The organism is Pseudomonas sp. C8002, assembly GCF_013385765.1.
Lineage (GTDB): Bacteria > Pseudomonadota > Gammaproteobacteria > Pseudomonadales > Pseudomonadaceae > Aquipseudomonas.
The window spans coordinates 1-205,729 of the sequence record NZ_JACAPJ010000010.1 but is presented as its reverse complement, the minus strand read 5'-3'; the positions used below and the strand labels follow the sequence as shown (position 1 = coordinate 205,729).

General features: G+C 60.9%; 208 protein-coding genes, 2 tRNA genes, 2 pseudogenes and 2 riboswitches. Of the genes and pseudogenes, 120 read left to right on the top strand and 92 right to left on the bottom strand.

Annotation, left to right across the window (positions count from 1 at the left end; all coding sequences use genetic code 11):
- Positions 1–80: 80 nt before the first annotated feature.
- The gene (locus HX814_RS17015) at positions 81–1,097 is read right to left on the bottom strand and encodes a DUF4917 family protein (protein ID WP_003212103.1); all 1,017 of its coding nucleotides are present in this window, start codon (positions 1,095–1,097) and stop codon (positions 81–83) included.
- Positions 1,098–1,224: 127 nt separating this feature from the next.
- On the opposite strand from HX814_RS17015, the gene yiaY reads away from it, so the two are divergent.
- Positions 1,225–2,373: an L-threonine dehydrogenase gene (gene yiaY, locus HX814_RS17010; RefSeq protein WP_008437790.1), complete on the top strand. Its 1,149-nt coding sequence runs from the start codon at positions 1,225–1,227 to the stop codon at positions 2,371–2,373.
- Here yiaY and HX814_RS17005 read toward each other — a convergent pair.
- Complete coding sequence (locus tag HX814_RS17005; protein ID WP_177008901.1) at positions 2,340–3,527, bottom strand: MFS transporter; 1,188 nt, start codon at positions 3,525–3,527, stop codon at positions 2,340–2,342. The genes yiaY and HX814_RS17005 overlap by 34 nt on opposite strands.
- A gap of 115 nt (positions 3,528–3,642) precedes the next feature.
- Here HX814_RS17005 and HX814_RS17000 point away from each other — a divergent pair, with 115 nt between their 5' ends.
- The 5 genes from HX814_RS17000 to HX814_RS16980 all read left to right on the top strand — a co-directional run bounded on the left by HX814_RS17000 (position 3,643) and on the right by HX814_RS16980 (position 9,025).
- Positions 3,643–4,317, top strand: coding sequence for an NAD(P)H-binding protein (locus tag HX814_RS17000; RefSeq protein ID WP_102604145.1), 675 nt, complete (start codon positions 3,643–3,645; stop codon positions 4,315–4,317).
- Entirely contained in the window at positions 4,318–5,229 is a 912-nt protein-coding gene (locus tag HX814_RS16995) for a LysR family transcriptional regulator (RefSeq protein ID WP_003212094.1), read from the top strand.
- 276 nt (positions 5,230–5,505) lie between these two features.
- Entirely contained in the window at positions 5,506–6,699 is a 1,194-nt protein-coding gene (locus tag HX814_RS16990; RefSeq protein ID WP_087692626.1) for a CaiB/BaiF CoA-transferase family protein, read from the top strand.
- The gene (locus HX814_RS16985; RefSeq protein ID WP_177008902.1) at positions 6,696–7,634 is read left to right on the top strand and encodes a hydroxymethylglutaryl-CoA lyase; all 939 of its coding nucleotides are present in this window, start codon (positions 6,696–6,698) and stop codon (positions 7,632–7,634) included. Before HX814_RS16990 ends, HX814_RS16985 begins: the two co-directional genes overlap by 4 nt.
- Before the next feature lie 59 nt (positions 7,635–7,693).
- The gene (locus tag HX814_RS16980) at positions 7,694–9,025 is read left to right on the top strand and encodes an MFS transporter (protein WP_177008903.1); all 1,332 of its coding nucleotides are present in this window, start codon (positions 7,694–7,696) and stop codon (positions 9,023–9,025) included.
- Here the strand turns inward: HX814_RS16980 and HX814_RS16975 are convergent, their stop codons facing one another.
- Positions 9,026–9,514, bottom strand: coding sequence for a DMT family transporter (locus HX814_RS16975; protein WP_177008904.1), 489 nt, complete (start codon positions 9,512–9,514; stop codon positions 9,026–9,028).
- 68 nt (positions 9,515–9,582) lie between these two features.
- On the opposite strand from HX814_RS16975, the gene HX814_RS16970 reads away from it, so the two are divergent.
- A complete protein-coding gene (locus HX814_RS16970) occupies positions 9,583–10,500 on the top strand; it encodes a LysR family transcriptional regulator (RefSeq protein WP_008437802.1) in 918 nt (305 codons plus the stop codon).
- A gap of 6 nt (positions 10,501–10,506) precedes the next feature.
- Here the strand turns inward: HX814_RS16970 and HX814_RS16965 are convergent, their stop codons facing one another.
- Together HX814_RS16965 and HX814_RS16960 are read right to left on the bottom strand one after the other, a co-directional pair.
- Entirely contained in the window at positions 10,507–10,791 is a 285-nt protein-coding gene (locus HX814_RS16965) for a type II toxin-antitoxin system RelE/ParE family toxin (RefSeq protein ID WP_008437803.1), read from the bottom strand.
- Complete coding sequence (locus HX814_RS16960; protein WP_008437804.1) at positions 10,781–11,020, bottom strand: CopG family ribbon-helix-helix protein; 240 nt, start codon at positions 11,018–11,020, stop codon at positions 10,781–10,783. The genes HX814_RS16965 and HX814_RS16960 overlap by 11 nt, the downstream gene beginning before the upstream one ends.
- 209 nt (positions 11,021–11,229) lie before the next feature.
- Between HX814_RS16960 and HX814_RS16955 the strand changes: the two genes are divergently transcribed.
- On the top strand, positions 11,230–11,757 hold the full coding sequence (locus tag HX814_RS16955) for a DUF4142 domain-containing protein (protein ID WP_003212082.1): 528 nt from the start codon (positions 11,230–11,232) through the stop codon (positions 11,755–11,757).
- 55 nt (positions 11,758–11,812) lie between these two features.
- Here the strand turns inward: HX814_RS16955 and HX814_RS16950 are convergent, their stop codons facing one another.
- The 6 genes from HX814_RS16950 to HX814_RS16925 form a co-directional block, all read right to left on the bottom strand.
- Positions 11,813–12,238: a low affinity iron permease family protein gene (locus HX814_RS16950; RefSeq protein WP_003212079.1), complete on the bottom strand. Its 426-nt coding sequence runs from the start codon at positions 12,236–12,238 to the stop codon at positions 11,813–11,815.
- A gap of 110 nt (positions 12,239–12,348) precedes the next feature.
- Positions 12,349–12,831 (bottom strand): methylated-DNA--[protein]-cysteine S-methyltransferase, encoded by a 483-nt coding sequence (locus HX814_RS16945; protein ID WP_003212078.1) that lies wholly within the window; start codon positions 12,829–12,831, stop codon positions 12,349–12,351.
- Positions 12,832–12,920: 89 nt separating this feature from the next.
- A complete protein-coding gene (locus HX814_RS16940) occupies positions 12,921–13,253 on the bottom strand; it encodes a hypothetical protein (protein WP_087692623.1) in 333 nt (110 codons plus the stop codon).
- Positions 13,254–13,275: 22 nt separating this feature from the next.
- Positions 13,276–13,686, bottom strand: coding sequence for a type II toxin-antitoxin system HicB family antitoxin (locus HX814_RS16935; RefSeq protein WP_003212074.1), 411 nt, complete (start codon positions 13,684–13,686; stop codon positions 13,276–13,278).
- Between the two features lie 23 nt (positions 13,687–13,709).
- Entirely contained in the window at positions 13,710–13,892 is a 183-nt protein-coding gene (locus HX814_RS16930; protein ID WP_003189411.1) for a type II toxin-antitoxin system HicA family toxin, read from the bottom strand.
- A 171-nt stretch (positions 13,893–14,063) separates the two neighbouring features.
- On the bottom strand, positions 14,064–14,972 hold the full coding sequence (locus HX814_RS16925; RefSeq protein ID WP_087692622.1) for a LysR family transcriptional regulator: 909 nt from the start codon (positions 14,970–14,972) through the stop codon (positions 14,064–14,066).
- 95 nt (positions 14,973–15,067) lie between these two features.
- Between HX814_RS16925 and HX814_RS16920 the strand changes: the two genes are divergently transcribed.
- Positions 15,068–16,231, top strand: coding sequence for an MFS transporter (locus tag HX814_RS16920; RefSeq protein ID WP_177008905.1), 1,164 nt, complete (start codon positions 15,068–15,070; stop codon positions 16,229–16,231).
- Complete coding sequence (locus HX814_RS16915) at positions 16,228–17,418, top strand: MFS transporter (protein WP_177008906.1); 1,191 nt, start codon at positions 16,228–16,230, stop codon at positions 17,416–17,418. The genes HX814_RS16920 and HX814_RS16915 overlap by 4 nt, the downstream gene beginning before the upstream one ends.
- On the opposite strand, the gene HX814_RS16910 is transcribed toward HX814_RS16915, so the two are convergent.
- From HX814_RS16910 to HX814_RS16900, 3 genes are all read right to left on the bottom strand, one after another.
- Complete coding sequence (locus tag HX814_RS16910; RefSeq protein WP_003212064.1) at positions 17,411–17,719, bottom strand: addiction module antidote protein; 309 nt, start codon at positions 17,717–17,719, stop codon at positions 17,411–17,413. The two genes, HX814_RS16915 and HX814_RS16910, sit on opposite strands and share 8 nt — an antisense overlap.
- A gap of 2 nt (positions 17,720–17,721) precedes the next feature.
- Positions 17,722–18,015 carry a type II toxin-antitoxin system RelE/ParE family toxin gene (locus tag HX814_RS16905; protein ID WP_177008907.1) on the bottom strand — a complete coding sequence of 98 codons (294 nt, stop codon included), beginning with the start codon at positions 18,013–18,015 and terminating at the stop codon, positions 17,722–17,724.
- A 161-nt stretch (positions 18,016–18,176) separates the two neighbouring features.
- On the bottom strand, positions 18,177–18,989 hold the full coding sequence (locus tag HX814_RS16900) for a helix-turn-helix transcriptional regulator (protein ID WP_008437810.1): 813 nt from the start codon (positions 18,987–18,989) through the stop codon (positions 18,177–18,179).
- Between the two features lie 95 nt (positions 18,990–19,084).
- Here HX814_RS16900 and HX814_RS16895 point away from each other — a divergent pair, with 95 nt between their 5' ends.
- Complete coding sequence (locus tag HX814_RS16895) at positions 19,085–19,975, top strand: SDR family oxidoreductase (protein WP_177008908.1); 891 nt, start codon at positions 19,085–19,087, stop codon at positions 19,973–19,975.
- Between the two features lie 33 nt (positions 19,976–20,008).
- Positions 20,009–20,250, top strand: a pseudogene (locus tag HX814_RS16890) (GNAT family N-acetyltransferase); the annotation flags it as partial.
- Positions 20,251–20,299: 49 nt separating this feature from the next.
- Here HX814_RS16890 and HX814_RS16885 read toward each other — a convergent pair.
- Positions 20,300–20,650 carry a BrnA antitoxin family protein gene (locus HX814_RS16885; protein WP_134325880.1) on the bottom strand — a complete coding sequence of 117 codons (351 nt, stop codon included), beginning with the start codon at positions 20,648–20,650 and terminating at the stop codon, positions 20,300–20,302.
- A gap of 3 nt (positions 20,651–20,653) precedes the next feature.
- Positions 20,654–20,935, bottom strand: coding sequence for a BrnT family toxin (locus HX814_RS16880; RefSeq protein WP_008437813.1), 282 nt, complete (start codon positions 20,933–20,935; stop codon positions 20,654–20,656).
- Positions 20,936–21,510: 575 nt separating this feature from the next.
- Here HX814_RS16880 and HX814_RS16870 point away from each other — a divergent pair.
- The 4 genes from HX814_RS16870 (at position 21,511) to HX814_RS16855 (ending at position 26,032) form a co-directional block, all read left to right on the top strand.
- Positions 21,511–22,317, top strand: coding sequence for a polysaccharide lyase family 7 protein (locus HX814_RS16870; protein ID WP_177008972.1), 807 nt, complete (start codon positions 21,511–21,513; stop codon positions 22,315–22,317).
- Between the two features lie 221 nt (positions 22,318–22,538).
- Positions 22,539–23,312 (top strand): 2OG-Fe dioxygenase family protein, encoded by a 774-nt coding sequence (locus HX814_RS16865; protein ID WP_177008909.1) that lies wholly within the window; start codon positions 22,539–22,541, stop codon positions 23,310–23,312.
- The gene (locus HX814_RS16860) at positions 23,309–24,232 is read left to right on the top strand and encodes a lysine exporter LysO family protein (protein ID WP_043225584.1); all 924 of its coding nucleotides are present in this window, start codon (positions 23,309–23,311) and stop codon (positions 24,230–24,232) included. The genes HX814_RS16865 and HX814_RS16860 overlap by 4 nt, the downstream gene beginning before the upstream one ends.
- A 24-nt stretch (positions 24,233–24,256) precedes the next feature.
- Positions 24,257–26,032 (top strand): amidohydrolase, encoded by a 1,776-nt coding sequence (locus tag HX814_RS16855; protein WP_256343972.1) that lies wholly within the window; start codon positions 24,257–24,259, stop codon positions 26,030–26,032.
- A gap of 115 nt (positions 26,033–26,147) precedes the next feature.
- On the opposite strand, the gene HX814_RS16850 is transcribed toward HX814_RS16855, so the two are convergent.
- From HX814_RS16850 to HX814_RS16805, 10 genes are all read right to left on the bottom strand, one after another.
- Positions 26,148–26,221: transfer RNA gene (locus HX814_RS16850), tRNA-Gly, on the bottom strand.
- A gap of 137 nt (positions 26,222–26,358) precedes the next feature.
- Positions 26,359–27,243, bottom strand: a complete 885-nt coding sequence (locus tag HX814_RS16845; RefSeq protein ID WP_003212046.1) for an alpha/beta fold hydrolase — start codon at positions 27,241–27,243, stop codon at positions 26,359–26,361.
- Between the two features lie 305 nt (positions 27,244–27,548).
- On the bottom strand, positions 27,549–28,241 hold the full coding sequence (locus tag HX814_RS16840; protein WP_177008910.1) for a pseudouridine synthase: 693 nt from the start codon (positions 28,239–28,241) through the stop codon (positions 27,549–27,551).
- Positions 28,241–28,453 carry a cysteine-rich CWC family protein gene (locus HX814_RS16835; protein WP_003212042.1) on the bottom strand — a complete coding sequence of 71 codons (213 nt, stop codon included), beginning with the start codon at positions 28,451–28,453 and terminating at the stop codon, positions 28,241–28,243. The genes HX814_RS16840 and HX814_RS16835 overlap by 1 nt, the downstream gene beginning before the upstream one ends.
- Before the next feature lie 73 nt (positions 28,454–28,526).
- The gene (uca, locus tag HX814_RS16830; protein ID WP_177008911.1) at positions 28,527–32,168 is read right to left on the bottom strand and encodes an urea carboxylase; all 3,642 of its coding nucleotides are present in this window, start codon (positions 32,166–32,168) and stop codon (positions 28,527–28,529) included.
- Between the two features lie 304 nt (positions 32,169–32,472).
- Complete coding sequence (locus HX814_RS16825) at positions 32,473–33,105, bottom strand: urea amidolyase associated protein UAAP2 (protein WP_003212037.1); 633 nt, start codon at positions 33,103–33,105, stop codon at positions 32,473–32,475.
- A gap of 9 nt (positions 33,106–33,114) precedes the next feature.
- Positions 33,115–33,840 (bottom strand): urea amidolyase associated protein UAAP1, encoded by a 726-nt coding sequence (locus HX814_RS16820; RefSeq protein ID WP_003212035.1) that lies wholly within the window; start codon positions 33,838–33,840, stop codon positions 33,115–33,117.
- A complete protein-coding gene (locus HX814_RS16815; RefSeq protein ID WP_003212032.1) occupies positions 33,837–34,601 on the bottom strand; it encodes an ABC transporter ATP-binding protein in 765 nt (254 codons plus the stop codon). Before HX814_RS16815 ends, HX814_RS16820 begins: the two co-directional genes overlap by 4 nt.
- Complete coding sequence (locus HX814_RS16810; RefSeq protein ID WP_003212030.1) at positions 34,598–35,413, bottom strand: ABC transporter permease; 816 nt, start codon at positions 35,411–35,413, stop codon at positions 34,598–34,600. Before HX814_RS16810 ends, HX814_RS16815 begins: the two co-directional genes overlap by 4 nt.
- A 12-nt stretch (positions 35,414–35,425) precedes the next feature.
- Positions 35,426–36,493, bottom strand: a complete 1,068-nt coding sequence (locus HX814_RS16805) for a putative urea ABC transporter substrate-binding protein (RefSeq protein ID WP_008437831.1) — start codon at positions 36,491–36,493, stop codon at positions 35,426–35,428.
- A 61-nt stretch (positions 36,494–36,554) separates the two neighbouring features.
- Positions 36,555–36,655: riboswitch (guanidine-I (ykkC/yxkD leader) on the bottom strand.
- Between the two features lie 302 nt (positions 36,656–36,957).
- Here HX814_RS16805 and HX814_RS16800 point away from each other — a divergent pair.
- Together HX814_RS16800 and HX814_RS16795 are read left to right on the top strand one after the other, a co-directional pair.
- Complete coding sequence (locus HX814_RS16800) at positions 36,958–37,314, top strand: hypothetical protein (RefSeq protein WP_003212026.1); 357 nt, start codon at positions 36,958–36,960, stop codon at positions 37,312–37,314.
- 160 nt (positions 37,315–37,474) lie between these two features.
- Complete coding sequence (locus HX814_RS16795; RefSeq protein ID WP_177008912.1) at positions 37,475–37,924, top strand: DUF3757 domain-containing protein; 450 nt, start codon at positions 37,475–37,477, stop codon at positions 37,922–37,924.
- On the opposite strand, the gene HX814_RS16790 is transcribed toward HX814_RS16795, so the two are convergent.
- Positions 37,918–39,030 (bottom strand): enoyl-CoA hydratase/isomerase family protein, encoded by a 1,113-nt coding sequence (locus HX814_RS16790; protein WP_177008974.1) that lies wholly within the window; start codon positions 39,028–39,030, stop codon positions 37,918–37,920. The genes HX814_RS16795 and HX814_RS16790 overlap by 7 nt on opposite strands.
- A gap of 135 nt (positions 39,031–39,165) precedes the next feature.
- Between HX814_RS16790 and ung the strand changes: the two genes are divergently transcribed.
- On the top strand, positions 39,166–39,858 hold the full coding sequence (gene ung, locus HX814_RS16785; RefSeq protein ID WP_003212020.1) for a uracil-DNA glycosylase: 693 nt from the start codon (positions 39,166–39,168) through the stop codon (positions 39,856–39,858).
- Between the two features lie 68 nt (positions 39,859–39,926).
- On the opposite strand, the gene HX814_RS16780 is transcribed toward ung, so the two are convergent.
- From HX814_RS16780 to HX814_RS16760, 5 genes are all read right to left on the bottom strand, one after another.
- Positions 39,927–40,964 carry an AbrB family transcriptional regulator gene (locus HX814_RS16780; RefSeq protein WP_003212018.1) on the bottom strand — a complete coding sequence of 346 codons (1,038 nt, stop codon included), beginning with the start codon at positions 40,962–40,964 and terminating at the stop codon, positions 39,927–39,929.
- The gene (locus HX814_RS16775; protein WP_087692609.1) at positions 40,957–42,471 is read right to left on the bottom strand and encodes a tripartite tricarboxylate transporter permease; all 1,515 of its coding nucleotides are present in this window, start codon (positions 42,469–42,471) and stop codon (positions 40,957–40,959) included. Before HX814_RS16775 ends, HX814_RS16780 begins: the two co-directional genes overlap by 8 nt.
- A gap of 1 nt (position 42,472) precedes the next feature.
- Entirely contained in the window at positions 42,473–42,931 is a 459-nt protein-coding gene (locus HX814_RS16770) for a tripartite tricarboxylate transporter TctB family protein (protein WP_008437838.1), read from the bottom strand.
- Positions 42,932–43,061: 130 nt separating this feature from the next.
- On the bottom strand, positions 43,062–44,048 hold the full coding sequence (locus tag HX814_RS16765) for a tripartite tricarboxylate transporter substrate binding protein (RefSeq protein WP_166742143.1): 987 nt from the start codon (positions 44,046–44,048) through the stop codon (positions 43,062–43,064).
- A gap of 28 nt (positions 44,049–44,076) precedes the next feature.
- Positions 44,077–45,357 carry an OprD family porin gene (locus HX814_RS16760; RefSeq protein ID WP_008437839.1) on the bottom strand — a complete coding sequence of 427 codons (1,281 nt, stop codon included), beginning with the start codon at positions 45,355–45,357 and terminating at the stop codon, positions 44,077–44,079.
- Between the two features lie 236 nt (positions 45,358–45,593).
- On the opposite strand from HX814_RS16760, the gene HX814_RS16755 reads away from it, so the two are divergent.
- Both HX814_RS16755 and HX814_RS16750 read left to right on the top strand, forming a co-directional pair.
- Complete coding sequence (locus HX814_RS16755; RefSeq protein WP_003212008.1) at positions 45,594–46,265, top strand: response regulator; 672 nt, start codon at positions 45,594–45,596, stop codon at positions 46,263–46,265.
- The gene (locus HX814_RS16750) at positions 46,258–47,643 is read left to right on the top strand and encodes a sensor histidine kinase (protein ID WP_003212006.1); all 1,386 of its coding nucleotides are present in this window, start codon (positions 46,258–46,260) and stop codon (positions 47,641–47,643) included. The genes HX814_RS16755 and HX814_RS16750 overlap by 8 nt, the downstream gene beginning before the upstream one ends.
- Here HX814_RS16750 and HX814_RS16745 read toward each other — a convergent pair whose 3' ends face one another.
- Together HX814_RS16745 and HX814_RS16740 are read right to left on the bottom strand one after the other, a co-directional pair.
- The gene (locus HX814_RS16745; RefSeq protein ID WP_003212004.1) at positions 47,644–48,465 is read right to left on the bottom strand and encodes an HDOD domain-containing protein; all 822 of its coding nucleotides are present in this window, start codon (positions 48,463–48,465) and stop codon (positions 47,644–47,646) included.
- A 36-nt stretch (positions 48,466–48,501) separates the two neighbouring features.
- Positions 48,502–49,443, bottom strand: a complete 942-nt coding sequence (locus HX814_RS16740) for a folate-binding protein YgfZ (protein WP_087692607.1) — start codon at positions 49,441–49,443, stop codon at positions 48,502–48,504.
- Between the two features lie 139 nt (positions 49,444–49,582).
- Between HX814_RS16740 and HX814_RS16735 the strand changes: the two genes are divergently transcribed.
- Positions 49,583–49,837 (top strand): succinate dehydrogenase assembly factor 2, encoded by a 255-nt coding sequence (locus HX814_RS16735; protein WP_003212000.1) that lies wholly within the window; start codon positions 49,583–49,585, stop codon positions 49,835–49,837.
- On the top strand, positions 49,821–50,273 hold the full coding sequence (locus HX814_RS16730) for a protein YgfX (RefSeq protein ID WP_177008913.1): 453 nt from the start codon (positions 49,821–49,823) through the stop codon (positions 50,271–50,273). Before HX814_RS16735 ends, HX814_RS16730 begins: the two co-directional genes overlap by 17 nt.
- On the opposite strand, the gene nadB is transcribed toward HX814_RS16730, so the two are convergent.
- On the bottom strand, positions 50,242–51,858 hold the full coding sequence (nadB, locus tag HX814_RS16725; protein WP_003211997.1) for an L-aspartate oxidase: 1,617 nt from the start codon (positions 51,856–51,858) through the stop codon (positions 50,242–50,244). The genes HX814_RS16730 and nadB overlap by 32 nt on opposite strands.
- Before the next feature lie 467 nt (positions 51,859–52,325).
- Here nadB and rpoE point away from each other — a divergent pair, with 467 nt between their 5' ends.
- The 4 genes from rpoE (at position 52,326) to HX814_RS16705 (ending at position 56,182) form a co-directional block, all read left to right on the top strand.
- Positions 52,326–52,907 (top strand): RNA polymerase sigma factor RpoE, encoded by a 582-nt coding sequence (gene rpoE / locus HX814_RS16720; protein ID WP_003172477.1) that lies wholly within the window; start codon positions 52,326–52,328, stop codon positions 52,905–52,907.
- Between the two features lie 31 nt (positions 52,908–52,938).
- Positions 52,939–53,526 (top strand): sigma-E factor negative regulatory protein, encoded by a 588-nt coding sequence (locus HX814_RS16715; RefSeq protein WP_003172479.1) that lies wholly within the window; start codon positions 52,939–52,941, stop codon positions 53,524–53,526.
- Positions 53,527–53,542: 16 nt separating this feature from the next.
- Positions 53,543–54,499, top strand: a complete 957-nt coding sequence (locus tag HX814_RS16710) for a MucB/RseB C-terminal domain-containing protein (RefSeq protein ID WP_003211995.1) — start codon at positions 53,543–53,545, stop codon at positions 54,497–54,499.
- Between the two features lie 243 nt (positions 54,500–54,742).
- On the top strand, positions 54,743–56,182 hold the full coding sequence (locus tag HX814_RS16705; protein WP_003211993.1) for a DegQ family serine endoprotease: 1,440 nt from the start codon (positions 54,743–54,745) through the stop codon (positions 56,180–56,182).
- A 67-nt stretch (positions 56,183–56,249) separates the two neighbouring features.
- Here HX814_RS16705 and HX814_RS16700 read toward each other — a convergent pair whose 3' ends face one another.
- Positions 56,250–57,683 carry a M48 family metalloprotease gene (locus HX814_RS16700; RefSeq protein WP_087692605.1) on the bottom strand — a complete coding sequence of 478 codons (1,434 nt, stop codon included), beginning with the start codon at positions 57,681–57,683 and terminating at the stop codon, positions 56,250–56,252.
- Positions 57,684–57,778: 95 nt separating this feature from the next.
- Between HX814_RS16700 and HX814_RS16695 the strand changes: the two genes are divergently transcribed.
- Together HX814_RS16695 and HX814_RS16690 are read left to right on the top strand one after the other, a co-directional pair.
- A complete protein-coding gene (locus tag HX814_RS16695) occupies positions 57,779–58,018 on the top strand; it encodes a sulfurtransferase TusA family protein (protein WP_003211989.1) in 240 nt (79 codons plus the stop codon).
- 40 nt (positions 58,019–58,058) lie between these two features.
- Positions 58,059–59,129, top strand: coding sequence for an AI-2E family transporter (locus HX814_RS16690; RefSeq protein ID WP_003211986.1), 1,071 nt, complete (start codon positions 58,059–58,061; stop codon positions 59,127–59,129).
- 133 nt (positions 59,130–59,262) lie between these two features.
- Here the strand turns inward: HX814_RS16690 and HX814_RS16685 are convergent, their stop codons facing one another.
- Together HX814_RS16685 and HX814_RS16680 are read right to left on the bottom strand one after the other, a co-directional pair.
- Positions 59,263–59,736, bottom strand: a complete 474-nt coding sequence (locus HX814_RS16685; RefSeq protein ID WP_003211984.1) for a peroxiredoxin — start codon at positions 59,734–59,736, stop codon at positions 59,263–59,265.
- A 10-nt stretch (positions 59,737–59,746) separates the two neighbouring features.
- Entirely contained in the window at positions 59,747–60,307 is a 561-nt protein-coding gene (locus HX814_RS16680; protein WP_003172487.1) for a glycine cleavage system protein R, read from the bottom strand.
- A 261-nt stretch (positions 60,308–60,568) separates the two neighbouring features.
- On the opposite strand from HX814_RS16680, the gene dapA reads away from it, so the two are divergent.
- The 11 genes from dapA to HX814_RS16625 all read left to right on the top strand — a co-directional run bounded on the left by dapA (position 60,569) and on the right by HX814_RS16625 (position 67,748).
- The gene (gene dapA, locus HX814_RS16675; protein WP_003211981.1) at positions 60,569–61,447 is read left to right on the top strand and encodes a 4-hydroxy-tetrahydrodipicolinate synthase; all 879 of its coding nucleotides are present in this window, start codon (positions 60,569–60,571) and stop codon (positions 61,445–61,447) included.
- 17 nt (positions 61,448–61,464) lie between these two features.
- Entirely contained in the window at positions 61,465–62,580 is a 1,116-nt protein-coding gene (gene bamC / locus HX814_RS16670) for an outer membrane protein assembly factor BamC (protein ID WP_177008914.1), read from the top strand.
- A 4-nt stretch (positions 62,581–62,584) separates the two neighbouring features.
- Entirely contained in the window at positions 62,585–63,343 is a 759-nt protein-coding gene (locus tag HX814_RS16665) for an MBL fold metallo-hydrolase (RefSeq protein WP_003211977.1), read from the top strand.
- 28 nt (positions 63,344–63,371) lie between these two features.
- Positions 63,372–64,085, top strand: a complete 714-nt coding sequence (purC, locus tag HX814_RS16660) for a phosphoribosylaminoimidazolesuccinocarboxamide synthase (RefSeq protein ID WP_003211975.1) — start codon at positions 63,372–63,374, stop codon at positions 64,083–64,085.
- Positions 64,086–64,168: 83 nt separating this feature from the next.
- A tRNA-Ser gene (locus HX814_RS16655) sits at positions 64,169–64,258 on the top strand.
- 121 nt (positions 64,259–64,379) lie between these two features.
- On the top strand, positions 64,380–64,775 hold the full coding sequence (locus HX814_RS16650; protein WP_087692601.1) for a nucleotidyltransferase domain-containing protein: 396 nt from the start codon (positions 64,380–64,382) through the stop codon (positions 64,773–64,775).
- Entirely contained in the window at positions 64,765–65,199 is a 435-nt protein-coding gene (locus HX814_RS16645; protein WP_008437859.1) for a DUF86 domain-containing protein, read from the top strand. Before HX814_RS16650 ends, HX814_RS16645 begins: the two co-directional genes overlap by 11 nt.
- A 75-nt stretch (positions 65,200–65,274) precedes the next feature.
- On the top strand, positions 65,275–65,832 hold the full coding sequence (locus tag HX814_RS16640) for a cytochrome b (protein ID WP_087692600.1): 558 nt from the start codon (positions 65,275–65,277) through the stop codon (positions 65,830–65,832).
- Positions 65,833–65,875: 43 nt separating this feature from the next.
- Complete coding sequence (locus HX814_RS16635; protein ID WP_256343973.1) at positions 65,876–66,427, top strand: tetratricopeptide repeat protein; 552 nt, start codon at positions 65,876–65,878, stop codon at positions 66,425–66,427.
- Positions 66,428–66,486: 59 nt separating this feature from the next.
- A complete protein-coding gene (locus HX814_RS16630) occupies positions 66,487–66,984 on the top strand; it encodes an RNA polymerase sigma factor (protein WP_003211943.1) in 498 nt (165 codons plus the stop codon).
- Positions 66,981–67,748: an anti-sigma factor gene (locus tag HX814_RS16625; protein WP_177008915.1), complete on the top strand. Its 768-nt coding sequence runs from the start codon at positions 66,981–66,983 to the stop codon at positions 67,746–67,748. The genes HX814_RS16630 and HX814_RS16625 overlap by 4 nt, the downstream gene beginning before the upstream one ends.
- 2 nt (positions 67,749–67,750) lie before the next feature.
- On the opposite strand, the gene HX814_RS16620 is transcribed toward HX814_RS16625, so the two are convergent.
- The 3 genes from HX814_RS16620 to HX814_RS16610 form a co-directional block, all read right to left on the bottom strand.
- Complete coding sequence (locus HX814_RS16620; protein ID WP_177008916.1) at positions 67,751–68,779, bottom strand: AraC family transcriptional regulator; 1,029 nt, start codon at positions 68,777–68,779, stop codon at positions 67,751–67,753.
- A 26-nt stretch (positions 68,780–68,805) separates the two neighbouring features.
- Entirely contained in the window at positions 68,806–69,627 is an 822-nt protein-coding gene (locus HX814_RS16615; protein ID WP_102368300.1) for an SDR family NAD(P)-dependent oxidoreductase, read from the bottom strand.
- A gap of 112 nt (positions 69,628–69,739) precedes the next feature.
- On the bottom strand, positions 69,740–70,681 hold the full coding sequence (locus tag HX814_RS16610; protein WP_003211934.1) for a LysR family transcriptional regulator: 942 nt from the start codon (positions 70,679–70,681) through the stop codon (positions 69,740–69,742).
- A gap of 159 nt (positions 70,682–70,840) precedes the next feature.
- Between HX814_RS16610 and HX814_RS16605 the strand changes: the two genes are divergently transcribed.
- The 5 genes and pseudogenes from HX814_RS16605 to HX814_RS31710 all read left to right on the top strand — a co-directional run bounded on the left by HX814_RS16605 (position 70,841) and on the right by HX814_RS31710 (position 76,402).
- Positions 70,841–72,151 (top strand): MFS transporter, encoded by a 1,311-nt coding sequence (locus tag HX814_RS16605; RefSeq protein WP_177008917.1) that lies wholly within the window; start codon positions 70,841–70,843, stop codon positions 72,149–72,151.
- Between the two features lie 22 nt (positions 72,152–72,173).
- On the top strand, positions 72,174–73,403 hold the full coding sequence (locus HX814_RS16600; protein WP_177008918.1) for a Zn-dependent hydrolase: 1,230 nt from the start codon (positions 72,174–72,176) through the stop codon (positions 73,401–73,403).
- Positions 73,404–73,571: 168 nt separating this feature from the next.
- Positions 73,572–74,597, top strand: a complete 1,026-nt coding sequence (locus HX814_RS16595) for a histone deacetylase family protein (protein ID WP_177008919.1) — start codon at positions 73,572–73,574, stop codon at positions 74,595–74,597.
- 155 nt (positions 74,598–74,752) lie between these two features.
- Positions 74,753–75,544 (top strand): annotated as a pseudogene (locus HX814_RS31715) (MCP four helix bundle domain-containing protein); the annotation flags it as partial.
- The gene (locus tag HX814_RS31710; RefSeq protein ID WP_371316151.1) at positions 75,539–76,402 is read left to right on the top strand and encodes a methyl-accepting chemotaxis protein; all 864 of its coding nucleotides are present in this window, start codon (positions 75,539–75,541) and stop codon (positions 76,400–76,402) included. The pseudogene HX814_RS31715 and the gene HX814_RS31710, both read left to right, overlap by 6 nt.
- On the opposite strand, the gene HX814_RS16585 is transcribed toward HX814_RS31710, so the two are convergent.
- Together HX814_RS16585 and HX814_RS16580 are read right to left on the bottom strand one after the other, a co-directional pair.
- Positions 76,371–77,222: a hypothetical protein gene (locus HX814_RS16585; RefSeq protein ID WP_177008921.1), complete on the bottom strand. Its 852-nt coding sequence runs from the start codon at positions 77,220–77,222 to the stop codon at positions 76,371–76,373. The genes HX814_RS31710 and HX814_RS16585 overlap by 32 nt on opposite strands.
- Before the next feature lie 192 nt (positions 77,223–77,414).
- Positions 77,415–78,260 carry a DUF6216 family protein gene (locus HX814_RS16580; protein WP_003211924.1) on the bottom strand — a complete coding sequence of 282 codons (846 nt, stop codon included), beginning with the start codon at positions 78,258–78,260 and terminating at the stop codon, positions 77,415–77,417.
- Between the two features lie 151 nt (positions 78,261–78,411).
- On the opposite strand from HX814_RS16580, the gene HX814_RS31530 reads away from it, so the two are divergent.
- Both HX814_RS31530 and HX814_RS16570 read left to right on the top strand, forming a co-directional pair.
- Positions 78,412–78,657, top strand: a complete 246-nt coding sequence (locus HX814_RS31530) for a hypothetical protein (protein WP_008437880.1) — start codon at positions 78,412–78,414, stop codon at positions 78,655–78,657.
- Positions 78,654–79,556: a LysR family transcriptional regulator gene (locus HX814_RS16570; RefSeq protein WP_008437881.1), complete on the top strand. Its 903-nt coding sequence runs from the start codon at positions 78,654–78,656 to the stop codon at positions 79,554–79,556. The genes HX814_RS31530 and HX814_RS16570 overlap by 4 nt, the downstream gene beginning before the upstream one ends.
- Here the strand turns inward: HX814_RS16570 and HX814_RS16565 are convergent.
- Together HX814_RS16565 and HX814_RS16560 are read right to left on the bottom strand one after the other, a co-directional pair.
- A complete protein-coding gene (locus HX814_RS16565) occupies positions 79,548–80,306 on the bottom strand; it encodes a substrate-binding domain-containing protein (RefSeq protein ID WP_177008922.1) in 759 nt (252 codons plus the stop codon). The two genes, HX814_RS16570 and HX814_RS16565, sit on opposite strands and share 9 nt — an antisense overlap.
- Positions 80,307–80,318: 12 nt before the next feature.
- Positions 80,319–81,611, bottom strand: a complete 1,293-nt coding sequence (locus HX814_RS16560) for an MFS transporter (RefSeq protein ID WP_177008923.1) — start codon at positions 81,609–81,611, stop codon at positions 80,319–80,321.
- Positions 81,612–81,809: 198 nt separating this feature from the next.
- On the opposite strand from HX814_RS16560, the gene HX814_RS16555 reads away from it, so the two are divergent.
- The 7 genes from HX814_RS16555 to HX814_RS16525 all read left to right on the top strand — a co-directional run bounded on the left by HX814_RS16555 (position 81,810) and on the right by HX814_RS16525 (position 88,632).
- Entirely contained in the window at positions 81,810–81,956 is a 147-nt protein-coding gene (locus HX814_RS16555; RefSeq protein ID WP_003211914.1) for a hypothetical protein, read from the top strand.
- Positions 81,957–82,372: 416 nt separating this feature from the next.
- A complete protein-coding gene (locus HX814_RS16550; RefSeq protein WP_003211913.1) occupies positions 82,373–83,095 on the top strand; it encodes a GntR family transcriptional regulator in 723 nt (240 codons plus the stop codon).
- The gene (locus HX814_RS16545) at positions 83,092–83,880 is read left to right on the top strand and encodes an SDR family oxidoreductase (RefSeq protein ID WP_008437903.1); all 789 of its coding nucleotides are present in this window, start codon (positions 83,092–83,094) and stop codon (positions 83,878–83,880) included. Before HX814_RS16550 ends, HX814_RS16545 begins: the two co-directional genes overlap by 4 nt.
- Positions 83,881–83,962: 82 nt before the next feature.
- Positions 83,963–84,895 carry a 3-keto-5-aminohexanoate cleavage protein gene (locus tag HX814_RS16540; protein ID WP_010176558.1) on the top strand — a complete coding sequence of 311 codons (933 nt, stop codon included), beginning with the start codon at positions 83,963–83,965 and terminating at the stop codon, positions 84,893–84,895.
- Positions 84,896–84,964: 69 nt separating this feature from the next.
- Positions 84,965–85,843 (top strand): SMP-30/gluconolactonase/LRE family protein, encoded by an 879-nt coding sequence (locus HX814_RS16535; protein ID WP_134325896.1) that lies wholly within the window; start codon positions 84,965–84,967, stop codon positions 85,841–85,843.
- Between the two features lie 75 nt (positions 85,844–85,918).
- The gene (locus HX814_RS16530) at positions 85,919–87,241 is read left to right on the top strand and encodes an MFS transporter (protein ID WP_177008924.1); all 1,323 of its coding nucleotides are present in this window, start codon (positions 85,919–85,921) and stop codon (positions 87,239–87,241) included.
- Positions 87,242–87,300: 59 nt separating this feature from the next.
- Positions 87,301–88,632, top strand: coding sequence for an MFS transporter (locus HX814_RS16525; RefSeq protein WP_087692587.1), 1,332 nt, complete (start codon positions 87,301–87,303; stop codon positions 88,630–88,632).
- On the opposite strand, the gene HX814_RS16520 is transcribed toward HX814_RS16525, so the two are convergent.
- Positions 88,587–88,763 (bottom strand): hypothetical protein, encoded by a 177-nt coding sequence (locus HX814_RS16520; protein WP_177015423.1) that lies wholly within the window; start codon positions 88,761–88,763, stop codon positions 88,587–88,589. The genes HX814_RS16525 and HX814_RS16520 overlap by 46 nt on opposite strands.
- 130 nt (positions 88,764–88,893) lie before the next feature.
- On the opposite strand from HX814_RS16520, the gene HX814_RS16515 reads away from it, so the two are divergent.
- The 3 genes from HX814_RS16515 to HX814_RS16505 all read left to right on the top strand — a co-directional run bounded on the left by HX814_RS16515 (position 88,894) and on the right by HX814_RS16505 (position 91,476).
- A complete protein-coding gene (locus HX814_RS16515; protein ID WP_003211897.1) occupies positions 88,894–89,829 on the top strand; it encodes a LysR substrate-binding domain-containing protein in 936 nt (311 codons plus the stop codon).
- 26 nt (positions 89,830–89,855) lie between these two features.
- Entirely contained in the window at positions 89,856–91,043 is a 1,188-nt protein-coding gene (locus HX814_RS16510; RefSeq protein WP_177008926.1) for a low temperature requirement protein A, read from the top strand.
- A gap of 70 nt (positions 91,044–91,113) precedes the next feature.
- Positions 91,114–91,476, top strand: a complete 363-nt coding sequence (locus HX814_RS16505; protein ID WP_177008927.1) for a 5-carboxymethyl-2-hydroxymuconate Delta-isomerase — start codon at positions 91,114–91,116, stop codon at positions 91,474–91,476.
- Positions 91,477–91,604: 128 nt separating this feature from the next.
- Here the strand turns inward: HX814_RS16505 and HX814_RS16500 are convergent, their stop codons facing one another.
- The 4 genes from HX814_RS16500 to HX814_RS16485 all read right to left on the bottom strand — a co-directional run bounded on the left by HX814_RS16500 (position 91,605) and on the right by HX814_RS16485 (position 97,196).
- Positions 91,605–92,540: a LysR family transcriptional regulator gene (locus HX814_RS16500; RefSeq protein WP_023659100.1), complete on the bottom strand. Its 936-nt coding sequence runs from the start codon at positions 92,538–92,540 to the stop codon at positions 91,605–91,607.
- A gap of 137 nt (positions 92,541–92,677) precedes the next feature.
- Positions 92,678–93,865 carry a cyanate transporter gene (locus HX814_RS16495; RefSeq protein WP_177008928.1) on the bottom strand — a complete coding sequence of 396 codons (1,188 nt, stop codon included), beginning with the start codon at positions 93,863–93,865 and terminating at the stop codon, positions 92,678–92,680.
- Between the two features lie 266 nt (positions 93,866–94,131).
- Positions 94,132–95,574, bottom strand: coding sequence for an aldehyde dehydrogenase family protein (locus tag HX814_RS16490; RefSeq protein ID WP_177008929.1), 1,443 nt, complete (start codon positions 95,572–95,574; stop codon positions 94,132–94,134).
- Positions 95,571–97,196 carry a 5-guanidino-2-oxopentanoate decarboxylase gene (locus tag HX814_RS16485; protein WP_177008930.1) on the bottom strand — a complete coding sequence of 542 codons (1,626 nt, stop codon included), beginning with the start codon at positions 97,194–97,196 and terminating at the stop codon, positions 95,571–95,573. Before HX814_RS16485 ends, HX814_RS16490 begins: the two co-directional genes overlap by 4 nt.
- Positions 97,197–97,307: 111 nt before the next feature.
- Between HX814_RS16485 and HX814_RS16480 the strand changes: the two genes are divergently transcribed.
- Entirely contained in the window at positions 97,308–98,186 is an 879-nt protein-coding gene (locus HX814_RS16480; RefSeq protein ID WP_008437911.1) for a LysR substrate-binding domain-containing protein, read from the top strand.
- A gap of 118 nt (positions 98,187–98,304) precedes the next feature.
- Here HX814_RS16480 and HX814_RS16475 read toward each other — a convergent pair whose 3' ends face one another.
- Positions 98,305–98,919: an NAD(P)-dependent oxidoreductase gene (locus HX814_RS16475; RefSeq protein WP_102368311.1), complete on the bottom strand. Its 615-nt coding sequence runs from the start codon at positions 98,917–98,919 to the stop codon at positions 98,305–98,307.
- A 34-nt stretch (positions 98,920–98,953) separates the two neighbouring features.
- Positions 98,954–99,826, bottom strand: coding sequence for an MBL fold metallo-hydrolase (locus HX814_RS16470; RefSeq protein WP_102368312.1), 873 nt, complete (start codon positions 99,824–99,826; stop codon positions 98,954–98,956).
- A 104-nt stretch (positions 99,827–99,930) separates the two neighbouring features.
- Here HX814_RS16470 and HX814_RS16465 point away from each other — a divergent pair, with 104 nt between their 5' ends.
- Both HX814_RS16465 and HX814_RS16460 read left to right on the top strand, forming a co-directional pair.
- Positions 99,931–100,836, top strand: coding sequence for a LysR family transcriptional regulator (locus HX814_RS16465; RefSeq protein ID WP_003210653.1), 906 nt, complete (start codon positions 99,931–99,933; stop codon positions 100,834–100,836).
- A gap of 100 nt (positions 100,837–100,936) precedes the next feature.
- A complete protein-coding gene (locus HX814_RS16460; protein WP_162835184.1) occupies positions 100,937–101,113 on the top strand; it encodes a hypothetical protein in 177 nt (58 codons plus the stop codon).
- Here HX814_RS16460 and HX814_RS16455 read toward each other — a convergent pair.
- A complete protein-coding gene (locus HX814_RS16455; RefSeq protein WP_177008931.1) occupies positions 101,097–101,993 on the bottom strand; it encodes a helix-turn-helix domain-containing protein in 897 nt (298 codons plus the stop codon). The genes HX814_RS16460 and HX814_RS16455 overlap by 17 nt on opposite strands.
- Positions 101,994–102,182: 189 nt before the next feature.
- Between HX814_RS16455 and pobA the strand changes: the two genes are divergently transcribed.
- Both pobA and HX814_RS16445 read left to right on the top strand, forming a co-directional pair.
- The gene (gene pobA / locus HX814_RS16450; protein ID WP_177008976.1) at positions 102,183–103,367 is read left to right on the top strand and encodes a 4-hydroxybenzoate 3-monooxygenase; all 1,185 of its coding nucleotides are present in this window, start codon (positions 102,183–102,185) and stop codon (positions 103,365–103,367) included.
- Between the two features lie 74 nt (positions 103,368–103,441).
- Positions 103,442–104,953: an MDR family MFS transporter gene (locus tag HX814_RS16445; protein ID WP_008437917.1), complete on the top strand. Its 1,512-nt coding sequence runs from the start codon at positions 103,442–103,444 to the stop codon at positions 104,951–104,953.
- 144 nt (positions 104,954–105,097) lie between these two features.
- Here the strand turns inward: HX814_RS16445 and HX814_RS16440 are convergent, their stop codons facing one another.
- Genes HX814_RS16440 through HX814_RS16430 form a run of 3 tightly spaced genes read right to left on the bottom strand, consistent with a single transcriptional unit; the run spans position 105,098 to position 107,134 of the window.
- On the bottom strand, positions 105,098–105,937 hold the full coding sequence (locus tag HX814_RS16440) for a cache domain-containing protein (protein WP_177008932.1): 840 nt from the start codon (positions 105,935–105,937) through the stop codon (positions 105,098–105,100).
- 55 nt (positions 105,938–105,992) lie between these two features.
- Positions 105,993–106,463 carry a cyanase gene (gene cynS / locus HX814_RS16435; protein WP_003210659.1) on the bottom strand — a complete coding sequence of 157 codons (471 nt, stop codon included), beginning with the start codon at positions 106,461–106,463 and terminating at the stop codon, positions 105,993–105,995.
- A gap of 29 nt (positions 106,464–106,492) precedes the next feature.
- Positions 106,493–107,134 carry a carbonic anhydrase gene (locus HX814_RS16430; protein ID WP_177008933.1) on the bottom strand — a complete coding sequence of 214 codons (642 nt, stop codon included), beginning with the start codon at positions 107,132–107,134 and terminating at the stop codon, positions 106,493–106,495.
- 112 nt (positions 107,135–107,246) lie between these two features.
- Here HX814_RS16430 and cynR point away from each other — a divergent pair, with 112 nt between their 5' ends.
- On the top strand, positions 107,247–108,113 hold the full coding sequence (gene cynR / locus HX814_RS16425) for a transcriptional regulator CynR (RefSeq protein ID WP_177008934.1): 867 nt from the start codon (positions 107,247–107,249) through the stop codon (positions 108,111–108,113).
- Here cynR and HX814_RS16420 read toward each other — a convergent pair.
- Entirely contained in the window at positions 108,088–108,864 is a 777-nt protein-coding gene (locus HX814_RS16420; RefSeq protein ID WP_177008935.1) for a transporter substrate-binding domain-containing protein, read from the bottom strand. The genes cynR and HX814_RS16420 overlap by 26 nt on opposite strands.
- Before the next feature lie 387 nt (positions 108,865–109,251).
- Between HX814_RS16420 and HX814_RS16415 the strand changes: the two genes are divergently transcribed.
- From HX814_RS16415 to HX814_RS16390, 6 genes are all read left to right on the top strand, one after another.
- Complete coding sequence (locus HX814_RS16415) at positions 109,252–110,625, top strand: glutamine synthetase family protein (protein WP_177008936.1); 1,374 nt, start codon at positions 109,252–109,254, stop codon at positions 110,623–110,625.
- A gap of 145 nt (positions 110,626–110,770) precedes the next feature.
- Complete coding sequence (locus HX814_RS16410) at positions 110,771–111,421, top strand: class I SAM-dependent methyltransferase (RefSeq protein WP_003210665.1); 651 nt, start codon at positions 110,771–110,773, stop codon at positions 111,419–111,421.
- A 122-nt stretch (positions 111,422–111,543) separates the two neighbouring features.
- Positions 111,544–112,677: a ribonuclease D gene (rnd, locus tag HX814_RS16405; RefSeq protein WP_003210666.1), complete on the top strand. Its 1,134-nt coding sequence runs from the start codon at positions 111,544–111,546 to the stop codon at positions 112,675–112,677.
- Positions 112,674–112,967, top strand: a complete 294-nt coding sequence (locus HX814_RS16400) for a YcgL domain-containing protein (protein WP_003210667.1) — start codon at positions 112,674–112,676, stop codon at positions 112,965–112,967. Before rnd ends, HX814_RS16400 begins: the two co-directional genes overlap by 4 nt.
- A gap of 116 nt (positions 112,968–113,083) precedes the next feature.
- Positions 113,084–114,016 (top strand): D-2-hydroxyacid dehydrogenase, encoded by a 933-nt coding sequence (locus HX814_RS16395; protein WP_003210668.1) that lies wholly within the window; start codon positions 113,084–113,086, stop codon positions 114,014–114,016.
- A gap of 122 nt (positions 114,017–114,138) precedes the next feature.
- Positions 114,139–117,612, top strand: a complete 3,474-nt coding sequence (locus HX814_RS16390; protein ID WP_177008937.1) for a hypothetical protein — start codon at positions 114,139–114,141, stop codon at positions 117,610–117,612.
- 80 nt (positions 117,613–117,692) lie between these two features.
- Here HX814_RS16390 and HX814_RS16385 read toward each other — a convergent pair whose 3' ends face one another.
- The gene (locus HX814_RS16385) at positions 117,693–118,292 is read right to left on the bottom strand and encodes a nitroreductase family protein (RefSeq protein ID WP_003210670.1); all 600 of its coding nucleotides are present in this window, start codon (positions 118,290–118,292) and stop codon (positions 117,693–117,695) included.
- 153 nt (positions 118,293–118,445) lie between these two features.
- Between HX814_RS16385 and HX814_RS16380 the strand changes: the two genes are divergently transcribed.
- Both HX814_RS16380 and HX814_RS16375 read left to right on the top strand, forming a co-directional pair.
- Entirely contained in the window at positions 118,446–118,895 is a 450-nt protein-coding gene (locus HX814_RS16380; RefSeq protein ID WP_003210671.1) for a YcgN family cysteine cluster protein, read from the top strand.
- Between the two features lie 12 nt (positions 118,896–118,907).
- Positions 118,908–120,146, top strand: coding sequence for a hypothetical protein (locus HX814_RS16375; RefSeq protein ID WP_087692570.1), 1,239 nt, complete (start codon positions 118,908–118,910; stop codon positions 120,144–120,146).
- A gap of 106 nt (positions 120,147–120,252) precedes the next feature.
- On the opposite strand, the gene HX814_RS16370 is transcribed toward HX814_RS16375, so the two are convergent.
- The 3 genes from HX814_RS16370 to HX814_RS16360 form a co-directional block, all read right to left on the bottom strand.
- The gene (locus HX814_RS16370; RefSeq protein ID WP_003210673.1) at positions 120,253–120,603 is read right to left on the bottom strand and encodes a DUF2892 domain-containing protein; all 351 of its coding nucleotides are present in this window, start codon (positions 120,601–120,603) and stop codon (positions 120,253–120,255) included.
- A gap of 69 nt (positions 120,604–120,672) precedes the next feature.
- Positions 120,673–121,140: an RNA methyltransferase gene (locus HX814_RS16365; RefSeq protein WP_003210674.1), complete on the bottom strand. Its 468-nt coding sequence runs from the start codon at positions 121,138–121,140 to the stop codon at positions 120,673–120,675.
- A 163-nt stretch (positions 121,141–121,303) separates the two neighbouring features.
- On the bottom strand, positions 121,304–121,678 hold the full coding sequence (locus HX814_RS16360) for a YajD family HNH nuclease (protein ID WP_003210675.1): 375 nt from the start codon (positions 121,676–121,678) through the stop codon (positions 121,304–121,306).
- Between the two features lie 147 nt (positions 121,679–121,825).
- Between HX814_RS16360 and HX814_RS16355 the strand changes: the two genes are divergently transcribed.
- Together HX814_RS16355 and rarD are read left to right on the top strand one after the other, a co-directional pair.
- Positions 121,826–122,740: a ParB/Srx family N-terminal domain-containing protein gene (locus tag HX814_RS16355; RefSeq protein ID WP_003210676.1), complete on the top strand. Its 915-nt coding sequence runs from the start codon at positions 121,826–121,828 to the stop codon at positions 122,738–122,740.
- 573 nt (positions 122,741–123,313) lie between these two features.
- Entirely contained in the window at positions 123,314–124,198 is an 885-nt protein-coding gene (gene rarD, locus HX814_RS16350; RefSeq protein ID WP_023659097.1) for an EamA family transporter RarD, read from the top strand.
- 34 nt (positions 124,199–124,232) lie between these two features.
- Here the strand turns inward: rarD and HX814_RS16345 are convergent, their stop codons facing one another.
- A complete protein-coding gene (locus tag HX814_RS16345) occupies positions 124,233–124,919 on the bottom strand; it encodes a spermidine synthase (RefSeq protein ID WP_063032534.1) in 687 nt (228 codons plus the stop codon).
- A 78-nt stretch (positions 124,920–124,997) separates the two neighbouring features.
- Between HX814_RS16345 and HX814_RS16340 the strand changes: the two genes are divergently transcribed.
- Complete coding sequence (locus HX814_RS16340; RefSeq protein ID WP_003210679.1) at positions 124,998–125,285, top strand: hypothetical protein; 288 nt, start codon at positions 124,998–125,000, stop codon at positions 125,283–125,285.
- Here the strand turns inward: HX814_RS16340 and HX814_RS16335 are convergent.
- The gene (locus HX814_RS16335) at positions 125,282–125,755 is read right to left on the bottom strand and encodes a cyclic nucleotide-binding domain-containing protein (protein ID WP_177008938.1); all 474 of its coding nucleotides are present in this window, start codon (positions 125,753–125,755) and stop codon (positions 125,282–125,284) included. The genes HX814_RS16340 and HX814_RS16335 overlap by 4 nt on opposite strands.
- An 82-nt stretch (positions 125,756–125,837) precedes the next feature.
- Complete coding sequence (locus tag HX814_RS16330; RefSeq protein ID WP_177008939.1) at positions 125,838–127,892, bottom strand: S9 family peptidase; 2,055 nt, start codon at positions 127,890–127,892, stop codon at positions 125,838–125,840.
- Positions 127,893–127,913: 21 nt separating this feature from the next.
- On the opposite strand from HX814_RS16330, the gene HX814_RS16325 reads away from it, so the two are divergent.
- From HX814_RS16325 to HX814_RS16315, 3 genes are read left to right on the top strand one after another with little or no spacing between them, the layout of a single operon-like run.
- Entirely contained in the window at positions 127,914–128,462 is a 549-nt protein-coding gene (locus tag HX814_RS16325) for a hypothetical protein (protein WP_003210682.1), read from the top strand.
- Positions 128,463–128,492: 30 nt separating this feature from the next.
- Positions 128,493–129,269 carry a class II glutamine amidotransferase gene (locus HX814_RS16320; protein ID WP_003210683.1) on the top strand — a complete coding sequence of 259 codons (777 nt, stop codon included), beginning with the start codon at positions 128,493–128,495 and terminating at the stop codon, positions 129,267–129,269.
- Between the two features lie 11 nt (positions 129,270–129,280).
- A complete protein-coding gene (locus tag HX814_RS16315) occupies positions 129,281–129,823 on the top strand; it encodes a DUF2937 family protein (RefSeq protein ID WP_003210684.1) in 543 nt (180 codons plus the stop codon).
- A gap of 49 nt (positions 129,824–129,872) precedes the next feature.
- Here HX814_RS16315 and HX814_RS16310 read toward each other — a convergent pair whose 3' ends face one another.
- Complete coding sequence (locus HX814_RS16310; RefSeq protein WP_008437943.1) at positions 129,873–130,811, bottom strand: LysR family transcriptional regulator; 939 nt, start codon at positions 130,809–130,811, stop codon at positions 129,873–129,875.
- A gap of 176 nt (positions 130,812–130,987) precedes the next feature.
- On the opposite strand from HX814_RS16310, the gene HX814_RS16305 reads away from it, so the two are divergent.
- Genes HX814_RS16305 through HX814_RS16295 form a run of 3 tightly spaced genes read left to right on the top strand, consistent with a single transcriptional unit; the run spans position 130,988 to position 133,352 of the window.
- Positions 130,988–131,731, top strand: coding sequence for a 5-oxoprolinase subunit PxpA (locus tag HX814_RS16305; RefSeq protein WP_102368327.1), 744 nt, complete (start codon positions 130,988–130,990; stop codon positions 131,729–131,731).
- Positions 131,728–132,432, top strand: coding sequence for a 5-oxoprolinase subunit PxpB (gene pxpB / locus HX814_RS16300; protein ID WP_003210687.1), 705 nt, complete (start codon positions 131,728–131,730; stop codon positions 132,430–132,432). The genes HX814_RS16305 and pxpB overlap by 4 nt, the downstream gene beginning before the upstream one ends.
- Positions 132,429–133,352 (top strand): biotin-dependent carboxyltransferase family protein, encoded by a 924-nt coding sequence (locus HX814_RS16295; RefSeq protein WP_177008940.1) that lies wholly within the window; start codon positions 132,429–132,431, stop codon positions 133,350–133,352. Before pxpB ends, HX814_RS16295 begins: the two co-directional genes overlap by 4 nt.
- Before the next feature lie 136 nt (positions 133,353–133,488).
- On the opposite strand, the gene HX814_RS16290 is transcribed toward HX814_RS16295, so the two are convergent.
- From HX814_RS16290 to HX814_RS16280, 3 genes are all read right to left on the bottom strand, one after another.
- The gene (locus HX814_RS16290) at positions 133,489–134,667 is read right to left on the bottom strand and encodes a VWA domain-containing protein (protein WP_003210689.1); all 1,179 of its coding nucleotides are present in this window, start codon (positions 134,665–134,667) and stop codon (positions 133,489–133,491) included.
- 11 nt (positions 134,668–134,678) lie between these two features.
- Positions 134,679–135,524 carry a MoxR family ATPase gene (locus HX814_RS16285; protein ID WP_003210690.1) on the bottom strand — a complete coding sequence of 282 codons (846 nt, stop codon included), beginning with the start codon at positions 135,522–135,524 and terminating at the stop codon, positions 134,679–134,681.
- Positions 135,525–135,666: 142 nt separating this feature from the next.
- Positions 135,667–136,743 carry a DUF748 domain-containing protein gene (locus HX814_RS16280; RefSeq protein ID WP_134325912.1) on the bottom strand — a complete coding sequence of 359 codons (1,077 nt, stop codon included), beginning with the start codon at positions 136,741–136,743 and terminating at the stop codon, positions 135,667–135,669.
- Between the two features lie 123 nt (positions 136,744–136,866).
- On the opposite strand from HX814_RS16280, the gene cysK reads away from it, so the two are divergent.
- The 3 genes from cysK to HX814_RS16265 all read left to right on the top strand — a co-directional run bounded on the left by cysK (position 136,867) and on the right by HX814_RS16265 (position 140,242).
- Complete coding sequence (gene cysK, locus HX814_RS16275) at positions 136,867–137,841, top strand: cysteine synthase A (RefSeq protein ID WP_010176514.1); 975 nt, start codon at positions 136,867–136,869, stop codon at positions 137,839–137,841.
- 186 nt (positions 137,842–138,027) lie between these two features.
- A complete protein-coding gene (locus HX814_RS16270) occupies positions 138,028–138,966 on the top strand; it encodes an aspartyl/asparaginyl beta-hydroxylase domain-containing protein (protein WP_017479171.1) in 939 nt (312 codons plus the stop codon).
- Between the two features lie 415 nt (positions 138,967–139,381).
- Positions 139,382–140,242, top strand: coding sequence for a DMT family transporter (locus HX814_RS16265; protein WP_177008941.1), 861 nt, complete (start codon positions 139,382–139,384; stop codon positions 140,240–140,242).
- A gap of 31 nt (positions 140,243–140,273) precedes the next feature.
- Here HX814_RS16265 and HX814_RS16260 read toward each other — a convergent pair whose 3' ends face one another.
- Entirely contained in the window at positions 140,274–141,170 is an 897-nt protein-coding gene (locus HX814_RS16260) for a DMT family transporter (RefSeq protein WP_003210695.1), read from the bottom strand.
- 72 nt (positions 141,171–141,242) lie between these two features.
- The gene (locus HX814_RS16255) at positions 141,243–142,853 is read right to left on the bottom strand and encodes a methyl-accepting chemotaxis protein (RefSeq protein WP_003210696.1); all 1,611 of its coding nucleotides are present in this window, start codon (positions 142,851–142,853) and stop codon (positions 141,243–141,245) included.
- Positions 142,854–143,279: 426 nt separating this feature from the next.
- On the opposite strand from HX814_RS16255, the gene aceK reads away from it, so the two are divergent.
- From aceK to HX814_RS16225, 6 genes are all read left to right on the top strand, one after another.
- Entirely contained in the window at positions 143,280–145,001 is a 1,722-nt protein-coding gene (gene aceK / locus HX814_RS16250; protein ID WP_102368332.1) for a bifunctional isocitrate dehydrogenase kinase/phosphatase, read from the top strand.
- A gap of 70 nt (positions 145,002–145,071) precedes the next feature.
- Positions 145,072–148,983, top strand: a complete 3,912-nt coding sequence (gene hrpA / locus HX814_RS16245) for an ATP-dependent RNA helicase HrpA (protein ID WP_177008942.1) — start codon at positions 145,072–145,074, stop codon at positions 148,981–148,983.
- Positions 148,984–149,338: 355 nt separating this feature from the next.
- Positions 149,339–150,460, top strand: coding sequence for a beta-ketoacyl-ACP synthase III (locus tag HX814_RS16240; RefSeq protein WP_177008943.1), 1,122 nt, complete (start codon positions 149,339–149,341; stop codon positions 150,458–150,460).
- 25 nt (positions 150,461–150,485) lie between these two features.
- Positions 150,486–151,100, top strand: coding sequence for an RNA polymerase sigma factor (locus HX814_RS16235; RefSeq protein ID WP_008437987.1), 615 nt, complete (start codon positions 150,486–150,488; stop codon positions 151,098–151,100).
- Positions 151,094–151,327: an anti-sigma factor gene (locus HX814_RS16230; protein WP_003210701.1), complete on the top strand. Its 234-nt coding sequence runs from the start codon at positions 151,094–151,096 to the stop codon at positions 151,325–151,327. Before HX814_RS16235 ends, HX814_RS16230 begins: the two co-directional genes overlap by 7 nt.
- A gap of 339 nt (positions 151,328–151,666) precedes the next feature.
- Positions 151,667–153,001, top strand: a complete 1,335-nt coding sequence (locus HX814_RS16225) for an OprO/OprP family phosphate-selective porin (RefSeq protein WP_003210703.1) — start codon at positions 151,667–151,669, stop codon at positions 152,999–153,001.
- Between the two features lie 34 nt (positions 153,002–153,035).
- Here the strand turns inward: HX814_RS16225 and HX814_RS31525 are convergent, their stop codons facing one another.
- On the bottom strand, positions 153,036–153,191 hold the full coding sequence (locus tag HX814_RS31525) for a hypothetical protein (RefSeq protein WP_157222855.1): 156 nt from the start codon (positions 153,189–153,191) through the stop codon (positions 153,036–153,038).
- A gap of 39 nt (positions 153,192–153,230) precedes the next feature.
- Between HX814_RS31525 and HX814_RS16215 the strand changes: the two genes are divergently transcribed.
- A complete protein-coding gene (locus HX814_RS16215) occupies positions 153,231–154,355 on the top strand; it encodes a GNAT family N-acetyltransferase (protein ID WP_177008944.1) in 1,125 nt (374 codons plus the stop codon).
- An 11-nt stretch (positions 154,356–154,366) separates the two neighbouring features.
- On the opposite strand, the gene aqpZ is transcribed toward HX814_RS16215, so the two are convergent.
- The 5 genes from aqpZ to HX814_RS16190 form a co-directional block, all read right to left on the bottom strand.
- Entirely contained in the window at positions 154,367–155,065 is a 699-nt protein-coding gene (gene aqpZ / locus HX814_RS16210) for an aquaporin Z (protein WP_008437990.1), read from the bottom strand.
- 179 nt (positions 155,066–155,244) lie between these two features.
- The gene (locus tag HX814_RS16205) at positions 155,245–157,077 is read right to left on the bottom strand and encodes an ABC transporter ATP-binding protein (protein ID WP_003210707.1); all 1,833 of its coding nucleotides are present in this window, start codon (positions 157,075–157,077) and stop codon (positions 155,245–155,247) included.
- Between the two features lie 83 nt (positions 157,078–157,160).
- Positions 157,161–157,724 (bottom strand): peptidylprolyl isomerase A, encoded by a 564-nt coding sequence (locus HX814_RS16200; RefSeq protein WP_003210708.1) that lies wholly within the window; start codon positions 157,722–157,724, stop codon positions 157,161–157,163.
- Between the two features lie 3 nt (positions 157,725–157,727).
- Complete coding sequence (locus HX814_RS16195; RefSeq protein ID WP_087692557.1) at positions 157,728–158,531, bottom strand: alpha/beta fold hydrolase; 804 nt, start codon at positions 158,529–158,531, stop codon at positions 157,728–157,730.
- Positions 158,532–158,544: 13 nt separating this feature from the next.
- Positions 158,545–159,468, bottom strand: a complete 924-nt coding sequence (locus HX814_RS16190; RefSeq protein ID WP_003210710.1) for a LysR family transcriptional regulator — start codon at positions 159,466–159,468, stop codon at positions 158,545–158,547.
- 49 nt (positions 159,469–159,517) lie between these two features.
- Here HX814_RS16190 and HX814_RS16185 point away from each other — a divergent pair, with 49 nt between their 5' ends.
- From HX814_RS16185 to HX814_RS16175, 3 genes are all read left to right on the top strand, one after another.
- Positions 159,518–159,832, top strand: a complete 315-nt coding sequence (locus HX814_RS16185; RefSeq protein ID WP_003210711.1) for a hypothetical protein — start codon at positions 159,518–159,520, stop codon at positions 159,830–159,832.
- Between the two features lie 151 nt (positions 159,833–159,983).
- The gene (locus HX814_RS16180; RefSeq protein ID WP_177008945.1) at positions 159,984–160,583 is read left to right on the top strand and encodes an FMN-dependent NADH-azoreductase; all 600 of its coding nucleotides are present in this window, start codon (positions 159,984–159,986) and stop codon (positions 160,581–160,583) included.
- Between the two features lie 203 nt (positions 160,584–160,786).
- On the top strand, positions 160,787–161,668 hold the full coding sequence (locus HX814_RS16175) for a carboxylate/amino acid/amine transporter (RefSeq protein ID WP_177008946.1): 882 nt from the start codon (positions 160,787–160,789) through the stop codon (positions 161,666–161,668).
- On the opposite strand, the gene HX814_RS16170 is transcribed toward HX814_RS16175, so the two are convergent.
- Positions 161,613–162,518, bottom strand: coding sequence for a LysR family transcriptional regulator (locus HX814_RS16170; protein WP_032899700.1), 906 nt, complete (start codon positions 162,516–162,518; stop codon positions 161,613–161,615). The two genes, HX814_RS16175 and HX814_RS16170, sit on opposite strands and share 56 nt — an antisense overlap.
- A gap of 153 nt (positions 162,519–162,671) precedes the next feature.
- Here HX814_RS16170 and HX814_RS16165 point away from each other — a divergent pair, with 153 nt between their 5' ends.
- On the top strand, positions 162,672–163,316 hold the full coding sequence (locus HX814_RS16165) for a hydrolase (RefSeq protein ID WP_177008947.1): 645 nt from the start codon (positions 162,672–162,674) through the stop codon (positions 163,314–163,316).
- Between the two features lie 50 nt (positions 163,317–163,366).
- On the opposite strand, the gene HX814_RS16160 is transcribed toward HX814_RS16165, so the two are convergent.
- Positions 163,367–164,665 carry a mechanosensitive ion channel family protein gene (locus HX814_RS16160; protein ID WP_087694815.1) on the bottom strand — a complete coding sequence of 433 codons (1,299 nt, stop codon included), beginning with the start codon at positions 164,663–164,665 and terminating at the stop codon, positions 163,367–163,369.
- A gap of 193 nt (positions 164,666–164,858) precedes the next feature.
- Between HX814_RS16160 and HX814_RS16155 the strand changes: the two genes are divergently transcribed.
- The gene (locus HX814_RS16155) at positions 164,859–166,205 is read left to right on the top strand and encodes a DEAD/DEAH box helicase (RefSeq protein ID WP_063034035.1); all 1,347 of its coding nucleotides are present in this window, start codon (positions 164,859–164,861) and stop codon (positions 166,203–166,205) included.
- Positions 166,206–166,251: 46 nt separating this feature from the next.
- On the opposite strand, the gene HX814_RS16150 is transcribed toward HX814_RS16155, so the two are convergent.
- Positions 166,252–166,527, bottom strand: a complete 276-nt coding sequence (locus HX814_RS16150; RefSeq protein WP_102605391.1) for a hypothetical protein — start codon at positions 166,525–166,527, stop codon at positions 166,252–166,254.
- A gap of 153 nt (positions 166,528–166,680) precedes the next feature.
- Between HX814_RS16150 and HX814_RS16145 the strand changes: the two genes are divergently transcribed.
- Complete coding sequence (locus HX814_RS16145) at positions 166,681–167,070, top strand: hypothetical protein (RefSeq protein ID WP_008438132.1); 390 nt, start codon at positions 166,681–166,683, stop codon at positions 167,068–167,070.
- 3 nt (positions 167,071–167,073) lie between these two features.
- On the opposite strand, the gene HX814_RS16140 is transcribed toward HX814_RS16145, so the two are convergent.
- The 3 genes from HX814_RS16140 to HX814_RS16130 all read right to left on the bottom strand — a co-directional run bounded on the left by HX814_RS16140 (position 167,074) and on the right by HX814_RS16130 (position 169,120).
- Positions 167,074–167,940, bottom strand: coding sequence for a DUF6279 family lipoprotein (locus HX814_RS16140; RefSeq protein ID WP_177008948.1), 867 nt, complete (start codon positions 167,938–167,940; stop codon positions 167,074–167,076).
- A 66-nt stretch (positions 167,941–168,006) separates the two neighbouring features.
- Positions 168,007–168,732, bottom strand: a complete 726-nt coding sequence (locus HX814_RS16135) for a TorF family putative porin (RefSeq protein WP_003210721.1) — start codon at positions 168,730–168,732, stop codon at positions 168,007–168,009.
- A 208-nt stretch (positions 168,733–168,940) separates the two neighbouring features.
- Complete coding sequence (locus tag HX814_RS16130; RefSeq protein WP_003210722.1) at positions 168,941–169,120, bottom strand: hypothetical protein; 180 nt, start codon at positions 169,118–169,120, stop codon at positions 168,941–168,943.
- Between the two features lie 323 nt (positions 169,121–169,443).
- On the opposite strand from HX814_RS16130, the gene HX814_RS16125 reads away from it, so the two are divergent.
- The 3 genes from HX814_RS16125 to HX814_RS16115 all read left to right on the top strand — a co-directional run bounded on the left by HX814_RS16125 (position 169,444) and on the right by HX814_RS16115 (position 172,395).
- A complete protein-coding gene (locus HX814_RS16125; RefSeq protein WP_177008949.1) occupies positions 169,444–170,280 on the top strand; it encodes a S1 RNA-binding domain-containing protein in 837 nt (278 codons plus the stop codon).
- A gap of 53 nt (positions 170,281–170,333) precedes the next feature.
- Entirely contained in the window at positions 170,334–170,741 is a 408-nt protein-coding gene (locus HX814_RS16120) for a DUF2177 family protein (RefSeq protein ID WP_177008977.1), read from the top strand.
- Between the two features lie 211 nt (positions 170,742–170,952).
- A complete protein-coding gene (locus HX814_RS16115) occupies positions 170,953–172,395 on the top strand; it encodes an NCS1 family nucleobase:cation symporter-1 (RefSeq protein WP_008438164.1) in 1,443 nt (480 codons plus the stop codon).
- Here HX814_RS16115 and HX814_RS16110 read toward each other — a convergent pair.
- Positions 172,307–173,515 (bottom strand): MFS transporter, encoded by a 1,209-nt coding sequence (locus HX814_RS16110; RefSeq protein ID WP_102605394.1) that lies wholly within the window; start codon positions 173,513–173,515, stop codon positions 172,307–172,309. The two genes, HX814_RS16115 and HX814_RS16110, sit on opposite strands and share 89 nt — an antisense overlap.
- 104 nt (positions 173,516–173,619) lie before the next feature.
- Between HX814_RS16110 and HX814_RS16105 the strand changes: the two genes are divergently transcribed.
- The 3 genes from HX814_RS16105 (at position 173,620) to HX814_RS16100 (ending at position 177,314) form a co-directional block, all read left to right on the top strand.
- On the top strand, positions 173,620–174,513 hold the full coding sequence (locus HX814_RS16105; RefSeq protein WP_177008950.1) for a LysR family transcriptional regulator: 894 nt from the start codon (positions 173,620–173,622) through the stop codon (positions 174,511–174,513).
- Positions 174,514–174,650: 137 nt separating this feature from the next.
- Positions 174,651–174,773 carry a PA1414 family protein gene (locus HX814_RS31520; protein WP_003210728.1) on the top strand — a complete coding sequence of 41 codons (123 nt, stop codon included), beginning with the start codon at positions 174,651–174,653 and terminating at the stop codon, positions 174,771–174,773.
- A gap of 441 nt (positions 174,774–175,214) precedes the next feature.
- Positions 175,215–177,314, top strand: coding sequence for an FAD-dependent oxidoreductase (locus HX814_RS16100; protein WP_177008951.1), 2,100 nt, complete (start codon positions 175,215–175,217; stop codon positions 177,312–177,314).
- Between the two features lie 60 nt (positions 177,315–177,374).
- On the opposite strand, the gene HX814_RS16095 is transcribed toward HX814_RS16100, so the two are convergent.
- The 4 genes from HX814_RS16095 to speB all read right to left on the bottom strand — a co-directional run bounded on the left by HX814_RS16095 (position 177,375) and on the right by speB (position 181,771).
- Complete coding sequence (locus HX814_RS16095; protein WP_003210730.1) at positions 177,375–178,757, bottom strand: sodium:solute symporter; 1,383 nt, start codon at positions 178,755–178,757, stop codon at positions 177,375–177,377.
- Positions 178,758–178,868: 111 nt separating this feature from the next.
- Positions 178,869–180,374: a cytosine permease gene (locus HX814_RS16090; protein WP_003210731.1), complete on the bottom strand. Its 1,506-nt coding sequence runs from the start codon at positions 180,372–180,374 to the stop codon at positions 178,869–178,871.
- 21 nt (positions 180,375–180,395) lie between these two features.
- Entirely contained in the window at positions 180,396–180,821 is a 426-nt protein-coding gene (locus HX814_RS16085; protein ID WP_008438173.1) for a nuclear transport factor 2 family protein, read from the bottom strand.
- Positions 180,821–181,771 (bottom strand): agmatinase, encoded by a 951-nt coding sequence (speB, locus tag HX814_RS16080; protein WP_003210733.1) that lies wholly within the window; start codon positions 181,769–181,771, stop codon positions 180,821–180,823. Before speB ends, HX814_RS16085 begins: the two co-directional genes overlap by 1 nt.
- A gap of 244 nt (positions 181,772–182,015) precedes the next feature.
- Between speB and HX814_RS16075 the strand changes: the two genes are divergently transcribed.
- From HX814_RS16075 to HX814_RS16045, 7 genes are all read left to right on the top strand, one after another.
- Entirely contained in the window at positions 182,016–182,909 is an 894-nt protein-coding gene (locus HX814_RS16075; RefSeq protein ID WP_003210734.1) for a LysR family transcriptional regulator, read from the top strand.
- A 6-nt stretch (positions 182,910–182,915) separates the two neighbouring features.
- Entirely contained in the window at positions 182,916–183,512 is a 597-nt protein-coding gene (locus tag HX814_RS16070) for a tRNA-uridine aminocarboxypropyltransferase (RefSeq protein WP_003210735.1), read from the top strand.
- A 100-nt stretch (positions 183,513–183,612) separates the two neighbouring features.
- Positions 183,613–184,515, top strand: coding sequence for a cysteine synthase CysM (cysM, locus tag HX814_RS16065; RefSeq protein ID WP_003210736.1), 903 nt, complete (start codon positions 183,613–183,615; stop codon positions 184,513–184,515).
- Positions 184,515–185,867 carry a 23S rRNA (uracil(1939)-C(5))-methyltransferase RlmD gene (gene rlmD / locus HX814_RS16060; protein ID WP_177008952.1) on the top strand — a complete coding sequence of 451 codons (1,353 nt, stop codon included), beginning with the start codon at positions 184,515–184,517 and terminating at the stop codon, positions 185,865–185,867. The genes cysM and rlmD overlap by 1 nt, the downstream gene beginning before the upstream one ends.
- 136 nt (positions 185,868–186,003) lie before the next feature.
- On the top strand, positions 186,004–188,247 hold the full coding sequence (gene relA / locus HX814_RS16055) for a GTP diphosphokinase (RefSeq protein ID WP_008438176.1): 2,244 nt from the start codon (positions 186,004–186,006) through the stop codon (positions 188,245–188,247).
- Positions 188,248–188,400: 153 nt separating this feature from the next.
- Positions 188,401–189,234: a nucleoside triphosphate pyrophosphohydrolase gene (mazG, locus tag HX814_RS16050; protein WP_177008953.1), complete on the top strand. Its 834-nt coding sequence runs from the start codon at positions 188,401–188,403 to the stop codon at positions 189,232–189,234.
- Positions 189,235–189,259: 25 nt separating this feature from the next.
- Positions 189,260–189,805, top strand: coding sequence for a DUF2058 domain-containing protein (locus tag HX814_RS16045; protein WP_003210740.1), 546 nt, complete (start codon positions 189,260–189,262; stop codon positions 189,803–189,805).
- Positions 189,806–189,993: 188 nt separating this feature from the next.
- On the opposite strand, the gene HX814_RS16040 is transcribed toward HX814_RS16045, so the two are convergent.
- The 4 genes from HX814_RS16040 to purM form a co-directional block, all read right to left on the bottom strand.
- Positions 189,994–190,182, bottom strand: coding sequence for a hypothetical protein (locus tag HX814_RS16040; protein WP_008438187.1), 189 nt, complete (start codon positions 190,180–190,182; stop codon positions 189,994–189,996).
- A 253-nt stretch (positions 190,183–190,435) separates the two neighbouring features.
- A complete protein-coding gene (locus HX814_RS16035; RefSeq protein ID WP_177008954.1) occupies positions 190,436–191,149 on the bottom strand; it encodes a DUF3108 domain-containing protein in 714 nt (237 codons plus the stop codon).
- A gap of 8 nt (positions 191,150–191,157) precedes the next feature.
- Positions 191,158–191,808 (bottom strand): phosphoribosylglycinamide formyltransferase, encoded by a 651-nt coding sequence (purN, locus tag HX814_RS16030; protein WP_008438189.1) that lies wholly within the window; start codon positions 191,806–191,808, stop codon positions 191,158–191,160.
- Positions 191,808–192,866, bottom strand: a complete 1,059-nt coding sequence (gene purM / locus HX814_RS16025; protein WP_003210744.1) for a phosphoribosylformylglycinamidine cyclo-ligase — start codon at positions 192,864–192,866, stop codon at positions 191,808–191,810. Before purM ends, purN begins: the two co-directional genes overlap by 1 nt.
- 359 nt (positions 192,867–193,225) lie before the next feature.
- Here purM and HX814_RS16020 point away from each other — a divergent pair, with 359 nt between their 5' ends.
- The 5 genes from HX814_RS16020 (at position 193,226) to HX814_RS16000 (ending at position 197,845) form a co-directional block, all read left to right on the top strand.
- Positions 193,226–194,266: a DUF2066 domain-containing protein gene (locus tag HX814_RS16020; RefSeq protein WP_003210745.1), complete on the top strand. Its 1,041-nt coding sequence runs from the start codon at positions 193,226–193,228 to the stop codon at positions 194,264–194,266.
- Positions 194,267–194,319: 53 nt separating this feature from the next.
- Entirely contained in the window at positions 194,320–195,393 is a 1,074-nt protein-coding gene (locus tag HX814_RS16015; RefSeq protein ID WP_003210746.1) for an AI-2E family transporter, read from the top strand.
- A 217-nt stretch (positions 195,394–195,610) separates the two neighbouring features.
- Positions 195,611–196,315, top strand: a complete 705-nt coding sequence (gene hda, locus HX814_RS16010; protein WP_003210747.1) for a DnaA regulatory inactivator Hda — start codon at positions 195,611–195,613, stop codon at positions 196,313–196,315.
- A 213-nt stretch (positions 196,316–196,528) separates the two neighbouring features.
- Positions 196,529–197,158 carry a C40 family peptidase gene (locus HX814_RS16005; protein ID WP_003210748.1) on the top strand — a complete coding sequence of 210 codons (630 nt, stop codon included), beginning with the start codon at positions 196,529–196,531 and terminating at the stop codon, positions 197,156–197,158.
- A 144-nt stretch (positions 197,159–197,302) separates the two neighbouring features.
- Complete coding sequence (locus HX814_RS16000) at positions 197,303–197,845, top strand: C40 family peptidase (protein WP_003210749.1); 543 nt, start codon at positions 197,303–197,305, stop codon at positions 197,843–197,845.
- 133 nt (positions 197,846–197,978) lie between these two features.
- On the opposite strand, the gene HX814_RS15995 is transcribed toward HX814_RS16000, so the two are convergent.
- Entirely contained in the window at positions 197,979–199,292 is a 1,314-nt protein-coding gene (locus tag HX814_RS15995; protein ID WP_177008955.1) for a sorbosone dehydrogenase family protein, read from the bottom strand.
- 99 nt (positions 199,293–199,391) lie between these two features.
- Positions 199,392–199,629, top strand: a riboswitch (cobalamin riboswitch).
- Between the two features lie 79 nt (positions 199,630–199,708).
- Here HX814_RS15995 and cobO point away from each other — a divergent pair.
- Genes cobO through HX814_RS15965 form a run of 6 tightly spaced genes read left to right on the top strand, consistent with a single transcriptional unit; the run spans position 199,709 to position 205,690 of the window.
- On the top strand, positions 199,709–200,320 hold the full coding sequence (cobO, locus tag HX814_RS15990; RefSeq protein ID WP_003210751.1) for a cob(I)yrinic acid a,c-diamide adenosyltransferase: 612 nt from the start codon (positions 199,709–199,711) through the stop codon (positions 200,318–200,320).
- A complete protein-coding gene (locus HX814_RS15985) occupies positions 200,317–201,708 on the top strand; it encodes a cobyrinate a,c-diamide synthase (protein ID WP_087694821.1) in 1,392 nt (463 codons plus the stop codon). Before cobO ends, HX814_RS15985 begins: the two co-directional genes overlap by 4 nt.
- The gene (gene bluB, locus HX814_RS15980; protein WP_003210753.1) at positions 201,705–202,355 is read left to right on the top strand and encodes a 5,6-dimethylbenzimidazole synthase; all 651 of its coding nucleotides are present in this window, start codon (positions 201,705–201,707) and stop codon (positions 202,353–202,355) included. The genes HX814_RS15985 and bluB overlap by 4 nt, the downstream gene beginning before the upstream one ends.
- Positions 202,352–203,260, top strand: coding sequence for an adenosylcobinamide-phosphate synthase CbiB (cbiB, locus tag HX814_RS15975; protein ID WP_087694822.1), 909 nt, complete (start codon positions 202,352–202,354; stop codon positions 203,258–203,260). The genes bluB and cbiB overlap by 4 nt, the downstream gene beginning before the upstream one ends.
- The gene (gene cobD / locus HX814_RS15970) at positions 203,253–204,242 is read left to right on the top strand and encodes a threonine-phosphate decarboxylase CobD (RefSeq protein ID WP_003210755.1); all 990 of its coding nucleotides are present in this window, start codon (positions 203,253–203,255) and stop codon (positions 204,240–204,242) included. Before cbiB ends, cobD begins: the two co-directional genes overlap by 8 nt.
- Positions 204,239–205,690 (top strand): cobyric acid synthase, encoded by a 1,452-nt coding sequence (locus HX814_RS15965; RefSeq protein ID WP_177008956.1) that lies wholly within the window; start codon positions 204,239–204,241, stop codon positions 205,688–205,690. The genes cobD and HX814_RS15965 overlap by 4 nt, the downstream gene beginning before the upstream one ends.
- Positions 205,691–205,729 lie beyond the last annotated feature (39 nt).

The following is a 205,729-nucleotide window of genomic DNA, read 5'->3' as shown; positions in this document are numbered from 1 at the left end:
TAAGAGCGGAACCATAAGTGGCCGTTACCGCAGCAACGGATATGTACACCCCACCCCACCTCACCTCACCCCAACTACCATCACCGCTCCACGGGCACCGAAAGCCCCGAATTCCCAAGCGCATGACTACGCGCATCAAAAAACCGCAACTCCACCTCCATCCCCTCAAACAACTCCGCAAAACGCCGCTTCTGCTGCTGGATAAACCCTGCACTGCGGCCAAACACCGAAATCGCCAACGTGCTGATCTTCGCCTGTCGAATCGCCTGCACCAGATGCACATCCTGCGCGCCGAGGTGATGCCCAAAGATGCATAGCCCACCTTCATGGCCCAACAACTGCTCATAACAGAACGACAAATAGTCAGAACTGCGAATGGTCTTCAGCTTCTCCTCAACCTTGCCCTCGCTGACAAACAACGGCACATCATCCAGCGTCTTGATCGTGTTGTTGATCGCAAAACTGCTGAGCAACGTGCTGTCAGTGGTCGGCAATTTACGCGCCGTACCATCAAGGTTACGCACCAGGTGCAGGCCACCATGCAGATACAAAATGCGCGTGGTGTCGCAGGCAGTATTGCGCAGGTCAAAGCTCGCATCGGCACTGCGAAACAGATCATCGATGCCCGGCGCATGCAGGATCGCCCAGTAGTTGAGCAGGTCGTAATTGCTGGTGAACACCGTCGGGTAACTCGCCAGCTCCTGATGGAGGGTCGCCAGTGTCGACGGCTTCACCAGGCGCCACGGAATATGCACGCTGTGGATCGTATTGATCAGCGCTTCCTTGATCGCGTAATAGCGATTACGCGGCGCAGCCGAGCTGACCGCCAGGGCCTTGTTGACCCGGCTGGTGGTTTTCAGTGCACCCAGCACCTGCTCGAAGCTGCGGGTCTGCATCGCGTCAAATACGCTGAGTTCGGACTGGCTCAGGGGTTTTTCTTCCACGGTGCGGGCGTTTTCGAACAGCGAGTCGTAGGCAAAGTCTTCCCACACTGCGCGGCTGGCGCCGTTGCCGATCAGGATCCCGCTGATGGCGGTACTGCTGCGCAAGGCGTTCCAGTCTTCTAGGTGGGCATCAAAATCCTGGGAATCCTTCATTGCGGCGGGTCTACTCGAAATCGGCTGGGCGGTGACTTTATCACGAGCGGGCGTTGATCCTGGTCAAGATGCCGCAGGCAATCGAGGTCGATGCTGTAGGCATAACGACTTTAAAGGATTAGCCACCATGAGCAGCACCTTCTTCATTCCCGCCGTCAACATCATGGGCCTCGACTGCCTCGACGAAGCCATGACCGCGATTCGCAACTATGGTTTTCGCAAGGCGCTGATCGTCACTGACGCCGGGATGGCCAAGGCAGGTGTGGCCAGCATGATCGCCGAGAAGCTTGCGATGCAAGACATCGACTCGGTGATCTATGACGGCGCCAAGCCCAACCCGAACGTCGAGAACGTCGAAAAAGGCCTGGCGCTGCTGCAACAGAGTGCCTGTGATTTCGTGGTGTCACTGGGCGGTGGCTCACCCCATGACTGTGCCAAGGGCATTGCCCTGTGTGCGACCAACGGCGGGCACATCGGCGACTACGAAGGCGTCGATCAGTCGGCCAAGCCGCAACTGCCGCTGGTAGCCATCAACACCACCGCCGGCACGGCCAGCGAAATGACCCGCTTCTGCATCATCACCGACGAAACCCGCCACGTGAAAATGGCCATCGTCGACCGCAACGTCACGCCGCTGCTGTCGGTCAACGACCCGGCGCTGATGGTCGGCATGCCCAAGGGCCTGACTGCCGCCACCGGCATGGACGCGCTCACCCACGCAATCGAAGCCTACGTGTCCACGGCTGCCAACCCGATCACCGACGCCTGTGCGATCAAGGCCATCGAACTGATCAGCGCCAACCTGCGGATTGCGGTGCGCGACGGTAAAGACCTGGCCGCCCGGGAGAACATGGCCTACGCGCAGTTCCTTGCCGGCATGGCCTTCAACAACGCGTCCCTGGGGTTCGTGCACGCCATGGCGCACCAGTTGGGCGGGCTGTATGACTTGCCCCACGGCGTGTGCAATGCGGTGCTGTTGCCCCATGTGCAAAGCTTCAACGCCAGCGTCAGCGCCGAGCGCCTGAGCCATGTGGCACGGGCCCTTGGCGCAGATATCAAGGGTACGTCGGTGGAAGAGGGCGCCCAGGCGGCCATCGCGGCGATTCGCAGCCTGTCCCAGGATGTGGAAATTCCTGCCGGGTTGCGGGAGCTGGGCGCCAAGTTGCAGGACATCCCGCTGCTGGCGTCCAACGCCCTGAAGGACGCCTGCGGCCTGACCAATCCGCGGCGGGCGGATCAGCGTCAGATTGAAGAGATCTTCCGCAGCGCGTTCTGATCAGTCCTGGCCATGGCGACGCACAGCAGTGCGCCGCCCGCCAGCGTCACGCATAACACCGCCAACGGCCAGGCCTGCTGACTCGCCAGCAGGCTGGCCACGCCACCGATCGCCGCAGCCATCAACTGATGCATAAAGCCGCTCAAGGCCATGGCGTAGGAGCCGCTCACCGGTGATTCATCATTGGCCAGCGACAGGCTGATGGGATAACTCATCGATTGGCCGAACACCGCCAGGCAATACGGCAGCCACAGCAGGATCGCCAGCCCATTGGCAAACAGGCTGCCCAGCAACATCGTCGCGCTGCCGCACATCACCAACGCCACGCCCCAACTCATCATCGACAGGCGCCCGGTGCGGGCGACGAGGCGATTGACCATCAACGCCCCCGCCAGATACGCCCCGCTGATCGGCCAGCCGAGCCAGCCATATTGCGCCGCGCTCCACTCGAAATGGCCCTGCAAAATCAACGGTGCGCAGGTGTTGAACGCGATGATCACCCCGTAACCCAAACCGCCCGCCAACGCAGGCCGCAGGAACGCCGGATGACGCAGGATCGTGCCGTAGATGCGCCAGGCCGAGACGTGCCCGGCGGCTTTTTCCAGTGTTGCAAACACCACCCGTTGCAGCGCAATCATCAGGCCGACAGCCGCTATCGCCAGCCCATAAAAGATCGCCTCCCAACCAAACGCCACTTGCAACAGCGAGCCCACAAACTGCCCGATGCCCAGGGCGATCACGAACGTCATGCCCAGCCACGACAAACCTTTGGCCAACAGGGCACCGCTGAAGCTGTCACGAACCAGCACCCGCGCCATCACCGACACACCGCCCGCACCGAGGCCTTGAACCAGGCGCAGGCCGAGGAACGATTCGAGGCTGTAAGCGGACGGAATCGCCGCACTGGCCAGCGCATACAACGCCAACGCTGCCAGCAACACCGGCTTTCTACCCAGGCGCTCACCGAGGCTGCCCCAGAGCAGCATCGGCAACGCCATGCCGATCAAGTACACCGCCAGGGCCAGTGCCACCTGGTCCTCTGCAGCGGTCAATGACAAGGCAATCGCCGGCACGGCGGGCAGATAACTGCTGATGCCAACCTGGGACAAAAAGGCCGCGCTGCAGGCAATGGTGAGGGTCGTGGTGCTTTTCAAGGGGCAAAAGATCCTGTTGAGCAGTAAGCTGCAAGCCGCAAGCTACAAGTTGCCAGTGGGTTTGTCTCTACCTTGCAGCATGAAGCTAACCGCTTGTCGCTTAGGAACCAACCTTATGAGAGTTCTATTATTCGGCGCCACCGGCATGGTCGGCCAAGGCGTGTTGCGCGAGTGCCTGCTGGCCAGTGACGTGCAGGAAGTTGTCGCCGTCGGCCGTACCGCGCTGACCCAGGAACACGGCAAGCTGCACCAGGTGCTGCATGCCGACATGTTCGATTTCCAGCCCCTGGAGCATCTGCTGCAAGGTTTCGATGCCTGCTTCTTTTGCCTGGGCGTTTCTTCGGTGGGCATGGATGAAGCCAAGTACACCCATTTGAGCTACGACTTGACGCTGGTGGCCGCCAGCACCCTGGCGCGGCTCAACCCGCAGATGACCTTTATCTACGTGTCCGGCGCCGGTACCGACAGCAGCGAAACCGGCAAAACCATGTGGGCACGGATCAAGGGCAAGACCGAGAATGCGTTGCTGCGCCTGCCGTTCAAGGCGGTGTACCTGTTCCGTCCCGGGGTGATCCAGCCGTTGCACGGCGTGCGCTCGAAAACCCCGCTCTACCAGTCCATCTACACCGTGGTCGGCCCGTTGTTGTCGCTGCTGCGCCATGTGCGACCGGCCTGGGTGGTGAGCACGGAAACCGTTGGCCGCGCAATGCTCTCGGCCGTCCGGCACGGTGCACCTCTGCCGGTGGTGGAGCAGGCCGATATCAATCGCCTGGCCACCGAGCGCGCCTAGATGCTGCACAAAAGCCTGGTTCGCCGCCTTGACCTGATCACCCTGCAATTGTTTGTGGCAGTGCATGAGGAAGGCACGCTGACCCGCGCCGCCGCCCGTGAAGCTATCGCGGTCTCGGCGGCCAGCAAGCGCTTGATGGAGCTGGAACAGGTGCTGGGCGTCAGCCTGTTTGTGCGCCAGGCCAAGGGCATGCAGCTCACGGCTGCCGGCGAGACCTTGCTGCACCATGCACGGCAGATGCTGTTCAATGTCGAGAAGATGGGCCTGGAGCTGGGCGAACACAGTCACGGCGTGCGCGGTTATGTGCGGATGCTGGCGAACCTCTCGGCAATCATTCAGTTCCTGCCCGAAGACTTGCGCGACTTTTCCGCGCTGCATCCACAGGTGAAGGCTGACCTGGAAGAGCGGCCCAGCAATGGCGTGGTCCAGGGTGTGATTGACGGCGTTGCGGACCTGGGCATCTGTTCCAGCGACACCGATACCAAAGGCCTGCCCGGCGTGACCTATCGCCGGGACAAGCTGGTGGTGCTGATGCCGGCGGATTACCCGTTGGCGTCGCGCAAGACCCTGACGTTCGCCGAGACGCTGGACAGCGACTACGTGGGGCTGCATTCCGCCAGTTCAATCAACATGCGCACCCATGCGGCGGCGCGGGAGGCGGGCAAGGTGCTGCGCTTGCGGATCCATGTGCCGGGCTTCGATGCCATGTGCCGGATGGTCCAGGCCAACATGGGCATCGGCATCCTGCCGCAAAAGGCCTATGAATTGTTTGGCCGGGCATTGGGCTTGCACGCGGTGCCGCTGACGGATGCCTGGTCGGACCGCAGCCTGATCCTGGTGGTGCGTGACGAGGCGCAGCTGTCGCCGGTGAGCCGGTTGTTGTTCGATTACCTGCGGCGGGAGCAGGCGTAAGCAAACGCTGTGGCGAGGGCGCTTGCTTTGGTGAGGGAGCTTGCTGTGGCGAGGGAGCTTGCTGTGGCGAGGGAGCTTGCTCCCGCTGGGCTGCGTAGCAGCCCCAAAAAAGCCGGGAGCGCTACGCACTCCAGCGGGAGCAAGCTCCCTCGCCACAACCAGTCCTTACTCAAGCGTTCGCATTTGGCGAACGCTCGTTGCCAACTGACGGTTGGATTTCTACTGCCTGCGTCCTCTAGCCTTGGCCCCACATTCCAAGAACAAGAGGTACACCCCATGACGGCTCCCCTGAGCGGTATCAAGGTGATCGAGATCGGCACCCTGATTGCCGCGCCCTTCGCCGCCCGGCTGATGGCCGAGTTTGGCGCCGAGGTGATCAAGATCGAAGCCATGGGGCAGGGCGATCCGCTTCGCAAATGGCGAAAGCTGCACGAAGGCACGTCGCTGTGGTGGTACCTGCAATCGCGCAACAAGAAGTCCCTGGCCCTGGACCTCAAGTCGGCAGAAGGCCTGGACCTGGTCAAGCAACTGCTGGGCGACGCCGACGTGCTGATCGAAAACCTGCGCCCCGGCGGCCTGGAAAAACTCGGCCTGGGCTGGGACGTGCTGCACGCCCTCAACCCCAAGCTGACCCTGGTGCGCATCTCCGGCTACGGCCAGACCGGCCCTTACCGCGACCGCCCGGGCTTCGGTGCCATCGGCGAGGCCATGGGCGGGATTCGCTACACCACTGGCAACCCGGATTCACCACCGGCGCGGGTCGGTGTGAGCCTCGGTGATTCCCTGGCGTCACTGCACGGCGTGATCGGCGCGCTGATGTCGCTGCTGCGGGTCAAGACCGGCCAGGGCGACGGCCAGATTGTCGACGTGTCCCTGGCCGAAAGCGTGTTCAACCTGATGGAAAGCCTCGTGCCGGAATACGACATGCTTGGCCATGTGCGTGAACGCAGTGGCGGCGCCTTGCCCGGCATTGCACCGTCCAACACCTACCTGACCGCCGACGGCGCCTATGTGGTGATCGCCGGCAACAGCGACCCGATCTACAAGCGCCTGATGCTCGCCATCGGCCGCGCCGACCTGGCCGAAGCGCCGGAGTTTGCCCACAACGATGGCCGCGCTGCCAAGAGCGGCCTACTGGACGCCGCCATCACCCACTGGACCAGCAGCCTGCCCATCGACCAGGTGCTCAGTGCCCTGGAAGCCGCCGAAGTACCGGCGGGGCGCATCTATTCAGTGGCCGATATCGTCGCCGATCCGCACTACCAGGCCCGCGACATGCTGCTCAGCGCCGACCTGCCCGGCGGCCTCACGGTGAAGATGCCCGGTATCGTGCCCAAACTGTCGGAAACCCCCGGCGCGGTGAATTGGCAGGGCCCGAGCCTGGGGCAGCACACTGATTCAATCCTCGGCGACCTGGGCCTGAGCGGCGCCGATATTCAACGCCTGAAATCCTCGGGAGTGGTGCAATGAAAAACTATTCCGATGCGCTGATCGTGCAGGAAGTCTCGCCCCGTGACGGCCTGCAAATCGAGCCGACCTGGGTCGAGACTGTCGACAAGATCGCGTTGATAGACCAACTGTCCATGGCCGGGTTTTCCCGGATCGAAGCCGGCTCGTTCGTGTCGCCCAAGGCCATTCCCGCCTTGCGCGATGGTGAGCAGGTGTTCCAGGGCATCACCCGTCATCCCGGGGTTATCTACGTGGCGTTGATCCCCAACCTCAAGGGCGCCCAGCGTGCTATCGAGTCCCGGGCCGATGAGTTGAACCTGGTGATGTCCGCCAGCCAGACCCACAACCTGGCGAATATGCGCATGCGTTGCGAGGCTTCGTTGGCCGCATTCGGCGATATCGTGAGCTTTGCTGCCGAGCACCCGGTGCGCCTCAACGGCAGCATCGCTACCACTTTTGGTTGCCCGTTCGAGGGCAAGATCGATGAGGACCGCGTGCTGCAATTGGTCGACGCCTACCGCGAGCTGGGCATCCAGGGCATCAGCCTGGCCGACACCACCGGCATGGCCAATCCGCGTCAGGTCGAGCGCCTGGTCAAGCGCGTGCTCGAACGTGTTCCGGCGAGCGACCTGACCCTGCATTTCCACAACACTCGCGGCCTGGGTTTGTGCAATGTGCTGGCCGCCTACGAGGCCGGTGCGCGACGGTTTGATGCGGCATTGGGCGGCCTCGGCGGTTGCCCGTTTGCGCCCGGCGCGTCGGGCAATATCTGCACTGAAGACCTGGTCAACCTGTGTGATGAAGTCGGGATCCACACCGGCATCGACCTGCCGCACCTGCTGAAAATGTCGCGGCAATTGCCAGCCTTGCTGGGCCACGAATTGCCGGGCCAGGTGGCCAAGGCCGGGCGCAATTGCGACCTGCATCCGCCACCGGCCTACATCGCCACCTTGTAAGCCGTAACCAGACAACAAAAACAATCGGACGCCTGCGAGCAGTCCGCTGGAGAGAATCGATGAGCCTTAATACGTTGGAGGCCGGCGTGCGCCCGGCCGCTGAACACGATGCCGAAAAAGCCCTGGTCAGCAAGGTCGCCTGGCGCCTGATGCCGCTGATCATGGTCTGCTACCTGTTCGCGTTTTTTGACCGTATCAACATCAGCTTCGCCAAGTTCCAACTGCAGACTGACCTGAGTTTGAGCGACACCGCCTACGGCCTCGGCGCCGGGCTGTTTGTGGTCGGCTATGTGATCTTCGAAGTGCCGAGCAACATGATGCTGTACAAGGTCGGCGCCCGCCGCTGGATCGCACGCATCATGATGTCATGGGGACTGGCGACGGCCGCCATGGTGTTCGTCACGGCCGAATGGCAGTTCTACGTGCTGCGTTTCATCATCGGTGCGATGGAGGCGGGGTTTGCTCCGGGGGTGCTGTATTACCTGACGTTGTGGTTCCCGCAGCACTACCGTGGGCGCATCACGTCGATGCTGTTCCTGGCGTCGGCGTTTGCCGGGCTGGTGGGCGCGCCGTTCTCCGGGCTGGTGCTGGAACACCTCGATGGCGTGCTGCAAATGCGCGGCTGGCATTGGTTGTTCTTGCTCGGTGGTTTGCCTTGCGTTGGCCTGGGTTTCCTGGTGCTCAAGTTGCTCAAGGACCGCATCGAGGATGCCCACTGGCTGACCTCGGCGGAGAAGACGTTGCTGGCCAGTCGCATTGCCGTGCATGAACCCCACAAGAGCGGTGGCTCGTTGCTGGCTGCATTGCGTATCCCAGGCTTCCTGATGCTGGGTTTTATCTACTTCCTGATCCAGGTGGCGTCCTACGGGCTGAACTTCTGGGCGCCGCAACTGATCCGCAGCGCCGGCACCCAGAGCCCGGTGATGATCGGCTTGCTGACGGCGATTCCCTACGTCTGCGGCGCCATCAGCATGGTGGTGATCGGACGCTTGTCCGACGCCACCGGCGAACGTCGCAAGTTCGTCAGCGGCCTGGTGGCGCTGGGGGCGGTGGGGTTCTTCTGTGCCGGGATCTTTGCCGATCACACCACGTTCCTGATCGTCGCCCTGAGCTTGCTGGGCGCGGGGATCATCGCTTCGATCCCGACGTTCTGGACGCTGCCGCCGAAGTTGTTGGCCGGTGCCGGCGCGGGCGCTGCTGGCGGGATCGCGGTGATCAACACGTTGGGCCAGTTCGGCGGCATCGTCAGCCCGGTGATGGTCGGCCGGATCAAGGACCTCACTGGCAGCACCACGCCGGCGCTGTATGTCATCGGCGTGTGTGCGTTGCTGGCGGCGGCGCTGTTGCTGTGGGGCTTGCCTCAGAAGCTGCGCACCCTCGACAAGCGCTGATCAGCCGGCGGTCACCAGCGAGCGGGTGGGTGCGGCACTGAATTGAATCAGGGCCACACCGCCAATCAACATCAGCGCCCCGATCAACCGGGGCGCGGTCAATTGGCGCTCCACCAGCCCGAACAAGCCAAAGTGGTCCAGCATCAACGAGGCGACGATTTGCCCGGCCATCGCCAGGGCGATAAACCCCGAGGCGCCGAGCTTGGGCATCAGGATCAACGCCAGCGAAATGAAGCACACGCCGAACGCGCCGCCGCTCCACATCCACAGCGGCGCCTTGGTGATAAAACCCAGGTTGGGCAGCGGCAGGCGCAGGGCCAGGATCACCGGCAGCAGCACGACGATGCTCACCAGCAGCGAGGCGAGGGTGGCCCACAGCGGATGCCCCAGGCCGCGTCCCAGGTTGGCGTTGATCGCGCTTTGAAACGGCACCACTGCCCCGGCAAACGCGGCCAACAGCAACAAACCTACCCAATGCAACGTCGTCATGATCAATCTCCCAGAGGTTTTGCTGGACTCTAGGCTATTCGTCGCGCAAATTTAAATTCCAAGTTCTTATGCAGAACATGCAGCTGATGAATGATCTACGACGCATCGACCTTAACCTGCTGGTGATCCTTGACGCCTTGCTCAGCGAGCAACACGTGACCCGTGCCGCCGAGCGCCTGCACCTGAGCCAGCCGGCGGTGAGCCACGCGCTGGCGCGGTTGCGGGACTTGCTTGGAGACGCGTTGCTGGTGCGCCAGGGCAGTTCGCTGGTGCCCACTGCTCGTGCTCTGGAACTGGCCATGCCGCTGGCGGAAGCGCTGGCCCAGGTACAGGCGCTGCTGGAGCCCAATCGTTTTGATCCGGCGTCGGCCAAGCGCACCTTCCGGGTCGCCATGTCGGACTACAGTGCGGCGATTTTCTTGCCGGGGCTGGTGCGCACCTTGCGCCGGGAAGCGCCGGGGATTGATTTGCAGATTATCCAGGCCAGTCGCGAAGGCATGCTTGACGGTGTGCTCAATGGCGATATCGACCTGGCGGCCGGGGTGTTTCCCGACATGCCTGCCGAGCTGCGCAGCACGCCGCTGTTTGAAGAGCATTACGTGTGCCTGGTGGACCGCGACAGCCTGCCGGCAAGCGGTGTACTCGACCTGCCCACCTATCTGGCGCGGCCCCACGTATTGCTGGAAATGCGTGGCAGCGGCACCCCGGAAATCGAAAGGGCGCTGACGGCGATTCGTGAGCGCCGGCACGTGTCTATCAGCTTGCCTCATTGGGGTGTTGCGCCGCAGTTGATCCAGGGCACGGACCTGATTCTTACCGTGTCGTCTCGCGGGCTGCTGAACATTGATCACGAACAGTTGTTGGCGGTGCCGCCGCCGTTTCACATTCCGTCGTTTGCGTTTGTGCTGGCGTGGCATTCGCGGCGGGGTGGGGACGCGGCGTTGCAGTGGTTGAATGGGCAGGTGCAGGTTGTGATACAGGGTTGATCGGCGTTACCAACTGTTCGGTGGTTGGCGCCGTGTGTGAAATATTCGAAGAACCTGTAACCGTCCCTCGCGAATACGATATGGCACGAGATAGGGCCAGCGTGGCATCACCCACTCACGTGTACCAGGAACGCGTCCTTCTCGACCCATCGCCGGAAACTCAGCAACATGCTCAAGCCCCGTCCGGATGGCCTGAACAAACTCATAAGCCGCTTTGGGGTTTTCCTGGGCGATGAAAGCTGCTTCATCATCAAGATTTTTGAGTGCTGCCTTCAGCCACTCAACGCGCATTGGCACGCCATTTGTTTGCCACTGCGTCTACTTCGGCGGCAGTTGCAAAGTCACCCGCATCGGCTTCTTTCAACGCCTTTTGAATTTCCTCGATTTGCCATGCTTCACGCGTCAGGTATTCGCGTAACGCATCGACGGCGAGGAACGATTTGCTGCGCCCGGTGGCCTTGGCAAGGCTGGCGAGTGTTTCGGAGATGTCTTCAGGTAGACGTAATGACATGACCGACATAAGTGCCTCGATGTAGTGATGTGTAATACAACATACTACATTGTCACCGTTGCATCGTTGTGTCCCGTTCGTCAGGACTGCTCCTCAGTAAGACCTGACGACCGTTCGTCGCACTAACAAGTTTTTTCTAAACCTTTACCGCCCTGAAAATTCAGATTCAGAGCGGGGCTCGTTTCCCTGCACCTGTTTATTACCTGGAGGAACCCATCATGAGCCGCATGGCTATCCGGTTACGCACCGCCAGTTTCGCGATGCTGCTGGGCCTCGGCGCCAGCAATGCTTTCGCCCAGTCGCCTGCCGATTTCATCGAGCAGGCTTCGGCCAAGGGCATGGCCGATATCGAGACCAGCCGCATGGCACACGCCAAGACTTCGTCCCAGGAGATCAAGGACTACACCATCGAAGTCATCAATGAACGCACCCTGGCCAATCAGCACCTGGCGGCCATCGCCAAGAAGCTCGATTTGCCAGTGGCCCCACGGGACAAGATTGTCGACAAGGCCGAATCGCTGATGCCCGAGCTCAAGGACGGCGACTCCTTTGACGCCGCCTACACCGCCCAGCAGATCAAGGCCAACGAAGACGCGATCGCCTTGTTCAAGCAGGAGGGCGCCGAGTCGGATATCCCGGAAATAAAGGCTTTGGTGGATGAGACCTTGCCCAAGTTGGAAGAGCGCCTGGAGAAAGCCCGGGCGCTGGCGTCGACGTACGGTAAGGGGCACCAGGGCGACGGTTGATTGCCTTGAGTACCCCATGAAAAACGGTGGCTGGAGTGATCCAGCCGCCGTTTTTTTATGCCTGGTTCAGGTCCGTCTTGGACCGGCCATTGTCATCCGTTGTTTCGGTAACCAGCGTCGTCACAGTGATGGTTTCACTGTCGCCGATGGTCTTGTATTCCTTGCGCAGTTTCTCCAGTTCCTTGCGGTCCAGGCCGTCCAGGCTCAATACGGCGTTTTGTGCATCCTTGGTGGCGCGCAGCAACTCGTCAATCTTGATATGCAAAATGTCGTTGTCGCGGTTTTGCGTGTTCTGGATCAGGAACACCATCAGGAAGGTGATGATGGTGGTGGAGGTGTTGATGATCAGCTGCCACGTGTCGTTGTAGTGGAAATAAGGCCCGCTCAGACTCCACAGGAGGATCAATCCCACCGCCGCGTAGAACGTGCGGGCGCTGCCTGCCCAGCGGGACAGGGATTGTGAGATGGCGGAGAATTTCATGACCGTTTTCCTATAAGGGTGGGTGATGAAAATACTGACCGCAGGCGCGCTCTGAAATTTCTTTTTACAATTGAGGAGCTGAACAAAGTTGTACGTTTTCCTGCTGGGGGTCAGCCGTGATCCTCCAGCGCCAGCAGATACTGCTTGGCCTCAAGCCCGCCGGCGAACCCGGTCAAGCCACCCGACGCACCAATCACCCGATGGCACGGCGCAACAATCGAAATCGGATTGCGCCCGTTGGCGGCGCCGACGGCACGCACGGCCTTGGGGTTGCCTATCTGCGCAGCGATCTGGCTGTAGCTGCGGGTCTCTCCGAACGGGATGGTCAACAGCGCCTGCCAGACTTTCTTCTGGAAGTCGGTGCCGGCGAAGTCCAGTTCCAGCTCGAAACGATTGCGGGCACCGGCGAAGTACTCCTTCAACTGTCGCTCGGTCTCCAGCAGTACCGGGCTGTTGCTGGCTTCTTGCAGGGCACCCAGGCGAACGCGATTGGGCCGCTCTTTTTCCCAGAGGATGGCGGTGAGTTTTCCGTCACGGGCCACGAGGGTCAGTTGGCCGACGGGGGAGGGCATGTATTTGTATTCGTAGGACATGGTCGGGCTCCTTGAGTGGGTATGGCTCTACTGTAGATGGGCCGGCCCAGGGTGGAACTACGTTTCTTGCGGTCGAATTCGCGAACGACTTAGAAGTTCCAGTAAACCCAATCGGCGTAATACGGATACCAATAAAACCACGAGAACCAGTACAACGCCTTGAGTACCGATGCCGTGCCAATGACAAAAAATGAAGCGATGTTGAGCAGCGTGATGATCACGGCAAATAGGGTTACACGCCGACTGGCGTGCAGTTGGGCAAACCGGGCGCCATAAACGGAGGCCGTGATGGACGCCAGCACCAACACGAGTCCCAGCGCAAAGGGCAGCCTGAGGAACGAGAGCAGCAGAGGAGCGATCAGCACCCAGCCCAGTACCTTGCGCAGTACGGGGCTGGGCGTGCGGTGTGAGGGAGGGAGCATTGCGCGGTTCCTTGAAGTGCTGTTACCGGTCCTGTTGCAATACCTTGAGGGCAGCAGACGCAAGAAAGCCCGAACGGCTTTTTTCTTCCGGATGATGCAGGACGTATTCGTCAATGCGGTTCAGCAGGTAGCCGGGCAACGTGATATTGAGTTTCTGTGCCTTGCCCAGGTACTTGGTCACATCAATATCCACCACCGCCCACGTGCAGCCGGCATATTGCGGGTTGGCGGCATGGAGGGTGACTTTCTGTGCTGTAGGAATGGGCGCACCGTCTTCTGCGAGGATCTCGAAGTGGCCTTCGATCGCTTCGCGGGCCATGGCCATGGCGTCGTCCAGATCATCTCCAGCTGAGAAGCAACCGGGAATGTCCGGGACTTCCACACCCCAGGCATGGTCCTCGTCACCGGTTGAAATTGCGATTGGGTACAGCATGTTTGTTGTCCTCAACGAACGTGTTAGCTGAGCAGAGCTTGTTTCAAAATGCTCTTTGCGGTCTTGTCCAGCAGGTCCTTTTTAGGATGGGGAATCGTCACGAGCCCCGGCTTTGTCGGGTGCTTGAAATGATGATGGCTGCCTCTGATTCGCACCAGATACCAGCCATCCGCAACGATGTGACCTATCAAATATCGGCTGTCCACAGCACCTCCTTGTGGTGTGTGTTGGTGGAGACTATAACTACTGAAAATAAATTATCAACACTCTACCTACCAGCGGTCGATGACCGGTGTTTCTGTAGGGGCTGTATGCAGTGTATGAGCGCATGGGGACGGTGCCCGACGGAGGTATTGCGAGGTTTTTCGAGAGAACAATCAGGCTTTCTGACGAGCCTGCAGCAACTCATCAATTACCGTGAGAAATGCCGTGACCATCAAGCTGCTTGCGCCGCTACGCGTAAGAACGAGCAGCCGTGCATACGCTTCCGCGTCCACCAACGGCCGATACGTCACGCCCTTGTTCATCAAACTCTGCGTACATTCCGGCACCAGCGCCACACCTTGTCCCGCCGCCACCAGTGCAATGATCGAGGTAATTTGCCGTCCCGACGGCCCGGCCCTCAGTGGCAAACCTTTGTGCCGATAAAGCTGCTCAATGGACTGGTTAAGCCCCGAGCCATAATCGGCTGGGAACAGAATCAACGGGTACCCACTCAACTGCGCCAGGCTGACCTCGGCCTGGTTGGCCAACGGGCTGTCGCTGGACACCGCCGCCACCAGCCGCTCCTCACCCAACGACAACGCTTGCACCTCAGTCTGACCGTCCTGGGGCAGTAACCGGCTCAGGCCGATATCCAGGCGGCCATCAGCCACCTGTGCGCCCAGGCTGCCGGAGGCGCATTCCACCAGCGTCAGTTGCACATCGGGAAAGCGTTGGGCGAAGGCTTGAATCGCTTGGCTGAACAAGTCCGACAGGGCTATCGAGCTGACGTAACCCAGCGCCAGTTGCCCGGCGGCACCCGCCGCCAGTTTGCCCGCGATGACTTCAGCGAGGTCGACCTGCTCCAGCACCGCCCGTGCGTAGGGCAGGAACGCGCGCCCCTGGGGAGTGAGCGAAACCGTGCGACTGGTGCGGTCGAACAGGCGAAATCCCAGCTCAGTCTCCAGCGCGGAAATCTGCCGGGTCAACGGCGGCTGGGCCAGGTGCAGGCGAATGGCCGCTCGGCCGAAGTGCAATTCTTCGGCGACGGTCAGAAAGTAACGCAGCTTGCGTAGGTCGAGCATCCTGGCCCCAGGGTATTGATCGGTTCGAAATCGGTATTGGTCTCGGGTGTGCGGGTCATTCTATAAAGGCCTCAGATAATAAAACGAGAGGTTTCATGAAACCGCGCCTGCATTGTGCCCGTCTTGCCCTGTTCCTGTGTGGCTGCGCGGCGTTTCTCAACCTCTACGCCACCCAGAGCATTTTGCAGGCCCTTGCCGCCAACTTTGAAGTGAGCGCCAGGGCGGCCGGTTGGAGCATTACCGTCACCACCTTGGCAGTAGCGCTGACCGCGCCCTTTGTCAGCCGCCTGACCGGGCGTTTTGAGCAACGCACGGTGATCTCGGCGGCCTCGCTGTTGCTGGCGTTGCCGGCTTTGATGACTGCCTATGCCAGCAGCTTCGCCGAACTGCTGGTGTGGCGCTTTATCGAAGGCATGCTGATCCCCGTGGTGTTTGCCACCAGCGTGGCTTATATCGGTGATCGCTGGCGCGGCGGCACCGTCACCGAAGTCACCAGCCTCTACGTGGCCGGCACCGTGCTCGGCGGGTTTGCCGGGCGCTTCGTCACCGGTGTGATGACCGAGTACGTCGGCTGGCGTGAAGCCTTCGAGCTGTTGGCAGTGTTGAGCCTGATGGTGGGCGGGTTTATCCAGTTCCTGCTGCCGGGCAATCCACCCCGAATTGCGCGACCTTCAACCACCTGGGCCGACGTGCTCGGCACGCCGCTGCTGGCAGCCTACGCCGTAGGATTTTGCGTGCTGTTCTCCCAAGTGGCGACGTTTACCTACGCTGGCCTTTACCTCAGCCAGGCCCCGTTCGACCTTGGCCCGGCGGCGCTGGGCACGATCTACATGGTGTTCCTGCTGGCCCTGGTAGTCATTCCCGTTGCCGGGCGCCTGAGCAAATCCCGCCCGCAATCCGAACTGCTGACGGCGGCTGCGGTGCTTGGCGTTTGTGGCTCGGGCCTGACCTTGCTGCCATCCCTGTGGTGCATCGTATTGGGCCTGGCCCTCAGCTCCACGGGCGTGTTCCTCGCCCAGGCCGCGGCCAGCGCCTTTACCACTGCCACCGCCCGCCACAACAAGGCCGGTGCCGTGGGCCTGTACCTCACCTGCTATTACCTGGGCGGCAGCTTCGGCGCCATCGTCCCGGCGCTGATCTGGGGGCGTTGGGGTTGGGTGGGGTGTGTGGCGCTGATCATCGGTTTCCAGCTACTGTCGTTGCTGATCGCCCTGGCGGGCTGGAAGCCCCTCCAACCTGAACTGAGCAAGACCTCATGAACGATGCCGTTGCCCTGCCGGTACCCGAGACTTCCGCCCGTCGCCGCTCGTTGATCGCCGGCTGCAGCGCCCACGCGATTCACGATGGCCTGACCGATGTGATCTACGTGCTGCTGCCGATCTGGCAAGCGCAGTTCGGCATGACCTACGCCCAGGTCGGCCTGCTGCGCGGTGCCTATTCCGGGATGATGGCGGTGTTTCAGCTGATGGCCAGTCGCGCCGCCAAACGCTGGGGACGCACGCCGATGCTGGTGGGCGGCACGGCGCTTGCCGGTGTTGCCTATCTGTTGGTGGGGCAGGCGACCGGGTTGGGCATGTTGTTGCTGGCGCTGCTGTTGGGCGGGCTGGGGGCGAGTACCCAGCATCCGCTGGCTTCTTCGATGATCACCGACACCTACGAGAACGGTGGTGGGGTCAAGGAAGCGCTGTCTCAATACAACTTCTCCGGAGACATTGGCAAAACCCTGGTTCCCGGGCTGGTCGGTCTGTTGCTAACCGTCATCAGCTGGCGCGCGAGCGTCACGCTTCTTGGAGTGCTGGGATTGGCTGCGGCGGGGTTGCTGTGGTGGCTGATCCCAACGCAGGCAGCGGCGTCCACCTCCGGGAAAACCGCCAGGACACTGGTAGGAAGCGGCTCCGTCAGCGGCCTGCGTGCGCTGATCGTCACGGGCACACTCGACAGTGCCGTGCGCATGGGCTTTCTCACGTTTTTGCCCTTTCTTCTGCAAGCTAAAGGCGCCGGCACTGCGGGCATCGGTCTCGCGCTGACCATGCTGTTTATCGGCGGCGCCTTCGGCAAATTGCTCTGCGGCTACCTCGGCGCACGCATCGGCATGATGAAAACCGTATGGCTGACGGAGAGCAGCACGGCGGTGTTGATCGTTGCGGCGGTGTACCTGCCGTTGAGCGGGTTGATGGTGATGTTGCCGGTGTTGGGGCTGGCATTGAATGGCACGTCGTCGGTGCTTTACGGCGCGGTCCCGGACCTGGCCGGCGCGGGTAAACGCGAGCAGGCGTTTGCCGTGTTCTACACCGGCACCATCGGCGGTGGCGCGTTGGCGCCGGTTCTTTTTGGCGGGCTGGGGGACTCGATGGGCGTGCCGGTGGCGGTGATGGTGCTGGCGGGGATGTTGTTGCTGACGTTGCCGTTGGCGTGGGTGGTGCAGCAGGGCTGCTCACTCAAATAATCGAATGATTGGCGACATGCCCCGGCTGTGCTTGCAGATCGATACCCAGTGCGTGAAGCACCTTGAGTACCGTTTCGAAGCGGGGCTTTGCTCCAGGGGCAAATGCCTTGTACAGACTCTCACGGCCCATGCCGGTATCGGTCGCGACCCGCGCCATCCCGCGAGCTTTGGCCACGTACCCGACGGCCCTGAGGAACTCCTCGTTATCGCCGTCGGCCAGAACTTGAGAAAGGTATTCGCTGATGGCTTCATCACTGTCGAGCAGTGCCGCCATATCAAATGTCGTCAGTGTTTGGCTCATGATCAAACTTCCTTTGCCAGTTTTTTTGCTCGCCGGATGTCGGCGTCTTGTGAGGATTTGTCGCCACCGGCCAGCAAGACGATGACGGTTCTTCCTCGCTGCGTGAAAGACACTCGATAACCCAGACCGATATCTACGCGCATTTCCGAGACACCATTGCCTACCGTCTTTATATCGCCCAGATTGCCAGCAGATGCGCGATCGATGCGCCGGGCGATGGCGATTTTTGCGCGTAAATCACGTATTGCTGAATGCCAGGTAATGAAGGTCTGCGTTTGCTGGACATGATAGTTCACGGGTTCTCACTGTATCCATATGGATACTGGCTGGCAATAGGCATGAGCACGTGCGCGCGGCGCGGTTAGGCGCAGGAGAATGATGTGAGTAAGGCTAAGGATTCAAATGGTCTCTTGTTGCGAGCGATTGCAGTGTCGAAGTCTCTTGCAGTTGCTGGCGCCTAATCCATCAAGGATGCGATCCGCTGCGCATCCTCCGGCGTCGCCGGGTTGTACACCACCATATTCAGATCCTTGCGCCCATCGACCGCAAACACTGAATACTCAAATTCGATCGGCCCCAACACCGAATGGCGTATCCGCTTGATGCGATCACCATGGGCGCCCTGAACATCGTTTTCGCTCCACATCGCCTTAAATTCAGGGCTGCGTCGACACAGTTCATCCACCAGCGGCTGCACCTGCTCCGCCGCGCCTGAGCGCGCCGTATCAATCCTGAAAGCCCCCAGCACAAACCGCGCCACGCTTTCCCAGTCGTATTGGGCCGCGCGGGAGTTGGGATCAAGGAACATGAACCGCAGGATATTTCGCTGCTCCGGCGCCTGGGATCCGTAGTCCATCAACATCACCGTCGCCGCCTGGTTCCAGGCCACCACGTCCCAGGTCGCCGTACGCAGGATCGCGGCGCTGGGGTTCAAGGCATCCAGTACCCGTTGCAGGCGTGGCGTCACCGTTTCGTTTTGCTGGTAGCGCACTTCGGGTGGGCGTCCGAAGGCCAGCAGGAACAGATGCTCGCGTTCGATATCGGTCAACATCAGCGCATGGGCAATCCGCTCCAGCACTTCCACCGACGGCGCGCCGCCACGGCCCTGTTCGAGCCAGGTGTACCAGGTGGGGCTGATGTTCGCGCGTTGGGCCACCTCTTCGCGGCGCAAACCTGGCGTACGCCGTCGTGCCGATGAGAAGCCGAATGCCGCCGGATCAAGCCGGGTACGTCGGTCTTTCAGATAGCTGCCCAACTGGTTTGCGCTCATAGCCTGTTAGCCTCTATACCCTGATAACTTCACTACTTTACCCGTATAGGGCAAGCGCACAGATTAGTCTCTGAATACACACGGAGATACGGTTCATGCGCATATTTATAACGGGTGCCAGCGGATTTATCGGGTCGGCTGTCGTCAAGGAACTGATCGCGGCGGGCCATCAGGTGCTGGGGTTGTGCCGCTCGGATGACAAGGTGGCAGCGCTGGAGGCCGCCGGGGCTCAGGTACATCGTGGGTCGCTTGAGGACCTGGGAAGCCTCAAGTCTGGTGTTACCCAGGCGGATGGCGTGATTCACCTGGCGTTCAATCACGACTTCTCGAAATTCGTCGCGAACTGCGAGGACGACCGCCGGGTTATCCAGGCGCTGGGAGAGGCACTGGCCGGGTCGGATCGACCGCTGATCATTACCTCCGGTGTCGGAATTGCGAGCACCGTGCCGGGGCAGTTGGCGACGGAGGATGGTGCGGTGGTTACCTCAGCGCAAATTCCTCGTGCAGCGTCGGAAGAAGCGGCTAACGCTGTAGCCGCGACGGGGGTGAATGTGTCGGTGATGCGTTTGCCTCAAGTACACGACACCGTCAGGCAGGGGCTGGTTAGCCCGGTGATCGAGTTGTATCGCGAGAAGGGCGTTTGCGCTTACATCGCCGACGGGAAAAACCGTTGGCCGGCGGCACATATTCTGGATGTGGCTCGGCTCTACAGGCTGGCGATTGAAAAGGCCGAGCCGGGCACGAGGTATCACGCGGTGGCGGAGGAGGGTGTGTCGCAAAGGGAGATTGCCGAGGTGTTGGGGACGCGGCTAGGGTTGCCGGTTAAATCCATTTCGGCGCAAGAGGCTCAGGGGTTTTTTGGTTGGTTGGCAAGGTTTACCGCTCACGATATGCCTGCATCCAGTGCGATCACGCGCAAGACGTTGGGATGGGAGCCGGTGGGACCGGGGTTGCTTGCGGATCTTGCGCAGTTGGAGGGCTTTTAAGGTCGAATTGCTGGAGGGCAGATTACTAATGTTTTCGAGAACGGGTTTGTTTCATTAGTCGTTGTTTCTCCAGCATTCCAACGTCAAGGAATAGCGCTTCGGCTGCTTGCTGCGTCTGAGACCGCCTGCAAGACGATGAAGCTTTTTACCTCGGCAAATACGTCCAACGTCGCTTCCCAGAGACTCATCGCCAAGGCTGGTTTTTTCCAAGCGGGGTTATCGAGAACCCGTATGAGGATGATCCGGAGCTGGTTTATTTCAAACGTATTCGGTGAATGAGACGGGCCGTTTGATCATTGTGAAACACCACGCTTGAGGCCTGGCTTAGTGTTTGCCGGAGTTGTGTGCTCCTAACACACGATGCAACTCCCCCGCGACAGCAAGCAGTTGCTGTTCCAAGGCTTCCACATCGGATGCGTTGATCCTGTCATTGATGACAGGCAAGGTTTTCGCCCGCTTTTTCGGGGCGGTTACTAGGTTATGTGCATCCTGGGAGACCAGAGCCTGGCGCAGAATGTTATTGATCACCGTCTGATAGCCCGTACCGACGTTTTCGGCGCACGTGCGTGCTGCATCGATCACGACGTCATCCAGCATGATGGTGATGCGTGTCTTGCCTTTGTTGCCTGCAATAGCACCGCGCTTCCCTGAGCTGAAATCGTATTCGTCTTTCATGGTTCAAACCTCCAGATACTGGCGTCGTTCACTTTTGGATGCGAGCCTTGCACTGATGATGCGTACGAAATTCGGATCACGGTAGGTGTAGGCCACCACCAATATTCGATCCTTTGCATCTTTGCCCACGACTACCCAGCGTTCTTCATCGTGGTCGCGGTCTTCTATCATCAATGCTTTAGCGTCGTGAAATACCGGTTCAGCATCGGCCAGGCTTACACCTCTGTGCTTTAGCTGATTCAGTGTGTTCTTGGTGTAGTCATACTGGATTCTGAAGGTTTTCATTATGCATATTTTATATGTATAAAAAAGCGATTGATTGGGGGATGGATCTTGAGGGAAGGGATGACGGATTTCCGTCGGTCGACGCTGATGCGCCCGGTATGAGGGGGATGCTTAGTGTGTAGGGAAGGTGAGGAACCAAGGGGGGGATTGTTGAGCGCAGCTATCTGGAAGAGAGATCTTGCGGCTTTGCCTACACAACCATCAGAATCGTCCCGGTTGTACGCCTTGGGCGACGTCTTTAAGGTTCGTCAGCCGCTGCCCATCAGCGGTCGGGTTTAGTAGCCCGATTTGATCAACGGCGTATGGCTGTGCCATTTTTCAGACGTTTGAATGTCTGGTCTTTATGGTGGCTGTACGCGGGGCGCCTTTGGGCGCGCCGGTTTCGTTGATCAACCGGTCTACTAACCCGCGTATAGCCGCCACCCTTTGTTTAGTAGCTTCGGAAGGTGGTCCTAACCGAGGATCAACAGATGTGTACTGGCTCGTATAACTCACCCACATTGATTCGACGCCCCCAATCGCTGTCGGATTGCTGGCGTTGCAGTTGGCGCTTTGACGAATGATCGGTGACGGTGATGCACGCATTTAAAGTGTTTGGCGCTGGATTTAGCGTGGTGTCGGTCTTGGCCATCGGAGTGATTTTAAACGGTGGAAATGCCTTTGCCCTGGATGCCACAAAACCCCCAGGCAACAACCTGCCCAACCTGAGCCGTGCGTACGTTCTTCAGGATTTCAATGCGCAAGGTCAGCCAGAAGAAATAGCGCTAGGCGAAAATCTTCAGAATGCCTATTTCTACACAAACTGTTATCGCTCATCGGGATGCCATCAAGGCGTGCCGGAAGGAGCGCTGGTATTCAACACACCCTCGGGTCTTAACGCGACGCCCAACAGTCACTATCCCCGGGTTGAACTGCGGGCAAAAAGAGAGTTCACCGCAGGTAATGTGTTTGATAACACCCAGTCCGGCGAGCTTTATGTGGTGCAAAATCCAAGCACAAAATCGATCATATTTGCCCAGATACATGGCGACAAGGCGGGAGGTTCGGAGCTGCTGAAGCTTCGCTGGGAAGGTGGCTCGATCATCGCCGGGACCAAAACGCGCTATGGGCAGAAGGAGCAACGGACAGTATTGCTGAAGGGGCTCGAGCTTAACGACAAGCTGAATTACAAGATTGAGGTCAAGGGCTCCGAGGGTGGCATGGTGCTGCTGGTTTCGGCTGCGGCGAATGGCAGGCAGGCCAGCCGGGAATTCGATATTCCGCCATCGGGTTGGCAGGGCATCAATCTGTATTTCAAGGCCGGGAATTACAACCAGACCGCTGAGCAGGACGGCGGGGCAGCTATTGTTGCGTACACCTCCCTGGATGTGGGTTACCAGTAGCAGTGTGCGCCGGTTCAGAGACTCCCCGGCCCAGCAACCTGCGTACAGTTTCACCCTATCTGCGTAGTACTGCGTCAGTAATGCCGAGTAAAAAGATTCGTTCCCCCTCGCTCCATTAGCGTCCGACGTCGTTGTAAGACACTTCTCGTTGTTCGCGCCTCCATTGAAGTTCTCCACGGTGATTGCCTATGTTTGATGGCATCAAACCAAGGAGGATGACCATGCCTCGAAGTGCCTTAGCAGAAGATGGATATCTGCATTACATGCCTCGTGTGAGCCAGACTCATTGCGTCGAAGAGCTCGCAGAATTACGTCGAGAGTTTGAACAGTTAGAGCCGGATGAGTACGCCCCGCCTGGAGTAAACAGGTTTCGACGGTATGGCAACGGAGTCATTCTTCCCTGGCAAGACACGCATGAAGGCCACTGGTTGCCAATCGTCAAAGATGGGGCAGGCCACGGACGCGCAGGTTACGACCAAGGCGGTAACAATCCGGATCACGCAAATATTCGCTACTTTCACGCGTTGAGTGATGCGGTAAAAAACAATCGCGTACTACTCGACCTGATCGATGAAGATTTTTCCCTGACGTTCTGGCAGCATCCTGGCCAGCCCCTTCCTATCTATTTTGGGGTGCATTTTGTAAAACTCACGTCCGCGAGTTCGGATCAGCCAGGTATAAGCTCACCGAACTTTTTTCACCAGGATGGAGAGCCCTTCACGTTTGCGCACTTGATCTACCGTTCTTCGAACATGACGGGTGGCATCAATTTTATTGGGCATCCGGAAATCCGAAACATGCTGTTCGAGGACGCGCGGGCAAGTCAGATTTTGGCGGAGTTTACCCTTTCACAGCCTCTCGATAGTTTTTTCGTTCATGATCCGAAGGTTTCGCATTACATAAGCCCGATCAAGAAACTTGACGACGCCTCTCCCGGAGTCTGTGAGCGTTGTATTGTTTTGGTTGATTTCTCGCCAACCATTCAGAGGATATGACGGTGCAGGCGTTGAGCTCGATATTACCCATCTTGATTGCGTTGGGAATAGGCTATCTATCGAGCAAACTCTTGCTCCCGGATAAAGTTGTTGCCCGATTGGTCAGTCTGATCAGCCCTTTGGTTTGGGGGCTACTTTTTCTGATAGGCACTGAGTTCGGCGAAGTGGTTTCTTCGCTGGATGCGGTTGGCTATGTGCTCAAGACATCTTCGCTTGTCGCGGTCGCAACAACAGTGGTGCCTTGCATGCTGCTGCTGGGCTTGGCGGCTTTGAGAGGGGCTGGACGAGAACCAGGCAGGGTTGCCAGTTTCGATATGCATGGCGCTGCTGCTCCTCTGAAAGAGTGCTTTATTGCGCTGCTGATGGTGGCCTTGGGCGTGTTGTTCACATATGCAGAATCAACCGTTGCAAGCTTGTGGCTTCCACCCAGCAACGTGATGTTAATGGTACTGATCTTCTTGGTGGGACTCGACTTGTCGAGCATCAAGTTAGGTCGTGACTGGATCTCATGGGGCGTTCTATGCGTTCCGATTGCCGTGGTCATTGGCTCAATATTGGGAGCCTATGCGGTTCATTTCATCACTGGCGAAGATATCCGTTTGCTCCTGGCACTCTCGACGGGATTTGGATGGTTCACGCTATCCAGCGTCCTGGTCGGAGGGCTGTCCGGAGAAGTTCATGGCGCTACGGCATTGCTCGCAGACCTGGGGCGCGAACTGATCGCGATCGCTTTACTGTACCTGGTCGGTGGCTTCCACCCAAAGGTCGGTATTGCCGCCGCTGGGGCAACCGCTCTGGACTCGACGTTACCGATCGTGCGCCAAACCTGCCACTGCGACACGCTGCCTACCGCTCTCATGAGTGGTTTGATTCTGACGGTGTTAGCGCCCTTTTTTATAACCTTCTTTCTGACCGCATGACGTGACCTCTTACTGGAGGAAATCATGACTCCACGATTTTCAGGAGAAAAACCGAGTCTGCAACCATCAGCATTTAAAAGTCTCACGCTCGGCCCGATGCTTGCCGCGTTTGAACAGCTGCTGATGTGTATCAAAACTAAGCCCAAGGCGTTGATCCCGGTGGCTATGTTCCTGTCGCTGGCGGGGCCTGTCCGGGCGGAGCCAACGATTATGGAAAATGTGCGTGGTTATACCGTGAGTGGAGGCGGTCTGATGCGTTTTGATGCGTTGGCCTTTGATGCGTCGGGCAAAGTGATTTGCGTCGGTATGGCGGCCGATCTTGCTGGCAAGCATGCATTGGCGACGCGCATCGATGGTAAGGGTGCGTCCCTCTTGCCTGGGTTGACCGATGCGCACGGCCATATCAAATGGCTTGGAGAGTCCCTTCGAAGCATTGCTTTACGGGGCTCTCCAACACTGGTTGATACGCAGGAGAGGCTTCGGGTATTCGCTGCAGCGCGCCCCGGCGCCCGTTGGCTGACTGGCTCAGGCTGGAACCACGTTACCTGGAAGTTGGGGCGGTTTCCGACGGCTGCCGAAATTGATAAGGTCGTTGTCGATCGACCAGTGTGGCTAATTCGGGTGGATGCCCATGCCGGATGGGCTAATACCAAGGCGATGCAACTGGCGGGTATTACTAAGGACACGCCTGATCCGAAAGGCGGACGTATCGAACGGGATGCAGAAGGTAACCCGACAGGTGTATTTATCGACGCCGCTATGGGGCTGGTCGCGGATATTATTCCGCTGCCTGACGAGCAGGAGCGAGAGGTCGCGTTGCAGGCTGCATTGGAGCATCTCAATGCACAAGGACTGACATCTGTGCACGATGCAGGTGCTGATAGGCAGATGATCAAGACGATGCGCGGTTTTGCCGATCGCGGCCGGCTTCCGTTACGTGTCTACTCGATGATCAACGGTGCGGGGGATGATTTCGCGGTGTTGTCCCAGGACGGCCCTTTGATCGGCTACGGCGATGATCGTCTTACCATTCGTAGCGTCAAGCTTTATGCCGATGGCGCTTTGGGAAGCCGTGGTGCGGCGCTGTTTGAGCCATACACCGACGACCCAACCAACAAGGGGCTGCTTTTTGAAAGCCGGCAGGAGATGAAGCACAAGATTGAGTCGGTACTGAAAGCCGGCTTTCAAGCTAATGTGCATGGCATCGGTGATGCTGCCATCAAGCAGGTCATGGATAGCTTTGAACAGACCTACGCCACAGTCGGTGGGCGCGCCTTGCGTAACAGGATCGAGCATGCGCAGGTGGTTGATGTGGCGCAGATACCGCGCTTTATCGATCTAGGGCTGATTGCATCGATGCAGCCTACACATGCTACCAGCGACATGAATATGGCTGAGGACAGGGTGGGTGTCGAACGGATCAAGGGGGCTTATGCCTGGCGCACTCTGCTTAACCAGGGAACGAAAATTGCGGCAGGGTCAGACTTCCCAGTCGAATCTGCCAATCCGTTCTACGGCATACATGCTGCCGTGACTCGCTCGGATCATGAGGGCAACCCCTTGGCTGGATGGCACCCTGAGCAGGCCATGACCCTCTTCGAGGCTTTCCGTGCATTTACGCTGGATGCAGCTTATGCAGCCCATCAAGAAGCTACCCAAGGCAGCATTGAGCCCGGAAAGTGGGCCGATTTTATCCTGGTTGATCAGGACATTTTTGCCGTCAGCCCGGCAGACATCTGGAGGACACGCGTCCTGCAGACTTGGGTTGGCGGGAAGAAGGTCTATCAGGCGATTGAATGAGCCCGGTTCGACCGTTTAATTTCCAAATCCCACCCATAAAAAAACCGGACACCAAGGACCGGTTTTTTTACACATCCCCCGTCAAAACCAGCCTGACGCAGGAGCAAAATCTGAGTGGAGCGGGTAGAGGGAATCGAACCCTCATCTAAAGCTTGGGAAGCTTTCGTTCTACCACTAAACTATACCCGCTCAGAGCGGCTGACTTTGTACCAGATGTGCTCGCGGATTTGAAGTTTTTCTTCGAAAATTCTGTGTTTTACGTGCCAACGGTCGATCATGGGCAGGCGGACCCCCTGGGAAATCCAGCCCACCCACAACCCCACCGCTCATACGGCAAACGCATGCTGTGGCTGTGACGCGTGGTACCGCAACCGGCTTGGCTGCTGCTCCGGTCTCAAAAAGCCCATCAACGCCTCCCGGCTATCCCGGCACGCGGCCTTGTGCTCCATATCCAGAAAGTGCCCGGTCGCCTGAATCGTGCCGAAGCTGCTTTTCGCAATATGTTGCCCAAACAGCTTGGCATCCTGGGCACTGGTGTACTCGTCCCATTCGCCGTTCAAGAACAACACCGGTATATCAATCTGTTTAGCGGCCTTGAGGTAGCACAGCCGGTCGCTGTTGAGCACGTGGCTGATGTGAAAGTGCATCTGCCCATACTCGTGCTCGGCCAGGCTGCTCACGTGTTTGTGATTGAAGCGTTTGAACAGCGACGGCAGGTGTTTGCCGATGGTGCTGTTGACCAGGTGGCCCACGCGGTCGCGGTCGAGGTTGCCGAGGTAGTCGACACCGCGCTCCAGGTAGTCGCGCATCGGGGCGTTGATCACCGGGGAGAACGAGCTGATCACGGCCTTTTCCACACGGCGCGGGCGGTGGGCGAGGGCGACGAGGGTCGCGGCGCCGCCCCAGGAAAAGGACAGCACGTGTTCGGCGGCGAAGTGGTCGATGAGTTCCAGAAGGATCTGGCCCTCGACTTCTTTCGTCAGCATATGCTCGTGGCGGTTGTGGATTTTGGAGCGGCCAGCGTAGGGCTGGTCATACAAAACCACGTTGAACGTCGGGTGCAGGCTTTTCACGGTCTGGGCGAAAGACGCAGTGGTGGCCATTGAGCCGTTGACCAGGATGATGGTCTTGGCTGCTGCGTCCGCGCGATAGAACTCCGTGTAAACCCGATACTGACCCTGTATATCCAGCACAGCGATTTCTGGCCTCATGTCGTAAGACTCCTGGCAAGCGGGTAATGCGCGCAGATCACTCTGCACGAGCTTTGTGACAGGTAGGCATACGCCTGGAAGTGAGGGCCCATGTCGATCCGGTACTGGCTGGCCGACGGGTGTTGTTATGGCGGGCAATTTGCCGTGAGAGGCCCGCAGGTCAAGCGTGCGGACGGGCAAAGTGTTTCTTGTAGGTAGGGGTGACTCGCCAGTCAGATTGCGGCTGGCTGGGTTGATTCAAGCATCAGGGATGCCAGTTCGCCAGTCGATGGCGTGGGTTTTTGCCATCATCGGCTGAACGGTCATCAGACCTGTTGGATTTCAGCCTCTGTAAGCGCCCGGTAATGGCCTGGCGCAAGGGCTGCGTCCAACTCCAGCGGTCCCATGCGTTCGCGGTGCAGGCGTATCACTTTGTTGTCGAAGTGCCCGAACATGCGCTTCACCTGGTGATAACGCCCTTCAATGATGCTCAGGCGCGCCGTTCTGGGGCCCAATAGTTCCAGTTCCGCCGGTTGGGTGGTGAGGTCTTCAAAGGCGAAGTACAGGCCGGCGGCGAAGGTGGCCGCGTATTGCGGGCCGATGTCCTGCTCGGTCTCGACGTAGTAGACCTTGGGCAGTTTGGTTTGCGGCTGGGTCAGGCGGCGCGACCACTGGCCGTCGTTGGTAATCAGCATCAGGCCGGTGGTGTTGAAATCCAGACGACCGGCGATGTGCAGCTCGTGCTTGTCCGGTTCATCCAGCAGGTCGAGCACCGTGGGGTGTTGCGGGTCGGACGTGGCGCTGACGCAGCCCTGGGGTTTGTGCAGCATGAAGTAACGCGCGGGTTTGCCGGCTTGCAGCACTTCGTCATCCAGCAACACACGGCTGAACTCGCTTACCGGGTGGTGCGGATCGCTGATGGCCTGGCCGTCGACGCTGATCCGCCGCTCCACCAGCAACAGGCGAACCTGTTTACGGTTGAAACGCGGCAGGTTGCTGAGGAAACGATCTACGCGCATTACGACCGCTCGTTGCCGCGCAGTTGTTCGTCCACCTGAGCACAACGCGGGCACAGGCAGGCTTTATTGCGCAGTTCCGCCGGCAAGGCTTCGAGCACTGCGGGGTCGATGCTGACGGAATAGCACCAGCACGCCTGGTCGGCAGTGCGCGGGTCGGCCAGGGCGCAATCGTTGCGGGCGCCGCAGGCGGGGCAGAGGGTTGGCGTGGTCATCGGTCGGTTCAGGCTGTATCGGACAAGGTCCCGGTGAAACCCGGTGTGCCTTGCACGATACAGCCCCGCCGCGTTATTGCAAATCACGCTCCAGCACCACCACCCGTTGGCCTGCGCCAATGCCGCTGCCGGGCTGCACCGGAATTTCCCGCACGGTGCCGGCGAACGGTGCGACTACCGGGATTTCCATTTTCATCGACTCCAGGATCACCAGCACATCTCCCGCCGCCACGCGTTCGCCAGCGCTGACCTGCACTTGCCAGAGATTGCCGGCGATGTGGCTGTCGATGCTGTATTCGTTGGCCTGCAAGGGCGTGTCTGCGCCCTGTGGTGCGGCGAGTTCCTCGCTGTCGAAATGCGCCTGGCCGCTGGCGATCCAGCGTTCGCGTTCGGCGTTGAACGCGCGCTGCTGTTGCCCGCGAAACGCGCCGATGCTTTCGGCTTCCTGCGCGAGAAAGGCCTGGTAATCCGTCAGGTTCAACTGGCTGTGTTCGATGTTCAGTTCAAACCGCCCAAGGGGGAAATCCCTGCGAATCTGCACCAGCTCATCGGCGCTCACCGGGTAAAAGCGGATCTGGTCGAAGAAGCGCAGCAACCAGGGTTTGCCATCGAACGCGGCCACTTCCCGGTAGCGGTTCCACATCTGCAAGGTACGCCCGACGAACTGATAACCGCCGGGGCCTTCCATGCCGTAGACGCACAGGTAGGCGCCACCGATGCCCACGGAGTTTTCGGCGGTCCAGGTGCGTGCCGGGTTGTACTTGGTGGTGACCAGGCGGTGACGCGGGTCCAGCGGCGTGGCCACGGGCGCGCCGAGGTAGACGTCGCCCAGGCCCATCACCAGGTAGCTGGCATCGAACACGGTGTGGCGCACTTCGTCGAGGTTGGCCAGGTCGTTGATGCGGCGGATGAACTCCAGGTTGCTCGGGCACCACGGGGCATCCTTGCGCACGGTGGTCATGTATTTTTCGATCGCCAGTTGGCAGGCCGGGTCGTCCCAGGACAGTGGCAGGTGGACGATGCGCGACGGCACCTGCAGGTTTTGGCTGGCGCAGACGGCGTGCCATTCGGCGGTGATCAGCGCCAGGAGGTCGGCGAGGGTAAGTTGTTCGGGCTGGTAGTGGATTTGCAGGGAGCGGATGCCGGGTGTCAGGTCGATGACGCCGTGCAGGGCTTGTGCTTCGAGGGCTTGCATCAGGGCGTGGGCGCGAAAGCGCAGCACCAGGTCGAGTTCCGGGGCGCCGATTTCCAGGAGCAGGTGGGTGTCGCCGGCGAGGCGGGCGACGAGGCGGGTGTCGGCCTGGCCGATGTCCAGAACAACAGGCGACCTGATCGTTCCCACGCTCTGCGTGGGAATGCATCCTGTGACGCTCTGCGTCATTGCGTCGACAGCGGGACGCGGAGCGTCCCAGGCGGCATTCCCACGCAGAGCGTGGGAACGATCCCAGTTCAAGGCGAGGTCTCGGGCGGTCTTGATGTCGACGGGGGTGAAGCAGATTTTGTCACCCGCCTTGAGCTGGCCCAACTGCCACAAGTCCGCCTCGATCACCGTCACCGGGCATACAAACCCACCCAGGCTCGGGCCGTCGGGGCCGAGGATCACCGGCATGTCCCCGGTAAAATCCACCGCACCGATCGCATACGGATTGTCGTGAATATTCGACGGATGCAACCCCGCCTCACCGCCATCCGTACGCGCCCACAGAGGCTTCGGCCCGATCAACCTCACACCCGTGCGGCTGGAGTTGAAATGCACTTCCCACTGGGTGGCAAAGAACGTCTCGATGTACTCGGGCTTGAAGTATTCCGGCGCGCCGTGGGGGCCGTAGATCACCCGCAGTGTTCGCACCTCGCCAAGCGGTTCAGGCACTAGCGTATTGCCGCAACTGACATCCTCCAACGGCAGTAAGTGCAACACATCACCCGCCCGCAAAGCCCGCCCGCCATGCCCACCAAACTGGCCAAGGGTGAAGGTACTTTTGCTTCCCAGATAATCCGGAACCTGCAGCCCGCCGCGCACGCAAAGGTAGCTGCGAGCACCGGCCCCGGCGATGGTGCCCAGGCTCAAGGTTGCGCCCGCCGGGATCAGCAACGCGGTGTTCATCGGTACCGCTTCATCATTCAAGCGCAGCACAATGTCTGCACCCGTCACCGCCACCACCGCCGCACAATTGAAGCGCAGCAACGGCCCGCTCATGGTGATTTCCAGCGCAGCGGTGCCCTCGGCATTGCCCAGCAGGCGATTGCCCAGGCGCAGCGCACGACTGTCCATCGGCCCCGACGGCGGCACGCCTACGGCCCAGTAACCGAGGCGCCCCGGATAGTCCTGCACACTGGTTTGCGTGCCGGCGCTGAGCACTTCAAACGTGTTGGCGTGGTACACCAAATCTTCAAGGCAGCGCGTCCACGGATGGCCACTGGCGAACGGTGTAGCGAGCAGAATCTGGCGCAGATAATCGCGGTTGGTTTCCACGCCGTACAGTTGGCTGTTGCTCAGGGCTTGATGCAAATCCAGGCGTGCCTGTTCGCGGGTCGGCGCCCAGGTGATGAGCTTGGCGATCATCGGGTCGAAGTAGGGCGGAATCTCGCAACCGGCCTCCACCCACGTGTCGATGCGCAGGCCTTCAGCGACCGGGAAGTCCACATACGTCAAAAGCCCCGGGCTTGGCTGAAACTCCCGGCCCGGATCTTCGGCGTACAGGCGTGCCTGAATCGCGTGGCCGTGAGGCTTCAGTTGCAGTTCCCGCAATGGCGGCATTTCCCCGGCGGCCAATTGCACCATCCAGCGCACCAGGTCCACGCCCCACACTTGCTCGGTGACGCCATGCTCCACCTGCAACCGGGTGTTCACTTCCAGAAAATAGAAGCGGCCATCGGCGCTATCAAAGATAAATTCCACGGTGCCGGCGCTGCGGTAATTCACTGCCTTGGCCAGGGTGATGGCGGCACGGCACAGCTCATCCGCCATGCCGTCGGGCAGGTTCGGCGCCGGGGTTTCTTCAAGCACTTTCTGGTTGCGCCGCTGCACCGAACAGTCGCGCACGCCGAGGGCGATGACCTCGCCGCAGCCGTCACCAAACACCTGCACTTCCAGGTGCCGGGCGTGTTGGATGTACTTCTCGATAAACACACCGGCATCGCTGAAATTGTTCTGGCCCAGGCGTTTCACCGCCTCGAAACAGTCGCGCAATTCATCGGCGCTGTAGCACACGCGCATGCCGATCCCGCCACCACCGGCGGTGCTTTTAAGCATGATCGGATAGCCCAGGGTTTCCCCGGCCAGTAGTGCGGCGTCGAGGCTGTTGAGCAGCTCGGTGCCTTCCAGCAGCGGGATGTTGTGCTGCCTGGCCAACGCGCGCGCGGTGTGCTTGAGGCCGAATACCCGCAGCTGTTCCGGCGTCGGGCCGACGAAGGCGATGCCTGCTGTTTCGCAGGCTTCGGCGAAGGCGGCGTTTTCCGATAGAAAGCCATAGCCGGGATGAATCGCGGTGGCGCCACACGCCTTGGCCGTGGCGAGGATTTTCTCCACCGACAAATAGGTGCCGGCCGCCGCGCCTTCGCCCAGGCTGTAGGCCTCATCCGCTTGCTGGATATGCAGGCTCGCGGCATCGGCTTCGGAATACACCGCCACGCCCTTGACCGAAAGCTCACGCAAGGTGCGCAGGATGCGGCAGGCGATGGCGCCACGGTTGGCGATCAACAGTTTTTCGAACATGGCAAAACCCCGCAGGCCGATGAGTGCTCGGCCTTGTCCTGGGATGCGGGCCGTCCCGCAAATGTGGATGGCGCTGCGGTCGTCCGCAGCGCAAATTTCAACACCAATGGAGATCAACTGTGGGAGCCGGGCTTGCCCGCGATGGCGGTGGATCAGTCACCCCATATGTCGGCTGATCCACCGCTATCGCAGGCAAGCCAGCTCCTACCGGTCATCTCCACAGTTGATCTTCAGCGTTTTCGCAGGCACTGCCCGGCCCGGGCCTGGCACAGGGCGAACAACCACCGGCGCAACCGCTTGATCTTCAGTTCCATACCAGTAACTCCGCAGGGGTTGGGTTGTAGCCGTTGCACGGGTTGTTCAGTTGCGGGCAGTTGGAGATCAGTACGATCACGTCCATCTCGGCCCGCAGGTCGACGTACTTGCCGGGGGCGGAAATCCCGTCCTCGAAGGTCAACCCGCCATCGGCGGTCACCGGCACGTTCATGAAGAAATTGATGTTCGGCCCGATGTCGCTTTTACCCAGCCGGCCATCGTGGGCACAGGCCCGCAGATAGTTGTCACGGCAGCTGTGCATGTAGCGTTTTTCCAGGGCGTAGCGCACGGTGTTGCTCTCTTGGGCGCAGGCGCCGCCAAGGGTGTCGTGGCGTCCGCAGGTGTCGTCGACGATGGTCAGCATCGGCTGGCCGAGGTTGGAATACAGCACGCTGCCGGTGCTCAGGTACACGCTGTTTTGCCGACGCAGGGTGCGCTGCACGTCGTAGCGTTCCCTGGGGTTTTTCAGGCTGTAGAACAGCGTGTCGACCGCCTGGTTGCCCTCAAGGTCGAGGATGCGCAGGGTCTGGCCGGCCTTGACTTCCATCAGCCAGGGTTCGCCGGCGGGAATGGTCGCGCGGTACACGGCCGCGTCCGGTTGTTTGGCGAGTGCGATAGACATGGCAGGTCCTCAGGCGAACAGACGGTCGGTGTTGATAAAGCCGCGCTCGTTTTCCGGGCGCGAGGTTCGGCAGTGTTCGGCGACGCTTGGGTCGGCGTTCATCCAGCTGAGTTTCAGCGGCTGCGGCGCGTACTCGGGGTTGGGGTCCATGGGATGTTGCAGCGCGGTGAGCACCACCAGTGTGTCCATCGGTGCGTAGAGTTCGATGTAGTCGCCGGCCTTGGAGTGACCGGGGACAAAGTGCAGGCTGCCAGCTTCATCTACCGTGACTTTGCTGAACAGATTGAGGGTCATCAGCAGGTCGGACAGCCCCAGGCCCCACTTGCCCAGTTCCACCAGCAGGTTGTCGGTGCCGTTGCGGTAGAAGCCGTTGCGCAGCTCTTGATAGCGGCCTTTGCCGTATTTTTCCGCGACCTCGGAGGCGCATGACACGCCGCCGATGCTGTCACTCCAGCCGCAGGTGTCGGCGGTGATGGCAGCCAGCACGCGGCCCATGTCCGAGTACAGGCAATGGCCGTTGGTGAGCTTGGCGGTGTGTTGGCATTTGAGGCTGTCGGGCAGGTTCAGGCGCTCGGTTTTTTCATTGGCATTGAGCAGGGTCAGGCTGACGTTGGCGCCGCCGCGAATGTCGGTGAGGCGCAGCAGTTGGCCGCGCTTGAGTACAAAGGAACGGTGGCCGCCGCCGGGGAGCATTTCCTCGGCGAAAGGTGGGAACAATTGAGTTGAGTCGGTCATTTGGAAGTGGCTCCAAGTTCGGCGGCGATCGCCTTGCGGCGCTCGCTGTTCAAAGGGATGTCGTAGGTGATACGGGCGCCGTAGGCGCCGGGGGCGTGTGGGTCGAGGCGCACCTTGTCGAATACCAGCAAGCGGGTGCCGAGGCTGAAGCCTTCACTCAGGTCGTGGGTGACCATGAACACCGTCAGCCTGGTTTCGCGCCACAGCTCCAGCAACAGCAGGTGCATGTCTTTGCGAATGCCCGGGTCGAGGGCGCCGAAGGGTTCGTCCAGCAGCAACACGCGGGGCTTCATGATCAGCGCCTGGGCGATGGCCAGCCGCTGCTGCATACCGCCGGAAAGCTGCGCCGGGTACTTGTCCAGGGCATGGCCCAAACCGACTTTATGCAGCAGCGCTGCGGCCTGTTCCCGGGCCTGTTTTTTCGCGCTGCCGAACAGGCGGCCGAGCAACGCTGAACGCGGCAACTCAAGGCCCAGCGCAACGTTGTCCAGCACCGTCAGATGCGGGAACACCGAGTAGCGCTGGAACACCACGCCACGGCTGGCATCGGGTTCGGCGGCGAGCGGTTTACCGTCCAGCAGGATCTCGCCATGGCTGGCGGTTTCCTGCCCCAGCAGCAGGCGCAGGAAGGTCGATTTGCCGCAACCGGAGGTGCCGACCAGGGTGCAGAATTCGCCTTCGGCCACGTGCAGGTTCAGGCGCTCCAATACCACCTGGTCGCCATAGCGCTGCCACACATTGTTGACGCTGATAAAACTCATGCCCGCGCTCCTTCGTACCAGGGGAACGCGCGCCGCGTCAGGGCCTTGAGGCCCCAGTCCATCAGCCAGGCCAGCAGGGTGATCCACACCACGTAGGGCAGGATCACGTCCATCGCCAGGTAGCGGCGCACCAGGAAGATCCGGTAACCCAAACCGTCGGTGGAGGCGATGGCTTCGGCTGCAATCAGGAACAGCCACGCCGAGCCGAGCATCAGGCGCAGGGAGATCAGCAAGCGTGGCAGCAATTGCGGCAGCACCACCCGCAGCATCAGGGTCCAGGTGGAGGCGCCGAGGGTCTGTGCCTTCACCAGCAACTCCACGGGAATTTCCCGTGCCCGCTGTTCCAGGTCCCGCGCCAGGGCCGGGGTGATACCGATCACGATCAGCATCACTTTCGACAATTCCCCCAGCCCGAACACGATGAACAGGATCGGCAGGATCGCCAGCGGCGGCACCATCGACAGCACCGTCAGTAACGGCGACAACGGTGCGCCAAACAGCGGCAAGGTGCCGGCTGCAATGCCCAGGCACAGGCCGGCGAGGGCGCTGATGCCCAGGCCGATCGCCAGGCGGCGCAGGCTTGAGGCGCTGTCTTGCCACAGCACGTATTCACCGGTGCGAGTGTCGGCGCTGAAGGCCAGGCGTTTCACTGCGTCGCCCATTTGTGCGGCGCTGGGCAGCAGCTTGTCGTTGGGGTTGTCTGCCAGGCGCTCGGCCGAGCCCACGAAGTAGGCGAACAGCAGCAGGGCGAAGGGCAGCAGCACCAACAGCAGGCGACTGGAGCGTTCCGGGTGACGGTTGATCAGGCGCATGGCCGCGTCCTCTTACAGCGTGCCGTCGGCGGCCATCTGTACGTAGCTGGGGTCGAAATGCAGCTTGAGGTTGGCGGTGTCACCGCGGGTCACGCCATTGGCGAAGCTCATGCCCACGGCGTTGGTGTCCTTGGCACCTTCACCCAGCAGGCCGTGTTTAAACGAGAACTCGGCGACTTTGTCCATGGTGGCGGGCAACTGCGCGCTGGTGGCAAAGGCCAGGGCTTCCTTGGGCGTGGCGAACAGCTTGGTGGTGTCCAGTTGCGACTGGAAGCCCTTGAGGTCGGTGCCGGAGGCCTTGGCCATGTGCTCCAGGGCGTCGGTGCTGGCGGCGTTTTTCGCGTTCATCAGCGCCACCACTTCAAACCAGGCGCCGGTCAACGCTTTGCCCAGCTTGGGGTTGTCCTTGAGGGTCTGGGTGTTGACCACCATCATGTCCATGATTTCGCCGGGCACTTTGCTGGAGTCGAACACTTCGGTGACACCGGGCTTGGCCTTGATCTCCGAGAGCATCGGGTTCCAGGTGGTGACGGCCTTGACCTGGTCGGTGTTGAAGGCGGCGGCGATGTCGGCGTCGGAGGTGTTGACCACTTTCAGGTCTTTTTCGCTGAGGTTGGCCGACTCCAGGGCGCGGGCCAGCAGGTAGTGGGACACGGAAAGTTCCACCAGGTTGACGTTCATGCCCTTGAGGTCGGCGACGGTCTTGCCTTCACCTTTGATGACCACGCCATCGTTGCCATTGGAGAAGTCGCTGACCACCAGCGCGGTGCTGTCCACGCCGCCGGCGGCGGGAATGGTCAGGGCGTCCATGTTGGTCATGGTGCAGCCGTCGAACTGGCCGGCAGTGTACTGGTTGATGGATTCGACGTAGTCATTGAGCTGCACCATGTCGATCTTGATGCCGTACTTCTTGGCCCACTTGTCGAGGATGCCTTGGCTGCCGGCGTATTCCCACGGCATCCAGCCGGCATAGATCGTCCAGCACACGCTGAAATGGTCTTTGGGGGCGGCTTGGGCGGAAAAACTCACCACGGCGGCGAAGGCGGCGGCGAGCAGGGCGGGTAAACGTATCGAGGGCATGGATGCTTCTCCAGTTGATCAAGGGCGAGCAGGAGCAACGCGGCACCGTGAACGGTGGCTTGTCTCCCGGGCTTTTATCCCGCCGTGTAACCTCAACTGGAGGTCGCCGACTCTCGGACCAGCCACTCGCCTTAGCGAGCCGGAACCCTAGTCAGCCATTGCAAATTGTGGTGCCGCGAACCTGTGATGACTCCTGCACGGGAGAGGTAAAGCGAGAGTCGTGCCAAGTGGCACGGGTGCAGTAATGGCGTGGGTTGGCGCCAGGAGGAGGGAGAAACGTGCAGGGAATATGCATTGTGGTGGTGCGGGGTTGCACTGCAATGAGGCGACCGGCAGATGTATCAATCTATGTCTAAATCGCACCAGATTCCGTTTTTGATGTCAGATATTTCGTCAGGCAGTGAAAGCTGTTTGCCGCCCCCCAGCGTCGCTGGGTGTGCTCTTCCGCGGTCCAGGAGGCCGCCATGTATCGTCGACTGCTTCTCATCGCTTTGCTCGGCTTGACCCTGTCTGCGTGCGCGCCTTATTACGGTGGCGGCCAGGCCTACTACGGTTCCGAGGTCTACACGGCGCCCGCGCCGGCGTATTACTACGGCGGCGGCCCGTATTACCATTACCGCCAGGGTTACTATCCGCCACCGCAGCGTTATTACCCGTCGCCGCGTTATTACCAGCCGGCGCCGCGCTATTATCCTGCGGGGCCGCGCGCGGGTTATCGGCCTTACCCAAACCAGGGTTGGGGCAACAGTCACTGGGGTAATGGTGGCGGACATGGCCAGGGTGGTGGTCAGGGTGGAGGCCGTGGCGGCGGTCATCGCTGATAGGAATAATTGGAAAAACGGCGCTCAGGCGCCGTTTTTGTTTACCGTTGGTCGGCACTGTCATATTTGACAGCTATCCTGTGGGTTACGCCTGTAGTTAATTGGGAGCAGTCGCCTGTTTGGCGTATCGCTTCCAGCATCGACTGATGGAACCCATGACATGAACGTCAGCCCGCTCTACCTGTTATTTTTTGCTTTTCTTGGCGTCAGTACGTTGGCAGCAGCGCAATCCTGTCCTTACCCGAGTGTTGTACGCTACGTTGACGGTCACTTTCAGGGAACTGACAGCGACTCGCCATGGATAAGCCAGGCAATGAGCGGCGGGGAATTCGTGGAAACCTTTGTCGGCGCGCTTTTTACTCCAAGCGAGCAGGACGAGCGCAAGCATGGCTATCTGGAAAAGTGCATTTATAAAACCCTGAGGGGTAAGACAGTCACCCTGAGGTACGGCACGGCTCAAGCCGGGGGCTCAATGTCGCTGGCAGATACCACGCATTGGGTACCGGGCACCGATGCTTTCGGGCAACAGATTTTCCAGTGCGACGACCACCAACCCGATAATTGTGCCTTCACGTTCGAGGGCAAAAAAGCGCCGGCGGACGCTCAATAGTCAGACAGGTCCGCCAGCGGATGCCGCCCTTCCCAGACCTTGTGGAAGTGCGCCTGCACCACGGCCTCGGGGATCAAGTTGATGTCCGGCCAGTGCCAGTGTGGCTGCTGGTCCTTGTCGATCAACCGCGCCCGCACACCTTCGCTGAATTCCGGGTGACGGCAGCAGTTCAGGCTCAAGGTGTATTCCATCTGGAACACTTGGGCCAGGGACAGGTGCCGCGCTCGCTGGATCTGTTCCCACACCAGGTGCGCGGTCAGCGGGCAGCCTTCGTTCAGGGTCTTGCCTGCGCGGCGGAGCAGCGGGTCGGTGTGATCGCGTAACTGGCTCAAGGCTCGCCACGCACAGCGTACATCCCCCACGTCCAGCCACTCGTCGATCTGCCCACGGCGCGGCAGCCATTGGGCTTCGGGCAACTGGCCGGCGGCTTCCTGGGCCAGGGCCTTGAGCAGGCTGTTGAGCTGCATGTCGGTCTGTTCCTGCCAGTTCAGTTGCAGCAGGCCTTCAAGCAGTTCGTCTTGTTGTTCATCCAGCAGGAAACGGTCAGCCAGGCCCAGGTCCAGGGCGTCGCGGCCATTCATATGGGCGCCGGTCAGGCCGAGGAACAACCCCAACTTGCCGGGCAGGCGAGACAGGAACCAACTGGCGCCCACGTCCGGGTACAGGCCGATGCTGATTTCCGGCATGGCCAGGCGGCTGCTCGGCGTGACGATACGCACGGCGGCGCTTTGCAGCAAGCCCATGCCACCGCCCAGCACATAGCCGTGGCCCCAGCAGATCAGCGGTTTGGGATAGGTGTGCAGGCGGTAGTCGAGGCGGTACTCCGCGGCGAAAAATTGCGCGGCCAGCGCCGGTACTTCGCCGGGATGTTCACGGCAGGCCTGGGCCAGGCTGCGCACTTCGCCACCGGCGCAAAAAGCCTTGGGGCTATTGCCGCGCAGCAGCACGCAGACGATTTGCGGGTCTTTGGCCCAGGCGTCCAGGCGTTCGCTCAGGGCCAGGATCATCGGCAACGACAAGGCATTGAGGGATTTTTCCGCGTCCAGGCTGGCGATGCCAACGCGGGCGCCGCCGGTGCCAATCAGCTCTTCGAAGTGCAGGTTCATCATGACCTCAATCGAGAAAGTGAAGGTTCAGTATGATCGCTTCGCAGGAAAGTGCGGTATCTGCGTCAGATCAATTGACAAGCAAGGTCGGCTTTCCTAGGGTTCGCCTCATTCTTTTGACTAGACAGCGTAACCATGACCACCGACGACCGTATCAAACTCGAACCCAGCTGGAAACACGCCCTGCGTGACGAGTTCGACCAGCCGTACATGGCCCAGTTGCGGGAATTCCTGCGCCAGGAGCACGCGGCAGGCAAGGAGATCTACCCACCCGGCCCGATGATCTTCAACGCACTCAACTCAACGCCCCTGGACAAGGTCAAGGTGGTGATCCTCGGCCAGGACCCGTATCACGGCCCGGGCCAGGCCCACGGCTTGTGCTTCTCGGTGCAACCGGGCGTACCGGCACCGCCGTCGCTGGTCAATATCTACAAAGAACTCAAGCGTGACCTGAACATCGACATTCCCAACCACGGCTACCTGCAAAGCTGGGCCGACCAGGGCGTGCTGATGATCAACACCACCATGACCGTGGAGCGCGCGAATGCCAACGCCCATGCGGGCAAGGGCTGGCAGTTCTTTACCGATCGGATTATTGAAGTGGTGAGCGAGCATCAGCCGCACCTGGTGTTCTTGCTGTGGGGCGCCCATGCGCAGGGCAAGCAGAAGCTGATCGACGCCACCAAGCACCTGGTGCTGACGTCGGTGCATCCGTCGCCGTTGTCGGCCTATAGAGGGTTTATTGGCTGCGGGCATTTCAGCCGCACCAACAAGTTTCTTGAGCAGAATGGCGAGACGCCGATCGAGTGGCGATTGCCGCCGGTTTGACATAGCTCCAATGTAGGAGCTGTCTCGCTAAAGCTCGACAGCTCCTACAATTGAACGTCTCTTGGGCTTCAGATTTTGTCTGGCTGCCGGTTCCAGTGCCGAAACAAAGGCTCCGCCAGAAACAGCACAAACAACAAACGCATCACCTGCATCGCCGTCACCAATGGCACCGACAATTGCAGGGTTTCCGCCGTCAGGCTCATTTCCGCAATTCCGCCTGGCATCATGCCCAGTGTCAGCGAACGCAGGTCCAGATGTGTGAGTGCGCTCAAGCCCACAGCCGCCAGCGTCGCAATCAACATGGTCAACGCCGTACCGATCAACGTACGTCCCATGAACAACGGCGCGCGCCGGAAGAACTGCCGGTTGAAGTGGCAGCCCAGGCCGCTGCCGATCAGCCACTGGCCGATCTGGCTGCCGCCGTCGGGCAGCCCGATGTGCAAGTCCCAGGTAATGCTGGCGGCGGCACTGACCAGCAGCGGCCCGAACAGCCAGGGGTTTGGCTGACGCAAGCGTTGCCAGCCCCAGGCCACCAGGGCGCCGACGGGAAACAGCAGCGCCAGCCAGGTCCAATCCACCGTCGCCGGATGAAACTGCGGGGCACCTTCCCCCAGCAAATACTTGAACGCCGCCGGCACGCAGAGCACCACCACCAATACCCGCAAACTCTGGCCCGCCGCGACGCGGCTGAGCACTGCGCCATTGCGTGCGCCGAGGTTGACCATCTCCCCCGACCCACCCGGCATGCTCGAGAAAAACGCCGTGGCACGGTCTTCACCGCTGCGGCGCATCAACCACACACCCACGATGCTGGAGAGGCTGGTGACCAGCGCGCCGAAGAAGATCAGGCCGAAGTGGCTCATCACCTGCTCGATCACCACCGGGGTGAAGTGCAGGCCGATGCCGATGCCCACCACCCATTGGCCGCATTTGCGGCCGCCGGGAATTTCCGCGAGCTGCCAGGGTGTCAGGCAGCGCACCAGGATGATCGCCAGCAACGAGCCGACCATGTACGGCAGTGGCCAGCCGATCTGGCTGGCGAGATACCCGCCCAGCAGACCGACCAGCGGTGTTGCCCACCAGTTTCTGAACGTGGCCTCAGACATCGGCCACGGCACGACGCTGCAGGGAACGCTTGCGCCAGATGCGCAGGAGCGGGAACAACAGCATCAAGGCCGTCAGTACCCATACGCCGAAGGTGATCGGGCTCGACCAGAGGATCTGCAATTCGCCGTTGGAAATCGACAGCGCACGACGCAGGTTCTGCTCCATCAACCCGCCGAGGATAAAGCCCAGCAGCACCGGCGAGAGCGGGAAATCCAGCTTGCGCAGGATGTAGCCGAAGATGCCGATGCCGACCATCAGGAACAGGTCGAAGGTGGTGGCGTGAACCGCGTACACACCGATCGCAGTGATGATGGCGATCACCGGCACCAGTGCCCAGTTCGGCACGGCAAGGATGCGGGTGAAGATGCGGATCATCGGGATGTTGAGGATCACCAGCATGATGTTGGCGATAAACAACGAGGCGATCAGGCCCCAGACGATGTCCGGTTGCTGTTGGAACAGCAGCGGGCCGGGGGTGATGTTGTACAGCGACAGGGCGCCGATCATCACCGCCGTGGTGCCCGAGCCGGGTACGCCGAGGGTCAGCATCGGCACCAGGGCGCCGCAGGCGGAAGCGCCGATCGCGGTTTCCGGAGCCGCCAGGCCGCGCATGTCGCCCTGGCCGAATTTACCGCTGGCACCGGCCAGGCGTTTTTCGGTCATGTAGGCCACGGCCGAGGCCAGTGTGGCACCCGCGCCCGGCAATACGCCCATGATGAAACCCAGCAGGCCGCAGCGAATATTCACGACGAATACCGCGCAAGCTTCCTTCAGGTTGAACATCATGCGTCCGGTGGCTTTCACGGCTTCCTGGCCACGGTGGGTTTTTTCCAGCAGCAACAGGATCTCGCTGATGGAGAACAGGCCCAATACAAGCACCACGAACTGGATGCCGTCGGTCAGGTGGATGTTATCGCCGGTGAAGCGGTATACGCCGCTGTTGGCATCGATACCCACTGCTGACAGAAACAGGCCGATCAATGCCGCGACAAAGGTCTTCAGCGGCTTGTCACCGGCCATGCCGCCCAGGCAGACGATGGCAAACACCATCAGTACGAAATATTCCGCCGGGCCGAAGGCAATCGCCCATTTGGCCAGCAGCGGGGCGAACAGTACCATGCCGCAGGTGGCGATAAACGCACCGATGAACGAACTCCACGCCGACAGCGACAACGCCACGCCCGCCAGGCCTTTGCGAGCCATCGGGTAGCCGTCGAGGGTGGTCATCACGGTGGAAGCTTCACCTGGGATGTTCAACAGGATCGAGCTGATGCGCCCGCCGTATTCGCAGCCCAGGTACACGGCCGCCAACAGGATCAAGGCCGACTCAGGCGGCAGCCCCAGGGCAAATGCGATGGGGATCAACAGCGCTACGCCGTTGATCGGCCCAAGGCCCGGCAACAGGCCGACCACGGTGCCGATCAAGGTGCCGCACAGTGCGGTGATCAGGTTGTAAGGGGTCAGTGCAACGCCGAAGCCCTGGCCCAAATAGCTGAACGTATCCATATCAGTTCTCCAGAACTTCAAGCAGGCCGAGCGGCAGCGGTACATCCATGGCCTTGTCGAACAGCAGGTAAAGACCGATGCTCATCAAGGTCACGATCACCACGCTGGGCATCCAGCGGCCGCCATACAGGCGCGCCATCGGAATGCCGATCAGCATGCTGCTGAGGATGAAACCCAAGGGTTCGAAGGTGCCGGCAAACACCAGCAGCAACCCGACGCAGATGCCGATCTTGATCAGGGTCTGGCGGTCCAGCGCGGGCTCTTCTTCTGTGTGCTTGGTGGGCTGTGGACGAAACAGCATGTAGATCAGGCCCAGGCCCATCAGCCCGAGCATCAGCAGCGGGTAGGCCCGAGGCCCTACCGGCTCGTAGGAAAACGACGCCTGATATGGCCAGGCCATCAGTGCGAGGCCGGCACATACCAGCAACATCACTGAGGCGAAAATGCGTTGTAAGAGCATGGGAAACTCCTTGGAGACTCTTGTAGGCGCGAGCTTGCTCACGAAGAACGCCAGGACGTCGCGTTTATACAGGCAGCACGCGTCATCGTTGAAGTTTTTCGCGAGCAAGCCCGCTCCCACAGAGGGGCGATTACTGGATCAGGCCGAACTCTTTGGCCAGCACTTTGTAGTCAGCCACCTGTTTCTTCACGTAGGTGTCCAGCTCCGGGCCGGTCATGGCGAACGGGAACAGCTCGCGCTGGTCACGCAGCTTGGCGAACTCTTCGGAAGCCAGCAGTTTGTCGAAGGCGTCTTTCCACCAGGCATAGTCTTCGTCGCTGACTTTTGGCCCGAGGTAGAAGCCACGCACCACCGGCCAGACGATGTCGTAGCCTTGTTCCTTGGCGGTCGGGATGTTCTTCATTTCCGGCTCGTCCAGGCGTTCGTCGGAGAACACCGCCAGCAGGCGCATGTCACCACTGAGGATGTGCGGCATGGAGTCGGAGATGTCGGTACTGCCTACCTGGATATGGCCGCCGAGCAGGGCGGTGGCGATCTCGCCGCCGCCTTCCAGTGCCACGTAGCGCAGGTCACGCGGGTTGATGCCGGCGGCCTTGGCGATCAGGGCGGTTTGCATCCAGTCCTGGCTGCCGACGGTGCCGCCGGAACCGATGACCACGCTGCCCGGATCTTTCTTCAGGGCCTTGACCAGATCGTCGAGGTTTTTGTAGGGCGAATCGTTTTTCACCGCGATGGCACCGTAGCTGGTGCCGACGGCCGCGAGCCAGCGCACGGCGCTTTCATCGAAGCGGCCAAATTTGCCCTGGGCCAGGTTCAACAGCGAGCCGCTGGACCACGCCACCAGCGTGCCGGCGTCGGCCGGACGCTGCGCCACGACGGCGTTGTAGGCCACCGCGCCCACGCCGCCGGGCATGTAGGTCACGCGCATCGGCTTGCTCAACAGTTTCTCGTTGACCAGCGCGCTCTGCGCCAGTTTGCAGGTCAGGTCGAAACCACCGCCGGGGGACGCCGGGGCGATGCACTCCGGGCGCTTGGGCTCGGCGGCCAGCAGTTGGCTGGCGAACAGCATGCAGCTGGCCGTCAGGGCAAATTTACGCAGTGAAAGGGTCATGTTCATCTCCATCATTGTTGTTATGAGGTTGCTGTTACCAGAGTGCGACGCTGTAGCTCACCAGCAGGCGCACTTCATCCGCATCACGGGCCGAATAGTTGGAACGGTAGGTGGCATTGCGCAGACGCACGGCCACGTCCTTGAACGTGCCGCTTTGCACCACGTAGCGGATCTCGCTGTTGCGTTCCCACTCCTTGCCGGTCTCGCCGTTCTTGAGCTTGATGTTGTCACCCGACAGGTAACGGCTCATGAAACTCAGGCCGGGAATCCCCAGCTTGGCGAAGTCGTAGTCGTAGCGGGCCTGCCAGGAGCGTTCTTCGGCGCCGGCAAAGTCGTTGATCTGCACGAAGTTGACAAGGTAAGGATCGCTACCGTCCACGTAGGGAAAGGCGCTGTCGCCGGACATGTGCTGGTAACCGGCGCTGAGCTTATGGCCATTGAGGGCATAGCTGAAGAGGCCGTTGAGGGAGGTGTTGTCGATCTTGCCGCCGCGCGCCGCGCCGGTGTCGTCACTGACGGCCAGGCGCAGGTCGGCGCCGAAGGTGCCGGGGCCCATCGGGCGCGAGGCCACGAGGCCGAGGAAATGCTGGCGGTACACGTCGTCGAGTTGGGCGAAGTGGTAGCTGCCGGTGATCTTGTCGGCGAATTTATAGTCCACGCCGCCGAAGTCGAAATGCTTGCCGGTGGCGCCGCTGAGGAAGCGGCTGTTCTTGTTGTTGAGGCCGATGTCTTCGTAGTTGGTGTCGTCGCGGTCCTTGGCCTTGTTCAGGCGGCCGCCGGTGAACACCAGGTTCTTGAATTCCCTGGAACTGAGCAGGCCGCCTTCAAACGTCTGCGGCAGGATGCGCCCGTCGTTGGGCTTGAGGATCGGCAATTCGGGGATCAGCGCGCCGATCTTCAGCTCGGTGGCGGAGATCTTCACTTTGCCGGTCAGGCCGAGTTTGGAATATTCGTTGGCGGCGCGGCCGTCGTCGTGGGTCGGCAACAGCCCGGTGCCGGTGCGGTCGGGGCTGGAGTCGAGCTTGACCCCGAGCATGCCCAGCGCATCCACGCCGAAGCCGACGGTACCGTCGGTATAGCCCGACTGCAGGTTGAGCATGAAGCCCTGGGCCCACTCGTCGCGCTTGGATTGTTGTGCGCTGGTGCCGTCGCGAAAGTCGCGGTTGAAGTACATGTTGCGGGTTTCGAGGGTGGCGGTGCTGTCCTCGAAAAAGGCGGCCTGGCCTGCGGGCGAAAAGCCGGCGAGGGCGGCGGCACTGGCAAGGGCGGTCTGGGTGATACGAGAAGAACGAGCAGGCGGCTGTGTGCGCAGCATCGTGGGTGTACTCCGTTATTGTTCTTATTTTGGCGAAAACGCTTCGAGGCGTTTTTCGGGCGCTATGGGTGAAATAGCTCGGCAGGCGAAACCCACCGTGGCTGGATGCTAAAGGGCGAAGCTTTCACTAACCTTTCAGTCGCCTTTCAATGTTTTCGGGCTTCACAGCGCAGGCCGCGCCTGTAAACTCCCCGGCAAAGCGTGGCGCCGACCACCCCCGAACGAGGTAAAAACCCATGCGTGTCCTTCTGGTCGAAGACCATTTGCAGCTAGCCGAAAGTGTCGCCCAAGCGCTCAAGAGCACGGGTTTGACCGTCGACGTGTTGCACGACGGAGTGGCGGCGGACCTGGCCTTGAGCAGCGAGGAATACGCGGTGGCGATTCTCGATGTGGGCCTGCCGCGCATGGACGGTTTTGAAGTGTTGGCTCGCCTGCGGGCCCGTGGGAAAAATCTGCCGGTGTTGATGTTGACCGCACGCAGCGATGTGAAGGACCGCGTGCATGGCCTCAACCTGGGCGCGGATGACTACCTGGCCAAGCCGTTCGAACTGACGGAGCTGGAAGCCCGGGTCAAGGCGCTGCTGCGCCGTAGCGTGCTGGGCGGTGAGCGGCAACAGGCGTGTGGCGTGCTGATTTACGACCTGGATACGCGGCGCTTCACCCTGGGCGGCGAATTGCTGACGTTGACCTCCCGCGAGCAGGCGGTGCTTGAGGCGCTGATCGCGCGTCCTGGCCGGGTGATGAGCAAGGAGCAACTGGCCTCCCAGGTGTTTGGCCTGGATGAAGAGGCCAGCCCCGATGCCATCGAAATCTACGTGCACCGCCTGCGCAAGAAACTCGATGGCCAGCCTGTAGCCATCGTCACCTTCCGTGGCCTGGGGTACCTGCTGGAAGCCCGCGATGCATAAGCCCAGCAGCCTGCGCTGGCGCCTGCTGTGGAACCTGGCGCTGTTGCTGGTGGTGTTGATGATTGCCAGCGGCTTGAGCGCTTACTGGAATGGGCGCGAGGCGGCGGACACGGCTTACGACCGCACGCTGTTGGCCTCGGCGCGGACCATTGCGGCCGGCCTGTCCCACCGCGACGGCACCTTGAGTGCCGATGTGCCCTACGTCGCCCTGGATACGTTCGCCTACGACAGCGCCGGGCGAATCTACTACCAGGTCAACGATATTCACCAGAAGCTGATTTCCGGCTACGAAAACCTGCCGGGCCCGCCGCCGGGCACTCCACGCACCGATGACTATCCGGCGCTGGCGCGCTTTTATAACGCCAGGTATCAGGGCCAGAACGTGAGAGTGGTCAGCCTGCTCAAGGCAGTCTCCGAACCGAACATGAACGGCATGGCGGAAATCCGCGTGGCCGAAACCGACGAAGCGCGGGTGGCGATGGCGCGCAGCCTGATGGCCGATACCTTGCTGCGCCTGGGGATGCTGGCCATCGGTGCATTGTTGTTGGTGTTCTTTGCCGTGAGTGCGGCGCTGCGGCCGTTGGAGCGCTTGCGCACGGCCGTGGAAGAGCGTCAGCCCGATGACCTGCGGCCATTGCCGCTGGTGGAAGTGCAGCATGAATTGGGCCCGCTGGTACATGCGCTCAACCATTTCACCGAACGCCTGCGCGGGCAGTTCGAGCGCCAGGCACAGTTTATTGCCGATGCCGCCCATGAGCTGCGCACTCCGTTGGCAGCGCTCAAGGCACGCTTGGAGCTTGGCCTGCGTGCCGAAGACCCGGCTACCTGGCGCACCACCCTGGAAACCGCAGCCCAGGGCACTGATCGCCTGACTCACCTGGCCAATCAATTGCTCTCGCTGGCGCGCATCGAAAACGGCGCCCGGGCGATTGCCGAAGGCGGGGCCCAGTTGCTGGACCTGAGCCAGTTGGCTCGCGAGCTGGGCATGGCCATGGCGCCGCTGGCCCATGCGCGTGGCGTGGCCCTGGCGCTGGAGGCGGATGAACCGGTGTGGCTGCGGGGCGAGCCCACCTTGTTGAACGAGTTGTTGAGCAACCTGGTGGACAACGCCCTGGCCCACACGCCCCCGGGCGGCAACGTGATCTTGCGGGTCACGGCGCCGGCGGTACTTGAGGTGGAAGATGACGGCCCGGGCATCCCGCTGGATGAGCGGGACCGAGTGTTCGAGCGCTTCTATCGGCGCAGCCAGCAGGGCTTGGGGGCGGGCTTGGGGTTGGCGATTGTTGGCGAGATCTGCCGGGCACATCTGGCGCAGATCAGCTTGCATGACGGAGAGTTGGCGGGTTTGAAAGTGCGGGTCAGTTTTATCGCGGGGTAATCAGTAGAACATCGACCGTGCTTCATCCAGCTCGGCGCGCAAGGTGTCGCTGTAGGGGTCGAGTCGCAGCTTCTTGATCGCAGGTACCGTCAATATCGGCACGCTGGCCAGCGGGTGGTCAGTGTCGCGGTGGCAATACAACACGGCGACCTGCACCAGGTCGATATAGTCCAGGCGCTCGGAGTCGCGCTCAAGGTTCATGTACTGCGCCGGCAGGTTCACCAGCATTTCCGGGAAGTCCCAGCGCCGCAGCAGCTTGTCCCCCAGCAACGGGTGGATGCTTTCAATCACGTGATCGAGGCTGACCGGATCGGACAGCAGCTCATAGTGATCTTCGGCGAAGGTCAGGATCGGCAGCACGCCAATCTGGTGCACCAGCCCACCCAGCGCCGCCTGGTCAGGCTTCAACTGGCTGTGGTTGCGGCACAACGCATAGCTCACGCCGGCCACTTCCAGGCTGCGCCGCCAGACATCGCGCATCTTCTGTTCGACCACTTCGGAACGGGCGTGGAAGATCTGTTCCATCACCAGGCCGATCGCCAGGTTGCTGCTGTAGTTGGTGCCCAGGCGGGTGATGGCGGTGTGCAGGTCGGTGACTTCCTGGGTCGCGCGCAACAGCGGGCTGTTGACCACTTTGATCAGCCGTGCCGACAAGGCAGTGTCACGGCCGATCACTTTGCTCAGGTGGCTGATGCTGATGTCCGGGTCTTCGGCGGCCTGGCGAATGTTCAGGGCCACTTCCGGCAGCGTTGGCAGAACCAGGTCATCGTTATCGATGGCCACAACCAACGCCTGTTGGACTTTTTCCGCCAGCTTGTTCATTCAAGATCTCTAGGGTGTAGCAAAAAGGTACGACGATCAGCGCTGGATCTCGCGATCACGGTCCAGCTGGTAGGGCAGGTCGAGCAGCTGAAGGCCCGGGCCTTCCAGCGTGCCTACATGCACATCGCCACTCTCTGCTGCTTCGGCTTGCAGCACCGCTAGAAGTTCAATCGCCTGATCGGCACGGGCGGCAAGCACCACCTCGCCGATGGCGCTGTTGTGATTCGGGGAAAACAGTGGGGTGCCGGGCTCAGGCAGCTCGCCGGCATTCAGGCTCAGGCGATACAGGCGACGCTTGAGTTTGCCCAAATACTGCATGCGCGCGACGATTTCCTGGCCGGTGTAGCAGCCTTTCTTGAAGCTGACGCCGCCGACGGCTTGCAGGTTGAGCATCTGCGGGATGAACAGTTCGCGGGTCTGGGGCATGACCTGGCCGATACCGGCACGGATCTGGCCCAGCAGCCATTGGTTCAGTTCACCTTCGTTCAATTGTGCGGCGAGTTGGCTGTGCAGGGTTTGAGCTTGGGCGGCGGGGGCCCAGAGTTCGGCACGGCCCGGCGATACGCGGATGGCGATCAGGTCGTCGCTGCGCACCACGCTGTCGGTCTCGGCGGGTAGTTGGAGGCCGAGGCCGGCCAGTACCTGATCGGCATCCGACACACCGAAACGCGCCCAGGCAGCGCTTTCGTCGGTGAGTTTGGATTTGGAGAACACGGCGTACTTTTTCAGGTCCGCCAGTTGTGGCTCCAGCAGTTCGGTGGCCATGGCCAGCAACACGCCATCGCCTTGCAGCAGGATGCGGAAGCTCGACTGCATGCGCCCTTTCTGGGTGCAGCGCGCGCCCAGGCTGGCCTGGGTGTCACTCAGGTAGTTGAGGTTGCAGGTCAGTTGTCCCTGGAGGAACTTGGCAGCGTCGGAACCGCGGACGGCGAGAACGCCTTCGTGGGACAGGGGGCAGAAAAAAGCAGAGTCAGCCATGGGTCATCGCAGGTTAAAAAGTCATGAGTGCATCATAGAGGGGCGCCCGGCAAATGGATAGTTTCCGTATGGCCGACCAAAGCCGACTGTTCCAGGCAGCTTCGGCCTGTATACTTGCGCTCTATTTGAGGAGCGCTCCATGGTCGAAGATGTAGAACTCAATCGCCTCTACTGGCACAGCCGCCGCGGCATGCTTGAACTGGACGTGTTGCTGGTACCGTTCGTCAGGGAGGTCTATCCGCACCTCAACGACGTCGACCGCGACTGCTACCGCAAGCTGCTGGAATGCGAGGATCAGGACATGTTCGGCTGGTTCATGGAACGCGCCGAATCGGAAGACCCGGAGCTGCAGCGCATGGTTCGGATGATTCTGGATCGTGTCCAGCCCAAGTAATACGTTCGAATGCCGCTGGCACGCCTCCGGGCAGTTGCTGGCGGCTTATCTTTTCGCCCAGGCGTTCGCACTGGGTGCGCTGTGGTTTCTCGATGTGTCCCGGTGGTTCGGAGCCTTTGGCGCCTTGTTGTGCCTGGCCCATGCCGGTTGGGTATTGCCGCGTCATATCCTGCTGACTCACCGTTCGTCGATCCGTGGCCTGCGCCGCGACGAGGATGGCTGGCAGTTGTGGAGCGCCGCGCGTGGCTGGCACAGCGTGCAACTGCGCCCCGACAGCCTGGCGTTGCCGTTGATCGTGGTGCTGCGCTTTCGGGTGCAGGGTGACTGGCGGGTGCGTTCGATCTGTGTGCCACGGGATTCGCAGGCTACCGATGTGCATCGGCGCCTGCGGGTGCGCTTGAAATTCAGCCGCCGTAGGTGGTTGGCACCAGAATAGTGTCGCGCGCTTCGGGCAGCATTTGCGGGTAGTCGAGGGTGTAATGCAATCCCCGGCTTTCCTTGCGCTCCATGGCCGAGCGGATCATCAGTTCCGCCACCTGGGCCAGGTTGCGCAGCTCGATCAGGTCGCGGCTGACTTTATAGTTGCTGTAGAACTCGTCGATCTCATCCAGCAACAGTCGAACCCGGTGCTGCGCCCGCGCCAGGCGCTTGTTGGTGCGCACGATGCCCACGTAGTCCCACATGAAGCGCCGCAGCTCGTCCCAGTTGTGGGCGATGATCACGTCTTCGTCCGAATCGGTCACCTGGCTGGCGTCCCAGCGGGGCAGGGCGGCCGGCACCGGGATGCGCGGCAGCTGTTCAAGGATGTCGGCGGCGGCGGAGCGGGCGTACACGAAACACTCCAGCAACGAATTGCTGGCCATGCGGTTGGCGCCGTGCAGGCCGGTGAAGCTGGTTTCGCCAATGGCGTACAGGCCGGGCACGTCGGTGCGGCCGTTCTGGTCGACCATCACGCCGCCGCAGGTGTAGTGCGCCGCCGGGACGACCGGGATCGGGCCCTTGGTGATGTCGATATTGAACGCCAGGCAGCGCTCGTAGACCGTCGGGAAATGGGTCTTGATGAAGGCTTCGGGCTTGTGGCTGATGTCCAGGTAGACGCAGTCGATGCCCAGGCGCTTCATTTCATGGTCGATGGCCCGGGCGACGATGTCCCGCGGGGCCAGTTCTGCTCGTGGGTCGAAGCGCTGCATGAAACGTTCGCCGTTGGGCAGCTTCAGGTGTGCGCCTTCGCCGCGCAGGGCTTCGGTGATCAGGAAGCTCTTGGCCTGCGGGTGATACAGGCAAGTGGGGTGGAACTGGTTGAATTCCAGGTTCGCCACCCGGCAGCCCGAACGCCAGGCCATGGCAATGCCGTCACCGCAGGCGCCGTCGGGGTTGCTGGTATAGAGGTAGACCTTCGCTGCGCCGCCCGAGGCGAGAATGGTGAAGCGCGCGCCGTAGGTGTCGACTTCGCCGCTGGCCCGGTTGAGCACGTAGGCGCCGAGGCAGCGTTCGCCCGGCAGGCCAAGGCGCTTTTCGGTGATCAGGTCGACGGCGACCCGCTGTTCCAGCAGTTCGATGTTGGGGCGTTGCCGGGCCTGGGCGAGCAGGGTCTTGAAGATCGCGGCGCCGGTGGCGTCGGCGGCATGGATGATCCGCCGATGGCTGTGGCCGCCTTCGCGGGTCAGGTGGAACTCGAAGCCGCCGTCGTCGGTACCGGAATGTTCGTCGCGGGTGAAGGGCACGCCCTGGTCGATCAGCCACTGGATGGCTTCGCGGCTATGCTCGACGGTGAAGCGCACCGCTTCTTCATTGCACAGGCCGCCGCCGGCATTCAGGGTGTCTTCGACGTGGGATTGCACGGTGTCGGTGTCATCGAGCACCGCGGCGACACCGCCCTGGGCCCAGAACGTCGAGCCATTGGCGAGGTCGCCCTTGCTCAGTACGGCTATGCGCAGGTGGCCCGGCAGGGTCAGTGCAAGGCTCAAGCCCGCGGCGCCGCTGCCAATCACCAGGACATCGTGTTGAAACTGTTGGCTCATTTGAAGGATTCCGCAAAAAGCGATCCGTAGGGGGCGCAAACAGGACGCCTGGATCGGCGAATCAAAGGGTGACACGGCCCACTAGTATATAGAGGGGGGGAGCGGCACAATAGCCGGGCATTCGTGGCATTGTGAGACTACGGGCAACGAACTGCACGGCTTTCATGAAACGGACAGCGATTGGGATGGGAACTTTTTGCATAGGCCCCGACTCAATAGCAGGATGCCCGAAAGCTGGGAACACGCTGGATTTGCTGAGCCGCGTCTGTGTCAGGCGCGTCAGGAAACTGGCGACAGATTATTCGCGCAGCCGGCATTGCCCGCGCTGCGTTTTTCGTGTGTGCCAAATCAGTGCGCGCCGGAAACTTGCTTGGAGGGGGAGAACTTTTGCGAAAAGTCCGAGTCTATGTTTGCAAGCCTGATCGATTAGTTATGCAAGCCTCCTTCAAGTACAACGAGGAGTGTTCATGCTAACCCAGGAAGAGGATCAGCAGCTGGTCGAGCGCGTTCAACGCGGCGACAAGCGGGCATTTGATCTGCTAGTGCTGAAATACCAGCACAAAATTCTCGGGTTGATCGTGCGGTTTGTGCACGACACCCATGAAGCGCAGGACGTTGCACAGGAAGCCTTTATCAAGGCGTACCGTGCACTCGGTAATTTCCGCGGTGACAGTGCGTTTTACACGTGGCTGTATCGCATCGCCATTAACACGGCGAAGAACTATCTGGTTTCTCGCGGTCGCCGCCCGCCGGATAGTGATGTTAGTTCGGAAGATGCTGAATTTTATGATGGTGATCACGGCCTCAAGGATCTCGAGTCGCCGGAGCGTGCATTGCTGCGCGACGAGATCGAAGGAACCGTCCATCGCACTATTCAACAACTGCCAGAAGATTTGCGTACGGCGTTAACTTTACGTGAATTCGATGGTCTGAGTTACGAAGACATTGCGAGCGTCATGCAATGTCCGGTGGGTACCGTACGCTCCCGGATCTTCCGGGCTCGGGAAGCCATCGATAAAGCCCTGCAGCCGTTGTTGCAGGAAAACTGAGACAGCGGCGACAGCCAAGAGAGGAACCGCCATGAGTCGTGATGCCCTGCAGGAATCGCTGTCCGCAGTGATGGATAACGAAGCGGATGAACTGGAACTTCGTCGAGTGCTTAATGCATTTGATGATGCCGAAACCCGTGATACCTGGTCTCGTTACCAAGTCGCTCGGGCGGTGATGCACAAGGATCTTCTAATCCCTCGTCTGGATATTGCTGCGGCCGTTTCTGCTGCACTGGCTGATGAAGCCGTTCCGGCAAAAGCTGCTCGCGGTCCTTGGCGTAGCCTGGGCCGTCTGGCAGTCGCTGCTTCGGTGACCGTCGCTGTATTGGCAGGTGTCCGCCTGTACAACCAGGACGAAATCGCCGGTGCCGAACTGGCCCAACAGACCCAGCAACCGGTCATGGCCGGCCCGCAGGTCAAGGGTCCAGCCGTACTGGCCGGCTACAAGGAAAGCTCCGATACCACCGGGCCTATGGCCAACGGTGTACTTCAAGGGCAATCCGGCTGGCAGGATCAGCGTCTTCCAGGCTACCTGCGCCAACACGCACAGGAATCGGCCTTGAAAGGCACTGAAAGCGCTCTGCCTTACGCCCGCGCTGCAAGCCTGGAAAACCGCTAGTCCGCCAAGGAGCTTTATGCGCGCCATACCGCTCCTTGCGCTTTTGCTCAGTGGCTGGTTTGCAGTCCCCGCCCATGCCGATGAAGCCCAAGACTGGCTGACGCGTCTTGGGCGGGCGGAGCAGCAGCAAAGCTTTCAGGGCACCTTCATCTACGAGCGTAACGGTAGTTTTTCTACCCATGACATCTGGCATCGTGTCCAGAATGGTCAGGTCCGTGAGCGGCTTTTGCAGCTCGATGGTTCTGCCCAGGAAGTCCTGCGCGTCGATGGCCGTACCCAATGCGTGAGCGGCACGCTGGTTGCCGGGCTTGGGGGCTCCCCCAATACCTCTGCGCGTACCCTTGATCCGCAAAAACTCAAAGCGTTCTACGATCTTGCCGTCATCGGCAAATCGCGCGTGGCCGGTCGGAATGCGGTGATCGTCTCCGTGACCCCCCGCGATCAATACCGTTATGGTTTTGAGCTGCATCTGGATCGTGAAACTGCGCTGCCATTGAAGTCATTGTTGCTTAACGACCAGGGCCAGTTGCTGGAGCGTTTCCAGTTCACCCAGCTCAATACATCGGTGCCTGACGATCGTGATTTGCAGCCCAGTGGCGAATGCACGCCGGTGGCGGTGACCAACGCCAAGGCCCCGGAGGTCGAGATCCCTCAGGATTGGCGCCTCGACTGGTTGCCACCAGGCTTTCAGCTGGTCAACAGCAGTGCCCATAAAGACTCCCACACCAAGGTAACCGTCAGCAGTCTGATGTATGACGATGGTCTGGCGCGTTTTTCGGTATTCCTGGAGCCGCTTAACGGTGCGACCGTAAACGAGACCCGCACCCAGTTGGGCCCGACAGTCGCCGTTTCACGGCGGTTGAATACCCTGGAAGGCGAGGTGATGGTGACCGTCGTCGGCGAGATCCCGATTGGCACCGCCGAGCGAATTGCGCTGTCACTACGCAGTGGCACCGTGCCCGCCAAGCCTTGAGTTGTTAATCCTATGTTCATCCTGATATTTCAATGTTGCGCAGGAGATAGTTGATGCCTGCCTCTGCCGAGAGCATGAAATGTCTGGATCATTTTTTTCACTTGCTAATATCCCCTATGTTTTTTATAGGTCAGGGCTTAACGGCCCTGGCCTTGTTTTGTTCGCGGAACAAAAATGTCGGTCGCAGTTTTCGGCGTTTATTGAACCCTGTCGCTCAACCCTGCTCGTCGTAACGGGAGCTGTATGTCGATACCACGTTTGAAGTCTTACCTATCCATAGTCGCCACGGTGCTGGTGCTGGGTCAGGCGGTTACCGCGCAAGCGGCCGAGCTGCCTGACTTCACCCAACTGGTGGAGCAGGCGTCGCCTGCCGTGGTGAACATCAGTACTACGCAGAAGCTGCCGGATCGTAAGGTCTCCAACCAGCAGATGCCCGACCTGGAAGGCCTGCCGCCGATGCTGCGGGAGTTCTTCGAACGCGGCATGCCCCAGCCGCGCACGCCGCGTGGCGGTGGTGGCGGCCAGCGTGAGGCCCAGTCCCTGGGCTCGGGCTTCATCATCTCGCCTGACGGCTACATCCTCACCAACAACCACGTGATTGCCGACGCCGACGAGATCCTGGTGCGCCTGGCGGACCGCAGTGAGCTGAAAGCCAAGCTGGTGGGCACCGACCCACGTTCCGACGTGGCCCTGCTGAAAATCGAAGGCAAGGACCTGCCGGTGCTGAAACTGGGCAAATCCCAGGACCTGAAAGCCGGCCAATGGGTCGTCGCCATCGGTTCGCCGTTTGGTTTTGACCATACTGTGACCCAGGGTATCGTTAGCGCCATCGGTCGCAGCCTGCCGAACGAAAACTACGTGCCGTTCATCCAGACCGACGTGCCGATCAACCCTGGCAACTCCGGCGGTCCGTTGTTCAACCTGGCGGGTGAAGTCGTTGGCATCAACTCGCAGATCTACACCCGCTCCGGTGGTTTCATGGGCGTTTCGTTCGCGATTCCGATCGATGTGGCCATGGACGTTTCGAACCAGCTGAAAACCGGTGGCAAAGTCAGCCGCGGCTGGCTGGGCGTGGTGATCCAGGAAGTGAACAAGGACCTGGCTGAATCCTTCGGTCTCGACAAGCCGGCCGGTGCCCTGGTCGCGCAGATCCAGGACGATGGCCCTGCTGCCAAAGGTGGCCTGCAAGTCGGTGACGTGATCCTGAGCATGAACGGCCAGCCGATCGTCATGTCTGCGGACTTGCCACACCTGGTGGGCGCGCTCAAGGCCGGTAGCAAGGCCAAGCTGGAAGTGATTCGTGACGGCAAGCGCCAGAACGTCGAACTGACCGTCGGTGCGATCCCGGAAGAAGGCGCGGCGCTGGATGCGCTGGGCAACAGCAAGCCAGGTGCCGAGCGCAGCAGCAATCGCCTGGGCATTGCTGTAGTCGAGTTGACCGACGAACAGAAAAAGAGCTTCGACCTCAAGAGCGGTGTAGTGATCAAGGAAGTCCAGGACGGTCCTGCCTCCCTGATCGGCCTGCAACCAGGTGATGTCATCACCCACCTGAACAACCAGGCTATCAACTCCACCAAAGAGTTCACCGACATCGCCAAGGCGCTGCCGAAGAACCGTTCGGTGTCGATGCGCGTCCTGCGTCAGGGGCGTGCCAGCTTCATTACCTTCAAACTGGCCGAGTAATCCGCTAGTCCAATAAAAAGCCCCGCTCTCGATGTTCGAGAGCGGGGCTTTTTTGTGGCTGAAAGGTTTAGCCCATCATGTCTTTGATCATGCGTTCCTGGTCGATCAGTTCACGCTGGCGTGCGTCGATACGTGACGAAAGCGGGAAGTTGCTGCCGGCGCGACGCTTGGCGAAATCCAATTGCTGGATGGCCTGCTTGAAATCTCCCACCAGCGCGAAGTACTCGGCCCGGGCCTGGTGCAGGCCGATGATATTGCCCGACAAGCCACGGGTTTCCGCAACCTGGTACCAGACGTCCGGATCGTCCGGGCGAGACTTCAACAATCCTTCCAGGGCTTTTTCCGCGTCAGCGTTGCGGTTCTGCTTGAGCAGCAGATCCACACGAACCTGGTTCAGCGGATAGTTGCCTGGATATTGCGTCAACATTCGGTCCGTACGCTGCTGGGCATCCGGCAGGCGATTGTTGGTCATATCCAGCTCGATCTGCGCCAGGTTGTAGGTGATGTCGTTGGGCGCCTTGGCCAGCAGCGGCTTGAGGTTTTCCCGGGCCAGGTTGAACTGGGCACCCTTGATCTGAGCGATGGCGAGGCCATAACGCGCGATATCGTTCTTCGGATTTTCATCCAGCTGGGCCTGGAAACGTTTGGCGGCCAGCCCCGGGGTGTCTTCGTAATACAGTTGCACTCGAGCACGGATCAGTTGATAGCGCAGGCTGTCCTCAATGCCACCCAGCTTGGCTTGCTCCGCACGGTTGCGGGTGTCGGCGATCCGCGATTCGGTGACCGGGTGAGTCAGCAGGAATTCAGGCGGCTTGGCATCGAAACGGTACTGGCGCATCAAGCGCTCGAACATGGTTGGCATGGACCGTGGGTCGTAGCCGGCTTTCTCCAGGTTGAGAATGCCGATGCGGTCAGCCTCTTGCTCGTTTTGCCGGGAAAAGCGCCGTTGCTCCTGGATCGCGGCGGCCTGGCTGCCGGCGATCGCGGCAATGCCCGCATCGCCTGCGCCAGCGGCGGCAGCGATGATGCCGCCGAGCAGCGCAGCCATCATCGGGATCTGCATGCGCTGCTGTGCTTCCACGCCTCGTGCGAAGTGACGTTGGGACAAGTGAGCCAGTTCGTGGGCCAGTACCGAGGCATATTCGCCTTCGGTCTGGGCGTTGAGGAACAGGCCGCCGTTGACCCCGACGATGCCGCCCGGTGCGGCAAAGGCGTTCAACTGCGGGCTGTTGATCAGAATGAATTCCAGGCGCCGGTCATTGACCTGGCTGGTTTCCACCAGCTTATAAACGCTGGATTCGACGTAATCCTTGAGCTGCGGGTCGTTGAGTTGCGAGACCTGGCCACGCAGGTAGGCCAGCCATGCCCGACCCAGATCGTATTCCTGTTTTGGCGAGACAATGGCAGAACTGGCGTCGCCAAGTGACGGCAGGTCGTCGGCGAAGCCTGGAGAGGCAAGCAGGCAAGCCAGCGTCAGCAGGGTAGGGCGCAAAAAAGTCATGCACAAAGCCTTTCGACAAAGAGCTTACTGTAGCCGGACACTGAGCTTCGGACCAGATATTCTAAGCGCCCCCGACGCCCACCCGGAGTTAGACCATGACTGACGCTGTAGCCTTCGATGCCGAACTGGATGCCAGTGGCCTTAACTGCCCGCTGCCCTTGCTCAAGGCCAAGCTGGAGCTCAATCGGCTGGCCAGCGGCGCGGTGCTCAAGGTGATCGCCACGGACGCTGGCTCCCAGCGGGACTTTCGTACGTTTGCCAAGCTGGCCGGCCACACCCTGCTGCATGAAGAAGACGAAGCGGGCGTCTATCGTTACTGGTTGCGCAAGGCCTGAATCGCTTGAATATGCTGTCCTTATCGCCTGAGGTTTATTGATGTTCAAAGTGTTACGTGACTGGATTCAGCGCTACTTCTCCGACGAAGAAGCCGTGGTGCTGGCCGTCCTGCTGTTCCTTGCCTTTACGGCCGTGCTCACTTTGGGCGGCATGCTGGCGCCGGTACTGGCGGGGATGGTGCTGGCGTACCTGATGCAAGGCCTGGTCTCCATCCTGGAGCGTCTGCGCTTGCCGGGTGGGGCAGCGGTGGGTCTGGTGTTTGCCTTGTTCATGGGGCTGTTGCTGGTATTTATCGTGATCGTGGTGCCTTTGCTGTGGCACCAGTTGATCACCTTGTTCAACGAGCTACCGGGCATGCTCGCCAAGTGGCAGTCATTGCTGCTGCTGTTGCCTGAGCGCTATCCGCACCTGGTGTCGGACGAGCAGGTCCTGCAGGCCATTGAGGTGGCTCGCGGCGAAATCGGAAAGTTCGGACAATGGGCGCTGACCTTTTCCCTTTCGAGCTTGCCGCTGCTGGTCAACATCATGATCTACCTGGTACTGGTGCCGATCCTGGTGTTTTTCTTCCTCAAGGACCGCGAGATGATCGGTCGCTGGGTGCGTGGCTATCTGCCCCGTGAGCGCGCGCTGATTACCCGGGTCGCCGAGGAAATGAACCGGCAGATTGCCAACTACATCCGCGGCAAGGTTATCGAGATTTTTATCTGCGGTGGCGTCACTTACATCGGTTTTGTCGCGCTGGGGCTTAACTACGCTGCCCTGTTGGCGCTGCTGGTGGGTGTTTCAGTGGTGGTGCCATACGTTGGCGCGGTGGTGGTGACGGTGCCGGTGATGTTGATCGCGCTGTTCCAGTGGGGCTGGAGTGATCAGTTCATCTACCTGATGGCGGTGTACGGCATCATCCAGGTGCTGGACGGCAACGTGCTGGTGCCGCTGCTGTTCTCCGAGGCGGTGAACCTGCATCCGGTGGCGATCATCTGTGCGGTGTTGTTGTTTGGCGGGTTGTGGGGCTTCTGGGGGGTGTTCTTTGCGATTCCCCTGGCGACGCTGTTCAAGGCGGTGCTGGATGCCTGGCCTCGGCAGGAGCCGGTGGTGGCGCCGTTACTCTGATATTTGTGGTGCCGGTGCAGGGCCTCATCGCGGGCAAGCCCGGCTCCCACATTGACTGAGTTGTCCTGTCGAACAATGATCACAGGTGGGAGCTGGCTTGGCTGCGATAGCTATTTCAAAGCCAGCAGGTGAATCAAGCCTGGTTCAGCGCCTGTGCCGCTTCGAGCACTGCATCCACATGGCCCGGCACTTTCACACCGCGCCATTCCTGGCGCAGTACGCCATTCTTGTCGATCAGGAAGGTGCTGCGATCAACACCCAGGTATTCCTTGCCATACAGCTTCTTCAGCTTGATCACATCAAACAGCTGGCAAACCGCTTCGTCCTTGTCGCTGATCAGCTCAAAGGGGAATTCCTGCTTGGCCTTGAAGTTCTCGTGGGACTTCACGCTGTCCCGGGACACGCCAAACACCTCGGTGTTGGCCGCCTTGAACGCAGCATGCTGGTCACGGAAGCCCTGGCCTTCAGTGGTGCAGCCCGGGGTGCTGTCTTTCGGGTAGAAGTAGATCACCACTTGCTTGCCCTTGAGCCCGGCGAGGCTGAAGGTTTGCCCGCTGGTGGCCTGGGCTTCGAAGTCGGCTACCGGTTGGTCGATCACTACAGACATGAAGACTTCCTTACATAGGGTTCTGTGGGCGCCAAGGCTCGATCAGTGCGTCGAGGTTCAGGGCATCGGCGAAATCCAGGAACTGGTCGCGCAGCCAACTGATCTGCACGCCGGCCGGCAAGGTCACGGTAAAGGTGGCGTTGAGCATGGTGCCGCCGGTCTGCGGAGCCTGATAGGTGTCGCAGGTCAGGTTTTCCAGCTCGACGTTGTGGTCGATAAAGAACTGGCACAGCTCGTTGACGATGTCCGAGCGGTAGGCCGAACTGACATAGGCCACGTAGGGCAGGGCCTGCGGACGGTTCTCCAGGGCGGCGCTGCGCACCACGTTGACCGTGAAGTCATGCTTCTTCGCCAAACCCGGTAAACCGGTTTCAAGGCGGGCCAGGGCATCCCAGGTCCCGGAAATCTGCAGGACCAGCGCACTGCACTCGCCATGGCGGGTCAGGCGGGAGGTCACGACGGCGCAGCGGTTTTCATGGCTGGCGCGGCACAGGACGTTAGTCAGCTCCATGGGGTTGGCGCCAAGGGCACTGATGACAAGGAATTGTTCGCGGACTGTGGGGGTGGACATGCAGCCTTCCTAAAGCGATGAGCGGTCGATACGATGCAAGCGGTATCAATCAAAGGATGAAGGGTAGCGAAAACCATCGCCAAGGGCTAGGAGGTGGCGTTTTCATTACGTAATCAGCTTCATCAAACCCCGCTTTGGCAGAATGATGGCGCTGCTGCGAACTAAGTTGATCCAGAACGCATCCTCAGGCGGTACTTCGCTTGTACAAGCATCTTGGCGCCAGTACCATTACCGCTCTCTTTTTCCGGCAGGAGCGGTTGCATGATTGCGGGCAGTATGGTGGCACTGGTCACACCCATGGATGCACAAGGTAATCTCGACTGGGACAGCCTGGGCAAACTGGTGGACTTCCACCTGCAAGAGGGCACCAACGCCATCGTGGCGGTCGGCACCACAGGTGAATCGGCCACACTGGATGTGGAAGAACACATCGAAGTGATCGAGTTCGTGGTCAAGCGCGTTGCAGGGCGCATTGCTGTCATCGCCGGCACGGGCGCCAATTCGACCCGCGAAGCGATCGAATTGACCAGCAACGCCAAGAAAGCCGGCGCCGATGCCTGCCTGCTGGTGACGCCGTACTACAACAAGCCGACCCAGGAAGGCCTGTACCTGCACTTCCGCGCCGTTGCCGAAGCGGTCGATATCCCGCAGATCCTCTACAACGTACCCGGTCGCACCGCCTGCGACATGAAGGCCGAGACCGTGATCCGCCTGTCCACCGTACCGAACATCATCGGTATCAAGGAAGCCACCGGTGACTTGCAGCGCGCCAAGGACATCCTGGCCGGCGTCAGCAGCGACTTCCTGGTGTACTCCGGTGATGACGCCACGGCGGTCGAGCTGATCCTGCTGGGCGGCAAAGGCAACATCTCGGTGACTGCCAACGTTGCACCGCGCGCCATGAGCGAGCTGTGTGCCGCGGCCATCGCCGGTGATGCGGTCAAGGCCCGGGCGATCCACGAACAACTGGCACCGCTCAACAAAACCCTGTTTATCGAATCCAACCCTATCCCCGTGAAATGGGCGCTGCATGAGATGGGCCTGATGCCGGACGGTATCCGTCTGCCGCTCACCTGGCTCAGCGAAGCCTGTCACGAACCGCTGCGACAGGCCCTGCGCCAGTCCGGCGTCCTGGTTTAATTGAGGAAGCACTACGCATGAAGCGATTGGCCGGACTTTCCGCACTTGCCTTGATTATCTCCAGCACCAGTGGCTGCGGTTGGATCTGGGGCCCGGAAGGCTACTTCCGCGACCGCGGTAGCGATTACCTGGAAGCCCAACAAACCGCCCCGATGAAATTGCCGTCGGACGTCAATGTCGCCAAGCGCCTTGACCCGTTGCTGCCGATTCCGCGCAACGTGGCCGACGACACCGTCAAGGGTGAATACGAAGTGCCGCGTCCACAGCCGTTGTCGGCCGTGGCCGACGCCAGCGACTACAGCCTGCAGAAGAGCGGCGACACCCGTTGGGTCATGGCCCAGCGCCCACCTGCCGAAGTCTGGCCGGTGGCCGTGCAGTTCTTCCAGGACAACGGTTTCCGCCTTGACGAACAACGCCCGCAGACCGGTGAGTTCACCACCGCGTGGCAGCACACCAGCGAACTGTCGGCATCCATGGCCAAGCGCCTGCAGGCCGGTGGTGTAGCCAATGACAGCGAAGCCCGCATCCGCGTGCGTATCGAGCCAGGCGTGCAACGCAACACCAGTGAAGTCTACGTGGTCAGCGCCGAGCGTCCTGCCGGCAGCACCGCCAACGTCGACTTCACCCCACGTTCGGTCAACACCGGCGTGGACGCTGCCCTGGTCGACGAAATGCTCGCCAGCATGAGCCGTATTTCCGAGAAGGGCGGTTCCGTCTCCCTGCTCGCCGCCGGTAGCTTTGACACACCTAGCCGCGTCAGCCTCAGCGAAGACGGCAGCGGCAACGTGGTGCTCAACCTGGGTGAAGACCTGGACCGCGCCTGGTCGAGTGTCGGCCGCGCGCTGGAGCACGGCGAATGGCGCGTTGAAGACATCAACCGCAGCCTGGGCTTGTACTACATCAACCTGGCCGAAAAAGCCGAGAAGAAAGACGACGAGCCAGGTTTCTTCGGCAAGCTGTTCGGCAGCAAGCCGACCAAGGAAGAGATCGAGACCCGCGCCGAGCGTTACCAGGTTCGTTTGAGCAAGGTAGGCGAAAGCGTGCAAGTCACCGTCGAGAAAAACATCAACACCGTGGCGCCGGCAGAAGTGGCGCGCAAAGTGTTGGGCGTGATTCAGGACAACCTGGGCTGATCCGATGCGTTTTGCCGTTCTCGGCAGCGGTAGCCAAGGGAACGGCACGCTTGTAGCCCATGACGACACGTACGTCCTGGTGGATTGTGGTTTCTCCCTGCGGGAAACCGAGCGGCGCCTGCTGCGCCTGGGGGTTCACCCCGCGCAGCTGAGCGCGATTCTGGTGACCCACGAACATGCCGACCACGTGCATGGCGTGGGTTTGCTGTCTCGGCGCTACAATCTTCCGGTGTACCTGAGTCGCGGTACCTTGCGCGGGATGCGCAAACCGATTGAGCCCGCAGGTTTGCTGGCCGGTGGCGAACAATTGCAGATCGGTGCCTTGAGCATCGATGTGATTGAAGTGGCCCACGATGCCCAGGAACCGACGCAATACGTATTCAGTGACGGTGAACGGCGTTTTGGCCTGCTCACTGACCTGGGTTCGTACTGCGCCAAGGTGCTGGACGGTTACCGGGACCTCGACGCATTGATGATCGAGTCCAACCACTGCCGTGACCTGCTTGCGCGTGGCCACTACCCGGCCTTTCTCAAGCAGCGGGTCGGCGGGCAGTTTGGACATTTGAACAACCACCAGGCGGCGTACCTGGTGTATGAGTTGGGCTGGCAAGACCTGCAACACCTGGTCCTGGCCCACCTGAGCAGCAAGAACAACCTGCCGCAGCTGGCCCGGCAATGTTTTGTCGACACCCTTGGGTGCGACCCGGACTGGCTGCAACTGGCCGATCAAGATTCAGGGCTCGACTGGCGACACATCGCCTAGCCCACCTACTTAGCAAGCGGAGCCCATCATGGAAAAACGTGAAGAACTCTACCGCGGCAAAGCCAAATCGGTTTACAAGACCGACGACGCCAACCGCTTGATCCTGCTGTTTCGCAACGACACCTCGGCGTTCGACGGCAAGCGCATCGAACAGCTCGACCGCAAAGGCATGGTGAACAACAAGTTCAACGCCTTCATCATGCAGAAACTCGAAGCGGCCGGCATTCCGACCCAATTCGACAAACTGCTGGGCGACAACGAATGCCTGGTGAAAAAACTCGACATGATCCCGGTCGAGTGCGTCGTGCGTAACTATGCGGCCGGCAGCCTGGTGAAGCGTTTGGGCGTGGAGGAGGGCCTCAAGCTCAACCCCTACACCTTCGAGCTGTTCCTGAAAGACGACGCCAAGGGTGACCCGTTCATCAACGAATCCCACGTGGTTGCATTTGGTTGGGGCACCGCTGAGCAACTGGCTCGCATGAAGGAGCTGTCGCTGAAGGTCAACGACGTCCTGAGCAAACTGTTCGACGACGCCGGCCTGCTGCTGGTGGACTTCAAACTGGAATTCGGCGTGTTCCACGACGGCTCCATCGTCCTGGGCGACGAATTCAGCCCGGACGGCTGCCGCCTGTGGGACAAAGACACTCGCAAGAAGATGGACAAAGACCGCTTCCGCCAGGGCCTCGGTGACGTTATCGAAGCCTACGAAGAAGTCGCCAACCGTCTCGGCGTACCGCTGTAATCGACGCAAGCATCTGATAGCACGGAAAAAAATCGCTTTTGCGCTTTGCTTCCAGGAAACAGGCTGTTATGATGCGCGCCGTTGGAGAGATGCCAGAGTGGCCGAATGGGACGGATTCGAAATCCGTTGTACCTTCACCGGTACCTAGGGTTCGAATCCCTATCTCTCCGCCATTATTGAAAAATGAAAAACCCCCGATAACTTCAATGTTGTCGGGGGTTTTTTGCTTTCAGTCAGAAACTGCATAATGAATTCTGCTACGGTCTTCGTTAATTGGCGCTTCGGACATCGGTCATGAATTTTAAAAAAGTACTGGCGCATTTGCAGGCTGAAGTTCCCGAGCTATTGGCTGTGTATGTGTTCGGTAGCCAAGTGACGGGTGAGGCAGGTAGTGAGAGTGATCTGGATGTTGCGGTCCTTTCTGCGGGAGTGGTCGAGCCTTTATTGCTATGGCAGCTTTCTGGGGAGTTGGCCGATATCGTTGGAGTTCCCGTCGACTTGCTTGATTTGCGCGCAGCCTCAACGGTAATGCAATACCAAGTATTGACCACTGGGCGTCGGCTCTGGTCCGGGAACGTCCAGGCGGGTCTATTCGAGAGCTACGTCCTGAGCGAAAAAACCGCGCTGGACACGGCAAGGGCTGAGTTGTTGGCGGATATCCAGAAGGAAGGGAAAGTTTATGGTCGATGATGTTCTCATCAATAAAGCAGCCAGCATTGAGCGGTGCGTTGCTCGCGCCCGTCAGGAATACGATAAAGATCCCACCAGCTTCGCCACAGATTTCACGCGCCAGGATGCGGCGATTTTTAATATTCAGCGTGCCTGTGAGGCAGCGCTGGACATGGGCCAACACTTGATTCGTCGTGAGCGCCTGGGCGTTCCACAAGGAGCCCGTGACGTGTTTGAATTGTTATGTCAGGGCGGTTGGGTCAATCCTGCGTTGCTGACCAACCTGAAGAACATGGTCGGGTTTCGTAACATTGCTGTTCACGAGTACCAGACGCTTCAATTGCCGATTACTGTAGCGATCATTACAAAACACCTGGATGAGTTTCTAGCATTTAGTTCGCATATTTTGACCAAGGATGCGGGGTTGGAAAATAAACAAGTCTAATCTGTAAATTTTCCATCCCTCTGAATAAGTTTTCCTGCTGCGGTGTTCACCACACAGACCACTCAGGAAACGCCCATGAACAATCCCGCCGACCGCTACGACCGCCTGACCCGCACCTTCCACTGGCTGACCGCCGCCCTGGTGATCTTCATGTTCGCCAGCGCCCACGTCTGGGAAAACCTGGAAAAAGGCACGCCACTGCGCAAGGGCCTGCAATCGGTCCATATCTCCCTGGGCATCGCCATGGCGGTGCTGATCGCTGCACGTATCCTCTGGCGTGTGTTCGGCGGCAATCACCCAAAGGCCGACAATCACCCTGCGCTTAACGTGGCCGCCAAAATCGCCCACGGCTGTCTATACCTGTTGTTACTGACGCAGGTGACCCTGGGCTTCCTGTTCCGCTGGGCCCAGGGCGAGCCCTTCAACTTTTTCGGACTGTTCCCGGTGCCAGCGCCTTTTGTGATCGATCACGAATTGCGAGGCACCCTGGGTGGCCTGCACAACAATGTCGCCTGGGCGATCATCGTACTCGCCGGGCTGCATGCCTGCGCCGCGCTGTGGCATCACTACATCCAGCGCGACAGCACGTTGCGCCGCATGCTGCCGGCCCCTCGTGGCGATCTTCCCTACTGAGTTTGCTGCTGTACTTTCCCTATCGTTACGGAGCATGAATGCCATGAAGAATCGTCCCGAGCACGCCGTTGGTTACCGCACCGCTTTGTTCTTTGGCGCCTGTATGGCCGCCGCGCTATTGGCCGGCCAGGCCCATGCCTCCGGTGACGAATCGGCGCCGCCCAAGCCCAACTGCCCCAAAGGCCAGGTCTGGGATACCAAGACTGGCAAGTGCGTGCTGCAAACCAGCAAGGCCACGTCGGACGCCGACCGCACCGACTACGCCTACCGCCTGGCCAAGGACGGGCGTTACGAAGAAGCCCTGTCACTGCTCGACACCCTGCACAACCCGAACACCGCCAAGGCCCTGAACTACCGCGGCTACGCCACCCGCAAACTGGGGCGCACCGATGAAGGCATCAGCTACTACCTGAAGTCCGTGGCACTGGACCCCAACTACGCACAAGTCCGTGAGTACCTGGGGGAGGCCTACGTCATCAAGGGCCGTTTGGACCTGGCCCAGGAGCAACTGGTGAAGATCAAGGCGTTGTGCAGCACCACCTGCGAAGAGTACGAAGACCTGGCTGAAGCCATCGCCGCCGCGCCTCAGGCTTGAACCTGTGAGCGAGCAGTCGGGAGATTGCCATCACCACAGACGCTGAGTTGCGCCGAGAGTTGAGCCAGCTGTTGCCACGTTTATGGCGATACGGGCTGGTGCTGTCGCGACAAAAGCATGTGGCTGATGACCTGGTGCAAGCCACCTGCGTGCGGGCGTTGGAGCGTGCAGGCCAGTTCGTGGCTGGCACGCGGCTGGACCGCTGGTTGCTGACGATCATGCATTCGATCTGGCTTAACGAATTGCGCGCCCAGCGAGTACGGCAAGGGCAGGGGTTTGTCGACGCCGAGCAGGCGTTGTCGTTCGACGGTGAAGCCCTGGCTCAGGACCAGGTCCTGGCCGCACAGGTGATCAAGCGCGTCAATGCATTGCCCGAAGCGCAGCGGGAGACTGTTTTTCTGGCCTACGTCGAAGGCCTCTCATACAAGGAAATTGCCGAAGTCCTGCATATTCCCGTAGGAACGGTGATGAGCCGGTTGGCCGCTGCGCGCATGAAGCTGGCTGAAACTGCGCACTCAAGCGGCTTGTTGGATAAATCGAGCGGAGAACGACGATGACTCAAAATACACCACCGTCGGATGAACTGCTGGTGGCTTACCTGGACGGTGAGTTAGACCCTCAGCAGCGTCAGGTTATCGATAACCTGCTGGGGATCGATCCTGCCGTGACGGCCCGCTTGGAGCTGCTCAAGCGCGGCCACTTGCCGTTCAAATCAGCCTTCGATTCGGTTCTCGATCGAGCCCCTACAGAGCGTTTGCAGGTGATGCTCGATGCGTTGCCGCCGGCACAAACACCCACCCTGAGTCGACGCAAATTTCTCGCGGTAGCAGCAAGCTTTGCGGTGGCAGGTGTGGTCGCTGATCGCTTGTTCATGACCTGGCCCCGGCCTGAGCCCGGTTCGGGCTGGCGTGCCTCGGTTGCCGAATACATGGCGCTGTATACGCCCCAGACCCTGGAAAACCTCAGCGCCGATCCCGACGCCCATATCGCCCAGCTGAGTTCGGTCGGGACCCAGCTCGGCCTGCCGTTGAACCCGGATGCAGTACACCTGCCTGGCGCCGAATTTCGCCGCGCACAAATCCTCGATTATGACGGCGTACTGATCGGCCAACTGACCTACCTCGACGCGCGCCACGGCCCGCTGGCGCTGTGCATTACGGCGGCGAAAAAAGGTGCGGTGGCCATGGCCACCGAACAGCGCCGGGGCATGAACGTGGTGTTTTGGTCCAGCCCGTCCCATGCGTTCATGTTGATTGGCAGAAACCCGTTCGAGGATTTGCAGATCATGGCGCGCAGTGCCGAGAAGGCTTTGTCGGCATAGCTTCAATGAGACGATGAGGGCGTCTGCAACGCCCGCCACCGAGCCGGCGTCGTCCCCTCCCAGGAACGAAACGCACGATAAAACGAGTTGGTATCTTCATAGCCCACCAGGCACGCGATCTCGTCTATCTCAATCGACGGCTCGGTGAGCAGATGCCGCACCACTTCCTGGCGGGTTTCCAGCATCAGTTGCCTGAAACTGGTGCCTGCCTCGGTAATGCGCCGTTGCAACGTGCGTTCGCTCATGCCCAGCTCCCGCGCTACCTCGACCATCTCGGGGCGGCCACTGGCCAGGAAGCGCTTGAGGGTGATCTTGACCTGATGGCTGATGCTGGCCGGTGTCGAGGCCTCCGCAAGCGCTGCCACCAGGCCCGGGTTCAGCATTTCGAGCATTTGCGGGTTGTACCCCGGAAAAGGTCGGTCCAGATCGGCGGCGTCCAGTATCAGCGCGTTGCGCCCGGCACCAAAACGCACGGAGCAACCGAAAAACTCGGCCAGTGCACGGCTGCCATCGTCCGGGCGAACCAGTTCGACCTGCAGGGGAGTGATCTGCGTCCGTGCTCCCCGTCGCCCCAATTCAACAAACGTCGCAAACGCCGCATCCACCAGCAGCGCAGGCGGTAATTCTGGCGTGTGCAACCAGTCGATGGTCACCGTACAGGCACGGCCATCCTCGCAAACCAGCAGGCGCTCGGGTGTGCACAATTGCTTGAAGCGGGCGAGGCGGTGCAGGCCATCGCGATAATCCCGGGCGATAAAAGCGGCAAAGCTGGAGGGTGGAAGCGCAGTGATATCCAGCCGCGTCACCAGTAATATCCCGACAGCCGGATCAGGATTAAGTGTGCGCACCGCCTCCCACAAGCGAAAGAATTCCAGCGTCGTCACCTGCCGCCGGTCTCGCCGCTCGCGGATATGCAGGGTCATGGGCAAGCGTGCCTGACGCAACACCACCGACGGCTCCAGCCCGACGCTCTGCAGCGCCAGCCAGAACACATCCGGTATGTTGAAACGGGGTTGGGTCACGTCAGGCATGCGGCACCTTTTTCAAAAGCGTGAGATTAATCCGAGGCTGACACGCTGAGGTCATGCCACTTCTTATCCGACTCGGCCAAGTCTGCTGCTGCCCGGGCGGCGTATTGCACGGCATCGCTGCCGATCAGCAAGCGTAGCGGGGCGTCTTTGTTCAGTGCCAGCTCCAGCACGATTTCGGCAACCCGGTCCGGACCCGTCGGCAGGATGCCGGGGGAGTTGAGCAATTCAACCAGGGCGCCGACCGTTTGTTGGTAGGGCTCACTGATGGCCGGAATCGTCATGGAACTGCCCGACCAGTCCGTGCGCATGCCGCCCGGCTCCAGCACGGTCACCTGGATGCCCAGTGGTGTGACTTCCTGTGCCAGTACTGTGGAAAATCCACCGACTGCCCATTTCGCACTCTGATACGCGGCCAGGCCGGCCATGCCGATGCGGCCACCCAACGACGATACCTGGAAGATATGCCCACGGCCCTGGGCGCGCAGCACCGGCACCACGGCCTTGCTCACGTGCACCACACCATAGAAGTTGGTGCTGATCTGCGCGGAAAAATCCTCCAGCGTCACATCTTCCACCGACGCCAGGTCACCGTAGCCGGCGTTATTGACCACCACATCCAGGCGACCAAAATGTTTCACCGCGGCATCCACCGCTTCCAGCACCTGCTGGTTGTTGGTCACGTCCAGCGTGACCGGATAAATCGCCTCGCCGTAGTCGGCCACCAGGTCATCCAACTGCTTGGGATTGCGCGCGGTGGCAACCACACGATCACCGGCGCGCAGGGCGGCTACGGTAATCGAGCGGCCGAGGCCGCGGGAACTGCCGGTGATAAACCATATCCTGGACATTCGAACACCTCTTCGTTTGAGACTGCGGGAGTAACCTGTGAACGAATGATGGTCGACCGGCTTCTCTCATACACTAGCAAGAGGCCGCCAAGTGACTTGCATATCACGCCATTTATTCTGCGGCCAACCGTGCCGACAGGCTTTCGATAAACACCGTCTCCGCCCGGCTCATCTTCTGCTCACGGTTCCACAGCAGGTGGATATCCACGTCGGTAATCCCTTCGTCTGGCGGCAGGCGCCAGAGCAACCCATGCTTCACATCCTCGGCCACCACATGAATCGGCAGGCAGCCCAGGCCAAACCCGGCAATCACCAACCGCCGCACTTCCTCCAGGCTGGAGGACGACGCCACGATGCGCCCGCTGAAGCCCTGCTGGTCGCGAAAGATCGTCAACGGCGAGAGCATTCCGCCGATCTGGTCGCTGGTGAAACTCACGAAGTTCTCCGACTGCAAATCTCCCTCCGCCAGCCCGGTGCGTCCGAACAACGGGTGATGCCGCCCGCAAAAAAATGCATAACGCTGACGCAGGAACAGGTGCTGCTCCAGCCGTGGTTGCGGCCGGCGATTGAGGCTCAGGCCCAGCGTCGCGGTTTTCTCCAGCAGGGCGGCGACGATGTCAGAGCTGCGCATCACCTCAACGTCCAGGTCGACCCGGGGATGCTGGCGATGGAAGTCCGCCAGGAAGTCATCAAAGGTGTCCGAACTGATCCGGCTGATCATCAGCAACCGCACTTTGCCAAGCACCTCGTCGCCAGGCTTTTGCAGGGCGTTGCTCATCTGCGAGACCTGGCCATACATCTCGCCGGCGATCGCGAAAATCTGCTCGCCGGCTTCGGTCAGCACAAAGCGCGGGCCGCGCCGGGCGATCAACTGGCAGTCGAGCTGTTCTTCCAGGCGCTTGAGCGCCTGGCTGATGGCCGGCTGGGTGAGGTGCAGGCGGGCGGCGGCGCGACTGATGCTCAGCTCCTGGCCGATCACCCTGAAGGTGCGCAACAGGTTCCAGTCCAGGCGGTCATTGAGCAGCGGATGAACATCGCGGCGGTTTTCAGGCATGTCGACAGCTCGATAATAAGCAGGATTTATAATCGGAATAATAAATAGAAAATTGACTAATCATAGGGCTGAGACGAAAAATCACCCTCAACCAGCGCCATCAGAGCGCGTGCGCCAGTCCTTTCTCCTGCCAAAAAAATAACCAAAGGAGCCAGCCCCATGAAGCCTTCCGCTTCGCCGCAGCCGCGCCGTGCCGCGGCCGCCGCTTTCATCGGCACCATGATCGAGTGGTACGACTTTTACATCTACGCCACCGCCGCCGCGCTGGTGTTCGGTCAATTGTTCTTCCCTTCCGACGACAAACTGTTCAGCACCATGGCCGCGTTCGGCACCTTTGCCGTGGGCTTTTTCGCCCGGCCATTGGGCGGCATTGTGTTTGGGCATATCGGTGACCGTATCGGTCGCAAGAAATCCCTGGTGATCACGCTGGTGATGATGGGCGTGGTCACCGTATGTATCGGCCTGTTGCCGACCTATGCGCAGATCGGCGTCGCGGCGCCGGTGTTGCTGGTGCTGCTGCGCATCGTGCAGGGCATCGCCGTTGGCGGCGAGTGGGGCGGGGCGGTGCTGATGGCCGGCGAACATGCACCCAAAGGCCGTCGCAATTTCTTTGCCTCCTTTGCACAGTTGGGCAGCCCGGCGGGTTTGATCCTGTCGTTGCTGGCCTTCAGTGCGGTAACCCGTTTGCCGGAGGCCGACCTGCTCAGTTGGGGCTGGCGCGTGCCGTTCCTGGCCAGTGCCTTGTTGTTGATCGTCGGTCTGGCAATCCGCCTGGGCGTCAACGAATCGCCTGAGTTCCTGGAAGACAAAGCCAAGGCAGAAAAGGCCCGGGCCATCACCCAGGATCAGGCCCCGGTGATCGAAGTGCTGAAAACGGCCTGGCGCCCGCTGCTGCTGTGCATCGGCGCCAACACCCTGGGGATTGCCGGGGTGTATTTCACCAATACCTTCATGATTGCCTACACCACCCAGCAACTTAACCTGCCGCGCTCGTTGATTCTGGAATGCCTGTTTGTCGTGGCCATCATCCAATTCTGTGTCCAGCCGCTGGCGGCCTGGGTGGCGGAGAAGGTCGGTGCCACACGCTTTCTGTGTGCGATGAGCGTGCTTGCGATGGCCTCGCCTTATCCGATGTTCGTGCTTGTCAGCAGCGGCCAGGCGCCATTGATCATCCTCGGCATCGCCCTGGCCGTGGTGTGCATGGCCTCGTTTTATGCGGTGATTGCAGGCTTCGTCAGCGGCTTGTTCGAAACCCGCGTGCGCTACACCGCCATCTCCCTGGCCTACCAAGTGTGCGGCGCACTGGCCGGTGGCCTCACGCCGTTGATCGGCACCTGGCTGGCCCATGAATACCAGGGCCAGTGGTGGCCGATGGCTGTGTTCTACAGCGCGATCGCGGCGGTTTCGCTGGTGTGCGTACTTGCGTTGTCCCGGCGTCACGCCACCGCCCACCGTCTTGAAATGGCTTGAAGCGTTTGATTGGAGAATGTGTATGTTGAAGATTAATGGCGAGCGCCTGTGGGCCAGCCTGATGGCCATGGCCGAAATCGGCGCCACGGCCCGCGGTGGCAGTTGCCGCCTGGCGTTGAGCGCCGAAGACCAGGCGGGCCGCGCACTGTTCAGCCGCTGGTGTGAAGAGGCCGGGCTGACCCTGAGCGTCGATGCCATCGGCAACCTGTTCGCCCGCCGGGCTGGCACCGACCCTGAAGCTGCGCCGGTGATGATGGGCAGCCACCTCGACACCCAGCCGGAAGGCGGGCGTTTTGATGGCGTCTATGGTGTGCTGGCCGGACTGGAAGTGATCCGCAGCCTCGACGACCACGGCATCAAGACCCGCAAACCGCTGGAAATCGCGGTGTGGACCAACGAGGAGGGCGCCCGGTTTACCCCGGCCATGCTCGGCTCGGCCGTGTTCACCGGCACCTTGGCGTTGGATAACGCGCTGGCCACCCGGGATGTCGCCGGTGTCAGCGTGGCGGATGCGTTGCGCAGCACCGGCTACAACGGCGAGCGCCCCTTGGGTGGCGCGGTGGATGCGTATTTTGAAGCGCACATCGAGCAAGGTCCTATTCTGGAAGACAACGCCAAGAGCATTGGCGTGGTCACCGGTGGGCAGGCGATTCGCTGGCTCGACGTGCGCGTGGAAGGCATGGCCGCCCATGCCGGGACTACGCCGATGCTGCTGCGCAAGGACGCCTTGTACGGCGCCGCGCAGATGATCCAGTCGCTGGAAAACCTGGCGGCTGATTTTGCGCCTGAGGGCCTCACGACCGTGGGTGAATTGAGCATCGCCAAGTCGTCGCGCAACACCATTCCCGGCCTGCTGAATTTTACCGTCGACCTGCGCCATCACCGCGACGCCGACATAGAAGCCATGGAGCAACAGGTGCGCACCCGCTTGCAGGATATCGCTGCCCAACGTGGTCTGAGCGTCACCGTCAGCCCGCACTGGATCAGCCCGGCGACACCGTTTGATGCCGAGTGTGTCGCCTGTGTGCAGTCCGCCGTGGATGCGTTGGGTTATGCCCAGCAATCGATTGTCAGCGGTGCTGGCCATGACGCCATCCACCTGGCGCGGTTCTGCCCCACGGCGATGGTGTTCGTTCCGTGCGTGGGAGGCTTGAGTCATAACGAAGCCGAAGATGTGCTGCCCGAGGACGTTCGCCAGGGTACCGATGTATTGCTCAATGCCGTGTTGAAACGTGCCGGCCAGGCTAATTAACGAAACATTTCTGCAAGGTTGAACACGATCAAAATGTAGGAGCTGGCTTGCCTGCGATAGCGGTGGTTCAGGCAACAAATTTGTATCTGAGCCACCGCAATCGCAGGCAAGCCAGCTCCTACAGGTCCGGTGTTCAACCGCAGATGTGTGCCCATCAGGAGAAATCCCATGCGTACTTATTTCCACCCCGAACAACTCCTGCACCATCCTCGCAGCTACTACTCCCGTGGCCAGATGCGTACCCCGCAGGAAGTTCCGGAGCGCGCCCGCAATCTGCTGCTGGCCGCGCAAAACCTGGGCTTCGACATCCAGCAACCCCACGACCACGGCCTTGATCCACTGCTGGCTGTGCACGGTGCGGCCTACCTGGCCTTCCTCCAGGAAGCCCACCAGCGCTGGAAAGAAATCCCCGAAGACTGGGGCGACGAAGTCATGTCCAACATCTTCGTGCGCGAGCCCAACGCCCTGCGCGGCATCCTTGCCCAGGCGGCGCGCTACCTCGCCGACGGCAGTTGCCCGATTGGCGAACTCACCTGGCGCTCGGCCTATTGGTCCGCCCAAAGCGCCGTCGCTGCCGCCCGGGACATCCTCGACGGCGCACCCGCGGCCTACGCGCTATGCCGCCCGCCAGGCCACCACGCGCGTTTTGATGCAGCCGGTGGGTTCTGCTATATCAACAACGCGGCGGTTGCGGCGCAGGCGTTGCGCGCTGGCTTCGAGCGCGTCGCCGTACTCGACACCGACATGCACCACGGGCAAGGCATCCAGGAGATTTTCTACGAGCGTGATGACGTGCTGTACGTGTCGATTCACGGCGACCCGACCAACTTCTATCCGGGTGTTGCAGGCTTTGCCGAAGAGCGCGGCGCTGCTGCGGGTGAAGGCTTCAACCTCAACCTGCCGATGGCGCATGGCGCGAGTGAGGCGGTGTTTTTCCAAAAGCTGGAACTGGCATTGAAGGCAGTGAAGGACTTATCGGCGGACGTGCTGGTGTTGTCGCTGGGGTTCGATATCTACGAGCTGGACCCACAGAGCAAAGTGGCAGTGACGCGGGAAGGATTTGCGCGGCTGGGGGAGTGCATTCGTGGATTGGGGTTGCCGTGTGTGATCGTGCAGGAGGGCGGGTATCACCTGGAAACGCTGGACAGTAATGCTCAGGCGTTTTTTGCAAGTGCGCAGGCGTGGTCGATGTAACCCGCTGAATAAAGCGCCCCGGACTGCCTTGGAAATACATTCAAGGCGCGTCCGCCCCGTGGGCCTTTCACGTCGATAATTTATATCTCTTAACTTCTGGTCGACACCCCTAAAGTCCCGCCCCGACTGGCCGAAACTCTGTCATACGATGTCGTATGCCCATAATGAGAACAATCGCCATGTCGCTCCGCAGCCTGTCCATCGCCCGCCGTGCGGGTCTCGGTTTTGCCTTGATTGCCTTGCTCGTGGCGCTGTTGGGGTTCTTTGCGCTCTCGAACATGGCAAGCATCCGCGAAAGCGCCGTGCAGGTTGAAAGTGGCCTGGTGCCGAAAATGCGCCTGGTCTCGGATATCCGCGAAATCATGCTGCGCATCCGCACTATTTCCCTGCGCATGGCCCTTGATCCCAATCCCGCGAGCCTCTCGCAATACCGTAGCCAGATGGACACCCGCAGCCAGGATCTGACGAAGAAACTGGCCGACCTGAATGCGGTGATTGATACCCCCGAGGTACGCAATCTCTACGACCAGTTTCAGGTCTCCCTGCGGCAATACCAGCAAGGCCTCACCCAGTCGTTCATCCTTGCCGACAAGCAGCAGACCGCCGAGCTGAACAAGTTGCTGCTGGTGGACATGAAGACCGTGGTCGACGGTTCCGGCAATCAGCTCAATGCCCTGGCCGATTACTACAACGCCCAGATAAACCTGCAGGGCCAGACGGCCGAGTTGCAGTACAGCCGCTCGCGCACGATGGTCTTCGGCTTCGTGCTGCTGGCCGCGTTGAGCACCGTGGCCCTGGCCTGGTTGCTGACGCGTAGCATTGTCGGCCCGCTCAGCCACGCGGTGCGCGCCGCAGAACACGTCGCCCAAGGCGACCTGACGCAAACCGTTGAAGTGACCGGCGATGACGAAGTGACGCGCCTGCTGGTGGCACTGCAGAGCATGCAAGGCAGCCTGCGCAGTACCTTGCAGCTGATTCGCCAGTCGGCCGGGCAGATGGCCGCGTCGGCCACCGACCTCAACGGCATCACCGACCAGAGCAGCCGCAGCCTGCAAAAGCAGACCGCTGAAATCGAGCAAGCCGCCACCGCGGTCAACGAGATGACCTCGGCCGCCGATGAGGTGGCACGTAATGCAGTCTCCACTTCCGAATCCACCCGGCTCTCTAATGAAACGGCCCGCGATGGCCAGCAGCGCGTCGGCGAGACGGTCAGCGCGATTCAGGCGTTGAGTACCAACATCGGTGAAACCTCGAGCCTGGTGCAAAACCTCGCCGATCAATCGCGGGACATCGGCAAGGTGCTCGATGTGATTCGCTCCATCGCCGAGCAGACCAACCTGTTGGCCCTGAACGCCGCCATCGAGGCGGCGCGTGCCGGTGAGTCCGGGCGTGGCTTTGCCGTGGTAGCCGACGAAGTGCGTGCGCTGGCCCATCGCACCCAGCAATCGACCCTGGAAATCGACCAGATGGTCACCGCGATGCGCAGTGGCTCCAGCGAGGCACTGACCTCAATGCAATCGAGCACCCAGCGGGCCAGCGAAACCTTGATCCTGGCCGAAGGCGCCGGTGGAGCCTTGAGCCAGATCACCGACTCCATCGACCAGATTCACCAGCGCAACCTGGTCATCGCCAGCGCCGCCGAGGAGCAGGCGCAAGTGGCCAAGGAAGTGGATCGCAACATCGTCAACATTCGTGACCTGTCCGCGCAATCATCTTCGGGAGCAGGGCAGATCAACGGGTCGAGCCAAGAGCTGGCGCGCTTGGCCGTGTCGCTCAATGAGGCGGTGGCGCGGTTTCAGCTGTAACGGGGTCTACTCGTGCCACGGATGGCACCAGTTCCAGGATACGGTCACGGCCACCTTCGGCCACGAGGTACGTTCCCTTAGTCGTACGCACAATCGACTGTGGCGCCTTCAGGAAAGACAGGATCGTCTGCTGGCGTCCTTGCTTGTCGATCAACAACAAACGCGCGCGGTGGGTGGAATCCTCGTTGATCCATAACCCGCGTTCATCGCACATCAGGAAGGTGGGTTTGTTCAATTGGCTCAGTACCACTGGATCGCTACCGTCCTCGGTTAATTCGCGGACCACACCCTTCTTCTTTTCCGTGTAGAGCATGCGCCCATCGGTACAGCGAACGATCGACTCGCCTTCGCTGAGTTGGTCACGCACGACGCTCAAGGTCTTGTCGCTCCAGCGATAGCGCAGTATGCGGGCAGCTACCTTGCGGTCTTCGATGGCGTAAAGGAACTCGCCGTCGTCCCACAGCCCTTGCACGCTGTCGCCCTTGAACAGCTCGGTAACGACGCCGTCCTTGAGGAAACTGACCGGCGCGCCGTCCACTTCCTGGCTGAATACCCAACCGCCTTGAGTGGCGACCATCCCATCCGGTTTGGATAAATTTCCTACCACCTGTTCGCGTTTTCCGTCGGGCAAGATGCGCACGATACTGCCAAGGCTGTTGCTCAATTCCTGGCTGACCATCAGCGAACCGTCAAGCATTGGCATCAGCGACGCAGCCTTTTCCACATTGCGGTGGATCACTTGCACACTCCAGTTATTGGCAGCGCTGACCGGATAGAAACTTTGCCAGGCGAAGAAGCCCAGGGTGGCAAGGCAGAGCAACCCCAGTAGCCACAGACCCAGAAGAAGCGCGCGATAGAGAGGCGCTGGGTTGGAAGTCCTTTTTATTGTGTTATCCATTGAGTGCGCTGCCGGTAGGTAGTCGTGAATAGAAAAGATCTGAATATAAATTAATTGTCGTGGTCACCTGCAAGAGGGCTGCATATCGTGCCCCACCTGAAACGTCTCTGGGAATCACCTGATCCCTCTGGCAAGCCACTGGCGGTATAGCTTACGGGCGACTTCCATTCGCGCGATAAGGATAACCAGCCAGATCATCCCGCCCATCGAGAGCAAGGCGAACCACAGCAGGAGCCCGCGCTGTTCGCTCAAACCGTCGCGCACGTATTTACTGTAGTTTTTATCGATAAAAAATGAGCAGATGACGTCGAGCTTTTCTTCTGGCAGACCGGGAAGGATGAAGGCTTGCAGAGACCCTGATGACCGACATTGCTCAACAGTGAGCCTTGCGTCGGACCATATCCCGAACTTCACGTTTTCTTCGGAGAGGTAGAATGATGGCGACTCCGGAGAGTTTTTCAGTGACACCATCAAATACCCGGATTCAATCAAAGGTGGAGTGATCGCTACGCCTGCCAGCAGCACGATGGCCAACAAGAAACAGCAATTGGTCCTCCACTGCGCGAACCTTCTGGTGATGAAGCTCAAGGCAGTGAAGTCGCTCCAGTCAATGTAGCGCTTCACTCGACCGAAATCGCGTGGGGTGAATCCATTGTTGTACATCCACTCTTCAGCCGAGTCTGCATCCTGCAAGGTGTTTGCAGGAATGTTGAACTCATAGCGGTAGTACTCCAGCTCACGGAGGTCCTTGCGCATGCGTTCGAAACGTTCGGTTTCGAAGTGCGGCTGCCCACCAAAAAAACGCCAAATCCAGTCGCGCAGAAACAACAGAGAGCCGGAGCGTCGGTAGATGAAACAAAGCAGCCACACAACGGCGAGTAGAGTAACGATGCCGCTGAATGCAGGGAAATTTTCAACATACCAAGTCAGCGGTGTGCTTTTGGAGATTGGGGCGGTCATGGCTTAATCCTTAGTCATAACGAGTCGAACGCGCGATTCTAGGCAAACTGGGCAGAGGTGTCTTTGCTTCAGGAAAAACAGGAAGAAGCTGACTTGCACGTAGGAAGCCGGACAGCATCAAGAGGTCATTGAACTGAAACGCTTATACGGTGTGCAGATTCACGTAGACCTGCTGATCAAGGGTTTTGACGGTGCCAGCGAGCGTGTGAAGCTTGATGCCAGTTTTGCGACAATTGACGCCCTAATACCCGAGACCTATGATCAAGCCCAGCTCACTGAGCTGTTAGCAGAGGCAGGATTTTTGTATACGGCAGATACCGGAAAAACCCAGCCTGTTGCTGGGTTTTTTGCATCTGAGCGTTTTTCTCCCGCGACTACCCAACGGCCCACTCGATGATCATCAACTTCGACCTCAACGACCTCCAAGCCTTCCGCGCCGTCGTAGACAAGGGCAGTTTCCGTGCGGCGGCCGAAGCCATCCGTATCTCCCAGCCGGCCCTCAGCCGGCGTATCGAGAAGCTCGAATCCGCCCTCGACGTCAAACTCTTCGAACGCACCACGCGCCGGGTCAGCCTGACCATGGTCGGCCGCGCGTTCCTGCCGCAAGTCGAGCGCATGCTCGATGACCTGGACATCGCCCTGATGGGCATCAGCAACGTCGCCTCGACTCGCATGGGCAATGTCACCATCGCCTGTGTGCCGTCCACCGCGTACTACTTCATGCCCCACGTGATCTCCGAATTCCACAAGCTCTATCCGAAGATTCGCCTGCGGGTCCTGGACGCGAGTGCGGGTGAGGTGTGTGCGGCGGTGGAAAGTGGCGAGGCGGATTTCGGCGTGAGTTTCAGCGGCAGCCTGGCAGACGGGGTGGAGTTCGAGCTGCTGTTGCAGGAGCGTTATGTACTGGCCTGTCGCCGGGAGCACCCGCTGGCGGACCGCGCCAGTGTGACGTGGGCCGAGGCGTACGAGCACGACTACATCACCGTGGACAAGACCTCAGGCAACCGCTTCCTGCTGGACCAGGCCCTGCGCGGCGTGCGGGTGAAGAAACCAAGCATCTGCGAAACCCATCACGTGACGACCATGATCGGGCTGGTGGAGGCGGGGCTTGGGGTGGCGATGGTGCCGTCGATTGCGATGCCGGGCGGCGAACATCCGATTCTGACGAGCGTGCCGTTGGTGGAGCCGGAGGTGGTGCGCAACGTGGGGTTGATCAAGCGCCGCGGGCGTACGTTGACGCCGGCGGCACTGGAACTGGAGCGGTTGACGCGGGAGATGCCGTTCCGGTCAGTGTGAGACCGAATCCAGGCCGGTGGATTGCACCGCCGGTTGCGCCTGGGGCGAGGAGAGGAATTGCAGGAGCTTTTTCGCCTGCGCCGGGTGCTGCGCATTTACCGGAATGCCGGCGGCAAAACGGGTGACGGACTGCACGTCTTCGGGGATCTTTCCGACGTAGGTCACGCCTGGAATCGGCAGCAGTTCGGACACCTGTTGCAAGCCCACTTCGTAATCACCCTTGGCCACCTGTGAGGCCACCGGGATGCGTTCGATCATGGTGCCCTTGGACGGCATGCCGAGCTTCTTGAACAGTTCCTTTTCGACGTAGACGCCGCTGGCGCTGTCCGAGTACGCGACGGATTTGGCGTTGGTCAGTACCGTCTTCAGTTCGGCATCGGTGGCAATCGAGGGCTTGGCCGCGCCTTCCTTGACCACCAGGCCGATGCGCGAGTCCGCCAGTTCAACCCGGGACGCTTTGTCGACCTTGCCTTGCTTGATCAGCTCATCCAATGCGTAGCCGACCATGATCACCACGTCGGCGTGTTCGCCACGGGCCAGGCGGTTGGGAATCGCTTCCGGCGCCTTGCCCATCGACGGGCCGAGGATGGTGTCGAGGGTGTCGCCGCTCTGGGTGGCGTATTGCGCACCCAGCACCTTGTAGGCAGCGGTGAAGCCGCCGGAGGTCATGACTTTCAGCTCTTCGGCGTGGGCGACCATCGCCAGGGAACCGATCGCCAGTACCGCCAGTGTTTTCAGCATGGGGTTCATCAGTGCGACTCCTCAGGCAACTTGCAGACGGGCGCTGGCGCGGCGATACAGTGCGAACGTCGCGCACAGGGCGCACAGCGCGGCGAACATCAGCCAGTAGGCGGGCGATGCCTTGTCGCCCGTCTCGTGGATAAACCAGGTGGAAATCGCCGGGGTAAAACCGCCGAAGATCGCGGTCGCCAGGCTATAGGCCAGGGAGAAGCCCGCCACACGCACTTCCACCGGCATGATCTCGGTCAGGGCCGGGATCATGGCACCGTTGTACATGCCGTAGAGGAAGGAGAACCACAGCAGGGTTTCCAGCATGTGCGCGAAGCTTGGCGCATTGACCACGTAGGAAAGTGCCGGGTAAGCGGTCAGCACGGTCAAAGCAGTCATGGCGATCAGCACCGGCTTGCGGCCAAAACGGTCACTGAGGGTGCCACCGATGGGCAGCCAGATGAAGTTCGACACGGCTACCAGCAGGGTCACCAGCAGGGCGTCGGAGGTAGTCAGGTTGAGCACGGTTTTGCCGAAGGTCGGCGCGTACACGGTGATCAGGTAGAACGCGGTGGTGGTCATTGCCACCATCATCATGCCGCCGATGACGATGGTCCAGTTCTTCATCAGGGTGGCCAGCACTTCGCGCATAGTAGGGCGGTGCTTGCGGTTGGCAAACTCTTCGGTTTCCTGCAGGTTGCGGCGCAGGACGAAGATGAACGGTATGATCACGCAGCCGATGGCGAACGGAATGCGCCAGCCCCAATCGGCAACCACGGCTGGTTCCATCCACTGGTTCAGGCCATAACCCAGGGCGGCCGCGACCACGATGGAGATCTGCTGGCTACCCGATTGCCAGCTGGTATAGAAACCCTTGCGGCCCGGGGTGGCCATTTCGGCCAGGTACACCGACACGCCGCCCAGTTCGGCACCGGCCGAGAAACCTTGCAACAGCCGGCCCATCAGCACCAGCAGCGGTGCCCACAAACCAATGGTGTGATAGCCGGGCACCAGCACGATCAGCAGGGTGCCACTGGCCATGATCGCCAGGGTCACGATCAAGCCTTTGCGACGGCCCACATCATCGATGTACGCGCCGAGGATGATAGCCCCCAGCGGACGCATCAAAAAGCCCGCGCCGAACACGGCGAAGGTCATCATTAATGACGCAAATTCATTAGCGGCAGGGAAGAAGGCGGCGGCGATATAGGTGGCATAGAAACCGAACAGAAAGAAGTCGAACTGTTCGAGAAAGTTGCCGGAGGTGACGCGAAAGACCGCGCCGACTTTGGAGCGGGCAGAGTCAGGCCGTGAAGGGTTTTGCATTTTCTTGTGTCTCCAGCGTTCTTTTTAAAGTGCTTGTTTCGCTTAAGACCGCGGATAGTGGCTGACACATTTGGAAATGATAAGTGAGTTGTTTACATGTATTGATGCGTCGTGGTTATCAATTGCCGGATGCACACAAAACCGCTCCCTCATCTATGCTTGCCCAGTGTGTCCAATTCTTACGGATGGGAGGTGGGTATGAGCAACGAACAGAAGCAGCGCGAAGAGTTGGAGCAGGAGCGGGCGAGGAAGCTTCGCGAGGAAGAAAAGCCGCAGACCTGGAAGCATCCGGACGATGGCACCGAGCTGTCGGAGCGCGATCAGGAGCGCCCGCTCAGGCCTTGATGCAGGCATTTCACTGTGGCGAGGGAGCTTGCTGTGCCGAGGGAGCTTGCTCCCGCTGGGCTGCGAAGCGGCCCCAAGATTTTTGGGAGCGCTTCGCACTGGAGCGCCAGCCCGGTCCAGCGGGAGCAAGCTCCCTCGCCACATTACGATTTACTGAATCGGCATTCCCAACTCCACCAGCGTGCCATCTGGGCACCGCACACTAGAAACAACCTTTGCGCCTCCCCACGCCGCCCTTGAAGTTCATCCCGCCCTGCGAAGCAGAGGGTGGTGTCGCCGGTATCCCGCTCGCCATAGATCCCTGATTAATACAGTCGACGGCGACTGAAGCCATACCGTCAACGGGAAACTATTTGACATATTTGATTTGTGATCACATATTGGAGCCATAAGAACGACAACACAGGTTTTGACTCATGACAGATGGCCCGCTTCTCCTTCCCACCTTGCGCCAGGTGTCCCGCGATACCTTGCAAGACCAGGTCTATCGCCAGATCCGCGAAGCCTTGATGAGTGGTCGTTTCCAGCCCGGCCAGAAACTCACCATCCGCGGCCTCGCCGAAGCCCTCGGCTCCAGCCCCATGCCGGTGCGCGAAGCCCTCCAGCGCCTCAGCGCCGAAAACGCCTTTGAAGTCACCGAAACCTCCCGTCTGCGGGTACGCATGATGACGGTCGAACGCCTGCGGGAAATCCGCGATGCGCGGGTCGCCCTGGAAGGTTTGCTGGCAGAAAAGGCCGTATTGCTCCTGGAAAAAGCCGACCTCGACGAAATCTCCGACCTCTGCCAACAGATGCAACAGGCCGCCGACGAAGTCGACGTTTCCCGCTACCTGTGGACCAACTTCGCCTTTCACCGTCGGATCTATGCCGTCGCCCAGGCCGAATTGACCATGGCCGCCGTGGAAAACTTCTGGCTGCACATGGGCCCGTGTTTTGCCCTGGTCGCCCCCGATAAAGCTCACTTGCAACGCTCGATGGAGGCGCATACGCGCATCGTCGAAGCCCTGGCCGCCCGCGATGGCGCCGGTGCCCGCGCGGCCGTGACCGATGACATCATGCAGGCCGCCGATTCCCTGGCGCGCCTGCTCGTCAAGAACGACCGTTCGCGGTCGTCTGTTTCAGGAGGTAAACGTGCATGAGTGTCCTACAGCGGCTGCAGCCCTATCCTGGGTTACGTGTGTTGATTTCCGGCGGGGCTGCCGGCATCGGTGAAGTGTTGGCGGCGGCCTATCTGGAGGCGGGTGCCAAGGTGCATGTGTGTGATGTCAGCGAACCGGCCCTGGCGGCGTTTCGCGACAAGTACCCGGGCACTGTCGCCACCCGTGCCGACGTGAGCGATGCCACGCAGATCGAGGCGGTGTTCCAGGTGCAGCGCGAGCAATTCGGCGGGCTGGACGTGCTGGTCAACAACGCCGGGATTGCCGGGCCCACCGGCGGCATCGACGCCATCAGCGATGCCGAGTGGCAAGCCACGATCAATATCAACCTGACGGCGCAATACCGCTTTGCCCACCACGCGGTGCCGATGCTCAAGGAATCGTCCCACGGCCATCTGCTGCATATCGCCTCGGTCGCCGGGCGCCTCGGCTACGCCTGGCGCACGCCATATGCGGCGACCAAATGGGCCATCGTCGGCCTGATGAAATCCCTGGCCTCGGAGCTGGGCGAAAGCGACATCCGCGTCAACGCCTTGCTGCCCGGCATCGTTGAAGGCCCACGCATGGACGGCGTGATCCGCGCCCGTGCCGAGCAGGTCGGTGTGCCGGAAGCCGAGATGCGCCAGGAATACCTGAACAAGATCTCCCTCAAGCGCATGGTCACCGCCGAAGACGTCGCGGCCATGGCCTTGTTTCTCTGCTCGCCCGCCGCCCGTAATGTCACCGGCCAGGCGATCAGTGTCGACGGTAACGTCGAGTACCTGTAGGCCGCGTCAGCGTTTAGCCAGGGAAGAACACACAAGTTATACCCGGGATTTTTTTCATAAGAATAAAAGTCGGAGAATCGTCATGTCCAAAAATCGTCCTGTGATCATCACCTGCGCCGTCACCGGTGCCATCCATACGCCGTCGATGTCGCCGCATTTGCCGATCACCGCGCAGGAAATTGCCGACGCCGCCATCGGTGCCGCCGAAGCCGGCGCCGCCATTGTCCACCTGCATGCCCGTGATCCCATCGATGGCCGTCCCAGCCAGGACCCCGCGCTGTTCGCCGAATTCCTGCCGCAGATCAAGGCCGCCAGCGACGTGGTGATCAACATCACCACCGGCGGCGCACCGACCATGGGCGTCGAAGAGCGCCTGCAACCGGTGATGCAGTTCAAGCCGGAACTGGCCTCGCTGAACATGGGCTCGATGAACTTCGGCCTGTACGAAATGCTCAACCGCTTCACCGAGTTCAAGCATGACTGGGAGCGTCCGTACCTGGAAGAAAGCGACGACCGGATCTTTCGCAATACCTTCCGCGACATTACCCACATCCTCAATTCCTGCGCCGAGAACCGCACCCGTTTTGAAATCGAGTGCTACGACATCGGCCACCTGTACACCGCCGCCCATTTCCTGGAGCGCGGCCTGCTGAAACCACCGTTGTTTATCCAGTCGGTATTCGGTTTGCGTGGCGGCATCGGCGGCCACCCGGAAGACCTGGCCCATATGCGCCGCACCGCCGACCGCCTGTTTGGCGACGACTACGTGTGGTCGATCCTCGGCGCCGGCCGTGGGCAAATTCCGCTGGCCACCATGGGCCTGTCCATGGGCAGCAACGCCCGGGTCGGCCTGGAGGATTCGCTGTGGGATGGCCCGGGCAAACTGGCCGCGTCCAACGCCGACCAGGTACGGCGCATTCGCACAGTGATCGAAGCCCTCGGCCACCGCGTCGCCACGCCGGATGAAGCGCGGGAAATCCTCGGGCTCAAGGGGCGTGACCAAGTCAATTTCTAAGTGATAAACCGGCCGCGTCACGGCGCGGCCATGCCCATCCCGCACAACAACAAAAAAGGGGATAACACCATGCGTATCGAAGTGCTTGTGGACGTGAAGACCACCCTGGGCGAAGGCCCGGTGTGGGACGTCGAACAACAACGGTTGTACTGGATCGACAGCGCCGACGGCCGAATCCTGCGCTGCACCGAGGATGGGCGCGAATTGCGCGCCTGGGATGTGGGCCAGAAAATCGGCTCCATGGCCCTGCGCCACAGCGGCGAGCAAGCCATCGTCGCCCTGCAAAACGGCGTGCACCTCCTCGACCTCAACAGCGGCGAACTGGCCCTGGTGATCGACCCGGAACCCGCACTGCCCAACAACCGCCTCAACGACGGCAAGGTCGACCGCCAGGGGCGCTTTGTCTTCGGCTCCATGGACACCCTCGAAGACAGCGCAAGCGCCAAACTCTACCGCCTCGATGCGGACCTGAGCCTGCACACCCTGGACGAAGGCATCATCGTGTCCAACGGCCCGTGCTGGAGCCCGGCGGGCGATACGTTCTACTTTTGCGACACTTGGTCCGGCGAGATCTGGGCCTATGACTACGACCCAGCCAGCGGCGCGGTGAGCAATCGACGCACCTTCGCCAAGGTCGATACCAGCGGCGGTGGCGCTGCCGACGGCTGCACCGTGGATGCCGAAGGCTGCCTGTGGCAGGCGCTGGTCTACGCCGGAAAACTGGTGCGCTACACACCCGACGGCGAGGTCGACCGGATCATCCAGATGCCGGTGAAAAAAGTCACCAGCCTGACCTTTGGCGGGCCGAACCTGGACACCCTGTTTGTCACCTCCATGGCCAAGCCACCGTTGCCGCGTTTCCCGGCCGACGGTCAGCAGCGCGGGGCGCTTTTTGCGATCACCGGGCTGGGCGTGCAAGGAATAGCCGAGCGACGGTTCGCCAGCTAGCGCGTTTTTTTCAACAAGGCACTTTCCTTTCGCAACCTTGTGTCAGTGCGCGCCCTCGCGCGCCTGGAGAAACCCATGGCAACCTTGAAAAAAGCCTCGCTGCGCAGTATTCACCGGCACTCCTGGGTGTCGCTGCTGGTGTGCTGGATGATCTGGATCCTCAACGCCTACGACCGTGAGATCGTGCTGCGCCTGGGGCCGACCATCTCCAAGCATTTCGATTTGTCGGCCGACCAGTGGGGCACCATGGCCACGGTGATCATGCTCGCCCTGGCGCTGCTGGATATTCCCGGCTCCATGTGGAGTGACCGCTACGGCGGTGGCTGGAAACGTGCGCGGTTCCAGGTGCCGCTGGTGCTTGGCTACACGGCTATTTCGTTCCTCTCCGGGTTCAAGGCCCTGAGCGGCAACCTCGCGACCTTTATCGCGCTGCGGGTTGGCGTCAACCTCGGCGCAGGCTGGGGCGAGCCGGTGGGCGTGAGCAACACCGCCGAATGGTGGCCGGTGGAGCGTCGTGGTTTTGCCCTTGGCGCGCACCACACCGGTTACCCGATCGGCGCCATGCTCAGTGGCATCGTCGCCAGCTTTGTCATCAGCACCTTCGGTGAAGACAACTGGCGCTACGTGTTCTTCTTCGCGTTCGTGGTGGCGTTGCCGCTGATGATTTTCTGGGCGCGCTATTCCACCGCCGAACGCATCACCGCGCTGTACGTCGACATCGCCGCCAAGGGCATGACCCCGCCGGACAACGCACCGGCCAGCCAAGTGAAGGGCCACGCCTGGCGCACCTTTATCGCCACGTTGCGCAACCGCAATATCGCCCTGACGGCGGGTAATACGATGCTGACCCAAGTGGTGTACATGGGCGTCAACATCGTGCTGCCGGCCTACCTGTACAACATTGCCGGGCTGTCCCTGGCCGAGTCGGCGGGGATGAGCGTGGTGTTCACCTTGACCGGGATTCTCGGGCAACTGGTGTGGCCGTCGCTGTCGGACATCATTGGCCGGCGCGTCACCCTGATCATCTGCGGGGTGTGGATGGCGGCCAGTGTCGGTGCGTTCTACTTCGCCAATACCCTGACCCTGATCATCGTCGTGCAACTGCTGTTCGGCCTGGTGGCCAACGCAGTGTGGCCGATCTACTACGCGGTGGCCTGCGACTCGGCCGAGCCGTCGGCGACCTCCACCGCCAACGGCATCATCACCACCGCGATGTTTATCGGTGGCGGCCTGGCGCCGGTGCTGATGGGCAGCCTGATTGCCTTGGGCGGCGGCTGGACCACCTTGCACGGCTACACGGTGTGCTTCTTCGTGATGGCCGGCTGTGCCCTGGGCGGGGCGCTGCTGCAATTGTTTTCCCATCGCCCGCCGGCGCTGGTTGCGCAACTCGAACCCTAGAACAACACCGATGCGTCCCCCAGCCGTTGCGCTGGCGGGGCGCCAAGAGGAATTGCCCGATGAAGACTGCCAACACCGCCCGTGAACCACGGGAGTTGAACAAACTGATGTTCGTCAAGCTGATGCCCTTGCTGATCATCGCCTACGTGCTGAGCTTCCTGGACCGCACCAACATCGCCTTGGCCAAGCACCATCTGGACGTTGACCTGGGAATTTCAGCAGCGGCCTATGGCCTGGGCGCCGGGCTGTTTTTCCTGACCTATGCGCTGTCGGAAATCCCCAGCAACCTGATCATGCACAAGGTCGGCGCGCGGTTCTGGATAGCCCGGATCATGGTGACCTGGGGCCTGATTTCGGCGGCCATGGCGTTCGTCCAGGGTGAGACCTCGTTCTATATCCTGCGCCTGCTGCTGGGCATTGCCGAAGCCGGCCTGTTTCCCGGGGTGATGCTGTACCTCACCTACTGGTTCAACCGCGAGCAACGGGCGCGGGCTACCGGGTATTTCCTGCTCGGCGTGTGTTTTGCCAACATCATCGGTGGCCCGGTGGGCGCGGCGTTGATGCGCATGGACGGGCTGCTCGGCTGGCACGGCTGGCAGTGGATGTTCCTGCTCGAAGGGCTGCCGGCAGTCGCGTTTGCCTGGGTGGTGTGGTGCAAGTTGCCGGACCGTCCGAGCAAGGCGCCATGGCTCTCGGCCGCAGAGGCGCGCGGGATTGAACAGCGCATCGCGATGGAGACCGAAGAGGGCGCAGGCGAGGGCGGGCATTCCCTGAAGAACTGGCTGACCCCGCAGATCCTGCTGGCGATCTTTGTGTATTTTTGCCATCAGATCACCATCTACACCGTGATCTTTTTCCTGCCGAGCATCATCAGCAAATACGGTGAATTGAGCACCATGAGCGTCGGCTTGCTGACCTCATTGCCGTGGATTGCCGCAGCGGCCGGCGCTGTGTTGCTGCCGCGCTTTGCGACCACGCCCACCCGTGCCCGGCGGCTGTTGATTACCGGTTTGCTGACCATGGCGTTGGGGCTGGGGATTGCCTCGGTGTCGGGGCCGGTGTTCAGCCTGCTGGGCTTTTGTGTGTCGGCGGTGATGTTCTTTGTGGTGCAGTCGATCATCTTTCTCTACCCGGCCTCGCGCCTCAAGGGCGTGGCGCTGGCGGGCGGGCTGGGCTTCGTCAATGCCTGCGGATTGCTCGGCGGGTTTGTCGGGCCGTCGGTGATGGGCGCGATCGAGATGAGCACCGGCAATGCCACGAATGGCTTGAAAGTGATTGCCGTGGTGCTGGTGGTGGCCGCGTTGGCCGCCTTGCGTTTGCGTCAGGGGCAGGAGCAGGAGCCCGGTCACACCAGCAACGAGGTAGGAAACCCCGAAGCCAGCACCAGGTAAGCCACGACTGCCGCCAGGCACAAACCGACAAATACCCGTAACAGTGTCCTGGCGGTGGGATGAGCGATGAATTTGATGGCCCAGAGCAAAATCCCGGCAATCAGGACGCTCAAGGCAGAAATGACCAGCACGATGGTGTTCTCGCAAGCCTTGGAAGCTGCTTTATAGTCCCAAAGGCCCGTGTTGAACAGTGTGCGCATAGACGCAGGGCCCCGGGTGTTTCTAAACTGCGACTTATCCAGGGCAGTGGGGCGGTCGCCGATGAATCGCAATGAATTACGCAAGGCCGACATCAATTTGATGGTGGTCTTTGAAACCTTGATGCTCGAACGCAACGTGACCCGGGTGGCGGAGAAGCTGTTTCTCGGGCAACCCACCATCAGTTCGGCCCTCAACCGCCTGCGTACGTTGTTCAATGACCCGCTGTTCATTCGTGTCGGCCATCGGATGGAACCTACCGCGCGGGCCGAGGAAATCATCAAGCACCTGTCGCCGGCCCTCGACTCCTTGTCGTCGGCCCTGAGCCTGACCCACGATTTCGACCCGTCCATCAGCACCATGACCTTTCGCATCGGCCTGTCCGATGACGTCGAGTTCGGCCTGCTGCCGCCGCTGCTGCGCGCCTTGCGCCAGGAAGCGCCGCAGGTGGTGTTCGTGGTGCAGCATGTGGATTACTGGCGCATCCCTGACCTGCTGGGTTCCGGGGATATCACCGTCGGCATCACCCAGACCCGCGGCCTGCCGGCCAATGCCAAGCGCAAATTATTGCGGCATATCCGCCCGTGCCTGCTGCGGGCGGATGCCTCGGACAAACCCCTGACCCTCGACGAATATTGCGCACGGCCCCATGTGCTGGTGTCCCACACCGCCAACGTGTCCGGGTTTGCCGATGAGTGGCTGGCGGAAATCGGTCGCAAGCGCCACGTGGTGCTCTCGGTGCCGCAATACAGCGCATTGCCGGCGCTGCTCGCCGGCACCGACATGATCGCCAGCCTGCCGGATTACACCGCCCAGGCCATGGCCGCCGGAGGCAATCTGTTCTGTGAACCGTTCCCGTTCGAAACCCCGACCCTGGACTTGTCGATGGTCTGGCTCAGCCACGTTGACACCGATCCGGCGGAGCGCTGGATGCGTTCGCGGCTGGAGGCGTTCATGAGCGAGCGGGACATGCTGCCGGTGGTCGCACCCAAATCTTGAGATAAAACCTTCAGGGAGATCCAGGCATGGCCCCATCCCGTTCCTTGCTGCGTGGGCGCGGCAGTCATGACAGCGGCAAGGTTGGCATGGTCGAGCTGTTTTTCGACCTGGTGTTCGTGTTTGCCGTGACCCAGTTGTCCCATTCGCTGCTCGCCCACTTGTCCATCGGCGGTGCCGTGCAGGTGGCGTTGATGATGGTCGCGGTGTGGTGGGTGTGGATCTTCACTTCGTGGGTCACCAACTGGCTGGACCCGGAAAAAATCCCGATCCGCATCGGCCTGTTCGGTTTGATGGTGGCGGGCCTGTTGCTGTCCTCGTCGATCCCCAAGGCGTTAACCGATCGCGGGCTGTTGTTCGCCGGCGCCTATGTGTTCATGCAGGTAGGACGCACGCTGTTTGCGTTGTGGGCGGTGCGCGGCGAGTCGCTGAACATGACCCGCAATTTCCAGCGGATCCTGGCGTGGATGCTGTTTTCCGGGGTGTTCTGGATCACCGGTGCGCTGCTCGAAGGCGAGCAGCGTTTAGCCTTCTGGGCCCTGGCGCTGTTGATCGAGTTGATTTCCCCGTCGGTGTATTTCTGGGTGCCCGGGCTTGGGCCCTCGACGCTTGCGGACTGGAATGTGGAAGGCAACCACATGGCCGAACGCTGCGGCCTGTTTGTGATCATCGCCTTGGGTGAGTCGTTGCTGGTGACCGGCGCGACCTTCGCCGAACTGCCCTGGAGCGTGGACGGGCTGGCGGCATTCCTGGTGGCAGTGGTGGGCAGCATCGCCCTGTGGTGGATCTATTTCGACAGCGGCGCCGAGCGCGCCCACCATCGCATTGCCAGCTCTGCCGACCCGGGCCGTCAGGCGCGGATCGCCTACACCTACCTGCATGTATTGATCGTCGCCGGGATTATCGTCAGCGCCGTGGCCGACGAACTGGTGCTGGTGCATCCGGGGCATGCCAGCCAGGCAGGCGTGGTGGCGATCATCGCCGGCCCGTGGTTGTTTTTGCTGGGCAGTGCGCTGTTCAAGTGGGTGATGAGCGACCGGCCGTTGCCACCGTTTTCGCACCTGGGCGGCTTGCTGATGTTACTGGTGTTGCTGCCGCTGGGATTGCAGCAGGTGTTTTCGGCGTTGGTACTGGGGGCGTTGACGTCGGCGGTGTTGGTGATCGTGGCGATCTGGGAAAATCGCTCGCTGCACAGCCTGACCGAAGTTTCACACTGAAAGCGGTCTGATTCCGCCCGGCCCCGTGCTATATGTATGACTCTTTTCCTACAACAAGCTCGGAGCCTTCATGCCGCATCTGCATCTGGAATACACCGCCAACCTCACAGAGCTGGCCGTTGAGAAAACCTTGTTGCGGCTCAACAACGTGCTGATGGCGTCCGGGCAGTTCGGTTCCGAGTTCGATATCAAAAGCCGCGCGCTGAAGGTGGAGACATTCCAGGTTGGCACGTCCATCAGCCCGCGCGCTTTTATCGCGGTGAAGCTGTCGCTGCTCAGCGGGCGTTCACCGCAGGTCAAGAAGCAATTGTCGGAAAGCCTGTTGGCGGCGCTGCAGGACCTGGGCGATTGGCCTGCAGACCTGCAGGTGCAGCTCAGTGTCTTGCTGGTCGATATGGATCGCGAGTCCTACAGCAAAGCCACCATCGGCTGACGGGCAATACTCTGAGGCGAGGGAGCTTGCTCCCGCTGGACCGGGCTGGCGCTCCAGTGCGAAGCGCTCCCAAAATTCTTGGGGCCGCTACGCAGCCCAGCGGGAGCAAGCTCCCTCGCCACAGGGGGTCATAATAATCCCTGATCCGCACACACCTTCACCACCTGCTCCCTGAACCACGTGTTGGCGCTGTCCTGCGCGCTGTGTTCATTCCACTGCATATCCAGGGTAAACCCCGGCAAACCGTTCGGCGCTTCGCAATGGCCGAACACGGTCGTGTCTGCCAGCAGCTTCAGCACTCGACGGGGCAAGGTGACGATAAAGTCAGTGCCGGTGATCATCTTCAGCGCCGCGCTGTAGCTGTTGGCGCGGGCGATCACCTGGCGCTTGTGGGACTGGCGCGCCAGCCAGCCGTCGATCATGTTGGTGTCGGAACTCCAGGGCGTGGGGAACACATGGCGCCGGGCGACGAAGGATTGCAGGCTGAACGCCGGTTCCCGGGGCGCCGAGTGTTTGTCGAACACGCACACCAGGTCGTCCTCCAGCAGCATCTGGGTCTTGATGTCCTTGTGCTCGCGATGAAAGTGCGGCCCGAAGCAAATCACCAGGTCCAGACGCCCGTCGCGCAAGGCGTCGGCCGGGACCTCGGTTTCGAGCTTCTGCACGTTGACGATCACCGGCAGGTCGGCGCGGTCGAAGTTTTTCAGCAGGCGCGGCAGGATCAACTGTTCGAAGTATTCGGGGGCGCAGACGTTGAAGGTCACAGCCTTCTGGGTGGGGTCGAACGTTTGGCTGCCGGCATGGCACAGGTTGATGCTTTCGAGGATTTTCTGCACATGCCCGTACATGGTGGCGGCTTTGTACGTAGGACGCATGCCCGCCCGGGTGTTGATAAACAACTCGTCTTCGAAGCTGGTGCGCAGCTTCTTCAGGCTGTAGCTCACGGTGGACTGGCTGACGAACAGGGTTTCGGAAACCTCGGTGACGCTGCTTTGGTCGTAAACAGCGACAAACACCATCAGGTCCTGCATATCGAGCTTTCTAAGCAAGTTGCTGTTTAGCATCCGTTCCGTCCGCAAGCGCTTTGTACCGAACTCGGTACAAGACAATACAAAATGTTAACGGAACGCTCGTACCAATAGAAAGCTCTGTCGGACCTTTCTCTGTTTGAGGTGGGACAAATAATGTTTACAACACGACCTCAGCGAATATGCCGCGCGTAATGCCGGGGATCGAAGCGCAGTACGATCAGCAGCATCACCACCACCACGGCCGTCAGTGACCACCAGGCCCACTCGAAGCTGCCCAGCTGGTCGCGGATCATCCCGGCAATCAGCGGCGACAAACCGGCGATCAGGTAGCCGATGCCCTGCACAAAGGCCGTCAGGCCACCGGCACGGCGCGGGTTGTCGAGGTGGTCGAGGGACAGGATCAGGCTCATCGGAAACAAGCCGCCAATCCCCAGGCCGAGCAAACACGGCCACAGCAGGCTCAGGTATTGCGGGCTCAGGATCAGGCCGCAGAATCCGGCGATGATCAGCACCAGCAGCACCGCTACCACACCCCGCTTGTCCCTCCGGCGGTTGGCGATGGCCGGGGTAATCAGGCCGGAGACCACTTCCATGGCCGTCAAAAAGCCCAGCAACAGGCCGGCGTTCTGTTCACTCCAGCCTTGTTCCACGTAGTACGGCGCCAGCCAGGCCAGCACGCAGGTGTAGGACGCGGTACCGAGGCCGAAGAAAATCGCCAGCAACCAGGCCCGGCGATTGCCGAAGAATGACGCCTGCGGGCCTGCGCCGGCTTGCGGCAGCGGCGGCAGCACCGAGCGTTGGGCGTACCAGAACACCAGCGCCAATACCGCGAGAACCGCCCAGATCGCCAGGCCGATGCGCCAGCTGCCGGTTTGCACCTGGATAAACGGCGAGAACGAAGCGGCGAGGGCCGCGCCGCCCATGATCGCGGTGACGTACAGGCCCATGAACAGGGAAACGTTGTCGCTGAAGCGCGACTTGATCAAGGCTGGCATCAACGCCTGGATCATCGCGATCCCCACACCGGCGGCAATGGCGCTGAGGATCAGCTCAACCGCCGAGTCCAGGAACAACCGGGAGACGGTGGCCAGGCCGATCACCACCAGCGACAGCACAATGCTGCGATGCTCGCCGAAGCGTTTGGCCACGGCCATGCCAAAAAACATCGCCAGGCCCATGGCCATGACCGGCAGCATGGTCAGCAACGAGGCTGTGCTGAAACTCAGGGCCACATCAGCGCGAATCGACGACAACAACGGGCCGACGGCGGCCATCGACGGGCGCAGGTTGAGGGCGACCAGCACAACGCTGATCATCAGCCAAACGGCGGTGGCGGGTTTTGCGCGGACGTTTTCCATGGGCAGGCCTTGAACTGACAAGGGCAGTATTAGGCCGGGCGTGGGGGAGGGCGGCAAATGAGAAAGTCGTTGGCGCTATTGAAAAAATGCGTCGGGGCTTTTCTGCCAAGGACTCTTGTGGTGAGGAGCGCTGGTTGTGGTGAGGAGAGCTTGTTGTGGCGAGGGAGCTTGCTCCCGCTGGGCTGCGCAGCGGCCCCAAGATTTTTGAGAGCGCTTCGCACTCTAGCGGGAGCAAGCTCCCTCGCCACAGTGTTGTGTGGTGGTTTTCAGACCGCCCGGATCACATGCTTGATCTCCTGAAACGCCTGCAACCCCCACGGCCCCAGTTCCCGGCCAATGCTGCTCTGCTTGTAACCACCCCACGCCGTTTGCGGGAAGATCACCTGCGGCGCGTTGATCCACACCAAACCCACCTGCAAAGCATTGGCCACTCGCTCAGCCGCTTCCAGGTTGCTGCTCAGCACGCTCGCGACCAGGCCAAACTCACTGTCATTGGCCAGCGCCACCGACTCGGCCTCACTGGCAAAACTGCGCACGCACAGCACCGGGCCGAAGATCTCCTCGTTCCACAACGCGCTGTCCAACGGCACTTCAGTGAAGACCGTCGGGCGAATGAAATACCCATGAGGCAAATCCGCTGGGCGCCCGCCGCCACACAGCAGCTTCGCGCCGGCTTGCACGCCACGTTCGATATGCCCCAGCACCCGCTGATACTGCGCACGGTTGACCAATGCGCCCATTTCCACGTCTTCGGCAAACGGGTCCGCCACGCGAATGCTCTCGGCCCTGGCCTGCAAGCGGGTGAGAAACTCGTCCGCCAGTTCGTCGGCCACCAACACCCGGCTGGTGGCGGAACACATCTGCCCGGCGTTGAAGAAACCACCGCCGCAGGCCAGTTCCACGGCCAGGTCGAGGTCGGCGTCCGCCAGCACCAGCAACGCGGATTTGCCGCCCAGTTCCAGGCTCACACCCTTGACCGTTTCGGCGGCGCGCTGCATCACCTGCACGCCCACGGCATTGCTGCCGGTGAAGGAAATTTTCGCGATCCGTGGGTCAGCCGCCATCGGCGCGCCCACCGCCAGGCCAGTGCCGCAGACCAGGTTGAACACACCGGCAGGCAAGCCCACCGAGGCGATGATCCGGGCCAGTTCCAGCTCTGCCAGCGGCGTCACTTCCGAAGGCTTGAGCACCACGCAGCAACCGGCCGCCAGCGCGGGGGCGAGTTTCCAGGCGGTGGTCACCATCGGGAAATTCCACGGCACGATCAGGCCCACCACGCCGCAGGGTTCACGGCGTACACGGGCGCTGAAATCCTCAGTGGGCAGTACCACCGGACGGTCCTGGGTGGCGTCCATTTCGTCGGCCAGGTTCGCGTAATAGGCAAAGGTGGCGATCACGTCATCCACATCGATGCCGGCTTCAAACAGCGGCTTGCCGTTGTTGCTCGATTGCAGTTGCATCAGGTGTTCACGCTCTGCGCTCACACCCTCGGCGATCTTGCGCAACAGCGCGGCGCGGTCGCGGCCGGTGCTTTTTGACCAGCCCGGGAAGGCCGCGCTGGCGGCGCCGATGGCCTCAGTCACCGCGCCTGCATCACCCACGCTCACTTGGGCCAGGGTGGCCTCGGTGGCCGGGTTGATCACGTCCAGCACGTCATGGCCGGCACGCCACGCGCCATTGATAAACAGCCCATTCAATACCGCGCTCATACCGCCACCTCCTTCATCCAAAGCCCCTGGTCGATTTCAATCAGCGTCGGGCCCTGGCGATCAGTGGCGGCACGCAAGGCGCGGCGTAATTCCTCAACACCCTGGACGCGCTGGGCAGCAGCGCCGAGGGCCTTGGCCACGCCGATAAAGTCCGGGGTGTAGATGTCCACGCCCACCGGTTCGATGGCGCGGTTGACCATGTATTTCTTGATCTCCTCATAGCCCTGGTTATTCCACAGCAGCACGATCACCGGCGTGCGCGCTTCCACGGCGCTGGCCAGTTCCGGCAGGGTGAATTGCAGGCCGCCGTCGCCGATCAGGCACACCACCGGCGCACCGTTGCCGCGCCCCAGCCACGCACCGATGGCCGCCGGCAAGGCGTAGCCGAGGGTGCCGTAGCCGGTGGAGGAGTTGAACCAGCGGCGCGGCTGGTCGAGGTTCAGGGTCAGGTTGCCGGTGTACACCGGTTGGGTGGAGTCGCCCACCAGTACGGCGTCGGGCAGTTCGTCCAGGACGGTGTTGAGGAACAGGGTTTGCGCGCGGGTGGCGGCGTCCCAGGTGGGTTCCAGTTCGCTCCACAGGCGGGCGACGCGGTGGGCGCCCCAGGTGCTGTCGCGGGCGGCCAGGGGTTTGTTGCCCAGCTCGGCAAGCAGTGCCTGCGCAGCGATTTGCGCGTCGGCTACCAGCGCGACTTGCGGCGGGTAATTGCGCACGGTCTGGTCGGAATCGATGTCGATGCGCAGCAGGGCACCGGGAATGTCGAAGCCGCCGGCGAAGGTCACGTCGTAGTCGGTTTCCGCCAGCTCGGTGCCGATCGCCAGCACCACGTCTGCCTCGGCCACCAGCGCGCGGGTGGCGACCAGGGTTTGGGTCGAGCCGATCAGCAGCGGGTGATTGGAGGCCAGCATGCCCTTGGCGTTGATGGTCAGCGCCACCGGCGCGCCGAGGGCTTCGGCCAGTTGCGTCAACTCGGGTGCTGCGTCGATGGCGCCACCACCGGCGAGAATCAGCGGGCGTTTTGCCGCCGCCAGCAACTGGCTCATCTGCTTGACCGCCGACGGCGCAGCGCCAGCGCGGGAAACGCTGACCGGTTCGCTGCCGAGCAACGCGTCGGCGTTTTCCACCAGCACGTCCAGCGGGATTTCGATGTGCACCGGGCGCGGTCGCCCGGCCTGGAACAGCGCAAATGCCCGGGCCAGTACACCGGGCAACTCGGCCGCCGACATCAAGGTATGGGAGAACGCCGCCACGCCCGCGATCATCGCGTTCTGGTTCGGCAGCTCGTGCAGCTTGCCGCGCCCGCCGCCCAGCTGGCTGCGGGACTGCACGCTGGAGATCACCAGCATCGGGATCGAGTCGGCGTAGGCCTGGCCCATGGCGGTGGTGATGTTGGTCATGCCGGGGCCGGTGATGATGAAGCACACGCCGGGCTTGCCGCGGGTGCGCGCATAGCCGTCGGCCATGAAGCCGGCGCCCTGTTCGTGGCGCGGGGTGACGTGGCGGATGCTCGAGCGCGCCAGGCCCCGGTAGAGTTCCACGGTGTGCACGCCGGGGATGCCAAACACCTGGTCCACGCCGTAGCCTTCCAGCAGATTGACCAATACTTCGCCGCAGGTCGCCATTGTCGTCGCTCTTATTGTTGATAAAGGCCCGTATTGGAACGGCTGGCCCGTAGCGGCAACAATCGATAAAAAGTCATACTAGCCATGTCCTCACGTCATGGCTGCGCCCTTATGAAACGTCTTCCGCCGCTGCCGGCCCTGCACACCTTTTGGGTCACGGCCCAGTGCTGCAACTTCACCCGAGCCGCCGAGCAATTGCACATCACCCAGGGCGCGGTGAGTCGGCAGATCGCCGGGCTGGAAAGTCATCTGGGCTATGCGCTGTTCCAGCGCCAGGCTCGTGGCTTGAGCCTCACCGAAGAGGGCCGCGAATGGTCACTGCGGGCGCAGCAGGTGTTCGGCCTGATCGGCGAGGCGGTTGAGCAGATCGGCACCCGCCGCGAGACCTTGCAGCTCAAGGCCTCCACCTGCGTGATGCGCTGGCTGTTGCCGCGCCTGATGCAGTGGCAGCAGGAACGCCCGGATGTGCCGGTGGAGTTGACCACCACCGTGGCCTACACCGTCGACTTTCGCCGCGAGCAGTTCGATGCCGCGGTGATCTACGCGCCGATTGCCGAGCAATCGGCCCAGGCCCGGCATCTGTTCGATGAGCGCCTGACACCGGTGTGTGCGCCGGCCTTGCTCGGTGGCTTGCACACGCCCGCCGATTTGCAGCAACAGGTGTTGTTGCACCCTACGCGGGATGAGCGCGATTGGGCGTTGTGGTTGAAAGCGGCGAATACACGCTTGAGCAATCTGGCCCAGGGGCATCATTTTGAAACCCTGGACCTGGCGATGACGGTGGCGTCCCAAGGCTCGGGCGTGGCAATTGGTGACAGTGCGCTGATTGGCGAGGACCTGAAGGCGGGGCGGTTGGCCACACCGTTTGAACTACGGGTGCCGACGGGGATGGGGTATTACCTGGTGTACCCGCCGGGCACTGAGCCCTCGGCGGGGTTGGAGCAGCTTATGGATTGGCTGGTGAGCCAGGCACAGTCGCCGTCACAATGAAGATCAAAATGTGGGAGCGGGCTTGCTCGCGAAGGCGCCGGGTCAGCCAATACATCTGTTGACTGACACACCGCATTCGCGAGCAAGCCCGCTCCCACATTTTTAGTGCGCGTCAGCCTTAGTAGCCGACGGTAAACCGCTGGCGTGAATGCTTCGGTGTTTCCACTTCATCAATCAGCGCAATCGCAAAGTCGGCAAAACTGATCCAGCTGCGGCCTTCACTGCTCACCAGCAATTCATCCTGGCCCAGGCGGAATGTGCCGGTGCGCGCGGTCTCGACGAACTCCGCCGAAGGCGACAGGAAGGTCCAGTCCAGGTCTTTTTCCTGGCGCAGGGTATCGAGGAAAACACTGCCGGCGCTGGCTTCGGCTTTGTATTCCTCGGGGAAGCCCGGGCTGTCGATCACTCGGCTGCCGCCCGGCAACAACAGCGAACCGGCACCGCCGACCACCAGCAGGCGCTTCACGCCGGCTTTTTTCACCGGGTTGATCACCGCTTCCGGCGGCAGGGTGGCGAAGTGCGCCGCACTGATCACCACGTCGTTGCCGCGGATGGCCTGTTCCAGCGCCTGGGCATCCAGCGCATCGACTTGCTTGGCGGTGACGCCAGGGCGCGCGCCGATCTTGTCGGTATTACGTGCGATGGCCGTGACGGTGTGCCCGCGACGCAGCGCTTCTTCCAGCAGTTGGCTACCGGCACGACCGGTGGCACCAATGATTGCGATCTTGCTCATGACGTTCTCCAGTACGGTTAAGGGTTGAATCAACTCACCACTGCATTTCGCCCTTGGCGACTTTGGCGCCCAGTTCCAGGGTGCTCTCGTCACCCAGGTTCGGGTAACGCTTTTGCATCGCCGCAATCAGGGCGGCGGAGTCCTTGGCCTTGGCGGTTTCTTCGTCAAAGGCCTTGATGTAGTCGGCGGTGAACGCCACGGATTTGAGCGACGGCGTGCCCAGGTAGTGACCCGGAATCACCGTGCGCGGTTTCAAGTCCTGGATACGTTGCAGGGTGGCCAGCCAATCGGTGTGGGACTTCGCGGTCTGCGTATCGGCCATCCACACATGAATGTTTTCCGCGACGACTACACCACCGACCACCGCCTTGATCGACGGGATCCACACAAATGTGCGGTCCGGTTGTGCGCCGTCGAGGCCGATCACCTCCAACTGCTTGCCTTCGAGGGTCAGGCTGTGGCCCTCAAGCACCTGGGGAATGACGGCTTTGCCAGGCTTGTCCGCGCCCAGTTTCGGGCCCCAGAACGCCAGTTTGTGTTCAACGGTGGCCTTGATATGGTCCACCACCGGCTGCGGTGCCAGGACTTTGGCCTGGGGGAAGGCGGCGGTCAGGGTATCGAGGCCGAAGTAGTAGTCCGGGTCGCCGTGGCTGATGTAGATGGTCGTCAGGCGCTTGCCGCTGGCGCGGATTTTTTGCACCAGTTGCTCGGCCTGGGTCTTGCCGAATTGGGCGTCCACCAGGATCGCATCTTTGTCGCCGCTGACCAGTACCGAGGTGACCGGCATCATCGCGGTTTCGCCCGGGTTGTAGGCGTCCAGAGTCAAGTCGGCCGCCATGGCGTGCGCGGCGAAGGCCAGGGAGGCGGCGGCCAGGGCCACGCGCTTGAGCGGGGAGAATCCAAACATGTGCAGCTCCAGTCATCGGTAAGGTGTGGACAGAGCTTAGTTGCACCAAACGCTACAAAAAATGCGATGCTTGGACATAGTTTGTTTCTAAAAGCGGGCAAATCATGGATCGTCTTCAAGCAATGCGGGTGTTTGTCGCGGTGGTGGACTTGGGCAGCCAGTCGGCGGCAGCCGACCATCTGGACCTGTCGCGCCCGGTGGTGTCGCGCTACCTGGCGGAGCTGGAAGACTGGGTCGGCGCGCGCCTGATGCACCGCACCACCCGCAAGCTCAGCCTGACCGCCGCCGGCAGCGAAACCTTGCCCCGTTGCCGACAGATGCTGGAGTTGTGCAGCGACATGCAGGCCGCCGTCAGCGAACCGGACGAAGCACCCCGTGGCCTGCTGCGCCTGAGTGTCAGCACCTCGTTCGGCCAGGCACAGCTGGCCGATGCCATGGCCGAATACGTCAAGCGCTACCCGCTGGTCAACATCGATATGCAGATGCTTGATCGCACGGTGAACCTGGTGGATGAGCGCATCGACCTGGCGATCCGCACCAGCTTCGAACTGGACCCCAACCTGATCGCCCGCCGACTCACGCTGTGCCGTTCGGTGATCTGCGCATCGCCCGCTTACCTGCTGGAGCATCCGCAACCGCGGCAGGTACAGGACCTGGCCCGGCACAATTGCCTGACCCACTCCTACTTCGGCAAAAGCCTGTGGCACTTCATGGAGAACGGCGAGCCGGTGTCGGTGCCGGTGCAGGGCAATATCAGCGCCAACGAGGCCAGTACCTTATTGCGGGTGACGCTGGCGGGGGCAGGGGTGTCGCGGCTGCCGAGTTATCAGGCGGGCGACTACATCCGCAGTGGCGAGTTGATCCGCTTGTTGCCCGAGGCCGAGCCGCAGCAGATGAACATCTACGCGGTGTACGCCTCGCGCAAGCATATGCCGGCGGCGCTGCGCAGCCTGCTGGATTTCCTGGTATTGAGGTTTCCGGAAGAGCCGGTGTGGGACGTCGGTCTTTAAGCCTGCATAAACAGGTTGAATGTCGCCCGATAATGGCGACTTGCCCCAGCTGACCTATGCTTATCAAAGCACCTTCTTGATCGGATCAGAGGTCAGCATCATGTCGATCAAAACAAGAAAGTACCTGATGATTTTCACCCTGTGCGCCGCCGCCACCGCGCTCTATGGCACTGCCGCCTACCGCGTCGAACAGACCCGCATGCAGCCGGGCTTCGCCTCCAGCTGCAATCATGGTCAATGCGTTGGCCACATGGCTGCCTTCAGTTCGCTACGCTAGCGTCCTGGTCGGCTTTCAACTGCTCCCGAAACGCCTTCGGGGAGAACCCGACGCGTCGGCGAAACAGCCGTGAGAAGTTGGTCGGGTCGGAAAAGCCCAAAACCTCCGACATTTCATTGATGGTCATGCTGGTGTAGGTCAGCAGGCGCTTGGCTTCCAGCAACTGGCGGTCGTGCATGATCTGCAACGCGGGCTGCCCGCCCAACTCCCGACACGTCCCGTTCAGGTGTGAGACCGAGATCCCGAGCTTGTGGGCCAGGTCTTCGATTTTCGGGTGCTCGCGATAATGTTGCTCTACCAGCTGGGTGAACCGGCGGAAGTATTCGCGGCCCCGCGGTGCCCGTGGATGCCGGCGCTGGATGGCCTGGCGGCTGATCCACACCAGCAGTACGCTGACCAGGGCGTGCATCATCATGTCCCGCGCCGGTTGGTCGCTGGCGTACTCCTCCTGCAGGCGCGCAAACAGGCTGTTGAGGTAGTCACTGTCGTTACCGGCAGGGTAGCTGCCCAAGGCGTTCAGACCATCCAGCGCAGCCCCCAGCTGCCCCTGCAAATGCGCCATCAGCGGCGCGGCCAGGGTGACCACAAACCCCTCGACGTCTTCGGAAAAGCGAAAGCCATGCACGCATAACGGCGGCAGCACCTGCAGCGTCGATTCATTCAGGGTGCTGCGCTGCCCCTCGATCTCCAGTTGTGCCTGGCCTTTGTGCACGTAAAGCAACTGGCACAGGTCCGCATGCCGGTGGGGCTGGATTTCCCACTGGTACTCACGGCTGCGCCGGGAGATGGTTTCACAGTGCAACAAATCCGGGGTCGGCCATTGCTGGCTCTCACCGTAGAGTTTGAACACTGGAATCGCGGCACTGGCAGTTTTGGTCATGGCTTCATCCGATACTTCGGGATAGTTGTGCGGTAATCGCCCCAATTGGCGAAAAGCGCAGCTTTGGGCTCAGTTTTCACCTTCTTACGCCGGGCACTCAAGTGAAAAATGCCAGCAACACCTTCAATGACAACTCTTTCACCGGATACGTTCGGATGAAGCTTGCGGGCCATAAAAATAATGAAAACGCTGAAAACCCAAGTCGCCATCATCGGCGCCGGTCCCTCGGGGCTGCTGCTCGGTCAACTGTTGCACAACGCCGGGATCGAAACCCTGATTCTTGAGCGCCAGACGCCGGATTACGTGCAAGGGCGCATCCGTGCCGGGGTGCTGGAACAAGGCATGGTCGACCTGCTGCGCCAGGCCGGCGTGAGTGCGCGGATGGATGCCGAAGGCCTGGTGCATGAGGGCTTTGAGCTGGCGCTGAATGGGCAACTGACCCATATCGACCTCAAGACGCTGACCGGCGGCAAGACGGTGATGATCTACGGGCAAACCGAAGTCACCCGCGACCTGATGGCCGCGCGCCAGGCCAGCGGCGCGACAACGTTGTATGAAGCCGGCAACGTGCAGCCCCATGATCTGAAGTGCCCGGAGCCGTGGCTGAGCTTCGAACAAAAAGGCGAGCATTACCGGCTGGACTGCGACTACATCGCTGGCTGCGATGGTTTTCACGGTGTGGCGCGTCAGTCAATTCCCACCGAGGCATTGAAAGTCTTTGAACGGGTCTATCCGTTTGGCTGGCTGGGCATCCTCGCCGACACCCCGCCGATCCACGATGAACTGGTGTACGCCAAACACGAACGTGGCTTTGCCCTGTGCAGCATGCGTTCACCGACCCGCAGCCGTTATTACCTGCAGGTGCCGGCCGATGAGTCGGTGGACGACTGGTCCGATGCACGCTTTTGGGATGAACTGAAAACCCGCTTGCCCAGCTCACTCACCGAGCAACTGGTGACCGGCCCGTCCATCGAAAAGAGCATCGCGCCACTGCGCAGTTTTGTGGTGGAGCCGATGCAGTACGGCCGCCTGTTCCTGCTGGGCGACGCCGCCCACATCGTGCCGCCCACCGGCGCCAAGGGTTTGAACCTGGCGGCCAGCGATGTCAGTACCTTGTTCAATATCCTGCTCAAGGTGTATCGCGAGGGCCGGGTAGAGTTGCTGGAAAAGTACTCACAGATTTGCCTGCGGCGGATCTGGAAGGCCGAACGGTTTTCCTGGTGGATGACCTCGATGTTGCACCAATTCCCTGAGGCGGACGGCTTCAGCCAGCGCATCGCCCAGAGCGAACTGGAATACTTCGTCGACTCCGAAGCCGGTCGTAAAACCATTGCAGAAAATTACGTCGGACTTCCTTACGAGGCTATCGAATAGTCAGCTATCTAGTACACTGACGAGCATTCCCGTGGGCCTCCTTTTCCCGCGGGCCCTTGCTCGCAGGTTCTGCCGTGACCAACCTCAATCAGCCCGCCACACCCGCCGTGCGCAGTGTCCTTGTCGCCTTGATGATGGCGATCTTTCTCGGGGCCCTGGACCAGACCATCGTCGCCGTCTCCATGCCGGCCATTTCCGCCCAGTTCCATGACGTCAACCTGCTGGCCTGGGTGATCTCCGGCTACATGGTGGCGATGACCGTGGCGGTGCCGATCTACGGCAAGCTCGGCGACTTGTACGGGCGCCGGCCAATGATGCTGATCGGCATGGGGCTGTTCACCCTCGCGTCACTGTTCTGCGGCATGGCCCAGAGCATGGAGCAACTGGTGCTGGCGCGGATCCTCCAGGGCATCGGTGCTGGCGGGATGATTTCGGTCAGCCAGGCGATTATCGGCGACATTATTCCGCCCCGTGAGCGCGGGCGCTACCAGGGTTACTTCAGCAGCATGTACGCGGTGGCGAGCGTGGCCGGCCCGGTGTTGGGCGGCTACATGACCGAGTACCTGTCGTGGCGCTGGGTGTTCCTGATCAACCTGCCGCTGGGCGCGGGCGCCTGGTGGGTGGCCCATCGCACGCTGGTGGGGCTGCCGGTGCCGCAACGCAAGCCGGTGATCGACTACCTCGGCACTGTGCTGATGATCGTCGGTTTGACGGCGCTGTTACTGGGTATCACCGAAATCGGCCAGGGCCATCATTGGCGCGACGATGAAGTGCTGGGGCTGTTGGTCTGTGCCGTGGTGGCGTTGACGGTGTTTGTGTGGCACGAGCGTCGGGCGCGGGAGCCCTTGTTGCCGATGCACCTGTTTGCCAACCGCAGCGCGGTGTTGTGCTGGTGCACGATTTTCTTTACCAGTTTCCAGGCGATTTCCCTGACAGTGCTGATGCCGCTGCGCTACCAGACCGTCACCGGTTCCGGTGCCGACAGTGCCGCCTTGCATTTGCTGCCGCTGGCGATGGGCTTGCCGATGGGCGCGTATTTTGCCGGGCGCATGACCTCGGTGACCGGGCGTTATAAACCGATGATCCTGATTGGCGCCTTCCTGAGCCCGATCGCGATTTTCGGCATGGCGTTGAGTGCGCCTCAGGCGGTGGCGGTCACCAGTCTGTTTATGTTGTTGTGCGGGATTGCCGCCGGGATGCAGTTTCCGACTTCCCTGGTGGGTACGCAGAACTCGGTGGAGCAGCGGGATATCGGGGTGGCGACCAGCACCACCAACCTGTTCCGTTCCCTGGGCGGTGCGGTTGGGGTGGCATGCATGTCGGCGCTGTTGCTGGCGTTGTTGCAGGACTCCAGTTTTGCGCACCTGGCCAGTGGGGCGCTGGTCGCGGAAGGGAGTTCGGGGAATGTGCTGCTGGATGGCTTGAATGCGGCGCCTGGGCCGGCGCAGGATGCCTTGCGGGGGGAGTTGTTGATTACCTTCAGGCATTTGCTGATGGTCAGTGCCGGGGTGTCGTTGTTGGGGTTGGCGGCGGCGATTGCCATGCCTAATCGCGTGTTGCGGGGGCGGGAAGACAAGGCCAAATAGTTGGAACAATGAAGATTAAATGTGGGAGCGGGCTTGCTCGCGAATGCGGTCTGTCAGTTGATAAATAGGTTGGCTGATACACCGCATTCGCGAGCAAGCCCGCTCCCACATTCGATTGCGTTCCAGCATTTAAATAGGTGACCTTCACGGGCTGTAATACCCCACAGCCACCATGAAATGTCCGGTTTTGCGCAAATACGCATGCTTGTTCTCAACCTTTCCGGTCACCGGGTTTTTCCAGCGGTACTTGTATTCCCCCTGATCCTGCTCGGCCATGACCGCCAGGATCGGCTCACCCACCGGCTTCCCGTCGGGATCCTTGATCTTGCTGAAATCCGTATTCACCAACCGCGGAGTCGTGCCATGGGCCACGTAGCGCTGGGTGCCGAGGTCAACCACAAACACATACAAATCGTCCTGTAGAAAACCACCCTGCATGGCGTTGATCGCCTTGAGCGTCCCAATCGGGTCTTTCTCCAGCGCCTTGACGGCTTTGTTTCGCAGCGCTCTGGCATGTTCCGGCGTCGCCCGCGGCAGGTAGTAGCCAACGGCCAAAATCCGCTGCCCGACGCGCTGGTAATACACATGCTTGCGTTCCACCTTGCCGTCATTCCAGTTCTGCCACCGGTAATCGGCCTGCTGGATGCCACTGCCTTCCGGCACCGCCAACGCCTCCTTGAACGATTTGTTCAGATCCGGCCCCAGTACCTCGGAAACATTGCGCCCGATCAACGCAGAAGAGGGCCCGCCACTCGCCAGCAGCACGCCCTTGGTGTTGACCACGAACACGTAACGGTCCTGGTCGACGAATTCACCCTGGCGGCTGAACGCCGCAAAAGCCTTGTCACCGTTCGTCTGGTAATACGCCAAGGCCTTTTCCAGCAAGGCCTTGGCGGCTTGGGCATCCGCCTCCTCAGCGGTGGCGGCGTGCACCTGGCCAACACATAACAGCAGCAGCCAGGTGGCTCGGAGCATTGCCTTCATTACCCGTCCCTCGATCTTGTTGGTGTGCCAAGAGCGTAGACGGTTTGCCGGCAAATCAGAACGGTTTGGTCGGCAGGTATTTGCCATCCAGGGTGATCACCGCGCGGGAGCCGCCGTCCGGGTCTTCGACCTTCTTGATGTCCAGCTTGAAGTTGATCGCGCTGATGATGCCGTCGCCAAATTGTTCGTGCACCAGGGCCTTGAGGGTCGAACCGTAGACCTGCAGCATTTCATAGAAACGGTACATGGTCGGGTCCGTCGGCACGCCGCCCGGGAAGCTGCCGCGCAGGGGCACGGTTTGCAGCAGGCGGCTGGCGTCCTGGTCGAGGCCAAGCTTGTCGCAGACCACATCGGCAGCGTCCTTGGGCAGCGGATGCTGGCCGAGCAGGGCGGCGGTGACGAACGCCAGGCTCAGGCCGGTGCCGTCGGTGAGGTCCTGCCATGACAGGTTCTTGCGCGCCTTGATGTCGATGACGGTGTCGGCCAGGGCCAGGCGTGGGGATTGGGCGAATTGGGATTGCAACATGGTGATGTCCTCTTGGGTTTGGATAAGGTTCAGGCGGCGTGGGCACGGGTGGCCGGGTGGTCGAGCAGCGACATGAAGCGCCCGTTGCGGCCATCCAGGGCGTCGATGGCGCCGCTTTCGATGTCGTAGACCCAGCCGTGCAGGCTCAGCCGGCCTTGTTCCAGGGCCAGGGCCACGGAAGGGTGGGTCTTGAGGTTGGCCAGTTGGGCGACCACGTTTTCCCGTACCAGCGAGTTCAGCCGGTCGGCATCCGATGCGTGAGTGCGGGCGGCATTGATCACCTTGGCCGACTCGGCGTGGCGCAGCCAGTTGGCCACGGCGGGCAAGTGGTCGAGGCATTTGCAGGTGGAGATCGCGGTCATGGCACCGCAGTCGGAGTGGCCGCAGATCACGATGTCGCTGACGCCGAGAACGGCCACTGCGTATTCGACGGTGGCCGACACGCCGCCAGGCTCCGGCCCGTAGGACGGGACGATGTTGCCGGCGTTACGGATCACAAACAGGTCACCGGGTTCCTGCTGGGTCAGCAGTTCCGGGACTACGCGGCTGTCGGAACAAGACACGAACAACGTGCCGGGGTTTTGCGTGGTAGCCAGGTGTTTGAACAGGTCGCTGCGTTGGGTGAAGGCTTCACCCTGGAACTTGCGAAAGCCGTCGATGAGATCTTGCATGGTGGTTCTCCTTGCGTCGCTGATGGGGCAAGGATGGAAGTTTTCAGTTATAGCGTCCAAGACCGGATTATTATGGTTTCTATAAGTCATGCCTATAGTTGGAGCGCCTTCCATGTTGCTGCGTCATATCCGCTACCTGCTGGCCGTTGCCGAGCACCGTAATTTCACCCGGGCGGCGGAGGCGCTGCATGTGTCGCAGCCGACCTTGTCGCAGCAGATCCGGCAACTGGAAGACACTCTCGGTGCGCCACTGCTGGACCGTTCCGGCAGAAGCGTCAGCCTGACCGATGCAGGCGAGGCCTATGTGCGGTTTGCGCGCCTGGCCTTGCAGGATCTGCAGGCCGGCACCCGCGCCATGCATGACGTGCAGGACCTGAGCCGTGGCAGCTTGCGCCTGGCGATGACGCCGACATTTACCGCCTACCTGATCGGGCCGCTGCTGGCGCGATTTAACGGGCTGTATCCGGGGATTACAGTGAGTGTCGAGGAGCTGACCCAGGACCGCATGGAGGCGGCACTGACGGAGGATTTGCTGGATATCGGCATCGGTTTTACCGGCGAGCATTTGCCGGATATCGAGTGTGAAGGGGTGTTTGTCGAGGCGTTGAGCGTAGTGGTGAGCGCCGGTCATCCCGGCATTGATCGACAGTCGTGGCTCCAGCAGCCGTTGGTGCTGCTGAATGCCGGCTTCGCCACGCGTCGCTATATCGATGAGTATTTTCGCAGCCAGGCGGTGAAACCGCTGATTACCATGGAGGCCAATTCCATCAGCGCGATTATCGAAATCGTACGAAATACGCAGTTGGGGACCATCCTGCCCAGCGCGATTGCCCAGGTGCAGCCGGGGTTGCAGGCGGTGCCGCTGAGCCCGCCGTTGCCGCAACGCACGGCGGCGTTGCTCAGCCGCAAGGGAGGCTATCGCAGTGCGGCGTGCAGGGCGTTTGTCGAGCTGGTCAGGGCGCAGCCAGCCACTGATTGATGATGCCGTCGTACACGCCGGTCACCGTGCTCAAGTGCAGCCACTGGTCCACGTAACTCTTCCATGCGACATCATCGCGGGGCAGCAGGAACGCTTTTTCGCTGTACTGCATGTACCGCTCGGGATTCACCGCGCACAGTCCCGGCTTGAGCTTCTGCTGATACCGCGCCTCGCTGGCGTCGGTGATCATCACGTCCGCCTTGTTCGCCAGCAGTTCCTCGAAAATCGTCACGTTATCCGGGAACAGCGTCAGTTGTGCCTTGCCCAAATGCGCCCGCGCAAATACTTCATTGGTGCCGCCCGCAGGCTCGATCACGCGTACCTGCGGCTGGTTGATCTGCTCCACCGTCTGATAGCGCTGCACATCGGCGCAACGCACCAGCGGGATCTTGCCGTCGACGCCCAATGGTTGGCTGAAAAACGCCTTTTTCTGCCGCTCCAGGGACACTGAAATACCACCCACCGCAATATCACAGCGCTGGGCCAGGAAGTCCGACATCAGGGTTTTCCAGGTGGTCGGCACCCACTTCACCTGCACCCCAAGGCTCTTGGCCAGGGACTGGGCCATCGAAATGTCGATGCCTTCGTAGCTGCCGTCCGGGCGTAAATAACTGTAGGGCTTGTAGTCGCCGGTGGTACAGACGCTCATTTCGCCGCGCTGGAGCACTTCATCCAGGCGCGACGCAGGGCTGTCGGCCAGGGCCTGGGCAGACAGGCCGGCCAGCAGGGAAAGGGTCAGCAATGCTTTCATGCGGTCGGGTCCTTGGGCATGGGCGGGGCCGCCATTATTTGCAAATGTTTAGCCACGGCACAACCAAACTCCATCAAGACTGGATTTAACGGCTTAACCTCGCGTGTGAGGCTGCCCGGCATCTCTTTACTGTGAATCCCGCATGGACGGTTCCCCCGACACACACCCTGAGACATCGCCAGGCGCCACCGCGTCCAGCCGTCCGGATCGTCGTCGAGTCACCGCTGATGCCCTCCCTTCCGAACTCGCCTTCTGGGCGCTCTGGCACTGCCGCCACGCGCGCCCACCGGACACCTTTCTCCTACGTTGATTTGCCCGAATGGATGCCCCGCGCATCTGCCCGGCAGCGCCCGCGCGCCTGCCTGACGCGAACGTATGAGAATGCCCATGAGCACGCCCTTTGCCACCCTGCACGAAGCCCAGTCCTTTCTTGAGCAGAACCCGGATATCGAGATGTTCGAGCTGTTCATCCTCGACAACAACGGTGTGCCTCGCGGCAAACTGCTGCACCGCGATGAACTGCTGGCGGTCTATGAAAGTGGCCGGCCGCTGCCGAGTACCATCCTTGGCCTGACCATCAATGGCGACGACGTGGAGAACTCCGGGCTGGTCTGGGAAGTCGGTGATATCGACTGCCGCGCTTACCCGGTCAGCGGCAGTTTGCAGCGCATGCCGTGGCGCCTGATCCCGACGGCAGCAGTGCAAGTCAGCATGCACCCCACCGAAGGCATGCCCGCTACCGTGGCCGATCCCCGGCACCTGCTGGCCAGGGTGATTGACGACCTCAAGGCCGACGGCTATTACCCGGTGATGGCGGCGGAGCTGGAGTTCTATTTGCTCGACCAGAAACCCGACAGCAACGGCTGCCCGCAACCGGCGCGGGATGTCGACGGCGGGCGCCCGCGCTCGACCCAGGTCTACGGCCTGCGGGAGCTGGAGCAGATCGAACCGTTCCTCGCCGACCTCTACAGCGCCTGCAAACTCCAGGGCATCCCGGCGCGCACGGCGATTTCCGAATACGCCCCGGGCCAGGTGGAAATCACCCTGGAACATCGCAGCGATGCCCTGCAAGCCATGGACGAGGCGGTGCGTTACAAGCGCCTGGTCAAGGGCGTAGCCCACAAGCACGGGATGACCGCGTGTTTCATGGCCAAGCCGTTTGACGATCTGGCCGGCACCGGCATGCACATGCACGTCAGCCTGGCCGACCGCGACGGCAATAACCTGTTTGCCAGCGAAGCGCCCGACGGCACGCCGCTGTTGCGCCACGCGGTGGGCGGCATGCTCAGCACCTTGCTCGACTCGTTGCTGATGTTCTGCCCCAACGCCAACTCCTATCGACGCTTCCAGACCAACAGCTACGCGCCGCTGGCCGCGACCTGGGGCGTGGACAACCGCACCGTCACGCTGCGGGTGCCCGGCGGGCCGGCGTTTTCCCGGCATATCGAACACCGTATCTGCGGCGCCGACGCCAACCCGTACCTCGCGGCGGCCGCGATTCTGGCCGGTATCCACCGGGGCATCCGCGAACAGCGCGACCCCGGCGCGCCGGTGGAAGGCAACGGTTATGCCCAGGCCAAGGAGTTGCTGCCCACCGATTGGCTGACCACCTTGCGTGCGCTTGAAGGCTCGGTTTGGGCGCGGGAGGCGTTCGGCGGCGAATTCCTCGGCGTATACCTGGCGGTCAAGCGGGCCGAATACCGTCAGTTCATGGGCGAGGTGGGCGAGCAGGATTGGCGCTGGTATCTGCACCAGGCCTGAAGATGAAGGCGCTGATCACAGACAGTTAACAGACAGGCAGCGGGCTGGATACTGGTTCTGCATTAACGGCGAACAATCCTTCGACCTTTTTTTCACGAGACGGTGGTTAAGCTGCGAATGTCTGATCCATTAACAGAGTCGTGTGATGCCGTCGCAACCGCCGTCTTCCATCGAGATTGAATTTGCCGAACGCGCTGGCCAGCAGCATGCCCTGGTCTGCGCCGACACGCGTCCGCCGGGGCTGTTGCGGCGCCTGGGGTTGTGGCGCGATGAGCAATTGGTGCGCCGTGCACTGAAGATCGCCGGCGAGCCAGGGCTGATTCTCGACCTGGCGTGCGGCTCCGGGCGCTTTTGGCCGGTGCTGGCCGAGCACAGCAACCGGGTGATCCTGGCGTCGGACAATTCCCAGGACATGCTCGACCACGCCCGTACCCACCACGCGCCGGGCTTGCTCAAGCGGATCAAGACCTTCCAGGGCTCGGCATTTTCCATCGGCCTTTCGGCCAACGCGGTGGACTGCATTTTTTGCCTGGAGTTGTTTCGCCATGTGCCAACGGCAGAAGGGCGCCTGGCCCTGCTCGGTGAGTTTCATCGGGTAAGCCGCGACACGGTAATTGTTTCGGTCAACAGCGACAGCGGCTACCGGGCGTTGCAGCCTGGCCCGGCGGCAGTTGCCAGCCACCGGGCGCAAGTGGAGGCGGAGTTTCGCCTGGCGGGTTTCAAGGTCCTCGGTCAACAGGAGTTCATGCCCGGCTCAGCCATGTGGCGGGTGTATGTCCTGCGTAAGAGAGGATAAGTACCGACTGTCGGACTATTCTTCAGCTCCTATAAGAGTTTTCATGGCGGATGCTGTACTGCGAATGCTCGCAACTCCCTTTCGCGATATATACTGCGCGCCATTCTTCAAGGGAGAGCCGTGTGGCCATCGATATTCACTGGATCTGCGACAACGATAGCCTCGGCCAGCACTGCGCCGAATGGCAGCAGTTGCCATTCGTCGCCCTCGACACCGAATTCATGCGGGTCGACACCTTTTATCCCATTGCCGGGCTGATCCAGATCGGTGATGGCGTGCGCGCTTACCTGATCGACCCCCTGACCATCGACAACTGGCAACCCCTGGCCGCCCTGCTGGAGAACCCGGCGGTGATCAAGGTGGTACACGCTTGCAGCGAAGACCTGGAAGTGTTGCTGCGCCTGACCGGCAGCCTGCCGGTGCCGTTGTTCGACACGCAACTGGCGGCGGCCTACCTGAACCTCGGTTTCTCCATGGGCTATTCGCGGTTGGTGCAAGCCGTCCTCGATATCGAGTTGCCCAAGGGCGAGACCCGCTCCGACTGGTTGCAGCGGCCATTGTCCGAGACGCAAATCAGCTACGCCGCCGAAGACGCGGTGCACCTGGCAGAAGTCTACACACGCCTGCGCCCGAAGCTTTCCGACGACAAATACGCCTGGGTCCTGGAAGACGGTGCCGAACTGGTGGCCAACCTGCGCCGCGAAGTCGACCCGTACGAGGTTTACCGCGACGCCAAGCTCGCCTGGAAACTCTCCCGTGCCCAGCTCGCCGTATTGCGCGAACTGTGCGCCTGGCGCGAACAGCAAGCCCGTGCCCGTGACCTGCCGCGCAACCGGATCATCCGTGAGCACTCGTTATGGCCCCTGGCCAAATCCCAGCCGGATAACCTCGCCGCGCTGGGCAAGATCGAAGACATGCACCCGCGCACCGTGCGCCAGGACGGCGAGTTCCTGCTGGGCCTGATCAAGCGCGCCGGCAGCGTGCCCATGGACCAGTGGCCACCGGCGGTTGCCGAGCCATTGCCGGTGGACGCCGCCACGCTGATCAAGCAACTGCGCGCCCTGGGCCAGGCCGAGGCCGAACGCCTGGACATGGCGCCGGAACTGATGCTGCGCAAGAAAACCCTTGAAGCCCTGGTCAAGAGCGGCTACCCCGAGGGGCCTTACCAATTGCCAGATTCGCTGCGTGGCTGGCGCCGCGAACTGATGGGCCAGGCGCTGCTGGACAGCCTGGCCACTGCCGGAGAACAGCCTTGAAACGTATCTGCTCCATCTATCGCAGCCTCAAACGAAACGAGATGTACCTCTACGTGCTGAAAAGCGATGCACTGGAGCGCGTGCCGGAAAGTCTGCTGGCCGCCTTCGGCAAGCCGCACCACGCCTTCGACCTGGTGCTGAGCCCGGAGCGCAAGCTGTCCCGCGAGGACATCACCGTGGTTCTGGAGAACCTCGAAAAGCAGGGTTACCACCTGCAAATGCCGCCGGCCGAGGACGAGTACATCGAACACTTGCCCGAAGAGCTGCTGCGACGCAATGACCCGATGTGATCGGTCAGTGCCCCGTCCGGGGCACATCATCTATGGAATTCAATTTTTGGCGGCGGCCGCACGGTACAGTGAACTGGACCGGCGGCCGCCTGCAGTGTTTTTGAAAGGTTTGAACCATGCGCGTTCTGATTGCTGAACACGATCACCCGCTGTACGCCCGGCTGCTGCGCGAAGCGGCGCCGGACCTTGAGGTCATGACCAGCGGCGACTCCGCCGAATTGTCGCGCCTGGCGGCCGATTGCCCGGTGTGGCTGGGCCAGCCGGATCTTCTGGCCACCTTGCTGCGCCAGGGGCACCAGCCACAATGGCTGCAATCCACCTGGGCCGGCATCACGCCGCTGCTGGCCGACGGCCTGCCGCGGGATTACCGCCTGACCCGCGCCGTGGGCATTTTTGGCCAGGTGATGGCCGAATACGTGCTGACTTACATGCTTGGCCATGAGCGTGAAGTGCTGGCGCGGCTGGTCAGCCAGGTCGAGCGCAAGTGGGATAACCGCATGGGCCAGAGCCTGGCGGGGCGCAAAGTGCTGATCGTCGGTACCGGTGATATCGGCCGCAGCGTTGCGCAATTCCTGCAGCCGTTTGGCGTTGAGCTGTACGGCATTGCCAGTGAGGCCCGTGAGCAGGCGCCATTTGTCGAAGTTGCCGGGCTCGACGCGTTGCCGCGCCTGGTGGGTGAGGTGGACTACGTGGTCAACCTGCTGCCCAACACGCCGAACACCCACGATTTGTACAATGCGGCGCTGTTCAAGCAGTTCAAGCCGACCGGGTTGTTCATCAACGTCGGGCGCGGTGTGGCGGTGGTCGATGCGGACCTGGTGGAAGCGTTGAAGGAAGGCCATCTGGCCGGCGCGGTGATTGACGTTTGCCGTCAGGAACCATTGCCCCAGCGCCATCCGTTCTGGACCGCCTGGGGCTTGCTGTTGACCGGCCACAGCTCGGCGCCGACTTCGCCGGGGATGATGGTGCAATTATTTGTCGAGAATTTGCGCGCGTACCAGGCGCAGGAAACGTTGCGCGGCGAAGTGAGTTTCGAGCGCGGTTACTGACAGCGCGAAGGCTCGGCAACGCGTGTTGCCGGGCGCTTACAAATTTCTGCAAACACTAATCAGATGTTCGTTTCGCAGGCCGTATGTGAGGCTCGTACCCCTCTCCAGATGGGTACATTCTCATGTTGAATGCTGGCACTGTGTCTCTCCCTCCACGGGTAACTCCGCAACTTTCCCTGCTTTCTACCGAGCCGGCGGCGCTCCCTCTATTGCCCTCTGCTCTGGGTGCTACGGCCGATCGCGATACGCTGGCCCTCGCCCCAGTCCCCCGGCAATCCGGTCTCACCGCGGCGTTGGGCGACCGCGAGAATCTGCGGACACTGGGCCAGAAGCTCAACGAAATCGCCAGCCGTCTTGGCGTGAATGCCAGTCCTCAAGCGGTGCTGGCCGCGCTGCAAACGACACCGATGCAAATACACCCCGACTCGTCCTACCCGACCCAGGCGGGTAAAGCGGCGACGGTAGAGACCTTTCTCGGAAGTATCGGCTTGGGGTTGCCCACCAATCATTTTCAGCTGACCGGTCATGCCCATGCGGTGAGTGACAGGGCACTGGAGCATCCGCTCGGCAATTTTGGCGGCGGGTTGTCCTGGCCTGTTCCCATGAGCGCCGCTGAACAACGCAGGGTACTGGCGGCGGCTACCGACCATGGCAGCCAGAACCCCAATGCACCGCACATCGGCGCAAGCGTGGGTGTACTGGAATATCTGAACGCGAACCAGCCGTTGTCGGGCGAGGCATTGGCTGATCCTGCCAAGGCACTCGAAACCCTCGTCAGCTCCACCCGCGGGCAGGCACTGGGGCAAGCCATACAGGACCAGCTTGGGGGCGCCGCCTCCGAGACCAGCGTGAACGAATACGCACTGAGCGCAATCCACCTGCTGCTGGATCCCGAGTCCATTACGGCGCCGCACCGAAACCGTGTGGCAGGTTTCGACCTCGCGCAACAGGCCCATTGGGGCAAGCCGGCTTCGACAGTACTCGAGCGCCTGAGCACTTACCTGCACGAAAATCACAAGACCAGTCCCGAGATGGCCAAGGCCGGCGCCTATTTGTTACTGGCACGAAAGGCGCCCGAGTTTTTGATCAAGGACATCCCCGACCGCGTGACCTACGGCAGCCCTGCCTGGGTAAGCCTCGCGGTCGCAGCGGCGGCCATAGAGGCGCAGTTCCCCGGAAAGGTGGCGCACATGACCTTTGCCCAAGTCATGTCCAGCGCGGAAAACGCGATCCTGACGAATCGAGCCGCCGCCGAACATGCACAAAAGGCGGCATTGGTGGACTGGGCCGTGGTCAACGGGATCGTCACATGCCAGCCAGGTGATCATTACAGCGACGATGAGATAGACCGTGCAAGGACGGCATTCAACGCACAACTGAAGTCGACGCTTGCGGCTACCGGTTTGTTGGAAGCCGAGATTCCAAGCCGTAAAGACATTGCGTTGGCTCATTTGAAGGAGCGGTTTGGCGAACACGTACCTTTTGAAGAGAAACGACTGAAGGTCGTTGACTCGAAACAACCGTCAGCCCAACCACTTTATGATCCGAACCGGGCGCCCGGCGGGCTTTTCTCGTTGTTGGACATCGCCATGAGCGGACTTGGCCAATACCCATGGGAAACCAGGGACCCGAGCATTGCCGAGGCAATCAAAGGCAAGAGCCTGGATTTCAGCGTGAACAAAATCTTCAACGAAGAATTTGAACAAGCAATCACTTCTCGCCAGCAAGGGGTTCGCAGCGTCATCAAGCACCTTGTCGCAACACTGCCCTTGGTTGACCGGGAAAACCTGGAGTTTGCAAAGCTCGAGTTTTTTCAGAAAAACACTTATGAACTGGGCCTCGACTTCATCTCTAAAAAACGGCAGGGCGCGGAAAACAAACTGTGGGTCAAGGCCACCGGAAGGAATGGCAACACCGTTTATGAAATTGATTTGAACGCAGGTGCAATCAAGTCGGTGCCGACCTCGGAGTTAACAACAAAACGCGAGCGGCAGGCCAACAAGGAGTTCAAGACGGAGCCCTTCAAGCCCAAGACCGTGAGCGAGGCTGCCCTTGGCCAAAAGAGCCAGGACGGCTTGTCAACGCCGCCCCCCAGTTTTTCCAGTGCGCGAACCCAGCACATTGCCGATGCCTTTGTTGAACATCTTGATCTCGACAGTGATGACATAAAAACCTATGCCCGGGGTGTCACCTCATTCGATAAACAAATGGCAACCGAGTGGAACGTCACCCACTTTTTTCTTGACCTGATTCCGCTCAGGTCCGCCATCGTGAATTTTTCCAGGGGTAACCACCTGGAAGGGGCCAGTGACCTGGCGCTGGATGTCTTTGGTTTTGTCACGGCGGGCGCGGGTGTGGCGGCGAAAGTCACGAAGGCGGGGGCCAAGGTCGCGAGCGCCGCCGCCAAGGCCATTCAAGTGGCAAAAGTCATCGGTGTGGCTGCCATTCAAGCATTCAACCCATTGGATGGCTTCAGCGAACTGGTCGCGGGCGGTGCCCGGTTGCTGGGCAAAGGCGCCAACTTTGTACGCGCCACGGGTGCAGAGGTGGTCAACAAGCTCAGGGGCGCGAGCGGCAGCTATGACCTGTTGAAGGCTGCCAGTAAACACTATGACGCAGCAGCGACGGGTACCTTCAAGGTCGCCGGGCAAAGCGTTGATGGAGGCGCGGTACTCCAGAACGGTCGATGGTATGCGTTTGATGTGGACAGGATGCGGCCTTACGGCAGCCCTCTTGAAGGCTTCACCGCAAAAACGAGTGCGATGGATGGGGCGATCATCACCACGCCTGCCGAGCCGGGCAGCGCCCTGAACAACCGGTTGCTTGGCGACTACAGCGTGGCCGAATCGAAAATAGCCGGGCTTGCGCGCAACAGTCAGGGGATCTATGTGGCGGCGGACGGTCACTTGTCCCACATCCGCCATACCGATACTGCCGGCAACACTGCGGTCTACGAAGTGCGGCAAGTGACTCGCACCGCCGACGGTGCCGTACAGGCGCAGATTTATCACAACAACCGGCAAACGCCGCTGCTGGTGCAGCACCTGCAGGGGGACCAATGGCAGCGCCTGGGGGCACGCGGCGGTAACCCGCCTTCTGTGGCATCAGACCTGGGGCCGGAAATTGGCGGGGGCGGTGAGGGGACGATCTACGACAGTCTCGACGGGAAAAGTGTCTATAAGGACTATGGCCCTTCATCCATGACTTCTGCCGACGACTTTGTCGATAACGAGACCCTGTGCCTGAACAGCTATTACGGTGACGGCTTTGCAACCACGATATTTGAAAATGGTCGCCGTTATTTGAAAATGGGCAAGCTGGACGGGGTGGATGTAAATACCCTGGCAAGGGGAAGTTTGCCCCCAGAGGCCAGGCTTTTACTGGATGACGCATTTCGGCGCATGGAACAGAAAAATCTTTACCACAACGATCTGCAGTTAAGTAATTTCCTGTATTCAGCGAGGGATAATAAAATCTATCCAGTGGACTTGAACGCAAACGGTCTTGAAGACATGACACCGTTTCTCGCCAGTATGTACAAGCGTGATCGAGACGAGCTGCGCAGGGCCTATTACGCGCTGATCGCCAAGGCGTAGCTGCACTTGTGGCGGGTGTACCCTGCTGTGATCGCAGCAGCAGGGTTTTGACGTGACCGTCAACGACTGCCAGAGCGTGTTCAGTCCTGGTGGTTGAAGTCGCCTTCGGACACCAGCTCGTTCAATGGACGACGCGGGCTCGGGGTTTCCCGGGCTTGCAGGTAGTCGGCCAGGGTCGATTTGTCGCCGAGCTTGCCAATCGCCACGGCAGCGTGCAGGGCGTAACCTTCAGGAATCTTCAGTTCCTTGCGGGTCAGTTCCTGGTCGAAACCGGCCATGCCGTGGGTGTGCCAGCCGCTGAGGCTGGCTTGCAGCGCCAGGTGGCCCCAGGCCGAGCCGGTGTCAAAGGTGTGCCACAGGGCCGGGGTTTCTTCGGCGGCACCAGGCACGGCAAAGGTCGTCTTCGACGCGACGATCACCAGGGCCGAGGCATGCTGCGCCCAGCCACGGTTGAATTCGTTCAGCAGGCCCAGGAAACGTTCCCAGTTCGGCGTGTCGCGGCGCGCATAGAGAAAACGCCATGGCTGCGAGTTGTAGGCCGAAGGTGACCAGCGCGCGGCTTCGAAGAAGCTCAACAGGGTGTCCACCGGGATGCTTTCGCCGGTGAAGGCGCGCGGCGACCAGCGGTCGGTGAATTGTGGGTGGATCGGATAGTCGGCGACGCGTGGGTTGCTGCTCATTGGGCTGATCCTGATGAAAAACCGGGGTTCAAAACTACTTCGCCGCCGGGTGGCTGACAAGTCTTGTTCTACCGACAGTCGTAAGCGCTTGGCCCCGGGGGCCATGGGCACTAGACTGGCGGCCTTTTAACATACCGATATTGATGTAGAGCCATGGCCGCCAAAGTCGAACCTTTCTGGATCCGCAAAACCCTCGAACAACTCGACCAGGATGAGTGGGAGTCGTTGTGCGACGGCTGCGGCCTGTGCTGCCTGCAAAAGCTCGAGGATGAAGACGACAACAGCGTCTACTACACGCGCATCGCCTGCAAACTGCTGGACCTGAAAACCTGCCAGTGCACCGATTACCCCAACCGTCGCGCCTCGGTGCCCGATTGCATCCAGCTCACTCCGGGCCAGGCCGACCAGTTCAAATGGCTGCCGCCCACCTGCGGTTACCGGCTGGTCAGCGAGCGCAAGGACTTGCCGCTGTGGCACCACCTGGTCTGCGGCGATCGCGACGCTGTGCACCAGGAACGCATTTCCCAGTCCGGGCGCATGCTCAGCGAAGGCAGCGTGCCCGAGGATGACTGGGAGGATTACCTGATTTTTCGAGCAGGCTGAGAAGGAGTGTGTATGACGGTTGGAGCCAGGCTGGCGGCGAGCCTGCTGTTGTTGGTATTGAGTGCGCCGGCGTGGGCGGCGAAGAAAGTTGACCTGGACTATCACGTCAAGCTGTTGCCCCAAAGTGATCAGGCAGAAGTGCGCCTGAGCCTGTCCCAGGGCTCGGCGGTGCGCAGCCTCAACTTCGACCTGGGCCGCGACGGCGACTACAGCGACTTCAAGGCCGATGGCCAGTGGCAAGTGTTGCCGGGCAATACCCCGGGTGACAGCCGCGGCCTGTGGCAACCGAGTGCCGACAAGGCCAGCCTGACCTACCGTGTACGCCTCACCCACGCGCGCAAGAAAGGCGTCTATGAAGCGCGGATGACCCCGAGTTGGGCGCTGTTTCGCGGCGAAGACCTGGTGCCCACTGCACGTCTGGATCAACAGGACGGCATTGAACTGGTGTCGCGCCTGGTGTTTGAACTGCCTGCCGGCTGGAAAAGCGTCGAGACGTCCTGGCCGCGCATCGGCAAGAACAAATTCCGCATCGATAACGTTTCCCGCCTGTTTGACCGGCCCACCGGCTGGATGCTCGCGGGTACGCTGGGCAGTCGCAGGATGCGCCTGGGGGAAACCGAAATCACCGTGGCGTCGCCCAAAGGGCAAGGCATGCATCGCATGGATGTGCTGACCTTGCTGACGTTTGTCTGGCCGCAAGTGCAAGCGGCATTCCCACGGCACCCGGCGAAATTGCTGGTGGTGGGCGCCAGTGACCCGATGCGCCGCGGTGCGTATTCGGCGCGGGACTCGATCTACCTCAACAGCCGTACGCCGTTGGTCAGCGAGAACGGCAGCAGCCCGTTGATCCGTGAAGTGGTGCAGGCTATCGGCCGCTTCAACGACCATCAGGGCAGCGATTGGATCAGCGAGGGCTTGGCGCAGTACTACGCCATTGAGCTGATGCGCCGCGCAGGGGGGATCAGCGACGATCGTTATGCCGCCCTGCAGGCCCGGCTGGCCAGCGAAGGCAAGGACGTGACCACCCTGCGGGTCGAGCACGCCAGTAGCGCGACCGTCTCACGAGCGGTGGTGTTGTTGCAGGAGCTGGACCGCGAGATTCGTGTGAAAACCCACAACAAGCGTTCGCTGGATGATTTGACCCAGGCGGTGATGCGCTTGAACAGCATCAGCACAAAGGAATTCGTGCAGCTGGGGGAGAGCATTATTGGCGAGTCGTCGGTAGTACTCGATACCAAACTGCTGCACTGAAACCAAGGTGGGAGCGGGCTTGCTCGCGAAAGCGGCGTATCAGAAACACAGTCAGTGACTGACACTCCGCTTTCGCGAGCAAGCCCGCTCCCACATTTGATCGGGGTTAACCCACAGTTTTGCTGGCGTTTTCAGCCGCCACTTCAGCCTTGGTCTTGAGGTTTTTCAGTTCCTCACCGGCGCGTTCGATCTTGGTTCGCACGCTGTTCATTTCCTGGCGGCTGCGCTCCAGCAACTCTTTCGCCGAGCTATGCCCGCTGATCCCGCGTGCCAGCGCTACGCCGCCAATCGCCACCTGGATCAAACCGAAAAAGCCGCCACGGCGCAGGCCTTTGCCCATCATCACCACACCGCCAGCCAGGGAGCCGATGCGTTCCCAGCCCTGGACGTTTTGCGTGGGTTGGGGCTCGAACGGGGTGGACCGGATAACGGGTCGCAGGGTTTTGCTGTCGCTCATGATCTGTCTCCAACAAGGGCTGATTGATATGCAGCTGACTGCACACAGGCCGCGGATGTTCCCAAAAAATCAGTATTTGGGGCCCGAGCGGGTGTTGTTGCCCTTGGCCAGACGGTCGTAAAGCACCACGTTGACGGTGGCGGCGAGGTTCATGCAACCGGTGGTCGGGATGTAGATCACGTCTTCACACCAGTCGCGAATCTCTTTGTCGAGGGAGCCGTCTTCCGGACCGAAGATATACAGCGCACGGTCCGGATGGGTGTATTCGGGGAGAGGGCGGGCGCCTTCCACCAGCTCGACGGCGACGGGGATGCAGCCCAGGGGCAGGATCTTTTTCAGGTCGTCGATACCGATCAGCGGAATGTCGTGGTGGACCTTCTTGGTGTCGGTAATAAAGTCCCGGGCCCGCTCATAGCGCTTGCCGGTGTAGAACACCGAGGCCACGCCGTAGCAGCCGGCGGCGCGCATCACCGAACCGACGTTTTCGGGGGATTTGGGGTTGTACAGACCGATGCAGCTGTAGCGTTTATTGCCCACGGGAAAGGGTGCCTTCGAGAAAAACCGCGATTATACGGCCTCGGGCTAATGCATTGCTTGGGCGATCGCTATCGCGGGCAAGCCCGGCTCCCACATTTGGAGTGCAATCCCTTGTGGGAGCCGGGCTTGCCCTCGATGAGGCCGTCACATTCAGCGAAGATACTCAGTCGTCCTTCTTCATCAACCCGGCCAACGCCGCAAACGGGTTGTGCGTCGCCTTGGCGATCGTCGGGCTGCTGGTGGAGCCTTCGCCGAAATACTGCTGGTCGGTATAACGCGAGTGTTCGTTGTCGTGGCAATACAGGCACAGCAACTCCCAGTTGGAGCCGTCCTGGGGGTTGTCGTCATGGTTGTGGTTGCGGTGGTGCACGGTCAGTTCGCTCAGGCGCTTGCCGGCGAATTCACGGGCGCAGCGGCCACATACGTGGGGGTACATCTTCAGGGCTTTGTCGCGGTAGCCCATTTCCCGGTCGCGCTGGGCATCGGCGAGGATGCGATCCAGCTTGGCGGTGTGGGAGGGCGGGTTGGTCGAGCTCATCATGGCTCCTGTCTTTTAGTGGATCACGGATAGCGTTGATTCTAGCTGCTTGCGGGCTAATAAACCTCCGGCTTTTTCAGGCGCGGTCATGCCGGTGAGGGGGATTGTTTGTAGTATCGACGAACTGAATCATAAGGAGCGGTACTCATGCGGATGCATTCATGGTTGTGGGCGCTGCTGTTGTGCGCCGTCAGTGTTCAGGTCCAGGCGTTTTCCACGCCCCAGCCAGGCGAGGTGATCGATGTGGCGCTGGAGCAGCTCCACCCGACCCAGGCCGTCATCGGTTTTGATCAGATTCATTACAAGCTGGGGGTATTTGCCGAGTCGCCCAAAAAAGTGTTCGACGAATACTGTGAAACCAACGGCCAGGGCGGTGTCGACAAGGTGCCTGAAGATGCCGATCTGCATAAGCCGGGCAGCTTCACCTGCAAAGACCCGGTAGGCGCCCACCCGGCGGACATGAAAACCGTGGTGGTCGGCCCCGCTGGCCAGTTGTACCTCACTGACGGCCACCACTCGTTCAGTACCTTGTGGGAGCAGCCAGGTGCCGGCGCCAAACTGAAGATGTGGGTGCGGGTCACCGATAACTTCAGCGACAGTCCCGACCTGGCGACTTTCTGGAAACGCATGGAGCAGGGCCGCAAGGTCTGGCTCAAGGACGGCCAGGGCAAGACCATCACGCCTGAGCAAATTCCGGCACACCTGGGCTTCAAGGACCTCGGCGACGATATGTTCCGCAGCCTGGTTTACTTCTCCCGCAAGGCGTCCTACGGCAAGCCGACCTCTGGTGAGGTGGTGCCGGAATTCCTGGAGTTTTACTGGGGAGGATGGTTGCGCACGCAGATTGACCTCGGCGCGTTCAACCTGAACAAGCAAGGCGGGTATGAAAAGGCAATCGAGGCGGTAGCCAAGCGCATGGTCAGCCTGGCGCCCGAGGCACCGGTAGGGGACAGCGGCTTCAGCGCCCGGCAGTTGGGCGGCTTCACGTCACTTGACCGCAAAGAACTGAACGATACGTTCAAGAAGAAAGTGCCCTACGTTATCGACAGTAGAAGTAACTAAGTGACGAACCGGCAGGGGCGGCCTTGTGCTGTTTCTGTCGGGCGTATAACGGCTTAATATACAGTAAAGATCCGGCAAATATCGATTTAAATGCCGTGGGGCATTTAATTGGCTTCAGGGTGATAAAGTGTTGGACTAACTTTGCCAGTTTGTTTAATGTGGCGCCTCTTGGCCTACTGCCGTTAGTGTGTTCTGTGGTGGCGTCAGGTAGTCAATACGTCAGGTCTTTCCTGGCGACTGTCAGTTTCCCGCAAGCCGGGCTTTCCTTTCACGATATCAACCGCCGTGGTTGACGTTGTGGCGTTTCAAATCAGAAGCGCTCATCCAGAGCGTACTGCTTCCAATAACCGAAGTCGGGTGGTTGAAGTGTCTGATGATCGTCGTGCAAATAATAAAAAATCAACGCGTTACCCTGTTGTTATAACTTGAAGATTCGGGATAGGTGTCCTGTGCAAGTTGTAAGTTTATGGTGCCCGTTAATAAACTTCTGATGTTCATCTCACTGACATTCACACTGCGTGAATGCAACGGCCTGCTTCAATTGAATGCATGCAATTTTTTGTAGAGGCTGTTGTGTCTAAAGGCGTTGTTCTGGCGGTTTCCGCTTCCTTCCTGTTTGGTGTGCTGTATTTCTTTACCTCCCTTCTTGAACCCTTGAATGGCCAGCAGATATTTGGCTGGCGAATGCTCATCTCCTTGCCCTTCATGACGTTGCTGCTGTGCCTGTCCGGGGATTGGAAGTGGGTGCCGTTGATCTACAAGCGTCTGCGGGAGAAACCCGCGTTGCTGCCCTGTGTCGTGCTCACCAGTGCCCTGGTGGGTGTGCAGTTGTGGATCTTCATGTGGGCGCCCCTCAATGGCCACGGCCTGGATGTGTCGCTGGGCTATTTCCTGTTACCGCTGACCATGGTCATCACCGGGCGCATCGTTTACGGCGAACGCCTTTCCCATCTGCAAAAAATTGCCGCTGCGCTGGCGGCGGTGGGCGTGGCCAACGAGCTGTATCGCACGGGCGGGTTCTCCTGGACCACCCTGGTGGTGTGCGTCGGTTATCCGCTGTATTTCGTGCTGCGCAGGCGTTGTGGCACCGACAACCTCGGCGGGCTCTGGCTGGACATGATGCTGATGATTCCGGTCGCGCTGTGGTTCGTCCTCGGTAGTGAGCCCATCAACGAGACCCTGGCGCAGCGCCCGGCGCTCTATTGGCTGGTGCCACTCATGGGGTTGGTCAGCGCGGCGGCGGGTTATTCCTACATCCTGGCCAGCCGGCTGTTGCCGTTCAGCCTGTTCGGTTTGCTCAGTTACGCAGAGCCGGTGCTGCTGGTGGCCGTGTCGCTGATGCTGGGAGACGCCCTCAAACCGGGCCAATGGATGACCTACCTGCCGATCTGGCTGGCGGTGGTGGTGTTGGTGCTGGAAGGCTTGAGGCATTTGAATCGACTGCGCCGGTCGATCTGACCTACGACCCGCGCAGTGAATTCAGGCGGCTGTTTCAGCCCTTGAGTTTCTCGGCAATCCAGATGGTATGCCGCGTGCCCTTGTTGCCATGGGCAAACACTTGCACTTCCTCGGCCTTGAAGCCGGCCTTGCGCAGTTTGTCGCTGAACTGCTTGTCGGCGCTGGCCGACCATACCGCCAGCACGCCCTTGGGCCGTAGCGCCTTGGCGCAGGCGCTTAGGCCACCGGCGGAATACAGCCAGCTGTTGGCTTTTTGCGTCAGGCCTTCGGGGCCGTTGTCGACGTCCAGCATGATCGCGTCAAACCCCTGGGGCTCGGCCTGCAGCACCTTGGCCACGTCTTCCATACGGATCACGGTGCGCGGGTCCAGCAGCGGGCGGCCGGACTTTTCCCCCAGAGGGCCACGATTCCACTCGACCACGCCGGGCACCAGCTCGGCAACCACCACTTCGGCAGTCTTGCCCAAATGCTTGAGCGCTGCCGCCAGGGTGAAGCCCATGCCCAGGCCGCCAATCAACACCCTGGAGCCGGGCCGACCGGCGACTTTGCGGCACGGAATCTCCGCCAGCGCATCCTCGGAACCGTGCATGCGCGTGTTCATCAACTGGCCACCGTCACCGCCCTGAATCTTGATGACAAAATCCTCACCGTACTCGAACAGGCACAAGGCACCGCCGTTGTCGGGGATCGGGGTGGTGTCCAGCAGAACGAAACGTTTCATGGAAATCTCATTGGGAAGGGCATTCTTGCGCGGTTGGGAGTAGCCTTACGACTTTACGGTCAGGCCATGGAGCCATCGATGAAGTGCAGCATTCTAACGGTCATTGTGTGGAGCGCGCTCGCCCTTGGCGGTGTGGCCCAGGCTCAGGAGTCGCAAACCGTGCCGATTACCCCCGCGCCCACGGCGGGTTCACCGGGTACTGCAACGCCCACGCCTTACCCGCAAGTCACGCCACCGGCAACGCCAAAGGCGGCCGGCAGCGGTGAGCCATTGTTGGCGCCGATCGTGCTGCCCGCGCCGCCGAAGGACCAGACGATCCCCGGCTTGCAGCAAAACGACATCAAGCCCAAGACCCCAGGCGGCTAAAACTGCTGGGACAGCAATTGCCCGTCCGCCATGCGCAGGCGCCTGGACAGGGCGATAGCAATTGCACGAATGATCTTGGCCGCGATTTTCGGTGCCTCGTTGAGCATTTTTTCCAGGGAATCCTTGCCCAGGTTCAACAGCACGCAATCGCTGGCTGCCACACAGCTGGCGGACCGGCGCTCGCCATCCAGCACGGCCATCTCGCCGAAGGCCCGGCCACTGCGCAAGGTGGCGATGTTCAGCCGCTGGCCTTCATGGTTGGTCTTCTGCACCGCCACCTGGCCTGAGTGGATGATGCACATGAAGGTGCCGGCGTCGCCCTCGAGGAATATCACTTCATCACGGGCGATGGTGCTGATATTGAAATAGCCCGCCGCTACGTGGAAGTCTTCCGGCAGCAACGGGTCGAAGAGGCCGCAATCCATCAGCATGTCGCGGATTTCGTTATTGAGTAAGGTCGGTTCTGGCATGAGGCTTACAGTCTTTGTCCATAAATCGTGCAGGGCGCGCCCGGCGGTCAGGTGTTCAGACCCGCCCGCCAAGCGGAGTTCCTTAAATCAGCCCCAGCGCCTTGAAAACAAATGCATATTCGAGTGCTACGTCACGTAATCCCTGGTAACGACCACTCATGCCGCCGTGGCCGGCGCCCAGCTCGGTCTTGAGCAGCAACAGGTTGTCGTCGGTCCTGGTGTCGCGCAGCCTGGCCACCCACTTCGCCGCTTCCCAATACTGCACGCGGCTGTCGTTGTAGCCGGCGATCACCAGCGTCGCCGGGTAGGCCTGGGCGCTGACGTTTTCGTACGGTGCGTACGCCTTGATCCGCTCATACACCTCGGGCTCCTGCGGGTTGCCCCATTCGTCGTACTCGGTGATGGTCAGCGGCAACTCGGGGTCGAGCATGGTGTTGAGCACATCGACGAACGGCACTTCGGCAATCGCCGCCTGGAACAGCTCCGGGCGTTGATTGAGCACCGCGCCGATCAACAGGCCACCGGCGCTGCCGCCGCTGATGGCCAGTTGCCTGGAGGTGGTCAGGCCCTGGGCGATCAAGTGTTCGGCGCACGCGATAAAGTCGCTGAAGGTGTTTTGCTTGTGCTCCTGCTTGCCGCCGCGATACCAGGCCTCACCCAGTTCGCCGCCGCCGCGTACATGGGCAATGGCGAAGGCCACGCCACGGTCCAGCAGGCTCAGGCGGGCGTGGGAGAACCACGGGTCGAGGCTGTGGCCGTAGGCGCCGTAGCCGTACAGATACAGGGGCGTCGGCTTACCCAACTGATCGCGTCGGACGACAAGACTGATCGGCACCTGAGTGCCATCGGCCGACGTTGCCCACAGGCGTTGGCTGACGTAGTCGTCGGCGTTGAACACGCCCAGCACCGGGGTTTCCTTGAGCACTTGTTGTGCGCCGCCGGCCAGTTCCAGCTGACGAACCTGGGCCGGGCGGTTCAGCGCCTCATAGCGCAGGCGGATCTTGTCGCTGGCAAATTCCAGGCTGTTTTGCACATAGAGGCTGTAGGCTGCGTCCGGTAACTCCACGCGATAAGCGGCTTGCCCCTGTGGGTGCACTTCGATGATCGGCAGGCCGCCGATCCGCAGGCTCAGGGTCATGGCCCGGGCATTGAGGCTTACGCCATCGAGCATTACCGCGTCGTCGTGGGGGATCAGGTTCAGCCAGTCGTCCTGGGTCGGCACACTGCCGGTGTCGGCCGCCTGGAACAGCGCAAAGTTGATGCCGTCACGGTTGCTGCGGATAAACCAGGTCCACTGGTCGTCCAGCTTGCCGTGGTCGACGTCATATTCATGGCCTTCGACCCGTGGCGCCATGCAGGTAAACGCCTGCTGCGGCTTTTCGGCGTCCAGGGCCCAGATCTCGCTGGTGGTCTTGCTGCCCAGGGCCAGCAGCAACTGACGCTCGGAGCTGGAGCGGTAGCAGTGCAGGAAGAAACGTCCGTCAGGCTCGTGGAACACTTCTTCGGCGGCAGTGCCGTCCAGGCGATAGCGATACAGCTTGTGCGGGCGATGGGTGTCGTCCAGTTCGGTGAAGAACAGGGTCAGGCTGTCGTTGGCCCAGGTCATGCTGCCATCGCAGTCTTCAAACTCCAGTTCGCTGACCTTGCCGGTGGCCAATTCCTTCACGTAGAGGGTGTAGATCTCTTCGCCGCTGGTATCCAGGCTGTAGGCCAGGCGCTGGTGGTCCGGGCTGATGCTGAAGGCGCCGAGGGAGAAAAAGCCGCCATTGGCCAGTACGTTCGGGTCCAGCAGCAGCTCTTCCGCGCTTTCGTCGACCTGTTGGCTGTCGTCCGCCGGGCGCGGGCAGCGGTAGTGGCGGGCGTATTCGTCGCCGGCGGTGGTGCGGGTGTAATACAGGTACGGGCCCCAGGGCGAGGGCAGGGACAGGTCGGTTTCGAGAATGCGGCCCTTGATCTCCTCGAACAGGGTCTCGCGCAGCGCCTGCTGGTCGGACAATTGTGCTTCTTGCCAGGCATTTTCCGCCTTGAGGTAATCGAGCACCTCGGCGCTGTCACGCGCTTGCAACCAGGCATACGGGTCGGTGCCTGGGGCCTTGCGGGCGATCGGGGCGGCAGTGATGTGGGTCGATGGGGGCATGGATCACTCTCTGTCTGGCGGTTGGCCGACGGCATTGCAGCCTCGGCACTGAAAAGCCGTTATCATAGCGGCCTGTTTGCCTACCTTGCCATGGACACCATGACCGAGAACGACTATCTGATCGCTTGGGGCCTCTACGCCTTCGCAGCCCTGGGTTGCCTGTTGGTGTGGTTTGCCATGACCCGCTGGATGTGGCGCTGGCTGCGCGAGCCACTGCGGTTGCTGGTGGCGGTGCTGCTGTTCAGCCCGACCATCGTCGATCCGGTGAAGACCCAGTTCGCCCCGGCCGTGGCCATCACCGCCCTGGACCTGGTGCTCAAGGTCGGCAACAACGCCTGGCGGGCGATTTCCGATCTGTTCATGTATTGCATGATCGCGTTCGGCGTGTACCTGGTGTTCGTGCTGATCCGCTGGCCCATCGAGCGTGCCGCCAGGGTTCGTCGTGAGCAGAAGGCCGCCGCTGCGGCAGCCGCTGCCGCCGAGCCGGAGGATGACGACGAACCCTTCGCCGATGAGCGTTACGGTCGCCCGGCACCTGTCAGCGGTATGCGGGTCGAACCGCGCCTTTAACGTTGTATGCCCTGTATCGAGAAGCCTGGCATGTGTGAATTATTGGGCATGAGTGCCAACGTACCGACCGATATCGTCTTCAGCTTCACCGGGCTGATGCAGCGCGGCGGACGTACCGGGCCCCACCGGGACGGTTGGGGCATCGCCTTCTACGAGGGCCGTGGCCTGCGGTTGTTCCAGGACCCGGCGGCCAGCAGCGAATCGGAAGTCGCGCTGCTGGTGCAGCGTTATCCCATCAAGAGTGAAGTGGTGATTGGCCATATCCGCCAGGCCAATGTGGGCAAGGTGTGCCTGTCCAATACCCATCCGTTCGTCCGTGAACTGTGGGGCCGTAACTGGTGCTTTGCGCATAACGGTCAACTGGCGGACTTCAACCCCCGCGCCACGTTCTACCGCCCGGTGGGCGATACCGACAGCGAAGCGGCGTTCTGCGATTTGCTCAACCGAGTCCGTGAAGCGTTCCCGGAACCGGTGGACATCGAACAGGTGCTGCCGGACCTGATCGCCGCCTGCAGCGAATACCGCAGCAAGGGCGTGTTCAACTGCCTGCTCAGCGACGGTGACTGGCTGTTCTGCTATTGCTCGACCAAACTGGCACAGATCACCCGGCGTGCGCCATTTGGCCCCGCACGGTTGAAAGATGTCGACGTGATCGTCGATTTTCAGGCCGAAACCACCCCCAATGACGTGGTGACGGTGATTGCCACCGAACCCCTGACCGAAAACGAGACCTGGACCCGCTACGAACCGGGCCAGTGGAGCCTGTGGCGACGCGGCGAATGTGTCAGCCAAGGTAAAACGGAATAAGGACGTCGAATATGTTGCTCAGCTATTTGCGACTGGTGTTGTTTGCCGTGGGTCTGTTAGTCGGTGTGCAGGTGCCGGGGTTTATCAGCGACTACGCCAAGCGCGTCGAAGCCCACTTGATCGAAGCCCAGACCGGCTTGCGCGGCTTCGATGCCACGGCGCAACAGTTCTTCAACGGTGACTTGCAGGCGCTGGTGGCCCATTACCGTGCCAGTGACGACCCGGTGTTTCGCAGCGATGCCAACAGCCTGGGCACCTTGCTCGACCGCCAGGTAGCGCTGGATAAGCAGTTCCAGGCGATGCAGGGCCCGTGGTACATCCGCGCGCTGCAAGTGGCGGTGGCCGCCGACCCGGCGATTCGCCAGGAAACCTGGAACGGCTACAGCTACATGCTGTTGCTGACCCCGGAAGCCATGGGCTGGGGCCTGGGCGGGGCGATGCTGTTGTCGTTCGGCATCGAGTGCCTGTTCCGCCTGATCGACTGGGTGGTGTTGGGCGGCAAGCGCCTGCGCCAGAGCCGACCGATTGAAGAGCGGGACCTCAAGGGGCTTTAAAGGCTGACGCGGTCAAATTGTGGGAGCGAGCAAGCCCGCTCCCACAGTTTTAAATCGGTTCCTTCAGTGGCATGGGTTTGCTCAACACCATCAAGTCCTCGCCCACCTTCTGCGCATACTGCTGCACCACGCTCTGGCACAGCGCCACAATCTCCTCCACCAACTCCACGCCCACTCGCCACGACACCACCACCTGCAGGTTCGGCGGCCGTTGTTCCATGGGCAGCATGGTCAATTCACCTCGTGCCAGCTCTTCACTGACCAATACGGGCGGGAACGCACCAATCCCGAACCCGTCCCGCAGCAGGCGGGTGATCGCTGACACCGAGTTCACACAGTTCATCCGTGGGGCGGATACGCCGTTAGCCTGCATCAGGCTGAGCACGTCCTGGTGCGGACAGGAGTTTTTCGAGTAGGTGATGATGCGCTCCTGGGCCAGTTCGGCGAGGGACGCGTAGTCGCGGTTGTAGATCGAGTGGCTGGCGACGATCCAGCCCATGGGGTGGCTGGCCAGTTCCAGGCTGCGCAAGGTTTCCTGGCGCAGCAGGTCGGTTTGCAGGATCAGGTCGAGAAAGCCTTTTTGCAACTGATCGCTGAGGTTCAGCGCGGTATCGGCGACCAACTCGATTTCTACCCGCGGAAAGTTGTCCGTCAGTTCTGCCACCAGCGCGCTCAGCCAAGTGTGAATCACCGTGTCCATCACTCCGATGCGGATACGCCCGACCTTGCTGCTGGTGGTTTCCAGGGACTGCTTGAGCCCTTGCATGGTCGCCATCATCTGCTCGGCATAATCGAGCACCTTCAAGCCTTCCGGCGTCAGGCTCACACCTCGGGAATCGCGCAGGAACAGCTTCACCCCCAACTCGCTTTCCAGCACGGCGATGCGGCTGGAGATCGAGGCCTGGGTAGTGAACAGCTTCTCTGCCGTGAGGCGAAAGCTCTTGAGCTTGGCCACCCAGACGAAGGTTTCGAGGAACTTCAAATTCATGGGATCAACTTTTCTTATGCATGGATTGTTTTTTATTAGTTGGACGCAGCGTGCCGCAACCGCCAAAAATCGAGCTGTCTCACGATAAGCGTCGTTGGGGCTCGGGACAACATCGTTGCGAGATCTTGGTAAAAGATCCCACACTACAAAAAAATAAAGCCTACAGGAGCCCTACCGTGAGCCGCCTGCTATTGAACTGCGACATCGGCGAAAGCTTTGGCAACTGGACCTTGGGTCTGGACGCCGAAGTCATGCCGTTCATTGATTGCGCCAACGTAGCCTGCGGTTTCCACGCCGGCGACCCGAGCATCATGCGCAAGACCGTCAGCCTGGCCTTCGAGCATGGCGTGCAGGTGGGCGCGCACCCGGCGTACCAGGACCTGCAGGGTTTCGGCCGCCGCTCCATGGCCTACACCCCGCAGGAAATCCAGGACCTGTTGCACTACCAGGTCGGCGCCCTCGACGGTATTTGCCGGGCCCAGGGCGGACGGGTCAGCTACGTCAAACCCCATGGCGCGATGTACAACGACATGATGGCCAAGCCTGCGCAATTGCGAGCGGTGATCCAGGCCGTCGCGGCCTACGACGCCAGCCTGCCATTGATGCTGATGGCCACCCGTGACAACAGCGCCGCCCAGGCCTTGGGTGACGAATATGGCGTGACCCTGTGGTTCGAAGCCTTTGCCGACCGTGCCTACGACAGCGCCGGCCATCTGGTCTCCCGCCAGTTGCCGGGCGCGGTGCATCATGACCCGGAAAAGATCATCCAGCAGGCCTTGATCATCGCCCGGGGAGAACAGTTGGTCGCCAGTGATGGCAGTCCGTTGCACCTGCAAGCCAATACCTTGTGCGTGCATGGCGATAACACCAGCTCAGTGGCTGCCGTGCAGCGCATCCGCGAGGCGTTGACCCCAGCATGAAGCCACGGATTGAAGTGGTGGCCATCGACTGCCTGATGGTGCGCCTGTTTGAGGTGATCGCCGAAGACAACATGCCCTGGATGCTCGCCGCCACCCGCCGTTTGCGCGAAGGTTTTGGCCCGGCGCTGGTGGACCTGGTGCCGTCCTACACGACCCTGATGGTGCACTACGACCTGCTGGCGCTGGACCCTGGCCAGGCACGGGCGTTGATCGACCAGGCGCTCAAGGAATTGCAGCCCGAACCCAAGGGCAGCGGGCGATGCCATGTGTTGCCGGTCTGGTATGACCTGAGTGTCGGCCCGGAGTTGGCGTTGCTGGCGCAGCGCAGTGGCCTGGCAGTGGAGGAGGTGATTCGCCGTCACAGCCAGCATGAGTACCAGGTATTCGCCTTGGGCTTCGCCCCGGGGTTTGCCTTTATGGGGCTGGTGGATGAACAGCTCGCGACACCGCGGCTCAACACCCCGCGCAAGCGGGTGGCGGCGGGCAGCGTGGGCATCGCCGAGCGGCAGACGGCGGCTTATCCGGTGGTCTCGCCAGGTGGCTGGAACCTGATCGGTCGCACACCGGCCAAGTTGTTTGACCGCGAACGCGACGGCTACAGTCTTATGCAGCCGGGGGACACCGTGCGTTACGAAGCGGTCAGCCATCGCGAATTCATCAACCTGGGCGGCGATGACACGCCGTTGGAGGCGCAGGCATGAGCCGCTTGTTGATCGAGGCCAGCACCCCGCTCTGCTTGTTGCAGGACGCTGGACGTTTTGGCGTAAGGCACTTGGGCGTGACCCAGGGCGGCGCGCTGGATTGGGTGTCGATGTCGTGGGCCAATTGGTTGCTGGGCAATGCCCTGGATGCGCCGGTGGTGGAAATCACCTTGGGTGGCTTCACTGTGCAGGCCGAGGCCTATTGCCTGCTGGCGCTGGCCGGGGCGGACTTGGGCGCGTATGTCGACGAGCGCGCGATCAGCCCGGGGCGCAGCTTTATTCTGCAAAAGGGCCAGCGCTTGCGTTTTACCCAGCCATTCAGCGGTGCGCGGGCTTACCTGGCAGCGCCGGGCGGGTTTGATGCGCCGCAGGTGCTGGGCAGCTGCGCCACGGTGGGCCGTGAAGAACTGGGCGGGCTGGATGGCTTTGGCCGGTCACTGGCCGAAGGTGCGCAATTGACCTATTCGGGCGTGGGCGGTGCGATGCAGGTGTTGTCCGCCGGGCAATTGCCGAAGCTGGATTCCAAGGCGCCACTGGAGGTGATCCTCGGGGCGCAGATCGGTCAGTTTGGCGGGCAGAGTCTGTTTGATGTGTTCAACAGCGAGTGGACCCTCGACAGCCGTGCCGACCGCATGGGCATGCGCTTGCTTGGCATGCCGCTGGAGTATCAGGGGCCGTCGCTGATCTCGGAAGGCATCCCGCTGGGGGCGATCCAGGTGCCGCCGGACGGGCAGCCGATTGTGTTGCTCAATGACCGGCAGACCATTGGCGGCTACCCACGATTGGGCGCGTTGACGCCATTGGCGTTGGCGCGGCTGGCGCAGTGCTTGCCGGGGGAGAAGGTGAGGTTGGCGCCGGTGGTGCAGGAGACGGCGCATCGCCAGCAAGTGGAGTATTTGCAGTACCTTGCCAGAAACTAAAGACCGCCGCAGGACAAAATGTGGGAGCGGGCTTGCTCGCGAAGGCGGTGTATCAGCCAATATATTCGGTGACTGACACTGCGCTTTCGCGAGCAAGCCCGCTCCCACATTTGATCGTGGTTGTCTGGGAAACAACTTACTTCGACAAAAAGCGCATCCCTTCCTCAAGCCCGCGCAACGTCAACGGAAACATCTGGTCTTCGATCAAATCCCGGACAATCCCGGTGGACGCCGTATAGCCCCAGGTATCTTTCGGGTACGGATTAATCCAGATCAGCTTCTTGTACTTCTCCATGAACCGCTGCATCCACACATACCCGGGCTCTTCATTCCAGTGCTCGACGCTGCCGCCGGCCTGGGTGATTTCATACGGCGCCATGGCCGCATCGCCGATAAAGATGACTTTGTAGTCGGCACCGTACTTGTGCAGCAAATCCTGGGTCGAGGTGCGTTCCGAGCCCCGGCGCATGTTGTTCTTCCACACCGATTCATAAATGAAGTTGTGGAAGTAGAAATACTCCAGGTGCTTGAACTCGGTCTTGCACGCCGAGAACAACTCTTCGCAAGTCTTCACATGGGCATCCATCGAGCCGCCGATGTCGAACAGCAGCAACAGCTTGATGGTGTTGCGCCGCTCCGGGCGCATCTGGATATTCAGCAGCCCGGCATCGCGGGCCGTATGGTCGATGGTGCCGTCAATGTCGAGCTCTTCCGCCGCACCCTGGCGTGCGAACTTGCGCAGGCGGCGCAGGGCGATCTTGATGTTGCGCGTGCCCAGTTCCACCGAATCATCGAGGTTCTTGTACTCGCGCTGGTCCCAGACCTTGACCGCCTTGCCCTGGCGCTTGCCGGCATCCCCCACGCGAATGCCTTCGGGGTTGAAGCCGCCGGAGCCGAAGGGGCTGGTACCGCCGGTGCCGATCCACTTGTTGCCGCCGGCGTGGCGTTCCTTCTGTTCTTCCAGACGTTTCTTGAATTCTTCGATGAGCTTGTCGAGCCCGCCGAGGGACTGGATCTGTGCGCGCTCTTCGTCGGTCAGCGAGCGTTCGAATTCCTTGCGCAGCCAGTCTTCGGGGATCAGCGCCTGCAGGTGATCGTCGAGTTTTTCCAGGCCGTTGAAGTAGGCGCCGAAGGCCCGGTCGAACTTGTCGAAATGCCGTTCGTCCTTCACCAGGATCGCCCGGGCCAGGTAGTAGAACTCGTCCATGTCGGCGAAGGTCACGCGCTGTTTCAGCGCGTTGATCAGGTCCAGCAGCTCACGCACCGACACCGGCACCTTGGCTGCACGCATTTCATTGAACAGGTTGAGCAGCATGGCAATTGCCCTTATCGGTTACCGCGACGGCTCATGAACGCCAGGCGTTCCAGCAACTGCACGTCCTGCTCGTTCTTCACCAGGGCACCGGCCAGGGGCGGGATGGCCTTGGTGGGGTCGCGCTCGCGCAGCACCGCTTCGCCGATGTTGTCGGCCATCAGCAGTTTCAGCCAGTCCACCAGTTCGGAGGTGGACGGTTTTTTCTTCAGGCCCGGTACTTTGCGCACGTCAAAGAATACGTCGAGGGCTTCGCTGACCAGGTCTTTCTTGATGTCCGGGTAGTGCACGTCGACGATCTTTTGCAGGGTGGTGCGGTCCGGGAAGGCGATGTAGTGGAAGAAGCAGCGGCGCAGGAACGCGTCCGGCAGCTCTTTTTCGTTGTTGGAGGTAATGATGATGATCGGGCGCTTCTTGGCCTTGATGGTCTCGTCGATTTCGTAGACGTAGAACTCCATCTTGTCGAGTTCTTGCAGCAGGTCGTTGGGGAACTCGATGTCGGCCTTGTCGATTTCGTCGATCAGCAGGATGACCCGCTCCTCGGACTCGAAGGCTTCCCAGAGCTTGCCCTTTTTCAGGTAGTTGCGTACGTCGTGCACCTTGTCCACGCCCAGTTGCGAGTCTCGCAGGCGGCTCACCGCGTCGTACTCGTACAGGCCCTGGTGCGCCTTGGTGGTGGACTTGATGTGCCAGGTGATCAGCTTGGCGCCAAAGGATTCGGCCAGTTGCTCGGCGAGCATGGTCTTGCCGGTGCCCGGTTCGCCCTTGACCAGCAGTGGCCGCTCCAAGGTGATGGCGGCGTTGACGGCCAGTTTCAGGTCATCGGTGGCAACGTAGGCCTGGGTGCCTTCGAACTTCATCTATCAATCCTCGAACGTGACGCCGAACGGTGCAGGACCGAAGCGGGCGAGTAATCAGCTTGGCCCGACTATACCGCGCAGCCCCGGCGACTGTGAACGCAGACGGGCTATTCAGTCTCTGAATGGGCAGTCACGTTGAAGATCAATCTGTCGAGGGCTTGGGTTGTTCATAGCGGGCGTTGAAGGCCTGGACAAAACCATTGCGCAAAATCTGCAAAAACGCCTGGAACGCGCTGATATCTTGCTGGTGCACGTTGCCGCTGAGCTCCACGCGGGTGGCGAACTGGTTTTTCTGCTGGTTCTTCAGCACGGTTTCGCTGACGCCAACCACCGCTTCCCAGATCGACCGGAAGATGCCCTTGTCCTTGTTCTCGACATCCTGCTGCCAGTTGAACACTTCGACATTGCGCAGCAAAGGCTTGATGTAGCCGGTCAACTGGCCTTTTTCGGCCTGGGCTTCCACCACCAGGTCGCCGGTGCCGGCATTGAAGTCGAACTTGCCGTAGGCCGAGGCGAAGTCATTCATGCGCTTGAGTTCGATATCCCGGGCCCGGAAGCGGAATTCGAAGTTTTCGAAATTGCTCAAGGGGTCGAACGTGGCGGTGGCTTCCAGCGGTGCCTGGCCCAGGAACAGCGCCTTGCCGTCGAAGCGCGCGTCGCGCTGGCCTTTGACATCCACCACGTTGGTCAGGTTGTAGAAGCTGGCGTTGACCTGGGTCGCGTACATATTGACCGGCGGTTTCGAACTGAAGTTATGGAACGCGATCTTGCCGTCGTTGATGCGCACCTCATTGAGGGTGATCGGCAACAGTTTGCTCAGTTGGGCCCGCCAGTCGGTGCCCTGACCGGTCTGGGACGCCTGTTTGTTGGTGCCGCCGTCGACGAAGTTCAGCTCCGGCTTGATGAACTGTGCCTCGGCCACCACTGCGTGGTCGTACCACAGCGAATGCCAGCTGACTGACAGGTCGATCACCGGCGCCTTGACGAACGGTACCGGCACCTTGCCGTCGACCTTGACGATCTGCAGGCCGTTGATCCGATAGGCGCCGCGCCACAGTGCGAGGTCGACATCGGTGACCTGGCCGCGGTAATCGCCCATGTCGGCGAGTTTGTCATTCAGGTAATTGCGCACCAGATAGGGCAGGGCGATATCCAGGACGACCAGCAGTACCACGACCCCGACGAGGGTCCAGAGCGGCCAACTGTAGCGACGTTTCATAGGAAAATTCTCCATCCGTGTAGGCGATTGACTGCTGGCGCCGCCGGACGTTCGCTTGACTGGACGCCTTGCAACACGAGGCATACCCTTGGGGCCTTCCTGAAATTGCCTTAAGGACCCGTCATGAGCCGCATTTTTGCAGACAACGCGCACTCCATCGGTAACACGCCCCTGGTTCAGATCAACCGTATCGCGCCGCGTGGCGTGACTATCCTGGCCAAGATCGAAGGGCGTAACCCTGGGTATTCGGTGAAGTGCCGGATTGGCGCAAACATGATCTGGGACGCCGAAGGCAGCGGCAAACTCAAGCCGGGCATGACCATTGTCGAGCCGACTTCCGGTAACACCGGGATCGGCCTGGCATTTGTTGCCGCCGCCCGTGGTTACAAGCTGTTGCTGACCATGCCCGCCTCCATGAGCATCGAGCGCCGCAAGGTGCTCAAGGCCCTCGGCGCCGAACTGGTGTTGACCGAGCCGGCCAAGGGCATGAAGGGCGCGATTGAAAAAGCCGGCGAAATCCTTGCCAGCGACCCGGCCAAGTACTTTATGCCGGCCCAGTTCGAAAACCCGGCCAACCCGGCGATCCACGAGAAAACCACCGGTCCGGAAATCTGGAATGACACTGATGGCGCAGTGGACGTGCTGGTAGCGGGCGTGGGCACTGGCGGCACCATCACCGGGGTGTCGCGCTATATCAAGAACATCCAGGGCAAGCCGATCCTGTCGGTGGCGGTCGAGCCGATCAGTTCGCCGGTGATTACCCAGGCGCTGGCCGGTGAAGAGATCAAGCCCAGCCCCCACAAGATCCAGGGTATCGGCGCCGGTTTTGTGCCGAAGAACCTCGACCTGTCGATGGTCGACCGGGTCGAACTGGTCAGCGACGAAGAATCCAAGGCCATGGCGTTGCGCCTGATGCAGGAGGAGGGGATTCTGTGTGGTATCTCCTGCGGCGCGGCGATGGCCGTGGCGGTGCGACTGGCGGAGAAGCCGGAAATGCAGGGCAAGACCATCGTCGTGGTGCTGCCGGACTCCGGTGAACGCTACCTGTCGAGCATGCTGTTCGCCGATTTGTTCACCGATCAGGAAAACCAGGCTTGATTCAAATCAGCGCGATGGCGTGGCCCTTATGCATAATTGGCCCGTTATCGCGCACCGCTAGATGCTGATTGTTGGAGTGCGCGGGTTTTTCCCGAGGCCCGGAGTGTTTATCATGGCCGGCTGCTACGTCTGGTTTCCCCTTAACGGGAGGCTAATGGCCAGACGCCTATTTCCAGGAGTTGCTGCATGACCTTTTCTTTGGCCGCCAAACTGTCGGTGTTGCTGCTGTTTATCGGCAGCACGCTGTATGTGCATTTGCGTGGCAAGGCCCGTTTGCCGATGTTGCGTCAGTTCGTCAACCATTCAGCGCTGTTCGCCCCGTACAACGCCTTGATGTACATCTTCTCCGCCGTGCCGTCCAAGCCGTACCTGGACCGCAGCAAGTTCCCGGAGCTGGACGTGCTCAAGGACAACTGGGAAGTGATTCGCGAAGAGGCCATGCACCTGTTCGACGAGGGCTACATCCGCGCCGCGGAGAAGAACAACGACGCCGGTTTCGGCTCGTTCTTCAAGAAGGGCTGGAAGCGTTTCTACCTCAAGTGGTACGACAAACCGTTGCCGTCGGCTGAACTGCTGTGCCCGAAAACCGTGGCCCTGGTCAGCAGCATTCCCAACGTCAAGGGCGCGATGTTCGCCCTGTTGCCAGGTGGCAGCCACCTCAACCCGCATCGCGACCCGTTTGCCGGTTCCCTGCGTTATCACCTGGGGCTGTCCACGCCGAACTCCGACGACTGCCGTATTTTCGTCGACGGCCAGGTGTACGCCTGGCGCGACGGTGAAGACGTAATGTTCGACGAGACCTACGTGCACTGGGTGAAGAACGAAACCGAGCACACCCGGGTGATCCTGTTCTGCGACATCGAACGCCCGCTGAGCAGCCGCCTGATGACCCGCATCAACCGTTGGGTCAGCGCGCAACTGGGGCGCGCCACCGCGCCGCAGAACCTGGATGACGAACGCGTTGGCGGGATCAACCAGGCGTATGCCTGGAGCAAGCGCTTCAGCGACAGCTTCAGTGGCGTGGTCAAGCAGTGGAAGCGCAAGCATCCGAAGGCTTATCGCATCCTGCGGCCAGTGCTGGCGGTGGTGGTGCTGACGGCGCTGGGGTATTGGTTGTTTGGTTAAGACTTTTGCAGGCTGGAAAAACCGCTCCGATGAGCGGTTTTTTTATGCGCCGGATTTGTGCGGGCGAAGTTATTGCAAAGCATGTCCCCAGCTGGTTATAGTCGGCCGCAGGTGTTTTCAGACACCTTGTTCATCCCTTCATAAAAGATCAGCACATGCCAGCTTCCCTGCGCATAGCGGTAGTCGATTCAGCGGTCAACGCTGCGGTCGTGCCGTGCGGGAGCCAGCAGCCTGCGCAGATCAGTCACTACCCCCCACCTGTCAGTAGCACGCCGGTGTACGCAGTCGTATCACCGCCGGGTGTTGGCATTTCGGGCTGATCAGCTGATGGCTGTTCCCCTGTGCCCGCCTGAAAAAACCTACTGAATTTCAGCTGTTGCTGAGTTGGCTTTTTGCCTGATCACAGGTGGTATCCATGTCTGTTCTTTCGAAACAATCCGTGGCCGCGGCGGCCTCGACGAGCCTGTTTGTCTTGCTGTGGAGCAGCGGGGCGATTTTCTCCAAATGGGGCCTGGCCCACGCTTCACCCTTTGCGTTTCTGCTGATCCGTTTCGCCATCGCCCTGGCGGGGTTGGTGATACTGGTACCGATCCTCAAGCTGAAGTTGCCGCGTCCCGGCAGGCCGATGCTTTACGCGGCGGCTACCGGGCTGGTGCTGTTGGGGGCCTACCAGATTTTCTATCTGCTGGCCCTGGACCTCAAAGTCACGCCCGGCATGATGGCAACCATCATGGGCGTGCAGCCGATCCTGACCGTGGTGTTGATGGAGCGCCGGCGCTCCTGGAGCCGGATGTTCGGCCTCGCGCTGGGATTGGCGGGGTTGATCATGGTGGTGTACCAGGGCATCGGGATGTCCGGCATGTCCCTGGCAGGCATGCTTTTTGGCCTGTTGGCCCTGTCCAGCATGACCTTTGGTTCGATCATGCAGAAGCGCATCACCGATAACCCGTTGGGCACGTTGCCTGTGCAATACCTGGCCGGCTTGCTGTTGTGCTCGGTGTTTGTGCCGTTCCAGCCGTTCCACTTTGAACACAACACCGGCTTTTTCGTGCCGGTGCTGTGGATGGGGCTGGTGGTGTCGTTGCTGGCGACGCTGTTGCTGTACCGGCTGATTGCCCGGGGCAACCTGGTGAATGTCACCAGCTTGTTCTACCTGGTGCCCGCGGTGACGGCGGTGATGGACTACCTGATCTTCGGCAACAAGCTGGCAATGTTGAGCTTGCTGGGGATGGGCTTGATCATCGTCGGATTGGCTTTCGTGTTCCGTAAGGGCTGATAAACCCAATGCTGTAGGAGCCAAAAAGCTCCTACAGCTTGCGGGCCAATTTCCCCGGCCGAAGCACCAGCCACAACGCCCCCGCAATCAATAACCCGCCATACAGATGCGCCATGGACAACGGCTCATCCAGCAGCAACGCGCCCCACAACACCCCGAATGGCGGAATCATGAAGGTCACGGTCATCGACTTCACCGGGCCGATGGACGTCAGCAAGCGGAAGTACAGGATGTAGGCAAACGCCGTGCATACCAGCCCCAACCCCAGCAGCGACAACCATACAGGCCAGCCACCCCAGCTGACCGGTGGATGGCTGATGGCACTCCAGGCAAACAGCGGCAGCAGGAACAGCGTGGCCCCGAGCATGCTGCCCAGAGCCGCCAGGCGACTGTCCAGCCCGCCCTGTTGATCGAGCCAGCGGCGTGCCAAAAAGCCGGCAAAGCCATAGCAGGTGGTCGCCAACAGGCATGCCAGCGCACCCATCAACAATTCCATGTCGAAGGCCACCGGCCCGGCGCGGGTCAGGATGCCAACGCCGAACAGGCCCAGGCATACCCCGGCGATTTTCGATGGCGTGAGGCGCTCACTGAAGAACAACCCGCCAATCAGCACGCCCATCAGTGGCGTCGTGGCATTGAAGATCGCCGAGTAACCGGCCGGCAGCACTTGGGCCGCCACTGAATACATGGTCGCGGGAATGCCCGAGTTGATCACCCCGAGCAACAGGACTGTCTTGAACTTGCCCTGGAAATCCCAACTCACCCGCATCATGGCGAGGATCACCAGCAGGCCGGTGGCAGCAATCGACACCCGGAAAAACGCGGTAGGAAGGGTGCCGATTTCCGGCGCGATAATTCGCATGAACAAAAAACTCGCGCCCCAGATAGCGGCCAGCACCAACAGGTGCAGGGTGTCGACAGGTCTCACGGAGGAACTCCAGTTTGATAAGGGCGGAAGTGTTGCCCACCGACCTGTCTGACACAATCGCTAATACATGTTTTACAGCACGAAACGCGTCACCAAGCCATTGAGGTCCACCGCCAGCCGCGACAGTTCCTGGCTGGCCGCCGAGGTCTGGGTGGCACCGGCGGCGGTTTGCGTCGACAGGTCCCGGATGTTCACCAGGCTGCGGTCCACCTCACGAGCCACCAACGCTTGCTGCTCGGCGGCGCTGGCGATCACCAGGTTGCGCTGGCTGATCTGCGAGATCGCCGCCGTGATTTTCTCCAGTGCACTGCCGGCGCTGTTGGCTCGCTGCAAGGTCTGGCCGGCGTGTTCGGCGCTGCTGTTCAGGGCGCCGACGGTGTCCTGGGTACCTTGCTGGATACCGTTGATCATCTGCTCGATTTCTTCGGTGGAGTCCTGGGTGCGTTGTGCCAGGGAGCGCACTTCGTCAGCCACCACGGCAAAACCACGACCGGCCTCGCCCGCGCGGGCCGCCTCAATCGCCGCGTTGAGTGCCAGCAGGTTGGTCTGCCCGGCAATCCCGCGAATCACTTCAAGCACCTTGCTGATGTCCTGGGCCTGTGCCGCCAGGCCCTCGGCCTTGGTCGAGGCACCGAGGACTTCGTCCACCAGGTTCTGGATCGAGCTGATGGTTTCGCTGATCTGGTAGTGACCGTGCTTGCTGTCTTCGTCGGAGGCCTTGGAGGCTTCGGCGCTGGAAACCGCATTGCCCGCCACTTCATCGACTGCCGCGCTCATCTGCGTCACGGCGGTGGCAGCCTGTTCGATCTCGTCGTTCTGCGCTTGCAGGCCGCGGGTGCTCTGCTCCATTACCGAACTCATCTCTTCCGCCGCCGAGGCCAACTGCTGCGACGATTCGCTGATGCCACGGATGGTTTCCTGCAGGTTGGCCTGCATGGTGGCCAGCGCGGTGAGCAGTTGCGCCGGCTCATCCTTGCCCTCCACGACGATCGGCCGGCTCAGATCGCCGGAGGCGATGGTGCGGGCCACTGTCAGTGCCTGGCCAATGGGCGCGGTGATGCTGCGGGTCAGCAGCCAGGCCAGCAACAAGGTGGCCAGCAGGGCGGTGATGATGATCAGGCCTACGATCCATTGGGCGCTGTAGTACATCTGCGCCGCTGACTCTGCGGCTTCCTGGACGCCTTTCTGGTTGAAGGTGATCAGGTCTTCCAGGCTCTTGTTGAGCACCAGGCCCTGGGGCGCGAGGCGGCTGTTGAGCAGGTCCATGGCCTGCTGCTGTTGATCCTGGTCCACCAGCTGAATCATCTGGCCCATGATGCTCATGTACGTCGATACGGTACTTTTCAGCTGGTTGAGCATCTCGGCGTCCTGCTCGTTGACCACCAGTGTTTCGTATTGCTTGAAGCTTTCCTGCAGGTCTGCCTGTTCCTTGCTGATCAGGCTCTTGCTGTTGTCGCGCACCCTGGATTCGTCGGTGGTCAACAGGCGCAGTGCTTCCAGGCGGATGCTGGCGATAAAGGCCGCGCTGTCGTGGACCGTCTCGATGCTCGGCATCCAGGAATCCTCAATCACGGTGGCGCTTTCCCGCAGCTTGGCCATTTGCCCCAAGCCAAACAGACCCACCACTACCAGCAAGCCGGCCAGTACCGCAAAGCTCAGACTGGCGCGCAGGCCGATCCCCATATTCCTCAATGACATCTCAATGCTCCTTTGGCGGTTAGAACCTGTTCCCGGATCGGTCTTCTGACCTTGTTAGGTGGGAGAGGGCGCGCTATATAGCAAAGTGCCACTATCTAGGGTAGTCAGGGTTTCCCTTACGTTGGATCCAATGGTCGAGAAGCCACCAGTAACGGAGCAGTAGAGCAAAGACTCTTATTTACCCCGGCTCGCACAGGCAGGCCACGTCACACAAGGCCTGTAGATGAAACGTTTAATGCGGGGAGGGTGACGCGCGGGTTTTTTGTTGACCAGTTAGTCGAATTAAATAAAGAGTAAATAAATGTACGAAATGAACAATCTTGTACAAGTCTGAATGAAAAATGATCCTTCTCCTGTTCCCGCACACTGGCTAAGCTCAGCTCACTCCAAATGCCCGCAGAGGTTTCCCGAATGCCGCAGCCAACGCCCGCCCTCGACATTGCGCAGATGATCCTCGACGGCTTCGACGACTACCGCGAGCACTTCCGCCAGATCACCGACGGCGCCCGGGAGCGTTTTGAAAAGGCGCAGTGGCAGCAAGGGCAGGCGGCATCGGCTGCGCGCATCAATCTTTACGAAGAGAAGGTCAGCGAAGTCACGGCGCGGCTGCGGGCGGCTTTCGATGAAGCCGTGTTGCTCGACATTGCCGACTGGCCGCTGGTGAAAAGTGCCTACATCAGCCTGATCGACCTGCGGTTTGACGATGAGCTGTCCGAGACCTGGTACAACTCGACGTTTTGCGGGCTGTTCAGCCATGACCTGATCAGCGACGGCTGCATGTTCATCCATACCACCCGGCCCAGCCTGCGCCGCGCCCGGGCGGCGCAAACCCGCACCTACAAGCCGGGCGGCAAGCTGGCGGGCATGCTGGAGCAGATTTTCGCCGACTACAGTTTCAGCGAACCCTACGCCGACTTGCCCGCCGACTTGCGCCGCCTGGAGGCGCAATTGCGCGAAAACCTGCCGGACTGGGTGTGCAAGGACCCGGACCTCAACGTCGAACTGTTTTCCTCGGTGCTGTACCGCAACAAAGGCGCGTACCTCGTCGGACGCATCTACACCCGCGACGAACAGTGGCCGCTGGTGATCCCGCTGCTGCATCGGGAAGGGCGCGGCATCCAGATCGACGCGCTGATCACCGACGAGGCCGATGTGTCGATCATCTTCTCGTTCACCCGCTCCTATTTCATGGTGGACGTGCCGGTGCCGGCGGAGTTTATCGGCTTCCTCAAGCGCATCCTGCCGGGCAAGCACATCGCCGAGTTGTACACCTCCATCGGCTTCTACAAACACGGCAAATCCGAATTCTACCGGGCGCTGATCAACCACCTTGCCACCACCGATGACCAGTTCATCATGGCGCCGGGCGTGCGCGGCATGGTCATGAGCGTGTTTACCCTGCCGGGTTTCAACACCGTGTTCAAGATCATCAAGGACCGGTTTTCACCGTCGAAAAACGTCAACCGCGCCACCGTGATCGAGAAGTACCGGTTGGTGAAAAGTGTCGACCGGGTAGGGCGCATGGCCGACACCCAGGAGTTCGCCGACTTCCGTTTTCCGTTGAGCAAATTCGAACCTGAATGCCTGGCCGAACTGCTGGAAGTCGCCGCCGGTACCGTCGAAGTCGAAGGCGATACGGTACTGATCCGCCACTGCTGGACCGAGCGGCGCATGACCCCGCTGAACCTCTACCTGGAAAACGCCAACGAAGCCCAGGTGCGCGAAGCCCTGGAAGACTACGGCCTGGCGATCAAGCAACTGGCGGCGGCGAATATTTTCCCGGGCGACATGCTGCTGAAGAATTTTGGCGTCACCCGCCACGGTCGCGTGGTGTTCTACGACTACGACGAAATCTGTTTCCTGACCGAGGCCAACTTCCGCCACATTCCGGCGCCGCGTACCCCGGAAGATGAAATGGCCTCCGAGCCCTGGTATTCCATCGGTCCGCTGGACGTGTTCCCCGAGGAGTTCCCGCCATTCCTGTTTGCTGATTCCGGCCAGCGCCGCCTGTTCGACGAACTGCACGGCGAGTTGTACAACGCCGACTACTGGAAAGGCCTGCAAGAGGCGATTCGCGCCGGCAAGGTAATCGATGTGTTTCCTTACCGGCGCAAGGGCCTGGACAATGAATGAGGGGAGCGCGCGGCGGCGCTTTTCTGCGACAATCCGCCCCCTGCCTACATAGACGACCTTTGCGTACCTGATGACTGACCAAGCGCCCGCTATCGACCAACTGCTGAAAAACCTCGATCACGCCATGCTCGCCGACCGCCACCGCTTGCGGCGGCAGTTGCTTGAGCTGCGCAAGAAACCCGATGAGGAAAAACTTGCGCAGTGGGTGACGCGGATGCAGGCCTCCTGCGCCCAGGTGACGGCGCGGCGCGCCAGCCTGCCGGTGATTCGCTATGACGACAGCCTGCCGATCGCCGCCAAGCGTGACGAGATCAAGGAAGCGTTGCTCAAGCATCAGGTGCTGATCATTGCCGGTGAGACCGGTTCGGGTAAAACCACCCAGTTGCCGAAAATCTGCCTGGAAATCGGCCGCGGCCAATACGGCCTGATCGGCCACACCCAGCCGCGGCGGATTGCGGCGCGCAGCGTGGCGAGCCGGGTCGCGGAAGAGTTGGCAACGCCGCTGGGTTCCCTGGTGGGTTATCAGGTGCGGTTTGAAGACCAGAGTGATTCCAACACCCTGATCAAGCTGATGACCGACGGCATCCTGCTGGCCGAAACCCAGAACGACCGCTACCTCGAACGCTACGACACGATCATCGTCGACGAAGCCCACGAACGCAGCCTGAACATCGACTTCCTGCTGGGTTATCTGAAAACCCTGCTGCCGCGTCGCCCGGATCTCAAGGTCATCATCACCTCGGCCACCATCGACCTGGAGCGCTTTTCCAAGCACTTCGACGATGCGCCGATTGTCGAGGTGTCGGGCCGCACCTTCCCGGTGGAAACCTGGTACCGCCCGCTGACCCTGGAGCAGGACGAGGAGGGCAACCGCGTCGAGGACGACCTGACCGTCGACCAGGCGATTCTCGCCACCCTCGATGAGATCGCCGCCTTCGAGCGCAGCGAGCGCAAGAGCCCCGGCGATGTGCTGGTGTTCCTGCCCGGCGAGCGCGAGATTCGCGACGCCGCCGACATGCTGCGCAAGGCCCAGCTCAAGCACACTGAAATCCTGCCGCTGTATGCGCGCCTGTCGCCGGCGGAGCAGCAGCGGATCTTCCAGTCGCACCCGGGCCGGCGTGTGGTGCTGGCGACCAACGTCGCGGAAACCTCGCTGACCGTGCCAGGCATTCGTTATGTGATCGACAGCGGCACCGCGCGCATCAGCCGCTACAGCTACCGGGCCAAGGTGCAGCGACTGCCGATCGAGGCGATTTCCCAGGCCAGTGCCAACCAGCGTAAAGGCCGGTGCGGGCGGGTCGAACCCGGTATCTGCGTGCGCTTGTACAGCGAAGAGGATTTTATCGGGCGCCCGGAATTTACCGACCCCGAGATTCTTCGCACAAACCTCGCGGCCGTAATCCTGCAGATGCTGCACCTGCGCCTGGGCGAGATCACCGATTTCCCGTTTATCGAGCCGCCGGACGGCAAGGCCATCAGCGACGGTTTCAACCTGCTGCAAGAGTTGTCCGCCGTTGACCGCAACAGCCAGCTGACACCGATGGGCCGCCAGTTGGCGCGTCTGCCGGTGGACCCACGCATGGGCCGCATGTTGCTGGAGGCGGCCAAGCTTGGCAGCTTGCAGGAAGTGCTGATCGTCGCCAGCGCCATGTCGATCCAGGACCCGCGCGAGCGTCCGCCGGAGCGCCAGCAAGCCGCCGACCAGGCTCACGCACAATGGAAGGACGCGGATTCGGACTTCGCCGGGTTGGTGAACCTGTGGCGTGGTTTTGAAGAGCAGCGCCAGGAATTGACCGCCAGCCCGCTGCGCAATTGGTGCCGCAAGAATTTCCTGAACTACCTGCGCCTGCGGGAATGGCGTGACTCCCACCGCCAGTTGAGCCTGATCTGTCGCGACATGCAGTTGACCGTCAATAAAGAACCGGCGGACTTCCCCAAACTGCACAAGGCGGTGCTGTCCGGCCTGCTCAGCCAGATTGGCCAGAAGACCGAAGAGGGCGATTACCTCGGCGCGCGTCAGCGGCGTTTCTGGATTCACCCGTCGTCGGGTATTGGCAAGAAGCGTCCGCAATGGCTGATGACCGCCGAGCTGGTGGAAACCACCAAGCTGTACGCGCGGATGGTGGCCAAGATCGACGCCGACTGGATCGAGCCGTTGGCCGGGCACCTGATCAAGAAAAACCACTTCGAACCCCATTGGGAAAAGAAGCGCGGCCAGGTGGTGGCGTTTGAGCAGATCACCCTGTTCGGGTTGATCATCGTCGGGCGCCGGCCGGTGCATTACGGGCCGATTGATCCGGTGACGTCTCGCGAGCTGTTTATCCGCGAAGGCCTGGTGCGCGGCGAGATCCAGTCCCGGGCCCGCTGCCTGACGGCCAACCAGCAATTGCTGGAGCAGCTCGACGAACTGGAAGCCAAGGCCCGCCGGCGCGACATCCTGGCGGACGAAGAAACCCTGTACGCCTTCTACGACGCGCGCCTGCCGGCGGAGATTCACCAGACCGCGACCTTCGACAGTTGGTACAAGGTCAACAGCCAGAAAGACCCGCAGCTGTTGATCATGCGCGAAGAAGACGTGCTGGCCCGCGAGGCCAGCGAAGTCACCGCTGCCCATTACCCCGACACCTTGCACCTGGGCGACCTGGCGCTGGCCTTGAGTTATCACTTCGAACCCAACCATCCACGGGACGGTGTGACCCTGCGCGTACCGGCGCCGTTGTTGCCGGCCTTGCCGCCCGAGCGCCTGGAATGGCTGGTGCCGGGTGTGATCGAGGCCAAGTGCATTGCCCTGGTGCGCAACCTGCCCAAGGCCCTGCGCAAGAACTTCGTGCCGGTGCCGGATTTCGTCAAGGCGGCGTTGCAACGTATCGAGTTCGGCCAAGGCTCGTTGCCTCAGGCCTTGGGGCGTGAGCTGCTGCGCATGACCGGGGCACGGGTCAGCGATGAAGCCTGGGCCGAGGCTGCGCAGCAGGTGGAGAGCCACCTGAAGATGAACCTGGAAGTGGTCGACGGCCAGGGCAAGTTCCTCGGTGAAGGCCGCGACCTGGCCGAGTTGACCGCGCGTTTCGCCGAGGCCAGCCAAGCTGCGTTGGCGGTGCCGCAGACTGCGAAGAGCCAGCAGCCGGTGGAGGCCAAGGTGTTCGCGGCGGTGGCCGAGAAAACCCAGCAAAACATCGCCGGGCTTTCGATGACGGTGTATCCGGCCTTGGTCGAAGAAAACGGCACGGTCAAGGAAGGGCGTTTCTCTACCGCTGCCGAGGCTGAGTTCCAGCACCGTCGAGCCTTGCAGCGCCTGCTGCTGCAACAACTGGCCGAGCCGGCAAAGTTCCTGCGGGGCAAATTGCCGGGCCTGACCGAGTTGGGGTTGATGTACCGCGAGCTGGGGCGTATCGAAGCCCTGGTGGAAGACATTCTGTTGGCCAGCCTCGACAGTTGCGTGCTGGAAGGCGAAGCCAGCCTGCCGCGGGACGGCGCCGGCCTGGCCGCCCTGGCCGAGCGCAAGCGTGGCAGTTGGACCGAGCACGCCGAGCGCCAGGCGCGCTGGACCCTCGAAATTTTGAAACTGTGGCATGGCCTGCAAAAACGCTTCAAGGGCAAGATTGACCTGGCCCAGGCGGTGGCGCTGAATGATATCAAGCAGCAACTGAGCAATCTGGTGTACCCCGGTTTCGTACGGGAAACCCCGGCGCAATGGTTCAAGGAACTGCCGCGCTTCCTCAAGGCCATCGAGCTGCGCCTGGAGAAATTGCCAAGCCAGGTGCAGAAGGACCGGGTCTGGAGTACCGAGTTGGGCGGCTTGTGGAGCCAGTATCAGAACCGCCTGAACAAACACGCCCAGGAAGGTAAGCGCGACCCTCAGCTGGAGCTGTATCGCTGGTGGCTGGAGGAATACCGGGTATCGCTGTTTGCCCAGCAGTTGGGCACCAAGGTACCGATTTCCGACAAGCGCCTGAGCAAGCAATGGAGCCTGGTCGAAGCGTGACCGACGTGCGGCAAGCAACTGTGGCGAGCGAGCTTGCTCGCGCTGGGCTGCGAAGCAGCCCCATAAGGTCTCTCTGAAACACCCGGGTCACTTTATTGGGGCCGCTTCGCGACCCAGCGCGAGCAAGCTCGCTCGCCACAGGGAAGGTGTTTGCGCGGGATAGGCGCCAAGTGTCCGATGTTGTGGCAAACTTCGCGGTTATAAATGCCGGGATCGTCGAGTTGGGCTGGTGCAGCCGTGGCGCGATGGAATAAAGCGTTTCCAGTTTGAAGGCCGCTGGGCGGCATAAAACTACTTACGGTTTGGTACGACGGTACCAATACCCTTCTGCCTGAACAGATTTAGAGGAACGACCGTGCATAACGTCGTCATCAGCGGCACAGGCCTGTACACCCCGGCCAACAGCATCTCCAACGAAGAGCTGGTGCAGTCTTTCAATGCTTACGTGCAACAGTTCAACCTGGATAACGCCGCCGCCATTGAACGCGGTGACGTGGAGGCCCTGACCGAATCCAGCGCCGCCTTTATCGAGAAGGCCTCGGGCATCAAGAGCCGCTTTGTCATGGACAAGGCCGGCATTCTCGACCCGCAACGCATGGCGCCACGCCTGCCCGAGCGCTCCAACGACGAATGGTCGATCCTCTGCCAGATGGCCGTCAGTGCTGCCGAGCAAGCCTTGCACCGCGCCGGCAAGACCGCCGCCGATATCGACGGTGTGATCGTCGCCTGTTCCAACCTGCAGCGGGCGTACCCGGCGATTGCCATCGAAGTCCAGGAAGCGCTGGGTATCCAGGGTTTTGGCTTTGACATGAACGTGGCGTGTTCCTCGGCGACCTTCGGTATCCAGAACGCCGCCAACAGCATCCAGCTGGGCCAGGCGCGGGCGATCCTGATGGTCAACCCGGAGATCTGCACCGGCCACCTGAACTTCCGCGACCGCGACAGCCATTTCATCTTTGGCGATGCGGCCACCGCCGTGATCCTGGAGCGGGCCGACCTGGCCACTTCCGAGCATCAGTTCGACGTGGTGAGCACCAAGTTGCTGACCAAGTTCTCCAACAACATCCGCAATAACTTCGGCTTCCTCAACCGCGCGGCGGAAGAGGGGATTGGTGCCCCGGACAAGCTGTTCGTGCAGGAAGGCCGCAAGGTCTTCCGTGATGTCTGCCCGATGGTCGCCGAGTTGATCGGCAAGCACCTGTCGGAAAACCAGCTGAATGTTGGCGATGTGAAGCGTTTCTGGCTGCACCAGGCCAACCTCAGCATGAATCATCTGATCGTGAAGAAACTGCTGGGCCGCGAGGCTTCTGTGGAAGAGGCGCCGGTGATCCTCGATACTTACGCCAACACCAGTTCGGCGGGTTCGGTGATTGCGTTCCACACCTACCAGGACGACTTGCCCAAGGGCGCTGTGGCTGTGCTTAGCTCGTTTGGCGCAGGGTATTCGATTGGTAGCGTGATCCTGCGCAAACGCTGATCATGTTTTGAAATCGAGGTCTTGAATGGCAGCAGCGGACGACGCGCACCTGCTTGAACGATTGCTCAAGGGTGAGCAGCGGGCCTACAAGGAGTTGGTCACCACCTACCAGAGCGCGATGCGTGCCGTGGCCTATGCCATCGTTGGCCAGCGCCATGCCGATGAGGTGGTGCAGGACGCCTGGCTCTCGGTGGTGCGCAACCTGGCGAAATTCGAGGGGCGTTCCAGCCTCAAGACCTGGCTGCTGACCATTACTGCCAACTCGGCAAAGGGCCGCTACAAGCAAAACCGCCGGGAAGTACTGCTCGATGACTTGCCGGCGCCCCATGGCACCATCGGTGATGATCGCTTTGTGCCCGACGATGGCCACTGGGCGGTCGCGCCGTTTGCCTGGCATCAGGACACTCCCGAAGCGCTGCTTACCGAAGACGAACTGCGTAATTGCCTGGAGCACACGCTGGCCAGTCTTTCCGAACTGCAAAGCAGCGTACTGCTGCTGCGCGAACGTCAGGGGCTGGAGTTGGAGGAGATTTGTAATCTTCTGACGCTATCGCTCTCCAATGTTCGTGTGCTGTTGCATCGAGCACGGCTTAAAGTCTTCGCCACGGTGGAGCATTTTGAGGAAACCGGCGAATGTTGACCTGTAAGGAACAAGTGGCACGTTCCAGTGACTATCTCGATGGGCAACTGACCTTTCGCGAGCGCCTGCTGGTGCGCCATCACCTGATGTTCTGCCCCAACTGCCGGCGCTTTATCCGGCAGATGCGCTTGATGCAGGCGACGCTGAAGATCCTGCCCGAGCCGCCTATCGCCGATGTTGATGCGTTGGCCGAACGCCTGGCCGCCGAGCGCTCCCGCGACCAATAATATCCATCACTTTTCACACTTAAACGAAGCCCGCATCGATAAAAGATGCGGGCTTTTTTTTGCTCAAAAAACAACCAAGATGAAAAATATTTCATTTTTCTCGGGTGTTTTTACATTTTGTATCATCTGCCATTTTTACCAGTTTTCAGGGCTGGAGCCTTGATTTCCGTAGGCTCTGGCTTATTTCGAATGGCTATTAAAAAGTTCCCGAGTAACAAAATCTTTATGTTCCGGCAACCCAGCTGAAATATCCCCTCGCCAAGATCGCCCCCCAACACCAGCGGCTCTAAACCGCGTGTTTTACCAATGCACAAGACCATCAATTAGGGGAATTCTTCGATGATCCGTAAGCACTTCGCCGGTTTCGCGGCCAGCGCCTTGGCCCTGGCCGTTACCGCCCAGGCTTTCGCCGGTACTGTCACTACTGACGGTGCCGATATCGTTGTCAAAACCAAGGGCGGCCTTGAGGTTGCAACCACCGACCAGAATTTCAGCTTCAAGCTGGGTGGTCGTTTGCAGGCCGACTACGGCACGTTTGATGGCTTTTACACCAAGAATGGCAACTCGGCTGACGCCACATACTTCCGACGTGCCTACCTCGAATTGGGCGGCACGGTGTACAAGGACTGGAAATACCAGATCAACTACGACTTTTCCCACAACTCCGGCAATGCCGATGATGGCTACTTCGACGAAGCGTCCTTCTCGTACGTAGGCTTCAAGCCAGTGGTGATCCGCGCGGGTCGTTTCGACCAGGACTTCGGCCTGGAAAAAGCCACCAGTTCCAAATGGGTGACCGCCATCGAGCGTAACCTCGGTTATGAAGTCGCCGACTGGATCAACTCCCACGAGAACGGCATGGGCCTGCAGGTCAGCGCCGTGGTGGCTGACATGGCCTACCTGTCCTCCAGCGTGTCGTCCAAGGACATCAACGACAAGGACGGCAAAGGCGTGAAGCAGTTCAACGGCCGTGCCGTGTTTGCGCCGATGCACGACAGCGGCAACGTCTTGCACCTGGGTGTGGACGTGGCGGTGCGTGACCTGAAGGACACCTCGTTCGACTCGCGGATCCGTCCTCGCCTGGACGCTCGTGGCGTTGCCACCAACGGCGGTAACGATGCCGGGGCCAACGGCAACCGTGCGACCTTCGGCGGCGGTGTAGGGCTGGACTCCGGCAACCTGACCGCGAACGACGCCTACGACACCGACACGGTGTTCGGCGGCGAATTTGCCTTCGCCCGCGGTCCGCTGTCCCTGCAGGCCGAATACCTGAACCGCAAGATGAAGGCCGACAGCAGCGCTTATCAGGATGTGAAGGCCACGGGTTTCTACGGCCAGGTGGCCTACACGCTGACCGGCGAGTCCCGGGTCTACAAACTCGACGGCGCCAAGTTCGACACCATCAAGCCGCAGAACAAGCAGTTCGGTGCGTGGGAAGTGTTCTACCGCTACGACAACATCAGCGTTGACGACAAAAACGTAGTGCGTAACAGCGCGACCCGTGAAGTGGGTGACGCCAAGGCAAGCCTGAACACCATCGGTGTCAACTGGTACGCCAACGAAGCGGTGAAGGTGTCTGCCAACTACCTCAAGGTCAGCACTGACAAGATCCAGAACGCCAATGGCGACGACAGCGGCGACGCCATCGTGGCCCGCGTGCAATACGTGTTCTAGGCAACCTGTAATACCGCTCCAAAGCGCTCTTTCTTCATCCGTCAAAGCGCTCCTCATTTGGTTTGCCCCGCCGTTTGGCGGGGCTTTTTTTTGCGCCGTGTCCTGTAGGCGCGAGCTTGCTCGCGAAGAACCCGAGATCACCGCGTTCTGTCAGAATGGTCGCGTTGTCGTTAACGATCATCGCGAGCACGCTCGCTCCTACACAAAGCCGTGACCGTCGGGGAATGGGATGCCGTTACAACGTTTGAATAACCTGTCCGAGATTGCGCCCGATGAATGGAACGCGTTGGTCCCCGTCGATCAGCCGTTTCTGCGCCATGCGTTCCTCAGTGCCCTGGAAGACAGCGCCAGCATCGGCCCGCACTCCGGCTGGCAGCCCGAGCATTTGCTGCACTATGAAGGTGGACGGCTGATTGCCGCGTTGCCCAGCTATCGCAAATGGCATTCCTATGGCGAGTACGTGTTCGACCACGGTTGGGCCGATGCCTGCGAGCGGGCGGGCATCGACTACTACCCGAAATTGCTGACGGCCGTGCCCTTCAGCCCGGTCAGCGGCCCGCGCCTGTTGGCCGCCAGCGCCGAGGACGGTTTCGAATTGCTTAAAAGCCTGCCCGGTTACCTGGAAATCGAAGGCCTTTCCAGCGCCCATATCAACTTTACCGACGCCCTGGCAGACACCGCACTGGCCCGGCAGCCGGGTTGGCTGCAACGCCTGGGCTGCCAGTTTCATTGGCAAAACCGCGGCTACCGCGACTTCCAGGACTTTCTCGACGCGCTGAGTTCGCGCAAGCGCAAACAGATGCGCAAGGAGCGCGAGCAAGTGGCGGGGCAGGGCATCGAGTTCGAGTGGCTGCAAGGTCATGAGTTGAGCGAGGCGCAGTGGGATTTTGTCTACGCCTGTTACGCCAATACCTACGCCATACGCCGACAATCGCCGTACCTGACCCGGGCGTTTTTCAGTCTGCTGGCCGAGCGCATGCCCGAGGCGATTCGCGTGGTGCTGGCCAAGCAAGGTTCACGGCCGGTGGCCATGGCCTTCAGCCTGATCGGCGGCGACAGCTTTTATGGGCGTTACTGGGGCTGCCTGGCCGAGTTCGACCGGCTGCATTTCGAGACTTGCTTCTACCAAGGCATGGATTACGCGATTGCCCATGGCCTGCAGCGTTTCGACGCCGGCGCCCAGGGCGAGCACAAGTTGATTCGCGGGTTTGAGCCGGTGATCACGCACTCCTGGCATTACCTGCGACACCCGGGATTGAAGACCGCCGTGGCGGATTTCCTGGAGCGCGAAAGCGTGGGGATCCTGGCGTATGCCGAGGAGGCGAGGACAGCCCTGCCTTATCGGCAGGGCTGAAACTGTCTGGCTCAGGCGGTTTTTTCCGCGCCCAGCCATCGATAGGTAATGCCGCCGACCACTGCACCGAGGATCGGCGCCAGCCAGAACATCCACAACTGCTGCAGCGCCCAACCGCCGACAATCAGCGCCGGGCCGGTACTGCGGGCCGGGTTGACCGAGGTGTTGGTGACCGGGATCGAGATCAGGTGGATCAGCGTCAGCGCCAGGCCAATGGCAATGGGCGCGAAGCCCGTCGGCACACGACGGTCGGTGGCGCCGAGGATGATCAGCACGAACATGGCCGTCATCACCAACTCGCACACAAACCCCGCTGCCATCGAATAACCACCAGGCGAATGCTCGCCGTAGCCGTTGCTGGCCAGGCCCGAAGCCAGTTCGAACCCCGGCTTGCCGCTGGCTATGAAGTACAACAATGCAGCGGCAACGACGCCGCCGATTACCTGGGAAACGATGTACGCCGGTAACTCCCTGGCCGGAAATCTTCCGCCCACTACCAGCCCCACCGACACTGCAGGGTTCAGGTGACAACCGCTGATGTGCCCGATGGCAAATGCCATGGTCAGCACCGTGAGCCCGAACGCCAGGGCCACACCGAGCACACCGATCCCGACCGGGGACGATGCGGCCAGTACCGCACTGCCGCAGCCACCCAACACCAGCCAAAACGTACCCAGTCCTTCCGTAACGGAACGTTTGAACAGTGACATGAACACATCCTTAATAGATTGCTCTATCTGATTAACGGGTCTGTGATGCATCCCTGCTGCCTTAAATCAGGGCCCTCCTGGGGCCTGATTGGAGTACAGCAGGATTGTGTCGCAAGACCAGCGGGATAGAGAAAACTGTCAGAATTGTTCGGAATTGAGGTTGCAGTTAACCAACGGAATCAGTCTATTCCGACGAAGCCACCGGTCTGGTGTTGCCACAATCGCGCATACAAACCGCCGTGTGCGAGCAATTCGGCATGGCTGCCGGTCTCGGCGATCTGGCCTTTTTCCAGCACCACCAGCCTGTCCATTCTGGCAATGGTGGACAGCCGGTGGGCGATGGCGATCACTGTCTTGCCCTGCATCAGGGTTTCCAGGCTTTCCTGGATCGCCGCTTCGACTTCCGAATCCAGCGCCGAGGTGGCTTCGTCCATGATCAGGATTGGCGCATCCTTGAGCAGCACTCGCGCGATGGCGATGCGCTGACGTTGCCCGCCGGAGAGTTTCACCCCGCGTTCGCCGACGTGGGCGTCGAGGCCGGTGCGGCCCTCGGCGTCCGACAGCAATGGGATGAACTCGTCGGCGCGGGCCTTGTGCACGGCGGCCCAAAGCTCTTCGTCGGTGGCGTCCGGCTTGCCATACAGCAAGTTGTCGCGGATCGAGCGGTGCAGCAGCGAGGTGTCCTGGGTGATCATGCCGATCTGTTCGCGCAGGGTTTCCTGGGCGACGTCGGCGATGTTCTGGCCGTCGATCAGGATACGGCCGCCTTGCAGGTCGTACAGGCGCAACAGCAGGTTGACCAAGGTGGATTTGCCCGCGCCGGACGGACCGATCAGGCCGATTTTTTCACCCGGTTTAATCGCCAGGTTCAAGCCGCTGATGATCCCGCTCTTCTTGCCGTAGTGGAAATCCACCTGATCGAACCGCACCTCGCCATGGGGCACTTCCAGGCGCGGGGCATTTTCCCGGTCGGTCACTGCCAGCGGCTGGGCGATGGTTTTCAGGCCGTCCTGGACCATGCCGATGTTTTCGAAAATGCCGTTGACCACCCACATGATCCAGCCGGACATGTTGACGATACGAATCACCAGGCCGGTGGCCAGGGCGATGGCGCCCACCGAAATCAGGGATTGGGTCCACAGCCACAGGGCAAGGCCGGTGGTGGTGACAATCAGCAGGCCGTTCATGGTGGTAATCACGATGTCCATGCTGGTCACGACGCGGCTGGCCAACTGGGTTTTCTCGGTCTGCTCGACGATCGCTTCCCTGGCGTAGTTCTGCTCGAAATTGGTATGAGCGAACAGCTTCAAGGTGGTGATGTTGGTGTAGCCGTCGACGATCCGCCCCATCAGTTTTGAGCGTGCCTCGGAGGAGATGACCGAGCGCTCCTTGACCCGTGGCACGAAGTACCGCAGGGCCAGGCTGTAGGCGACGATCCAGGTGATCAGCGGGATCATCAGGCGCCAGTCGGCTTCGGCGAACAGCACCAGGGCGCTGATGGCGTAGATCGCCACGTGCCAGATCGCGTCCACGGCGGCCACTGCGGAGTCGCGCAGGGAGTTGCCGGTTTGCATGATGCGCTGGGCAATGCGCCCGGCGAAATCGTTCTGGAAGAAGTTCAGGCTCTGTTTGAGCACATAGCTGTGGTTTTGCCAGCGGATCAGGCTGGTCATGCCGGGGCTGATGGTCTGGTGCACCAGCAGGTCATGCAGGGCGCCGAAGATCGGGCGCAACAGCAGGGCGACCACGGCCATCCAGATCAGCTCGGTGGCGTGGATCTGGAAGAAGTTGGCGGGCGGCGTGCCCTGGGCCAGGTCGATGATGCGGCTCAGGTAGCTGAACAGCGCCACTTCGATCAGCGCGCCGATCAGGCCCACCACCAGCAAGGCGGCAAAGCTTGGCCATACCTGGCGCAGGTAATAGACGTAGAAGGGTAGGACTTTGTCTGGAGGGGCCGCGCTGGGAGGTTCGCGGAAGATGTCGATCAGTTGTTCAAAACGACGATAGAGCATTAGGTCTGACGCCCGCGCGGCGGGCTCTCCTGTTCAAATGCGCGCGACGCCTTGCGGGCCCCGCGCGAAACTCCCTGTAGCCTTCAGTCGATGCGCTTGGCCGACTTGATCAGGACAGGATCGATTGGCACGTTCTGCATGCCCTGTTTGGTGGTGGTCTGCGAGTTGACGATGATGTCGACCACGTCCATGCCCTTGACCACTTTGGCGAACACCGCGTAACCGGCATCACGGCCCGGGTCGAGGAAGGCATTGTCCGCAACGTTGATGAAGAATTGGCTGGTGGCGGAGTTCGGGTCGTTGGTACGCGCCATCGACAGGGTGCCGCGCACGTTATGCAGGCCGTTGCTGGCTTCGTTCTTGATCGGTGCTTCGGTCGGCTTTTGCGACATTTGCTGGGTAAAACCACCGCCCTGCACCATGAAGCCCGGGATTACCCGGTGAAAAATGGTGTTGGTGTAGAAGCCCTTGTCGACATAGGCCAGGAAGTTCTTGGTACTGATCGGGGCCTTGACCGGGTCCAGTTCGATCTCGATGTCGCCATTGGTGGTGGTGATCAAGACGTGGGGTGCCTTGGCGGGTTCGGCCGCCATCAGGTTGGCAGCGAACAGTACGGAACCGGCAAAGAAGGCGATTTTTTTCAGCATGGGTCAGTGATCCTGGGTTGTGGTTTCGACTGTCTTGAGAAAATCGAGCAGGGTGTTGTTGAAGCGTTCGGGTTGGTCCAGCGGCGTGGCATGGCGGGAATCCTCGATCACCACCAGCCGCGCATCGGGCAGCAGTTTTACATAGATTTCTTTTTGCGCCACGGGGGTGTAGTCGTGGTCGGCGCTGATGACCAGGGTTGGACAGGATATTTTCGAAAGTTGTTCCTGTACGCCCCAGCCAACAATCGCATCGAAGCTGGCGAGGTAAGCACGTTTGTCGTTTTTTGCCCAGCGTTCGGCCATCTTGCGCCGCAGTTCGGCCTGTTCGGGCTTGGGAAACAGCAGGCTGCCCAGGGCCTTGCCGATAGTGTTCAGGCTGAGGATGCGCGCCAGGCTCCAGCGCTTGGCCCACTGCCAATAGTCGCTGGCGCTGCGAACCTTGACCTGGGGCGCACTGTTGACGATGCACAGGCTCTTGAGCATTTGCGGCTCATCCACTGCCAGTTGAAAGGCGATCATGCCGCCCATGGACAGGCCGACCACGTGGGCCGGCGGCAAATGCAGGTGTTCGATCAAGGCCACCAGGTCGGCGGTGAAGCCGGCGATGCTGTAGCGCTCACGGGGTTTGTCGGAGCGGCCGTGACCGCGCACATCCACCACCACCAGGCGATAGTGTTGGGACAGCACGGGCACTTGCAGTTCCCAGTCCAGGCAACTGGAGCCCAGGCCGTGGATCAGGATCAGCGGCGCGCCGTGGCCATATTCCTCGTAATGCAGGGTGCAACCTTCATGTTCGAAATAGGCCACGTGAACTCCTTGTTCAGGCTTGCTGCGGTGCGGCGAATGGCGCGTCCAGTGGTGCAGTGTCGAAGGTGCGCAGCAACTCGACGAGAATCTGCGTGGCCGGGCCCAGGGGTTTGTCCTTGTTCGAGTAAAGATAGAAGGTCGGGTTGCGGCTGCCACCCCGTTCCAGGGGCAGTAGCTTGAGCAGGCCTTCCTTGAGTTCGCGTTCGATCAGGTGTCGCGGCAGCCAGGCGAAGCCCAGGCCGCTGCTGACGAAGGTGGCGGCGGTGGGCAGGCTGCCGACGGTCCAGCGCTGCTCGGCGCCGAGCCAGCCGACGTCCCGTGGCTGCTGGCGGCCGGAGTCGCGGATCACCACCTGCATGTGGCTTTCCAGATCCTGGAAGCTCAGTTCGCGGTGCAATTGATGCAGCGGATGTTCGGGGTGGGCCACGGCGACAAATTCGACGTCGCTCATTTCCGTACCGAGGTAACCGGGAATGATGAACCCGCTGATGGCGAGGTCGGCCATGCCGTCCATCAACAGCTCTTCGACACCGGACAACACCTCTTCGCGCAAGCGCACCCGGCAGCCACGGCTTTGCGGCATAAAGGCAGTGAGGGCGCGCACCAGGCGGGCGTTGGGGTAAGCGGCATCGACCACCAGCCGCACCTCGGCTTCCCAGCCTTGTTCCATATGGTGGGCCAGGTCTTCCAGTTGGCTGGCGTTTTTCACCAGTTGCCGGGAGCGGCGCAGCAGCACTTCACCGGCTTCGGTGAGCACGGCCTTGCGCCCGTCAATGCGCAGCAGCGGCACGCCAAGCTGATCCTGCATGCGGGCCACGGTGTAGCTCACCGAGGATTGCGAGCGGTGCAGCGCTTCGGCCGCCTGGGCGAAGCCGCCATGGTCGACCACGGCTTGCAAGGTGCGCCATTGATCAAGGGTAACGCGGGGCGCTTTCAAGATGAGCTCCTCTTGTCCTAAGCTGGCGGTCCTTATTGGAGACTGCCGAATGAGAAAATTCTGTTGTGTGCTGCTGGCGTTGCTGCCGTTGAGTGCGTTTGCATTCAGTACCGATGTGACGAAAGACATTCAGGGCGTGAAGATCGATTACAGCGCGTCGGACGTCGACAGCACTATCAGTTCGATCCAACTCACCAACTACGGCCCCAATGACGCGGAGTGCAAGGTACGCTTTACCAACGGCCCGGAAGCCCCGCGTACGCGCAAGGTCACGGTTGCAGCAGGGAAAACCACCAATACCACGGTCAAATTCAACCGTGCCGTTATCAAGATGCGTATCCAGCTCACCTGCGCACCGAAATAAGGCAAAAGCGGAGCTTGCGTACAGCAATACTCCGCTTATAAACAAATTTCTAGATGGGTTATAGCAGTTTTTTACGCTTTTTAATCGAACGGACCCTGTCTAACCTTTACTCCATCGCCTTACAGCATTCACCGATGGAGCTTACATAATCATGGCCCGTGTTCTGATCATCGAAAGCAGCGCCCGTCAGCAGGACTCAATCTCCCGCCAGCTGACCCAACAATTCATCAGCCAATGGAAAGTCGCCCACCCGGCTGATCAGATCACCGTACGAGACCTCGCCAACAACCCGGTTCCGCACCTGGATGCCAATCTGTTGGGCGGCTGGATGAAACCTGCCGAGCAGCGCAGCACGGTTGAGCAGGCCTCCCTGGACCGCTCCAACGAACTGACCGATGAGTTGCTGGCCGCCGATGTGTTGGTGATGGCCGCGCCGATGTACAACTTCGCGATTCCCAGCACCCTCAAAGCCTGGCTCGACCATGTGCTGCGTGCCGGTGTGACCTTCAAGTACACCGCCACCGGCCCCCAGGGCCTGCTGACCGACAAGCGCGCCTTTGTGCTGACCGCCCGCGGCGGCATTCACGCCGGTGGCAGCACCGACCACCAGGAACCGTACCTGCGTCAGGTCATGGGCTTTATCGGCATCCATGACGTCACGTTCATTCATGCCGAGGGTGTGAACCTGGGCGGTGATTTCCAGGAGAAGGGTTTGAACCAGGCCAAGGCGTTGTTGGCCCAAGTGGCGTGAGATGTTAATCGTCAGATAATCGCCCGCTGTTTAGATAGCTCCACGCAACCCTTCAAGTACGCGTATCGAACCTCCCTTTGCACTTTTTGCTCCTGAGTGCTCCCGCCCGACTGACGCTTTTAGCGAGGTCGGGTTTTTTTTGCCTTGAGTTTCGTAACGCGCGGAAAACCGCTAATGTCGCGCCCATTCAAAATGAGGCGAGCATGGGCTATCTACTTGTTGTGACGCTGATCCAGGCGTTTTCCTTCAGCTTGATCGGCGAATACCTGGCCGGTCACGTCGACAGTTATTTCGCGGTGCTGGTGCGTGTACTGTTGGCCGGGCTGGTGTTTATCCCGCTGACCCGCTGGCGCACGGTGGAGCCGGCGTTCATGCGCGGCATGCTGTTGATCGGCGCACTGCAGTTCGGCGTGACCTACGTGTGCCTGTACCTGAGCTTTCGCGTACTGACGGTGCCGGAGGTGTTGCTGTTCACCATCCTGACACCGTTGCACGTGACCCTGATCGAAGACGCCCTGAACCGCCGCTTCAACCCGTGGGCGCTGGTGGCCGCACTGGTGGCGGTGGCGGGGGCAGCGGTGATTCGCTTCGACCAGATCACCCCGAACTTCTTCATGGGCTTCCTGCTGCTGCAACTGGCCAACTTCACCTACGCCGCCGGGCAGGTGCTTTACAAGCATCTGGTGGCCCGTCATCCAAGTGATCTGCCGCATTACCGGCGCTTTGGCTACTTCTACCTCGGCGCGTTGGCGGTGGCGTTGCCGGCGTTCCTGATGTTCGGCAAGGCCAACTTCCTGCCGGAAGCGCCGTTGCAGTGGGGCGTGCTGGTATTCCTCGGGCTGGTCAGCACGGCACTGGGCATGTACTGGTGGAACAAGGGCGCGTGCATGGTCAACGGTGGCACATTGGCGGTGATGAACAACCTGCATGTGCCGGTGGGGTTGTTGCTGAACTTGCTGATCTGGAATCAGCATGAACCGTTGGGCAGGTTGCTGCTGGGCGGCTTGGTGATTCTCGGGGCGGTGTGGATCAGCCGGCTGGGCCTGCGGTCGTCGGTGCCAATTGCGTCAGCAAAAAATCAATGAATGCGCGGGTCTTTTGCGGCACGCGTCGCGCTGACGAATAAACCGCATTGATGGTGATTGCCGGCGCCTGCCATTCGCAGAGCACCGGCACCAGGCGCCCGGCGCTCAGGGCGTCTTCGACGATAAAGTCCGGCAACAGCGCGATGCCCATCCCGGCCTCTGCCGCCTGGGCCAGCAGGTCGCCGTTGTTGGCGTGCAGAGGGCCGGTAACGTTGACCCGCTGGGTTTCCTGGCCCTTGCTCAATTGCAGGCTGACGCCGCTTTGCAGATACCCATAATTGAGGCACTGGTGCTGGCGCAGGTCTTGCGGGGTCTGCGGTATGCCCGCGCGTGCCAGGTAGGCTGGCGCAGCCACCATGATCCTTGGCGCAGGTGCCAACTGGCGGGCGATCATCGTTGAGTCGGGCATGCTGGCGATGCGGATGGTCACGTCGAACCCGCCGCGTACCGGGTCCACCTGCTGGTCACTGAGCACCAGTTGCAGTTCGATATGCGGATGCTGTTCATGGAACAGCGGAATCAACCGCCCCAGGCGATGCAGCCCGAACGACATCGGCGCATTGACCCGCAACACGCCCCGTAGCTCGCCGATACCATCCCGGGCCCGCTGTTCGGCTTCGTCCAGGGCGGCCAGTACCTCACGTGCTGCTTCAAAATACTCGGCCCCGGCCTCCGTCAAATGCAGGCTGCGGGTGGTGCGCTGAAGCAGTTGCACGCCTATGGCTTCTTCCAGCGCCTGAATCTGTTTGCTGACTTTTGAGCGCGGTACGTCCATGGCTCGCGCGGCGGCCGCGAAGCCGTTCTCGCCGACCGTGACGACAAACGCCCGCATGCATTCGATACGATCCATGATTGTCCCTTTTTTAGAATCAATTATTCTCGATTTTAGGTAATTGTCTCGATTTTATCCATCCCATAAAGTTACTTCCAAGCCGCCAGCAAAGCTTCACAGCGGCGCTGAACGCACCCCTTACCGAATCGAAACCATTAAAAGGAAGTCACCATGTCTATTCGCGAATTGCTCAACCCAGCCAACTCCACCCTGATCCTGATCGACCACCAGCCGCAGATGGCCTTTGGCGTGCAGTCGATCGATCGCCAGACCCTGAAGAACAACACGGTGGCGCTGGCCAAGGCGGCCAGGATCTTCAACGTGCCGACCATCCTGACCTCGGTTGAGACCAAGAGCTTCAGCGGCTACATCTGGCCGGAACTGCTGGACGTGTTCCCGGACCAGCAGCCGATCGAGCGCACCTCGATGAACTCCTGGGAAGACAAGGCGCTGGTGGCCGCGGTGAAGGCCACCGGGCGCAAGAAGCTGATCATGGCGGCCCTGTGGACCGAGGTGTGCCTGAACTTCCCGGCCCTGGAAGCCCTGGCCGAAGGCTACGAGGTGTACATCGTCACCGACGCCTCCGGCGGCACCAGCAAAGAAGCGCATGACATGTCGGTGCAACGGATGATTCAGGCGGGCGCGGTACCGGTCACCTGGCAGCAAGTGCTGTTGGAATACCAGCGTGACTGGGCTCACAAGGAAACCTACGACGCGGTGATGGGCCTGGTACAGGAGCACAGCGGCGCTTACGGCATGGGCGTGGATTACGCCTACACCATGGTTCACGGCTCGCCGCAGCGTCAGGTCAAGTAAGGTCCAACGCAAAAAAAACGGCACAACTCGGGTTGTGCCGTTTTTTGTTGTTACATCACTGCCTTTTCCGCCGGGGGCAGGTGACTGGCCCCCAGCACCGCCGGCAACATCCCCGCCCGCAAATCACCGCCGCTCGGCTGCTGGTACAGGCTCAAACCAAATTCCGGCAGCACCGCCAGCAGGTAGTCGAAGATATCGCCCTGGATCCGCTCGTAGTCGGCCCATGCGGTGGTGCGGGTGAAGCAGTAGATCTCCAGCGGGATGCCTTGGGCGGTGGTCTGCATCTGCCGCACCATGCAGGTCATGTTCGGCTGGATCTCCGGATGGCTTTTCAGATAGGCCAAGGCATACGCGCGGAAGGTGCCGATATTGGTCATGCGTCGGCGGTTGGCGGACATCGCCGCGACATTGCCCTGGGCTTCGTTCCAGGCCTTGAGTTCGGCCTTCTTGCGGCTCATGTAGTCGGTCAGCAGGTGTACCTGGGTGAGCTTCAGCTCTTCGTCGTCGCGGATGAAACGCACGCCGCTGGCGTCGATATACAGGCTGCGCTTGATCCGCCGGCCACCGGAGGCCTGCATGCCGCGCCAGTTCTTGAACGACTCGGACATCAGGCGCCAGGTGGGAATCGAGACGATGGTCTTGTCGAAGTTCTGCACTTTGACGGTGTGCAGGGTGATGTCGACCACGTCACCGTCGGCGCCGACCTGGGGCATTTCGATCCAGTCGCCGACCCGCAGCATGTCGTTGCTGGTCAATTGCACGCTGGCGACGAACGACAGCAGGGTGTCCTTGTAGACCAACAGAATCACCGCCGACATTGCACCCAGACCGGAAAGCAGCAGCAGTGGCGAGCGGTCGATCAACGTGGCGACGATGATGATGGCGCCAAACACGAACAGCACCATTTTCGCCAACTGCACGTAGCCCTTGATCGAGCGGGTGCGGGCGTGTTCGGTGCGGGCATAGATGTCCAGCAGGGCGTTGAGCAGTGCACTGATCGCCAGCACCATGAACAGAATGGTGAACGCCAGGGCGACATTGCCGATGAACAGGGTGGCGGTCTTGCTCAGGTCCGGCACCAGGTACAGGCCGAACTGGATCACCAGCGACGGCGTCATCTGCGCCAGGCGGTGGAAGACTTTGTTGTGCCGCAGGTCGTTGAGCCAGTGCAGCGCGGGTTGCCGGCCCAGCAGCTTGACGGCGTGCAGGATGAGGTAGCGGGCCACTCGTCCGAGCAGCAATGCCACTACCAGCAACACCACCAGCGCAAGGCTGGAATGCAGCAGCGGGTGTTCGTCGAGGGTGCCCCAAAGGTCTTTGACGTTGAGCCAGAGCTGTTTGATATCCATGGGTAAACGCGATTCTTCTGTAAGACGTGACGGGCCGATTAGAGCATTTAAGTACGTCAAAGTTGTGGTTGTGGACAAATCCCCTGACAAAAAAGCGCCTGATTAACCCCGTTCGCGTAAAGAAACTCGGCCTCGGCGCCCGAAACCGTTACCCTATGCAGCTGTTTTTTTGTAATTCTTCGAGGTAGCACCCGTGTTTTCCCAATTCGCCCTGCACGAACGCCTGCTCAAAGCCGTGGCCGAGCTTAAATTTGTCGAGCCAACGCCTGTGCAAGCAGCGGCCATCCCGCTCGCGCTCGAAGGGCGTGACCTGCGGGTGACGGCTCAAACCGGGAGTGGCAAGACTGCCGCTTTCGTCCTGCCGATCCTTAACCGTCTGATCGGCCCGGCGAAAGTCCGTGTCAGCATCAAGACCCTGATCCTGCTGCCGACCCGCGAACTGGCCCAGCAGACCTTGAAGGAAGTGGAGCGCTTCTCGCAGTTCACTTTCATCAAGTCCGGCCTGATCACCGGCGGCGAAGACTTCAAGGTCCAGGCCGCCATGCTGCGCAAGGTGCCGGACATCCTGATCGGCACCCCGGGCCGGATGATCGAACAACTGAACGCCGGCAACCTGGACCTCAAGGAAGTTGAAGTGCTGGTGCTCGACGAAGCCGACCGCATGCTCGACATGGGCTTTGCCGACGACGTGCAGCGCCTGGTGCAAGAGTGCGTCAACCGCCAGCAGACCATGCTGTTCTCGGCCACCACCGGTGGTTCGACCCTGCGCGACATGGTCGCCAAGGTCCTGAACAACCCTGAGCACCTGCAGGTCAACAACGTCAGCGACCTGAACTCGACCACCCGTCAGCAGATCATCACTGCTGACCACAACGTGCACAAAGAGCAGATCCTCAACTGGTTGCTGGCCAACGAGACCTATCAGAAGGCTATCGTGTTCACCAACACCCGGGCCATGGCCGACCGCATCTACGGTCGCCTGGTGGCTCAGGAGTACAAGGCGTTCGTCCTGCACGGTGAGAAAGACCAGAAGGACCGCAAGCTGGCCATCGACCGCCTCAAGCAAGGCGGCGTGAAGATCCTGGTCGCCACCGACGTTGCCGCCCGCGGCCTGGATGTTGACGGCCTGGACATGGTGATCAACTTTGATATGCCCCGTAGCGGCGACGAATACGTGCACCGTATCGGTCGTACCGGGCGTGCCGGCAACGATGGCCTGGCGATCTCGCTGATCTGCCATGGCGACTGGAACCTGATGTCGAGCATCGAGCGCTACTTGAAGCAGTCGTTCGAGCGCCGCACCATCAAGGAAGTCAAAGGCACCTACGGCGGGCCGAAGAAGGTCAAGGCATCGGGCAAGGCCGTTGGCGTGAAGAAGAAAAAGGTCGACGCCAAGGGCGACAAGAAGAAGGCCGGTGCCAAGTCGCCGACCAAGCGCAAGATTGCCAACCGTCCAAAGACCGACAACCTGTCGTTGGTCAGCAAGGACGGCATGGCGCCTCTGAAGCGCCGCAAGCCGGAAGCACCGGCTGCCGAATAACGCTTGAGCCATAAAAAAACCGGACAATGTCCGGTTTTTTTTCGCCTCAGTTTTTAGTTTTGTCGGTCGCCTCATTGAGTTCCGTGAGGCGCTGGTCGATCAGTTGGCACTTGTCGGGCAGGTCTGCGCTGGCGGTTTCCAGCTTCATGTTCTGCAGTTCTTCGTTGATCTCCTTGGCCTTCTCTGGATTCTGCTGGGTGAGCTCGGTCACCTTCTTGGCCAGTTGCTCACGTTTGGCGGTGGCCTCTTCCGGCGTGCAGGCCCAGGCGGGCAGGGCGGCAAGCAGCGTGGCCGCCACGGTCATATTCAGCAGGGTTTTCATAATTCGGACCTCCATGGCGATGATGTTCGGTTGAGGGCCGCGAGCGCTTAAAAGTTCAGCGAAATTGCGCCTGTCCACTAGGCTGAACGGACGATGGCCCGGCATGTCACACCTTTGAAGGGCCTATTTCGTGTGCCTTCAGGAGGAATCAGGATGACGACTTACGATTGGGATTTGATCGAACGATTGCTGCATGAGGTACAGAACGGTGGCGCCAACTTCGCCCCGCGCAAATATGCCGAGGAGGAAGCCGCTGAAAGGGCTAATGCTAGAGAGCCCATCGGTAACCTTGATAAGTTCAAAAAGACCGCAGCGGATTACGAGGCGTTGTTGTTCAAGCACGGCTTTATTGAGTCGAGGTCAGAGGAAGAGTGCGGCAATGGGGAGAATTTCAAATTGACCCCGCGCGGCTCACAGCTGCTGAGCCTGATCGACAGCAGCATCCCCGGCAATAATCACCCCCGGCAGGTGCTGGACGAACAGGCGGATGCGCTGGATCCGGCGACGTTTGATGAAGTGGCTTCGAAAGCACAGATTGCCTGATGTCTACGGGGTGCCAGCCTTCAGGCATTTAAGGGCCTTGAAATCGCTGCGCACCTTGTCGATCTTCTGCGTGAGCTTCTGGCGTTGCGGCACGGTGCTTTCCGCCATCAGGTCGACGATCAGGCTGCGGGCAGCGGCTTCGGTCTGGGCGTAGGCCTGGCGATATTCTGGGGTCCACAGGCTTTCGCGGTTCACCAGCAGTTGCTCGATCTTCTGAGGGAAATCGCTGCTGTGGCGGTCTTTGACGGCTGCGATAAATAGTGTTTGCCAGTGGGCGCGGTTGCCAATCCATTGTTGGTTCTGCTCACCCAAGGCGATCGACCAGGCGGTGACGCGATTCTGCTGGCTGGCACTTAACGGCCCGAGCCACGCATCGAGGCGCTTGTTCATGCGCTCGGCGCGTTCCTTGATCTGCTGCTCGAGGGGCGGTTTCAGGTATTCGTCCTGACGCTTGCGCAGGTCCTTGGCGAACGCTTGCTCCATATCCTGTACTTGCTGGTCGTCCAGCCCCTGCAGTAGCTCGACGGCGGACGGCGTGATCGCCCGGGCGCTCTCGGCAATAGCTTGTTTGGCTTCGGCGGTACGGGTTTGCAGGGCGGCGTCAGTCACCTGGTTGGTGTCGACCATCTGTTGCAGGCGATCGAGCCAGTCCAGGTAGCCCGGCAATTGTGTGGTGCAATGCCAGGCCAGGTGTTCCTTGAGTGTGTCGTTGAACCAGCTCTTCTGCCCGGCGTTCATTTCCAGGTAGTCGCTGAGGGTCCAGGGGATGATCACATCCAGATTGCGATAGGCCAGGCCCACCCGATTGCAGCCGGCAAGCACCAGGCTGAGGGTCAGCAACATCACCAGAAATTTTAACCGACGCAGCATGAGCGAGTCCTTGCGCAGACGAGAGTATTGCATCTGAACCCGTCAGGGCAGCGACAGTTCAGCCCATCAATAAAACGCCCGCTCGGCCTTCAGGGTCAACAGCCCGTCGCATTGCGAGTTGTGTCCGGAGTAGGCCGAGCAATCGCCGCCGCTGAGGCTGGAGTCGCTGTAGATCAGGTTCAGGTCGACGCCCATCCATGGCCTGGAAAATTGTACCGACCAGTCGCTGAAGCTGCGGATCGAGCTGCCATCGGCCACCGAGACCGGGGTGCCGAGCTGGTGGGTGGTGTACTTCATGCTGACGCCGATGCCGAATGGCTTGGTGCCGCCGAGGTCGGCGAACAGGGTGCTGTCCTGCCGGTCCGGGTCGTTGCTGAAGGAGGCGCCGAAGCGATTGCCCAGCAAGGTCAGGCCGCCGTAGAACTCCTGGCTGTCCAGGGGGCTCAGCTTGGGATAGCTGTAGTGAATCATCCCCAGTTCATAACCCAGGGTCTGGTCGAAGGGGCGTTTGAAACCCAGGTAGGAGTCGACTTCCAGGTTGCTGGTAGGGGAAATGCCCATGCTCGGTGAGAATTGGCCGAGGTACAGGCCGCTGCCGTGGCTCAGGTCCAGGCCGCCATGGAACGAGTCGCTCCCGGGTGCCGTGGGCTTTACCAGGCCTTGAGCCATGCTTCGGCTGGGTGTCGTGCCCAATTTCAGGTCGAAATCACCCAATTCACGCTGGAAAACCTGCGCTTCGGCGAGGGGGCTGGCCAACAGGGCACCGGCCAGGAATATGCAGGATTTGAGCATGCTTCACTCCATGAAAAGCGAGGAGCAGTAACGGGAAATATCAGGCAAATGCCCGATCTAGACGTGTGCAAGCATACCGGCGATGGTTCGCAGATGAGGCCCGTTCGTCGATTGGCGTAATAAAGGGGTGTATCAGGGGGTAGTGCGGGCTCTAGTCCTAGCGCCTTGAAAGGCAAAGCGCATAGGGACCAGGTGTAATGCGCGAGTCTTACTTTTTACCCAGGGTGATCTGCTTGGACGGGCCGAAAGTCTGGCCGCTTACGCCTTTGGCAATCTGCTGGATTTCGCCGCCCTGCTTGAGGAATGCAGCAATTTGGCTGTTGATCGATTCGCTGGTTTCAACGGCGGGAGCTGGCTTTGCTTTGCTGTTGGATGCTTTTACGCGCATGGCGGCCACTAACCTGTAGAGAATTAACTTGGCCATGCATCGTACATGAAATGCTTGACAATTGCTTGGCAAATATCCCCCTGAAATATACGCAGGGTTTATGATTCGCCTGGATTATTAAGTGAAATACTCACCTAACTTGCTGTTTTAACTCGAATCCCTTGAGGAAATCCGGCCGTGGGTACTGGCCGGATTCAGCCCGATGACCTGACGAGCGGGGCGCTTCTCGGCAAACCCATGATTTTTCAGGCCTGTACGCCGGTACGCGGGACCGCCGTCGTCAACTCGGGTAGAATGCCGCCCACGCAATGAGGGTATTTGAGATGGCTTTAGTCGGGCGCTACAACAGCTTGCAAGTGGTTAAACACACTAACTTTGGTTTGTACCTGGATGGTGATCAAGAGGGCGAAATCCTCTTGCCCAACCGATATATCCCCAAAGATATTCCCAGTGAAGATGAAGACTGGCTCAACGTTTTCATTTATCTGGACAGCGATGACAAACTTATCGCGACCACCGAAAAACCAAAAGTACAGGTGGGTGAATTTGCCAGTCTGAAAGTGGTTGAAGTCAACAGTATCGGTGTATTCCTCGATTGGGGCCTGCCCAAGGATCTGCTGCTGCCTTACTCCGAAGAAAAGCGCCAGCTGACCGCCGGTGAGTATTGCGTGGTACACGTCTACCTCGACAAACACACCAAGCGCATCACCGCCACCGCACGCCTTGACCGCTACCTGGACAAGACCCCGGCCACCTACAAGGTCGGCCAGGAAGTTGACTTGCTGGTGGCCGAAGCCACCGACATGGGCTTCAAGGCCATTATCAACAACAAGCACTGGGGCCTGATCCACAAGAACGAAGTGTTCAAGTTCCTGCGCCCGGGCAAGGAAGAGAAAGGCTTCATCAAGGAAATCCGCGTCGACGGCAATATCAGCCTGAGCCTGCAGCCTGTGGGTGAAGAAGCGGCCTCCAGCCTGAACTCGAAGATCCTCGCCAAGTTGCGCGACAACAACGGCACCTTGCCGGTCAGCGATAAAAGCGACCCGGCACTGATCAGCAGTTTGTTCGGTGTCAGCAAAGGCAACTTCAAGAAGGCCATCGGCGCCCTCTACAAGCAGGGTCAGATTGTGATCCACGCGGATCGCATTGAACTAAGCTGATCGCGGTTGGCTCTTCTGTAGGAGCACGCTTGCTCCTGCAGAAGGCCGCCTCAATGTCCAGAAAAACGCTTTTCGCCTACCTCGGTACGTTGCTTGCCTTTCTGATTCTTGACGGCCTGTGGCTCGGTGTCCTCATGGGCCCGACCTACAAAGCGCTGCTCGGCCCGTTGATGCTTGATCAGCCGCGCCTGTTCCCAGCCGTGGCGTTCTATCTCCTCTATGTATTCGGTTGTGTGGTGCTTGTCGTCCTGCCTGCGTTGGCGAGCGGCGGCTGTCAGCGTGCCGCGCGGCTTGGTGCACTCCTGGGATTGGTAGCCTACGGCACCTATGACCTGAGCAATTGGGCAACCCTGCAGGGCTGGTCGGCCGGTTTGGCCTTCATGGACATCGCCTGGGGCACCTTCCTGACTGCCGTTTGCTGCACTGTGGGCTATCAATGTGCGCGCAGGGTGCACAATTGATTGTGTACAGGATTGCCCTGCACCATCCCTGAGCGAATCACCACCGTTCAATCGTCTCTACGCCTCCTGAAGAGCCAAGCTCCACGGGGGATTGTGCCGAGTTTTATTGCATTGGCACGCATTCTGCTCATCAACTCGTATACAAACCATGCCGCCTCCCGTACGCACTCCCGTCGCGGGTGGCAGGCCGGTATTTACGAGGAGCCCTGCGATGACCGAACAATTGCCCAAAGGCTACAGCCCGCGCCTGTACAACCAGGACCTGGGACCGCTGCCGCAAAAATGGAACTGGTACAACATCTTCGCCTTCTGGATGAGCGACGTGCACAGCGTCGGCGGCTACGTATTCGCCGCCAGCCTGTTCGCCCTGGGGCTGGCCAGTTGGCAGGTATTGATCGCCTTGCTCGCCGGGATTTGCATTGTGCAATTGATCGCCAACCTGGTGGCCAAGCCGAGCCAGCAGGCGGCAGTGCCGTACCCGGTAATCTGCCGGTTGGCCTTTGGGGTTTTTGGGGCGAACATCCCGGCAGTGATTCGCGGCTTAATCGCGGTGGCCTGGTATGGGATCCAGACGTACCTGGCATCCAGCGCACTGATCATTGTGGTGCTGCGCTTTTTCCCACAGATGGCGGTATACGCAGAGCCGCATTTTGCCGGGCTGTCGTACCTGGGCTGGTTCGGTTTCCTCAGCCTGTGGACGCTCCAGGCGCTGGTGTTCTGGGCGGGCATGGAGTCCATCCGTCGTTTCATCGACTGGGCGGGGCCTGTGGTCTATGCGGTGATGTTTGCCCTGGCAGGCTGGATCGTCTGGAAGGCTGGCTGGGCCAATATCAGCTTCACCCTGGCGGAAAAATCCCTCTCAGGCTGGCAGGCGTTTGGCCAAATCATCGTGGCAACCGCGTTGGTGGTGTCGTACTTTTCCGGGCCGACCTTGAACTTCGGTGATTTCAGCCGCTACTGCCGCACGATGAAAGACGTGCGTCGCGGAAATTTCTGGGGCTTGCCGGTAAATTTCCTGGCGTTCTCCCTGGTCACCGTGGTGATCGTCTCGGGCACCTTGCCGGTGTTCGGCGAAATGCTCCACGACCCGATTGCCACCGTTTCGCGCATCGACAATGACATGGCTGTGTTGCTGGGGGCGTTCGCCTTTGTCACTGCGACTATCGGCATCAACATCGTGGCCAACTTCGTCTCGCCCGCCTTTGATTTCGCCAACGTGGCACCGAGCAAAATCAGCTGGCGTGCCGGTGGAATGATTGCGGCGGTGGCCTCAATCTTCATCACCCCATGGAACCTGTTCAACAACCCGCTGATGATCCACTACACCCTCGATATCCTCGCCGCGTTTATCGGGCCGTTGTTCGGGATTCTGCTGGTGGATTTCTACCTGATCAAAAAACAGAAGATCGACGTGGATGCGCTGTTCGATGACAGCCCGAGCGGGCGCTACTACTTTGACGGCGGCGTGAACTGGACGGCGGTCAAGGCACTGGTGCCCGCGACGCTGGTAGGCGTCGCGATCACCTTCACCCCGGCGCTGCAGGGCATGGCCAATTTCGCCTGGTTTACCGGCTGCTTCCTGGGTGGGCTGTTTTTCCTGGTGTTGGCGCGGCGTGAACAGGTTCGCGCGCCTGTGTCGATGGTTGCCGGCTGACCAGCACCGATCCGGCCACCAACAAACCGGCGCCTGCTACCACCAGCGCCGGTTGCAGGCCACCGCTGAGGTGGCTGCTCACCGACGCCAGCAACGGACCGCTCAATTGGCCGATCGCAAAGCTGGCGGTCAGCAACCCGGTGCTGCGCTGGTAGCCGTGGGGGGCGACATCACGCAAGCGCGCCATCACCAGTTGCATGCACGCCAGGAATGGCCCACCGCACAGCAACACCCCCAGCGCCAGCCCCCAACCGTTGCCCAGCAGGCAGGCAAACACGCCGGCCGCTTGCAGCCAAAGGGTTGTCATCAGCCAGCGACGGGTAGTGTCCGGGTCCTTGCGGCGCAAACTTGCCGCCACCACGCCAATCGCGGCAGCCAGGCCAAAGCAGGGCCAGAACAGGTCTGCTTGCCATGCGCCCTTGAATTGCGCGCTGGCCATCTGTGACAGGAATGTCGCCGGGATGATGTAGCCAAGGCCATACAACACGTAGATCCAGCACAGATGTGTGATGCTGCCGTTGCTGGCCACGTCGGTGTGGCTGGCAGCGGGCGAGTCGGCAGCGGAAGGCTTGGGCAGGAACGGCAGGATTGCCAGCAGCATGACCAGGGCGACTACCCCATACACCAGCCACAAGGTTGCAGAGTCTTGCCCCAACAGGTTGGAGCCCAGCGCCAGCAACCCGGTCAACAGAATCCCCAGCCCCGGCCCGGCAAATACCAGCGCACCCAGGCGTGGGCGCCCGGCCGCAATGGCCAGTGGCTGGCTCAGGCTGGTAATCATCACCAGCGCCCAGGCACTGGCTACACCGGTGCCAAAGCGCAACAACAGATGCGGCCAGAACCCGTGGGCCCAGTACGACGCCAGGGTCAGCAGCACACACAGCCACAGCCCGCCGTACAAACGCCCGCGTACATGATGATGGCTGCGGGCAAAGATCGAATCCACCGCACCGACGAAATAACCCAGGTAGTTGGCCGCCGCAATCAGGCCGGCGCCGGTCAGGTCGATCTGCCCTTCACTGAGCAAATGCGGCATTTGCGGGGTGAGCGCGAATCGACCTATGCCCATGGCCATCATCAGGGCGATAAAGCTGGCGAGTAAGCGGATCAGCGGTGACATGGTGGTTTTTCCTGGGAGCAGCGAGTGACCATCAGGCTAAAGCGGATTGACTTTCTTTAAAAATGAATAATAGTGAGTAACTTGTTCAGTTTTGGAGAATGGTGATGGAGTTCAGTCAATTGCGGATTTTCCAGGCCGTGGCCGAGGAAGGCTCCATCACCCGTGCCGCTGAGCGCTTGCACCGGGTGCCGTCCAACCTGTCGACCCGGCTTAAACAGATGGAAGAACAACTGGGCGTCGAACTGTTCGTGCGCGAGCGCCAGCGCTTGCAGCTTTCTCCTGCAGGCAAAGTGCTGCTGGACTACAGTGCGCGCCTGCTGGCCTTGCATGACGAAGCCCATGGCGCGGTGCAAGGCGGGCAACCGGCTGGAGACTTTGTGCTCGGCAGCATGTACAGCACGGCGGCGATTCATTTGCCCAAGCTGCTGGCGCGTTACCACAAGGTGTATCCGATGGTGAACCTGCAGGTGCAGTCAGCTCCCAGCGGTGAACTGCTGGAAGGCTTGATCACCGGGCGCCTGGACGCCGCATTGGTGGATGGGCCGTTGACCCTGGCCACCCTCGACGGCGTGCCGCTGTGCGAAGAGCGCCTGCTGCTGATCTGCGAGGCGGATCATCCGCCGGTGCGTGGGCCGCAGGATGTTGCCGGCCGTTCGGTGTTCACTTTCCGACGCAGTTGTTCTTATCGGGCGCGCCTGGAAGCCTGGTTTTCCCACGATCGCGTGGCCATGGGCCGGGCCATCGAGATCGAGTCCTACCAGGGCATGCTGGCCTGTGTAATCGCCGGTTCCGGCGTGGCGTTGATGTCGGAATCGATGCTCGACAGCCTGCCGGGCAAGGACAGCGTGTCCATTCATCCGCTGGCCGAGCCTTTTGCCAGCGCCACCACCTGGTTGATGTGGCGCAAGGGCATGCTCGGCGCTAACCTCAATGCGTGGATTGACCTGCAGCAGGAGGGCAAGGTGCTACCGGAAACCGAAACCCGAGCGATTGCTTGAACGATCCGTCAGGATTTTGATCAATTCAGTAATAGTTCGTTGTGGTTTCGTTCAAGCAATACGTAAGACTTAAGACTACTATCTGTAGGAAGCGGCCACAGAATTCCAGCCGCTCGGCATTACCCCAAGGGGGCACCATGAAAGAGAAACTGCAAAACTGGCTGCACGACCTCGGCGTCGCACTCGGCTTGATCGAGCCACCGCTGCAACCGGTGCCAATCCGCACCGATGACGAGCAGCGTCGCCCGCGTCGCAGGTAAGTCCTGGAAAGCGCTCAAGCATGTTTGTTTGGGCGCGGCCAGGAGGTTTGCCTATGTATTGGAGTCATGATTGATCATGACCCGTTGCTGTGTACTTCAATTCTTCGTCTGGCTTTGGCCGGACGTTTTCATTTCCGGGGTTTGGTGATTTTCTCAAGACACCTGCTTTCGGAATAATCCTTCAAATATTTAATTTAACAATGCCACGGTAATACCGATTGGTAGTCCGGACGTGTGCGCGTCAGTCGAGTTTTGCCATTAAGTATCGGAATTGGACTACCTGTTTGTCAGAGTCGACCGGCTTATTTGATTATTAGGATAGGCGTAGGTTGAGTTTCATCACGAAAAGATTTGTATCGTTTGCAGTTCTTACAAGCCCCCAACTTCATTGAGTTGCGCTCTCCGGAGTAGGAGCCAGTCAGAACTGTTGGAGACAAAACCATGATGTTCTCTTCCGTTCCGCCAGTCGCCGCGTCACTTATTGCCACCACCGAAAACATCTTGCATATCGCCCCTGCATCGCGTGGCTGGAAAGCTGATGCACCCGGCAACGTGGTGTTTTTCCCGCCGACGTTAACCAAGCAGGCTCTGCTTATACAGATTGCACTGCTGCGCCCATCAACGCTCGTTGTCGCAGACCAGGTTATTGATGCCGACGTCATCAACCAATGGCGTATATCCCACCCATTTGGCGAACTCTATTTGGTCCGCAGAGGTACAAGTCTGGATAAGATCCGATTGGATCTGTGCGAGCGCAACAATGTTCGAGTGATTAACACGCCAGGGGTCAATGCGCCGCATGTTGCTGCCTATATTGCGCACTGGCTGACGCTGGCCGATGGCTCCTTGCCCCATGACATCTGTGTACTGGGATACGGCAATGTAGGGAAAGAGCTTGTTAAGTTGTTGCTTGCTCGAGATCCGGATGTTCGGATTAAGGTGTTGGATCGACGCGATCGAGTGCCGTACAGTTTCGGGAACGCCTCTTCCGATTGCAGGGTTTCATTGGTTGACGACTGGCTTGAGGCGCTCGAGGGGGCCAATGCAGTCGCCCTATGCTTATCCCTGAATGATGAATCCATTTATCGCATTGATCGGACCCTCATTGAGTGCCTGCACCGGAAGGCTCGCCTTGTCTGTGTCGCCAAGCCGGATGTCTTTAGCGACGATGCGTTGCAGGCCCTGGCAATCTCCGAAGACATCCAGCTCATATTGGACTACGGCCCCAGGACACTGGATGCGTTTCGGGTGCGCACACAAGCGCTCGGCTGCAGTGTCTCCACATGGTACAAGCCGGCGACGCTGACCACACAGGCGGCCACCACCGAAGCCTGCCATTGCGACCTCGACTATGCGGTCTCGGTGCAACTGAGCTTGATGGCCTTGCGCGGCCTTGTCCGGCGCAAGCTTGCACACTCATTGGCGATCCCCTCTCGGCAAGCCGATGCCGGTGCGCCGCGTGTGTCGATTATCGGCAGAGGTATCAACGGGCTGCTCCAAGCCGTGATGTTCCGCCTGGCAAATTATCAGGTCACGGTTTACGGAGGAAATCAGCAGCGCGATGGTGCCAGTCACAAGCAGGTGAACATGCGTCATCTGTCAGCAACGGAGACGACTGCAAAACCGCTGCCTAACGATTACCTGACTCCCGCAAATCAGTACCTGGCCATTGAGTGCAATCGCGCAGGCATCGAGCTGTTTGAAAAATTCCTGGCCGACAACCCATCGCTGGCACGATTTGCACGATCGCGAATTGTACGAGCCTATGTGGACGGCTCCAGTGGCACGGAGGCCGCAATCCGCGAGCAACGGGATATCGAAAACAGGCCTTGGCCGAGTGGCAAGCCGGGGCGAGAGTTTACAGAGATCAGTCAGCTGCAATTCCAGGCAATGTATGGAGTTCCCGAGGTCGGGCGGGCGATTGAGGTGTCGGGCTACGATCTGGAATTTATCCATTTAATGGATGAGATGGTGACGCTTTTGCAGCGCTCAGGGGTTGAGTTCCTGCCACGGCACCTGAGTCCGGTCCAAATTGCCGATCTGAGTAGAGAGCACTTTGTCGTTACGGCCATGGGGGTGGACGAGCCAGAGGTCATCCCGATCATTGGCTGGTTTTTCAAGCTGCGCGCCGTTGATGATGAAGGTGTCGACATGCGCGGACTCAAGCTGCAGTACGACCTGCCAATCGGCGTCATGAATTGCCGCCTGGACGGGAACTGCATCCTTGTCTCCGCCGGGCAGGTGCCGCCCGATTCGACGCCGCAGTACAAGGAGCAGATACGGGCGGCGTGCCTGGCTGCCGTTTCTCGACACTTTCCAAAGTCCTGCAGCCGTGCGATCGAACGTGGCGACTTGCAACAAATCGAATGTGCCAGGCCCGGCACCGCAGATGGACTTTCAATCGTGCATTGGTCCGCCTACAACCGCATTGTCGCGGGGGCAACTTATGCCGGGGGCACCACGCAGGGATTGGTATGGGCCTCTTTGGTCCAGGAAGTCATCCAGGCCAGAGCGCCGGCCGTTTCGGCAGTATGGGAATAAAAAAACGGGTGCGACATCCGACGTCGCACCCGCTGAAGAAAGCTACTTTCAACTATTCGTTCAGATCGCCCGAGCCGCAACAGCCTCCGGACGACGGGACAGCAAACTCACCAGCACAAAACTCACCAGGCCCACACCCAGGCTGTAGTAGATCGGCGTATTGGCGTCCAAACCATCCTTGATCATGAACACCAGCGCGGTCACAAAACCCAGGGTCATGGAGGTGATCGCCCCGGAAGTCGTCGCACGCTTCCAGAAAATCGCCCCGATCAGCGGGATCAACATGCCGCCCACCAACAGGTTGTATGCCAGGGTCAGTGCGCTGATCACATCACTCACCACCAGCGCGATACCCAACACAGCGATACCGGTCAGCAAGGTAAACAGACGGTTGATCTTCAAGCTCGACTGCTTGCCACCACGCAGGCGCGGCAGCAGGTCTTCGGTCAATACGGTGGAAGCGGCGAGCAAGCCGGCGCTGGCGGTAGACATCATCGCGGCCAGTGCAGCGGCGATCACCAGGCCGCGGATACCGTCGGGCAGCGAGACTTTGACGATGGCGGCGAACGCATTGTTGACGTTGTCCAGGTCCGGGATCAGTACGTGGGCGGCCATGCCGATCAGCGCACAGGCCAGGCCGTAGAGGATGCAGTAGAAACCGGCGAAGGTGCCTGCGTACTGGGCGACCTTTTCGTCACGGGCGGTGAACACCCGTTGCCAGATGTCCTGGCCGATCAGGATGCCGAAGAAGTAGATCATGAAGTAGGTGATGATGGTGTCCCAGCCGATTTCAGTGAAGCTGAAATTCGACGCGGGCAGCTTGGCCACCAATTCATCCCAGCCGCCGACGCGGTACAGGCAGATTGGCAACAGGATAAACATCAGGCCGACCGTCTTGATCACGAACTGCACGATGTCGGTCAGGGTCAGCGACCACATTCCGCCAATGGTCGAATAAACCACCACCACGCCACCGCCTACCAATACCGACATCCAGAACGGCAGGTCGAACAACACTTGCAGCACGGTGCCGATGGCCAGGATCGAGGTCACGCCGATCATCAGCGCGTAGGCCAGCATGATCACCGCACTGGCCTGGCGGGCCATGGGGTTGTAGCGTTTCTCCAGGACCTGGGTCACGGTGAAGATTTTCAGTTTCAGCAGCGGCTTGGCCAGGAACAGGTTCAGCGCAATGATCCCCGCGCCCAGCGCGGCGCACAGCCAGAAACCGGAAATACCATGTACATAGCCCAGGCGCACGGTGCCGACGGTGGACGCACCGCCCAGCACCGTGGCAGCCATGGTGCCCATGTACAGCGTCGGGCCGAGGTTGCGGCCGGCCACCAGGTAGTCTTCATGGGTCTTGGCGCGGCGCATGCCGTAGTAGCCGAGCACCAGCATGCCGGCGGCGTAGATGAGGACGACGAATAGATCTAAGGCCATGACGGCGAGTCTCCGATTATCTTTTTTATGTGGGGCTAAAGGGGGCTGTGTGGCGAGGGAGCGTGCTCCCGCTGGGCTGCATTGCAGCCCCAATCCATTCCACGCAATTCATCAGGCAGCCTCGCGACTGCTGCGCAGTCGAACGGGAGCAGGCTCCCTCGCCACAGTCGGTCCGTAGACGGCAGCCGGTTCAGGGAACACGCGAAGCAGTGTCAGGTACACCAGCGAGGCCAGGCCCAGGGTCACCGGCAAGCTGATGTCGATGCCGTCGGCGAGGTTGCCCAGCGGCCCGACAAACTGCCCCGGCAGGTTGACGAAGCACAGGCCCACCAGCGCACTCGGGATCCAGGCCCCCAGGCCGCGCCAGTTCCAGCCATGGCTGAACCAGTAGCGCCCGCCGGTTTCGCCGCGAGTGAACACTTGCAGGTCATCCGGGCAGTAGTAACCCCGGCGCACGATTAGGCCGATGATCATCATCACCATCCACGGCGTGGTGCAGGTGATGATCAGCACGGCGAAGGTCGACACGCTCTGCACCAGGTTGGCGGCGAAACGTCCGATAAAGATGAAGGCAATCGACATCACCCCGATCAGCAGCGTTGCCTTGACCCGGGACAGCAGGCGCGGGAATACGCTGGACATGTCCAGGCCGGTGCCATACAGCGAGGTGGTGCCGGTGGACATGCCGCCGATCACCGCGATCAGGCACACTGGCAGGAAGAACCAGCTCGGTGCCACCGCCAGCAGGCCGCCGACATAGTTGTTGGCCGCGATATAGTCCGGTGCCTTGACTGCCACGATGGTCGCGGTGGCCAGGCCGAACAGGAACGGGATCAACGTGGCGATCTGCGCAAACACCACCGCCAGCATGATCCGCATCTTCGAGGTTTCCCGCGGGATGTAGCGCGACCAGTCACCGAGGAACGCGCCGAAGGAAATCGGGTTGCTCATGGCCACCAGTGCTGCACCGATAAACGCCGCCCAGAAGCCGGTCTGGCCGAGGGCAACGGTGCCGGCGAAGTGGCTGTCGAAGGCCGGCGCGAAGGCGAAGATCCCCAGCAGGAACAGCAGGCTCGCCGCCCACACTGCGATGCGGTTGACCCACAGCATGAAGCGAAAGCCGTAGATGCACACCGTCAGCACGAGAATGGCGAAGACGCCGTAGGCCAGGCCCAGGGTCAGGTCGGTTTCCGGCAAGCCCACCAGACGTTTCGCACCGCCCACCAGCGCATCGCCTGAACTCCACACCGACAGTGAGAAGAACGCAATAGCGGTCAGCAGCGACAGGAACGAGCCGACAATCCGCCCGTGCACACCAAAGTGCGCACCGGAAGACACGGCGTTGTTGGTGCCATTGATCGGACCGAACAGACCCATGGGGGCGAGGATCACCGCACCCACCAGCACGCCCAGCACAATCGCCCAGACGCCGGCCTGGAACGACAAGCCAAACAGCACCGGAAAGCTCCCCAGCACGGCGGTGGCGAAGGTGTTGGCACCGCCGAAAATCAGGCGAAACAAATCCTTCGGCCCGGCGGTACGTTCGTGGTCCGGGATCTGTTCGACGCCGTTGGTTTCTATGTTGCGAATACTGTTTTCGTTGTTTTTATTATTCATGATCTGCTCCGATCACATTGGCTAATGGGGCGGCAGCCCTTCCGGCATAGCGGACAAATGTTCGTGACAGGCCAGCCACAGGCCTTCTTTTTGTTGTGTGCGAACCCCTTGCCGCTTGAAGACAATGGTCTCGCGTTCCTGGCTAAAGAATTGCTCCCCGTTCATGCGCAGCTCGGTGGCCACGTCATGCACAAATACCGCGACGTCACCGTGCAGGCTGACGAAAGCGTTGCTTGAGGTGCAGGAAAGCACCTCAAATCCCTCGTCCCGGCGCCAGCTGTCCCACAACACCTGGTAGGCATCGCGACTCAGCAGCGGCTGGGGGAGGGTGTAGAACACGAAGCTGGCGTCGGCACTGAACGCACCGAAGTAGGCGTCGCGATCATTGCGGGCGAAGGCCGACACCAGGTCGGCCGCGGCTTTTAATACCTCGGCCTGGGCGCTCATCAGCGGTGCGCCACGCCCGGCAATACGCAGAGCATTTCGTACAGCAGGTTGGCGCCCAGCAGCGAGGTGTTGCCGGTGGTGTCGTACGGCGGCGAAACTTCTACCAGGTCGCAACCAATCAGATCCAGGCCTTGGCAGCCGCGGATGATTTCAATCGCCTGGATCGTGGTCAAGCCACCGATTTCCGGGGTGCCGGTGCCGGGCGCCCAGGCTGGGTCGATGCCGTCGATGTCGAAGCTCAGGTACACCGGGCCACCGCCGACTTTCTCGCGCACTTCAGCCATCAGGGGCGCCAGCGAGTGATGCCAGCATTCTTCGGCCTGGACCACACGGAAGCCCTGTTTGCGGCTCCAGTTGAAGTCTTCGGCGGTGTAGCCCTGGGCGCGCAGGCCGATTTGCACCACGCGGTCGCAATCCAGCAAGCCTTCTTCCACCGCGCGGCGGAAGGTGGTGCCGTGGGCGATTTTCTCGCCGAACATGTGGTCGTTGACGTCGGCGTGGGCATCGATGTGCACCAGCCCGACCTTGCCGTGTTTCTTGTGGATCGCCCGCAGGATCGGCAGGGTGATGGTGTGGTCACCGCCCAGGGTCATCGGGATCACATTGTGTTCGAGGATCTCGTCGTAGGCTTCTTCGATGATGCGCACGGCGTCCAGCAGGTTGAAGGTGTTGATCGCCACGTCGCCGATGTCGGCAACCGACAGCGAGTCAAACGGCGCGGCGCCGGTGGCCATGTTGTAAGGGCGGATCATCACCGATTCGGCGCGAATTTCCCGTGGCCCGAAACGGGTGCCGGCACGCAGGGAGGTGCCGATGTCCAGGGGCACGCCGACGAAGGCGGCATCCAGGCCCTTGGCCGATTGCAGATGGGGAAGACGCATCATGGTGGCGATGCCGGCGAAGCGCGGCATTTCGTTGCCGCCCAGTGGTTGGTGGAAAATCTTGTCCACGGGATTGCCTCATCGTTTTGTTTATTAGAAGCCGATTCTGCGAAATGCATGGGAAGGGAAGAATCGGCAGGGGCAAATACTTAGTTCAGATTTTTCTAAACTAATGCCTGAGGTAAACTCGGTTCAAATGTGGGAGCGGGCTTGCTCGCGAATACGGTGTGTCAGTCACGGAGGGTTCGATTGATCCACCGCATTCGCGAGCAAGCCCGCTCCCACAGGTTTTATGTTTGCCTCTGGAGAGCCCATGGCCAACGCCTTGCCCGACCTGAAACTCCTGCGCATCTTCGTCAGCGTCGTGCGGCACCAGGGTTTCGCCAATGCCCAGCACGAACTCAACCTGTCGACCTCGGCCATCAGCACTTACATGAGCCAGCTGGAAGCCGCGTTGGGCCTGGTGCTGTGCCATCGCGGGCGGGGCGGGTTCAGCCTCACCAGCAAGGGCGAGTTGTTTCATCAGGAAACCCTGCGCCTGCTGGGCGAGCTGGAAGGCTTCGAGCAATACGCCGCCGCGCTCAAAGGCGAACTGCGCGGCACCCTGAAACTCGGCGTACTCGACTCCACCGTCAGCGACAAGGCCTTGCCGTTTGCCGAAGTGATCGGCGCCTACAGTCAGGAACACCCGGCGGTGCATTTGCACCTGTCGGTGATGAGTCCTTACGAGTTGCAACTCGGCGTCCAGGACAATCGCCTGGACCTGGCCATCGGTGCGTTTTCCAACCGGATGAGCGGGCTGATCTATATGCCGCTGTACCGCGAACAGCACTGGCTGTATTGCAGCACCCGTCACCCATTGTTCAACGAGCGGCGCATTCCCGAACAAGTCATCACCCAGCAACGCATGGTCGGTCGTGGTTACTGGAGCCAGGCCGAACTGGCGCGTCACGGCTTCAAGCACAGCGCCGCCACGGTGGAAAGTATGGAGGCGCAATTGATCCTGGTGCTGTCCGGCGCCTATATCGGCTACCTCCCGGAACACTACGCCCAGGCCTGGGCCGACAAAGGGGATTTGCGGGTACTGCTGCCGGCGACCTTTGGTTACCAGGCGCCGTTCTCGATGATCATGCGCCGGGGCCGCAGCCGCGAACCCCTGATCCAGACCTTCCGCGATTTACTCAAAGCCCAGCTCAACCAGGCCTGAAAACCCATGTCCAGACCCCAATGCTCCCGCTGCCTGCGGCCCACCACTCACTGCCTGTGCGCGCTGATTCCCCGGCTGGATAGCCGAACCCGGGTGTTGCTGTTGCAGCATCCGAGTGAGGTCAATCACGCCTTGAATACCGCGCGGTTGGCGGCGCTGGGCTTGGTGAATGCGCAGTTGGTGGTGGGGGAGGTGTTTGAGGATTTGCAGGCGTTGTTGAATCCGCCGGGTTATCAGGCGCGTCTGTTGTTCCCGGACGAAAATGCCCAACCCTTGCAGGCCTATACGCCATCCGACGAACCGTTGCTGCTGGTGGTGCCGGACGGTACCTGGCGCAAGGCGCGCAAGTTGCTGCACCTCAATCCTTTATTGGCGGCGCTGCCTCGGGTGACGCTGGCGGAAGGCGCCGTGTCCCGTTATCGGCTGCGCAAGGCACCGGGGCCCGGGGCGTTGTCGACGGTGGAGGCCATCGTGCAGGCGTTGCAGGTGCTTGAAGCGCCCACCTCATTTGAGCCGCTGCTGAAACCGTTCGAGGCATTGATCGAAGGACAGATTGCGGCGATGGGCGACGAAGTGTTCCAGAGAAACCACGGCCCCGCCTGACTTATTCCATTAAGCGATAAGCACCACACTTTGCGTGATATGGCCCGCCAGCCTTTCCCGGTATGATAGTCGCCCCCGCAGTCTGGATTGCGAATACGCCATGACCTTGCAGTACCCCACCATCGCCGATTGCGTCGGCAACACCCCGCTGGTCCGCTTGCAGCGCCTGCCGGGCAACACCAGCAATACCTTGTTGCTCAAGCTCGAAGGGAACAACCCGGCCGGCTCGGTCAAGGACCGCCCGGCGTTGTCGATGATCACCCGCGCCGAGTTGCGTGGGCAGATCAAGCCCGGCGACACCCTGATCGAAGCCACCTCCGGTAACACCGGGATTGCCCTGGCCATGGCCGCGGCGATCAAGGGCTACAAGATGGTCCTGATCATGCCCGACAACGGCAGCGCCGAGCGCAAGGCGGCGATGACCGCCTACGGCGCCGAGTTGATCCTGGTCACCCAGGAAGAAGGCATGGAAGGTGCCCGCGACCTCGCCGAGCGTATGGCTGCCGAAGGCCGTGGCCTGGTGCTGGACCAGTTCGCCAACGGCGACAACCCCGAGGCGCACTACACCACCACTGGCCCGGAAATCTGGCGCCAGACCCAGGGCACCATCACTCACTTCGTGAGTTCGATGGGCACCACCGGCACTATCATGGGCAACTCGCGCTACCTCAAGGAGCAGAATCCCGAGATCCAGATCGTCGGCCTGCAACCGATGGAAGGCGCAGCGATCCCGGGGATCCGTCGTTGGCCCGAAGAGTACTTGCCGAAGATCTACAACGCGGCTCGCGTCGATCGCATCATCGACATGGCCCAGCGTGAAGCCGAAGACACCACCCGCCGCCTGGCCCGTGAAGAAGGCATCTTCTGCGGCGTATCGTCCGGTGGCGCGGTGGCCGGGATGTTGCGCTTGTCCCAGGAGTTGGAAAACGCGGTGATCGTCGCGATCATCTGTGACCGTGGCGACCGTTACCTGTCGACCGGCATTTTCGACGCGCCCAACTGATGGCCAAGCACGAGAGAGGCCTGCGCTTCCAACCGACGGGCGGCAGCCGGGCCCCACAGATTCCTGTAGGCAAGAAGCAGCGCCTGACCATCGAGCGCCTGGCCAACGACGGCCGCGGCATTGTGTTCTTTGAAGGCCGCACCTGGTTTGTCGTGGGTGCGCTGGCCGGTGAAGAGGTGGAAGCGCGGGTGTTGGGCGCCCACGGCAAAGTGGTCGAGGCGCGCACCGAGCGCGTATTTACCGCCAGCGAACTGCGCCGTCCGGCACCCTGTGTGCACGCCGGCCGTTGCGGCGGTTGCAGCCTGCAACACTTGCCCCATGACGAACAACTCGCCCTGAAACAGCGCATGCTCGCCGAGCAATTATCCCGTGTGGCAGGTGTCGAACCCCAGGAGTGGGCCGCGCCTTTGAGTGGGCCGGAATTCGGTTATCGCCGCCGCGCCCGCGTGGCCGTGCGCTGGGATGCCAAGGCGAAGAAACTTGAAGTCGGCTTTCGTGCCGTGGCCAGCCAGGACATCGTCGCCATCGACGATTGCCCGGTGCTGGTACAGGCCTTGCAACCGATCATGCAGCGTTTGCCCAACATGCTGCGGCGCTTGAGCAAGCCTCAGGCATTGGGGCATGTGGAATTATTCAGTGGTTCGTCGATTGCCGTGTTGTTGCGACACATGGCGCCCTTGTCCGAAGCGGACCTGACGATCATGCAGGAATTTTGCACGTTCCATGAAGCCCAACTGTGGCTGCATGGCGAGGGCCAGCCGCAACCGGTCGAACCAGACCAGGCCTTGGGCTATCGTCTGGAACCGTGGGATTTGCAGTTGGCGTACCGCCCGGGAGACTTTGTGCAGGTCAACGCCGGGGTCAACCAGGCGATGGTCGCCCAGGCGCTGGATTGGCTGGCGCCGAAGCCCGACGAGCGGGTGCTGGATTTGTTTTGTGGCTTGGGCAACTTCGCCTTGCCGCTGGCCCGCCAAGTGCGGGAAGTGGTGGCGGTGGAAGGGGTGCAGGCCATGGTGGACCGGGCGGCACAGAATGCCGTCAGCAATAATTTGCATAATGTTCAGTTTTTTCAGGCCGATTTGTCCCAGCCTTTGACCGACGCGGAATGGGCCAAACAGGGCTTTTCTGCGGTACTCTTGGACCCACCCCGCGATGGTGCCCTGGAGGTTGTGCGCAAGCTCGCTACCCTGGGGGCTGATCGCCTGGTGTATGTGTCCTGCAATCCGGCAACGCTGGCGCGGGACACGGTCGAGTTGGTCAAGCAAGGCTACCGGCTAAAACGTGCCGGGATCCTCGACATGTTTCCCCAGACGGCCCATGTCGAGGCCATGGCGTTATTTGAAGCGGGCTAGGATGCCCGTTTAATCCGACTGGCCTGCATCTCCTGGGCCTGTGACCTGCCAGGGAGCGTGCACAAGCTTTTTTTGTAAAGCAGGTCAGCGATGATTTTGACGCACTAAAAGGTGCGTCGTAGGGAAGGTAAGCAAGATGGTACAGGTGAGAGCACACCAGCCGATCAACACCGACGGCAGTATCAATCTCGAGGCATGGCTGGATCATGCCATCAGTGTCGACCCGGCACTGGACCGTGAAGCCTTGAAAGCAGCCTGCGAGTTCGCTCGTGAGTCTGAACAGCAAGACAATGCGGCGAAGAACCTGTGGGCCGAAGGCACTTCAAGCTTTCGCACCGGGTTGGAAATCGCCGAGATCCTCGCCGATCTCAAGCTCGATCAGGATTCGCTGATCGCGGCGGTGCTGTATCGCGGCGTGCGCGAAGGGCACATTCAGTTGCCCACCATCAGCCAGCGTTTCGGCACCGTGGTGGCCAAGCTGATCGACGGCGTGCTGCGCATGGCGGCGATCAGTGCCAGCCTCAGCCCGCGTCAGTCGATGGTGCTGGGCACCCAGGGCCAGGTGGAAAACCTGCGCAAGATGCTGGTGGCGATGGTCGACGACGTGCGCGTCGCCTTGATCAAGCTGGCCGAGCGTACCTGCGCGATTCGGGCGGTGAAAACCGCCGACGACGAAAAGCGCAACCGCGTCGCCCGCGAGGTGTTCGATATCTACGCGCCGCTGGCCCACCGCCTGGGCATCGGCCATATCAAGTGGGAACTGGAGGACTTGTCCTTCCGTTACCTCGAACCCGATCAATACAAACAGATTGCCACGCTGCTCCATGAGCGGCGGCTGGACCGTGAGCGGTTCATCGCCGATGTGATGAGCCAACTGCGCACCGAATTGCAGGCCACCGGCGTTGAAGCCGACATCAGCGGCCGGGCCAAACACATCTATTCCATCTGGCGCAAAATGCAGCGCAAGGGCCTGGCCTTCAGCCAGATCTACGACGTGCGCGCCGTGCGTGTGCTGGTGCCGGAAATGCGCGACTGCTACACCGCGCTGGGTATCGTGCACACGCTGTGGCGGCACATCCCCAAGGAATTCGACGACTACATCGCCAACCCCAAGGAAAACGGTTACCGCTCATTGCACACGGCAGTGATCGGCCCCGAGGGCAAGGTGCTGGAAGTACAGATCCGCACCCACGCGATGCACGAAGAGGCGGAGCTGGGCGTATGCGCTCACTGGCGCTACAAGGGCACCGACGTCAAGGCCGGGTCGAACCAGTACGAAGAGAAAATCTCCTGGTTGCGCCAGGTGCTGGAGTGGCACGAAGAGCTGGGCGACATCGGCGGTTTGGCCGACCAGCTGCGGGTGGATATCGAACCTGACCGGGTCTACATCTTCACCCCCGACGGCCACGCGATCGACCTGCCCAAGGGCGCCACACCGCTGGATTTTGCGTACCGGGTGCACACCGAGATCGGCCACAACTGCCGTGGCGCCAAGATCAACGGGCGCATCGTGCCGCTCAACTACAGCCTGCAGACCGGTGAACAGGTCGAGATCATTACCAGCAAGCACGGTACGCCGAGCCGCGACTGGCTGAACCCGAACCTGGGCTACATCACCACGTCCAGGGCGCGGGCGAAGATCGTCCACTGGTTCAAATTGCAGGCGCGCGACCAGAACGTCGCCGCCGGCAAGACCTTGCTCGAGCGCGAATTGGCACGCCTGGGCCTGCCGCAGGTGGACTTCGACAAGCTGGCCGAAAAGGCCAACATGAAGATCGCCGAAGACATGTTCGCCGCCCTCGGTGCCGGCGATCTGCGCCTGGCGCAGTTGGTCAACCTGGCCCAGCAACTGGTTGAGCCGGAGCGGGGCAGCGAGCAGCTGGAACTGATTCCACGCAAGGCCACCGGCTACAAGCCGGGCAAGCGCGGCGATATCCAGATCCAGGGCGTCGGCAACCTGATGACGCAAATGGCCGGCTGCTGCCAGCCATTGCCGGGCGACGCCATCGTCGGTTACATCACTCAGGGCCGCGGGGTGAGCATTCACCGCCAGGACTGTGCCTCGGTGTTGCAACTGGGCGGGCGCGAGCCGGAGCGGATCATCCAGGTCAGTTGGGGCCCGGTGCCGGTGTTGACCTATCCGGTGGACATCATCATTCGTGCCTACGACCGTTCCGGGCTGCTGCGTGATGTGTCGCAGGTGCTGCTCAATGAGCGGATCAACGTGCTGGCGGTCAACACCCGCTCGAACAAAGAGGACAACACGGCGCTGATGTCCCTGACCATCGAGATTCCGGGGCTGGACGCGTTGGGTCGGTTGCTGGGGCGTATTTCCCAGTTGCCGAACATCATTGAGACCCGGCGTAATCGCACGCCATGAGTAGCTGGATGAGCGCGGACTGAAATGTGGGAGCGGGCTTGCTCGCGAAGGCGATGTGTCTGTCAAATATCAGGCAACTGACACGACGCCTTCGCGAGCAAGCCCGCTCCCACATTTGATCCTCAGCGTTCCCACTTCTGCGGAAAGAGACTGATGTATTCACTTGAAGACCTGCTGCACCTGATGAACCGCCTGCGCGACCCGCAATACGGTTGCCCGTGGGACATCAAGCAAACCTACGCCACCATCGTCCCCCACACCCTGGAAGAAGCCTACGAAGTCGCCGATGCGATCGAGCGCGGGGATTTTGATCACCTGCAAGGTGAGCTGGGCGACCTGTTGTTCCAGGTGGTGTATTACAGCCAGCTGGCGCGGGAAGAAGGGCGCTTCGAATTCGCTGGGGTGATCGACAGCATTACCCGCAAGTTGATTCGCCGTCACCCGCATGTGTTTCCCACGGGAGACTTGTACGCGCCGCTGGATATTCCGCAGCTGAGCGAAGAGCAGGTCAAGCAGCGTTGGGAAGAAATAAAGGCCGAGGAGCGTGCGGAAAAGTCCGACGTCCCACAGCAGTTATCCCTGCTGGATGATGTGCCCACGGCCTTGCCGGCGCTTTCCCGCGCAGCCAAATTGCAAAAGCGTGCCGGGCAGGTGGGTTTCGACTGGCCGGCCGCGTTGTCCGTGGTGGATAACGTGCGCGAAGAGCTGGATGAAGTGCTCGAAGCCATGGCCGATAACGACCCGGCAGCCATCGCCGATGAAGTAGGTGACCTGCTGTTTGCGGCGGTCAACCTGGCCCGTCACCTCCAGGTCGACCCGGAAGCAGCCTTGCGTTTAGCCAACGCTAAATTCGAACGACGTTTCCGATTTATCGAACAGGCATTGCGCGAGACCCACCGTCCCATAGAAGATTGCACCCTCGAAGAGTTGGACGCCCTGTGGGGCGAAGCCAAACGCCAGGAAAAGAATCTGTCCAGCTGCGGCTGAGCCGTTGCCCAAGTGAGTAAGCACCATGAGCATTTCCCTTCGCGACCAGTTGCTCAAAGCAGGCCTGGTCAACCAAAAGCAGGCCAAGCAGGTCGGCAAAGAGAAACAGAAACAGCAGCGCCTGGTGCATAAAGGCCAGGCCGAAGCGGACGATAGCCAGGCGCGCCTGGCCATCCAGGCGCATGCCGAAAAGGTCAAGCGCGACCAGGAGCTGAACCGTCAGCAGCAGGAAAAAGCCGAGGCTAAGGCCCGCGTTGCGCAGGTCAAGCAATTGATCGAAACCTCGCGCCTGCCCAAGCTGACCACCGAGGACTACTACAACTTCGTGGACGACAAGAAGGTCAAGCGCCTGTCGGTCAACACGCTGATGCGTAACAAGCTGAGCAACGGCTCCCTGGCGATCGTGCACCACGGTGGCGGTTACGAGGTGATCCCGCGCGAAGCCGCGCTGAAGATCCAGGAGCGGGCGCCAGAGCGCATCGTCCAGATGAACGTGCTGACCGAAAGCCAGGTGCCGGATGAGGATGATCCGTACGCCGCCTACCAGATCCCTGATGACCTGATGTGGTAATGCGTTAGAAACACACATTGTGGCGAGGGAGCTTGCTGTGGCGAGGGAGCTTGCTCCCGCTGGGGCGCGAAGCGCCCCCAAAATCCCAACCCCCAACCCCCAAAACACAAACCCCGCTCAAAAGGCGGGGTTTGTGTTTATAGACACTCCAGCTGCGTGGGGCTGGTTATCTACAGGATTTCAGAGTTTCAGGAGCTTTGCGCCTGGCGTTTCATCTCAAGGGTCTCGAGCTCGTTTTTATAATTATGAGCTTCGGTCTCGTCGTGAAACATGCCGACCAGCAGGTCTTGCTGGTGTACATCCCAGATGTGAATCCCGTGGGCTACTGCTTCGTGGGACATATGTTCATCGTCGCGTTCAGTTACTTTTACAGTCATCTGCTTGCTCCAATCTCTGGTTGATCTGCGGCAAGGCGTCGCAGGCCTTTGTTATATGATTTGTTAGCTTGCTAAGTAAATAACCAGGAATTGCAACACACCTTTACAGAAACTGGAGTAATCCCGCGAGCCCACGGAAACCGCGACATTGCGTCGCAGGGCGCTGAGTTTTATGACAAAAGTTTCATGTTGGCGTCAGGCGACAGGCGAAAAAAAGCCCCGCGTACGCGAGGCTCTTTCATTGCGCAGAGGATCAGCTGCCTTTGACAGCCTTGCCGTCAACGGTACCGTCTTGCAGCATGATGTTGTATTCCTTGCCGTCAGTCTCGACCTGGCGCAGGGCAACCAGGATGCCGCCCCAGTCCTTGGCAAACCACATTTGGGTAATGCGCTTGCTTTGAGTCGGGTCACGCACGCGCTCGACCTTGATCGCATCGATGGAGCCGGCTTTGGTCTGGACCTTTTCCGGGCCGATCACGCGGAAGTCGTAGGTATCGACATCAGTGCCTTCGACGACGTTGTAGCTCATGCTTTTCTTGCCGGCTGCCACATCGCGCTGCAATGCCAGCTGGTAGGTCGACTTGTCGAGCATGCCGCTTTGAAGGGCCACGTTGACCGGGTCCTTGTTTTCAAAGCCGGTGACTTTCTTGGCCGTCTGATCGAAGTCGAGGTTGATCTTCTTCGTCTTGCCCAGGCCACCGCGTTCGAAGGTGTAGCTCACCGGTTGCAGGGCGTCTTTGTCGAAGCGGATCACGCTGGTTTCAGTCAGGCTGGCGATCATCATGGAAGCCTTGAAATTCAAGGTCCAGCTGCCGTTGTCATTCTTGGTCAGGCTGCGTTCTGCCGAACCACTCATGGGCAACTGTTTCCAGTCGGCGGTGTAGCTGGCGGAGAAAGGGTGAAGGTCTGCCGCTTGCGCGGCAGGCAAGGCGAACAGCGCAAAAGCGAAGAGCAGGGCGCGACGCATAAAGTCTCCTAGGTTCGAATCAAGTGGCCGCTGGCCGCAAGTAACTGACCGTCCAATAATGCACCGTGGTCGCCAAGAATCAACCGCCCCTCAGCGAACCAGCGAACAGCCAGCGGGTAAATCCTGTGTTCCTGGGTGTGAACCCGTTGCGCAAGCGTCTGCGCAGAGTCCGCAGACTCTACCGGAACTACTGCCTGTACGACCAGAGGCCCGCCATCGAGTTCCTCGGTGACAAAGTGCACGCTGCAGCCGTGCTCTGTGTCGCCGGCCTCCAGGGCACGCTGGTGGGTGTGTAACCCTTTGTATTTTGGCAGCAGGGACGGGTGGATATTCAGCAGACGCCCGTTGTAGTGACGCACGAAGTCAGCGCTGAGAATGCGCATGAAGCCGGCCAGTACCACGAGTTTGGGATTGAAGGCGTCGATCAGTTCGATCAAGGCGCTGTCGAAGGCCTCGCGGCCTTCAAAAGCCTTGTGATCCAGGGAGCGGGTGTCGATACCTGCGTCCCTGGCGCGTTGCAGGCCGTAGGCATCGCTGCGGTTGGAAATCACCGCAGCGATGCGCACCGGGCTGTCGCCGGCGCGCGTGCTGTCGATCAGGGCCTGCAAGTTACTGCCGGTGCCGGAGAGCAGCACCACGACATCACAGGTTGCAGGCATCAGTGCGCCTTAAGGTTCTTCAGTTCAACCTGAGCCGCGCCTTCAGGGGCGGTAGCGATCTGGCCGATGACCCAAGGCTGTTCGCCGGCTTCACGCAATACGTTCAGCGCGCTTTCTACGTGCTCTTGAGCCACGCAGATGACCATGCCCACGCCGCAGTTCAGCACGCGGTGCATCTCGGTTTCGTTGACGTTGCCTTTCTCTTGCAGCCAGTCGAAGACTGCCGGGCGCTGCCAGCTGGCCACGTCGACAATCGCCTGGGCGCCTTCAGGCAGTACGCGCGGGATGTTGTCCAGCAGGCCGCCACCGGTGATGTGGGCCATGGCCTTGACCGCGCCGGTGTCCTTGATCAGCTTGAGCAACGGCTTCACGTAGATGCGGGTCGGGGCCATCAGCAGGTCGGTCAAGGGCTTGCCGTCGAGCTGGATGGTTTCGATGTCGGCGCCGGACACTTCGATGATCTTGCGGATCAGCGAGTAGCCGTTGGAGTGCGGGCCGGACGATGGCAGGGCCAGCAGGGCGTCACCGGCAGCCACCTTGGAACCGTCGATGATTTCGGATTTTTCGACAACGCCGACGCAGAAACCGGCCAGGTCGTAGTCTTCGCCTTCGTACATGCCTGGCATTTCAGCGGTTTCGCCGCCGACCAGGGAGCAGCCGGACAGTTCGCAGCCAGCGCCAATGCCGGTGACCACCTGGGTAGCGGTCTCGACGTTGAGCTTGCCGGTGGCATAGTAGTCAAGGAAGAACAGCGGCTCGGCGCCGCACACCACCAGGTCGTTCACGCACATGGCAACCAGGTCGATGCCGATGCTGTCGTGCTTGTTCAGGTTCAGTGCCAGGCGCAGCTTGGTGCCCACACCGTCGGTGCCGGAGACTAATACAGGCTGCTTGTAGCCGGCCGGGATCTCGCAGAGGGCGCCAAAACCGCCCAGGCCGCCCATGACTTCGGGGCGCGCAGTGCGCTTGGCGACGCTCTTGATGCGTTCGACCAATGCTTCACCGGCGTCGATGTCTACACCGGCGTCCTTGTAGCTCAGGGAGGGTTGCTTGCTCATGATCCAGGCCTTTAGGGGGGATTCAGGGGTAACGACCGAATGCGGCGGGTGTACCGAAACCTGAAGTTTCAGCACGGCCTGCCATTGACGGTCTGCGAAGGCGCGCGATTTTATCAGGCTTGAGGGGCAGCGGCCATCCTCGGGCCGACGGGCAGGGGCAATAGCTGTTAAAAAAATCGCTAATCGAGTCGGTCACAGGCCCTATTAAGGTATAGCCTTTAACTCGCTATCGTTATGACAGTACAAAAACTTGCCGAGACCCTGTGAATGTTTTGCCGGTCGCTGTGGTCACAGCCTTGCTCAACAGTGTTCACGCGGTCTGTTCCAACCGCTTATTTGCCGTTCGGGAATCTTCTTTCATGGGTCTGAGTAAATATTTTTTTGTGGGCTGCTTGTCGTTGGTCAGCCTGGCGAGTCATGCCGAAACCCTCAATGGTCTCTATCAGGTGCTGGAGCCGGTCAGCAGTCAGTCTCCTCAGGAGCGCGACCAGGCGACCCAGCGTGCCCTGCAAACCCTGGTGATCCGCCTGACCGGCGACGCCAAGGCCGCCGATGGCCCGGGCCTGGCGGCGATCCGCAAAGACCCGCAACAAATCATCAGTCAGTACGGCTACGACGCCGGCCCGCCGGAAAGCCTGCAGGTGGATTTCGACCCGGTCAGCACCGACCGCGCGTTGCGTGGCGCGGGCCTGGCGCTGTGGGGCAGCAATCGGCCATCGATCCTCGGTTGGTGGCTGAACGACTCCGTGGAAGGCAGCAGCCTGGTCGGTGATGGCCAGGCTGTCGCCCAGCCGCTGCGCCGCGCGGCCCAGCACCGTGGTTTGCCGCTGCGTCTGCCATTGGGTGACCTGGACGAACAGATCGTCGCCACCGCCCCGAATCTTGAAAGCCCTGACGCCACACCGCTGCGTGCCGCGTCCGAGCGTTATGGTGCCGATGCCTTGCTGGCGGTGCATGCTCGCGAAGACGGCGGCCAATGGTCGGCCAAATGGCGCCTGTGGCTGGGGGATAAAAGCGAGCAGGGCACCGCCACCGGCACTGATACTGCCGCATTGGCCGACGCCGTGCTGCTGGCCGTCAGCGAACGCCTGGCACCACGCTTTGCGGTCAAGGCCGGCGCTGCCACCAGTGATCAGTTGCTGGAAGTGCAGGGCATGAATCTCGAGCATTACGCCGCCCTCGGCCATCTGCTGGAACCGTTCGGTGCCCAGCCGGTGCGCGTGGACGGCACTCGCATCGTTTATCGGGTGAATGGCAGCGCCGAGCAGCTGCGCACCCAGTTGAGCCTGGCCAAGTTGCAGGAAATCCCGGCAGGTGAAGCTCCGGCTCCGCAGCCGGTGGTAGAAGGCGCGCAACCGGCACCGGTCGAGCCGACGCCGCAGCTACGTTTTCATTGGTAAGTGTTCTTCCTTCTTATATAGAAGCAGGAAGCAAATAACAGAGGGAGTGGTTTATGGCGGATACGCGTCGTTGGGTGTGGCTTGGCGGGATTGTCCTGCTGTGCGTTTTTGTGTTCCTGCTGCATTCGATCCTGACGCCGTTCCTGGTCGCGTTACTGCTGGCCTACCTGTTCGATCCGGTGGTGGATCGCCTGGAAAAGATCGGCCTGTCACGTACCTGGGGCGTGGTGGCGGTGTTTGCGTTGTTCACCTTGATCATCACGGCGCTGGTCCTGGTGCTGGTGCCGATGTTGGCCAAGCAGCTGTTCAAGCTCTATGAGCTGGCGCCGCAGATGCTCGACTGGCTGCAACACACGGCCATGCCGTGGGCGCAGGCCAAGCTGGGGCTGGCAGACGGCTTCTGGAAGTTCGACAAGGTCAAGGCGGCCATCAGCGAGCACATGGGCCAGACCACCGACATTGTCGGCGTGGTGCTGAGCCAGGCGACGGCGTCGAGCCTGGCGCTGATTGGCTGGCTGACCAACCTGGTGCTGATCCCGGTCGTGGCGTTCTACCTGCTGCGGGACTGGGACATCATGATGGCCAAGATCCGCGGCCTGCTGCCGCGCGACCGTGAGGAGCGCATTGTCTCCCTGGCCGAGGAGTGTCATGAGGTGCTCGGCGCCTTCGTCCGTGGCCAGTTGCTGGTGATGCTGGCGCTGGGGATCATCTACGCGGCGGGGTTGATGGCGATCGGCCTGGAACTGGGGCTGTTGATCGGCCTGATCGCCGGCCTGGCAGCCATCGTGCCTTATATGGGCTTCGTGATTGGTATCGGTGCGGCGCTGGTGGCCGGGTTGTTCCAGTTCCACGGCGACCTGTACCCGATGCTCGGGATCGTCGCGGTGTTCATGGTCGGCCAGGCCCTGGAAGGCATGGTGCTGACGCCGTTGCTGGTGGGTGACCGGATCGGCCTGCATCCGGTGGCGGTGATCTTTGCGATCCTGGCGGGCGGCGAGCTGTTCGGCTTTACCGGCATCCTGCTGGCGCTGCCGGTGGCGGCGGTGATCATGGTGCTGGTGCGCCATGTGCACGACTTGTACAAGGACTCGGACATGTACGCCGGAACCGACGAACCGGAGTTATAACCGCAGCATCACAAACCCGGCTCAAGGCCGGGTTTGTCATTTATCGGCTCTGGCGTTTCGCCATTGCGTCAAACATTCCTCACCAAATCCAACAAGTTAACGCAAACCTTTGATTTTGCTTGTGGTCTGCTGCATTGTGCGCCCGGCGTCACGGGTATAAACTTTGCAAACTTTACACAGAGGTCACTAACGGTTCGATTGGAACCGTTCAGTCAGCATGAAACCGATTCAGCTGCCCCTAGGTGTGCGTCTGCGTGACGACGCCACCTTTATCAATTACTACCCAGGCGCCAATGCCGCTGCACTCGGCTATGTCGAGCGGCTCTGCGAAGCCGACGCCGGGTGGACCGAAAGCTTGATCTACCTCTGGGGCAAGCACGGCGTGGGGCGTACCCACTTGTTACAGGCCGCTTGCCTGCGCTTCGAACAGATGGGTGAACCGGCGGTGTACCTGCCGCTGGCGGAGCTGCTGGACCGCGGTATCGAGATCCTCGACAACCTTGAACAATACGAACTGGTCTGCCTGGACGATTTGCAGGCAGTGGCGGGGCGGGCAGATTGGGAAGAGGCACTGTTCCATCTGTTCAACCGCTTGCGTGACAGCGGCCGGCGCTTGTTGATTGCCGCCTCCACCTCGCCACGTGAGTTGCCGGTGAAGCTGGCGGACTTGAAGTCGCGGCTGACCCTGGCGCTGATTTTCCAGATGCGCCCGTTGTCCGACGAAGACAAACTGCGGGCCCTGCAACTGCGTGCTTCGCGCCGCGGGTTGCACCTGACCGATGAAGTCGGGCATTTTATTCTCACTCGCGGTACACGCAGCATGAGCGCACTGTTCGACTTGCTCGAACAGCTCGACCAGGCTTCCTTGCAAGCCCAGCGCAAGCTGACTATTCCCTTCCTCAAAGAAACCCTGGGCTGGTAGCCAGCCCTTTAAAACCGGGGCTTTCGGCAAATTACAGGCGCCAGAAAACCTGCGTTTGGGCCGTTTTGGCCACGCAAATGGCTGGCATAGGGTGTTAAGGGCTTAGATGTCATAGTCCAAACAAGAAGTCACATAGATCACGATTGAATTTGCAAATCGATGTGATAGAAGGCATAGTCTCGGCTTCTTTACACATCAGCCACGGTCGTGCCCATGCTAAATCGCTTCGCACCCCTCGTGCCTCTCGCACTCGTTACCCTGTTGTTTGGTTGCGCCACCCACACTCAAAACGTGGCTGAGCAGCAAAAACCAGTACAGCAGTCCCAGGCAAAATTCGTTGCGTCGCAGTCTTCCACTGTTTATCAGGAAGAGATCGCAACTGAAAAAGAACTCGCCGACTTCGCCGGCGCCAAGCCTTACCAGCTTCCCGTTCTGGCCGACAGCATTCTCGAACGCGGCATGTCCCTGATCGGTACCCGTTACCGTTTCGGCGGTACCTCTGAAGCCGGTTTCGACTGCAGCGGTTTCATCGGCTACCTGTTCCGCGAGGAAGCCGGCATGAACCTGCCGCGTTCCACCCGCGAAATGATCAACGTGGATGCACCGTTGGTCGCGCGGAACAACCTCAAGCCCGGTGATCTGCTTTTCTTTAGTACGGCTGGCCGTGGTCGTGTCAGCCACGCCGGTATCTACCTGGGCGACAACCAGTTTATCCACTCCAGCAGCCGCCGCAGCGGTGGTGTGCGAGTCGACAACCTGGGTGACAGCTACTGGAGCAAAACCTTCATCGAAGCCAAGCGCGCCCTGGCGATGGCCCCGACTACCGTTACCGCTAGCAAGTAAAGTTAAAGTGATACTTGAAGTTTGACGTGTAAGCGCTAGAATCCCTGGACATTGTTGTAAATTGATCGCGCGAGCTTTGCTTGCGCGTTCTGTTTTTCAACGTTCGGCAGCGAAAGCCGCATCCAGATCAGGATTGTTCTGCCCATGTCGACCTCGGCCCGCCTAATTCTTCTCGTTTGCGCCGCGCTGCTCAGCGCCTGCGCAAGTCGTCCTCCGCCTGCTCCCGTGGCCGTCAAGCCCAAGCCGGTGTTCAACACCTATGCCACCCAAAGTTTCTCGCCTGCGGCCGAAGACGTGCTTTTTCGTGCGCTGGGCCTGGTCGGCACGCCTTATCGCTGGGGCGGCAATACGCCGGACTCGGGGTTTGATTGCAGTGGCTTGATCGGTTTCGTCTACCGTGACGCGGCGGGCATCTCCTTGCCACGTACCACTCGCGAGCTGATCGTGATGCGCGCCCAGGACGTGAGCGAAAACAACCTGCAGACCGGTGACCTGATCTTCTTCGCCACGGGTGGCGGCTCGCAGGTCAGCCACGCCGGGATCTACGTGGGAGAAGGGCGCTTTGTGCATGCGCCGCAAACCGGCGGTACGGTGAAGCTGGACACGCTGTCCAAAGCCTATTGGCAAAACGCCTACCTGAGCGCCAAGCGTGTGTTGCCAGCCGAGCACCTGGCACGAAACCCCTAGGAAAACACGAAACCAAATGTGGGAGCGGGCTTGCTCGAGAATGCGGTGGATCAGTCGACAACAAGCTGACTGACACACTGCATTCGCGAGCAAGCCCGCTCCCACATTTGTTTTGCGGTGTTTGCGAAGCTGGCTATTTAGCCGCCGACACTCGCCACACCTTGTTCCCCACGTCATCCGCCACCAGCAAATCCCCCTGCTTGTCGATCACCACGCCGACCGGGCGGCCCATGGCTTTCTCATCGCTATTGAGGAACCCGGTCAGCACATCCACCGGCTGGCCTTTGGGTTTGCCGCCTTCAAACGGCACGAAGATCACCTTGTAGCCACTGTGTGGCTTGCGGTTCCACGAACCATGCTGGCCGATAAACGCGCCATTGCTGAATTGCGCCGGTAGCTTGCTGCCGTCGGCAAAGGTCAGTCCCAAGGAGGCTGTGTGCGGGCCCACCGCGTAGTCCGGGGCAATCGCCTTGGCTACCAGTTCCGGGTTCTGCGGACTCACCCGCACATCCACGTGCTGCCCGTAGTAACTGAAGGGCCAGCCATAGAACGCGCCATCCTTGACCGAGGTGATGTAGTCCGGCACCAGGTCGCTGCCGATTTCATCGCGCTCATTCACCGCCGTCCACAGCCTGCCGCTTTGCGGTTCCCAAGCCATGCCGTTGGGGTTGCGCAGGCCGGAGGCGAAGATACGGTGCTGGCCGGTAGCACGGTCCACTTCCCAGATCGCGGCGCGGCCTTGTTCGGCTTCCAGGCCGTTTTCCGCGACGTTGCTGTTGGAGCCCACGCTGACGTACAACTTGCTGCCGTCCTGGCTGGCGACCACGTTCTTGGTCCAGTGATGGTTGATGCTGCCGCCCGGCAAGTCGGTCACCGTGGTGCCGGCTTCCTTGATCGAGGTTTCGCCTGGCTGATAGGGGAAGCGCAGCAGCTTGTCCGAATCGGCCACATACAGGTCGCTGCCCACCAGTGTCATGCCGAACGGCGAGTTCAGGTTCTCCAGGAACACCGTGCGGGTTTCGGCTATGCCGTCGTGGTCGGCGTCCCGCAGCAGGGTGATGCGGTTGGGGCTCGGCACGGCGGCCCCGGCGCGGCCCATGACTTTCTCCATCACCCAGCCACGAATACCCTTGGAATCGTCCGGCTTGGGTGGCGCATTGGTTTCTGCCACCAGCACATCGCCATTGGGCAGCACATACAGCCAGCGCGGATGGTCCAGGCCTTCGGCAAACGCCGCTACTTGAGTGCCTGCCGCCGCCGTTGGCTTGGTGCCTTCGGGCCAGCCGATGGCCGGGGCGATATTCACCGTGGGGATCAGGGTTTTATTCGGTTCCGGCAGTTTGGGCGAGGGCCCGGTGCCGTCGGACACTTGCAGGGTAGAGCTTTCGCCGCAGGCGGCGAGGGTGCCGGCGAGCATGATCAGTAGGGCAAGTCGGGTCTTGTGCATGGTTTTCTCCTTAATACCTGTAGCGGTAGAGGCACGCAGCGGCCCGATGGTTCACGCGCATGTCCGGCTTTAATTGACGCTCCACCCCCAACCCACTAACCTTCGCGGCTTGTTTCAGGTGCTCTGTGGCGTACGCGCCGACTGAGTGAAACAGGGAAGCCGGTGAGTGAGCGCATTTTTCTACAGTGCTGCCACGATCCCGGCGCTGCCCCCGCAACGGTAAATGAGTCAAGACGGTGCCTTAAGCCACTGTATCGCCCGCGATATGGGAAGGCGCACCTTCGGCATCCAATGCCACTCATGAGCCCGGAGACCGGCCTGATCCATCCAACAGCATCACGGTGGGCGATGCTTGGCTGTCTGTATGTGTCTTTTTCCTGCCCGCCGTTTTTGTCCAGCCCCAACGGAGAGCTGCCATGACTGAATCCCCCGATCGTGACGAACGCCACCTGGCGCGCATGCTGCGCAAAAAAGCCGTGATTGACGAGCGCATTGCCAATTCACCGAACGAGTGCGGGTTGCTGCTGGTGCTTACCGGCAATGGCAAAGGCAAGAGCAGCTCGGCCTTTGGCATGCTCGCCCGGGCCATGGGCCACGGCATGCAGTGTGGCGTGGTGCAGTTCATCAAGGGCCGCAACAGCACTGGCGAAGAACTGTTCTTCCGCCGTTTCCCCGAGCAGGTGCGCTTCCACGTGATGGGCGAAGGTTTTACCTGGGAAACCCAGGACCGCGCCCGCGACATCGTGGCCGCCGAAGCCGCCTGGGCGGTCTCCCGGGAAATGCTGCAGAACCCGGCCATCGGCCTGGTGGTGCTGGATGAACTGAACATCGCCCTCAAGCACGGCTACCTCGACCTGGACCAGGTACTCAGCGACCTGCAGGCGCGCCCGCCGATGCAACACGTGCTGGTCACCGGCCGTGGCGCGAAACCCGAATTGATCGAAATGGCCGACACCGTGACTGAAATGGGCATGCTCAAGCATGCATTCCAGGCGGGTATCAAGGCGCAGAAAGGCATCGAACTTTGAATCAGCCCCGTCACTGTCCTGCTGTGCTGATCGCCGCACCGGCGTCCGGCCAGGGCAAAACCACCGTCACCGCCGCGCTCGCCCGTTTGCACCGCAACCTGGGGCGCAAGGTGCGAGTGTTCAAATGCGGCCCGGACTTTCTCGACCCGATGATCCACGAGCGCGCCAGTGGTGCGCCGGTCTATCAATTGGACATGTGGATGGTCGGCGAGCAGGAAAGTCGCCGATTGCTGTGGGAAGCGGCGGGGGAAGCCGACCTGATCCTGATCGAAGGCGTGATGGGCCTGTTCGACGGCACGCCGTCCAGCGCCGACCTGGCGCGGCATTTTGGCGTGCCGGTACTGGCGGTCATCGATGGCACGGCCATGGCCCAGACGTTCGGTGCCCTGGCATTGGGCTTGGCGCGTTACCAGGCGGACCTGCCGTTTGCCGGCGTGCTGGCCAACCGCGTCGGCACGCTGCGCCATGCGCAACTGCTTGAAGGCAGCCTGACCGAAGGCCTGCGTTGGTACGGCGCACTGTCCCGGGAAACCGGGATCGAATTGCCCAGCCGCCACCTTGGCCTGGTGCAGGCCAGCGAATTGAACGACCTCGACCTGCGCCTCGACGCCGCCGCCCAGGCCCTGGGCAGCAGCTGTGAGGTAGCGCTGCCACCGCCGGTGGAATTCGCTGCGCCCGAGGTGATCGAGGCCCAACCGTTGCTGGCCGGCGTGCGCATCGCCGTGGCCCGCGACGAAGCCTTCGCGTTTACCTACGGCGCCAGCCTCGACCTGTTGCGAGCGATGGGCGCCGAGCTGCGCTTCTTTTCGCCGATTCGTGACCGCGCATTGCCCGAAGCTGACAGCCTCTACCTGCCCGGCGGTTATCCGGAATTGCATCACCAGGCGCTGTCGGAAAATACCGCGATGCTCGACGCTATCCGCGCCCACCACGCTGCTGGCAAGCCACTGCTGGCCGAATGCGGCGGCATGCTCTATCTGCTGGACTCACTCACCGATGTCGACGGCACCCGTGCCGAACTGGTCGGCCTGCTCCAGGGCGACGCCGTGATGCAAAAGCGTCTGGCGGCACTGGCCCTGCAAAACGTCGAACTGCCCGAAGGCCTCTTGCGCGGTCACACCTACCATCACTCGCTGACCAGCACCGAGTGGCAGCCGATTGCCCGGGGCCTGAGCCCGAATGGCGGGCGCGGTGCCGAGGCGGTTTATCGTCAGGGCCGGATGACGGCTTCCTACGTGCACTTTTATTTCCCGTCCAACCCGATGGCGGTGGCTGCCCTGTTTGCGCCAAGCCTTGAGACCGCCATCGCAGGCAAGCCCGCTCCCACAGTTGACCGAGTTGAAACGCAATCTACTGTGGGAGCGGGCTTGCCCGCGATGAGGCCATGACTGACAACGCCTTTCCGGAAGCCGACCGCGAAGCCGTCTACCGCGCTATCGCCGAACGCCGCGACATGCGGCACTTCAGCGGTGGCAGCGTGGCGCCGCAATTGCTCCATCGCCTGCTGCAAGCCGCGCACCAGGCGCCGAGCGTCGGCTTGATGCAGCCCTGGCGTTTTATCCGCATCAGCGACCGCAACCTGCGCGGCCAGATCCAGCAGCTAGTGGAAGAAGAACGCGTACGCACCGCCGAGGCTCTCGGCGAGCGCTCCGACCAGTTCATGAAGCTCAAGGTCGAAGGCATCAACGACTGCGCCGAAGTGCTGGTGGCTGCCTTGATGGACGACCGCGAGCGGCATATCTTCGGGCGCCGCACCTTGCCGGAAATGGACATGGCATCGTTGTCCTGTGCGATTCAGAATCTATGGCTGGCGGCTCGTGTCGAAGGGCTGGGCATGGGCTGGGTCTCGCTGTTCGAGCCCCAGGCCCTGGCCGATCTGCTGGGCCTGCCGCCCGGTGCCAAGCCGTTGGCCGTGTTGTGCCTGGGCCCGGTGGCCGAGTTCTACCCGGCACCGATGTTGCAGCTCGAAGGCTGGACCGAACCACGGCCGCTGAGTGACATGTTGTACGAGAATGTTTGGGGAGTGAGTCAATGAGTGTGGCCTTGCTGAGTGTCGCTGCCGTGGCGCTGGATGCGCTGCTGGGCGAGCCCAGGCGCTGGCATCCGCTGGTGGCGTTCGGTAATTTTGCCGGGCGTATCGAGCAGCGTTTCAACTCCGGCGGCCGTGGCTGGCGCAGCCATGGCGTTACCGCATGGGTGATTGCGGTGGTGCCGCTGACCCTGTTGGCCACGGCCCTCTCGTGGGCGCCTTACATCGGTTGGGTCCTGGAAATCCTCGCGCTGTATTGCGCCCTCGGCATGCGCAGCCTCGGCGAACACGTGCTGCCGGTGGCGCAAGCGTTACGCAGTGATGATCTGGACGAGGCCCGCAAGCGTGTCAGCTATCTGGTGAGCCGCCAGACCAGCGAGCTGGATCGCACCGAAGTCGCCCGTGCAGCCACCGAATCGGTGCTGGAAAACGGCAGCGACGCGGTATTTGCCGCCTTGTTCTGGTTTGTGGTCGCTGGCGTGCCCGGCGTGGTGCTCTATCGCCTGAGCAACACCCTGGATGCCATGTGGGGCTATCGCAATGAACGCTTTGAGCGTTTCGGCTGGGCCGCAGCAAAGATCGATGACGTGCTCAACTACATTCCGGCGCGCCTTGTAGCGTTGACCTACGCGCTGCTGGGCAAAACCCGCCTGGCTCTCAAATGCTGGCGCACCCAGGGCCCGACCTGGGACAGCCCCAACGCCGGCCCGGTGATGGCTGCGGGTGCCGGTGCCCTTGGCGTGGAGTTGGGCGGCGCAGCGATTTATCACGGTGAGCTGCACCAGCGCCCGCCACTGGGCGAAGGCCCGCCGGCGGATGCGGACTCCATCGAGCGTGGCTGGCAACTGGTGCAACGCGGCGTGTGGCTGTGGTTGCTGATCCTGTGTGTGGGGGCTGAGTTTTATGCTTGAGCACGGTGGCCGCTTGCGCAAGGCGGCGATGCAGTACGGCATTCCAGAAGCAGACTGGCTGGACCTGTCCAGCGGCCTGGCGCCATGGCCGTTCCCGATTCCGGAAATCCCGCTGCGGGCCTGGGCACGCCTGCCTGAAAACGATGACGGCCTGGAGCAGGCTGCCTGTGAATATTACGGCACGCCCCATGTATTGCCGGTGGCCGGCTCCCAGGCCGCGATCCAGTTATTGCCGCGCCTGCGCCGGGCCGGCAAGGTCGGTGTGCTGTCGCCGTGTTACGCCGAACACGCAGAAGCCTGGCGTCGCGCCGGCTACATCGTGCGCGAAGTGCTGGAGCAGGAAGTCGACTTCTTCCTCGACAGCCTCGACGTGCTGGTGGTGGTCAACCCCAACAACCCCACCGGCCTGAGCCTGACGCCGCAACGCCTGCTGGACTGGCATGCTCGCCTGGCCCAACGCGGCGGCTGGCTGGTGGTGGATGAAGCCTTCATGGACATCACCCCGCAACTGAGCCTGGCGGGCCAGGCCCATCAAGTCGGCCTGATCGTGCTGCGCTCGTTCGGCAAATTCTTCGGCCTGGCCGGAGTGCGGCTGGGGTTCGTGCTGGCCGAGCGCAAGCTGCTCAAGCTGCTCGCCGAACAGGTGGGGCCGTGGGCCGTCAGCGGGCCGACGCGGGTGCTTGGGCAAGTATGCCTGCGCGATACCGCCGGCCATGCGCAACAGCGGCTGCGTTGCGAATCGGCCAGCCAGCGCCTGTTTGATGTGCTTGAACGCCACGACTTGCGGCCCCAGGGCGGCTGCGCGTTGTTCCAGTGGATGATCACGGACCGGGCTGAGCAGCTGCATGAATTCATGGCCCAGCGCGGCATTCTGCTGCGCTTGTTTGTCGACAACAGCAGCCTGCGTTTCGGCCTGCCGGATACCGAGGCCGACTGGTTGCGGCTGGAACAGGCACTGAAGGCCTACAAGGAAGCCTCATGAGTACCTTGATGGTGCAGGGCACCACCTCTGACGCCGGCAAAAGCACGCTGGTGACCGCACTCTGCCGCTGGCTGGTGCGCCAGGGCATCCCGGTGGTGCCCTTCAAGCCGCAGAACATGGCGCTCAACAGCGCCGTGACCGCCGAAGGTGGCGAGATCGGACGGGCCCAGGCGGTGCAGGCCCAGGCCGCGAACCTGGCGCCCCATACCGACATGAACCCGGTGCTGCTCAAACCCAACAGCGACACGGGCTCCCAAGTGATCATCCACGGGCGCGCCGTGACCACCATGAATGCCGTGGCTTATCACGATTACAAAGCCATCGCGATGCAAGCGGTGCTGGCCTCTCATGCGCGGTTGAGTGCGGCTTACCCGGTGGTGATGGTCGAGGGTGCGGGTTCGCCGGCCGAGATCAATCTGCGGGCGAACGACATTGCCAACATGGGCTTTGCCGAAGCGGTGGACTGCCCGGTGCTGCTGATTGCCGACATCAATCGCGGCGGGGTGTTTGCGCACCTTGTGGGCACTCTGGAATTGTTGTCACCCACCGAACAGGCGCGGGTCAAAGGCTTCATCATCAATCGCTTTCGCGGCGATATCGCGCTATTGCAGCCGGGGCTGGATTGGCTGGAAGCGCGCACGGGCAAGCCGGTGGTGGGGGTGTTGCCGTATGTGATGGATCTGCATCTGGAGGCTGAGGACGGTATCGACCAGCGCCAGATTGACAAGGCGGCGCAGGTGCTCAAGGTGGTGGTGCCGGTGTTGCCGCGGATCAGTAATCACACGGATTTTGATCCGTTGCGCTTGCACCCGCAGGTGGATTTGCAGTTTGTGGGGCCGGGGCAGGCGATTCCTTCGGCGGACCTGATTATTTTGCCGGGCTCGAAGAGTGTGCGCAGTGATTTGGCGTATTTGCGGGCCAACGGGTGGGACACGGCCGTGGCGCGGCACTTGCGGTATGGCGGGAAGGTGCTGGGGATTTGTGGTGGGTTGCAGATGCTCGGGGAGCAGGTGCATGACCCGCTGGGTTTGGAAGGGCCTTGTGGTTCTAGCGCTGGGCTGGGGTTGTTGGCGTTCAGTACGACCCTGGAGGAGGAGAAGCAGCTGCGTAACGTGCGGGGGCGGTTGTTGCTGGAGGATACCGAGGTGAGTGGGTATGAGATCCACGCGGGTGTAACCAGTGGCGCTGGCTTGGTGCGGGCTGCGGTGCAGTTGGACGATGGGCGCCTGGATGGGGCTCAGAGTGAGGATGGGCAGGTTCTCGGGACCTATCTGCATGGGGTGTTTGAGACGCCGGCTGCGTGTAGTGCGTTGTTGCGGTGGGCGGGGTTGGAGGATGTGCAGGAGGTGGATTATCACGGGTTGCGGGAGCGGGATATTGAGCGGTTGGCGGACTTGGTAGAGCGGCATCTGGATACCGGGTTGCTGCGTTCGTTGTGTGGGGTTTGAGTTGGTTGTAATGGACGGTGTACATATCCGTTGCTGCGG

Bases quoted from the DNA above. Each gene is read 5' to 3' on its own strand.
- HX814_RS16685 (WP_003211984.1), bottom strand. From the start codon at position 59,736: ATGTCTGTAGTGATCGACCAACCGGTAGCCGACTTCGAAGCCCAGGCC.
- HX814_RS16540 (WP_010176558.1), top strand. From the start codon at position 83,963: ATGTCCAAAAATCGTCCTGTGATCATCACCTGCGCCGTCACCGGTGCC.
- mazG (WP_177008953.1), top strand. From the start codon at position 188,401: ATGTATTCACTTGAAGACCTGCTGCACCTGATGAACCGCCTGCGCGAC.
- HX814_RS16530 (WP_177008924.1), top strand. From the start codon at position 85,919: ATGGCAACCTTGAAAAAAGCCTCGCTGCGCAGTATTCACCGGCACTCC.
- HX814_RS16395 (WP_003210668.1), top strand. From the start codon at position 113,084: ATGCGCGTTCTGATTGCTGAACACGATCACCCGCTGTACGCCCGGCTG.
- HX814_RS16100 (WP_177008951.1), top strand. From the start codon at position 175,215: ATGATGTTCTCTTCCGTTCCGCCAGTCGCCGCGTCACTTATTGCCACC.
- HX814_RS16360 (WP_003210675.1), bottom strand. From the start codon at position 121,678: ATGAGCTCGACCAACCCGCCCTCCCACACCGCCAAGCTGGATCGCATC.
- HX814_RS16355 (WP_003210676.1), top strand. From the start codon at position 121,826: ATGCGGATGCATTCATGGTTGTGGGCGCTGCTGTTGTGCGCCGTCAGT.
- HX814_RS16315 (WP_003210684.1), top strand. From the start codon at position 129,281: ATGTTGCTCAGCTATTTGCGACTGGTGTTGTTTGCCGTGGGTCTGTTA.
- HX814_RS17015 (WP_003212103.1), bottom strand. From the start codon at position 1,097: ATGAAGGATTCCCAGGATTTTGATGCCCACCTAGAAGACTGGAACGCC.
- HX814_RS16625 (WP_177008915.1), top strand. From the start codon at position 66,981: ATGACTCAAAATACACCACCGTCGGATGAACTGCTGGTGGCTTACCTG.
- HX814_RS16090 (WP_003210731.1), bottom strand. From the start codon at position 180,374: ATGAATAATAAAAACAACGAAAACAGTATTCGCAACATAGAAACCAAC.
- HX814_RS16410 (WP_003210665.1), top strand. From the start codon at position 110,771: ATGCCGTCGCAACCGCCGTCTTCCATCGAGATTGAATTTGCCGAACGC.
- HX814_RS16135 (WP_003210721.1), bottom strand. From the start codon at position 168,732: ATGCTCAAATCCTGCATATTCCTGGCCGGTGCCCTGTTGGCCAGCCCC.
- cysK (WP_010176514.1), top strand. From the start codon at position 136,867: ATGAGCCGCATTTTTGCAGACAACGCGCACTCCATCGGTAACACGCCC.
- HX814_RS16375 (WP_087692570.1), top strand. From the start codon at position 118,908: ATGACGGTTGGAGCCAGGCTGGCGGCGAGCCTGCTGTTGTTGGTATTG.
- HX814_RS16485 (WP_177008930.1), bottom strand. From the start codon at position 97,196: ATGGCGACCTGCGGCGAAGTATTGGTCAATCTGCTGGAAGGCTACGGC.
- HX814_RS16715 (WP_003172479.1), top strand. From the start codon at position 52,939: ATGAGTCGTGATGCCCTGCAGGAATCGCTGTCCGCAGTGATGGATAAC.
- HX814_RS16420 (WP_177008935.1), bottom strand. From the start codon at position 108,864: ATGAAAGCATTGCTGACCCTTTCCCTGCTGGCCGGCCTGTCTGCCCAG.
- HX814_RS16465 (WP_003210653.1), top strand. From the start codon at position 99,931: ATGGATCGTCTTCAAGCAATGCGGGTGTTTGTCGCGGTGGTGGACTTG.
- HX814_RS16455 (WP_177008931.1), bottom strand. From the start codon at position 101,993: ATGACCAAAACTGCCAGTGCCGCGATTCCAGTGTTCAAACTCTACGGT.
- HX814_RS16525 (WP_087692587.1), top strand. From the start codon at position 87,301: ATGAAGACTGCCAACACCGCCCGTGAACCACGGGAGTTGAACAAACTG.
- HX814_RS16235 (WP_008437987.1), top strand. From the start codon at position 150,486: ATGGCAGCAGCGGACGACGCGCACCTGCTTGAACGATTGCTCAAGGGT.
- HX814_RS16990 (WP_087692626.1), top strand. From the start codon at position 5,506: ATGACGGCTCCCCTGAGCGGTATCAAGGTGATCGAGATCGGCACCCTG.
- HX814_RS16580 (WP_003211924.1), bottom strand. From the start codon at position 78,260: ATGACCGCCCCAATCTCCAAAAGCACACCGCTGACTTGGTATGTTGAA.
- HX814_RS16200 (WP_003210708.1), bottom strand. From the start codon at position 157,724: ATGCTGAAAAAAATCGCCTTCTTTGCCGGTTCCGTACTGTTCGCTGCC.
- HX814_RS16900 (WP_008437810.1), bottom strand. From the start codon at position 18,989: ATGAGCGCAAACCAGTTGGGCAGCTATCTGAAAGACCGACGTACCCGG.
- HX814_RS16280 (WP_134325912.1), bottom strand. From the start codon at position 136,743: ATGAAACGTCGCTACAGTTGGCCGCTCTGGACCCTCGTCGGGGTCGTG.
- HX814_RS16910 (WP_003212064.1), bottom strand. From the start codon at position 17,719: ATGAGCCAAACACTGACGACATTTGATATGGCGGCACTGCTCGACAGT.
- HX814_RS16780 (WP_003212018.1), bottom strand. From the start codon at position 40,964: ATGTCTGAGGCCACGTTCAGAAACTGGTGGGCAACACCGCTGGTCGGT.
- HX814_RS16555 (WP_003211914.1), top strand. From the start codon at position 81,810: ATGAGCAACGAACAGAAGCAGCGCGAAGAGTTGGAGCAGGAGCGGGCG.
- hrpA (WP_177008942.1), top strand. From the start codon at position 145,072: ATGACTGACCAAGCGCCCGCTATCGACCAACTGCTGAAAAACCTCGAT.
- HX814_RS16680 (WP_003172487.1), bottom strand. From the start codon at position 60,307: ATGTCCACCCCCACAGTCCGCGAACAATTCCTTGTCATCAGTGCCCTT.
- HX814_RS16960 (WP_008437804.1), bottom strand. From the start codon at position 11,020: ATGTCGGTCATGTCATTACGTCTACCTGAAGACATCTCCGAAACACTC.
- cynS (WP_003210659.1), bottom strand. From the start codon at position 106,463: ATGTTGCAATCCCAATTCGCCCAATCCCCACGCCTGGCCCTGGCCGAC.
- HX814_RS16560 (WP_177008923.1), bottom strand. From the start codon at position 81,611: ATGCAAAACCCTTCACGGCCTGACTCTGCCCGCTCCAAAGTCGGCGCG.
- HX814_RS16205 (WP_003210707.1), bottom strand. From the start codon at position 157,077: ATGCTCTATCGTCGTTTTGAACAACTGATCGACATCTTCCGCGAACCT.
- hda (WP_003210747.1), top strand. From the start codon at position 195,611: ATGAAACCGATTCAGCTGCCCCTAGGTGTGCGTCTGCGTGACGACGCC.
- HX814_RS16710 (WP_003211995.1), top strand. From the start codon at position 53,543: ATGCGCGCCATACCGCTCCTTGCGCTTTTGCTCAGTGGCTGGTTTGCA.
- HX814_RS16310 (WP_008437943.1), bottom strand. From the start codon at position 130,811: ATGAATTTGAAGTTCCTCGAAACCTTCGTCTGGGTGGCCAAGCTCAAG.
- HX814_RS16795 (WP_177008912.1), top strand. From the start codon at position 37,475: ATGAACGTCAGCCCGCTCTACCTGTTATTTTTTGCTTTTCTTGGCGTC.
- HX814_RS16885 (WP_134325880.1), bottom strand. From the start codon at position 20,650: ATGAAAGACGAATACGATTTCAGCTCAGGGAAGCGCGGTGCTATTGCA.
- HX814_RS16000 (WP_003210749.1), top strand. From the start codon at position 197,303: ATGTCGACCTCGGCCCGCCTAATTCTTCTCGTTTGCGCCGCGCTGCTC.
- HX814_RS16005 (WP_003210748.1), top strand. From the start codon at position 196,529: ATGCTAAATCGCTTCGCACCCCTCGTGCCTCTCGCACTCGTTACCCTG.
- HX814_RS16740 (WP_087692607.1), bottom strand. From the start codon at position 49,443: ATGGCTGACTCTGCTTTTTTCTGCCCCCTGTCCCACGAAGGCGTTCTC.
- cynR (WP_177008934.1), top strand. From the start codon at position 107,247: ATGTTGCTGCGTCATATCCGCTACCTGCTGGCCGTTGCCGAGCACCGT.
- pxpB (WP_003210687.1), top strand. From the start codon at position 131,728: ATGAAGCCACGGATTGAAGTGGTGGCCATCGACTGCCTGATGGTGCGC.
- HX814_RS16970 (WP_008437802.1), top strand. From the start codon at position 9,583: ATGCAGAACATGCAGCTGATGAATGATCTACGACGCATCGACCTTAAC.
- HX814_RS16755 (WP_003212008.1), top strand. From the start codon at position 45,594: ATGCGTGTCCTTCTGGTCGAAGACCATTTGCAGCTAGCCGAAAGTGTC.
- HX814_RS16760 (WP_008437839.1), bottom strand. From the start codon at position 45,357: ATGCTGCGCACACAGCCGCCTGCTCGTTCTTCTCGTATCACCCAGACC.
- HX814_RS16015 (WP_003210746.1), top strand. From the start codon at position 194,320: ATGGCGGATACGCGTCGTTGGGTGTGGCTTGGCGGGATTGTCCTGCTG.
- HX814_RS16820 (WP_003212035.1), bottom strand. From the start codon at position 33,840: ATGACCGACTCAACTCAATTGTTCCCACCTTTCGCCGAGGAAATGCTC.
- HX814_RS16335 (WP_177008938.1), bottom strand. From the start codon at position 125,755: ATGCCAGAACCGACCTTACTCAATAACGAAATCCGCGACATGCTGATG.
- HX814_RS16430 (WP_177008933.1), bottom strand. From the start codon at position 107,134: ATGCAAGATCTCATCGACGGCTTTCGCAAGTTCCAGGGTGAAGCCTTC.
- HX814_RS16170 (WP_032899700.1), bottom strand. From the start codon at position 162,518: ATGGATCGTATCGAATGCATGCGGGCGTTTGTCGTCACGGTCGGCGAG.
- HX814_RS16985 (WP_177008902.1), top strand. From the start codon at position 6,696: ATGAAAAACTATTCCGATGCGCTGATCGTGCAGGAAGTCTCGCCCCGT.
- HX814_RS17000 (WP_102604145.1), top strand. From the start codon at position 3,643: ATGAGAGTTCTATTATTCGGCGCCACCGGCATGGTCGGCCAAGGCGTG.
- HX814_RS16345 (WP_063032534.1), bottom strand. From the start codon at position 124,919: ATGAAACGTTTCGTTCTGCTGGACACCACCCCGATCCCCGACAACGGC.
- HX814_RS16665 (WP_003211977.1), top strand. From the start codon at position 62,585: ATGCGTTTTGCCGTTCTCGGCAGCGGTAGCCAAGGGAACGGCACGCTT.
- HX814_RS16180 (WP_177008945.1), top strand. From the start codon at position 159,984: ATGGCCCGTGTTCTGATCATCGAAAGCAGCGCCCGTCAGCAGGACTCA.
- HX814_RS16800 (WP_003212026.1), top strand. From the start codon at position 36,958: ATGTATCGTCGACTGCTTCTCATCGCTTTGCTCGGCTTGACCCTGTCT.
- HX814_RS16825 (WP_003212037.1), bottom strand. From the start codon at position 33,105: ATGTCTATCGCACTCGCCAAACAACCGGACGCGGCCGTGTACCGCGCG.
- HX814_RS16115 (WP_008438164.1), top strand. From the start codon at position 170,953: ATGACCGAACAATTGCCCAAAGGCTACAGCCCGCGCCTGTACAACCAG.
- HX814_RS16805 (WP_008437831.1), bottom strand. From the start codon at position 36,493: ATGCCCTCGATACGTTTACCCGCCCTGCTCGCCGCCGCCTTCGCCGCC.
- HX814_RS16495 (WP_177008928.1), bottom strand. From the start codon at position 93,865: ATGGAAAACGTCCGCGCAAAACCCGCCACCGCCGTTTGGCTGATGATC.
- HX814_RS16460 (WP_162835184.1), top strand. From the start codon at position 100,937: ATGTCGATCAAAACAAGAAAGTACCTGATGATTTTCACCCTGTGCGCC.
- purN (WP_008438189.1), bottom strand. From the start codon at position 191,808: ATGCCTGCAACCTGTGATGTCGTGGTGCTGCTCTCCGGCACCGGCAGT.
- HX814_RS16130 (WP_003210722.1), bottom strand. From the start codon at position 169,120: ATGCGCGTAAAAGCATCCAACAGCAAAGCAAAGCCAGCTCCCGCCGTT.
- cobD (WP_003210755.1), top strand. From the start codon at position 203,253: ATGCTTGAGCACGGTGGCCGCTTGCGCAAGGCGGCGATGCAGTACGGC.
- HX814_RS16860 (WP_043225584.1), top strand. From the start codon at position 23,309: ATGACGGTGCAGGCGTTGAGCTCGATATTACCCATCTTGATTGCGTTG.
- HX814_RS16140 (WP_177008948.1), bottom strand. From the start codon at position 167,940: ATGCTGCGTCGGTTAAAATTTCTGGTGATGTTGCTGACCCTCAGCCTG.
- HX814_RS16610 (WP_003211934.1), bottom strand. From the start codon at position 70,681: ATGCCTGAAAACCGCCGCGATGTTCATCCGCTGCTCAATGACCGCCTG.
- HX814_RS16595 (WP_177008919.1), top strand. From the start codon at position 73,572: ATGCGTACTTATTTCCACCCCGAACAACTCCTGCACCATCCTCGCAGC.
- HX814_RS16895 (WP_177008908.1), top strand. From the start codon at position 19,085: ATGCGCATATTTATAACGGGTGCCAGCGGATTTATCGGGTCGGCTGTC.
- HX814_RS16615 (WP_102368300.1), bottom strand. From the start codon at position 69,627: ATGTCCAGGATATGGTTTATCACCGGCAGTTCCCGCGGCCTCGGCCGC.
- HX814_RS16480 (WP_008437911.1), top strand. From the start codon at position 97,308: ATGAAACGTCTTCCGCCGCTGCCGGCCCTGCACACCTTTTGGGTCACG.
- HX814_RS16330 (WP_177008939.1), bottom strand. From the start codon at position 127,892: ATGCCCCCATCGACCCACATCACTGCCGCCCCGATCGCCCGCAAGGCC.
- HX814_RS16110 (WP_102605394.1), bottom strand. From the start codon at position 173,515: ATGTCACCGCTGATCCGCTTACTCGCCAGCTTTATCGCCCTGATGATG.
- HX814_RS16570 (WP_008437881.1), top strand. From the start codon at position 78,654: ATGATCATCAACTTCGACCTCAACGACCTCCAAGCCTTCCGCGCCGTC.
- HX814_RS16225 (WP_003210703.1), top strand. From the start codon at position 151,667: ATGATCCGTAAGCACTTCGCCGGTTTCGCGGCCAGCGCCTTGGCCCTG.
- HX814_RS16185 (WP_003210711.1), top strand. From the start codon at position 159,518: ATGAGAAAATTCTGTTGTGTGCTGCTGGCGTTGCTGCCGTTGAGTGCG.
- HX814_RS16145 (WP_008438132.1), top strand. From the start codon at position 166,681: ATGACGACTTACGATTGGGATTTGATCGAACGATTGCTGCATGAGGTA.
- HX814_RS16040 (WP_008438187.1), bottom strand. From the start codon at position 190,182: ATGACTGTAAAAGTAACTGAACGCGACGATGAACATATGTCCCACGAA.
- HX814_RS16125 (WP_177008949.1), top strand. From the start codon at position 169,444: ATGGCTTTAGTCGGGCGCTACAACAGCTTGCAAGTGGTTAAACACACT.
- HX814_RS16815 (WP_003212032.1), bottom strand. From the start codon at position 34,601: ATGAGTTTTATCAGCGTCAACAATGTGTGGCAGCGCTATGGCGACCAG.
- HX814_RS16635 (WP_256343973.1), top strand. From the start codon at position 65,876: ATGAAGAATCGTCCCGAGCACGCCGTTGGTTACCGCACCGCTTTGTTC.
- HX814_RS16835 (WP_003212042.1), bottom strand. From the start codon at position 28,453: ATGACCACGCCAACCCTCTGCCCCGCCTGCGGCGCCCGCAACGATTGC.
- HX814_RS16605 (WP_177008917.1), top strand. From the start codon at position 70,841: ATGAAGCCTTCCGCTTCGCCGCAGCCGCGCCGTGCCGCGGCCGCCGCT.
- HX814_RS16745 (WP_003212004.1), bottom strand. From the start codon at position 48,465: ATGAACAAGCTGGCGGAAAAAGTCCAACAGGCGTTGGTTGTGGCCATC.
- rpoE (WP_003172477.1), top strand. From the start codon at position 52,326: ATGCTAACCCAGGAAGAGGATCAGCAGCTGGTCGAGCGCGTTCAACGC.
- HX814_RS16810 (WP_003212030.1), bottom strand. From the start codon at position 35,413: ATGCGCCTGATCAACCGTCACCCGGAACGCTCCAGTCGCCTGCTGTTG.
- HX814_RS16845 (WP_003212046.1), bottom strand. From the start codon at position 27,243: ATGAGGCCAGAAATCGCTGTGCTGGATATACAGGGTCAGTATCGGGTT.
- HX814_RS16255 (WP_003210696.1), bottom strand. From the start codon at position 142,853: ATGGGGATCGGCCTGCGCGCCAGTCTGAGCTTTGCGGTACTGGCCGGC.
- HX814_RS16945 (WP_003212078.1), bottom strand. From the start codon at position 12,831: ATGTCCTACGAATACAAATACATGCCCTCCCCCGTCGGCCAACTGACC.
- HX814_RS16045 (WP_003210740.1), top strand. From the start codon at position 189,260: ATGAGCATTTCCCTTCGCGACCAGTTGCTCAAAGCAGGCCTGGTCAAC.
- HX814_RS16105 (WP_177008950.1), top strand. From the start codon at position 173,620: ATGGAGTTCAGTCAATTGCGGATTTTCCAGGCCGTGGCCGAGGAAGGC.
- HX814_RS16075 (WP_003210734.1), top strand. From the start codon at position 182,016: ATGGCCAACGCCTTGCCCGACCTGAAACTCCTGCGCATCTTCGTCAGC.
- HX814_RS16750 (WP_003212006.1), top strand. From the start codon at position 46,258: ATGCATAAGCCCAGCAGCCTGCGCTGGCGCCTGCTGTGGAACCTGGCG.
- aqpZ (WP_008437990.1), bottom strand. From the start codon at position 155,065: ATGTCACTGTTCAAACGTTCCGTTACGGAAGGACTGGGTACGTTTTGG.
- HX814_RS16295 (WP_177008940.1), top strand. From the start codon at position 132,429: ATGAGCCGCTTGTTGATCGAGGCCAGCACCCCGCTCTGCTTGTTGCAG.
- HX814_RS16790 (WP_177008974.1), bottom strand. From the start codon at position 39,030: ATGAACCTGCACTTCGAAGAGCTGATTGGCACCGGCGGCGCCCGCGTT.
- HX814_RS16920 (WP_177008905.1), top strand. From the start codon at position 15,068: ATGAAACCGCGCCTGCATTGTGCCCGTCTTGCCCTGTTCCTGTGTGGC.
- HX814_RS16320 (WP_003210683.1), top strand. From the start codon at position 128,493: ATGTGTGAATTATTGGGCATGAGTGCCAACGTACCGACCGATATCGTC.
- HX814_RS16975 (WP_177008904.1), bottom strand. From the start codon at position 9,514: ATGACGACGTTGCATTGGGTAGGTTTGTTGCTGTTGGCCGCGTTTGCC.
- HX814_RS15995 (WP_177008955.1), bottom strand. From the start codon at position 199,292: ATGCACAAGACCCGACTTGCCCTACTGATCATGCTCGCCGGCACCCTC.
- HX814_RS16840 (WP_177008910.1), bottom strand. From the start codon at position 28,241: ATGCGCGTAGATCGTTTCCTCAGCAACCTGCCGCGTTTCAACCGTAAA.
- HX814_RS16070 (WP_003210735.1), top strand. From the start codon at position 182,916: ATGTCCAGACCCCAATGCTCCCGCTGCCTGCGGCCCACCACTCACTGC.
- HX814_RS16290 (WP_003210689.1), bottom strand. From the start codon at position 134,667: ATGCTGCTCAACCTGTTCAATGAAATGCGTGCAGCCAAGGTGCCGGTG.
- HX814_RS16925 (WP_087692622.1), bottom strand. From the start codon at position 14,972: ATGCTCGACCTACGCAAGCTGCGTTACTTTCTGACCGTCGCCGAAGAA.
- nadB (WP_003211997.1), bottom strand. From the start codon at position 51,858: ATGAGCCAACAGTTTCAACACGATGTCCTGGTGATTGGCAGCGGCGCC.
- HX814_RS31520 (WP_003210728.1), top strand. From the start codon at position 174,651: ATGAAAGAGAAACTGCAAAACTGGCTGCACGACCTCGGCGTCGCACTC.
- bamC (WP_177008914.1), top strand. From the start codon at position 61,465: ATGAAGCGATTGGCCGGACTTTCCGCACTTGCCTTGATTATCTCCAGC.
- relA (WP_008438176.1), top strand. From the start codon at position 186,004: ATGGTACAGGTGAGAGCACACCAGCCGATCAACACCGACGGCAGTATC.
- HX814_RS16645 (WP_008437859.1), top strand. From the start codon at position 64,765: ATGGTCGATGATGTTCTCATCAATAAAGCAGCCAGCATTGAGCGGTGC.
- HX814_RS16165 (WP_177008947.1), top strand. From the start codon at position 162,672: ATGTCTATTCGCGAATTGCTCAACCCAGCCAACTCCACCCTGATCCTG.
- HX814_RS16855 (WP_256343972.1), top strand. From the start codon at position 24,257: ATGACTCCACGATTTTCAGGAGAAAAACCGAGTCTGCAACCATCAGCA.
- HX814_RS16865 (WP_177008909.1), top strand. From the start codon at position 22,539: ATGCCTCGAAGTGCCTTAGCAGAAGATGGATATCTGCATTACATGCCT.
- cysM (WP_003210736.1), top strand. From the start codon at position 183,613: ATGACCTTGCAGTACCCCACCATCGCCGATTGCGTCGGCAACACCCCG.
- HX814_RS16340 (WP_003210679.1), top strand. From the start codon at position 124,998: ATGAAGTGCAGCATTCTAACGGTCATTGTGTGGAGCGCGCTCGCCCTT.
- HX814_RS16770 (WP_008437838.1), bottom strand. From the start codon at position 42,931: ATGCTCTTACAACGCATTTTCGCCTCAGTGATGTTGCTGGTATGTGCC.
- purC (WP_003211975.1), top strand. From the start codon at position 63,372: ATGGAAAAACGTGAAGAACTCTACCGCGGCAAAGCCAAATCGGTTTAC.
- ung (WP_003212020.1), top strand. From the start codon at position 39,166: ATGACCACCGACGACCGTATCAAACTCGAACCCAGCTGGAAACACGCC.
- purM (WP_003210744.1), bottom strand. From the start codon at position 192,866: ATGAGCAAGCAACCCTCCCTGAGCTACAAGGACGCCGGTGTAGACATC.
- HX814_RS16620 (WP_177008916.1), bottom strand. From the start codon at position 68,779: ATGCCTGACGTGACCCAACCCCGTTTCAACATACCGGATGTGTTCTGG.
- HX814_RS16980 (WP_177008903.1), top strand. From the start codon at position 7,694: ATGAGCCTTAATACGTTGGAGGCCGGCGTGCGCCCGGCCGCTGAACAC.
- HX814_RS16095 (WP_003210730.1), bottom strand. From the start codon at position 178,757: ATGGCCTTAGATCTATTCGTCGTCCTCATCTACGCCGCCGGCATGCTG.
- HX814_RS16950 (WP_003212079.1), bottom strand. From the start codon at position 12,238: ATGAAATTCTCCGCCATCTCACAATCCCTGTCCCGCTGGGCAGGCAGC.
- HX814_RS16935 (WP_003212074.1), bottom strand. From the start codon at position 13,686: ATGCTGTACCCAATCGCAATTTCAACCGGTGACGAGGACCATGCCTGG.
- HX814_RS16510 (WP_177008926.1), top strand. From the start codon at position 89,856: ATGGCCCCATCCCGTTCCTTGCTGCGTGGGCGCGGCAGTCATGACAGC.
- HX814_RS16215 (WP_177008944.1), top strand. From the start codon at position 153,231: ATGCCGTTACAACGTTTGAATAACCTGTCCGAGATTGCGCCCGATGAA.
- HX814_RS16120 (WP_177008977.1), top strand. From the start codon at position 170,334: ATGTCCAGAAAAACGCTTTTCGCCTACCTCGGTACGTTGCTTGCCTTT.
- yiaY (WP_008437790.1), top strand. From the start codon at position 1,225: ATGAGCAGCACCTTCTTCATTCCCGCCGTCAACATCATGGGCCTCGAC.
- uca (WP_177008911.1), bottom strand. From the start codon at position 32,168: ATGTTCGAAAAACTGTTGATCGCCAACCGTGGCGCCATCGCCTGCCGC.
- HX814_RS16160 (WP_087694815.1), bottom strand. From the start codon at position 164,665: ATGGATATCAAACAGCTCTGGCTCAACGTCAAAGACCTTTGGGGCACC.
- HX814_RS16270 (WP_017479171.1), top strand. From the start codon at position 138,028: ATGACCTTTTCTTTGGCCGCCAAACTGTCGGTGTTGCTGCTGTTTATC.
- HX814_RS16995 (WP_003212094.1), top strand. From the start codon at position 4,318: ATGCTGCACAAAAGCCTGGTTCGCCGCCTTGACCTGATCACCCTGCAA.
- HX814_RS16535 (WP_134325896.1), top strand. From the start codon at position 84,965: ATGCGTATCGAAGTGCTTGTGGACGTGAAGACCACCCTGGGCGAAGGC.
- HX814_RS16940 (WP_087692623.1), bottom strand. From the start codon at position 13,253: ATGCTCCCTCCCTCACACCGCACGCCCAGCCCCGTACTGCGCAAGGTA.
- HX814_RS16765 (WP_166742143.1), bottom strand. From the start codon at position 44,048: ATGAACATGACCCTTTCACTGCGTAAATTTGCCCTGACGGCCAGCTGC.
- HX814_RS16230 (WP_003210701.1), top strand. From the start codon at position 151,094: ATGTTGACCTGTAAGGAACAAGTGGCACGTTCCAGTGACTATCTCGAT.
- HX814_RS16490 (WP_177008929.1), bottom strand. From the start codon at position 95,574: ATGAGCGCGGTATTGAATGGGCTGTTTATCAATGGCGCGTGGCGTGCC.
- HX814_RS16650 (WP_087692601.1), top strand. From the start codon at position 64,380: ATGAATTTTAAAAAAGTACTGGCGCATTTGCAGGCTGAAGTTCCCGAG.
- HX814_RS16565 (WP_177008922.1), bottom strand. From the start codon at position 80,306: ATGAACCCCATGCTGAAAACACTGGCGGTACTGGCGATCGGTTCCCTG.
- HX814_RS16775 (WP_087692609.1), bottom strand. From the start codon at position 42,471: ATGGATACGTTCAGCTATTTGGGCCAGGGCTTCGGCGTTGCACTGACC.
- HX814_RS15965 (WP_177008956.1), top strand. From the start codon at position 204,239: ATGAGTACCTTGATGGTGCAGGGCACCACCTCTGACGCCGGCAAAAGC.
- HX814_RS16035 (WP_177008954.1), bottom strand. From the start codon at position 191,149: ATGCGTCGCGCCCTGCTCTTCGCTTTTGCGCTGTTCGCCTTGCCTGCC.
- HX814_RS16415 (WP_177008936.1), top strand. From the start codon at position 109,252: ATGAGCACGCCCTTTGCCACCCTGCACGAAGCCCAGTCCTTTCTTGAG.
- HX814_RS16020 (WP_003210745.1), top strand. From the start codon at position 193,226: ATGGGTCTGAGTAAATATTTTTTTGTGGGCTGCTTGTCGTTGGTCAGC.
- HX814_RS16880 (WP_008437813.1), bottom strand. From the start codon at position 20,935: ATGAAAACCTTCAGAATCCAGTATGACTACACCAAGAACACACTGAAT.
- HX814_RS16700 (WP_087692605.1), bottom strand. From the start codon at position 57,683: ATGACTTTTTTGCGCCCTACCCTGCTGACGCTGGCTTGCCTGCTTGCC.
- HX814_RS16370 (WP_003210673.1), bottom strand. From the start codon at position 120,603: ATGAGCGACAGCAAAACCCTGCGACCCGTTATCCGGTCCACCCCGTTC.
- HX814_RS16390 (WP_177008937.1), top strand. From the start codon at position 114,139: ATGTTGAATGCTGGCACTGTGTCTCTCCCTCCACGGGTAACTCCGCAA.
- HX814_RS16695 (WP_003211989.1), top strand. From the start codon at position 57,779: ATGACTGACGCTGTAGCCTTCGATGCCGAACTGGATGCCAGTGGCCTT.
- HX814_RS16965 (WP_008437803.1), bottom strand. From the start codon at position 10,791: ATGCGCGTTGAGTGGCTGAAGGCAGCACTCAAAAATCTTGATGATGAA.
- HX814_RS31710 (WP_371316151.1), top strand. From the start codon at position 75,539: ATGCAAGGCAGCCTGCGCAGTACCTTGCAGCTGATTCGCCAGTCGGCC.
- HX814_RS16545 (WP_008437903.1), top strand. From the start codon at position 83,092: ATGAGTGTCCTACAGCGGCTGCAGCCCTATCCTGGGTTACGTGTGTTG.
- HX814_RS16550 (WP_003211913.1), top strand. From the start codon at position 82,373: ATGACAGATGGCCCGCTTCTCCTTCCCACCTTGCGCCAGGTGTCCCGC.
- HX814_RS16475 (WP_102368311.1), bottom strand. From the start codon at position 98,919: ATGAGCAAGATCGCAATCATTGGTGCCACCGGTCGTGCCGGTAGCCAA.
- HX814_RS16085 (WP_008438173.1), bottom strand. From the start codon at position 180,821: ATGAGCGCCCAGGCCGAGGTATTAAAAGCCGCGGCCGACCTGGTGTCG.
- HX814_RS16515 (WP_003211897.1), top strand. From the start codon at position 88,894: ATGAATCGCAATGAATTACGCAAGGCCGACATCAATTTGATGGTGGTC.
- HX814_RS16285 (WP_003210690.1), bottom strand. From the start codon at position 135,524: ATGAAGTTCGAAGGCACCCAGGCCTACGTTGCCACCGATGACCTGAAA.
- HX814_RS16915 (WP_177008906.1), top strand. From the start codon at position 16,228: ATGAACGATGCCGTTGCCCTGCCGGTACCCGAGACTTCCGCCCGTCGC.
- rlmD (WP_177008952.1), top strand. From the start codon at position 184,515: ATGGCCAAGCACGAGAGAGGCCTGCGCTTCCAACCGACGGGCGGCAGC.
- HX814_RS16870 (WP_177008972.1), top strand. From the start codon at position 21,511: ATGCACGCATTTAAAGTGTTTGGCGCTGGATTTAGCGTGGTGTCGGTC.
- dapA (WP_003211981.1), top strand. From the start codon at position 60,569: ATGATTGCGGGCAGTATGGTGGCACTGGTCACACCCATGGATGCACAA.
- HX814_RS16640 (WP_087692600.1), top strand. From the start codon at position 65,275: ATGAACAATCCCGCCGACCGCTACGACCGCCTGACCCGCACCTTCCAC.
- HX814_RS16380 (WP_003210671.1), top strand. From the start codon at position 118,446: ATGGCCGCCAAAGTCGAACCTTTCTGGATCCGCAAAACCCTCGAACAA.
- cobO (WP_003210751.1), top strand. From the start codon at position 199,709: ATGACTGAATCCCCCGATCGTGACGAACGCCACCTGGCGCGCATGCTG.
- HX814_RS16150 (WP_102605391.1), bottom strand. From the start codon at position 166,527: ATGAAAACCCTGCTGAATATGACCGTGGCGGCCACGCTGCTTGCCGCC.
- HX814_RS16385 (WP_003210670.1), bottom strand. From the start codon at position 118,292: ATGAGCAGCAACCCACGCGTCGCCGACTATCCGATCCACCCACAATTC.
- HX814_RS16735 (WP_003212000.1), top strand. From the start codon at position 49,583: ATGGTCGAAGATGTAGAACTCAATCGCCTCTACTGGCACAGCCGCCGC.
- aceK (WP_102368332.1), top strand. From the start codon at position 143,280: ATGCCGCAGCCAACGCCCGCCCTCGACATTGCGCAGATGATCCTCGAC.
- cbiB (WP_087694822.1), top strand. From the start codon at position 202,352: ATGAGTGTGGCCTTGCTGAGTGTCGCTGCCGTGGCGCTGGATGCGCTG.
- HX814_RS16440 (WP_177008932.1), bottom strand. From the start codon at position 105,937: ATGAAGGCAATGCTCCGAGCCACCTGGCTGCTGCTGTTATGTGTTGGC.
- HX814_RS16470 (WP_102368312.1), bottom strand. From the start codon at position 99,826: ATGTTTGGATTCTCCCCGCTCAAGCGCGTGGCCCTGGCCGCCGCCTCC.
- HX814_RS16600 (WP_177008918.1), top strand. From the start codon at position 72,174: ATGTTGAAGATTAATGGCGAGCGCCTGTGGGCCAGCCTGATGGCCATG.
- HX814_RS16265 (WP_177008941.1), top strand. From the start codon at position 139,382: ATGTCTGTTCTTTCGAAACAATCCGTGGCCGCGGCGGCCTCGACGAGC.
- bluB (WP_003210753.1), top strand. From the start codon at position 201,705: ATGACTGACAACGCCTTTCCGGAAGCCGACCGCGAAGCCGTCTACCGC.
- HX814_RS16955 (WP_003212082.1), top strand. From the start codon at position 11,230: ATGAGCCGCATGGCTATCCGGTTACGCACCGCCAGTTTCGCGATGCTG.
- HX814_RS16500 (WP_023659100.1), bottom strand. From the start codon at position 92,540: ATGCTAAACAGCAACTTGCTTAGAAAGCTCGATATGCAGGACCTGATG.
- HX814_RS16705 (WP_003211993.1), top strand. From the start codon at position 54,743: ATGTCGATACCACGTTTGAAGTCTTACCTATCCATAGTCGCCACGGTG.
- HX814_RS16175 (WP_177008946.1), top strand. From the start codon at position 160,787: ATGGGCTATCTACTTGTTGTGACGCTGATCCAGGCGTTTTCCTTCAGC.
- HX814_RS16505 (WP_177008927.1), top strand. From the start codon at position 91,114: ATGCCGCATCTGCATCTGGAATACACCGCCAACCTCACAGAGCTGGCC.
- HX814_RS16690 (WP_003211986.1), top strand. From the start codon at position 58,059: ATGTTCAAAGTGTTACGTGACTGGATTCAGCGCTACTTCTCCGACGAA.